The sequence below is a fragment of the Pseudomonas pseudonitroreducens genome, from assembly GCF_021603645.1.
In the GTDB taxonomy this organism is placed as follows: Bacteria; Pseudomonadota; Gammaproteobacteria; order Pseudomonadales; family Pseudomonadaceae; genus Pseudomonas; species Pseudomonas pseudonitroreducens.
The window spans coordinates 341,502-535,722 of sequence record NZ_BQHJ01000005.1; the positions used below are offsets into that span (position 1 = coordinate 341,502).

Consider the following 194,221-nt stretch of genomic DNA (forward strand, 5'->3'; position numbering starts at 1 on the left):
AGTACTACGGCAACGCCAACTACACGCTGCCGCTGGCGGACGACCAGTCGCTGAACTTCGATTTCAATATCTACCGCACCAACGACGACGGCAGCGCCAAGGCCGGCGAGATCAGCAACACCACCTGGTCCGCCGCCGCTGCGTACACCTTCCTCACCGCCCACACGCTGACGCTGGCCTACCAGAAGGTGCATGGCGATACGCCGTTCGACTACGTAGCGTTCGGCGTCAACGGCCCCGGCGACACCGGCGACTCGATCTTCCTCGCCAACTCCATCCAGTACTCGGACTTCAACGGCCCGGAAGAGAAGTCCTGGCAGTTGCGCTATGACCTGGCGATGGCCACCTACGGCATTCCCGGCCTGAGCTTCATGGCCCGCTACGTCAACGGCCACGGCATCGACGGCACGAAGATGGCTGCCGACAGCCAGTACCGCGGCTATGGCTATGGTGAGGATGGCAAGCACCACGAGACCAACCTGGAGGCCAGGTACGTGGTGCAGTCCGGGCCGGCGAAGGACCTGTCCTTGCGCCTGCGTGAGGCGATCCACCGGGGTAATGCCGACCAGGTGGAAGGCGACGTCAACGAGTTCCGCCTGATCGTCGACTATCCGCTGTCGATCCTGTAACGCCAGTGCAGCACCTTGCTGGGTGCTGCCCTGGGGGCTCTTCGTAGGAGCGAGCTTGCTCGCGAATGGATTACCCGGCCGCTCCAGCGTCAAGCGGTTCGCGAGCAAGCTCGCTCCTACAGGGCCTGACGTATTCCCGGTTCGCAGAGCGCATAACGCGCCAGCGTTATCCGCCGTTAGTTGGCTGGCGGCGGATAACCTGTTCCAGGTTATGCGCCCTACGAGTGCGGTCCACTGCAAGGCTGTGGTGCTGAAGGGAGCGGGCGGGGCGCTACAATCGGCGCTCCGTTTCCGTTCCGCGAGAAGAGTCGATGTCCGAAGAAGAGCGCCGCACACAACTGATCGATGGCCCGGTGGGCAAGCTGCAACTGCTGATCGACCGGCCGGGTGTGCCGCCGCAAGGTGTCGCGCTGATCAGCCATCCGCAGCCGCTGCTGGGCGGCAGCCCGCGACATCGCGTGCCGCTGACCCTGTCGCGCAAGCTCTGCGCAGCCGGTTGGCTGACCGTGCGGCCGAGCTTCCGTGGCGTGGATGGCAGTGAAGGCGAGTACGCCGAAGGCATCGGCGAGGCGCAGGACATGCTGGCGGTGATCGAGCATCTGCGTAGCGAGTATCCCGGCCTGCCGTTGGCGCTGGTGGGCTTTTCCTTCGGCGCTTATGTGTTCGCCCGCGTTGCCAGCGAGCTGTCACCCGCGGCGCAAGCGCTAGTGCTGATGGGTTTGCCGGTGGGAACGGTCCCCGGCGGCCGCGACTACGAAGCACAGGCGGTGCCCGCCAGTTGCCTGCTGCTGCACGGTGAGGCGGACGAAATGGCGCCGCTGGCCAACCTGCTGGACTGGGCGCGGCCGCAGCAGCGCGAAGTGCTGCTCTATACCGGCGCCGATCACTTCTTCAAGGGCTGCCTGGAGCAGGCGGTGGAGAGGGTGATCCAGCACCTGCAGGGCGCGCTGTCCTAGGCAGGTTCAGAGGTCCTTCTTGATCTCCTTGTCCAGGTGCTTGTCTTCCTTGTGACGTTCCTTGTCGAGGTGGTCATCGGTCTTTTCCACCTCGTGCTTGTCGTGCTGGTAGCCCTTGTCGATTTCCTTGGCGTCGTGGTCGACGCCCTTGTCGATATCGCGATGCAGGTCGCGGACGTCCTTGGCGACATCGCCCTCGGCGTGGACGTACCCGGCCGAAGCGCCCAGGAGCAGGACGCAGGCGGCAAGCGTGAGCGTGACAGGTTGCATGCTGGCGGCCTCCAGGGCTGACAGGGGAAGCAGCAAGTCTAGTTCCTGACGGCGCGAGCGCTGTTCTCCGTGCGCAGCGCGTGCAGCGTCCACAGGCCGCCGCAGAAGTCCACGGCGCCGAACAGCACCACTATCGGTTCGCACAATTGCAGCAGGGCAAAGGCGGCGAAGCTGGCCAGCACCAGCGCGCGGGTATACACCGAGGCGAGAAACAGCGGCCGCGATTCGCTGCGCGCGGCGGCGAGGTAGTAGACGCCGATGTTGAACGCCAGCACGCCGACGATCCGTATCCACACCTCCGACGTGGCAGCGATGTGGAACAGGCCGAGCAGCAGGTTGGGCATCAGCATCAGCGCCAGGCCCAGCAGCATCAGGTAGCAGCCGAACCAGTTGAGGGTAAGGGCGGGGCTGGACATCGTTCAGGTTTCCTTGCGGGGAAGCGGGGCCGAGCGCCCCGCGATGGGCTGAGGGTCAGCGGGTGCCGCGCCGACGCAGGGCCGACGGGCTGAAGTACTCGCCGTCCGGCAGCGCCTGGGTGAAGTCGATGCTGGCCGGCTCCTCGTTGTCCAGGTTCATCGCCACGTAGCGGCGCGCCTGCAGGTCGTGGAAGACGTCGATGGAGGTCCAGGTGGTGGGCAGCTCGTAGTAGCTGCGCAGGTAGGCCATCGATACGCGCCACAGCTCGCCTCGGCCGTCGTACTGGTCCACCTCGGCGGCGCCCCAGCTGTCCTCGTCGAGGAACAGCACGCGCTTGGAGTAGATATGCCGCGCGCCCGGCTTCAGCGTGCCTTCCACCACCCACACGCGGTGCAGTTCGTAACGGGTGTACTGCGGGTTGAGGTGGTTGGGCGTGAGCAGGTCCTTGTACTTCACCTCGCCGCTGGCGAGGCGGAAGTTGTTGTAGGGGATGTAGACCTCCTTCTTGCCCAGCAGCTTCCAGTCGTAGCGGTCCGGCGCCCCGTTGTACAGATCGGTGTCGTCGGCGGTGCGCAGGCCATCGGAAGAGGCGATGGGCGTGTCATACGCTAGGCTCGGCGCGCGCCGCACGCGGCGCTGGCCGGCGTTGTAGGCCCAGGCCTGGCGCGGTTCCTTCACCTGGTCCAGCGTCTCGTGCACCAGCGCGGCGCTGCCAGCCAGGCGCGCCGGGCTCTTGGTGAAGGCGAGGAAGTAGAACATGCGGTTGCCCAGGCCTTCGAAATTGCCGCCTGGCTGGTAGTACTTGAACAGCGCTTCCTGCTGGGTGACCACCGGCGAGTAGTCGCCGTTGCGCTGCACGGCTGCCTCGGCAGAGCGGCGCACGATGAAGGTGCCGCGATAGCGGGCGATGTGGTTCCACACCGCTTCCACGCCGCTCTGCGGAATCGGGAAGGGAATGCCGCCGAAGGCATCGACGAAGCCGTTGCCGTTCTCCGCCAGTTTGGCCGTGGTGGCGTTCTTCAGGGTGTTGTCGTAGACCCATTGCGGCGCCGAACCGCTGCGGCGGGTCGGGTAGACCGGAATCTGGAAGGTGTCCGGGTAGTTGTTGAACATCGCCAACTGGCCGGGCGTGAGGTTGGCCTTGTACTGCTCGAGGTTGGCCCTGGTGATGGTGAACAGCGGTTTGTCCGCCGCGTACGGGTCAATGGGATGCTGGCCGGGCTTGAAGCCGGCCGGGGCCTGGGTGATGCCGCCGGTCCAGGCGGGGATGCTGCCGGCGGCGTTGCCGGCCTTTTCCGCGCCCAGCGGCGTGAGAGTGGATTGCAGCCTGGCCGCTTCCTGCGGGGAAACCGCCGCCAGCGCACTGCCGGCGGACAGGGCCAGCGCAACGGCGCCGGCCAGGGTACGAATGTTGCCCATGGTGAATCTCCGCTCAGAAGGAGTACTTGACGTTGAAGCCGACGTTGTCGCGGTCGCGGGCGGCGTTTTCCTGCCCGGCGCCGTAGAACTCGGTGTACTGCAGCTCGGCTTCCAGGCTGTTCAGGTAGGTCGCCTTGAGGCCCAGGGTGTAGGCCTTGCGCCCGGCGATGAAGTTGCCGGCCTGCTGCGAGTTGCCGCTGAAGTCGTCCTTGTAGACGGCGTAGGGGGAGAGGTTGACCCCGGCGAACACGTCGTTCCAGGTACCGGTCAGCAGCAGGGTGGCGCCGTAGGCATTGCGGTTGACCTGGTCGCTGCGGTCGAAGCCGGAAACGTACGCGCCGTTGCTGCGCCCGGAGTAGTAGCGGGTGCTGCCGTCATAGGCGGTGTATTGCAGGCTGCTGCCGCGCAGCTGCTCGGCGGCCACCTCGAACACGCCCATGAAGGAGTCGAAGGACAGCGACGGGCCGAAGTTGTAGATCGTCCCCAGCGAGCTGTTGAAGGATTCCACGCGCTCGTAGTCGTGCACCGCTCCGCCGAGGCCGACCATCTGCCCGCCGACATTGACCTTCTGTCCGTCGGCGATCTTGCCGGCCTGGGCAAGCATGTCGCCGAGCAGGTCGTTGGTGGTCGCCACACCAATGGGCAGGTTGGGCCGGTAGGCGATCTCGCCGAACAGCGAGGCGTCGCCCAGCGTGGTGTTGAAGCTCAGCCCATACATGCGGATGTTCTCGACGTACTCGCGGCGGGCGTTGGCCTGGTTGGCCATGTCCACCGCCGCGGCGGCGTTGATCAGGCTGAGCATCGGCCCACCGCTCTGCACCAGCGCGTCGTAAGACGGCGAGCCGACCAGCCGGGCCAGCTGATCCATGTCCAGCCCGGCGTAGCTCTGGTTCAGGTCGGCGTAGATCACCGGGTCCTTGGCGTGGTAGTTGACGAAGTAGAAGCCGAATTCGGTGGAGTTGAGCTGCTCGGCGATGTAGTGGAAGGCCACGCCGAACTGGCCGTCGTTCTTCGCGTTGATGTCCTTGCCGATGTGACTGACCTTGAAGTAGCCGTTCTGGTCCAGGTAGTCGGTACCCTGCAGGCCGGCGAAATGGCTGGCCGAGAGCATCGGGTAGAGGCTCTGGAAGGTCGGGTCGGACAGTGCCTTCACCCGCGTGTAGCCGGTGTTGCCGCCATCGGCGAAGAGATCGGTCTCGGAGAAGAAGGTTCCGGCCGGATCGAGGCGGGTTTCCTTCCAGTTCCATTGGTAGAAGGCATCCATCGACAGGTTGTCGGTGAGGCCGATATTGAAACTGACCGCCTCCACCGGCATCAGCACTTCCTTGAGCTCGGAGCCCGGCAGGCGGAACTTGGCGGCGTCCACCGGGTTGGTAGTGTTGATGCCGCCGCGGTAGAACACGCCTTCGCCCCAGTTGAAGACCTGGTTGCCCAGGCGCGCGCTCAGCGGATGCTCGGCGATATCCCAGTTGCCGTAGAGGTAGGCGTCGAGTATTTCCGCGCGGTGCCCGGCGGTGTCGCGGGTGGCGTCGGTGAAGTGGTCGTTGTGCGGGTAGCTCTGGCTGGGCTGTGGTGGCTCGTTGTGGTCGTAGTAGTCGTTGCGCTTGTCCATGATCTGCGTGTCGTAGAACGCCGAGCCGCGCATGAACAGGCCGTAATTCTGGTAGGTGGCCTCCAGGTCGGAGGTGATCTTGTATACCTCCGAGGCCAGCCCCGTGCTGAAATTGCGGTTGCCGTCGTTGCTGTTGACGTCGTTGTTGGTCTTGTCCTGACCTTGCACGCGCCACAGCGCGCCGTAGGACACGGTGGTGTCCAGCGAACCGCTGAGCTGGTTGTCGAGGAAACTGAACTCGACAGCCTTCGACTGGCCGCTGAGCATCAGGGGTAAAACGCAGGCAAAGGCGGACCCGGTCTGCAAGCGACGCTTGCGGGATCTGGTGGTCATGTGAGGCTACTCCAACGACTGGTTCTTATTGTGTGTGTCATCAGCCGGGGCCTCGTGGCGGCGCCCCTTCGGATAGTGCTCTGCGAAGGCAAATGGGCGTGTTGGGTTCACGCCGGGTGCTGGTCTCCGGTGGTCGGTGGCGCCCGTATTCAGCGGGCGAGGGAAGCTGGCGTGCCAGGCAGCCAGCGCGTACCGCGCAGCCGTGCCAGCGTCCAGCACAGCGTCGCCAGCAGCAGCGTGAGGTGATAGAGGTCCACGCGCGGGATGCCCCACCATTCGCCACGGCCGGCAATGCCCAGCCCGGCGAGGACGAACAGCAGGGCGCCGGCGATTGCCAGCGGCCAGCGCTGCGAGCGGCCGGGCCACGCAATGGCGAGCAGCGCCAGCAGGTTGCCGGCCAGCGCCAGATTGTCCGGCAACCAGAGCATCAGCGCGGCGAGGGCGGCGAGCAGCAGATGGCGGGGCGCGCCGTGCAGGCTGCCGATGGCGATGAGCAGCAGGCTGATGCGTGCGGAAATGCCGGTCATGCTCTGGTGCGCCGGTCGTGCCGTCTCCAGTCCGCCATAGACCAGCGCGCCGAGCAGCGCGGTGACGGCGATCAGGGCGAATCCGCCGGCGCGCCATCCGTGCGCATGCTTCAGGCTGTCCACTGCGGCCCACAGGCTGGCGGCGCACAACAACAGTTCGCAGAGCACGCTGGAGTTCATCTCACACCTCCAGGGTGGCGGACTGGCGCAGCGAACGCAGCAGCATGCCGAACAGGGTCAGTGTCGCGGCGCAGAACAGCGCTACTGCCCAGGCTACCGGCAGGCCCCATTGCAGGTGGCCGATGGCCGCCGGAATCGCCAGCGAACACAGCCACAGCAACTGCCAGCGGCCATTGCCAGGCGCGCCTTCCAGACTGCGGCCGAGTACCCACAGCGAGGCGATGATCCACAGCGCACCGACGACTTTCCAGGCCAGCGGCAACTGGTAGGCGAAGGCCAGGAAGCCCATGCCCAGCGCCATCAGCAGAAGCATCTGCAGCAGGCAATAGAAGGCCGTTGCAGCGGAAATGCGCGGGCGATAGATGCGGAATGCAGTGATGTCGTGGGGCGGTTTCGGATCGAGGCGCTCGGCGGCAGCCGGACGCCAGCCGGGGCGGGCGAACCAGACGCGAATTCGGTCTTTCCAGTTATCGGCCAGGCGGGCATCGGCGAGCAGGTCACGGTACTTGTGGAGGTTCGCCTTGAGCGGGTCGAAGGTTTTCAGCTGGCCGTGGATGCCATAGATGATCGGCTCCTCCGACGCCGGGCGCTCCTTGGCGAAGGTGCCGAACAGATGGTCCCAGAGCATCAGCACGCCGCCGTAATTCTTGTCCACGCAGTAGGCGTTCTGGCCGTGGTGCACGCGGTGGTTGGACGGCGAGGCGAAGCACTGGTCGAACCAGCCGAGGCTGCCGATGTGGCGGGTGTGAATCCAGAACTGGTAGCCGAGGATCACCGCGCCGGCGACGATGAACACGCTCGGCGGAATGCCGATCAGCGCCAGCGGCCAATAGAACAACCAGTTGGTGAGGAAGCCCGTGCTGGTCTGGCGCAACGCCGTGGAGTAATTGAATTCCTCGCTGGAGTGGTGCACCACGTGGGACGCCCAGACCAGGTTGACCTCGTGGCCCATGCGGTGGTGCCAGTAGTAGCAGAAGTCGTAGCCGAGCAGGCCGATGACCCAGACCCACCACTGCGAGGTGGAGAGGTCGAACAGCGCCAGGTACTGGTAGGCCAGCAGGTAGATGCCGAAGTTCAGGGCGCGCACGAACAGGTTGACCACCTGGCCGCTGAGCCCCAGCGACGCGCTCGACAGGCTGTCGGAGAGAGCGAAGGTCTGGCGCCGCCGCCAGACGCTCCAGAGCAGTTCGACCAGCAGCAGCACAAGGAACGCCGGCACGGCGTAGACGATCATGTTGGGCATGTTTCTGCCTCCTTTTTTTGTTGCACGGAGGCTAACGCGATGCGCCAGGGCGGGCGTGATGCAGGGCGCCAGTGCGCATGTCGCGTGACGTCAATCATCGCGGAATTCGGAGGATTGATGACGCGGTATAGCGGCTTGGTGGGTTGACTCGCGTAGGGCGTATAACCGCTTGCGGTTATCCGCCGATGTTCATGCACACAAGGCAAACAGGCCGGCGGATAACGCTTGGGGCGTTATGCGCCCTACGTTCTGCCGAGCCTTGCACGGCATCTCAGGAGAGCGCTTCGCGAGCAAGCTCGCTCCTACAAAGGGCGGGGCGATCAGCCGGCGCGCAGGGTCTTGCGGAAGTCTGCCGGGGAGATGCCGCGGGACTGGCGGAAGGCGTGGCTGAAGGCGCTGGCCTGGGAGAAGCCGAGCATCAGGGCGATCTCCATGACGCTGGAATCGGTGCGCCGCAGGTAATGGTCGGCCAGTTCCATGCGCATGGTCTCCAGCACCTGGGAGAAACTTTCGCCTTCGGCGGCCAGCTTGCGCTGCAGGGTTCGCGGCGACATGGCCAGCTCGCTGGCCAGCCCCTCCAGGCTGACTTCGCCCCCGGGCATGTGCTCGATCAGTAGCGCCCGCAGCCGTCCGATCACCGAGAATGGGGCGTAGGAGCGGCCCAACTGCAGGTCCGCTTCCAGCAGCAGGCTCTTGTGGGTGCGCGGGTCGGCGCCCTGGATGCGCGCGGCGAGCATCGCCTCGGGGAAAACCAGTGCGTTGCGCGGGGCGTTGAACTGCACGGGGCAGCCGAAGAAGTCGTCGTAGAGAGCGGCGTCGCCCTGCGCTGGGTGAATCATCTGCACTTCCAGCAGCGCTGCGCTGCTGCCGATCAGCCAGCGGCCGAAAGCCGTCCAGCCCGCCAGCACGGCGTCCTGCTGGCAGGCGCAGTAGGGTTCCAGCTCGGTGATGCGCTGGTCCTCCAGCAGCACCCGGCCGTCGCCGATGACGATATGTGTCTGGCTCGACGGGCTGTCGAAGACGATCTTGCCGAAGCGCCGGATCATGCTCATGGACTCGCCCAGCGTCGCACTGGTCATTGATACCGCCCCCAGCACGCCGTAGCTGCCGGGGCGAACCGCTGCGCCCACCAGCAGGCCGAAGTGCGGCAGGCCGCTCATGCGCACCGCCAGCTCCAGCAGGGCCCGCAGCTGGTGCATAGGGATGCGCAGGATCGGGTCGGCGAGGCGTTCGCGCTGCAGGCCGATTTCGTTCAGCAGCAGTTCGCCGTCACAGCCGTATTGCTCGGCGGTGTTCAGCACGTGGTTGACGAAGGCGGCGCTGGCGGTGGCGGGATGCATGGCGTGTGGGGCGATCCGGTGGTCCGGTTGGAGAGCGGGTGCAATCTAGCAAGTCGGGCGCCGCCGAAGCCAGCGGCGTCCGTCGGCACGCTCAGACGCGGCCGCTGACCGGAATCCCGGCGCCGGTGATGGCGGCGGCCGCATCGCTGAGCAGGAAGAGGATCACCCCCGCCAGTTGTTCGGCCGTGACCCAGCGGCCGAAGTCCGCCTCGGGCATGGCGGCGCGGTTCTGCGGCGTGTCGATGATGCTCGGCAGCACCGCGTTGACCGTGACGCCCTGGTCCTTGAGCTCCTCGGCGAGGCTTTCGGTCAGGCGCAGCACGCCGGCCTTGGAGGCGGCGTAGGCGCCCATGCCGAAACCGGCGCGACTGGCCGCGCCGGCGCCGAGGTTGACGATGCGCCCGGCGGCGGACTGGCGAATCAGCGGCAGCAGCGCCTGGCAGGCGCACAGGGCTGTGCGCAGGTTGAGGGTGTAGAGACGATCCCAGCACTCGACATCGCCTTCGGCCAGAGTCTGCCAGGCAAAGCCACCGGCGACGTTCACCAGCGCGTCGAGCCGGCCGAAGCGCTCGTCGATCCGGCGCGCTGCGGCCTGGGCGTCGGCCAGCGAGGCGAGGTCGATGGCGGTCAGCAGCAGGGCGCCGTCGGGCGCGCGGAAGTCCGCGGGCGGTGCTTCGGCCCGGTCGATCAGCACAAGCTGTGCGCCGGCTGCGGCGGCCTGGTTGGCCAGCGCTGCACCGAGGTTGCCGAAGGCTCCGGTGATGGCGATGACGCGTTGCGAAAGCGATGGATGCATGATGAATGACGCTCGGTGGTTGACGTTCTTGTGGGTATGCTGCGAACGCTAATCATCCTGCCGCCGCGCGGCATGTTCCTGCGCGCCAGATTGGATGCGGCAGCGCGTCATCTGTGTGCCGGCCCGTGCGGATTCAGGCCAGGCTGCGGAGATAGTCCCAGGGGTAGATCCCGCGGTCATGGCCGTCGTCGAACACCAATTGCACGCCGTAGCCCTGCAGGTTCAGCTGTTGCAGGGCTACGCCGGCCTGCACCAGCTCGATGCGGCCGTGCAGCCGCGCTGCCCGGCATTGCGAGCAGGGGCAGGCGCCGCGCAGGCGGGTGAAGGCAATGCATTGCTCGACGCCGTCATCCCAGCGGATGCGCAGTTCGCCGTCGGCGCTGGAACGATGCAGCGCGACCGGCGTGTTCATGTGTGCTGTCCGAGTTGAGCGAGGGCGATGCGCACGGCCTTGCGGACTTCCGGGTCGCCGTCCTGCTCGGCGTTGCGCAGGGTGTCGATGGCATCGCCGCTGCCCAGCTCGCCCAGGGCCAGCGCGGCTTCCTTGCGCAGGTTGCTGATGCCGTGGCCGAGCACAACCTTCAAACCCTCCAGCGCCGGCAGGTAGCGCAGCTTGCCCAGAGAACGGGCGGCGCGCAGGCGAACCTGCCAGAAGTCGTCTTCCAGTGCCTGCACCAGGGCTTCGCCGGCTTCGGGCAGGGCCAGCTTGCCGAGGGTGCCGGCGGCTTCCTCGCGCACTTGCCAGGCCGTATCGGCCAGGGCGGCCTGCAAGGCTGGCAGCACGCTGGCGTCGATCGCCAGACCCAGGGCGCCGGCGGCCGCGCGGCGGACCTCGGCGTCCGGGTCGTCGCGGGTCAGGCGCGCCAGGTGCGGCAGGGCGTCGGTGCGTTTGAGCCAGCCGAGGATGCCCACGGCTTCGCGGCGCACGCCGGCATCAGTGTCCTGCAGCGCAGTGAGCGCCGGTTCGGCGGCGGCTTCCAGGCGCAGTTCGCGCAAGGCGCGCAGAGCGCTGCGGCGGACGAAGATATCGCTGTGCGCAGCCCAGGGCAGCAGGCGCACGCCGGCTTCGCTGGTCTTCAGCTCGCTCAGGCTCTGGGCGGCAGCTTCACGCACGTCTTCGTCGCGGTCGGCCAGGGCTTGGCAGAGGGCATCGACGACCTCCGGCTCCTCCCAGGCCTCCAGCAGGCGTGCGGCTTCGGCGCGGACGCTGGCGGCGGCGTCGTGGGTCAGCGCGTGGGCGAGCCAGGGCAGGCCGTCAGGGTCTTCGAGGTCGGCCAGCTCGATCAGGGCGATGCGGCGCACGCCGGCGTCGGCGTCCTGCAGACGCGGTTGCAGGTCGAGGATGTCGGGGTTGTCTGTGCTGTGATTGAAGGCAGTCATATGGCGAATCGCGGTATCCGTTGTGGAGTGGGCAGGCCCAGGGGCGTCAGGCGTGGCAGCTGGCGGCCGTCTTCGTGGCGCAGCAGTTCCAGACAGTGGCGCTTGAGCCGGGAAAATTCCGCGCTGGTGAGCAGGTCGGCGTGGCGCGGGCGTGGGAAGTCGAGGCGGATGTCTTCGAGGATGCGTCCGGGGCGCGGACTCATGACCAGGATGCGGTCGGCAAGGAACAGCGCCTCGTCGATGTCGTGGGTGATGAACAGCACGCTGGTGCGCAGGCGCGTCCAGATGTCCAGCAGCAGTTCCTGCATCATCATCCGCGTCTGCGCGTCGAGGGCGCCGAAGGGTTCGTCCATCAGTAGCAGGCGCGGCTGGTTGATCAGCACGCGGGCGATTTCCACGCGCTGCTGCATGCCGCCGGAGAGCTGCGAGGGCCAGCGTTCGGCGAAGCCGTTCAGACCGACCAGCTGGAGCATCTCGTCGGCCTGGCGATGGCGTTCGGAGCGGGGCACGCCGCGCATCTTCAGGCCGAAGGCGACGTTGTCGCGCACGCGCCGCCAGGGCAGCAGGGTGTGGTGCTGGAACACCATGCCGCGTTCGGGCGAGGGGCCGGCGACGCTGGCACCGTCCACTTCCAGCGTTCCGGCGCTGGGCGTCAAGTGCCCGGCCAGTGCTCCGAGCAGGGTGGACTTGCCGCAGCCGGAGGGGCCCAGCACGCAGACGAATTCGCCGGGCTCGATGGCGAAGCTCAGGGACTGCACGGCCTCGAAGGCGTCGCGGCCGCTGCCGAGATGGATCGACAGGCCATCGACACGCACGCGCCCCGGCGCACTGGCAGGCAGCGTCATGGCTTGCCTCCGGCCTGGCGCTGCCAGGGTGTGACGAGGCTGCCGAGCTGGCGCACCAGCAGGCTGCTGGCCATGCCGAGCACGCCGATCAGCAGCATGCCGACGACGATGTCGGGGTAGTTCTGCAAGGTGTAGGACTCCCAGGTGTAGTAGCCGATGCCCCATTGCCCGGAGATCATCTCGGCGGTCACCAGGCAGAACCACGAGGTGCCCATGCCGATGGCCAGGCCGGTGACGATGCTCGGTGCCGCGCCCGGCAGCACCACTTCGCGCAGCAGCGCCAGGCGCCCGGCGCCGAGGCTGCGGGCGGAAGCGAGCAGGCGCGGGTCGACCGCTTCCACGCCGTGGATGGTGTTGAGCAGGATGGGGAACAGCGCGCCGGTGAAGGTGATGAAGATCATCGACAGCTCGGAGCTGGGGAACATCAGGATCGCCAGCGGTATCCACGCCACCGCCGGGATCGGCCGCAGCACTTCCAGCGGCGGCAGCAGGCTGTCGCGGGCCCAGCGGCCACGGCCGATGAGCAGGCCCAGGGCGATGCCGGCGAAGGCCGCCAGCAGGTAGCCGGCAAGTACCCGCAGCAGGCTGCTGCCCAGGTGGCGGCCGAGTTTGCTCGACTGCGCCAGGTTCCAGGCCGCTTCCAGCACATCACGCGGGCCGGGCACGTTGGCGAAGGTGACCACGCCGAGGTTCACGTGGCGCGCGCTGAGCACCTGCCAGAACGCCAGGCAGACCAGCAGCGAGGCCAGGCGCAGGCTCCAGCGGGTGAGGGTGGTGGTGTTCATCATCGTTCTCCGTCGAGCCCCGGTGCGCGCGGCACCGGGGCTGCACCTCAGCGGCTGGCGACCGCCTGCTGGCTGGCAGCGGCGAAGTCGGCGACTTCCCCACCGTGCTGGCGGGCGAAGGCGTCGGCCTGTTCGTGCAGCAGGAAGGCGTCCAGCGCGCCGTCCTTGCCACGTACGAACCAGGCCTGGCTGGCCAGCAGCTTGATGCCGCTGTCGCTGGCCTGGGCGTAGACCGCGCGGATGTCCTTGCCTTGCTGCTTCAGTTCGGCGAGTTGCCCCAGTGCTTCCCTGGCGGTCGCATAGCTGCGCACTTTCGCTTCGCCGCGCACCCAGATCTGCGCGACCTTGCGCGTATCGCTGATCGGCTTGTTGGTCAGAGCGTCGTTACCCAGCAACGGTTGCTGCGCGTAGTTCTTCAGCGCGGCGTCGTAGTCGGCACCGGAGGCCTTGAAGGCGGCGCGGATGTAGCGGTCGTCGACGAACTGCTCGACGTTCAGGCCGCGGTCGGCTTTCTTCAGCAGCTTCAGGGTGTCGATGGCGGTGGTGACGGCCTGCCGGTATTCGGGCTTCCAGGTCAGGTCGCGGGTCTGCAGGCCGAGCGGGCCGTGGAACAGGTAGTTCACTTCGGCGGGAATGCCGGCGACCTTCTCGATCAGCTCGCTGTATTTCTCCGGGTCTTTCGCCAGCAGTTGGTTGGCTTCGTAGGTGGCGCGCAGGTAGGCCTCGACGATTTCCGGGTACTGCTGCGCGTAGTCGGCTTCCACCAGCGCGCCATGGAAGGTCGGCGCCTTGGCCTGGGAACCGTCGTAGATCTTGCGGGCGATGCCACGGCTTTCGAACAGCTCGGCGAAGGGCACGAAGTCGGCGTGGGCGGCGATCTTGTTGGCCTGCAGCGCGGAGCCGGCGACTTCCGGTGGCTGCGCGATGATGGTCACGTCTTTCTCCGGGTCCCAGCCTTGCGCCGCGATGGCGCGCAGCAGCAGACCGTGGGCGGTGGAGGCGAAGGGCACGGAGATGGTCTGGCCCTTGAGCTCGGCCAGCGATTGCACCTTGGACGAGGCCGGGACGACGATGCCGTTGCCGCTGCCCTCGATGCTCCCCGAGAGCACGCTGATGAACAGGCTGCGCTTGCCGGCGGCCTCGTGGGCGACGCCGTTGAGCGAGCCGGGGAAATCGGCCATGGCGCCGAAGTCGAGCTTGCCGGCGAGCATCTCGTTGGTCAGCGGCGCGCCGCTGGTGAAGTTCTTCCACTGCACGTCGTACTGCGCGTCCTGGTACTTGCCGTCGTGCGGCAGGTACTTGTCGAGCAGGCCGAGTTCGCGGATCAGCAGGCCGCCGGCGGCGCAGTTGATGGTGGTGTCCTGGGTGCCGATGGCGACGCGGATGGTCTCGCCGTGGGCGGTGATACTGGCAATGGCGAGCGCGAGGCCGGCCAGGGTGGTGCGCAAGGTCATGGGAGTTCCCCTCGAATCATGAGTGTTGGAATCGTCTCCGCCGCAGGCCTTGCGGTGGGAAACGAGGGGCGGTGCATCAGGCGTCCGGCGGTGGGGCCGGATGGCGTTTCTTATTGGGCCCTTTGTAGGAGCGAGCTTGCTCGCGAACAGCCTCGCCGCAGGAGTTGCTTCGCGAGCAAGCTCGCTCCTACAGGTTCGGTTCAGCGCAGCCCCGTAGGGCGAATAACCTGGAACAGGTTATCCGCCGGCTCCTTCCTGCACGGCGGATAACGCTGGCGCGTTATGCGCCCTACGGGAGCCGGTGCGACTGCTGGATCAGCGCAGGAGGTACGGAATCTCCACACGCACCGCGCCGGTCGGGCAGTCCTTCTCGCAGGGCATGCAGTACCAGCATTCGTCGAAGGCCATGTAGGCCTTCTGGGTGGCGGGGTTGATCGCCAGCAGGTCCATCGGGCAGACCTCGACGCAGACGGTGCAGCCCTTGTCGGCGATGCACTTGTCTTCGTCCACCGTTACCGGGGCGCTGGAGCGGAAGAAGATTTCCTGGGGTTGGTAGGCCATTGCACGCGGTCCTCATCGTGTTGCTTGCCGGCCGTCTTGGCGGCGGGCTGATTCTGTTCGGTGGTTCTGGGCTGTCGGGCTTTCCCTCACCCTAACCCTCTCCCAGAGGGAGAGGGGACTGTCCTGAGCGGTGAAGAAATTGGCGTTCGACGGCTGATTCCGTCGTCGCCAATTGTAGCGCCGCGCGAAATTCGTCGCCCTGATGCGCGATAAACCTAGCGCGGCGTTCCTTTCATTGGTGGAAAAGGAATTTCAGAATAGCCCGACGGGTTCCGCCTGGATATCCCAGCTGAAGATCAGCACCTCCCTCGCATCACTTCCCTTGCCACCCCCGACCGTGTACCGGATGTCCGTCGCCTCGATGTGGTAGTCGGCAAAGCAGCGCCGGATATCTGGATGGTCGTTCAGGCTGATGATCGCCTTCCCCTTTAGCTTCCTCAGCATCTCCGCCATCTCCAGGTACTGCTCGAAGCCGAACGGCACACCATAGCCCTCTGTCTCCCAGTACGGCGGGTCCATGTAGAACAGGGTGTGCTCGCGGTCGTAGCGCTTCAGGCAGTCCTGCCAGGTCAGGTGCTCGATATAGGTACTGCTCAAGCGCAGGTGGGCGGCTGAGAGCGCTTCCTCGATCCGCAACAAGTTCAGACCCGGCGGCTGAGTGGTAGCCGTACCGTAGCTCTGCCCATCCACACGACCGCCGAAGGCGCTCTGCTGCAGGTAGTAGAACCTGGCGGCGCGCTGGATATCTGTCAGCGTTTCCGGGCGCGTCTCCTGGAGCCACTTGAAGACCTGGCGCGAGCTGAGGGCCCACTTGAACTGGCGGACGAACTCCTCCAGGTGGTGCTGAACAACCCGGTACAGATTGACCAGGTCGCCGTTGACGTCGTTGAGGACCTCGACCTCGGCCGGTACCGGCCGGAGGAAGAACAGAGCCGCTCCTCCTGCGAACGGCTCCACGTAGCAGGAGTGACGAGGGAACAGCGGGAAGATGCGGTCAGCGAGCCGACGTTTGCCCCCTATCCAGGGGATGATGGGTTGGGCGGACATGATGCCTCCTGGCGGCATGAGGCGCTCGGCGGCGCTTGCAGGAGGCTCTCGGCCTTCAGGTGATTCAAGGTCCTGCAGCGAGGACACTTGATCTGGATCTGGTCGAACAGGCCCGCTCGGGCCAGTAGGCGGTTGCACCCGCCGCAACGTATCTCTTTCATCCTCTGCAAAGCCTTTTCAATTTTGCTAGGCTCGCGGCGCTCTCGCGAGAGCGGGGGGCCTTGGCTGGCTTGCAGCTGTGTCCTGCAGGTTGGCGGCTGACCGTCATGTTGACGCATGGCGGCCAGTCGCCCCTCTCTACCGCTACAACGTGTAGGTGCGAGCCTCCAGAGAGCCCCATGTCGGTGCGCTGGCCACCGTCAGGGCGTCGGTCCAGGCTGAGTTGTCGTCGGAGTACTGGATCTTGAAGGTCTTCGGCCCCTGCCCGGTGAAGGCGCGCGCCTGCAGCATCGCCGAGTCGATCAGCTTCGGGCTGCCGAAGTCATATGAAAGCCAAGCCGGGAAGCCACTGTTGTTCGCCCAGTCGGTACTGGTGCTGCCATCAAAGGCGTTTGCCGGCGACAGGCCTGCGAATGTGCTGCTCGCCGCCGGGGTACCACCAGTAGCCTGGTTGACACCTGCGTTGAGGAACTGCACCTCGCAGAAGCCCACATAGCTGCTCTCACCGGCCGAGATGTAAACCCGCCAGTAGCGATGCTCCCCCACGCTCGGCGGGGTATATACGAACTGGTGTCGCTGGCGCTGCTCGCTGGGCAGCCCACCCCGCACAGACCACATCTCTGCAATGATCGCCCCGGCGTAACCCGTGGAGAGCGTCACTGAGGGGGAAGACATGCCAGTGGCCGAGGTCAGCTCAGCCAAGGTGTCAGCCCGAACCAGCCGGGCACTGTAGGTGGTGCCACTCTCGGGCCCGATGGCACCGACGGTGGTGTCCACCAACTGGTCCGCCTGCTGCAAGCGATCGCGATGCACGCCTGTGAGGATCAGCTCGCCGACAACAGCCGTGGGGTAGTAGTTGCCGGACAGCTTGAACTGCCCTGGTGGATAGGGGCGCCCCTGCCGGCCGGTGAGCGTGAGGCTGTCTGTCCCGGCGAGACTAGGGTCCAGTTGGCCGATGCCGGTGTTGGTCAGCAGCTGCGCCTGAAGTGTAACGCCGCTGGAGTACACGGTTTCATCGGCGTTCTCGAAGTTGTCGTAGAACCAGATCCGTGCGCCAGCGCCGTGCTGGGCAGGTACCGTGTCGATGCACCCACGGGCAAGCGTGACTACGCCGGTGCTGTAATTGATGGCATCCACCCGGACGATCTCGCTGTCGATCAAGGCAGCCTGGCCGACGAAGACCTCCTCGATGCGATCACCGCTCGCCAGCGTTACGACAGATGGCCCAGCACCGATCGGAAGTGCCGCTGCAAGAACCGCGGTCGGACACCAGTCGCCCTCTCCCCGATCGGCGAAGGCACCCGAAGTGCCAACGCGGTCGGTCAGCGTGTAGCTCACTGACATCGAGGTCGGGGCCGCCGCCACAGCGGTCATCAGCGCAGCAGTCACATCCAGCTTGGCAAGGTTGGCCGGATCCACCACGCCCGCCAGCTCCCGGTAGGGCAGCTCAAAAATGCGGCGCTGAGTGATGGCATGGGGCTCACGATCAGGCGGAAGCCAGCCTGCAGGCGGTGTTGCGATAAAGCTTGTGAGCGGCAAGCTGAAGACGTCCTGGAGCGCTGTGACGGTGATTCGACCGTCAAGTAGCGTCCCGTCTTCGTAACGTCCAACTCGAACCACAATCTGCTCGATCCCGCGGCGAAGCGAACGGATACGAAAAGGTTGACCAGGCTCCAGGTTGCGGCCGCGGCGATCGAGGACGATCTTGAAGCGCTTCAGGCCCGAGGTCTTGAGGCGCATGTCCCGCTGCAACAGTCGGCCAGCGATGTCACCTGTAGGCGCACCAACGTAGTCCATCGTCTGTGCAGACTGGCCACCATCACGTTTGGCGACCGCACTATTCACGCCCTTGACCTGCTTAGTCTCACCATCGATCGCGTCGACGTACTTCACGTAGAGGACGCTTGGCACGCTACTGCTGTCGTTGCTACCTGATTCTTCCTTGGTGATCTCCAGCAGGCCACTCTCTTCATCAAACAGTGGCAGGCTGTCGACGTCATAGTCGTCCCGGAGCAGACGGATGGTGATCAGCCCAGTGCGACGACTCAGGTAGACCTCGGCGCTGATGTGCCCCAGGACGGTGTCCCGGAAGGACTTGAAGGTATCGCTGCGCTTCCACTCCAGGCAGAGGCCGAGTCCCTCGCTGTAGAGAGTGTCAGCGGCGGCGCGCCAGGACGCATCGTCCATACGGGCTCGCGGGCGCTTGCCAAATCGTTGGCCCGTGTAGAGCAGGAAAAGGATGTGGGCCGGGTTCATGGCCTTGATCTGGTTGTCCGCCAGCCAGATGAACTGCTTTTCCGGATACCAGGGGCTGTCCGGCAACCACAGCCGGTTTCCGCCTCGCCGGAGGAACTCCCAGGCCTTGGGATAGGGGTTGTTTGAGGCAACCAGGCCAGAGAAGAAAGCTGAAGTGATGCCGCGAAAAGCAGGCACCACGCCACCCAGTTGCGAAAGCATCGAGGTCAGTTTGGAGACTGGGACCTGGTCCTCTTCGCCGAACATCACATCCAGGGTGCCCTCGATACCGCCTTCGCCCTTATCACCACCAAACAGGTTTCCGGCAGCGATGGTGATCTGGCCGTTGCTGGTGATTGATCCCTTCCAGGCCGTCTTGCCGCTTGCGCGGATCTGACAGAGTTCGTCCAGCGGAAGGCCCAGGCCCATATGGATGTCGAACATATAGCGGCGCCCGACCGTCTGAGACTTGTTACTCGACCCCATCACCAACCTCCCGTGCATACTCGACGAGAATCATTGCCAGGGCATCGCCGGTAGCTACCAGTACCTTCTCGTCAATGCCGTTGCGGACGAAATCCAGCCAGTCCAGGTTGTGTCGGGCGAAGAAGTCTCGTGCCGCTGAGTGACAGAAGCCTTGGCGCCCCGTCCAGGTCGGTACCGAATGCAGGTGCTGGATTGTTACGATCATTTCTTGCCGCCTTTGCTGCGGATGGCCTTGGTTCGGTAATTGCCTACCGTCAGGACGGTCCAAGACGGGGTCCAGCATTGTCCGAATACCGCAGACTTCTCGCCGCCTTCTTCGCTGAGAGGGAAATCGAAGTCCTCAAAGGCTGGGGCCTTGGGGGACTTGGGCTTGGGAGCCAGCGCTGTCGAAATGATGTACGACGCGATGATGATGACGATCTGAACCCACATGGTGCTTTACCTCACCAGACCTGGTTGCCATCAAAGGGAGATGAGCCCTGTAGCTGCGGAATGGCGCGCAGGCGCTGGGCGTTATTGAACTTGTCGCGGCAGGTGGTCGGCAGGAAGTCGCAGCCCGGATAGAGCCGCAGGACACCGACAGATGGGATGCCCGCTGTGCCGGCCAGCATGGTGAGATCGGGACCCTGGTGCTTCTCGATGTGCCGCCGATCGAAGTTGCCACCGTCGACTGGCCACTCGACATAGCCACCTGTGAAGTAGCCGTCGGTGTAGCCGGCCGCGGCGCCGACAGAGATCTTCGCCCCGTCGATAGACTGGATCGCACCTTCCACGCGGTAGGCGTCGAGATTCACCCCGCACCAGACATCCCCAAGAACCGCAGTACAGGTGCGCGAGTAGGTGTCGGTGAGGCCTGGCTGATCCATCAACGTGTCCAGGCTGGTGCAGGTCACGGTTACCGATTCGAGCTTCGGCCAGTTCACCGAGGTCACCTGGCCCACCCAGGCGGTCAGCACCTCGGTGTCCTGCCAGTGGACGTCGTAGATCTCCAGCTCGATGACGTCACTGGGCGGCATCCCCCTGTATACCTGTGCAACCTCCAGCCCGGCCGGGCCAGTGATGGTGAGTCGGTCTGACTCAGGATCGCCTGACTGGATGATTCCGGAGTCCACCAAGCCTCCCTGGACGGACTTGAAGACCTGGTTGTTATAGGTCACGTCTCGATCGCTGCTGTTGTAGCTCCAGCGCAGTACACCACGGCTGAACTCATACAGGCGGATGGGCTTGCCCAGCGCCAGCGACTGCTCGCGCACGTCAAAACTCATCGTCGCGGACTCCTCTGAAGGTAAGCGACGAGCTGGCCAGGCCTTCGCTGTCGGTGATGTGCTCGATCTCGACCACGTCGCTATTGGAGCGGGCCAGCGTCATCCAGCAGATCCGGGAGACTTGCCTCGGCTCAACTATTCGCCCCAGTGCCATATCGATCGCCAGGCGTTCGGCATCGGCGCTGGTCTCGGTGCAGTTGATGATGCGGCGGTAGAAGATTGCTCCATCGACCAGCTCGATACGAATGTCCCTGCGACCGGGCGCCAGCTGGCCAAACCGGGTGTAGCCGATGTTGGCGATATCCAGGGTGACGCCGGCATCGCTGACGGTGGAGAGCAGCGTGATGTCGTCGGCATGGGTAGGAACCCAGACTGCAGCTTGCTGGCCGTTCAGAGCCATGACGAGCGACCGGAACGCCGCGCGCTCGGCCCGCCCCATCTCCAGCCACCGCCAGCCAACGACCGGGAAAGCCCGGCCAGCCAAGTCGGTGTTGAGCGGCAGCGACATGCCGCCATCCAACGCGCGCAAGAGGCGTGCAAAGGTATGAGTCAGGTCCTGGCTCTCGTCTGGCCGCTGCTCGAGCACCGGCCAACCACGGTAGTTACTGGTGGGCATGACTGAGGGCCAGTCAGTCAGATCCATCAGCAGGAAACTGACCTGAGCACTGCTTGCCCGGTCAGTGAGGCGGGTGAGCTGTGGCTGTTCGGTAAGTTGCGCCGAGCGCGCTGGATAAAGGCGCGAGCCGATTCTCCAGCTCTGTTGGAGTGGACGGCTCAGGGTGATGCCGCCGGCATCGAGCTCCTCGATCTGGACAACCTCGTAGCTGAAGGCGGACTCCCCGCGCAGCATCGCCATGCCGCCCACGCGAAAGTCCAGGTACTCGGTATCGCAGGTGATTCGGCTTTCCCCTGCAGACGCCGCAACACGGAGAAGCTGGATGTCGGGCCAGATAGGCATCGCCCAGGTGCGCGCGCCCCAGCTGAAAAGCGCGAGATCGAGGAGCTGCCGCTCACGATCCTCGGCGAACATCTGCGCCTGAAACTCCCGCCGCGGCACAGTGCGCAGGGCCCGCCGCTGCTCGACGTTGGTCTCACTCTGCAGAATGTTGGTCGAAGCGCTAAGCCGCTCGATGATGCTATCGCCCCAGTCCGGCACGAAGCTCCAGGCAATGATCCGGTTCGCCGTGACCCTCACGGTTGCACCTGTTCCAGGGCCGAAGCTCCAGATCACGCGGGCATCTAGCACCGGCTGGCCGTCAGGCGTCACGCTCAGCTGCCAGATGCGTTCCTTCAATGCCTGGAACAACAGCGGCGGCTCGGCCTGGCCGCTGACCAGCAGCCCTTCGTCAACGCCGTCGATCGCCTCCAGGGTCTTTGGCTCCAGGAAGGCATTCCAGACATAGATCGGAGTGGTCTGAACCGATGCCACGTTGCCCAAGGCCACCTGCTGGGGCCTGACATGGATCCGGTGGTAGAAGTCATCGCTGTAGCTTGTGCCTTTCTGGGCGCTCACGACTCGACCGTTGGCCTCAACCGGCCAGCTACTGGTCAGAGTTCCTCGGGGGCGCGAACCATGGAAGCTTTCATGCGGTGGCCACCAGTCCAGCACAAAGCCGTGCATGTCTTCGGTGAGGTAAGGATTGTTGATGCCGCCTGCTGGCGACAGAGCCACGATGCCGGTTAGTGCTGTCATGTTCAGGGCCCGTCATAGCGAATGGCCCAGCCGAAGGTGCCACTATGGTCAATACCCATGCCCCCATCACGCGCGGCGGTGTTCTTCCGATAGAAGGGGTAAATCCGCCACCGATCAGAACCAAGGGTGATGATCTGGCCCGGCTCGTAGTTGTCAACTCGCACATAGCGGGCGTTCTCCAAGTCGACCACCAGCGATGCCTTGTTACTGGCTCGGAACACGTAGCCCTGGATCGGCAGCAAAATGGCCTCGCTGTTCCAGGCTGAAGGGCTCCGCGAGATCAACGGATAGGAAGGCTCCACCGCCTGGAAGCTATCGACGGCCCTGGAGAAAGGGAGAGTGCGATATGGCCAGCGCACGCCGTCAATCCCTGAGCAAATCGCGTCCTGGTGCGAGCCCGCATCAAAGTTGGTAACCGTGTTCCAGAAGGGGGCGCCGACCGACGCACTAAACCCATAGTTCGGGTTGTCGCTCCCGTTGGAGCCACCGCTCACCGGGCCGATGGTGATTCCTGGGCCTTGGGGGCCCCGCTTGAGGCGGCTGACGGCCGTCGTCCAGAGCCCCGATTCTGACAGTCCTGCGACGCTGGACAAGCCGAAGGCCAGCCAGAGGAAGTAGTCCAGGTTGTATCGGGCGACCAGGTACACCTCGTCCGGATTGTCGAAAATGTGGATGAAGTACTCCATCGGCCATGAAGCCAGCGTGGTATCGCGCGATGGAGTGCCCAGGCGCGGCGTTACAGGGGACGGATTTACCAGGGAGCCGGATGAGTAGCCGGTAGCGCCCTGAAGTACCAGGCCGATGCCCTGAGTACCTGTGTCGGCCGAGCTGGTGGTGCACTTCACGAAGGCTGCACCCTTGCTCAGTACGTCATCGGTGAGCGTCCAGCCTTCAGCCACGCAGGCACTGAAGAGCGCTGTCCGCAGATCCGCGAAGCTGTTGGTGGAACCGGTATAGAAAGCCATCAGTCCATCCTCAGGGCGTAATAGTCGGAGAAACCATTGCGGCCCACGTCCTGGATCACGACGTAGGTAACGCCGCCGATGACCAAGGTGTTCTCCACGGCGTTGTTAAAGCCCGAGATATGGAAGACCCCATCCAGCTCTCCGTAGATGCCGTTGCCGTCACTCATCACCACTGGAGTAAGGGCGTAGATGCCTCCTGTATCGCGTGCCTGGGTGGTGTCTCCAGTGATCACGCCACCGATCCAGGGTGAGCAATCCGGCTGTAGCCAGGCTCCCGAGTTGAAGCGCATGCGCATGTTCGGACGCGTGCCTTTGTATGGCATCGAGTGAACGGTGTCGGAAAACCGAGTCGCCGGGATGCCGTTGAGCATTCCGGCGACGATGACTGGATAGGGGTACTGATCAGGCATCGCATAGGGCAGGAACTTGCCCAGGTAGACCGATTCATAGACCGGCGTCCCCACTTTCATTGCCAGAGCCAAGCGCTGGCCGTTCAGGGTCAGCCAGTAATCCACCCGGTTGTTGTGGCATGGCACCCCGGACAGCATCGCCCCAGGCTGGGCGTCGAAGGTGTTGCTCGACAGGTAACCGGTGAACGCCGCCGCCACCAGGTTGTAGTAGTCCGCGGAGGCGTCCTGGTAGGTGCGGAATCCGACATAGATGTCCTCTTCGCCGCTCAAGCCTGGCGCCTTCATGATCAGCTCACGATTCGCCGGCACCGTGTTGTAGCGAAGGATCGTCCAGCCGTTGGCGGCCGCGAAGTCGCGGATCTGCTGGAGCATGTTGTAGTGGGCGAGCGTGCCGCCCGTGTTGTCGACGTAGCCAATGGCACTGGGCATGTTTAGGAATCCAGCTTGAGGACGGAACGGAAGCGAGCCGGGTCGCGCGAGATCCGGATCATCATCTTCTCGATGCCGGCATCGCTGAACGCGACGTCCTGGATGCGATTCGGATCGTCCAGGAGGTAGAAGTTCTGGTTGTTCTTGAGGGTCGCGCTCATCGAGGCGGCAGGGTCGGCGGGCTTACCACCAGGCATGGTTGGGGCGGACATTGCAGGAGCCGGTACACCCGCCAGACCACCTGTGGCGTGATGGTAGTAGGGAGCCCAATCAGCTAGAGCTGCCATACCTCGGGCATTGAAGTCATCAAGGAAAGGTAGAGCGCCCTGCTGCCGAACGACGGCTGCCCGCGTGACGTACTCCCAGTTAGAGAGCTTCGTATTGATTGAGTCGCTGGTATCAGTGCCTGGCCCACGCACGTGGCCACCTTCCGCGTAGCCGCCACCGAAGTAACTGCCGACAGCCGAGGCGGCCATGCTGAACCAGCTGCTGGAACCCGAACCCGTGCTGGAACCACCGCCCAATGAGCTGCCAGCACTGGCAGTCGCGAGCGACACCGCGGCAGCCTCGATCGCGGCGGCGCCGGTGAGCAGCGTCCCTCCCGCAATCGATAGTGCTCCTGCAGACGCGGTGACTGCTGCGGCCCCGGTGGTCAGGCCTGCACCGCCGCTCTCTTCCCCGCCACCCCCGAACATGCCCATCAGGCCACTCATTGCCTGCACTTCGAGCTGACGGACTGCCATTCGAGCGAGGTCCTGGGAGACCGTCAGCAGGAGGTCGTCGAACGACCCCTTGCCGGTGGTGACCAGCTGGACGATGGAGTCCTCGACCCCCGAGAAGGCGTTGCTGAAGAGCTGGTAGGTCTGCCCCGCGGCGTTGTTGGCCGAGTCGACATAGTCCGCGAACGCGGCGCTGGCTCCATTCGTCCAGTCGGCCTGGGCGACCTGCAGCTCGGCGTAGTTGCTCCGCAGCTGCTGCGTCATAGCAGCGTGGTTGCTCTCCAGTGCCTGGACCTTGGCGTTGTACTCGTCCAGGCTCATGCCCCTGGCGCCGTCACCGTACTGGCTGGCCAGCTCCAGGCGCTGCTGCGCGAGGCGATCGTCCAGGTTGCTCTGCTGCTCGAACAGGTTGCGCTGGTTCGCGCCCATGCCGACCGAGGCGGCCGCGCGAGCACCTTGCTGCACCAGGGCGTCGTACTGCTGCCGCAGGGCATCGGTATAGGTCTTGACCGCCTGCGCTTCCTTTATAAGGCGCCCCTGCTCATTGGTGAGCAGGACAGACAGGTCGGAGTCAGCCTTCTTCTGAGCCTTGACCATGTCGCTGCGCGACTGGGCGATCTTCTGGTCCAGGTCGATACGCTGCGAGGCGTTGGTGGTGCTCTTGTTCCGCAGCTCTTCCAGGGCAGCGATCTGCTGCTGGTAGGCCGAGGTGACCGCGTCCTTCTCCTGACGAATCAGGTCAGATCGCTTGGCAACGTAGTCCGAATAGGAGAGCAGCCCGGCCTTCTGCTGCGCATCGAGGTTGGCCTGGGAGTTCTTGAAGTCGGCCTGCAGCTGCTCCAGCTGGTTCTTCGACGCGGTGACATCGGTGTTGTCCAGGTGCGTGGTGGGAGTCTTGGGCTGCTTGGGATCCTTGTACTTCTGGTCGATCGCTTCCCGCGCTTTGGCGATGTTCTCGGGTTTGAGACGCTCGTCTTCCGGATACGCCTTACGAATGGCTTCGAGGTCCCGATCAAGCTGCTTATTCAGCTTGTCCCGCTTCTCTTTATTAGTGCGGACGGACTCGAGAAGCCCATCCATCGCTCCCTGTGCCTTCGTCGCTTGCTGCTCTGTCCGGGCGCGTTCACCTTCCTGTCTGGCCTTGGCATCGCGTGCCTCGATTTCCTGCTGAATAGGTGCAGCAAGAGCCGCCCGCTCCCCGTCGGTGAGGGTCATGTTCTTGTACTGCTGATAGCCTTCCCATGCCGCGCCCAGAGGTCCAAGGACCGCGCCATTTGCAGCCAGCTTCCCGAGGTCGAAGCTCTTGCCCTGATTGAGCGACTGCAGGCGCTCCTCCGGCGACTCCGAGCGGCCGACGCCCAGCATTTCGTCCCAGGCCGACTTGGCGCCGTCCTGGATCGCCTTCCAGCTCTTCTCGATGATCCCCAGGTTGTCGGTGATCTTGGCGGCGCGCTCGTCCATGGCCTTGCTGTAGGCATCCATGGCCACCTGCGATGCGCCGAGGGCGTCGCCTTCCTGGTAGAGCGCGGTGATCTGGGCATACACCGCTGCAGTCAGGAAGTGGTACTTGTTGTTGAGGTCCTGGACTGCCTTGACGGGATCGTCAGCGAGCTTGACGAACTCGGCCACTGTGTCGGAAACCGCCTTGCCCGTGGCGTCCTGCATCGCAATGGCGGTGGTGCCGACCTGCTGGAGCTGGTCGACCGTGAACTTGCCGGTGCTGTTGATCTCTGCGAGAGCAGCAACCGCTTCATGCTGGGTGCCGTTGACCTTCGCCAACGAGGCCGCCATGCCCTGGAGCTGGCCGGCGCTGGTGCCCGCATAGTTGCCGGTCAGAATGATGCTTTCGTTGAGCTGATCGGCCTCACCGCTGCCTTGCTTGTAGGCCAGCGCAAGGGCAACCGCTGCCGCGGCAGCCAGAGTGAAGACGATGGCCAGGCCGCCGCCGGTGGTGCGCAGGAAGGACACGCCTTCCTTGGCGTTGTTGGAAGCCTCGGCGACGTTGTTGGCGCTCTCCGCCATGTCCGAAAGGCTCTCGCCAGCCTGCGCAGAGCCCTTGGCGACGGCCACCTGTTCAGCAGCAAGGACTGCCAGTTCTTCGCCCAGCGAGGAAACGCCGTTGCCGCCGGCGGAAGTGATGCCGAAGAAACCCTTGATCTGCTGGCCGAGGAGTTTCAGCGAATTCCCGACCCCACCAAAGCTGTCCACGATCTGTCCGCCTTGCTGGATGGCGACCATCCAGAGCGGCATGCCGGTCGCCAGACTGGTGGCCACGTCGGTCAGCTGGGCAGGAAGTAGCTGGATGGCTTGCCGGTACTGGCCAGCAGTCATGCCGGCAGTGCGCATCGCTTCAGAGGACTCGGTCAGGCGGTTGCGCTGCTCCTGGAGCTTCCGGTTGTAGGAGTCGAAGCCGGCCTGATCGAGGAGGCCGGAGTCCTTGAAGCTCCGGAGCTGCTGCTCCATCTGGTTCAGGCGATTCAGCTCGCGCACGACAGGATCGATCTGCCCCTGCAGGCGGGCCAGAGCCGCTTCCTGCTCTCTCGTCGCGGCCGCCGAGTCTTGCATGGCATCAGCCGATTCGCCCAGGCGCGAACGCATCTCCTGGACCTTGGCGTTGTAGATGTCGAAGCCTTCCGGATCCAGGATGCCGGAAGCTTTGAAGCCGCGCAGTTGCTCCTCCATCTGGTCCAGGCGTCCCAGCTCGCGGACGACCGGGTCAATCTGGCCGAGCAGCTTGGCGAGTGCGGCTTCCTGCTCTTCGAAGGCCTCGGCCGCAGCAGCAGCTTGTTCTGCAGCCTGCTGTTGCGCCACGGCCTGGGCAGCAAGTGCTCGCTCGGCGTTGTGGTACTCGTTCATGGCGGCCGTCTGGGAGTCGGCCGATTCCTGCCAGTTGGCGTTGTTTGCCTTCAGCGACTCATCCAGGCGTTGATTGGTGGCCACTGCTCCCTGGATGGCGGCCTGCGCCTGCAGGCTGGCGGCAACCATCGCCTGGATCCGCTGGGCTTGCTGCTCGGCCGACTCACCGACCTGGCCGAGCTGCTGGCTCGCGCTCGCACCTGATGCGCCCAGGTCATCGATGACCCGGCTGGTTTCAGCGAGTTTGCTGTTTGCCTGCTGCGCGCCCTCGCCGACGCCGACGATAGTTTCGCTCAGGGTCTCCAGGGCCTGGCTGCCTTGGGTGAGATCTGCGTGAACGCGCAGGGCGAGGTCGAGTTCTTTGCCGGACATGTCGAGCCACTTGGATAGGGATGGCTCGAATGTTTGCCTACTGGCTGTGGGAGGTATTCTGGAACGCGCGAAAACGCCCCAGGCCGTTAGGCCTGGAGCTTCTTCAATTGTTGCGAGGCGTGGTCACCACCAGCGAATGCGTGGTTGATGTCGATCAGATCCTCAGCGCGCTGACGCTTGCGGCGCCGTAGCTCGGCGTCATGAAGGAGCAGGATCTGACGCTCGGTCATCAGACCGATGGTGGCGGGGGTTCCATATCCTCCGGCGATGAGGCTGGCATAGATGTCTGCCCAGCGGGCGCTTTTAGCTGCGCCACGAACCGCTCCTGCTGCAGGCGATCGGTTACCTCGCCCACAAAGAAAGGGCCGTTGACGATCCACCACACGTAGAGCAGCAGCTTGCCAGGACGTTGCGGCAGGCTGCGGATCCACGACTCGTCCACGTTTGCCGAGGTCGCCATCAACGTGACGACCATGTCGTTGTGTTTGCCGAGCACGCCGATGACCGCTTCGAGTTCCGGCACGCCGGCCCCCTTCATGATGACGTACAGGTCATCCAGGAAGGGTTGCATCAGCGGCCGAAGTCCCAGCCCCTCGACGAAGCCATACTCTCGAACCGTGATCTTGCGGCCCTCGATCTCCAGCTCACGGTTCGGATTCAGAACCTGAAGATCGTCCGCACCGGCCTTGGCGGCCGGTGCGGGCTTGGCGGGGCGATCTACCTTCTTGCCCACGGTCAGGCGGTCTTCTGAACGATACGACCGAAGCCACCCAGCTCTTCGTTGGCGGCGTTCAGCTCGTCGTAGAGCACGCTGCCAGTCAGCTGGAAGTTGCCATAGTCTTCGTTGATGAAGGCCAGGTCGCTCACCGGGTCGAACTTGCAGCGGTAGAGCGTGACGATGACCGGCTCGTTGGTCTCGGTGTTGACGCCATCCAGGAGGATGTAGCGCTCCGGCGGCGGCGCAGTGAACATGGTGAAGGCTTCGGCGGCCGCAGTCGCATAAGCGGCCTTGATCGGCTGGGTCTTGCCGGTGACGTTGAGCAGCTCGATCAGGCCGGAGTTGGGCGACTCGACGCGGTAGTCGGTGCCAGCCACCAGTGTGGCCGGGGTCGGGTTGCTGTCGGTCAGCACCACCGAGGACACGAAGTTGCCATCCAGCTTCACGAAGTCGCCTGCGACCAGGCCAGCCTCCAGCAGCTCACCGGTCACGGTATCCGCGCTCAGCGCCACCTGGGTTGCCCAGATTGCGGCCGCGATGTTCTTCGGCAGCCATTCATCGAAGGTGATGTCGATCTGCGCGGTGGTGCCCTTCTGCAGGCGGCCATACTGCAGCCGCTTACCGCTGAAGGACTCGACCTTGTCGGTAGCACTGGTGGAAAGCTTCAGGCTGCATGCCGGCACGTTGCCGGCCCAGACCGGGCGACTGAGGCTGCCATTGGCCAGGCGCTCGCCCGACCAGACCTTGCCCTGGAACGAAAACAGCTGCGACATGGGTTACTCCTTGGCGGCTGCGGCCGCGTTCTGAGGGGTGCCGGCAATCTTCTTGTGCTGCAGGAGGAACGCTTTCTCGATCGAGTTGACCTCGATCTCTTCACCCTCCTGGAGCTTCTTGCCTGCGTGCTTGTGGGGGGCGATGAGCTTTACCTTCTCCAGCTGCGCATCGCCCGAATTGGCGCCTTGGGTGTTCTTGGCGGGGGTGGTCATGGTTATCTCCCGATGGAGTGTTGGGTGGTGTAGATCTCGCCCCAGAGGAGCGTGGTGTCGTCGGAGTCCAGCACCTTGCCGGTGACGAACTGGGCGCCCCTGGCCAGGGGCAGATCCGGCACCCAGCCCACCAACGCGCCGCGTACCTGGTCGAGGATTGATCGCAGGTCATCGGCCGCATCAGCCAGCTGGTCGTACCGATAGCTGCGGACAGCCAGCACGACGCCGAACAAGGCACCGACCCGCTGACGCGCCGCGCCGGCACTGTTGCCCGTGGGCTTGGGGTCGCCGGTCTCCTCGGCCAGCAACACGTAGGCGGCTGGGGTGGGGAAATCCCGGAGTTGCTTGACCGACTTGAAGTCCGCCTCGATCCCGACTTGGCGCAAGGCCGGTACCGCTTCCTTCAGGCGCTGGATGACCAGGCGGTGGTCGAAAGGAGCGTTGCTCACCGGAAGCTCCTCAGCTGTTCGCGGCTGAAGACGTTCTCATCGGCATCGAAGCGCACGTCAGCCAGGTCGGGGCTGGTCGCGATCGGATCCTGCGCGCCAAGGCTGAAGGTGCCGTCGGCAACCATCTGCAGGAACTTCAGCGCGTCCTTGTAGTTGCGCAGGATCGCGTCCTTGTCATCAGAGATTCGATCTTTGTGCAGCAGGTAGCGGCCGATATCGCGCACCCAGCCGGTCACCAGGCTGGGCACAGGGTTCAGCGGAAGGCCGTAGCCCCGTTTCACCAGGTAGCCATTCACGATGCTCTCGGCCTCGGTCATGGCTTCGGTGATTCGGTCCAGGACGAGATCAGCCCCCGCCACCTCTTCGGGCGTCCAGGTACTGCGATCACCGCCGCGCAGCGAAGCATCCATCAGCGCGTAGTCGATGATCGGCAGGTGCTGGGAGCTGGCTACCTGGGCCAGCTCCTTCGCACCAGGACGCTCGGCGAGGTGGTCGAGGGTGATGTAGTCCATGGTCAGCTCACGTCCTTCCGCGGGAACCAGCAGTGCTCGACAACCAGGTTCGGGTCATTGACGAGCGCTTCGACCTGGTCATCGCTCAGCAGATCGAGAGCGATGCCGTGACCTTCGCGGGTGAAACGATGGCCGGAACGACGGAAGCTCTCGGGTACCGAACGGATGAACAACGCCTCGATCTCGTCTTCCGATGCACCGGTACCGGCCACAAGCTGCTGGGCAGCGCCAGATACCGGGCGAACGTCCTCGGTCGAAAGATCAAGGTGGGCGTCCTGCCCGGTTGTGCCCCTGGTGGTGTCCAGCTCCAGGGCGGCGCCCGCGACAGGCGCCTCGCTCGCGGTGGGTTGTACGAGATTGGTGGCAAGCGCCGGATCGATCGCCGCCAGGCCGGGCGTGCCGGCCGAGGCAGCAGGCGGATCAGCCAGCGCCCCACCTTCCAGAGCTGCAGCTGCTGCAGCGTCCGATGCACCCGCCGGCAGGCCTCCCTGCTGTTCGGCGGTCGCAGGACCCGCCTTGGCGGCGGGCTTCTCTGCAGTTTTCTCTTGAGTTTTACGAGCCATGTCGCCGCCCTCGATCAGGCCAGCCACGGGGTGACGAGCACGTCCACCACGTCGCGGTTGATGTTGGTGGCGCCAGCGGCGTTCTTCTCGGCTTTCACCACTTCGAGAGCCTGGGCGCGCATGGACGGCGGTACGACCAGGAGCTTGGGACTGATGCCCAGCACCTTGCCCTTGTCACCCTTCATGCCCTGCATGGATGCGTAGGCGTCGTTGAAGCTGTCGACATCCAGGTCCTCCTTGGACGCATAGGCCAGTTGCCACAGGCCGTAACCGGCGTTGAGGCGGGCATCGACGCCGTAGACGTATTCCTTGCGCATGAACACGTTCTCGTCCTTCTCGCTGTCGAGACTGACGAAGTTGTAGTTCTTACGCTTCTGCAGGATCAGCGGCTTCATGATCCGGGAGGTGTCGAGCAGGTACCAGGCTTGGCCCGAGCCACCCTGGAAGTTGCTGACGGAGCCCTCGCCACCGGCCAGAGTCGTTACCGGGTGGTCGGTATCGAAGAAGTACTGGCCGTCGTAGCAGGTAGTGGCGAAGCCGGCAGCCAGCAGCGCATACAGCAGAGTGGACGGGTGGTTGGCCGCGTCCTGGCCGAGCTGGCCCATCAGCGGAGTGAACAAGCCGTAGCTGTCGTCTTCGATGCTCTCGCGGCTGACACCGACGGTGTTCTCGAAGGTCTTGTTCTTGATGCTGTAGTCGTGCAGCGCCAGGTTCTGGATTACGCGATCGCCGATCCACTCGCGGAAGGCGGTGGTGCTGCCCAGCCAGCCGTACTGCTCGACCGAGTTCGAGGACGGCACCGTCAGCACGAACTGCTCGAAGTCGGGTTTAACGCCCGCGAAGGCGTTCTGGAACGAAGCGCGGTAACCGGTGAAGAGGTTACGCAGGTTCTGCTGGTTGATGATCATCTGAGTCCTACTCCTTAGATCTCGACCCAGACACCGCCGTCGTCCACATCGCGGACGACACCGGCAACCGAGCGGGTGTTGGTGGCGGAGGTCTTGGCGACCGTCTGGTCGTCGACGATGTAGCACTGGGTACCGATCTCGGCCCGAGTGATCTGGTCGGTCGACGCGCTGTTGGCGAACTGGAAGACGCCACGGCGGGTTTCGATGCGCTTCGCACCTGCAGCGCCACCGGTGTTGTCGACCTGCTCCTGGGCAACGCCACGGACCTTGATGGTGGTCGAGGTGCTGCCCGGTACCGCGTTACCCGAAGCGTCGAGGCAGACCAGGCTGCCCGCGAAGATCTTCGCGGCGGCCGCCATCGGGTCGCTGAACTGGATGCCGTCGCGGCGCGACGTGTTGCGATCTTTCGTCAGGGCCATGATGGTCAGGCCTCCTTCGCGGCCTTGAAGGCCTCATGGGTGATGTTCATGGCCGAGCAAACGGCCAGCTCGTCGGCGGTGAGACCGGTCTTCTCGTCCAGCTCCGGCGGTTCACCATTGGTTTGCGATCCACGCAAAGCGGGAATCGGTTTGGCCGTACTGAGGTAGGCGGTGAGCGAGGCGCGGTTGGATTTGCCCAGCTCGCGCGCCCAGGGCTCCATGCTCTTGTGCAGACGGCCATCGTCCAGGGCGGCCTTGATCTCGCCGTCCATGTCCTTGTCATCGCGCTCACCGATGCGAGCGGTCAGGGCTGCAATTTCGCCCTTCAGCTGGTCGACGACGGAGACCGGGACGTGCGTGGCTGGATCAACGGAGGTCGCGGCCTTGGCTTTCAGGCCAGTACACGCGGCGACCATCGCACTGCAGGCAGCGGTGTCTTCGACACCCAGCTGCTTACGCAGCGAGCCCAGATCGGTTTTGTGGGCGGTGAGCGCGGCAACGGCCTGCTCTTCAGTGGTGGTCTCGGCCAGGCCGAGGGCGGCAAGCACCGCAAGCAGCAGTGGATTCACGAGCGTTTCCTCGTTGGGTTGATCGAAGTTCAGTTGGAAGGTGGCGGCGGCACGCTCGCTGAGTGCTTGCATGCCATCTACCGCCGGGTTGTTGGTGAGTGCCCCCATCTGGAGATCGAGGACGGCACCGGTCACCAGGTCGAACTGGAAAACGGGGCTGAAATAGCGGTACTCGCCCTCAGCGATGTACTGCTTGGCGCGGGAGGTCAGCTCGGCAGTGGCGAACAGGCCTTTGCCTTCTCTCCACTCCAGCGAGCGGAAGAACGCGGCGGCCGGTGCTGGCTGGCCGTTCTCTTCCTTCCAAAGGGTCTGGTGCTCGTAGTCGATGACCGGCGGCGTTTTCTTCGCGTCGAAGCGCTTGATCACCGCCGTAGCCAGTGCCTGGTCGATGTACCAGGACGGGACCTTCATCTCCCGACCATCACGCGGCTTGAAGTGCCCTGCAGGAGTCACCTGGAGAGTGATGAGGTTGCCCTCAGTGGGCGCCTGCAGGTCGAAGCTGCAGGCGGCGAGAGCGATGGCGGTGGAGAGCTGTGTTTTGTTCATGGCGCCACTCTGGCGCCTGGTAGGTCGGCTGTATTTTGGAAGGTGCGAAAATCGCAGGGGATGGGTCGAGCGGGGAAACGAGGCAATCGCGCCTGCGACTCAGCGCGGAAAAGCGTCAGGGCGGATTTATAAACGCTGTCGCTGCGCCGATTGGCTACTGACGTGAACCACGGCAGCCATAAACGCCCTCAGAGGCCTCTCTGGGGCGCTCAGGAGCCGAAGCCGGAAAATGCCTTGTCGAGGTGCTTGTGAGCGATGGCGAGCAGCTCGTCGTCGTCTTCGGTGCTGGTACCGAGCCAAGGGCGTGCCGGTATCTTGATCGTGTAGGGCCCCAAGGACACCCACTGAGCAAAGTTGGCCTTCCGTTTACTGACGAATTGCTGAGAGACCTCATTGGTCTTGGAGTCGTGACGGAAGTACGCCTGCTGGCTGCGGGCCGCGATCTGGATCTCACCGCCGAAGTGATGGATGGCGGCATAGGGTCGGTTCGAGCCAACGAGCAATTCGTTCTCGCTGGCTTGATATCGAAGCGTGTTCTTCAGGTAGCCATCGAGCACCAGGATCTTGTCCTGGTTCTTCTTCTTGCGTTTCAGGTAGGCCGGCGACAGTGCCTGCCAAGGCGTTCCGTCCGGCGCGGTCTTGGTCTCGAATCGAACGTCCAGGGCAAGGAGCATGTATTCGCCCATGTCCCGGAACATCGAGGCGGGGTTCTGCAGCAGGTCGACGGCCGACTGCAGAGACGCCATGACGCGGGCACTGTCGAACTCCAGGGTTATCCCGCTCATCGTCACTCCTCGCGGTAGAGCCGCACACCCTGGCGATACTGCTCGATCGCTCGGAGGCTCTCCGGTGTGTTGCTGGTGCTGGTGGCCCAGCCGTTGGCATCCGACTCAACAACCACCTGGACGGGAGCATCCTCGCCTTCGACCTGGAAGCTCGCCAGGTACCGGCGGCGGACTACGGCCTTGCGCAGGGCCTCGATCCACTCCAGTCGAACCCAGACCTCTGCTGGCTGCTGGAGCGCCTCAGACACCAACAGCAGCCATTTTTTCTCCAGGTCAGGCTGATGGATCATCAGCTCGCCATCGGCGGAGGATTCGAACATCTCCTTGCCGATCACCAGGGACTCACCACCTACGCCCCTGAAAACTGCAGGCTGCTCCAGCGTTGCGCCGAAGGGGCGCAGGAAGCGCTTGATCGCATCGGTGTCGAGCATGTCTTCGTCCAGGACCTGACTGGCGGGAACTGGACGCGGAGCAGGCAGCGGATCCGTTGCCGGGTGGTTGGGCAATGCAGGCGCGGGCGGCGTGGGCCCATCATCCCGAGGCTGGGGTACGGCTGTATCCAGCCTGGCCTGCCCCGGCATGTACTCGAACCCTGGATCAATACCCTCTGGCACCTCGACAACACGGGGCCCGTCCGGGCTGTTCTGGCCAATGGTGCGGGTCTGCCAAACGATCGGCGGAGCCTCATCCGGACCTTTCTTGCCCATGCGGGCCAGGTCGTCATCGCTGAGCGCGCGGACGCTGCACTGGCAGCCCCAGGCGTTGATGGGGAAGTGGTACTGCCACCAGGGATCATCCCAGCGCAGGATCATGCCATCCCAGGCTTCATGCTCCGGCCGTGGGTGCTCGACCGCATCACTGTGCAGGTACTGCCAGTAAGGCCGATCCTCCCGCACGGCCATGAGCTGCTCATAGCGCCCGGCCATGTAGCTGCTGCGCATGTTGGTCTCGTAGATCACGCGACTGCGCCAGTTGCGGCCGCCCCGATAGCTCCAGCCGTACTTGGCGACGATACGGTCGAAGTCCTTGCGGAAGTCTTCGAGGATGACTCCGTCGACGATCGCCTTCTCCACCGCCTGGCGGAAGTCCTGCACCAGGTCGTCGCGGTTGGCTCCTGCGACGACGAAGGCATAGTCATATTCGCGGGTGTAGATGTCCGTCCAGGCATTGGTCGGCAGGTTGAGCTTGCGCCGGAAGAACTGGTTCTGCTCGGCGAACTGCAGCTTGGTCGCTTTAAGCGCCACCTGCCACCTCCTGCAGGATCTCGACGCGGCCCTGCAGCGCAGCAGCGGCCAAGGCCTGGGCCATGGCTGCTGCGTACTGATCAAGGCTCATGCCCGGCAGCAGCTGCTCCAGGCCGTCGCGGATATCGTCCAGACTGGCTGCGTTCTGCACCAGGGCGCGGATCTGATCGATCCATTGATCGGTGCTCGGACGCATTGCGTCGTCCAGCTGCTCCACCGCAGTCCTCGGCGCCGCGACTTGTGCGGTGGCAACAGCAGTGCCGGAAGGAGCTACAGATTCCGGCTGCGCTGCTGGATCCGTTGCTACGCCAAGCACTTCCTCGCCTTCGGCCGGTTCGGGGATTGCCAGCCGCTGCTGCGCCCAGCTGCGAGGAACCTTGAAGCCGATCTTCACCAATGCCGGCAGTGCAGTCGCATAGGCGGTCAGGTCCTCCGCTTCCTGGACGTCGAAGACCAGGCGCGGGCAGCGCCCCCAGCTATCGACCAGACCGTTGAGGGCCGCGATCGGATACACCAGGTCGCGGCTGAGCGACTTGGCCACCAACTTGGCGTCTGAGTCCCGCAGGTCCTTGCGCACCTCGTTGTGTACGTTGCCCAGGGCGTTGGTCGACGTCTTGCCGTCGGCCTGGCTGGTCAGGGTTCCGCCAAGGATGGCCTTGGACTGGGTGCGTTCGCACCACTCGATCATCAGTTGGAAGGCCGCAGGGTCGCCCGTGGCGGCATCAAGGAAATCCAGCTCCATACCATTGGGAATGATCCCGGCGGCGTTGTGGCCAAGCGCCGCGAGAGCGCGCAGAAGCGTGAGCTTCTCCTTCTCGGTCGCGCCGGTGGGGTACTTGCCCACCCGCATGGGGATGCCGTAGATCTCCAGGAACTCGGCAAGGTCGCCGACGCTGTAGTTCTTGAACAGATAGGGCCAGACCAGGACTCGGAACAGCGCAGCGCGCTCCAGGTATCCGCTCTTGGCCTTGTGGACATGCGTGATCCAGCCGAAGGGCTGCAACGGAGTGCCATCCAGGGGGCCGCGCAAGCGGATCTCCTGACGGTTGCCGCGGGGCAGCTGGAACCAGGACTGGGGTCGATGGATGATCGCTTTGGGCAGCCAATTGCCGTCGATGCGCTCCCAGCCGTCGAACTCCTGGCAAACAAACGCTTTGCCGATCGCATCGGTGGTGTCGAAGAGCACCTCCTCGAAGTCGTCCAGCCCCTGCATCAGGCTGTACAGCGTGGCTGCGGCTTCCTTCTCCTTGGCAGTGGCGTTATCCGGCGGAACGATATCCCAGTCCAGCTGGGCCACAGCACGGCGGCGCTTGGACATGTCGGCGTGAATATGGCCGTCCTTCTCCTCCATGTCCTCGAACAGCTCGTACTGGGCAACGATGTCGCCTTGCTCAGCGGCATCCAGGATCGCAGCGAGCTTCGAGGGCGTCAGGCCGCGCGAAGGGTGGCCAGCAACTTCCTGGTGAAGGCTTGTCAGGTGGGCGGTCTGGGCTTCCTTCAGGTCAGCATCGGCCATGCTCTGCTGCCCGAAAATGCGCGCGACAGTGGCGCGTAGCGTTTGCATCACCATGCGGATGGCTCCGGTAGTTCAATGTCGTTGTCGTGGTCCTGGACGTTGTCGAAGCCGCGGCTTTGCCGTGGCAGCGCCGTGAAGGCGATCTCGCCGCCTTCCATGAAGCTGGCCCGGACGGCCATGACCAGAGAGATGGCTGCGTCGCCGTGGCGCTTGCCCTTGCCGCTGGCGGACTCCAGGTCCTTGGTGCGGCCCTTGTCGATAACCGGGATGCCTTTCTCGACCTTGATCGAGAGCAGGTCATCCAGCTCACTCTGGTGTCGCGGGATCTCCAGGTTGAATGCCTCGAACTCGCCCTTGAGCTTCGGCATCCACAGGGCGTACCAGGAGAGGTTCAACTGCACCTGGTCAACCAAGCCTGCGCCGTATTTCAGCGCGGCCTGCTCCGCCAGGTAACCACCGTTGCCAGTGGCATCGAATGCCAGGCCACTGAGGCGCGGCAAGCGATCGCAGATGTAGAACATGATGTCGCGCTGGGCCTCATAGGTGAGGTTCCGCAGCTCGACCTGGAACGGCACACGCTTGCGCAGGGTCGGCGAGATCGACAAGGGCGTGAAGACGGACAGGTCGCCACGGCGCGCAAAGTCCTCGCCGAAGGTGTGGCGATCCTGGTCGCTGAGGCGAGCCAGCTCCGGTCGAAGGTTCTCTTCGCACCAGGTGCGGATCTCGGCCTCGCGCATCGCAGGAGTCCAGCTCTCGAAGCCGGCCGGCGCCTCGTAGCGGTAGATCCGAATCGAGTGGTCTTGGACCATCGCCTGCTCGATCAGCACGCGCGAAAGGTACGCGCCGCCGGACTTCTTCGGGACGCAGCCGTACTCCTCTTCGGCCGACTCGGTGTTGGGGGCGTTCTTGTACAGGCCGTCGCGCCACTTCTTCTCAGCCTCAGGCGACCAGGTCTGCCCGGTGACAAAGCAGATGCGCTTGTACAGGCCTTCGGCGATCGCATCGTCCAGGGTGATCCGGTGGATGCTGTAGTCCTTCCGGCCCTCGCGGGCGTCCTGGATGTACTGATTGAACGGGTTGTCCACGCCGTTGTGGGTGCTGATCAAGCGGACCTTGTTGCCCCACATGGTCAGCGCCAGGGCGGCCTTCAGCAGTTCTTCCAGAGACTCGTGGAAACCGGCCTCGTCGATCACGACGTCGCCCTGCAGGCCACGCAGGTTGCTCGGGCGACTGCTCAGCGCCTGAATCTTCCGGCCGGACTTCGGAAAGCGGATCATGTAGGTGAGGATTTCCTCTTTCCTACCGTCATCCCAGAAGGTCTGCTCGTAGACGTCCGCCTCGGCCAGCTCGTTGAAGGCCTTGGCGAATAGCGCGCAGGCGGCGATGTACTCCAGCGCCATCTCCTGCTTGCTGCCAACGTAGAAGGTGTTGCAGCCACCGCGGCTGCGGGGCTTTGCGGCGTTGATCACGTTGCGTCCAGCCTCGGCCCATGTCAGGCCGGTTCGGCGGGACTTCTCCGCGATCATGATCTGGCTCTCGTCCTCGAACCAGCGCTGCTGGTATCCAAGGAAGACGGCGTCGTTGACCGGAATGGCCTCCGCGATTTCCTGGGGCACCTCAACACCGTGCAGCGCCATCTCTTCAGCGAGATCGATCTTCCGCGGCACACTGGTGGCCTTGATGCCTTTGCCGAGATCGGCTGCAGTCGCACGCATGGCCATGTCAGGCTTTCCCCAACAGGATGCCGCGGATGCGGTTTTCGAGCTGCTCACTCATGCCGTCACTGCCGCGTTGCTCCTCCAGGCGCTGCTCCTGCTCCTGGAGCAACTTCTCGCGGGCCTCGCGCTCGATCGCTCGCCGCTCTTCACGGCTGACCTTACGGGCCGCAAGTACGTCCTTGGCGGCGCGGGCCAGCTTGCGCACGTCATCGACTGTAGTCTCTTTGTCGACCTGTGCCCCCATGGCGGCATGGGTGGTCAGGGTGGTAATGGACTGCACCATCAGAGCGCCAGCTCGGTCGTCCGGGTTCTCGCCCAGTTCCTCGACCAGCAGCCGGCCCATGGCTTCCTGCTCCCGCAGCCGCTTGGTCATCTCGTCGAAGCTGAGCTTGTAACGCCCGATCGCCGAGCGACTGGGCTTCTGCTCGCTCGGGAAGCGCGCCACCAGGTCGTCGATCAGCTCATCCAGGGTGAGCCTGTTCTCGCGAAGGCAGCGCTCGATGTGCGAGCGGACTGCTGGTTCGAGCTTCTCGATGCTGGACTTGCGCCCCATGGTCAGGCCCCCGGACGCTTAACGCCGTCGACGCGAGCGCGCCCGGCGGCAACGTCGGCGCCACGCTCAGTGAGTTTCGCCACCAGTACTGCGCCGTTGCTGACGTCCTCGATCTTCACCAGTTGCTGCTCCTCGAGCCAGCGCAGCTCACCCTTGACCTGGTCACGGCTCGGATCGTGGCCCCATTGCCCCAGCACGGTGTGCAGCACCGAGCTATTGGCCTGGTAGGTCGGCATTTCGGCCAGGATGCGAAGGATCACCAGGCGGCGGTCCTGGCTGATGAAGTCGGAGTAGGTGTTGGTCATGAGCGTCTCTCGCTGAGCAGGTAGTCATTGATGCGATCGACCGAGCGGGTCAAAGGGTCCAGCGCTTTGGCCAACCCCGACAGCTCAGCACGCATGGCTTTCATGTCGCCGACCAGCTCCGACAGCTGCTGGCTGTCCGGCAAATGGAGCATCTGCTGCTCCAGGGTGAGGATTCGGTTGTCCTGGGACGACAGCCGATCCGTCAGCTGATCGGCCTCGGCCTTCGTGCTGGATCGACGTGCGGCGGCCAGCGAATAGAGGCCCACCAGGGCGGTAAATGCGAACTGACCGGCGCGCAGCACGAAGTCCAGATCCATCAGCGAGTTTCCTTGTTGTGTACGTCCAGCAGCGCGTTCAGCTGCGCCAGGTTGGTGAGGGCCCATTTCCCGTAGTCGCGGGCATGGGCCAGGATGTCAGCCGCGCTGACGCCGCTTTCCAGTAGCTCGGTGTCAGCGCCGGGGGCGGGCCAGGTCGTTTTTTCAGCGCTGGCGGGAGATCGGCAGGCTGCTGGGGCGGGCAGATCGGCGCCGAGGGCGCGGTTGTAGTCCCGCAGCCAGCCACAAGTGACAACGAAGCGAGGAGCAGGCACAGGGGCAGCACCTGGTGCCGGGCGGTATTGAGTCGAGACATGGGCGATGCGCTCCGAGAGCTGGTGCTGCAGGTTGTCGATCTGGTCCTGGGCGCCGAGGAAGCGCTCCTCGGCCTGGTTGGCCCGTGCGACCTGTTGTTGGTACTGCTGGAGGTTGTCCTGGGCGGCTTTGGTGCGCTCGTTGGCGTGTTGCTCGCGCAGCTCGGCCAGCGCCTTGTCGCCGTCGGCCTTGGCCTTCTTGAACCCTTCGTCGTAACGCGCCTGGCCATTGAGCATCACGGTGGCCACCAAGGCCGCACAGACCAGAACAGGCACCAAGCCCCGAATCCAGTTAGGCACGACCATGGTGTGCTCTCCGGCGCTTGTACTGGCGGGCCTTGCGCTTCGCTTTGGCCACGCCTGACTTGCCGTGCCGATCGCGCGGGACCGGCGAGCAGTACAGCTCCTTGGCGGTGAGGAAGTTGGCAGAGGCGGCAACGAGCGCCATCGACGAGAAGGCCTGCGCCATCAGGCAGCCGAGGTACAGGCGCTTCATTCGGACACCTGCAGACGCACGTTCAAGTGAAAGCTTTGGCTGACGCCGGTGGCGAAGCCCTTACCGAGGGAAAGCCCCAATGCATACAGAACAATGGACAGAACAACGATGCGAAGGGCGTCCTTCAGCGCTGGCCCAATGGTCTCTTTCAGCCATTCCCGGAACCAAAACCAGCGGTGTGGAGAGCGCGCACGGAATTCAGCGCGGACTTCGGCAAACGGCGTCTTCATCTCGCTCATAGCACGTACCTCTCGGCGCATACGCCATCGCCCCATTCGCTGTAGAGGCGTTCGTAGCGCAGCAGGATCAGGCGGGGGTAGTCGCGGTTCTCGCGGAAGTTCGAGGCCGAGCGCCCCGCGTTGAAGCGCTCGACGGAATCAAACCAGGCCAGCTGATCGGCGCCGGAAGCCGAGGCCAGTCTGCGATCGCGGTTCACCCATCCCTGACCGCCGTTGTAGGCGGACAGGACGAATCCCCAGCGGTGGCACTCGCTGGTGGCCTGGTTACGGGCGTAGAGGTAGCGGTCATAAGTGACCAGGGCGCGCAGTGCCCAGCCGGGATTGAAAGGCTGGTTGGCCCCCAAGGCTGCGGGGTACAGGCCCGAAACCCATTCCGCAGTGCTTGGCATGAATTGCGACAAGCCCTGCGCGCCAGCCGGCGACCGTGCATCAGCACGCCAGCGGCTCTCTTGATGTACCTGAGCGGCAAAGGTGGCGACCGGTGCGTCCAGGCCCCACTCGGCGTGGGCAGCGCGGACGAGTGTGCGACGGTATTGCTCAGCCTGCACCGGGATGGTGTCGGCTGCGAAACCAGCAGAGCCGATAAGGGCCAGCGCCAGAGCGCTTCCAATGACAAGGATGCGCATGTCAGAGCCCCAGCGTCATGCCGAGGACGACAGCGCCGACAATGATCGCGCGACGAACCCAAGCACCAACGATGTGAATACCGCCAATGCACTCGTGCGGGCGGGCTTCAACCAGGAACAAGCTGCGGTCGGCCCAGTAGCCGACTACAACCGCCAGAGTCACCAGTCCGGCCTTGTAGAGCACGACCAGGAGCTGCTCCGGCCGGATGGCGGCCAGGGCGAGGAACAGGAGAAGGGTAAGCACGGCCATCACCGTCTGGCGCGGGCCACGGCGGTAGATGGGTTTACGGCTGGAATGGGGCATGACGCTCTCCGCGTGGGTGGCCATCCTTGGCCTGGGTGAAGGTCCTTCCTGCAGAAGCAGGCAGGACGATCATCCCCACGGAAGAGCGGGAGGTATTTTGGAACAGGCGAAAATCCTAACGCCTCAGGCTTTAGCCTTGCAGGGCTGGTAGCTAGTTGCTTTCTCCTGCGCGCTGTAGAACCTGCCGAATACCATCTAGATCAGCCTTGCTGATCTGGCCTTCTTGATTGCAAATCCTGAACTCAACAGTCTTTGCCGCAGCTAAGACAGGGAGCGTTTCTTTAGGGTTGGTGAGGTAGAAAAGCTCAATGACGCTGTCTGACGTCCGCGTGGACTTGTACTCGGTCTGAATATTCGGAGCCCTTCGCCCATCAACCAGCCACAGGGACTGATTGCAGTTGGCGAATCGCCCGCGACTCCCATAAGTAATGAGATTCCCATCGTAGGCGCGGCGCGCACCGCCCTCACGAATAACTACGGTGGACGAGAAGGAGAATTCATCCTTTGTTGCGGGTAGCGCTCTCCAGACGATGTTTCGATCACCGGAGAAGCGGTCCACGTTGTCAGTTAATTCCCCGCCATGAGCGAAGCCGGATGCGGCTAGTAGGGCTGTTCCGAGCAGCGTTGCTGCCTTCCGAACTTCTTTTTTCATTGAGCCTTCCCTTGATTTTATTGGCATACGATGAGATGTCAGCCGAGCGTCCAGCTGCAGCTACAAAACGGATGGTTGCATGGTGGGATCCGCTTCAGAGTCTCTTCTGACGCGAGCAAACGCTCCCCATCCTTGAATCCGCATGGGGCAACCTCTCCCTCATCCGTACCTACGCGAACGCGAATCGTCCTGGCAGGGCAATCCTTCAGGATTGCTCTAATCTGCCCTCGCCGCCAAAGCTTATGTGTAGCCTGGGTGTACCAATGGAATATTGCCTCTAGCTTATCCTCATCAGTTGGTGTGGCATCTAGTTGCTCGCTCAGCAATTGCTCAAGCCGAGGTATTCCCCATGAGGTTCGGTGCACTACGACACCTAAAGCCCGAACTGCCTCTCGACTACCTGCCGACTTACTATGTAAACGCAGCAGTACTTCGAGCATCTGCTCTTTCAGCTCTGACGGAGCCTCAACATCCTTAGCAATTCGCTCCCAGGCTGCTCTTGCGAAGGCGTTGGGCAACGGCTCCATTTGGAATGCCATTTAAATAATCTTCCCCAAGATCATTAGCGCTGCGCCGATGGCGACGGACTGCAAGGGATAGGAAATCACTACCCCTTGCAACTCTGCGAAGAAGCCCTTCTTCAGGGGAGCAATTGCCTCGGCCGTTGCCGGATTAGGCTGTTCCTCGGGGGGGGAGACTCGGTAATCCTCAACGAAGGCCAGCACCTGACGGAGATGCTCGGTCTCCATGGCGTTCAGATGCTTCTCCCCAAACTGTCTTAGACACCAGGCATCTCGCTCGCTGTAGATGCCTTTCTCCTTGGTGAAGTTGGTAATGCGGGCCACCATGAGACGATGGTTGGCCTGGCGGCGGTGGTTGTCTCGATAGCAGACCAAGGCATCCTGGGCATCATTGAAGCTGTCGCGAAGGATTTCCCCAACAGTGTCGACACCGACCTTTGCATGCACGACTTCACGCCAGATGACACGCGGCTCTTTCTCGCATTCCTTGGCGATCTCCTCTACCAGAATGTTCAAAGAGTGGCGCTGAGCCGATGACAGCAGAGGAGGCTTTTCGGGCTTAGGGACCTCAATGAAGTTCTTGATGTCGCCTGCAGCGACCTGGTCAACCCGCCCGTGGAACTGCTGAGTATTCATACCTCAATCCTTCGACTTTCCATGGTTCACGACATCACCGGAGGTCACGGTGGCCACCGGTCCGTTGAACTGTTGTCCTACGCCCTTCCTTACCTTCTGAACGCTTGTTGACGCTCCGGCGCTACCAGCTGCTCCAGCAGCCAGCATTGCCGCCTTCACGGCCAACGGGGCCGATCGGAAGTGCGCGAGCAGCTCCTGCTCGTCCGTACTCAATGACCCAGCGCTTCGCTGACCGGTGACCACGTACTGAACATCGGCCCCGATCTTCGCGATTGCCTCTAGGTACGCCGTATCTGGATTGCGCTCGCTCTTCTCGTACTTGAGCTGCGCCTGCTTCTGCACCCCGCCTATGGCCCCAAAAGCTGTCTGGTTGAAGCCGAGCCTCTCCCGCTCCTCGCGAAGCCGCTCCCCTGTTGAGGTCATTTGCGTACATTCCATATTGACAGGTACTCATTTGAGTACCATCATCACCCATACAAACCCTAAACATCTTTGCACCACAGGAGCCACTGCCATGGCCGCTGCAAACAAAGCCCTAACCGCTGACCAGGTGAAGGAACGGTTCCGGCTCGCCGGGAAGACCTTCACCGCCTGGGCCGCCGAGAACGGCTACACCCGCAAGGAGGTGTACCGCGTACTCAATGGCCAAGCTAAGGGCAACTACGGCAAAGCTCACGAAATCGCCGTGAAACTCGGCCTCAAACCCGCTGTTGCTGCGTGAGGAACACTGCCATGTCCCGCACTCAACCGCCGGTCGAACACATCGACCTGATCCCAACTCCGATGGACACCTGGCGCGCCGCGCTCGATGCGCTGATCGCCTGCGCTCCTGGTGATACCTCCTCGATCGCCTGGCACCTCGCTGATGCTCACCAGAGCAGCCTGATCCTGGTAGACCGCACCGTGGCCAGCCCCGGCGCAGAGCGCCTGGTCGATCGCCTGATGCTCATCAGCGCCGGTCGTCTGCTGGGCAACCGCCTCAGCCGCGGCGAAGCACATCAGATCAGCCACCGCTTGCTTGAGCCCGCTCGGCGACATGGCGCAGCACGCCAGCCAGCTCCCGATGAGGTCCTTGCCAGGTCTCGCCAGGCTGAGCATCAGCCAGCGTATCCAGATCGTCAGCCAGACCTCCAAGGTCCAGGCCGTGATCAACAGCAAGGCGGCGCGCAAGGGCAACAAATGCCGAGCGCATCGAAGCATCAAGAATCAGCTGATCGGGGGTAGTCATGTCCGTATCTCCGGCAGGGATGAATGTACCCCAACAGGCTGGCAATTTGGTAACGGCTTTGCCAAGGGTGAAAACGGCTATTTGTTCTGACGCCGCTCATCGCTCGCTGGCGGGGGCCGTCAGATGAGGCGCCGTAACTGGAAAGCCATCCAGCCCACATCCCTGCGCCACGCCCTGGAGCTGTGCAAAGACCATGCACGCGAGACCCGAAATATGGGGGTGGAGCGTATTGCAGAGCGCATGGGGCTCCCGGACCACGCCGTCCTCTACAAGTGGCTCTCCAACGGCCGGATGCCGGCCCTGCTGATCCCTGGCTATGAGAACGCCTGCGGCATCAACCTGGTGAGCCGCTGGCTGGCTGCGGCTGGCGGAAAGCTCCTGATCGACATCCCCACTGGCCGCCCCTGCACCAGCGATGACCTGCACCAGCTGCAGACCGAGGTCAACGCAGCCATTGGCGCACTCCTCGAATTCCACAGCCGCAAGCGTGATGCCCAGCAGACGCTCGCCGCTATACGCACCGCCATGGAGGGCATGGGCTGGCACCACTCCAACGTCGCCCAGCACGACCATCCGCAACTTGACCTCGGGGGTACTCACGATGAGTAAGCCGATCAACACCCTGGCGCTGCTGCGCCGCTTGGACGAGCAAGCCTATGAGCAGCTCTGTGCTGAGGCTGCGCGCTTGGCCGAAGTGAACGATCAGCTGCGCGCTGAGCTGGCACGCGCTGAGAGCTGCGCCGAAGGCTGGCGTGAAGAAGCCCTGGAGCTGCAGCAACAGCTGGCCAATGCGGTTGGTGGTCAGTGCGGCATCACGAAGTCTGGCGCACTGGTTGTCGTGCCGATGGAGCATTGCGCATGAACAAGCCTCGCACCAACGACACCGCCCTGCGTGTGCTGCGTGTCCTCAAGGCCTTGAAGGGCCACAGCCTGATGGGCCTTTCCAACGGGGAGCTGGCCAAGGCGCTCGACGAAAGTCCCGCCAACATCACCCGCTACCTGTCCACGCTGGTCGATTCGGGGCTGGCAACCAAGCTCGACACGGGCCGGTACGCCCCTGGCATCGCGCTCCTGCAGATCGCCCAGGCGCATGCCAACGAAATGGCGAACGCGCAGAACCGCATCAACGAGATCAATCAACGAGTGCTGGCAGGCGCCAGCCGCTGACCTGAGGGGAGAACAACATGGGACGCAAAGCTCAGCAGAACGCTGAACTGGTGCAAGACGCACCACTGAACGACGAGGCCCTGAATCTGGTGCAGAACGCTGCTGCCCTGGCCTCGGACATGGGGGAAGAACGAGATCTGGTGAATCAACTGCTGGGCCAGGCACAGATGGCAGACGCCTATGCTCAATTTTCCCTGACGGTCAGGACTTCGAAGCTCGCCTTCGTTAAGGAAAACAAGCTCTACCGGGCTCTCAAGGGCAAGAGAACTCCTGACGGTCAGGCATTTCTGTCTGGAACCTGGGAGGAGTTCTGCAACTTGCTTGGTAGGTCCGTCGCCCAGGTTGATGAAGACATTGCCAACTTCCGTGTCCTTGGCGAAGAGGCCCTGGAATCCATGTCCCGCATGGGCATCGGCTATCGCGAGCTGCGTCAGTGGCGCCGCCTGCCGGAAGACGCCCGCAGCGCCCTGATCGAAGCGGCGAAGCAGGGCAACAAGGAGGCGGTGGAGTATCTGGCCGAGGAGCTAATCGCCACCCACGCCAAGGAAAAATACGTCCTGGTGAAGAAAGCCGAGGAGTTGCAGGCCGACTACGACGCCCAGGGCGAAGTGCTCGCCAAGAAGCGGGCCGAACTCGACGAGACCACCCAGCAGCTCGCCAAAGCCCGCCGCCGCATCGAAACCATGGCCGCAGATGAGGCTGTGAAGGAACTGCGCCAGGAGGTGATCGGCATCGCCTTTGAAGCGGAAGCCGACATCAGCGGCAAGCTGCGCGAGGCCTTCTCGGTGATGGCTGCCCATGCCGAGGAGACTGGCACAGACCACCGTGGTTTCCAGGCCGGTCTGGTCCGCCAGCTGGAGCTGCTGCTCCTGCAGATCCGCGAGGAGTTCCAGCTGCCCGAAGCTGAGGCAACGGGAGACGCCAGTGACTTCGGCTGGATTCCTCCTGCCGGTGTAAACCCGCTGAACTCCGCGAGCGAGGGCTAAGCCATGAGCGCCGTCATCACCCATGCCCTTGTGGACCTGGAGCGCGCGCTGCGTGAAGCCCCGCGCGGCCAGCGTACCCAGTTGGTCGAAGCGGCGGCGCAGCGCCTGGGCATGTCCACAGCTTCTATCTACCGCAAGCTCGGTGATGTCGCCGTGGACACGTCAGCCCGCAAACGTCGGGCTGACGCTGGCAAGAGCGCCCTGAGCCGAGACGAGGCGCTTCTGATCAGCACCACGCTGATGAAGTCTGCGCGCCGCAACGAAAAGCGCCTGTACGGCCTGGAGGATGCCGTCGACGCGCTGCGGGCTAGCGGAATGATCAAGGCTGACACCTTCGACACGAAGTCGGGCGAGATCCGGCCGCTCTCGCTGAGCGCCATCGGTCGCGCGCTATACAGCTACAAGCTACACCCCGAGCAACTTATGCAGCCCGCCCCCGTGACCGAGCTGGCCAGCTTGCACCCGAACCACGTCTGGCAGGTCGACGCCTCGCTGTGCGTCCTCTACTACCTCAAGCCCGGCGCTGACCCCAAGGCCAATGGCCTGCGCGTGATGGATCACGACCAGTTCTACAAGAACAAGCCGAAGAATCTGGCGCGCATCGCAGCCAACCGGGTCTGGTCCTACGAGATCACCTCGCACTCTTCCGGCTGGATCTACCTGGAATACGTGATGGGGGCGGAGAGCGGCGAGAACCTCTGCAACGTGCTGATCAACTGCATGCAGGAGCGCGGTGGCGCCGACGTCATGCATGGTCGTCCCGAGATTTTGATGATGGACCCCGGCTCGGCGAACACCTCGGCCATGGCCCGCAACCTGTGCCGCTCGCTAGGCATCCAGATGATCGTCCATGCCCCAGGCGCAGCGCGTGTTACCGGCCAGGTCGAGAACGCCCGGAACATCATCGAGCGGAAGTTCGAGGCAGGCCTGCGCTTCCAGCCGGTGGCCGACCTGGACGAACTTAACGCCATGGCCAAGCGCTGGCGGGAGTACTTCAACGCCACCGCAGTCCACTCACGCCACGGCATGAACCGCACCGCGGCCTGGCTGCGCATCCGCGAGCAGGAGCTGGTGAAGGTCCCCAGTGTCGAGGTGTGCCGCCAGTTGGCCGTCGCTGAGCCCGAGCGCCGCAAGGTCACCTCGAAGCTGCGCGTGCCGTTTGATGGCAGGGAATACGACGTGTCGGCGGTGCCGAACGTCATGGTCGGTGACTGGGTGATGGTCACTCGCAACCCTTGGGCCAGCGATGCTGCTCAGGTGGTGGCCACCGACGGGGACGGGCACGAGGTGTTCTACGTGGTGCCGGAAGTGAAGGTCGACGACAACGGCTTCGCGGTCGGCTCGCCTGTAATTGGCCAGTCCTTCAAGCGCCACGCCGATACGCCAGCTCAGGTCGCCCGCAAAGAGGCCGACCGTCTAGCCATGGGCGCCGAGACCGATGAGGAAGCCAAGCAGGCCAGCAAGGACGGCGCCATTCCGTTCGGCGGCAAGCTGAAGCCCTATCAGCGGATCGAGGACGCCCAGCTACCGACTTTCATGCCTCGGCGCGGCACTCAGCACGACCTGGTGCTGCCGACCATCGAGATCCCGCCGCTCAACCACATCGAGGCTGCCAAGCAGCTGCGCGCGCGCCTGGGCGATGCCTGGACCTCGAAGTCCATGTCCTGGCTCAAGGAGAACTATCCCAACGGCGTGCCGGAGGAGCAGCTCGACGCCATCACTCATCAACTGCGCAAGCCTGCCCGGCCTGGCCTGCGCGTTGTAGGAGGTAACTCGTAATGCTGAAGCTCAAGGAAGTGCTGGCCAACGTCGGCAAGACCCAGGCCGACCTCGCGCGAGCTGTCGAGCTGAGCCCGGCGGCGATCGCCCAACTGATCAACCACGGCCAGTGGCCGAAGTCGTTGGACCAGCAGCAGCTGGCCTGGCGCATCACCGAATACCTGATGGGGCAAGGCGCGCAATTCGACCACGCGCGCCAGGCCTTCGAAGAAGTGGAGCCACCGCGCGCCAACGCGGTGGCCCCTGCATCCCCGACCGAGAACGACCAAGTAAACGACCAGGAGTGCGAGCCCATGCTAATGCCGAAACAACCCCTGCTGCCAGCCACCCGCAAGGCGTTTGGCCTGTTCCGGGATCCCTTCGATGACCTGCAGTCGGCCGAGGACATGTTCCTCAGCAACGACATCCGCTACGTCCGCGAGAGCATGTACCAGGTCGCCAAGCATGACGGCTTCCTCGCTGTCATCGGCGAATCCGGCGCCGGCAAGTCCACGCTGCGCCGCGACCTGGTGAACCGCCTGGAGAGCGAGTCCGCCCCGGTGATTGTCATCGAACCTTACGTCCTGGCCATGGAAGACAACGACGTGAAGGGCAAGACCTTGAAGTCGACCCACATCGCCGAATCGATCATGGCGGCCGTGGCCCCCCTGGAGAAAGCCAAGTCCTCGCCCGAGGCTCGCTTCCTACAACTGCACAAAGCCTTGAAGACCAGCCACGCTGCTGGCTTCCGGCACGTACTCATCATCGAGGAGGCCCATAGCCTCCCGGTCCCGACCCTGAAACAGCTGAAGCGCCTGCGCGAGCTGGAGTCCGGGTTCACCAAGCTGGTCAGCATCATCCTGATCGGCCAACCGGAGCTGGCAGTGAAGCTCAGCCCTCGCAACGGTGAGGTGCGAGAGGTGGTCCAGCGTATCGAGATCGCAGAACTCCATCCGATCTCGGTTGCCGGTGTCGAGCAGCACCTGGAGTTCCGCCTCAGCCGGATCCAGAAGCCGCTGAAGGAGGTCATGAGCGCCTGTGGTGTACAGGCCTTGATCGATCGCCTGAGCACCAGCGGCCGCGACAAGACCAGCCAGCTGTATCCGCTGGCCATCGGCAACCTGGTGGTGGCTGCCATGAACCTCGCCGCCGAGCTGGGCGAGCCCCTTGTCACTGCCGAAGTCGTTAAGGGGGTGTGACATGGGCACCGTCCATCAGATGCCGATTGAGCGCCAGGCTCAGGCCGCACCGACGCTGATTTACCTCACAGACGAACTGGCCAAGCAATTGGCCTCCTTCAACGCCATGACCCGTGAGCTGCACGCTGTTGGCATCGAGATCGTCTCGCTGGTGCAGCTGGATAACCGCATCTACATCCGCGCCGAGGACTCCGACCTGGTGAAGTCCAACTTCCTCTCGGAAATCCGTGGCATGCGTTACCGCACCAAGGGCAAGCACACCCACAACGTCGTCACCATCCGTGGCGTTGACGTGGCTTGGCTGACCCCGGTGAAGGAGCAGGACCAATGAACGAGGTCATCACGCACGCCTACACCCCACTGATGAACGTCGACGCCATGAGCGAGCAGGACTGTCGTCAGGCCCTGAAGGACCTTCTGCAGGACGGCTTCGCGAAGGACCAGCAGCTCATCGAGCTGAAGATTTGCTGCAACAAGTTGGACAGCCTGCTGGTCAAGCTCCTCGATTCCTTCATCGCTGAGAACTTCTCGAAGCTCCATGCGGATATGAAGCCGATGGCTGAATACCTGCAGGAACAACGCGCGGCCAAGGCCGCAAGGAAGGCGCACTGATGAACGCCCCCATTGCGAACGTGCTCCTTATCGATCTGCTGCGCCAAGCCCAGCCCTACGTGGGCCGCGCCTCCAGCGGTCCCGGCCAGGAACTCAGCACCAAGATCGCCGATGCAATTGCTCTGATATCCCCGGCCGAGCAGTACTCGGCCGCGGGCGTCGACGTTCTCGCTGAACGCCGCCGCCAGATCCACGTAGAGGGCTACACCGAGCAGCACGATGACGAGCATTTCAACGGCGAGCTGGCAATCGCCGCCGCCTGCTACGCCGAGGAGGCCTCTCTTCAGATGCACAGCCCTGATCGCCTACCTGAGATCTCCCAGGTGGTGCCGAACTACTGGCCGTGGGAGGCCTCCAGCTGGAAGCCCAGCTTGGACGCGCGCCGCAACCTGGTGAAGGCCGGCGCTCTGATTCTTGCGGCGATCAGCCAGATCGACCGCGCCATCGATGTTGAACTGCAGGAGCCGACCCATGACTGAAGCCAAACACATCCCGATTCCCGAAGGCTGGGTGCGCAATGCCGTCGGCAACCTCGTGCATGAAACTGAAATCCGTGAGCAGGACAAGCTGCGGGATCGCGTGGTGACCGACATTGCCGCCGAAGCTATCCGCCTGCATGAAGCCCTGAAAGCTCTGAAGCAGAAGGCCCTGGCCGACATTGAGGACTTGGTCAGCATCGCTGGCGAGAAGTACGACATGAAGCTTGGCGGGCCCAAGGGCAACGTCAGCCTGCTGTCGTTCGATGGCCAGCTGAAGGTCATGCGAGTCCATGCCGATCGCGTCACCTACACCGAGGAGATGGAAGTGGCGAAGGCGAAGGTCTTCGAATGCATCCGCTCCTGGGGCGAGGAGTCCAACAAGCATCTGCTGACTTTGGCCACCAACGCCTTCCGCCTGAATCGCCAGGGTGAGATCAGCATCTCCCGCGTCGCCGAGATGATGCGGGCCGAGATCGATGACCCGGAGTGGAAGAAGGCCATGGAGGCGGTCAAGGACAGCCTGATCGTCAGCGGCTCTGCGGTGTACATCCGCGTCCAGAAACGCCAGGGCAATGGCCAGTACGAAACCATCAATCTCGACATCGCGGGGGTGTGACATGACCGAAGAAACCACTATCAGCGTCGACGCAGTTATGGAGCAAGCCCAAGTCTTCGCCAGCGCTTGGGCCCTTGTCGATGGTCCGTTCGACAGCGGCAACGCGCTGGAAAATGCGGAAGAAGCCAAGGCAGAACTGCGCGAGATGCTTGAGGACTTCTTCTCTAACGCCGAGCTGAAGCGCGTTGCTGAACTCCTCATCACCTGGCACCAGAACAAGATGGGGAACATCGAGCAGGTGCTTGGCATGCCCAAGGACGCCGAGATCCGCCTTGGCGAAGACAATCCCATCATCCTGACTGGCGAAAAGCTGAAGGGTTTCCGCGTCGGGCTGATGATTGCCCAGGAGTGGTTCGGCTCATTCCCTCTCCAGATCACTCGCAACGAGCAGGCAGAGGAGGTGTGAGATGGCCAAAGCCAATCCGTTTATTCCTCCAGGCAAAGACTATGGCGCGGTAGACACTGAAAGCCGTCTGCGCGCCCTGGAGGAATTCAACCTGGAACAGTGTCACGCAGCCCTGGAAGTGCTTGGCTTGCAGGCGACGGTCGAGAAGAAGCTGCGCATCCGCATTCGCGCCCTAGAGAAGCTCGCAAGCACCAGCGTATGTGCTGACTCCGCGGAATCCTCGTTGGCGCCGGTGCTGGAGCGGCCTGAGGTCATTGGTTATGCATGTCTGGACGACATCCAATGGGGCGGTGATATCACCCTTCGCCCGGAAAAAAGCGAGCACTACTCGGTACCGTTTGTGCCGGCCACCCAGGCTGGGCATGTGTCGGAACCCTGCAATCACGTCTTCACCGATGACGGCATGTTCACCGTGCATTGCTCGAAGTGCGACCTGGAGATCAAAGCCGAGCCTTCCGATGAGGTCATGGATCATGCCCGGCAACTGGCCTCTCAAGCTGGCGGTGTGGACGACGGCAGCTACCTGCTGACTGGAGACGACTTAGATCAGATTGTCTCGGAAGCCTGTGCCATGGCAGTGATTGAGTACGCCGCCACGCCTCAGCCGGCGAAGGGGGAGTGATCATGGAGCGCTATCACAAGACAGCTGGCGACCCGCCCCGGCGCGACATCGACGCGAAACGCCAGGAGGCGGAAAAGCTTTGCTCCCTGGTCGAACAGTTCCTGGCCGACGGCGGGAAGATCGAGGAGGTCGGCTTCAAGATGCGCGACAAGCCGCCAACCGGAATCGTCATCAACCCAATGACCACGCCCGTTTACAACGGCGCTCTGGCTGCGGAGCGGGCGGTCAAAGCAAAGCCTTACACCCCGCGTGTCGTTGAAGCTGTGGTGATAGTCGCCACGCCACCGCAACAGGTGGAACCGGCCCCCAATCCGCAACCCGTCGCACCGAGCCTGGATAGAACAGAATGGCTTGTCGGGATGATCAAGGCCCATGCCGTAGTCGCCGAGCAGATCTCGAAGCTGGCGCGCCAGTCTGGCATCAGTGATACAGAGCTTCGACGGCTTGCCCGTCGTCATGGTGTGGGGGTGATGTTCTATGGCGCTCGCTAAGGGACTCCTCAGCAAGATCCACATCGCCCGCCAGCAGCTCGGCCTGGCCGAGGACGTGTACCGCCAGAAGCTCCAGGGCATGTTCGGCAAGTCCTCCTCGAAGGACCTGAGCCCGCGCCAGGCCGAAAAGCTCCTGGAGGAGTTCAAGCGCCTGGGCTGGAAACCTCAGCCCAGCAAGCGCAGCGCCGGGAAGCCGCACAACTTCAGCAAGCTCCCGGCCGAGATCGAGGTCATCGAGGCCCAATTGACCGAAATGCGGCTTCCCTGGAGCTACGCGGACAAGATCGCCAAGCAGATGTTCGGCGTAGCCAAGGTCGCCTGGCTGGCCAAAAAGCCGGACCAGGTGAAGGCAGTCCTGGCAGCGCTGCACGTCGAGCAGGAGAAACGGCACCTGCTGGCCGAAGTGGATCGCCTCTGCCAACGCCTCGGCATCGAGCATCCAGAACAGGCTGCTGGATTGGATCACCTACCGAAGGGCTGGCAGCGCCAGCGTCCAATTCTCAAGGCCCTGGTGGATGCGCTGAGCGCCGCGGTTGAAGCCAAGTGAAGGGGGACGTATGAAGCAGGGATCCATACTGGCAGAGACGCGCCATGAGCTGCTCGACGACATTGCAGCCCATACGGCAACGGTTCTGACGGAACATGGTATCGAGGCGTCCCTGGCTGAGCAGGCCGGTAGCGCCGTTGCTGACCATCTAGCGAACCAGTGGCGCGGCGCGACGCTGTACATCCCGTCCGACTACCACCACCGTCTCACCAAGCGCGACCTGCAGATCCTCGCGGAATTCAACGGGCGCAACCACCACGCCCTGGCTCGCAAGTACGATCTGACTCCAAGCTCTATATATAAGCTGCTGAAGAGGATCCAGGATCGGAAGTATGATCGGGACCAAGGTAAACTGGACTTCGATCGGCCGGCGACCTAGCCGGCCTTTCTTTTTCATTCGGAGCAGTGGGAATGGGCAAGAAATCCACAATCGACACTTTGCCAGAAGGTCTGCGCGCGGAGCTGTTGAGCAATTACCGGACGTACCCCGCTTGGACGATCAACGACCATACCGACTGGCTGTCTGATAAGGGCTTCGAGATATCCAGATCTGCGGTTCATCGCTACCTCACCACCAGGAGCAGCATCCCACTCACTCCCGAGCAACAGATGTTTGCCGAGCAGGTCCGCCTGAGCTGTCTAGAGGTTGCCGCTTCGGTATATAAAGGAGACGATCCAGAGGGGTTGATGCTAGTCGCAGAACGCCTGCTTTCCTGGGTCAGAACGCTCGACTAATCCTTTTCATCTGTGGAAATGTATTTTCACTTTCCCATCCCGATATAGCCCCGCCCAGACCGATATAGCTCGGTATTATCGCGCTCCTCCCCTCTGGAATATCTCACCCCCTCTCAGCCAATCGTGCCGAACGGCTCCCTCTCCCCCTGGGAGAGGGCTGGGGTGAGGGGGGCTTCAGTGAGAGAAAATCTCAAGCCGCCTCGCTCTTCACCCGCAGCTTCTCGTAAGCCTGCTGCTCATCCTCATCCAGCGCGATCACATAAGGCTCGATGGGCTTCTTGAAACTGGTCATCTCGCCGTCGTCATCTTTTTTCAGGTGCGCATGACAGAACCAGTCGGCGTCATTGCGCAGCGGGTAATCCACACGGTGGTGGTACAGGCCCCAGCGGCTCTCGGTACGGAACAGCGAAGCGCGGGCGGCCATTTCGGCGCAGTCGCGGATCACGCTGACTTCCATGGCGCGCATCAGTTCGTGCGGGTTGCTGGCCTTGAGCTGGTCGAGGTCGCGGGCGATCTCGGCGAAGCGCTGCAGGCCGATCTCCATCTTCTTCGTCACCTTGGGCGGCTGCAGGTAGTCGTTGACCATGCGCCGCAGCTTGTACTCCACCTGTGCCGGCGGCAGGCCGTGCTCGCGTTTCAAAGGGGCGAAGACGCGTTCGCGCTCGCGCTCGACCTGGGCGGCATCCACCTCGCTGAACTCGCGGCCGGCCACGTACTGCGCGGCATTGGCCCCGGCGAACCAGCCGTAGGTAAAGGCGCCAAGCATGTAGTTGTGCGGCACGGCAGCCATGTCGCCGGCCGAGTACAGGCCCTTGACGCTGGTCTCGGCCTTCTCGTTGACCCACACGCCCGAGGCCGAATGGCCGGAGCAGAAGCCGATCTCGGAGATGTGCATTTCCACCATCTGCTGGCGGTAGTCGGTGCCACGGTTGGCGTGGAACTGGCCGCGGCTGGGGCGTTCGTTGCTGTGGAGGATTTCCTCGATGGTCTGGATGGTTTCCTCGGCGAGGTGATCCAGTTTGAGGAACACCGGGCCGTTGCCGCCTTCGAGTTCCTGGTGGAACTCCCACATCATCTGGCCGCTCCAGTAGTCGCACTCGATGAAGCGCTCGCCCTTGCTGTTGGCGGTGTAGCCGCCCAGCGGGCCGGTGACGTAGGCGCAGGCCGGGCCGTTGTAGTCCTTGATCAGCGGGTTGATCTGGAAGCACTCCAGGTTCGAGAGTTCCGCGCCCGCGTGGTAGGCCATGGCATAGCCGTCGCCGGCATTGGTGGGGTTCTCGTAGGTGCCCATCAGGTAGCCGGACGAGGGCAGGCCCAGGCGGCCGGCGGCGCCGCAGGCGAGGACCACCGCCTTGGCGCGGATCACCTGGAACTGCGCGGTGCGGCAGTCGAAGCCGAGCAGGCCGTTGACCGCGCCTTCTCCATCGGTGAGCAGGCGGGTGACCACCAGGCGGTTGGTGATCTCGATACGCGCTCGCTTGAGCTGGCGGTACAGCACCTTCTTGATGTCATGGCCCTCGGGCATGGGCAGCACGTAGGCGCCCATGTGGTGGACCTTCTTCACCGCGTAGTCGCCGACTTCGTCCTTTTCGAACTTCACGCCCCAGCGGTCCAGTTGCTGCAGGGTCTCGAAGCTGTGGGTGGCGTAGGCGTAGACCGCCGCCTGGTTGACGATGCCGTCGTTGGCGACGGTGATTTCCTTGGTGTACTGCTCGGGCGTGGCGTGGCCGGGGATGATGGCGTTGTTCAGGCCGTCCATGCCCATGCTGATGGCGCCGCTGCGCTTGACGTTGGCCTTGTCCACCAGCAGCACGCGCAGCTCGCGGTTGGCTTCCTTGGCCTTGATCGCCGCCATCGGCCCGGCGGTGCCGCCGCCGATCACCACGATGTCGTAGGCGAGTTCCTTGTCCTCGGGGATCTGGGAGAGATCGAACTGGGTCATTGGTGCTGTCCCTTGTGGCGGTCGATGCGCAGGCGGTACTGGAAGGCGTCGCCGCGGTAGTAGAGGTGTTCGTAGTCCAGCGGCGCGCCGTCAGCGGTGTGGGTCAGGCGTTCGATGCGCATCACCGGCGAGCCTTCTTCCACCTCCAGCGCGCGGGCCAGTTCGGCGTCGGCGAGGATGGCGTCGATGGCGAGGTCGGCATGGCCCAGGGGCAGGGCGCAGTCGTTTTCCAGGATCAGGAAGATGTCGCGGCTGACCAGGTCGGCCTTTTCCAGCCGCTTGCCAATGGCCTCGGGCAGCCAGGTGATCTCCAGCGACACCAGCTCACGGTTGACCAGGCGGGCGCGCTTGATCTGCACCACGTTCTCGCCCTCGGCCACCTGCAGCCGCGCGGCGACCTGGGCGCTGGCCGGCACGCTCTTGAAGCTGCGCAGGCGGTTGATCACTTCGTAGCCGCGCTGGGTCATGGATTCGCCCAGGCCCTGCAGGGTGCTGACGTTCTGGAACGCCTTGGGTTTGGCGACGAAGGTGCCCTTGCCGTGGATCTTGAAGATCAGCCCTTCCTTCTGCAGGTCGCCCAGCGCCTGGCGCACGGTAATCCGGCTGACCTCGAAGGCCTTGCCCAGCTCGGCTTCGGACGGCATGCGGCTGAGCGGCGGATAGGTGCCGTCGAGGATGCGCGTGCGGAGGATTTCCTTGAGCTGGCTGTACAGGGGAACGGGGGAGAGGGGGAGTAGTTCGGCCATAGTTCATAACTTGTTATGACGAGATGCCGAAACTATAAAAGGAATAGCTGACTCAGGACAAGAAACGATTTCGCATAAGCATAGAAAGCGCCGTCAGCAGGAGGCGTACGGCTTTTCGTAGGAGCGAGCTTGCTCGCGAACCGCTTGATTCCGCCGCGTCCGGGTAATCCGTTCGCGAGCAAGCTCGCTCCTACAAAACCCAAGGCCCCTAACCCTCTCCCGCAAGCGGGAGAGGGTACTGTCCTGAGCGGTGAAGAGATCGTCGCTCGCCGGCTGACTTCGTTGCTCCCAATCGCACCGAATGGCTCCCTCTCCCTCTGGGAGAGGGCTGGGGTGAGGGCAAGCCCTGGCGAAGATATCCCCGTTCCGTAGGGTGGATAACGCGCCTGCGTTATCCACTGTGCATGGGGTGGCGGATAACCTGTTCCAGGTTATGCGCCCTACGCTGGCTTCAGAACGGCCGGCTGCCGCTCAGGCTGATGCGCTTCAGGCGCCGCTTCTCGCTGGCCGGGAAGGCATTACGACCATGCAGCACGGCCTGGTTGTCCCACCAGACGATGTCGCCGACCGACCATTTGTGGCTGTAGATCAGCTCGGGCTTCTGCAGATGCTCGCGCAGCTTCTCCACCAGTGCGGCGCCCTGCACCGGATCGGCACCGGGGATTTCCACCTCGGTGTGCACGGAGAGGAACAGCACGCGCTTGCCGTTCTCCGGATGGGTGCGCACCAGCGGATGTTCGGTGCCCTGGATCGGCTCGATGTCCGGCGTGCGGTAGCGCACGAAGGTGCCGTTGTAGCCGCCGCTCTTCAGGCGGATGAACGGGTTGTAGTTGATCAGGCGCAGCGGATCGATCTCGGCGCGGGTTGCCTCGTCCAGTGTTTCGTAGGCGCGGGCGAGGTTGGTGAACTGGGTTTCGCCGCCGGTCCTGGGCACCTCCAGCGCGTAGAGGAAGGAGCCGGAAGAGGGCACCGGGGTCCACTGGTGGTCGACGTGGGCCGGCAGGGCGAAGTTGCCCAGTTCGCCGTCCTCGGTGTTGGCCACCTTGACGATGTCCGGGGCCTTGCCGTCGGCGCCGGAGGACAGCACCGGCACGTCCGCCGGCGGCTGGAACACCGCGCCGAACAGGGTGGCGAAGCGCAGGTACTGCTGATCGTCGAGTTGCTGGTCCTTGAAGATCAGGATGTGGTGCTCGCGGTGCGCCTGCCTGATCGCCAGGATCTGTTCCGGCGTCAGTGGTTCGCGGGCGTCCAGGCCGCGCACTTCGGCGCCCAGCGGGGCGTCGAGGGGAATGATGGCGAAGGGTTCGGGGGTGGGTTGTTGTACGGCGTTGGATTGGGTCATCTCGATAATCCTGAGTTTGCGGCTTGCCTCACCCCAACCCTGTCCCGGAGGCAGAGGGGGCAGTCCGATGCAGCGGGGCATCCCGTTGCGCCGATCTACTCCCTCTCCCACTGGGAGAGGGCGGGGTGAGGGGCTCTGGGAAAAGGCTCAAACCTTCTTGATCGTCCGGCTGCGCTGCCCGTCGACGCCCACCGGCACTTCGCCGCTGAGCGTCACGCGGCGCACGATGCGCGGCTGGCTGCCGTAGTCGTCGACGGCGTAGTGCTGGGTCGCGCGGTTGTCCCAGATAGCCACGTCGCCCGGCTGCCAGCGCCAGCGCACGGTGTTTTCCAGGCGGGTGACGTGGCTCTGCAGCACGGCGAACAGGTGCGCCGAGTCGTGCTGCGAGAGGCCCTTCAGGCGCTTGACGAAGTGCCCCAGCAGCAGCGTCTTCTCACCGCTGATGGGGTGCACGCGCACCACCGGGTGCTCGGTCTCGTAGACGGTGGAGGTGAACACCTTGCGGTATTCCTCCAGGCGCGCCGGGTCGACGTTCGGGCGCACGCTGGCATAGTCGTATTCGTTGCTGTGCACGGCCCAGAGCGAGTCGGCCAGCGCCTTCAGCTCCGGTGTCAGGTCGTCGTAGGCGCTGGCCGTGTTGGCCCAGACGGTATCGCCGCCAGACTCCGGTGCCACCACATTGCGCAGGATCGAAGCCTTGGGATAGGCGTCGACGAAGGTCACGTCGGTGTGCCAGGAGTTGGCGCGGCGGCCCTGGGCGCCGTCCAGTTCGAGCAGGTAATGGGTGCCTTCCTGCACCGGCACGGTGGGGTGCGCCACCGGCTCGCCGAGCAGCTTGGCGAAGGCTTCCTGGCCCTGGTCGTCGAGCTGGGTCTGGCCACGGAAGAAGATCACCTTGTGCTGTACCAGCGCAGCCTGGATAGCCTCGATGGTGGCGGCGTCGAGATCACCGGAAAGCTTCACGCCGCGAATTTCCGCGCCGATGCGCCCGGCTACCGGGTGGATATCCAGGTGGGCCAGGTCTTGCTGAATGGCTTGTGCTGCATTGCTCATCTCATCGTCCTCTTGCTGTGGCAATTGCGCCGCGCCAAAGACGCGGCGGATGGGGATCAGAAGTCGTAACGGACCGACGCGCCCAGCGTGCGCGGCTGCCCCACCGAGGCGGTGTAGGAGCCGTTGATGCTGGCGAAGGCGGCCAGGTAGTAGTCCTTGTCGAAGGCGTTCTTCAGCCAGACCGAGGCGTCCAGCTGGCCGTCGCCGAGGTCCTTGCGCAGGCCGACGGAGAAGTTCGCCAGGCCGTAGCCGTCGATCTTCGAGAGGTCGGAGTTGTCCAGCGTGCCTTCGGCCTCGGAGCGGTAGGAGTAGCTGCCGGTCACGTAGGGGCGGATGCCGTCGTCGAGGTTCCAGGCGTACTCGCCATTGAGGTTGGCGATCCATTTCGAGGCGCCCACCACGCGCTGGCCGGTGAGATCGCAGGAGGCCGGTGCGCCAGGCTGGGTGGAGACTTCCGCCGGGCACGGCGCATCCTTGAACGACAGGTAGGTGACGTCGTTGTAGGAGCCGTTGACGTTCAGCGTCAGGCCGCGAATCGGCAGCGCGGTGGCTTCGAACTCCAGGCCACGCGAGCGCACGCTGCCGGCGTTGGAGAGCACCGAGACCAGCTGGGTGGAGCCCGGCGGCTGGTACAGCGTGGTCGCCTGGTAGCCGTGGATACCGGTCCAGAAGAGGTTGGTGTTGAGTTGCAGGCGGTTGTCGAACAGGGTGGTCTTGATCCCCAGTTCGGCGTCGTTGGCGCGCTCCGGGCCGACCAGCAGGGAGTCGGCGCCGGCCGTCGGCGCACTGGCCACGGCCAGGTTCACGCCGCCGGATTTCTCGCCGTGGGACAGCGAGGCATAGCCGAGCAGGTCATCGGTGAACTGGTAGCTCAGGCTCAGCAGCGCCGACGGCGCGAAGCTGTAGAGGCTGAGGTCGCCCGAGTCATAGGCGCCCAACTGGTTGCGGCGCACCAGCGCGGCGGTGCCGCTCACCGGAGCGCCACCCACCGGATCGAAGCGCTCGACCTTGGCGTCCTTTTCCTCGTAGGTGCCGCGCAGGCCTGCGGTGAAGTCCAGCTTGTCGGTGAGGTGCCAGGTGCCCTGGGCGAACAGCGCGAAACTGTCGGTCTCGATCTTGCCGTTGGCTTTCGAGTAGGTGTTGTTCAGGGCGTTGAGGTTCGCCCCCAGCAGGTACGGATCGGCCAGCGGGTCGTAATCGGTGAAGGTCTTGTTGCCCAGGTTCTGGTTGAACGCATAGGCGCCGAGCATGTAGTCGAAGAAGCCGCCAGTGGGCGAGGCCAGGCGAATTTCCTGGGAGAACTGGCGGTCGTGGACTTCCACGCCGGTGTTGTTGATCGCCGAGACGTTGAGCTGCTCGTCGTTGGCCGGGGTGAAGTGCCAGTAGCGGTAGGCGCTGATGGAGGTCAGCTTGTAGCCGCCGTTGAGGTTCCAGTTGGCCTCCACCGAGCTGCCGCCCTGGTGCACGCTGACGTGCTGGCGGCTGTTGATGTTGACCTTGTGCCGGTCGGGATCGCGGATCGGCGAAGCGCCTACCGCGGCGGCGCGCTGCCAGAAGCGGTCGGCGGCGCCATACACCACCATGCTGCCGTTGCTCGAATCCTCCTCGTTGTAGTCGTTGATCCAGCGCAGGTCGAAGTCCTCGTTGGGCTTGAACAGCAATTGCCCGCGAATGCCCTGGCGCTCGCCGCCATTCAGGTAGTTGTCGTCGTGGACGTTCTTGATGTAGCCGTCGTCGCGGGTGCGGTAGGCCGAGACGCGCCCGGCCAGGGTGTCGGTCAGCGCGCCGGAGACGGTGCCCTTGCCCTGGAAGTAGCCATCCTGGCCGCCGGAAACCTCGACGCTGCGTTCGGGGCTGAAGGTCGGTGCGCGGGTGCTGATGTTCAGCACGCCGGCCGTGGTGTTCTTGCCGAACAGGGTGCCCTGCGGGCCGCGCAGCAGTTCCAGCTGCTCGATGTCCAGCAGGTCGAATACCGCCATGCCCGGGCGGCCCAGGTAGACGTTGTCCAGGTAGACCCCGGCGCTGCCTTCCAGGCCGTCGCTGGCCGGGTTGTTGCCGATGCCGCGAACGGCGATGCTCGACTGCCGCGCATGGATGAAGGCGACGTTGACGCTGGGCAGGATCTGCTGCAGGTCCTGCACCTTGTAGACGCGCTGGGTTTCCAGGGTTTCGCCGCCGACCACGGTGATCGGCGTGGGCACCTTCTGCGAGTCCTCCTCGCGGCGGCGGGCGGTGACGGTGACCTTGCCCAGGGTCGCGTCGGCCTTGGCCGGCGCGGCGCTAACGGCCTTATCGGTCTGGGCGGCAGTCGTGCTGTCCTCGCTTTCCTCGGCGAGCACCGGCAGGGCGCCGCCCAGGGCCAGCAGCAGGACCACGGCATAATCCGGGGCGCGCAGCCGGCGCGGGGCGAAGGGGAAGGGCGAATGTGTCGAAATCATGCTGTGTCCTTGTCTGTCCGCGCCGATCGCGGGCAAAAGGGGGCCGCGCCACAGGAAAGTGGCGAGCGACGTTTTCAGTAGGGGTGGGTGCGGCTTCTACTGTCAGCGACAGCGCGACTGACGCATTCGCGGGTAAAGGAGGTGCAAGGCTGGCATCGGGCGACTCCTGGTCTGAGCTATATTCTTAGTTCATAAAAGAATAGATGTTTGTTTTATTCTTCATTGACGGAATAAGAGCTTGCATTTAAAACCAGCGCATAACGAGCGGCAAATGCCTTTGCCCACTATTTTCAATGCCGGAAATGCATCATGGATTTGCGCCAACTCCGCTACTTCATCGCCCTCAACGAACACCGCAGCTTCGTTCGCGCGGCCGACGCCATGGGCATTACCCAGCCGGCGTTCAGCCGCAGCATCCAGGGCCTGGAGCAGGAGCTGGGCTGCCGCCTGGTGGACCGTGGCAGCAAGGACCTGCGCCCCACGCCAGAAGGCCAGGTGGTGCTGCAGCACGCGCTGAGCCTGGTGCAGGGGGCGAACAACCTGAGCCACGCAGTCGCAAGACTGAACAAGCTGGATTCGGGAGAGTTGCGTTTCGGCAGTGGCCCGGCGCCGGCGCAGAAGCTGGTGTCCGACGCGGTGTCGCGCTTCGTCCAGCGCTACCCGCGCATCCACATCCAGTTCGGCGTGGACAACTGGGAGCGCCTGGCGCGCAGCCTGAGCCGCGAGGAGATCGAATTCTTCGTCGCCGACATCCGCCATTTCGAAGCCGACCCGAACTTCCAGACGCGCGCGCTGAAGCCGCGCAGCGGTTTGTTCTTCTGTCGTGCGGGGCACCCGCTGCTGGCCAAGGAGAGCCTCTCCACCAACGACATGTTCGCCTACCCGCTGGCGGCCACGCTGATTCCCCCCAGTGCGCGGAAGATGCTCGCCAACCTCAGCGGCAAGATCGACATCAGCACCAATGTGCAGTGCGAGGACATGGCCTCGCTGGTGCGCATCGTCAGCCAGACCGATGCCGTCGGTATCGCGGTGGAGGAGGCGCTGAGCGAGCCGATGGCGCGCGGGGAACTGGTCAGGCTGCATTTTCGCAACCTGCCGCAGAACGTCGACATCCTCCAGGCCCGCTGCGGCATCGTCACCCGCAGCGGCGACCGCCTTTCAGCAGCGGCGCGGGCGATGATCGAGCTGCTGGTGGACCTTGATGCGGGCGTGGAGAGCGAGGTGGCGTGAGGCTCGCTCGCGGGGGTATTCGGCGATGCTCCTCTGCGGCCTGAGGCCTATCGCGGACGGAGTCCGCTCCTACGAGATATCTCTGCGCTTGGGCCACCCCTCACCCTAGCCCTCTCCCAAGGGGAGAGGGGACCGTTCGGTGCAGGATCAAACCTTAGCGTCAGTCGGATCGGAATGCCCCCTCTCCCTGAGGAGCGGGGCGCGCAGCCAGGGTTGGGGTGAGGGGGTAGATGCAGCGGAGGACTATGCAGAGAAGACTGTTGCTCCTACGTAACCTGACGCTTCAGCGGGACGAGCTCCATCCTTGCTGAGCGAGCGCGATATGCGTAGGAGCGGACTCTGTCCGCGATTGATTCACCGGCGGTACCGGGCCTGCAAGGTGCTCAGTCACTAGAACCCGCTCTCACGCAGGGCGACAGCCAGCAGGCGGGTAAAGCCCTCGCCGAGCCAGCTGCGCCGGGCGCCCTCGATCTGCAGGTGGCCGCGGGTTTCGTGCAGCCCGGGCGGCGCCGCGTCCAGCTTCACCAACACATGGAACAGCGCCGGGTTGGGGACCAGGGCTTCGCCCTGCGGGTTGACGTTCAACGGGCCGCCGTAGCGCGAGGCGAGCATCGGTTGTTCCAGCTGGCTGATGCGCGTGGTGCCGATCAGCACGACCTGGCCCTCGATGGGGTGCGGCACGCCTTCCGGGTAGAAGCGCACATGGCCGCCGTCGGTGAGGCGCTGCACTTCGTCCTGCTTGACGTAGGCATCCACCAGCCAGTGCTGCGGGTCCACCAGCACGCCGATGGGCTCGCGGGTGTTGATCCACTGGCCGGGTTTCCAGTCCGGGTTGACGTCCATCCAGCGCCCGGCGAAGGGCGCCTGCAGGTTGAGACGGGCCATCTCGTTGCGCGCGGCGCGCGCCTGCTGGTACTCGACGCCCAGGCGCTGGCGGGTGACGGCTTCCTCGGAGAGCCCCGACGGGTCGGCCAGCATGCCGGCCAGGCGGCCCTGGTAACCGCGGATACCGGCTTCGCTGCCGCGGATCTTGGCGGCGATATCGGGTTCCTCCATCACCGCCAGCGTCTCGCCCTGGCCGACCGCGCCACTGGGGCGCAGGTCGCGCAACAACGCCGGGAAGGGCGCGTAGACGTGCAACTGCTGCGCCGCACGGGCCACGCCCATGGCGTGCACCTGGGTGCGCCAGGGGATGGCGAGCAGGAGCAGCAGGGCGCCCAGCACGGTGAGGAACACCAGCTTGCGCCGCGGCTTCACTTCCGCGCGGCGTTGCCACCAGACCTTGAGTTCGCGCCACACGGGCTGAACGATGAACCAGCTGATTTCCACGGCGAACAGGAAGATCCCCAGAAGCTTGAAGAAGAAGTAGTAGACCGCCACGGCAATGCCGAGGAACAGCAGCAGACGGTAGACCCAGGTGCCGAAGGCGAAGGCCACCAGCGCCCGGCGCTTGCTGGTGGGGAAGTGCTCCGGCCAGGGCTCGTCCAGCCCCAGCAGGTTGCGCCGCAAGGTGGTGCGCGCCAGGGCGCCGGCGCGTTCGTGCAGGTTGGGGAAGTCCAGCAGGTCGGAGAAGATGAAATAGCCGTCGAAGCGCATGAACGGGCTGGCGTTCAGCGCCAGCGACAGCGCCCAGCTGGTGGTGGCCAGGTACAGCAGCGCATTGCGCAACGGCCCGGGGTCGGCCAGTGCCCAGCCCAGCGTCGACAGCCCGGCCAGGCCCAGTTCGGTGATGATCCCGGCGCTGGCGATGGCCAGGCGCTGGCGGTTGCTGCGCAGCTTCCAGCTTTCGCCGGTATCGGTGTAGAGCATCGGCCACATCACCACGAAGGCGATGCCCATGTGCGCCACCTTGAGCCCCAGTCGCGTCGCCACCAGGGCATGGCCCAGCTCGTGGAGCGTCTTCGCCACCACCAGCGCGGCGGCAAAGCTGAGCAGCCCTTCGAAGGAAAACGACTCCACCACGTCGTGGGTGAAGGTGTCCCACTGGTGCGTCACCAGGACGATCCCGGCGAGGCTCAGGAGCAGCACCAGCAGGGCCACGTAGCGATTGAACAGCCAGTCGAGGCTGCCGGCGATAGCGCGCAGGAAGCGCTGCGGGCGGAGCAGCGGGATGCGGAAGAACAGGTAGTGGTGCAGCCACCAGTTCCAGGTCGTCCACTGTTTCCCTTCGCTGCGCGCAGCCAGGCGCGCCAGGGCCTCGGGACCAGGGCGGAGCAACTGGTGGTGTTCGAGGAACTGGCGGAAGCCCAGCACCTGCTCGGCCTCGGGCTTGAGCGCGGTCTGCTCGGCGATCTGCTCGCTGATCTGCCGGGGCGTCTGCTCCCAGCGCAACAGGCATTCGAATTCCAGCCAGCCAATGCGGTAGAAGCGATTGAGCACGCTGTCCTGGATCACCCACACCGGCTCGCCGTCCGGACCGGGCGCGGCTTCATCCAGGCGCAGGTCGTCACGCAGGGGCGGGGTGGGCAGGTCTTCGGCGGCAATTTCCATCCGGCCCTCCGTTACCAGCCGGTCCAGGCGCGCAGCGAAGCCAGCGGGCGGCGCAGCAGGTAGTAGCCGAGCACCACGCGCTCGCCATACAGCTTGGCGGTGCCGTGCAGGCCGAGCCGTGCATGTGGCGGTGGGTCCTCCACGCTGGCGAGCAGCCGGTAGGAGGCGACGCCTTCGTCGCTGGGCTTGGCCTGGTAGCTGGTGTCGAGGATTTCCCCGTGCAGCGGGTCGAGCGGATAGGCAGTGAGGAACAGCGCCACTTTCGCTCCCGGCTCCAGCGCAATGGCGTCGGCCACCGGCAGCTGGATGCGCATGCCCGGCGCCTTCGGGTCGGCGATCTGCAGGATGCGCTCGCCGGTCACCACCGGCTTGCCCAGCCAGTCGTTGGGGTCGCTGTACACGGCAACGCCGGCGCGCGGTGCGAGCACGCGGGTACGCGCCAGTTGTGCCTGTACGGCGGCCAGTTCGGCGCGGCGCTGGCGGGCGCGGCCGTCGAGCACGGTGAGCTCGCTCTTGCTCTGCGGGTTGTCGAAGGCGCGCTGGCTGGCGGCCATCAGCTCGGCGTCGGCGACGGCGACTTCCTTGGCCAGCACGTCGGCGCGGCTGCGCAGAGTGGTTTCGTCCAGCTCGAAGAGTGGCGTGCCGACGTCCACGTTCTGGTTGGGACGAACCAGCATCTTGACTATCACCCCGTCGATGGGCGAGCTGATTACCTGGGCGTTGCGCGAGACGACTTCCGCCGGCGCCAGGGCTGTCTGCCGTACCGGGATCAGCAGCAGCGCCGCCAGCGCGATCACACCGACCAGCACCTGGCGCTTGCTCGGTCGCCAGAAGCGCAGGCGGGTACGCGGCCCGAACGAGGCCCAGGCATGCGCCCAGGTCTGCCAGATACCCTGCAGCAGCGGCTGCAGGTTGCGCGCCGGCGCTTCGTCCAGGAGGAACAGCACCAGCCCCAGGCGCTTGCCGCTGCGGTCGTGCAGCGGTACGCACCAGAGCCCGGCCGGCCACCATTCGCTCCAGCCTTCGGCGATGTCGGCGGGCGGGGCGATGGCGTCGCGAGCCAGCCAGCTGGGCGTGGCGTCGGGCAACTGCGCGGCGACCCAGCGGCTGGCGCGCTCCAGCCAGACCAGGTAGGGCGAGTCTTCCGTGGGCTTGGCCAGGCCGGACACCGCCAGCAGTTCGTTGCGCGACTCGTGGCAGGCGAACACCAGCGCCTGGTGGAAGCGCAGCAGCGGGAACAGGTCGTTGGCGATGCTGAAGGCCAGGCCGCCGAGGGAGTCGGCGGCCAGCGCCTTGTCACGCACATTGGCCAGGCTCAGCAGCAGCTGGGGTGGCGGCAGCAGCTCACTCATGGCTTTCGGGGAAGCGCGCCACCCCGCTCATGCCGGCGATCAGTTCGGGGTAGCTGGCGTCCAGCTTCGCCTCCAGCTCCACGGTCTGCGCCACGGCGTCGACCCGCGCGTTGATCACGCTGACCTTGGCCGGGTAGTGCTTGCCGGTTTCGTGGATGTCCACTTCCAGCGGCATGTCCGGGCGCAGGTTGGGCAGCATGGAAGAGGGCACGTTGAGGCGGACCTTCAGCGCGCCATCGCTGACCAGGTCGAACAGCGGCGTGCCGGCCGTCACTGTCTGGTAGGGCTTGACGTAGACCTTGGCGATGCGCCCGGCAAACGGAGCATCGACCAGGCAGTAGCCGGCCTGGGCGCGGGCCAGGGTGAGCGCGCCGTCGGCCTTCTGCAGCTCGGTGTTGGCCATGGCTACTTCCAGGTCACCCACCGCGTCGAGCTTGCGCAGGTTCTGCTTGGCCGCCAGGTTGGCGCGGGCCATGTTCAGTTCGGCAGCGGCGACCTTGGCGCGGGCGTTGACTTCGACGCAGTTGAGCTGGGCCAGCTCGGCGTCCTTGGCGACCTTGTCGCCGAGGCTGGCCTTGAGCGCGCCGAGGGTGCCGTTCATCTGGGCGGAAAGGGTGGTTTCCAAGTTCGACACCAGCAGCACACGGATGGCCCCCGGGTCCTGGTTGTCGGGGAGTGGCGGCAGGCCGCTGGCGTCATCGGCCAGGGCCGGCTGGAGCAACATCAGGCACAACGGGAGAAGCAGGTACGGCTTACTGCGCGGCATTGACGGTTTCCTTCTGGCCAACGGTCGCTTGCCCGATCGAGGGTTGCCTAATCGCGGGTTGCCCGGCAGCGGCGCCGCTGCTGGCGAGCAGATTGGTGCTGGTCTGCTGTTCCAGGGTGCGTTGGATTTCCCGCGCGAGGGTCTTCACGTCGTGGTTCTCGATTTCCTTGGGCATCACCTCGAAGCCCACCGAGTTGTACAGCCGGCCCCAGGCGGCCTGGGCGTCGGAGTAGGCGGCTTCACGCTGGTAGCGCGAGAGCAGGTAGCGGCCTTCGGCGCGGATCAGCTCCAGCTCGCTGCCCAGTGCGGCGCCACGGGCGGACTGGGCATAGCTGAGCAGGCTCTGGTCGACGCGCAGGCTCTCGTCGGCGAACTCGACTTCCTGCCGGGCCAGTTGGTAGCGCAGCAGGCCGACCCGCACCTGGGTCAGGATGGCCATGGACAGCGCGGTGCGGCGCATGTCGTCGGTCTTCTCCTGGCTCGCCTCGGCGGCCTTGATGTCCGGGTACTGTGCCAGGCGCAGCAGGTTCATCGAGACGTTGATGCCGGTCTGGTTCCAGTCGTTGTTGTACAGGTACTTGTTGGAGTCGTACTCGTAGCCGTAGTTGAAGCTCACGTTGGGCCACAGCTGGGCCTTGGCGATCTTCAGGTCGTTCATGTCGACGCGCTTGCGGTACCACTCCTCCATGATTTCCGGACGGCGCTCCAGGGAGAGCCGTTCGAGCTGGTCGATGTTGTTGGTCACCAGCGGCAGCGGCTGTTCGCCGACGTCGGCCAGGACCATTTTGGTATTCGGCGGCAGTGACATCAGCGCGGCCAGCTCGGCGCGGGCGAACTCCAGGTCCTGGCGGCGCACGGTGAGCATGTACACCGAGTCGAGCAGGGCGCGCTGGTAGGCGAGGATGTCCTGGCGCGGCAGCAGGCCCTTGCCTTCGGCCTCGCGGGCGGAGGTCAGGGCGCGGTGGGTGCGCATCAGCAGGCCGTCCACTTCCGGCAGCAGGCGCTGGGCGCCGAGGGCGCGCCAGTAGGCGTTGCGCACGTCCTGCAGGACGTTCTGCGCAACCTTCTCGCGGCGCTCCTCGGCCATCAGCATCTGGTCGTTCTTCTGCTGCGTGCGGTAGTAGGCGACGCCGAAGTCCAGCAGGCTCCAGGACAGCCCCAGGCTGTAGAGCTGGCGGTAGCGCTCCTCTGACGTCGAGGGACGCAAGCTGACCTGGCGGTCCTCGATGCCGATGGAGGTGCCACCGGAGTCGTTGTTGCGTCCGGCGTAGCCTGCCGAGGCGACGACGCGCGGCAGCATCTCGTGGCTGGTGACGTCGCGCAGGTCGGAGGCCAGTGCGCTTTCCAGCAGCTTGAGGCGGTAGTCGAGGTTGTATTTCAACGCTCGCGCAGAGGCTTCGTAGAAGGTGATCGGCCCGCTGACCGGTTCCTGCTCCTTGTACATCCGTGCCTGGTCTTCGATCACCCGCTGGCGCATCTCCTCCTCGGTGTAAGGCTTGGGCTCGAACGCCGAACAGGCGCTGAGCAGAATACTCACGGTGATGGTGGCGCTCAGGCATTTCAGTGCATAGGCGGGCATGTTCTGTCCTTGATCGATCTGAATGGGTCGCATGTTCCTCATTGGCCGCCGCTCCTGCGCTGGGCGGCCTCGCGCAGCTGGGCACGGAAGCCCGGTGCGGTCTGCGCGGGTTTCTCTGCCTTGCCCACCATGTCGGCGGGGAAGGGTGCCCACAGCGATGGGTCGGGCAGCAGGCCGTCGGCGCTCAGGCTGATGACCCCATGGCGGCCATCCACCCAGCGCGTGTCCAGGTCGGCGGCGCGGCGGCTCTCGGCCACGGCGCGAGCGACGAACTGGCCCTTCACCTGGCCCAGTTGCGCGCCCAGCGACGGGCTTTCGATCTCCGGCGTGGCAAAGATGTCGATGTTGCTGCCGTCGGCACCCCAGGCCGACAGCGATAGCCGATCATCGATGCGCTCGACCACCGGTTGCACGAAGATCGCCGGGTCGACGTCGGGTATCCGATCGCGCGGGTAGCCGTCGTCGCCGAAACGGTCGAAGTGCGGTCCCGGCGGAATGTACGGCGTGGCGATGTCCAGGGTGATGGTCAGCTGCGCCTGGTCGGTGAGGCCGGTGAGGTCGCTGATGGTGTAGGTGAAGTAGTCCTTGAGGACTTGTCCCAGACCCGCAGCGGCCAGCACTTCGCGGTTGCTCTGGTCGATGGTGTAGGTGTAGCTGCCATCGGCGTTGAGCACGAGGGTGCCGTAGCGCCCGACGATGGGTTGGCCGATTACCCCGGCGCTGCCGCTGCCGTTCTCCGCGCCGGTGCGGATGCCGGTGACGGTCAGGTGGTCGCCGCCATCCACGTCGCTGTCGTTGGGCAGGACGTTGCCGGTGGCCTGTGGCGCCGGGGTTTCGTCACTGGCGACATTGCTGTCGTCGCGGGCGATCGGGTTGTCGTCGGCGCCCTGGATGGTCACCGTCAGGCGCGCGTCGGAGGTCGCCCCGGCGGTGTCGCGCATGCGGTAGGTGAAGATCTCGCGCAGGGTTTCGCCGGCAGTGCGCAGGGCCTGCACCGTGGGGTTGGCGTTGTCCACGACATACTGATAGCTGCCGTCGGCGTTGATCGTCAGCTTGCCGTAGAGCCCCTGGAGCACCTGGCCGGCGCTGGCGCTGTTGCCATTCTCGCCGGTGTAGTGGACGACGGTCTTGGTCTCGCCGTACTGCACGCCATCGACGTCGGTGTCGTTGTCCAGCACGTTGCCGCGCGGGTCGACGCCGGGCGTCCCGTTGTTCACGCCGCCAGCCTCGACGGCGGTGGCGGTATCGTCACTGGCAATGGGCGTGTCGTTGCGGCCGTCGATGGTGATGGTCAGCAGGCCGGGCGTGGCGCCGCCCCAGATGTCCGAGCCGAGGTAGGTGAACTTGTCCTGCAGGGTCTGGCCGCTGGCGCGCAGGGCTTCGACTTCCGGCAGGCTGTTGTCCAGGGCGTAGCTCCAGCTGCCGTCCTGGTTCAGTGTCAGCGTGCCGTACTGGCCGCGCAACGATTGCCCGGGCGCGGTGACAGTGGTGGACGTCGGGCTGTCGCCGGCCCAGAACGAAACCACGTGCATCACGTCCTGCGGGATGGTGGTGATGGTGTCCGGGTCGGTGTCGTTGGCCAGCACGTTGCCCGAAGGATTGCTGCCCGGCACGTTGTTGTGCAGGCCGCCGTCCTCCACGGCGGTGCCGAAGTCCGGCGCGGTGATCGGCGGGTCGTTCTGCCCGCGGATCAGGATGACCAGGGTGGCCTGGTCGCTGAGGTTGCCGTCATCGGTGACCTGGTAGGTGAACTCCTCGATGGCGAAGGCCAGCGGGCCGAGCGCGCGGATGGTGGCGTTGTTGCTGTCGACGAAGTACTGGTAGCTGCCGTCGGCGTTGATCACCAGGGTGCCGAAGGCGCCGAGGATGGTCTGCGGGCTGCCCGGCACCACGGCGACGGTATTCACCTGCGCGCCCTCGGGTCCCTTGGCGATGGTGGTGACGCGCATATGGTCGCCGGCATCGACATCGGTGTCCTTGCCGATACCGTCGAAGATCCCGGTCAGGCCGGTGATCACGTTGCCGGTTGGGTTGCGCCCGCCGCTGCCGTCGAGGTTGGCGACCGCGTAGTTGATGTCGTCGTTGGCCACCGGCGCGTCGTAACGGCCATCGATGGTGATGGTCAGCTGGGCGATGGAGGAGGCGCCGGCGGTGTCGTGCATGCGGTAGGTGAAGGTTTCCACCAGGCTGTCGCCCAGCTTCAGGGCCTGCACCGCCGCCAGGCTGTCGTTCACCGTGTAGGTGTAGGTGCCGTTGGCGTTGAGCACCAGGGTGCCGTAGCTGCCGGTGAGCACGCCGCCACTGACGCTGAGGTCGATGAGCGCGCCACTGCCGTTCTTGTCTCCGCTGCGCGCGGCATCCACCACCTTGGTTTCACCATAGGCCGCGCCATCCGCGTCGAGGTCGTTGAGCAGCACGTTGCCGGTGGCCGGGGCGCCGGGTGTGGTGTTCAGCGTGCCGCCGGCCTCGATGGCGGTACTCGTGTCATCGCCAGCGATGGGGGTGTCGTTCTGCCCATGGATGATGACGCTGAAGGTGCGGGTGATGGCCTTGCCGTGGCCGTCGCTGACGGTATAGGTGAAGACCTCCGTGAGGGTGTCGTTGTAGGTGCGCAAGGACTGCACGGTCGGGTCGAGGTTGTTCACCGCGAAGCGATAGCTGCCATCGGCGTTGAGCAGCAGCATGCCGTACCTGCCGGCCAGGTCGGTGCCCACGGTGCCGTTGGCGCCGGTGGGGCTGACCACGGCGGTGATGGTCAGGGTGTCACCGTCCGGGTCGGTGTAGGAGCCGCGGATGCTGCCGGTCGGGTCCAGGCCCGGGACATTGTTGAGCAGGCCGCCAGCCTCGGTGGCATGGATCACCACCGGCTGCACGATGGGCGGATCGTTCACGCCGGTGACTGTGATGATCAGTTGTGCCTGGTCGGTCAGCCCGCCGCTGTCGTGGATGCGGTAGGTGAAGATCACGTCCAGCGACTGGTTGGCGGTCAGCGCGCGGATGGTCGGGTCGGCGCTGTTGATCTCGAACAGGTAGTTGCCGTCGGCGCCGATGGTCAGCTGGCCGAAGTTGCCGCTGATGATCGTGCCGTTGGCCAGCCGTGCCGCGGTGCCGGTAACGCCGATGGTGCCGGTGCCGGGGACGGTGGTCAGGGTGCCGCCGGCGGTCTCCAGGCCGGAGCGAATGCCATCGACCCTGAGCTTGTCGGCGTTGGGCTTGTCGGCGTTGTCGACGTCGGTATCCACGCCGGTGCCCGGAGCGCCGGTGATCACGTTGCCGCTGGCATTGACCGGCGCCGGGCTGCCGTCGCTGGCGCCAGCAGTGGCGGTGTTGTGATCGTCGACGGCCACCGGGGCATCGTTGGCGCCCTGGATGCGGATAGTCAGGGTGGTCAGGGCGCTCAGGCCGCCCTTGTCGGTGACCTGATAGGTGAAGACCTCGGTGATGGGCGGGTCGCCTGGCGAGAGTGCCTGTATCGCCGGGTTGTTGTTGTCGATCACGTAGCGGTAAGAACCGTCGGCGTTGAGCGTCAGGGTGCCGAAGGCCGTCTGCAAGGTGGCGGGCGCCCCGGGTGCGACCGGGAAGATCCGCCCGCCGCCGACGCCTTCGTAGCGCACCAGGCTGACCGTCTTGGTTTCGCCCAGGGCTACCGAGTCGACATCGGTGTCCGCGCCGGCGCCGGTGACAGGGTCACCGGTGAGTACGTTGCCGGTGGCGTCCTGGCCCGGAGTGCCGTTGTTGGTGCCTCCCGCCTCGATGGCGGTACCGAAGTCCGGAACGCCGATCGGGGTGTCGTTGGCGCCGTGGATGTCGATGGTGAGGGAGGTCGAGCTGCTCAGGCCGCCGCTATCGACGACGAAGTAACCGAAGGAGTCGCGTAACTGGTCGGTGCCGGTCCGCAGGGCCTGGACGGCCGCATTGTTGTTGTCGACGACGTATTGGTAGCCGCCGTTGGCGGTGATGTACAGCGTGCCGTAACGGCCGGCGAGGCTGACGACCGTGCCGTTGGCCGGAACGTTGACACCGCCGCCAGCGGCGTTCTCCAGACGGCTTACGCGGAGGAAGTCATTGTTGGTGGCGATGTCGACGTCGGTGTCGTTGTCCAGCACGTTGCCGGTGGGGTTGATCCCTGGATCGGCATTGAGGCTGCCGCCGGCCTCGACGGCGATGGCGATGTCCGGATGGGCAACGGGCGCGTCGTTGACCGGGTCGATGACGATGTTCAGGGTATCGGTGTCGCTCAGCGCGTCCGCCGGGTTCTGACCCGGCGTGCCATCACCGGTGAGCGGGTGGTCGCCGAAGTTGCCCTGGTCGTTGGTGACCATGGTCAGGGTTTCGCTGTCGCGGAAGGTGTTGAAGTCCTGGTTACCCTTGTAATACAGCTGGCTGAGCAGGAGGTTTATCTGTGCGAGCGTCCCGCTCAGCACCAACTGGTTGCTGGCACCGCTCGGCGGGGTGGCGTTGGGGGCAGGTGTCGTGGCACTGGTCCAGAGTACGCCGTGGTTGACGGTCAGGGTGACGGTGAGCACGCCGTTGCCGGCGTCGACATCGCTGGTAGCCAGACCGACGATGTGCAGTACCGTGTCCTCCTGGCCGTGCTGGTTGGCGACGGTATTGATCGGTGCTTCGTTGAGGTGCACGTAACCGAAGTTTGCCTGCCCGGTCGGGCCATCGGTGGCGGTGCCGCCATCGAGCGTCAGCTGGACCTGGTTGAAGGTGTTGCCCGCTCCGTCGGTGTCGATGCGCACCTTGAGCGTATTGCCGGGGTCGCCCGTTGTCGGGTTGCTGACCTGCGCGGCAACGTCCACGCGGTACAGCCCGCTGGGGAGGATGCTGAAAACGTACTGGCCGTTGGCGTCGGTGGTGGTCGTCGCCAGTTGCGCGTCGTCGCCGGTGCCGAACAGGCCATCCGCGCCGGCCCAGGTGAGGGTGACGGTTTGGCCGGCCAGGCCGGGGCCGTCCGGTGTCGTGCTGATAGTGGCGGAGCCGGTGTCGTCCCAGAGCGTGCCGCGCACCACGCCAAAGGCGATGCCGACGCTCTTGATGTAGTTGTTCAGCACGCTGTTGTCCGGGCCGGGGCCATCCTGGCCGGTCCGTTCGCCAGTGGCGGTGCCGGCGCTGCCGACCGCCGAACCGCCCCAGGCGGTGAAGCTTTGCGGCAGGCTGGTCCAGGTCAGCACGGCGGAGCTCGCGGCGTTGTTGGCGATCGGAGCGTCAGGCACCGTGACGCTGTAGCGGAAGCTGACCTTGTCGCCGACATTGAGCCTGGTGATGTCCAGCCCGATGCCGTTGGCCGGGTTGGGGTCGATGCTCAGGGTCAGCCCGGCCAGGGTCGCGGCTCCGCCGGGCAGGAAGTCCGCAGCGGTGTAGGTGACGCTGTTGCCGTTGACGTCGCTGATGGTGACGCCGACGAAGGTGTAGTTGCTGCCGCCGGGTAGCTTGTCCTGCAGGTGGACATCGTAGGCCGGCACATTGCCGTTCTGCTGGAAGCTCACTTCCAGGGTGGCATTGGTGGTGTTGCCGGGGCTCAAGGTCAGGTCGATCACCGACTTGGTCGGGTCGGTGAAGCCTGGTTCGACCACGGTTTCGTAGAGAACCCCACTCTGGCCGCGTGGCTCGCTGTTACTGTCGACATACTCGCTGACCTGCATGCCCAGTTGGGTGCCGGCCTGGTTGCCGACGGTATTGCGCACCCGCACGTTGAAGTCGATGACCACTCCTTCGATGTCGTCATCGCCCGGCAGTTGCTCGGTGTTGGTAATGTTGCCCAGGCTGATGGTGACCCGCTGACCGCCGTTGAGGCCACCGGTGGCGGCGATGCTGTACAGCGAGGAGTTCAGCACCGCTGTGGGGCCTGGCCAGGCGCCGGGATTGGACGGGTCGACCGGCACGTTGGGGTCAATTGGCCGGGCCACGCCGCTGAGCTGGTTGCCCTGGATCCACAGGCCAGCGACGGTGTTCACGTCCAGCAGTGCGTTGCTGCTGTTCAGGCCGCCCTTGAGGGTAGACACGAAGGCGATGAGGACCTCGTTGAGGTCGGCAGCGAGGAATTCCAGGCCGGGCGCCAGGTCGATGACGATCTGGTAGTTGGTGTTGCCCGTGCCGCTGGAGGCGATCTGCACGGCCACGCGGTAACGGATCACTTCGCCGACGGCTACCTGCTCGAACGGTGCCGAGGTATCCACAACGCCGCTGGCATTGGTGGCCGGCGGAGTATCCGGCATGCCGCCGACGCGGGAGATCAGGATCTGGTTGGAGACCGGGATCAGCAGGGTGTTGTCGATGCTGTAGTCGTTGAGCACGCCGCTGGCGAGGATGCCGTCGACGCCGGTACGCTCGCCGCTGTTGGCACCGTCCAGGCTGGTCCACTGTACGGCCGCGACGTTACGCATGACGGGCACGCTGCCGACCTGGCTGTTGACCACCCCGGACAGGCTGATGATGATGCTGCCGCCCGCTGCCAGGTCGACCTTGCCGACCGTCTGCAGGACGCCGTTGACGATGGCGAAGCTGCCAGCACCAGCGCCGCTGATGTTGGTGATGGTGTAGTTGCTGATCTGGATCGGCAGGGTATCGAGGAAGCTAAGGTCGAAGGCGTTGATGCCGCTGGTGTTGCTGATAGTGATGTTCCAGCTGATCGGCGCGTTTTCGCCAAAGCCGCCGAACGCCGGGGTAGTGGTCAGTTGCTGGGTCACCGCCAGCGTCGGCTCGACGATTGTCACGCTGGGCTGCTGGGCGCTGGCCAGGCTGCGGTCGATCGCTGTGGCGCCGTTGGGGGTATCGCCATCCGGGTCGCTATAGACCAGTTGCGCGCCGTTGTTGAGTACCACGCCCTGCTGGTTGCCGCTGACGTTGTTGGCGATCAGTACCAGGCGGATGACGAAGGCGTTGTTGCCGGTGTTGTTGTCGGCATTGGAGCCCGCGACGTCGAACACCAGGTGGAGATCACCGCCGTCGCCGGGGTCGATCACGAAACTGGAGACATTGACGCTGCCGCCGAAGTCCTGGCCCAGTGCAGCGCTACCGGCGCGGGTGAGGATGATCTGATAGCCCCGGCCGCTATTGAAGCTGGTGTCCAGGCGCAGTCCCGGGGGAATCAGGTCGTTGATGCGCAGGTTGCCAGTGGTGCCCTCGGGCAGTGTCACCACGATGTCGTAGGTCATGCTCTCGCCGATCACCAGGTCGCTGCCGGTGGTGTGGTTGGCGCTGGAGTCGTCGGCGCTGAGGCTGCCGTCCTTGTAGACCTTGGTGATGGTGGGGGCGGCGACCTGCTGGTTGGCCAGGTCTACCAGGTCGGTCGGAGTGAAGTCCTGACCGCCGTTGACGCTGGCGTAGTTGGTCAGCGCTGCGCTGCTCTGCAGGGTGCTCGACGCGAGAATCGCATTGTTGACGGTGACGTCGTAGGTGATCACCACCACGTTGCGCCCGGCGGCGTCGTTGCCGTCGGCGGCATTGGCACGGCCGGCGAGGAATGTCGCCTGGCCGTTGGCGTCGAGGAAGGTGATGGTATTGCCGTTGACGCTGTAGTCGACCCCGGCGATCAGCTGGGTGCCGTCGCCACGGTAGATCTGCAGCCGGGTCGTGAGCGCGTCCAGGCTGCCGCCAGTAAAGCTGACGCCGGCAGGCAGGGTGATGCTGGTGGTGACATCGTAGGCGCCGCCCCCCCCGGTATTCTTGATCGCCGTCGCCAGACGCAAGGTGTCGCCGCCATCGATGCCGCTGACGTTGCCGTCCACCGAGGTGAGGGTCGGTACGCCGCCACTGAAGGGCACACCGCTGGTACCAGGCGCCGACCAGCTGCCGCTGGTGCCGGTGACTGTGCCGTGGGTGGTGGAAACCACGCCGTGCTTGATGTCCAGCACCGGTTCGGCGACCGACTCGATGACTGCTACGTCCGAAGAGGTCAGCACGGTCTTGTCGATGGTGGTGGTCTGGCTGGACTGGGCCAGCACGTCCAGTTCGCGCTGGTCGGCGAAGGGCTGGTCGCCCACGCGCATGGTGAACTGCACCTGCACCCGGCCGCCGTTGAGGCCACCGGAGGCGAAGTTGCCGAAGTTGAAGATGATCGAGTTGCCCGGACCGGTGGTGACGCTGTCGGGAACATCGGCGATGGTGTTGCCGTTGGTGATCAGCCACTGCCCGACCCCGGTGCCCTGCGTCCAGTTGATGCCGGTGGCATCCAGCAGCGGCAGCGGCAGGTAGGCGGTGAGGGTGAAGTTCTCGTAGTCCGCCACCAGCAGGTCGTAGGTGATGGTGAAGGTCACCACGTCGCCGGGGCGCAGCTCGCCGTTGGCCGGTGGCAGGCCACCATTGACCCTGGTCAGGTCGATATCCACCGTCGAGGTCTGGATCGTGCTGGTGGTGCTGGAACCATCGGTCTGGGTGCCGCCGATGTTCACCGCGTCGCGCAGCACCGTGGCATCGACGGTGGCGTTGTTGCCGACGCTGTCGCCCTCGTTGAGCTGGTCGTGGGGCGGGTGGTCGGAGGTGTAGGTGAGGTCGACGATGGCGTCATAGACGATGGTCAGGGTCGTCGCGCCTTCCTGCTGGTTATCGTCCCAGAGGTCGCCGAACAGGGCGTACAGGCCGGGGCCCTGGACGGCAGTGGCAATCGACTCGGAGATATCGAAGACCAGGGTGGTGCTGCCGTCGGCATTCTGCGTGGCGGTGTAGATCAGCGGAATCACCTGGGAGCCGCCTTGCGTCCGGATGACGATGGTTGGCGGATTGAGGGTGCTGAAGGTCTGGCCGTCGCTGAGATGGTCGGTGATGGTGAACTGGCCCTGGCCGAGGATGTTCTTGCCGAAGGCGAAGAAGTCGGAGATGGCCACTTCCATGGTGTAGCGCAGGGTATCGCCGGGGGTCAGGCCGGCCTGGCCAACATCGTTCTGCAGGTTGACTTCCTTGAGCAGGGTGATGGACTTGGCGACGAAGGTGATGCCCTGGCCATTGCCGGTCTCGGTGAACGGATAACCATCGGGGTCGGTCGGCCGGTCGCGCGGGTCCAGCGGGTTCCAGTCGCCACTGGCGGTGGCGGTGCCAAAGTTGATGGTCACCGGGTTGCCGGTAGTCGGGTCGATCACCGGGCGGCCGTTGGCGTCGATCTCCGGGACGTAGAAACTCACCTGGGTGCTGCTGGCGCTGTTCAGGTTGTCGTAGTGGATGGTGTAGCTGGCGACGAAGGCGTTGGGGTTGGCCAGGGCGGCAGCGATCAGCGCGGGATCGGTGAGCACGGTGCCGTCGTGCAGGGTCACCGACTCCAGGGTGCCGCCGGCACCGGGAGTGATCTGGCTGACGTGGACCTGGTCGGGCACGGTCTGGGTGACGCTGACATTGGTCAGGGTCTGGCCGGTGGCCGGGGTCACCGTCACCGTCTGGGTGCGGGTGTAGTTCGGCCCGGTGACGGTCTCACCCTCGGGCATGTTGACCGTCTGGGTGATCGATAGCAGCGTCGGTGTCACCACGAAGCTGTGCAGCGCGGACTCCACCAGAGAGGGGTCCTGGGTCGGGTTGTTCAGCGAATCGTTGCCGTATTCGAAGCCGCCGCGGGCATTGATCGTGAGGTTCGGCGCGCCATCGGAGTAGCTGGTGTCGGCCAGGTTGCTCAATTGCGCGGTGACCTGGATGTCGATCGCCGGCTGGCCGTTGGTAACGCTGCCGTAGGGCAGTTGCAGCACGATCATCTGGTCGCCGGGCTTCATGCCGACGCTGGCGGCGTTGATCACCAGGGCGTTGCCGTTGGCGTCCTTGGCGAACGGGTGGGTGACGTTGCCGTCGGCGCCGAAGGTCAGCACGGTGGATTTCACCGCCTGGCCGAGGTAGGTGGCCGAGATGAAGCTGGCGCCGTCGTTGCCGTCACGGCCGGTGGCCGGCATGAACAGATCGATGTAGGGGGCGTAGCCCACTTGCGTGGACGGGTTGCTGAAGATGACGTCGAAGGTGAACTGATCGCCCAGGCGCACTGCCGAACCGCCGCTGCCCATGGCCACGGTGGGGCTGGCATTGGCCAGCAGGCCCTGGAAGTCCACCAGTGTGCTGGCGCTGAGGGCGATGGTCTTGTCGACGTCGCCGGCGCGTACTTCGAGGTTCCAGTCGCCACCGGCAGTTCGGGAGCCGGTGGCGTTGCTCGAGGCGCCGACATCGGCGCCGGTCCAGCGCGCCAGCTCGTTCACCAGCGCCTGCCCGGCGCTACCTGCGCCAACGTCGCAGCCGTAGAGCTGGATGTCCGCGCCGGCATTGAGCTCGCCGCGCCAGGCGCTCAGGCGTTCGCCGAGCTGGTCGACGCTCTGGCTGGTGAAGGTCTGGTTGCCCAGGGTGAACTGGCCGGTGGCACCGTGGGAGAAGATCTGGATGGAGTCGACCTTGCCCAGTTGCGCCAGGGCGCTGCTGATCGCCGCGATGGCATCCTGGCCGGCGTCGACCACCAGCGCGGTGGTACCCACCGGCAGGTTGGCGGCCAACTGGTCGCGGTTCTCCAAGCGCGCATCGATCACCACCAGGTTGCGCGGCGCCGCCTGGGCGGGGGCCGCTGCCTGCGCGCGCGCTTCCACCGCAGTGGCCGGTTTGGCCGTGTCCTTGGCGTCGGCGCCCGCAGTGGCGTCATGATGCTGTTGATCGACAGCCGCTGCGGCAGCGCCGTCGAAGAGAATGCGTTGCTCCAGCGCGAGCGCGTGGGCGGCGGGCTGGAATAGTTTCGAACGGAATTTGGCCTGCATTTCCTAACTTCCGGCTAAGTAAGTCCCCGAGGAAAGCAGTCCTACGCATATCTGCTTACGCAATTTACGCTAGTACCAATCCGAATTATCGCAAGCAGAACAGCGACATAAGCGACAGCTAAGTATCAAAAATCTTACAGCTGAATGGCTCAGTTCTACGCCCGCCGTGGCTTCCGCCGAACGAACGGTAGATGCGGACGTTTCGCCACAGGCCCGGCGCAAATTCCGACTTTGGCTACGCTTGAGCGAACGGTCCGGCAGAGACCGGATCAGGGCGCAGGAAGGTTGGGGAGTGGCCATGGGGAAAAAGCTGGGCAGATGTCTGCTACTGATGGGCCTGCTGTTGGTCGGAGGGCAGACCGGGCTGGCCGCGGAGCCGCCGGCAACCGCGGTGCGGGCGCCAGAGGATGCGGCGGCGCCGTTGAAGGTGGAAAACCGCGACATCCTGGTGTTTCGCGCCACGCTGCTCGGCGAGTCCCCACAGGTGCGGGCCCATCGCGCCAAGGCGACCATCGAGGAAGCGCTGCAGGGCGGCGATGAACTGAAAGTGAATCTCGACCCGATCCAGGACAGCTACATGGTCCTGCTCGGCTATAGCCGTGCCTTCATCATTTCGCCGGAGGATGTCGATCCGCCGGGCAGTTCGGTGCGTGCCGCCGCCGAGGTGGCAGCGGCCAACCTGCGCCTGGCGGTGGCCGAGAACCGCGAGGCGAGCAGCGTGCGCTACCTGCTCAGCGCGCTGGGCCTGGCGGCCGCGGCGACGGTGGCCTACCTCCTGCTGCTGCGCGGCATCGGCTACGTGAGAAGCAAGCTGCTGCAGCGCCTGCCGGATGTGATGAGCCGGCACAGCGGTCGGCTCAAGGTCGGGCAGACGCCGCTGCTGGGCAGCCGCTACCTCTATTACCTGGTCGGCCGGCTGATCTGGCTGGTCTACTGGCTGCTGGTGTTCCTGTTCAGCTATCAATGGCTGAGCTTCGTGCTGTCGCGCTTCCCCTACACCCGGCCGTGGGGCGAGAGCCTCAACGTGCACCTGGTCAACCTGGCGCGCTATCTCATCAACGGCATGCTCGATGCCTTGCCGGGGCTGGCGGTGGCACTCAGCATCCTGGTGATTGCCCGCGCCATCAGCGGCTTCGCCCGCCACGTGCTGCAGCGCATGGCGCGGCCGGGCAACCTGCGCTGGCTGACCGAGGAAACCCTGCAGCCGACCACACGGCTGACCTCCCTGGCGATCTGGCTGTTCGCTATCGTCATGGCCTATCCGTACCTCCCCGGTTCCGGCACCGAGGCCTTCAAGGGCTTGTCGGTACTGGTGGGCCTGATGATTTCCCTGGGCGCTTCCAGTGTCATCGGCCAGGCGGCTTCCGGGCTGATCCTCACGTACTCGCGCACCCTGCGGGTCGGTGAATTCGTCCGCATCGGCGACAACGAAGGCACGGTGACCGAGGTGGGGGTGTTCAACACCACCATCCGCACCGGCCTGGGCGAAGTGCTGACGCTGCCCAACTCGATGATCACCGGCTCGGTGACGCGCAACTATTCGCGCATCGTGCAAGGCCAGGGCTACGTGGTGGATACGGTCGTCACCATCGGCTACGACACGCCGTGGCGGCAGGTGGAGGCCATGCTGATCGAGGCGGCACGGCGCACCGACGGCATCCTGCAAACCCCGGCGCCACAGGTGTTCCAGACGGCGCTGTCGGACTTCTACCCCGAATACCGCCTGGTGGCCCAGGCCATCCCCAGCGAGCCGCGCCCGCGCGCGCTGCTGCTGAGCGTACTGCACGCGAATATCCAGGACGTGTTCAACGAGTACGGCGTACAGATCATGTCGCCGCATTACCTGGGCGACCCCCAGCAGGCCAAGTGGGTGCCGCGCGATCAATGGCATGCGGCGCCAGCCAAGCCCGAGGCGCCGTCCGATCGCTGAGTCCGGCGAGATGCCGGCGCTCATCTATGCTGATCGATCCACGGGCCCCGGTTGCAGTGCGGGGCCCGATCCACTTGCCCGCGCCGGAGACATTTCATGAACCTGCATCTGTCCGACAAGCTCGCCCTGGTCAGCGGTTCGACCAAGGGCATCGGTTTTGCCATTGCCCAGGGCCTGGCCCGCGAAGGCGCGAGGGTCATCGTCAATGGCCGCAGCCAGGGCTCGGTGGACGAAGCACTGGCCAGGCTGCGCTCGGGGCAGGCCGACGCCAGGGTGGAAGGCTTCGCCGGCGACCTTTCCGATCCGCAGCAGGTCGCCGCGCTGGTGCAGCGCTATCCGGCGGTGGACGTGCTGGTGAACAACCTGGGCATCTTTGATCCGAAGCCCTTCGAAGAGATTCCTGACGAAGACTGGGTGCGCTTCCTCGATGTCAACCTGCTCTCCGGGGTACGCCTGTCCCGCGCCTACCTGCCGGGCATGAAGCAGAAGAACTGGGGCCGGGTGGTGTTCATCAGCAGCGAGAGTGGAATGGTGATCCCGGTGGAGATGATTCATTACGGCGTCACCAAGACCGCCCAGCTCAGCCTGTCCCGCGGACTGGCGGAAACCTGTGCCGGCACCGGCGTGACGGTGAACGCGGTGCTGCCGGGGCCGACTGCCTCGGAAGGCGTCAACGAGTTCGTCGAGAAACTCTCCGGCGGTCAGCCGTTCGCGGAGTTCGAGGCCGAGTTCTTCCGCAGTGCGCGGCCCAGCTCCCTGCTGCAGCGCTTCGCGCGCCCGGAGGAGGTGGCCAATCTGGTGGTCTACGTCTGCTCCGAGGCGTCATCGGCCACCAATGGCGCGGCACTGCGGGTGGATGGCGGCGTGGTGCGCTCGCCGTTCTGAGTCACTCGCCGCGGCGACTCTCGAACTCCAGGCCCAGCGCCAGCTCACTGCTGCCAAGCTGGCCCAGCCACTGTTGCGCTTTCGCGCCGGCCAGGTGCGCGTCCAGCGCGGCCTGGCTGGCCCAGCAAGTCGAAACCTGCCAGCGGTCGGCGGCCAGCGCCAGCAACTCGCCGGACTGGCAGCCGGGTTGCTGGCGTACCTGCTCCAGCAAGTCATTCAGGTGACGGCCCAGCGCGGCAACCTGGCCGGGGAACGCCTGGACACGGACGATGGCAATGGCGGACGGGGACATGGCAAGGCTCCTTTCTGCTGGCCGGACGTGGGGCCATTGGGCGCTGACGACGCAATCCGGTAAAGGCCGGAACCGGCTTTCAAAACCGATGCTGAAAGGTTAAGTGCGCGCCGCCCGGGCATGAACCGCCAATTCCCGGGAAAAGCGTTGGGCCAATCCTTCCGCTGCGCGCTGCGATGCTACCGGGTGCGTAGGAGCGGACTTCGTCCGCGATGTGCTACCGGCGGGCCTGGAATGGTCGGAAAACGATCGCGGACAGAGTCCGCTCCTACGCACCCTGGGAATTGGGTTTTGGCGTCAGCTCAACTGCTGCAGCAGGTCGCGCACCTTGTCCAGGGCCGGGTCGATGTCCAGCGTGTCGATGGCGCCGAAGCCGAGCAGCAGGCCTTCGCGCGCGGGTACATGGTCATAGAAGGAGGCCAGCCCGTAGAGGCCGACGTCGACCTTGCGTGCCAGCTCGGCGAGCAGCGGCACCTTGATGGGCGTGCGGCACAGCGCCGTGAGGTGGAAACCGGCCACCGAGGGCACTGTTTCCAGCCAGGGCGCCAGATCGCCGGCAAGGCGTGCGAGGATGCGCTCGCGGCGCCCGGCATAGATGCCGTGGCAACGGCGGATATGCTTGAGCAGATAGCCCTCGCCGATGAACTTGGCCAGCGCCCACTGTGGCAGCGTCGAGCTGTGCCAGTCGGAAATCTGCCGAACGCGCACCAGCGCCGGAAACAGGCTCGGCGGCGGGATCAGGTAGCCCAGGCGTAGCTCCGGCAACAGCACCTTGGAGAAGGTCCCGATATAGGCCACGACGCCATGGCGGTCGAGGCTCTGCAGGGCGTCGGTGGGGCGGCCTTCGTAGCGGAATTCGCTGTCGTAGTCGTCCTCGATCACCAGCGCGCCCAGCTCCAGCGCACGCTCCAGCAGCGCTTCGCGGCGTGCCGCGCTCATCGGCATGCCGAGCGGGAACTGGTGCGAAGGCGTGGTGTAGATCATCCGCGTCCCGTCGGGAATCAGGTCGACGCGAATGCCCTCGGCGTCCACCGGAACGCTCGCCACCTCCGCGCCCAGCGTCTGGAACAGCAGGCGTGCCGGCGTGTAGCCAGGGTCTTCCATGGCTACCCGGTCGCCGGGGCGGAGCATCACGCGGGCGAGCAGGTCCAGCGCCTGTTGCGCGCCATTGCACACCAGCACGTCGTCCAGCGTGCAGTTGACACCGCGCGCATAGGCGACGTGCCGGGCGATGCCGTCACGCAGCGGCGTGATGCCTTCGGGGCGGCTGTAATGGCCGCGCTGGCCGGTCATCTGGCGCATCGCGTGGTTCACGCAGCGGCGCCATTCCTCCTGGGGAAACTGCAGCTGGGTGGTGGCGCCGCCGATGAAGTCGGCGCGTGCCGTGCCCTCGTTGCCGGGGTGGCTGAGACGGGTGTTGAGATTCGCCCAGCGCTCGATGTTGTCCTGGCTGGCGAACCTTGCGCCATCGCGGCGCCGATCCGGGCGCGCGGCACGGGCGTTGACGAAGGTGCCGCTGCCGATCTTGCCAACCAGCACGCCTTCATAGGTGAGTTGTGCGTAGGTGTCGGAAATGGTCTTGCGTGAAATGCCCAGTTGCTCGGCCAGCAGGCGGCTGGGCGGCAGCCGTGTGCCGGGGGCGAGGCGGCCGGTGTCGATGGCTTCGCGCAACTGGCGATAGAGTTGACCGGCCAGGTCCTTCTGGCCATGGATGATCAGGTGCAGCTCCAAGGAAAGGCTCCGGCGGCTCGGGACTGATGGGCAAGCGTAGCGCCCGCACGCGGGGGCGGTGAAGCTGCGTGGCGGAAATAGGCCGAATTGGTCACCTGGCGAACTGGCCGTGGCGCGCACAATGGCGCGAAGCCTTTTACGGGAGCGTCGCCATGGAGCCTCGCCTGGATTACTACACGGCCTCGCCTGAAGCGCTCAAGGCGGTGCTGGCGCTGGAAGCCGCGATCTTCGACCTGTCCATTGAAAAACCGTTGCTGGAACTGGTGCGCCTGCGGGTTTCCCAGGTGAACAACTGTGCCTTCTGCGCCGACATGCACGCCATGGAGGCGCGCCGCAGCGGAGAGACCGAACGGCGGCTGTTCGCCGTCAGCGTCTGGCGCGAGTCGCCGTTCTTCACCCCGCGTGAGCGTGCTGCGCTGGCGTGGTGCGAGTCGGTGACACTGCTCTCCGAATCCAAGGTGCCCGTGGAAGTCTTCCAGATCGCCCGCGAACAGTTCAGCGAGCGTGAACTGGTGGACCTGACCGTGGCCATTGGTGCGATCAACGTGTGGAACCGCCTGGGCGTTTCCTTCCGCCAGCAGCCGCCCGCCTGAGCCGCAGCTTTTTGTAGGAGCGAGCTTGCTCGCGAACAACCCCAGCAACGTGGCTGCCTGTTAATCCGTTCGCGAGCAAGCTCGCTCCTACACGTCCCGTGCTGTTTGAGGCAGGCGCAATGGCAGGCAGCACAGCGCGCCCACCAGCAAAGCGCTGACCGCGGCGCCCAGGGCTGGAATGAAACTGCCGGTCATCCCGCGCAGCGCACTGGCGGCCAGTGGCCCGGCGATCTGCCCAACGCCATACAGCGCGGTCATCGCCGCCAGCATGTTGAAGCGCACCTGCGAGGCCACCGCGCGGGCCGCCGGCATGGCGATAGTCACGGTGCCCATGAAGCTGCCACCCACCAGCACCGCGCTGCCCAGGTAAAGGACGGCGGACTCGCCCAGTGCCGGCAGCATCACACCGACGGCCTGCACCAGCAGGTTCAGCGCCAGTGCACGGCGGCCACCGAGCCTCAGGTGCAGGCGGTGCCAGAGGAAGCACGAGGGCGCAGCGCCCAGGCCGAACGCCGCCCAGACCTGCAGCGGGTCGATGGCGCCCAGGCCGCTCTTCATCAGCAATGGCAGGTAGGTGGCAGTGATGATGTAGCCGAAGCCGGCCAGGCCGTAGACCAGCAGGATGATCGGCGCGGACAGCTCGGGCACCTGCCCCGAACCGTTCGTTATGTGTTGCGGCATTGGCGGTGCTGCGCGACCCAGCGCAGGGGTGGCCAGTAACGACAGAGCCAGCCCGGCCAGCGCCAGCACGCACCAGATCGCGGCGCTTCCCAGGCCGAAGGCGTTGCCGGCGGCAATCAGTTCCGCCGAGACCAGGATGCCGACGCCCACGCCGGCGAACATCATTGGTGCGCCATGGCTTTCGCCCATGCTCTGCAATAGCCATTGCGCCGCGCTGACCAGCACCATGGCCGTGAGCACGCCGGCCAGCAGACGCACGCCCACGGCAAACCAGACCGCTGCCGGAATGGCCATGGCGGCGAGGGCGGCCAAGGTGCCGACCAGGGCGATCAGGCAGATGCGTGCAGCATGTCGTTCGTGGCTGCGCGCCAGCAGCAGCGCACCCAGCAGGTAGCCGGCGTAATTGGCCGAGGCCGCCAGCGAGCCGCCGGTGACGCTGAGCACGCCGTCGCGCACCATCAGCGGGTAGAGCCCGGTAAAGGCAAATCGGCCAAAGCCCATGCCCACGGCAAGGATCAGTGCCGCCGACAGCGCCGCGGGCAGGCGGCGTGCGCGGCTCACGGGCGTGCCTCCAGGGCTTCCCGCCAGCGTTGGAAGGCACCGGTGGCATAGCCTTCGCGCCAGATCAGCAGGGTGTCCACTTCCAGCAGCGGCACCACCTGCAGGGCGGGCATATGCCGGTGCAGCTCCAGCACTGAACGGGGCAGCACGCCAAAGCAGGACCCGGCGTTAACGCAGGCGAGGATGCCATGGTACGAACCGACCTCCTGCACGACGAGCGACGCTCCCTGCAACCAGCGCTCCAGCAACTGGCGGTAAGTGCAGCCGCGGGCGAAGCCCACCAGCGTGCGGATCTGCACATCCTCGGGCCGGGTTACCGGTGGATGGTCGCCCGGCAGCACCAGCAGCAACTCCTCGCGGAACACCGGTTCGGCGCACAGGCCGCGCTCCAGCAGCGATTCGAAACCAGGTTCGGCGTGGAGGATGTCCGGATGGGAGATCAGCGCGCAGTCGAGCTGGCGGTTCAGTACTTCATTGATCAGCTTCTGGCTGTGGCCGGTGGTGATGTGCAGCTCCACGTCGGGATAGGCCCGGTGAAAGCGCGCCAGGATTTCCGGCAGCCGGCTGGCGGCGGCGGCTTCCATGCTGCCCAGGCGCAGGCTGCCGGTGGCGCTGCTCGGGTGCAGCGACTGGCGGGCTTCGGTGGCGAGGGCGAGCAATTGCTCGGCGTAGCGGAGGAACTCGCGGCCCTGGTCGGTCAGCGTCATGCGCTTGCCATCGCGCAGGAACAGCGCCGCGCCGAGGTCTTCCTCGAGCTGGCGAATGCGCGTGGTGACGTTCGATTGCACGCGCTGCAGGCGGGCCGCGGCGCGGGTGACGCTCTGTTCTTCGGCGACGCAACGGAAGATTTCCAGGCTGGAGAGATCCATGATTAATCTTCAATAGAGAATATGTTGCGAAGAATAATCTCTCTATGAGATGTTGTGTCAAGCGTCAGCAAGCCAGGCGGCGATTTCGCCGGCACCGAAAACGAGGACCCCGTCATGCGCATTACCGAACTGCTCGGCATCCAGCACCCCATCATCCAGGCGCCCATGGTGGGCGTGTCCACCCCGGCGCTGGCCGCGGCGGTTTCCAATGCCGGCGGCCTGGGCTCCATCGGCCTGGGCGCGAGCAGCGCGACGCAGGCCCGCGCGCTGCTGGAGCAGACCCGCGCGCTGACCGACAAGCCGCTCAACCTCAACCTGTTCTGCCACCGCCCGGCCGTGGCCGACGCGGTGCGCGAAGCGGCCTGGCTGGAACACCTGCGTCCGCTGTTCGCCGAGTTCGATGCGCAGCCACCGCAGCAGATCAGCGAGATCTATCGCAGCTTCCTGGCCGATCCGGACATGCTGGAGTTCCTCATCGAAGCGCGCCCGGCGGTGGTCAGCTTCCACTTCGGGTTGCCGCCGCAGAGCTGGATCGATCGCCTGAAGGCCGCCGGTATCCGCCTGCTGGCTACCGCTACCTGCCTGGAAGAGGGCCGTGCCATCGAGGCGGCGGGCATCGACGCGATCGTCGCGCAAGGCTATGAGGCCGGTGGTCACCGGGGCGTGTTCGAGCCGGAGAAGGACGCGCGTATCGGCACCTTCGCGCTGGTCCGCACGCTGGTCAAAGGCACAGGCCTGCCGGTAATCGCGGCGGGTGGAATCATGGATGGGCAGGGCATGCGCGCCATGTTCGAGCTGGGCGCCGAGGGCGTGCAGATGGGCACGGCATTTATCGCCGCGGACGAATCCTCGGCCAACGCCGCCTTCAAGGCAGCGTTGCGAGGCGAGCGGGGTGAGCGCACCGCGGTGACGGCGGCGATTTCCGGCCGCGCTGCGCGGGGCATGGTCAATCGGCTGTTCACCGACGTGGGCAGAGCCGATGCGCCGGCGCTGCCGGACTACCCGATCACCTATGACGCGGCCAAGGCGCTGACCGCCGCGGCGACCGCCAAAGGCAACAGCGACTTCGCCGTGCAGTGGGCCGGGCAGGGCGCGCCGCTGGCGCGGGAGATGCCGGCGGCGCAGCTGGTGGCGACCCTGATGCGCGAATTCCTCACCGGCACGAGCCTGTAGGAGCGAGCTTGCTCGCGAACCGCCTGACGCCAGCGCCGCCAGGCGCTCCGTTCGCGAGCAAGCTCGCTCCTACAAGGGCCTGATGCCCCGCTTCGGGCTGAGGTGATTGGTGGATGGCGCGCCTGAATCAGCGGGCGCTGACGCCGCGGCAGGCTTCTCCCGCGGGCGCCAGAGTTCGGCCAGCAGTACACCGCCCAGGGTCAGGGCGCCACCGACCAGGTGATAGCTGGTCAGCCGTTCGCCCAGCACCACGGCGGCGATAGCGGCGGTCAGCACCGGCAGCAGGTTGAAGAACAGCGCCATGCGGCTGGGCCCCATGCGCTGCACGCCCTGCATCCAGGCCAGGGCGCCGACGATGGAGGCCAGCAGCCCGGCATACAGCACCAGCGGCAGGTTGGCGCTGGTCAGGCCGTGGTGCGGTGAGGCGATGTACAGCGGCGCCAGTGCAACGATGGCCACCAGTACCTGCAGGTAGAGCATCAGCAATGGCGGCAGGGGCAGGTTCCACTTCTTCAGCAGCACGCCATACACGCCGTAGGCGAGGGTAGCGACGATCATCATGCCGTCGCCCAGGTTCACACCATGGCTGATCAGTTGCTGCGGGCTGCCTTGGGTGATCACCAGCAGCACCCCACCCAGCGACAGCAACGCACCCAGCAGAGCGGCGACGCTCAGCTTGTGGCGCAGCAGGATCGACGCCAGGGCGAGCGACATCAGCGGCATCAACGACAGGATGATGCCCATGTTGGTCGCCGAGGTGAGCGCCGCGGCGTAGTAGGCCAGGCACTGGTAGACGGCCATGCCGAGCAGGCCGAGGGTGATGATCTTGCCGAGGTTGGCGCGGATCACCGGCCAATGGGCGAGGGCGGCGCGCAGCAGGAAGGGCGTCAGCAGCGCACCGGCCAGCAGCCAGCGGAAGAAGCCGATTTCCGCCGGGGCGATCTGCCCGACGGCGAGCTTGTTGACGACGGTGTTGCCGGACCAGATGACCACGGCCAGCAGGGGGAACAGGTAATTCATGGGATTCTTGCGGGTCTCAAAGTGACGTCGGACGGGTTGCCTCTCCCTCTCCCCAGCCTCTCCCTGAAGGGAGCGGGAGGCGTTCCGCGCTCAGCTATTTTACGGAGCCAGCCGGCGGGCCTATGGCCATCCGATCACTCGGGACAGTCCGCTCTCCCTTTGGAGCGGGGCGCGTAGCCAGGGCTGGGGAGAGGGTGCTCCACAGATGGCAGCCATTTTCTCCTCGTCCAAATCCAGACGTATAATGAATACCGGACAATCCACCCCGGCATTCGGACATGACCCGCGTACTGCCTCTCCCGCTGCCCGACATCGACCGGCTGCCAGCCGATCTGTACTTTCGCTACGACGAATTCGACGCCGGCACCCATTCGCCCAGCCACCGCCACGCCTGGGGCCAGCTCAACTATGCGTCACACGGGGTGATGGAGCTGGAGGTCGATGGCCAGCGCTTCCTCTCGCCGCCGCAGTACGCCGTGTGGGTTCCGCCAGGGCTCGAGCACAGCTGCTACAACCGCCAGGCCATCGTCTATCGCTCGCTGTACGTGTCCGCCGAACTGGCGCGGGAGCTGCCGGCCGCGCCTTGTACATTGGCGATCAGCGATATCCTCAAGGCCATTCTTTCGGACTTCGCCACACGCCGCGTGAAGCTGCCGCAAACCCCCGCCGACCTGCGCCTGGCGCAGGTCGTGATCGATCAGCTCAAGGCCGCCCAGCCCCACGACGATTACCTGCCTTACGCCAATAGCGGGGCGCTGGGGGAAGTGCTGAGCGCGCTGCAGGCCGCGCCGGGTGACAACCGCACCCTGGCGCAATGGGCCGAGCGCGTGCACAGCACCGAGCGCACCCTGGCGCGGGCCTGCCAGCGGGAACTGGGGATGTCGTTCGGCGAATGGCGCCAGCGCCTGCGGTTTCTTGCAGCCATCGAGGCGCTGGCCTCGGGGGAAGGGGTGCAGCAGATCGCCTTCAACCTGGGCTACAGCAGCCCGTCGGCGTTCATCGCGATGTTCCGGCGGCTCTCCGGCACGACGCCGGAGCAGTACCGCTCGACCTTCCGCGCCCTGGCGCAGGGCTGAAGATTCCCGCCTCGCGCGGCACGGGCCAGCTGGGATCGGCTAAAAGCGCAGTCCAGGCGCTCTGAAGGAGCATGCTCCAGCGGCCTGCAACGCCGCCTGGGCCGCAGATCGTGGACAGGCCCTCAGCGCTTGCCGTCTTCCAGGCTCTTCAGGGTCTTGCGGCAGTGGATCAGTGCATCGCGCACCATGAAGTTCACCAGGGTCGGGGACACGCCCAGTTCCTCGGCGATTTCCTTCTGCGTGCGGCCGTGCAGGCGGTACATCTCGAAGGCATAGCGGGTGCGCTCGGGTAGCGTCTGCAGGGCGCTGGAGATGGCTTCCAGGGTCTGCCGGTCCTCGTGCTCGATCTCCGGTGACGCGGACGGCGTGGCGATGTGCATGCCTTCTTCCTCGCTACCCGAGTAGCGCTTCTCCAGCGCCTGGCGGCGATACAGGTCGATGGCCAGGTTGCGCACCACACGCATCAGGTAGCCGCTCTGCGACTGGATGCCGGGAGTGAGGTCACTCGCATTGAGCTTGATGTACGCATCGTGCACCACGTCTTCGGCATGGCTGCGGCAGCCGAGGATGCGTGCGGCCGCATTGATGAAAGTCTGCCGGTGGGTAGCGAACAGCTCGTGCAGAGCAGGGCGCGACTCGGCGGGCATTGGCTTGGACATGCAAGGTGTTCCTATGCGGCGGCGGAGGCGGGGACGTCCACATGGGTTGAGGCGGTCAATCTAGATCAAATGATAATTATTATCAATTTATTCGGAAGAGTCCGACACTCGCTCTGGAACAGGGTTCCCACACGAGTGTGAAGATTTTTCGTTCGCATCCATTCGTCAGAACTCTCGACTTACAGGTGAAGGACAAGCCAGGAAATTTCGCCGGTGCATATCTTATGAGAATTAATCGCATCCGAGAACACTAACTATTTCATCGCCTCCCTCGTCTTCATGGCAGAGCTGGAAAACATCGGTAGTGGCCGGTGGCCGGCATTCCATACAGCTGAAGGAGAAGAGCGATGGCTTTCGATCGCGAAGATGCGGTTTACAAGGTGCTGGTCAATGGCGAAGAGCAGTACTCGCTGTGGCCGGACTACAAGGAAGTCCCGGCCGGCTGGCGCGAAGTCGGTCCGCGCGGCAGCAAGGCCGATTGCCTGGCCTACGTCGAGGCGAACTGGACCGACATGCGCCCGCTGAGCCTGCGCCAGAAGATGGACGGCCAGGCAGCGGGGCACTGATCCGTGCTGCGCCTTTTCTGCCTGCCATACTCCGGCGCCAGCGCCATGCTCTACGTCCGCTGGAAGCGCCAGCTGCCGGCCTGGCTCGAGGTCTGCCCGGTGGAGCTGCCCGGTCGTGGCCGGCGCTTCGCCGAACCCCTGCAGACCGACCTGCGCGCGCTGGCCAGCCAACTGGCCGATGAGATCGCCGCCCGGCTGGATCAGCCTTACGCCGTCTTCGGCCACAGCCTCGGCGGCCTGCTGGCCTTCGAGCTGGTCCACGCCCTGCGCGAGCGCGGCCTGCCGCTGCCGCAGGCGCTGTTCGCCTCGGCAGCCTCCGCGCCGTCACGCCGCGACAGCCATCGTGAACTGGCGCAGGAGCAGAGCGACGCGCAACTGATCGAACGCATGCGCCGCCTGGGCGGGACCGCCTCCGCCGTTTTTGCCGATGCCGAAATGCTCGCCCTGACCCTGCCGGTGATGCGCGCCGATTTCCTCCTTTGTGGTCTCTACGACTACCGCCGGCACCCGCAGCTGACCTGTCCGATCCATGTGTTCGGTGGCAAGGGCGACCGGCTTTCGGTCGAGTCGCTGTCGGCCTGGCAGGACGAGACCTGCGCCGGTTTCTCCCTGGAGATGCTCGAAGGCGGGCACTTCTTCATCAACACCGACGAGGCGCGCCTGCTCGAGCTGATGCTCGGCCGGCTGCGCCTGCCTGGCCAGTCGACCAGCGCAGCGCTGGCCTGATCGATTCAAGCGGAGACCCCCGATGCCTACCTCCACTCTGTTCGATATCGCTCCCCTGGCTGAAGCGCGCGGCGGCCTGCCGTTGCTGGTGCAGGCACGCGGCGAGGGTATCGACCTGCTCGATGCCCTCGCCGAACTGCGCCCGCTGGTTGAAGAGCGCCTGCCGGTGTGCGCCGGCATTCTCTTCCGTGGTTTCCAGGTCGGCGCGGCGGAGCGCTTCCGTGAATTCGCCGCCGGCTTCGGTCACCCGCTGCTCAACTACGAATTCGGTTCCACGCCACGCAGCAACGTCACCAGCGGCGTGTACACCTCCACCGAATACCCGCCGCACCAGCACATCCCGCTGCACAACGAGCAGGCCTACACCCGCGAGTGGCCGCTGAAGATCTGGTTCTATTGCGTGCAGGCCGCGCAGAGCGGCGGCGAGACCCCCATCGCCGACAGCCGCGAAATCTACCGCCGGGTTGACGAAGGCATCCGCCGCCGCTTCAGCGAGCGCGGGCTGATGTACACGCGCAACTTCGGCAACGGCCTGGACGTGGCCTGGGAGCAGGTGTTCAACAGCGACGACCCAGCCGTGGTCGAGGCCTATTGCAGGGCCCACAGGATCGGCTGGGAATGGAAGGAAGACGGCGAGCTGCGCACCCGCCAGGTCTGCCAGGCCGTCGCGCAGCACCCGGTGACCCGCGACTGGGTGTGGTTCAACCAGGCGCACCTGTTCCACGTCTCCAACCTGCCGCCGGAAGTGCGCGAGAGCCTGCTGGAAATCGTCGACGAGGAAGACCTGCCGCGCAACGTCTACTACGGCGACGGCAGCCCCATCGAGCCGTCCGTACTCGACGAAATCCGCGGCGTGCTGGAGGAGGCCAAGGTGAGCTTCCCCTGGTACAGCGGCGACGTGCTGATGCTCGACAACATGCTGGCGGCGCATGCGCGCTCGCCGTTCTCCGGGCCGCGCAAGGTGGTGGTGGCGATGGCCGAGGGGCACGGGGCGGACGCCTGACGTGTCGGCTTGCACGGACAACTCCCTCTCCCTCTGGGAGAGGGCGGGGGTGAGGGAAATGGCCGGGCACCGAAGTCGCCGGTAGCACCCTCACCCTAACCCTCTCCCAGGGGGAGAGGGGACCGATCGGAGCGAGCGTTGATGGCGGTGCTCCGAAAGAACAGCGAATCAAGAATTTCCTCCGGCGAGCGCCCACGCACTCGCCGCCAGAACAGGTGATGTCATGAACGACCGTTACGAAGCCGCCGGAAACCTGGTCGAGGCCCTGCTGCAACGCGCCTGCGAAATGCCGCGCAAGACCGCCCTGCGATTCATCGCCGAGAATGTCGAACAGCCCATCAGCTTCCGCGAGCTGGACGAGCGCGCCCGTGCCATGGCCGCCTGGATGCTGCGCCATGGCCAGCAGGGCGACCGTGCCGTCCTCCTGCTGCCCAGCGGCCCGGACTACGTCACGGCGTTCTTCGCCTGCCTCTACTCGGGCATCATCGCCGTGCCGGCCTATCCGCCGGAATCGGTGCGCCCGCAGCATCTGGCGCGCCTGCGCTCGATCCTCGATGACGCGGAACCCAGCCTGGTGCTCACCGATTCGACGCTGATCGAGGCCCTGCGCCCGGCCTGCGTGCGCGAGAACGGCGAGAGCCCGTTGCTGCTGGCGGTGGACCAGGCCGATCCGGCGTTGGCCATCGAATGGCAGATGCCGGAACTGGCCGACGACGACATTGCCTTCCTGCAGTACACCTCCGGCTCCACCTCGACACCCAAGGGCGTGCAGGTCAGCCACGGCAACCTGGTCGCCAACGAACGGCTGATCCGCCACGGTTTCGGCATCGGCGATGACGACGTGATCGTCAGCTGGCTGCCGCTGTTCCACGACATGGGCCTGATCGGCGGGCTGCTGCAACCGATCTACAGCGGCATCGAATGCGTGCTGATGTCGCCGCGCTACTTCCTCGAACGCCCGCGCCGCTGGCTGGAAGCCATCGCCCGCTTCGGCGGCACCGTCAGCGGTGGCCCGGACTTCGCCTACCGGCTGTGCTGCGAGCGGGTCAACGAGGCCGCTCTGGAAGGCCTGGACCTGAGCAAATGGCGCGTGGCCTTCTCCGGCTCCGAGCCGATCCGCCCGGACACCCTGGAGCGCTTCGCCGCCTGGTTCGCCCCGGCGCAGTTCGACGCCGCGTCCTTCTACGCCTGCTACGGCCTCGCCGAAGCCACCCTGTTCGTCACCGGCGGCGTGCGCGGTGAGGGCATCGGCCAACTGGAAGTGGACCTCAACGCCCTGGGCGAAAACATCGCCCGCCCGGGGCGCGGTACTTCGCTGATCAACTGCGGCCGCACCCAGCCGGACCACGACGTGCAACTGGTCGACCCGCAGAGCGGCGAAACCCTCGGCCCGGACCGCGTCGGCGAGATCTGGAGCAGTGGCCCCAGCGTCGCGCTGGGCTACTGGCGCAACCCGTTGGCCAGCGCAAGCACCTTCGTCGAGAAGGACGGCCGCACCTGGCTGCGCACCGGCGACCTGGGCTTCCTGCACAACGACGAACTCTTCGTTACTGGCCGGCTCAAGGACATGCTCATCGTCCGTGGACAGAACCTCTACCCGCAGGACCTGGAACGCTGTGTGGAAGAAGAGGTGGACCTGGTACGCAAGGGCCGCGTCTCCGCCTTCGCCATCGAACACCAGGGCCGCGATGGCATCGGCATCGCCGCCGAAGTCGGGCGTAGCGTGCGCAAGCTGATCTCCGCCGAGGCGCTGGCGAAAGCCATCTCCGCCGCCGTGGCCGAGACCTTCCAGGAGGCGCCGCTGGTGGTGGCGCTGCTGGAGCCGGGTGCGCTGCCCAAGACTTCCAGCGGCAAGCTGCAGCGGTCGGCGTGCCGCGCCCAACTGCTCGATGGCAGCCTGCAGGCCTACGCCATCCAGCGCGCCGGAGAGCCGATCAGCGATGGCGCCAGCGCCAGGCCGGTTGCTGCACTGACTGCCGAAGAGCAAGCCATCGCCGCACTCTGGAGCGAGGTGCTGGAGCTGCCGGCGATTCGCCGCGATGACAATTTCTTCGCCCTGGGCGGCAACTCGATCAAGGCCACCCAACTCATGGCGCGCCTGCGTGAGCGCCTTGGTCGCGCGGTTGAGCTGCGCCTGCTGTTCGAAGCGCCGGAACTGGGCGCCTTCGTCGCCGCGCTGGCGGCCCTGCCGACCATTCAGGTCGAGGCTGTGCCGCAGCTCCCGCGTGACGGCCTGCTGCCGCTGTCGCCGGCCCAGCGCCGCCTGTGGTTCCTCTGGAAGCTGGAACCGCAAAGCGCGGTCTACCACATCGCCGGGCGCATGAACCTGCGCGGCGAGCTGCGCCGCCCGGCGGTGGAGCAGGCCTTTGCCGTGCTGCTGGGCCGCCACGAAACCCTGCGCAGCCGTTTCATCGAGCAGTCGGACGGCGCAGTGTCGCTGAGCCTCTCCAAAGACACGCAAGTGGAATTGACCGAGAGCGACTTCAGCTCCCTGGGCAACGCCCGCCGCGACATCGCCGCCCGCGAAGATGCGCAGGCCTTTGCCGGCGAACCCTTCGACCTGGCCACCGGCCCGCTGCTGCGCCTGCGCCTGCAGAACCTCGGCGGTGGCCGCCAGGCGCTGTTGCTCTGCGTGCACCACATCATCGCCGACGGCTGGTCGCTGAACCTGCTGCTGGATGAGTTCGCCGAGTGCTACCGCGCCATCGTCGAACAGCGCGAGCCGGTATTGCCCGCGCTGTCGCGCCAGTACCTCGACCTCGCCGCCACCGAGCAGGCCAGGCTGGAGGCGGGCGAAGGCGCGCGTCTGCTGGACTGGTGGAGCGAGCGTCTGGGCGACCAGCATTCGCCGCTGGAATTGCCCTTCGCAACCGGCGAAAAAGGCCAGAGCGCCGAGCTGATCGAATGCGCAGTGGATGCCGACCTGACGCGTCAATTGCGCGCTCTGGCCCAGGCCCACGGCGCCACCCTGCCGATGCTCCTGCTCAGCGCCTACAACCTTTTGCTGCAGCGCTACAGCGGCCAGCACGACCTGCGCATCGGCCTGACCCAGGCCGGCCGTGAACAGCTGGACAGCGAGCGCCTGGTCGGCTTCTTCGTCAACCTGCTGGTGCTGCGCAGCGAGCTGCCCGAAGGCGCCAGCCTGCGCGGCGTGCTCCGCCAGCTGCGCGACGACCTGCTGCAAGCCCAGGCGCACCAGAGCCTGCCGTTCGAGCAACTGGTGGAGGCGCTGCAACCCGAGCGCGGCCACGGTCGCCACCCGCTGTGCCAGGTTGCCTTCGACCACCAATGGCAGCCGCGCGCCGGCAACGGCCTGCCGGGCCTGACCGTGGAAGCCCTGGAACAGCTCGACCTGGAAACCCCGTTCGACCTGGTGCTGCGCGTTCGTGAGGGCGAACAGACCCTGCGTCTGAGCTTCTGCTATGCCCGCGAGCGTTACGCCGCAACCGGCATGCAGCGCCTCGTCGGGCACTTCCTCGAGCTGTTGCGCACGCTGCCGCAAATGAACGCCGACGCCGTCCTCGACGCCCGCGACTGGCTGCCCGCCAGCGACTGGAGCATCGCCGTGGCCGGCGAGTTACCAGCCTTCGAGGCGCTGAGTGAGACCATCGCCGCTCAGGCCCGCCGCCATCCGGCGAAAATCGCGCTGATCGACGAGCAACGCGAGGTGAACTTCGCCGAGCTGGAAGACCGCTCCAACCGCCTGGCGCAGCGCCTGATCCAGCGCGGCATCGGCGCGGAGCGCCGGGTTGCGGTGGCGCTGCCGCGCGGCGTGGATATCCCGCTGGCCCTGCTGGCCGTCATGAAAGCCGGCGGCGCCTACCTGCCACTGGACGTCGATTACCCCGAGGAGCGCCTGGCCTGGCTGATGCAGGACGCCGGCGTCGACCTGCTGCTGACCAATGCCGCGCTGGCCGAGCGCCTGCCGCTGCCCGCCGGCGTCGAGCGCCTGCTGCTGGAAGAGGCTGACCTCGGCAATGCCCTGGCCGTGCGCCCGCTGCTGCGCATCGAGCCGCAGAACCTCGCCTACCTGATCTACACCTCCGGCTCCACCGGCCAGCCGAAAGGCGTTGCCGTCGCCCATGGCGAGATCGCCGCGCACTGCCGCGCCATCGGCCAGCGTTACGCCATGAGCGACGCCGACCGCGAGCTGATCTTCATGTCCTTCGCGTTCGACGGCGCCCATGAGCGCTGGCTCACCGCGCTGTCCCACGGCGGCAGCCTGCTGATCCGCAACGACGCGCTGTGGACCGCCGAGCAGACCCTGGAGCAACTGCGCCGCCATGCTGTGACGGTCGCTGCTTTCCCGCCGGCCTACCTGCAACAGTTGGCGGAACAAGCAACGATCCACGGCCACGCACCGAGCATGCGCATCTATTGCTTCGGCGGCGACGCGGTGCCGGAAGCGGCCTACCAGCTGGCGCACCAGGCGCTGAAACCCGAACACCTGATCAATGGCTACGGCCCCACCGAAACCGTGGTCACCCCGCTGCTCTGGAAGGCCGACGCGCGCACCGCGTGCGGCGCGGCTTATGCGCCCATCGGCGAAGTGGTCGGCGAACGCAGCCTGTATATCCTCGACGACCGCCTGCAACCGCTGCCGCGCGGCGTGGCCGGCGAGCTGTACATCGGCGGCCACGGTCTGGCGCGCGGCTACCATCAGCGCGCCGGCATGACCGCCGAGCGCTTCGTCGCCGACCCCTACGCGGACGGCCTGCGCCTTTACCGCAGCGGCGACCGCGTGCGCTGGCGTGAAGACGGTGCGCTGGACTACCTCGGGCGTGTCGACCAGCAGGTGAAGATCCGCGGCTTCCGCATCGAGCCGGGCGAGATCGAAGCCCGCCTGCGGGCGTTGCCCGGTGTGCGCGAAGCAGCGGTGATCGCCCGCGACAGCGAGCGCGGCAAGCGCCTGCTGGGCTACGTGACGACTGAAAGCGTCGCCGAAGACACCCTGAAAGCCGCGCTGCGTGCGCAACTGCCGGACTACATGGTGCCGTCGCGCATCCTCGTGCTTGGCGAAATGCCGCTCAACGCCAACGGCAAGATCGACCGCAAGGCGCTGCCCGAGCCACAGGACGCCGCCAGCACAACCGAAGCCCCGCGCGACGGCCTGGAAAGCCGCGTCGCCGCCGTCTGGGCCGAAGTGCTCGGCGTGCCGGCCATCGGCCGCGAGGATGATTTCTTCGAGCTGGGCGGCCACTCGCTGCTGGCAACCCAGGTGATCTCCCGTCTGCGTCTCGACCTGCATTGCGAAGTGCCGCTGCGCGACCTGTTCGAAGCCAGTCGCCTGGACGAATTCGCTGCCCGTCTGGGCGCTGCTAATCCTTCTGCTCGCCCGCCGCTGCGCGCCGTTGCCCGCGACGGCGACTTGCCGCTGTCGGCCGCGCAGAGCCGCCTGTGGTTCTTCTGGCAGATGGAGCCGGCCAGCGCCGCCTACAACGTGCCGGGCGCGCTGCGTCTGCGCGGTGAGCTGGACGAAAACGCCTTGCGCCGCGCCTTCGATGCCCTGGTGGCGCGCCACGAAACCCTGCGCACCACCTTCGACGAAGTGGACGGCCAGGCCTTCCAGCGCATCCGGCCGGCGCAGCCGCTGGACCTGGCGCGGGTCGATCTGTCCACCGAAGTCGACGGTGAAAGCGCCGCGCGCCGACTGGCCGAGGAAGAAGCACAGCGTCCGTTCGACCTGCGCAACGGCCCGCTGCTGCGCCTGACCCTCATGCGATTGTCTCCAAAAGAAGTGGCCGACGCCGACCACGTGCTGCTGCTGACGATGCACCACATCGTCTCCGACGGCTGGTCGATCCGTGTGCTGGTGGACGAGTTCAGCCGTCTCTACGGCGCCTTCGCTGCTGGCGAAGACCTGCAACTACCGCCGCTGCCGGTGCAGTACGCCGACTACGCCCAGTGGCAGCGCGAGCTGCTGGCGGGCGAGGAGGGCCAGCGTCAGCTGAACTGGTGGACCGAGCAACTCAGCCAGGACACGCCTGTCCTGGAACTGGCCGCCGACCGCCCGCGTCCGGCCGTGCAGAGTTACCGCGGCGGCAGCCTCGGCTTCAGCCTGGATGCCGGGCTGGGTAGCCGCCTCAAGCAACTGGCCCGCGAGCAGGACGTCACCCTGTTCATGCTGCTGCTCGGCGCCTACGCCGTGCTCATGCAGCGCTACAGCGGCCAGCGCGACCTGCGTGTTGCAGTGCCCATCGCCAACCGCCAGCAACTGGAAACCGAAGGCCTGATCGGCTTCTTCGTCAACACCCAGGTGATGCCGTGCGCATTGGCGGACGACGAATCCTTCGCCGCGCTGCTGGCCCGTCTCAAGCCGCTGGCACTGGGTGCGCAAGCCAGTCAGGACCTGCCGTTCGAACAGCTGGTGGAGGCGCTGCAACCCGAACGCAGCCTGGCCTACAACCCGCTGGTGCAGGTGAAATTCAACTTCGGCTTCGACGTCAGCCGCCTGCCCGACGCCGGCGCGTTGAAGCTGGAACTGTTCAGCGAGGAACAGTACGGCGCGCGCTTCGACCTCGCCCTGGACATGGCCGAGGCGCTGGACGCCAGCGGCCAGCCGGGCGATGAACTGCGCGGCAGCTTCGTCTATGCCCGCGACCTGTTCGACGAGGACAGCGTCGCCGCCATCGCCGGCCAGTTCGAAGCGCTGCTGCGTCAGCTGTGTGCCGAACCGCAGCGCGCTCTGGGCGAGCTGCCGCGCCCGATCGCTTCGCATCGTCGTGGCGAGGCGCGGCAGTGGCCGCAGCAGGACGTGCTCGGCCTGTTCGCTGCGCAAGTCGTCGCGCAACCGGATGCCATCGCCGTGCAGGACGATAACGTCCGTTACAGCTATGCGGAACTGGATGCGCGCACCAGCCGCCTGGCCAACGCGCTGATCGACAGCGGTGTGGAGCAGGGCGCGTGCGTCGCCATCTGCCAGGAACGCAGCGCGCAGTGGATTCTCCTGCTGCTGGGCGTGCTCAAGGCCGGTGCCACCTATGTACCGCTGGACCCGGCGCAGCCAGCCGAGCGCCTGCGCCAGTTGCTCCAGGACAACGCCATCGGCCGCGTGCTGGTCAGCGACGCGGCGCTGCTGGAGACCTTCGGCGAAGCCGCCATGCTGATCCCGGCCGGTGGCCCGGAGCAGGGCGGTGATGCCGCGCCCGCGCGGAACATCGATCCGCAGCAGGCCGCCTACGTCATCTTCACCTCCGGTTCCACCGGCCAGCCCAAGGGCGTGCGCGTCAGCCACGCGGCGCTGGCCAACTACGTGCAAGCCGTGCTCGAGCGCCTGCAACTGGACCAGGGCCGCGCCCACGGCCTGGGCATGGCGATGGTCTCCTCGGTGGCCGCCGACCTTGGCCACACCACGCTGTTCGGTGCGCTGTGCGGCGGTGGTCGCCTGCACCTGGCCGATGCCCAGGCGGTGGCGGATGCCGAGCGCTTTGCCGCGTTCATGCAGGACGTGGACGTGCTGAAGATCGTCCCCAGCCATCTCGCCGGCCTGCTGGCGGCCGCACCGAATGCTGCCGCCGTGCTGCCGCGCCGTCTGCTGGTGGTAGGCGGGGAAGCCTGCGACCGCGCGCTGCTGCAGCCGCTGCGCGAGCTCGCACCCAAGCTGCGCATCGTCAATCACTACGGCCCCAGCGAGTCCACCGTGGGCGTGCTGACCCACGAATGGTCGCTGCTCGAAGACCTGCCGGCGGCGAGCCTGCCCATCGGCACGCCGTTGGCCAACACTGCCGTCCGCGTGCTCGACGAGAACGGCCGCGACCTGCTGCCGGGCGTGCCGGGCGAGCTGTACATCGCTGGCGCCGGCCTGGCGCTGGGCTACCTCGGCCAGCCGGAAATGACGGCCGAACGCTTCGTAGAGATCGAGGGGGAGCGCCTGTACCGCAGCGGCGACCGTGTGCGCCTGAACCGTCGCGGCGACGTGGAGTTCCTCGGCCGCGTCGACGACCAGGTGAAGATTCGCGGCTACCGCGTCGAGCCGGGCGAACTGGCGCAGGCGCTCAAGCGCCTGCCGGGCGTGCGCGATGCCGTGGCGCTGGCCGAACGTGAAGGCGATGGCCCGATGAAGCTGCTGGCCTGGGCCGTCGCCGAGGGCCAGAGCGTGGAAGCGCTGCGCGAAGCCCTGGCCGGCGAAGTCCCGGAATACCTGCTGCCCGCCCAGCTGATCCTGCTGGAACGCCTGCCGCTGAACGCCAACGGCAAGGTGGATCGCAAGGCCCTGCCGCGCGCCGAAGCGGTCGCCAAGGCCGGAGACAGCGCGCCGCTGAGCGAGCTGGAACAACGCATTGCCGATATCTGGCAGGCCGTGCTGAAAGTCGAGCAGGTCGGTGCCGAGGACAACTTCTTCGAACTGGGCGGCGACTCCATCCTCAGTCTGCAGATCATCGCGCGCATCCGTAAGCTGGGTTACAAGCTCAGCCCGAAACAGCTGTTCGAGCGGCAGAGCGTCCGCCAGCTCGCGCAGTGGCTGGAGAGCCGTGCGCCGGCTGCCGCCGCGGCACCCGCGCCGGTCGTGACCGTCAGTGGCGAAGTGGCGCTGTCGCCGGTGCAGGCGCGCTTCTTCGAGCGTGTACCGGGCGCCCAGCGCCACCACTGGAACCAGGCGCTGCTGCTGCAACCGCGCGAAGCGCTGGACGGCGACACACTGGCCCGCGCGCTGCACTGGTTGGTCGGCCAGCACGACGCCCTGCGCCTGCGCTTCGACGGCAGCCGCCAGCGTTACGCTGAACAGGGGGCGCTGGACATGACCCTCCTGTGGCGCCGCCGCGCTGCCGATGCCCGCACCCTGGAGCGCCTGTGCGACGACGCCCAGGCCAGCCTGGATATCGCCAACGGCCCGCTGCTGCGTGCCATGCACGTCACGCTGGAAAGCGGCGGCGAACGTCTGCTGCTGGTCATCCACCATTTGGCGGTGGACGGCGTGTCCTGGCGCATCCTGCTGGAAGACCTGCAATACGCCTACCGCGAACTGCGCGCCGGGCGCACACCCGCAGCGCTACCGCGCAGCGACAGCTACCAGGTCTGGAGCGCCCGCCAGCAGGCAGCCACCAACAGCACCGAAGTTGCCGCCGAGCTGGCTTACTGGCAAGGCGAACTGCGCGGTGCGCCGTCGCTCGAGCGTGCCCGCACCGACGCTCCGGGCACCTGGAAAGAAGCCGCCAATGCGCGCTTCAGCCTCGACGCCGAAACCACCCGCCAACTGCTCGGCCCGGTGCTGAAAGCGCAACGCCTGCAGATCAACGACCTGCTGCTGACCGCCCTGGCCCGCGCGCTGTGCGCCTGGACCGGCGAATCTTCCGCGCTGGTGGAAATGGAAGGCCACGGCCGCGATGCCTTCGACAACCAGGCAGCGTTGGACCTGAGCCGCTCCGTGGGCTGGTTCACCGCGCTGTATCCAGTCCGCCTGCATGCCGGCGGCGAGCCGGGTGACGACCTGCGCGCCACCCGCGAGCACCTGCGCAACCTGCCGCGCGCCGGCATGGGCTACGGCCAACTGCGCTACCTCAGCCAGCACGCCGCCAGCCTGCGCGAGCTGCCCACGCCGCAGGTGACCTTCAACTACCTCGGCCAGCTCGATCAGGCCTTCGCCGACGCCGACTTCCTGCCGGCCTTTGAAGGCGTGGGCCGCAGCCAGCCGCTGAATGCCGCGCTGGGCAATGCGCTGGTCTACGCCGGCCGTGTGCTGGGTGGCGAGCTGAGCCTGGAAGTCACCTACAGCAGCGCGATGTTCGACGCTGCCGTCATCGATGAGCTGCAAGCGCTGCTGCGCGCCGAATTGCAGGCGCTGGTGGCTTACTGCATGACCACGCCACGCAAGCTGGAAGCCGCCGAGCTGCCGCTGGCCGATCTGAGTCAGGCCCAGCTCGACGCCTTGCCGCTGCCGGCCGGCGTGGAAGACCTCTATCCGCTGTCGCCGATGCAGCAAGGCATGCTGTTCCACGCCCTCGACGTGCCGGGCTCCTCGCTCTACGTCAACCAGCTGCGCGTCGACCTGGACGGTCTCGATGAAGCCCGCTTCCTCGACGCCTGGCGCGCGGTCGTCGCGCGCCACGCCAACCTGCGCGCGGGCTTCCTCGCCAGTGCGGATTCGGCGCCGTTGCAGTTCGTCCTGCGTGAGGTGCAGTTGCCGGCGCAGTCCTTCGACTGGCGCGACCAGCAGGTCAGCGAGCAGCAACTGGACAGTGTCGCTGAGGCCCAGCGCAACCTGGGCTTCGACCTGGCCCAGCCGCCGCTGCAACGTCTGGCGTTGCTGCGCCTTGGCGAACGTCGCTACCACCTGATCTGGACCTGCCACCACCTGCTGCTGGACGGCTGGAGCAGCGCGCGGCTGATCGGTGAAGTGCTCGCCCTGTACCGTGGCGAGTCGCTGCCGACGCCCGCCGCGCAGTACGGCGACTACATCGGCTGGCTGCGTGCCCAGGACGGCGCCGTCGGCGAAACCTTCTGGCGCGAGCGCCTGAAAGGCTTCGACGAGCCGACCCTGCTGGCCACCGCCTGCAACGCCAGCTTCCGCGAGGAACCGCTGCGCGAGCTGCACAGCCGTCTCGACACGGCGCCGCTGCAACGCTTCGCCCAGACCCAGCGCATCACCCTCAACACCCTGGTGCAGGGCGCCTGGGCGCTGCTGCTGCAACGCTACTGCGGCCAGCGCAGCGTGACTTTCGGCGCGACCGTCGCCGGCCGCCCGGCGAGCCTGCCGGGGGCGGAGGAAAGCCTCGGCCTGTTCATCAACACACTGCCAATCCTGCAGACCCCGGACGACGCCCAGCGCGCCGGCGAATGGCTGCGTGAGCTGCAGGCCTTCAACCTCGACGTGCGCGAGTTCGAGCACACGCCGCTGTACGACATCCAGCGCTGGGCCGGCCGTGGTGGCCAGGCGCTGTTCGACAGCCTCATCGTGTTCGAGAACTTCCCCATGGACGCGGCGCTGTCGTCGTCCGCGGACGATGAACTGCGCATCCTCGGCCATCGTCCGGTAGACGGCACCAACTACGCCCTGGCCCTGGTGGCCAGTGCCGGCGAGCAGCTGGACGTGCGCTACACCTACCGCGCCGACCGCTTCAGCGCGAGCCAGATCGAACGGCTACGCGGCCATTTCGAGCGTCTGCTGCTGGCTCTGGTGGAAGACGCCGAGCGCCCGCTGGGTCGCCTCAGCCAATTGGCCGACGCGGAGCGCAACGAACTGCTGCAACGCTTCAACGCCACCGAGGCCGCTTTCCCGGCAGACACTCAATTGCAGGAACTGATCGAGCGCCAGGTTGCGGCGACTCCGGACGCGCTGGCCCTGCAATTCGGCGAGCAGCGCCTGAGCTACGCGCAGCTCAACGCCCGCGCCAACCAGATTGCGCACTGGCTGCGCTGCGCGGGTGTCGGCCCGGATGTGCTGGTCGGCGTCTGCGCCGAGCGTTCGCTGGAGCTGGTGGTGGCCCTGCTGGGTATCGTCAAGGCCGGCGGCGCCTATGTGCCGATGGACCCGGACTACCCGCAGGATCGCCTGCAGCACATGCTGGCCGACAGCGGCGTCAATCTGCTGCTGACCCAGCAACATCTGCTGCAACGCCTGCCGCAGAACACTGCGAAAACCCTGTGCCTGGACAGCCAGTGGGGCGAAATCGCCACGGCTTCCGCGCAGAATCCTGTCATCCAAGGCAGCCCGCAGAACCTCGCGTACCTGATCTATACCTCCGGCTCCACCGGCAAGCCCAAGGGCGCTGGCAACAGCCACCGCGCGCTGGTCAACCGCTTGCACTGGATGCAGAAGGCCTATGCGCTGGACGCCTCCGACCGCGTGTTGCAGAAGACTCCGTTCAGCTTCGACGTGTCGGTGTGGGAGTTCTTCTGGCCGCTCATGACCGGCGCTGCCCTGGTGGTCGCCGCGCCCGGTGCGCACCGCGATCCGGCGGCACTGCGCCAGGTGATCGAAGCCGGTCAGGTCACCACGCTGCACTTCGTGCCGTCGATGCTGCAGGCCTTCGTCGCTTCCGGCGAACTGGAGCGCTGCACCTCGCTGCTGCAGGTGATGTGCTCCGGCGAAGCGCTGCCCTATGAACTGCAACAGCAATTCCGCCAGCGCAGCAGCGCGAAGTTGCACAACCTCTACGGCCCGACGGAGGCGGCGATCGACGTCAGCTTCTGGGCCTGCGACGAGGACAACGCGCGGCAGGTCGTGCCCATCGGTCGGTCCATCGACAACCTGCGCCTGGTGCTGCTGGACGAGCGCCTGGAGCCTGTTCCGCAAGGCGTCGCCGGCGAGCTGTACATCGGCGGCGTGGGCCTGGCGCGCGGTTACCACGCACGCCCCGGCCTGACCGCCGAGCGCTTCGTCGCCGATCCACACGGGCAGGGCGAGCGCCTGTATCGCACCGGCGACCTGGCTCGCCAGCGCGAGGATGGCGCCATCGAATACCTCGGCCGTCTCGACCACCAGGTGAAGATTCGCGGCCTGCGCATCGAGCTGGGCGAGATCGAGGCGCGCCTGCAAGCGCAGCCGGAAGTCAGCGAGGCCGTGGTGGTGGCGAAGGACGGCGTGCTGCTGGCCTATGTGGTTGCCAGCGCCAAGCCCGAGGCGCTGCGCCAGGCGCTGCAAGGCGAACTCCCGGACTACATGGTGCCGTCGCGGATCATCGTCCTCGACGCCATGCCGCTGTCGCCCAACGGCAAGCTGGACCGCAAGGCCCTGCCGGACCCGCAGCTGGGCGATAGCCAGCGTGAGTACGTGGCGCCGCGCAGCGATCTGGAAGTGGAGCTGGCCGGCATCTGGCAGCACGTGCTGCAGGTGGATCGCGTTGGCCTGCACGACGACTTCTTCGAACTGGGCGGGCATTCGCTGCTGCTCACCCAGGTCGGCCTCACCCTGCGTCAGCGCCTGGGCCTGGAATTGCCGCTGCACCGCTTGTTCGAGCTGAGCAACATCGAATCGCTGGCCGCCTGGATCGAAAGCCAGCGGGCAGGCTCCGCCTGCGCAGAAGAGGAACTGGACCTGATGGATGAACTGCTCGGCGAGCTGGAGAATCTCTGATGAGTGGGGGAATGAACCATCCGATGGACGCCCAGCTGAAACAGGTCGCGGAGCGCCTTGGCGCGCTTTCCGAGGACAAGCAGATCATCTTCCTGCGCCAGCTCCGCGAGAAAGGCGTGAGCCTGTCGCGCCTGCCGATCCTCCGCGAGGGCCGCGAGCACGCGCCGTTGTCGGCGGCCCAGGCGCGCCTGTGGTTCCTCTGGCAGATGGAGCCGCACAGCGCCGCCTACAACATCCCGGCCGCCGTGCGCCTGCGCGGCGCGCTGGACGAGGGCGCGCTGCAGCGTGCCTTCACCGCGCTGATCGCGCGCCATGAAAGCCTGCGCACAGTCTTCCGCAACGTAGAAGATCGCTCTGGTAGGGCGAATGACGCGCAGCGTCATCCGCCGCAACCTGGGCCGGGTGCGACGGCGGATAACGCTGGCGCGTTATGCGCCCTACGAGGGCCGGATGGTCAGGTTCCGCCCACGGTGGAGGGCCGCTCTGGTAGGGCGAATGACGCGCAGCGTCATCCGCCGCAACCTGGGCCGGGTGCAACGGCGGATAACGCTGGCGCGTTATCCGCCCTACGGGAATCGGATGGCGAGGTCATGCGGTGCATCCTGCCGCCGGTGCCGGCGCAGCTGGAGCGAAAGGACTTCGCGAATGAGGCCGAGGCTCGCCAATGGTTGAACCAGTGCGCGCAACGCTCCTTCGATCTCGCGGAGGGCCCGCTATTGCGCCTGCACCTGGCGCGCCTGCCGGGTGAGGCGCTGCTGCTGGTGAACCTGCACCACATCATTGCCGACGGCTGGTCCATCGGCGTACTGATCGATGAATTTGCAGCGCTGTACAGCGCCGAGGTGCAGGGCACGAAAGCCGACCTGGCCGAGCTGCCGATCCAGTACAGCGACATGGCCCGCTGGCAGCGCCTGTGGCTGGCGGCCGGCGAGGGTGAGCGGCAGCTGGCGTACTGGAAGGAACAGCTGGGCGACGAATCGCTGCTGCTGACCCTGCCGGGCGACCGGCCGCGCCCGCTGGTGCAGAGCTACCGCGGCGCCACCCTGGACTTCGAGCTGCCGCGCGCGCTGAGCGACTCCCTGCGCGAACTGGCGCGGGGGCAGGGCGCCACGCTGTTCATGCTGATCCTGGCTGCGTACCAGTTGCTGCTGTCGCGCTACAGCGGTCAGCGCGAGTTGCGCGTCGGCGTGCCCATCGCCGGCCGGGGCCGCGCCGAGAGCGAGCGGCTGATCGGCTTCTTCGTCAACACTCAGGTGCTGTCCGCGCGTATCGACGGCGACGAATCCTTCAACGCCTTCCTGGCCCGCACCCGTGAAGCGGTGCTGGGCGCCCAGGCCAACCCGGACCTGCCATTCGAGCAACTGGTGGACGCGCTGCAGCCCGAGCGCAGCCTGAGCTACAACCCGCTGTTCCAGGTGGCCTGCAACCACCAGCCGAGCCGCCGCGACGCGCTGCGTGAGCTGCCCGGTGGGCTGCAGCTGGAAAGCCTGGAGCTGGACAGCGGTATTGCCAAGTTCGACCTGACCCTGAACACCGAGGAGAGCCGCGACGGCCAGGTGCGCGGGCAGTTCATGTACGCTACCGACCAGTTCGACGCGGCGACCATCGAGCGTCTCGCCGGGCATTTCCTCAACCTGCTGCGCGGCATCGTCGCCGAGCCGCACTGCCCGGTGGCGCGCTTGCCGCTGCTGGAGGGCAGTGAGCGTGAGCAACTGCTCTACGGCTGGAATGCCACCGGGATGGACTATCCGCGTAACGCCTGTCTGCACGAGTTGATCGAGCAGCAAGTGGCGCGCACGCCCAATGACATTGCGCTGACTGACGGCCAGCGCAGCCTCAACTATGCCGAACTCAACAGCCGCGCCAACCGCCTCGCGCACTGGTTGCGCGAGCAGGGCGTCGGCCCGGACAGCCGCGTCGGCGTCGCCCTGGAACGCTCCGTCGAACTGCCGGTGGCTTTGCTCGCCGTGCTCAAGGCCGGCGGCGCCTATGTGCCGCTGGACCCGGAATTCCCCGCCGAACGCCTGGCACACATGCTCGAAGACGGCGGCGTGCGCCTGCTGCTGACTCAGCAGCACCTGCTCGGCGAACTGCCGCAGAGCGGTGCCCGCGTGTTCTGCCTGGACCGCGACTGGGCGCAGCTGGAAGCCTATGCCGACAGCGACCTGGCGAATCTCGCGCGCCCGGACGATCTCGCCTACGTCATCTATACCTCCGGCTCCACCGGCAAGCCCAAGGGCGTCGCGGTGCGCCACGGCGGGGTGGTCAACTTCATGCTCAGCATGGCCCGTGAACCAGGGCTGGACGCGCGGGACCGCGTGCTCGCGCTGACCTCGCTGTCCTTCGACATCTCCGCGCTGGAGCTGTACCTGCCGCTGCTGGTCGGCGGCCGCGTGGTGCTGGTGGACCGCGACGTCGCCCGCGACCCGGCGCGCCTGCTGGGCGTGGCGCTGGAACAGGGCGTGACGGTGATCCAGGCGACGCCGAGCACCTGGACGCTGCTCAGCGGCCACGAGGAATTCCCGCGCCTGACTGGCTGCCGCTTCTTCTGCGGCGGCGAGGCGCTGTCCGCCGAACTGGCGGACAAGCTCACCGCACGCTTCGATAAGGAGAGCGGCGATGCGCTGTGGAACCTCTACGGCCCCACCGAAACCACCATCTGGTCGGCGGCCTGGAAGATCGACAAGGGCGCCCGCGCACTGCTCGGCAAACCCATCGCCAACACCCAGTTGTACATCCTCGACGGCGAGCTTCAGCCGGCGCCCATTGGCGTGGCCGGCGAGCTGTACATCGCCGGCGACGGCCTGGCGCGCGGCTACCATGGGCGCCCCGAACTGACCGCCGAACGCTTCGTCGCCGATCCCTACGCTGGTTTATACGGCCAGCCAGGCCGGCGCATGTACCGCACCGGCGACCTCGCGCGCTGGCGCGCCGATGGTGTGCTGGAATACCTCGGTCGCATCGACCACCAGGTGAAGATTCGCGGCTTCCGTATCGAACTGGGCGAGATCGAGTCGCGCCTGCTCGGCCAACCCGGCGTGCGCGAGGCGGTGGTGATCGCCCGCGACGCGGGGCAGGTGAAACAGCTGGTGGGCTACGTGACCGGCCAGATCGATAGCGACCTGCGCGCCGCGTTGCTGGAAGAGCTGCCGGACTACATGGTCCCCGCGCAGATCGTCCAGTTGCAGCGCATGCCGCTCACGCCCAACGGCAAACTGGACCGCAAGGCCCTGCCGGAGCCGGACTTCAGCCTGTTGCAGAAGAGCTACCGCGCACCGGAGAGCGAGCGTGAGCAGACGCTCGCGGCCATCTGGTGCGCCGTACTGGGCCTGGAACGGGTCGGCCTGGACGACAACTTCTTCGAGCTGGGCGGCGACTCCATCGTTTCCATCCAGGTGGTCAGCCGCGCCCGCGCCGCTGGCCTGCAGCTGAGCCCGAAGGATCTGTTCCAGCATCAGACGCTGCAGGCACTGGCTCGTGTGGCCGGTGATTTCGCAGCGCTTGAAGCGCCGTCGGTAAGCAGCGCGGCCATCGATGCGCCGGATGCCGCGCAACTGGCCGCGCTCGGTCTGAACCCCGACCAGATCGAAGACCTCTACCCGCTGTCGCCCATGCAGCAGGGCATGCTGTTCCACGGCGTGGACGGCAGCGAAGGCGGCGTCTACGTGAACCAGCTGCGCGTGGAAGTGCACGGGCTGGACGTCGAGCGTTTCCGCAGCGCCTGGCAGGCCGCGCTGGATGCCCATGACAACCTGCGTGCAGGCGTGCACTGGCAAGGCCTCGATAAGCCGCTTCAGGCCGTGCACAAGCGCGTCGAGCTGCCGCTGGAAGTCCTGGACTGGCGCGGCCGCGAGGACATGGATGCGGCGCTGGACGAGCTGGCTACCGCCGAACGCAGCCGCAGCTTCGACCTGGAGCGTCCGCCGCTACTGCGCCTGGTGCTGGTGCGCAGCGCCGAGGACAGCCACCAGCTGGTCTACACCCATCACCACATCCTGCTCGACGGCTGGAGCAACGCCCAGCTGTTCGCCGAGGCGCTGCGCCGTTACAACGGCGAGACCATCGCCGAGCAGGGCCGCTACCGCGACTATATCCACTGGCTGCAAGCGCAGGATCAGCAGCAGGCGCAGGACTTCTGGAGCGCGCGCCTGCAAGGCTTCGCCCAACCCACCGTGCTCGCTGACAGCCTGGCGCGCCCGGCCGAGGGCAGCGGCCACGGCCTGGAATACAGCCGCTACGATGCGGCGGCTACCGAGCGTCTGAAGGCCTTCGCCCGCAGCCAGCGGGTAACGCTGAACACCCTGGTGCAGGCGGCGTGGATTCTCCTGCTGCAACGCTACACCGGGCAGCAGCGCGTGGCCTTTGGCGCCACCGTTGCCGGCCGTCCCGCGCAACTGGCCGGCGCCGACAGCCTGCTGGGCCTGTTCATCAACACGCTGCCCATCGTCCAGGCGCCGGCCGAACACGCCGACCTGGGCAACTGGCTGCGCGAACTGCAGGCCTACAACCTGGACGTGCGCGAGTTCGAGCACACGCCGCTGTACGACATCCAGCGCTGGGCCGGCCAGGCCGGGCAGGCGCTGTTCGACAGCATCATCGTGTTCGAGAACTACCCGGTGGACGAGGTGCTGCGCAGCGTCCAGGGGCCACGCTTCGGCGAGCTGAAGTCCAAGGACGAGACCAGCATCCCGATGGACCTCGCGGTGCGCGTCGGCGACCGACTGGAGATCGAATACCAGTACCTGCGCGCGCACTTCAGCGCACCGGCTGTGGCGCGCCTGCGCGGCAACCTGGAACAGGTGCTGGACAGCCTGCTGCACGGCGCCGGCAAGCGCGTCGGCGAGCTCCAGTGCCTGTCCGCCAATGACCGCGCGGCGCTGGCCGCCTGCCGTGGCCCGCAGCAGTCCTTGCCGCCGGCGGAGCCGGTGCACCTGGCCATCGCGCGCCAGGCCGCTCTGCGCGGCGCTGACGTGGCGCTGATCTGCGGCGACGAGGAGATCGACTACGCGGCGCTGGAGCGCGACTCCAACCGCCTGGCCCATCGGCTGATAGCGCTGGGTGTCGGCCCGGAGGTCCGCGTCGGTGTGGCATTGCCGCGCAGCGTGCGCATTCCCTTGGCGCTGCTGGCGGTGCTCAAGGCCGGCGGTGCCTACGTGCCGCTGGACGCCGAGTACCCGCGCGAGCGCCTGGAATTCCAGATGAGTGACGCCGGCATCGCGCTGCTGATCACCGACAGCCGCCTGCGCGAGCGCCTGCCGCTGCCAGCGGGCGTGGCTTGCCTGGAGCTGGATGGCCTTGATCTGACGGGCGAAGACAGCAATCTGCCGGTGGTCAGCCTGGAGCCGGAAAACCTCGCCTACCTGATCTACACCTCCGGCTCCACCGGCAAGCCCAAGGGCGTGGCAGTCAGCCATGGCCCACTGGCCATGCACTGTGCGGCTATCGGCGAGCTGTACCGGATGGACGCGGCGACTCGCGAGTTGCACTTCATGTCCTTCGCCTTCGACGGCGCCCACGAGCGCTGGCTGACCACCCTGGTGCATGGCGGCAGTCTGGTGCTGCGCGGCGATGAGCTGTGGACGCCGGAGCAGACCTACCGCGTGCTGCACGACAAGCAGGTGAGCGTGGCGGCCTTCCCGCCGGTGTACCTGCAACAACTGGCCGAGCACGCCCTGCGTGACGGCAACCCGCCACCGGTGCGCATCTACTGTTTCGGGGGCGATGCGGTGCCCAACGCCAGCTTCGAACTGGCCAAGCGCGCCCTGCGCGCCGAACACCTGATCAATGGCTACGGCCCCACGGAAACCGTGGTCACGCCGCTGCTGTGGAAGGCTGATCGCGCCACGGCCTGCGATGCCGCCTATGCCCCCATCGGCAAGGGCGTTGGCGCGCGCACGCTGTACATCCTCGACGAGCAACTACGCCAGGTTCCGCTGGGCGTAGCGGGTGAGCTGTACATCGGTGGTGATGGTCTGGCGCGGGGCTACCACGAACGCGCCGGGTTGACCGCCGAGCGTTTCGTGGCGGACCCGTTCGGTGCTCGCGGTGGCCGTCTGTACCGCTCTGGCGACCTGGTGCGCGGCCGCGCTGACGGCGTGATCGACTACGTCGGGCGGATCGACCATCAGGTGAAGATTCGCGGCTTCCGCATCGAGCTGGGCGAAATCGAGGCGCGCCTGCAGGATCACCCGCAGGTCAGCGAGGCGCTGGTGGTCGCCCGCGACGGCATCAGCGGCAAGCAGTTGGTGGGCTACGTGGTTGGCGAAGCGGACGGCGACACGCTGCGCAGCTTCCTCCGCGAGCAGGTGCCGGACTACATGGTGCCGGCGCAGATCCTCCAGCTTGCGCGCTTCCCGCTGTCGCCCAACGGCAAGATCGACCGCAAGGCATTGCCCGAGCCGACCTGGCAGGGCGAGGCCTACGAGGCGCCGCGCAACGAGCGCGAGCAGGCCCTGGCGGATATCTGGCAGGACGTGCTGCAGGTAGAGCGCGTCGGCATCCGCGACAACTTCTTCGACCTCGGCGGCGACTCCATCCTCAGCCTGCAGATCGTCTCGCGAGCCCGGCAGGCGTTGGGCGAGGGCGTGGAAATCCGTCTGCGCGATCTGTTGCAGTACCAGACCATCGCCGGCCTGCTGGAACGCGCCGAAAGCGTGGCCGAGGCGGCGCCGGTGAATACCGTGGAAGTCGTCGATGACGGCGAATCCTTCGGCCTGGTGCCGATCCAGCAATGGATGTTCGAGCAGCAGCTGGAGGAGCCGAACCACTTCAACCAGGCCGTGTTGCTGGAGTGCCGTCAGCGTCTGGATGCCGATGCGCTGGAGGCGGCGCTGCAAGGCCTGCTGGCCGAGCACGGCAGCCTGCGCCTGTCGTTTGCGCGCGGGACTGACGGCCAGTGGCACCAGCGTTATCGCGAGGCCAGCGAGATCACCGGTGCGTTGCTCTGGCAGCGTCAGGCGGCCAATGCCGAGGAGGCGCTGCTGATCGCCAACCAGGCGCAGCGCAGCCTGGACCTGAGCGAAGGCCGCCTGCTGCGCGGCGTGCTCACCGACATGGCCGACGGCACCCAGCGCCTGCTGCTGGTGATCCACCACCTGGGTGTGGATGGTGTGTCCTGGCGCATCCTGCTGGAGGAACTGCAACAGCGTTACGCCGCGCAGGTCAGCGGCGAGCCGGCGCCACGCTTCGAGCGTACCAGCGCCTACCGCGCCTGGGCCGAAGGCCTGCGCGAGTATGCCGACAGCCAACTGGCGCAAGGCGACCTGCCGTACTGGCTGGAGCAGACCGACAGCGCCGGCCTGGGCCAGCCGCAGCGCGACAACCCGCGCGGCGCCGAGCGCATGGCACAGCTGGAGCAGACGTTCCTGCGCCTGGACCGCGAGCAGACCCAGCGCCTGCTGAAGGTCGCGCCCGAGGCCTACCGCACGCAGATCAACGACCTGCTGCTGACCGCCCTGGGCCGCACGCTGTGCCAGTGGTGCGACAGCGAGTCGGTGCTGATCGGCCTGGAAGGCCACGGCCGCGAAGACATCCTCGACAGCGTCGACCACAGCCGCACCCTGGGCTGGTTCACCAGCCTGTTCCCGCTGCGCCTGACGCCGGGGCAGGGCGGTTACGCCCAGGCCATCCCGGCGATCCGCCAGCAACTGCGCGCGGTGCCGGACAAGGGGATTGGCTACGGCGCCTTGCGCTACCTGGGCGACAGCGCGCTGCGCCGCCAGCTCGCCGCCCGCGCCGAGCCGCGCGTCACCTTCAACTACCTCGGCCAGTTCGACCAGAGCTTCGATGACCAGGCGCTGTTCGTGCCCTTGCAGGAGAAGCCCGGAGACACCTATGCCGCCAGCACGCCGATGAACAACTGGCTGGAGATCGTCGGCCAGGTCTATGACGGTGAGCTGACCCTGCGCTGCATGTTCAGCCGCCGGGTGTTCCGCCCGTCGCGCATCGAGGCGCTGATGGCGCAGCTGCGAGAAGAGCTGGTCGGGGTGATCGGCCACTGCTGCGCGCAGGTTGAAACCGCCAAGGAAAAGGCCACGGTATGAATGCATTGATGAAAGAGGTCGGCATGCTGCATCCGGAGATTTCCGCATTTCTCGATATGGTCGACGAGGGCCGCCGCAGTGGTCGGCCGGCGCTGCATGAACTGCCGGTGGAACAGGCGCGGGCGGACTTCGAGGCTTCCTCGGAGTCGCTCAGGGCCGGGGCGCCGTCGATGCCCGTGGAGGCATTGCGGATTCCGGCTCGGGAGGGGCGCGAACTGCCCGCACGCTTGTATCGGCCCGCTTTCGCAGGAAACGGCGCAGGGGACGCAGCGATCCTGTATTTCCACGGCGGCGGCTATACGGTCGGCAGCCTGGACTCCCACGATGGCTTGTGCCGGCTGCTGGCGAAGCACTGCAATTGCCCGGTGCTTTCAGTGGGCTACCGACTGGCACCGGAGGCGCCTTTCCCGGCCGCCAATCACGACGCCCGCGATGCCTGGAACTGGTTGCTGGCCTCTGCCGCCAGCCTGGGCTTGAACTCGCGCCGTCTGGCGGTCGGTGGCGACAGTGCCGGCGCCACCCTGGCGACCGTGCTCTGCGCCGAGCTGGCGGGCGAGGGCGCCGAACAGCCCTGCGCCCAGTTGCTGTTCTATCCGGCGGCGGATGCCGGTGCACGCAGCGAATCCCAGGAGCTGTTCGCCGAAGGCTATCTGCTGGAAACGGCCAGCCTGGATTGGTTCTACCAGCAGTACGTGCCTGACGCTTCCCAGCGCCGCGATTGGCGTTGCTCACCGTTGCATGCGGCTGCTGCCCTGCAAGGCAGCGCTCCGGCACTGCTGTTTGCCGCGGAGTTCGATCCGTTGCTGGACGAAGGCCTGGCCTATGCCAACGCGCTGGTGGCGCAGGGCGTGGAAGTGGAGGCCGAGCGCTGCTGCGGGATGACCCATGACTTCCTGCGCATGGGCAACCTGGTGCCGGAGGTGGAGGGGTATTACCGGCGCGTGGCGGAGTTTCTTGCGGCGCGCTGGTGAGCTTCCCTGTAGGAGCGAGCTTGCTCGCGAACCCTCCGCCGCCCGAGCCGGGATATCGGCAGAGTGCGCTTCGCGAGCAAGCTCGCTCCTACGAAGAGCACGGGGTTGGCTATTGGAGTGCCGCCACCGGCTACATGGCGGCGGATAACACTGGTGCGTTAGGCGCCCTACGATACTGCGTCACGGTGGAGAGCGAACGTAGGATGGCGTGGAGCGCAGCGATACCCATCGATGGTGATGCGCTCGGGGCAGCATGGGTATCGCAAGCTCCACCCATCCTATAGATGAAGGCCGGAAGGCTATTGCACCGCCGCCACCGGCTGCGCAGCCAAGTCGCGGCTGGCGGCGTCCTGCAGCGCCGGGCTGGCCCAGTCGGCGGCCTTGAATTCGCGGCGGATCAGGCCGTAGCTCCTGGCGGCCGTGATGGACGCATCCAGGCGGCCGAGGAAATCATCGTCCAGCTTCGGTGACAGGACCTTCACCAGCGGACGGCCCTGGAATTCGCTCTTGAAGATCACCGACGGATAATTGGCCTGCCTGGATACCAGCTCGATGTACGCATCGCGGTTGGCCTCGGCGCTGGCCCACTGCACGGCTTGCAGCTGCACCTTGAGCAGACGCTCGGTGATCTCCGGGTGGGCGTCGACGAATTCGCCGTTGCCCACCAGCAATGCCTGCAGGGTCCCGGCGCCGCCGAGGTCATGGGTGCTCAGGGGGATTTCCGCCAGGCCCTTGTCGCGCAGGGCGAACAGGCCGGCCAGGCCCCAGGTGGCGTCGATCTGCTTGGCCGCCAGGGCGGCGAGAGCGGCGCTGAAGTCGAGGTTGATCACCTTCAGGTCCTTCTCGGAGAGCCCGGCGCTGGCCAGGGCATTGTCGAATGACAGCTGGCTGGCGGTGCCGCGGAAGATGCCCACGCGCTTGCCCTTGAGGTCGGCCAGGGTCTTGATCCCCGAGCCCGGCTGCACGCCCAGGTAATGGTTGACGCCGCGCGCGGTGGCGGCCAGCACGCGGCTATCCAGCCCGCTGGACTTGCCGATGATCGCGGCCAGATCGCCCAGGTAGGCGAAGTCCACCTGGCCGTTGGCGAAGGCTTCGTTGACCACTGGGCCTGCGCCCTTGAAGAAGCTCCATTTCACCTGGATGCCGTCCTTGGCGAACTCCTTCTCCAGCAACTGGCGGGTATAGAGGATGTCCACCACGCCGCCGCCGGAGTGGTTCTGCCCGGCGCTGACGTCGGGCACGGCGATGCGGATTTCCTTCAGCGGGTCGGCCGCCTGGGTCACCAGCGGGTAGGCGCCGAGCAGGCCGGCCAGTACTGGCGCAGCGAAGAGGGAGAGCAATTGTTGGGTGAGGGCCTTCATGGCGCCTGCCTCCTGCAGTAGGGGAGCGCATGCGGCTCCGGCGCCCGCACTAAAGGCATGGGGCTGATCGCCAACAAAATAATAAAAATTCATTTTTTAGTAATTATTCGAGCTAAGCGAGAGAGCACAAGGCTTCGCGGGCAGATGCCCGGAGGGCATAAAAAATATTCGGCGAATGCATTGGATGAGCGCGGGGGCCTTCCCTTAAATGGCCTGTGTTAGCTCATAAATGCATTGATATAACTATTTATATTCCAATGAAGAATATCTCGAAGCCTTATCGCCTTGCTCTTCCCAGTTCTCGCCCGAGGCCTTCCCTTACCGCTGGGCGCGGGTTGGACGCCCTCCTGCCGTGGCTGGTGCCGCTGGCCATTGCGGCGCTCTGGTGGACCGCCAGCCACCGGCACTGGATGTCCGCGCAGATTCTTCCCACGCCCGAGCTGGTGCTGCAGGCCGGCCGCGAGCTGTTCGCCGGCGAACTCTGGCAGCAACTGGGCATCAGTCTGAAGCGTCTGCTCTGGGGCCTGCTGGCCGGCATCCTCAGCGGGCTGGCACTGGGCGCCTGGCTCGGCTTCAGCCGCCGCGCCGAGCGTCTGGTGCTGCCCACCTTCAGTGCCCTGGCGCAGGTTCCGACGCTGGCCTGGATTCCGCTGTTCATGCTGTTCTTCGGCATCGGCGAGCTGCTCAAGCTGGTGGTGCTGATCAAGGCGATCATCGTGCCGGTGACGCTGCACACCCTGGTGGGCGTGCGCGATGCCCAGCCGCGTCTGCGCGAAGCCGCCGCCGTGCTGCGCCTGCCGCGCCGGCTGTTGCTGTGGCGGCTGATCCTGCCGGCGGCGCTTCCCGCGTTCCTTACCGGTGTGCGCCTGGCACTGGCGCAAGGCTGGACTTCGCTGCTGGCCGTGGAGCTGCTGGCCTCCAGCGAAGGCATCGGTTACCTGATGGTGCAGGCGCGGCAACTCTTCATGCTCGACATCGTGTTCGTCTGCATCCTGGTCATCGGCCTGGTGGGGGCAGCCATGGACCGTGGCATCCAGGCGCTGGACCGGCACCTGGTGCATTGGCCGCAGCAGGCCGTCGGCGAGTTTCGCCGCAGTACCTCGGGGCAGGGCTGGCAGCCCTGGCTACTGCCGCTGGCCCTGCTGGTGATCTGGCAGGCGGCGAGCGCGCTGGAGTGGGTCGATCCGGCGATTCTCGCCAGCCCGGCTTCGGTCGCTCGCGCGCTGTGGAGCGGCCTGCTCGACAACAGCCTGACCGGTGCGCTGCTGGCGAGCCTGCAACGTACCCTCGGCGGATTGCTGCTCGGCGGCTCGCTGGGCTTCCTGCTCGGCCTGGGGCTGGGCCTGTGGCGCCCGGCGGAACGGCTGCTCGGCCCGTCCTTCGCCGCACTGCGGCAGGTGGCGATCTTTGCCTGGGTGCCGCTGCTCACCGCCTGGTTCGGCCTGGGCGAACTGGCCAAGGTGGTGTTCGTCGGCCTGGCTGCGTTCTTCCCGCTGCTGCTGGCGACCCAGCGCGGCATCGCCAGCCTGCCGGCGCAGCTGAGCGAGGCGGCCATCGCCCTGCGCCTCTCGCCCTGGCAGCGCCTGCGTCGACTGGTACTGCCGGGGGCCGCACCCTCGGTGTTCGCCGGGGTGCGCCTGGCGCTGATCTACGCCTGGCTCGGCACCATCGGCGCCGAGTACTTCATGCCCTCGGATGGCGGCATCGGCAGCCTGATGATCGGCGCACAACAACTCTTCCGCATGGACCTGGTCGGCGCCGGCATGTTGCTGGTCGGCCTCACCGGAGCCCTGCTGGCCGCCCTCGGTCAGCACATCGAAGCGCGCGTGACGCGCTGGAGACACGCATGAACGCCTTCGCTTCCCCGGCCCTGGTGAGCTTTCGCCAGGTGGCCAAGAGTTTCCCCGTGGACGGTCGCGAGTTGCAGGCCATCGAACGTTTCGACCTGGAGATCGCCGATGGCGAATTCATCGCCATCGTCGGCGCCAGCGGCTGTGGCAAGTCCACGCTGCTGCGTCTGCTGGTAGGGCTCGATCGTGAGTTCCAGGGCGAGATCCGCATTGATGGCGCGCCCATCGACGGCATCGGTGGCGAGCGCGGCATCGTGTTCCAGGAGCACCGTCTGTTCCCCTGGCTGACGGTGGAACAGAACGTCGCCCTCGGACTGGTCAACGAAGCGCTGAGCGAAACCGGCAAGGCCGCGAAGGTTGCCGACTATCTGCAACTGGTGGGCCTGTCCGCCTTTGCCCGAGCCTATCCGCACCAGCTCTCTGGCGGCATGGCGCAACGCGTGGCGATTGCCCGCGGATTGGTCGCCAGCCCGCGCATCCTGCTGCTGGACGAACCCTTCGGCGCACTGGACGCGCTGACCCGCCAGCAGTTGCAGGGCGAGTTGTTGCGCATCCGCCAGCGCGAGCGCATCACCACGGTGCTGGTGACCCACGATGTGGAGGAGGCGCTGTTCCTCGCCGACCGCGTGGTGGTGATGGCCCCGCGACCCGGGCGCATCAAGCGCATTGTCGGGGTGTCGCTGGGGCACCCGCGCGAGCGCGGCGGCTACGACTTCCTGCGCCAGCGTGAGGCGCTGCTGCACGAGCTGACGGGCGAGGGCGATTACGTCGCGCCGCAGCTCAAGCGGGTAGAGGACCTGCCGTTCGAGTTTCTCGCCTGCTGAGGGCACGAGTTCCCTCACCCTAACCCTCTCCCAGAGAGAGAGGGGACCGATTGGCGCGGGTTGAAACTGTGGTTTCAGCCGGCACGGACGGCTCCCTCTCCCTCTGGGAGAGGGCTGGGGTGAGGGTGCGCCGAGTACACCGACCTTTCCATTTCACGAGGCTTTCCATGAGCAAACGCCCCAACTTCCTCGTCATCGTCGCCGACGACCTCGGCTTCTCCGATCTCGGCGCCTTCGGTGGCGAGATCGCCACGCCGCACCTGGATGCACTGGCCCTTGAAGGCCTGCGCCTGACCGATTTCCACACCGCGCCGACCTGCTCGCCGACGCGCTCGATGCTGCTCACCGGCACCGACCACCACATTGCCGGCATCGGCACCATGGCCGAGGCGCTGACCCCGGAACTGGAGGGCAAGCCGGGCTACGAGGGCTACCTCAACGACCGCGTGGTGGCGCTGCCGGAGCTGTTGCGCGAGGCGGGTTACCAGACCCTGCTGTCGGGCAAGTGGCACCTGGGCCTGAAGCTGGAGCAGGCGCCCCATGCGCGCGGCTTCGAGCGCTCCTTCTCGTTGCTGCCCGGCGCGGCCAACCACTATGGCTTCGAGCCGCCCTATGACGAAACCACGCCGCGCATCCTCAAGGGCACACCGGCGCTGTATGTCGAAGACGATCAGTTCATCGACGAACTACCGGCCGACTTCTATTCCTCCGACGCCTTCGGCGACAAGCTGATCGAGTACCTCAAGGAGCGCGACCAGAGCCGGCCGTTCTTCGCCTACCTGCCGTTCTCCGCGCCGCACTGGCCGCTGCAGGCGCCCAAGGAGGTGGTCGACAGGTACCGGGGCCGCTACGACGCCGGCCCCGAGGCGCTGCGCCTGGAACGCCTGGAGCGGCTCAAGCAATTGGGCCTTATCGATGCTGACGTGCAGGCGCATCCGGTACTGGCGATCAGCAAGGAGTGGACGCGCCTGACCGACGAGGAGAGGGCGAAATCGGCGCGGGCCATGGAGGTCTACGCGGCGATGGTCGAGCGCCTGGACTGGAACGTCGGCCGCGTCGTCGAGTACCTGCGCCAGCAGGGCGAGCTGGACAACACCTTCGTCCTGTTCATGTCCGACAATGGCGCCGAGGGTGCTCTGCTGGAAGCCTTCCCGCGCTTCGGTCCGGACCTGCTGAGTTTCCTCGACCAGCACTACGACAACAGCCTGGAGAACATCGGCCGCGCCAACTCGTACATCTGGTACGGCCCGCGCTGGGCACAGGCGGCCACCGCGCCGTCGCGGCTGTACAAGGCCTTCACCACCGAGGGCGGCATCCGCGTGCCGGCACTGGTGCGCTACCCCGCGCTGCAACGCCAGGGTGAGATCAGCCACTCGTTTTCCACCGTGATGGACATTACCCCGACCATTCTCGACTTGGCCGGCGTGCGCCATCCGGGCAAGCACTGGCATGGCCGCGAGGTGGCCGAGGTGCGCGGCAAGTCGTGGCTGGGCTGGCTGTCCGGCGAGACCGAACAGGCCCACGACGAAAAGACCGTTACCGGCTGGGAGTTGTTCGGCATGCGCGCCATCCGCCAGGGCGACTGGAAGGCGGTCTACCTGCCGGCGCCGGTCGGCCCGGCCACCTGGCAGCTGTATGACCTGGCCAGCGACCCCGGCGAGACCCGCGACCTGGCCAAGAGCGAGCCGGCCAAGCTGGAAGCACTGATCGAGCACTACAAGCAGTACGTCAACGAAACCGGCGTGATCGACGCGCCGCCGCCATTCCTGGCGCGCTGAAGGCCGGCGTCCCGCCGACCTTTCCTGCCCGCGGTCTGGCGGGAGGGACGTTGGCACGCATCTGGCGCCACGCATCCGGCACGGAGAAAGCCGGTAGCCGCCCGACTGCCCGGACTGACGGCGGCACCGGCATGGGCCTCGAGCCGGGCGGGCCAGTTTGCTGCTGTGTCCCACCCGCTCATGCGGGCTCTTCCCTGAGGCCGTCCTGGCGGGCGGCGGACAAGTCGGCTGCCCTGCAGTTCGATGTCCACCTGTTCCACCTGCGACTCCTCGCGGGGCACCCGGGGATCGGGGACGGGGGTGTCCTGGGATGTTTTCATTCTCAGCGCGCATGCCGGGCCTGTTTACCAGCCTGGGCGCGCAGGCGTGCACCGGCCACCACAACCTTGCGCGGCCGGTGGGTCGGGTTCAGCGGGATGAACGTCTGCAACTCGATACGCTTGAGGAACCATTCGACGTTGACCTCTTCCAGCGGCCCCTCCACGGTCATCAGGTCGCGGCGGATACGCTCCACGAGATCGTTCAGCAACACGCTGCTGGATTGTTCCGCGTGCTGGATCACACGGGAAATCAGGCGCTTGCCTGCGGTATTGCGCAGGCTGATCAGCAGCGTGCCATCGGGCCTGGTCGAGAACTGTGGGCGGTAGTCGCGGAACTGCTGGCTGAGATGTTCGATGGCCGTGTCTCGGCAACTGGACATGATCTTTCCCTCCCGCTGGTTGGCAAAAGCCAGGGCGCTGGCTTTAGCCTGGAACCTCGCATCAGCCGTGCCACGCCGGGAGAGACTGTTTCATCCGCTTAACAGGTTGTTATTGCAGGGAATCGCCCAGGCATGCTGGCGATTGGTCATTTGCAGGATGCAAGGTCGCAGCGGCAAAACGCTGGAAAATGCACGGCCAGGCGCTGCCCCAAGCCGTTTGCCACAGGACCGGGCCTTCCGTCTGAAATCCGTAACTGTCTCGGTCGACATCGTGACGCCCAGCGCGCCTGCCAGCGCTGGCGATCCGCCTGGAGGCCGCCGCGAGGCGCAGTGCCTGGGCCAATCGCCAGTATTTCCCTCGCTTGGCCGAGCGGGCAGGGTTTAGCCAGGGAGAGGAGGTGGCCATGACGCAGTTCCGACGCCTGGATGTGGAAGCGGTGCTCCACGAAGCCTACCCGCTGTTCAATTTCTCCTGCTACCGGGAGGCCGGCGGTCGCTATTCGATTCGCCTCAGCAGCCAACCGGCAGACATGCCCTCGACCATCGTGGTCGGCATCCATGGCGATGAGCTGAGCAGCGCCGGGCGGGTGCGCAGTCTGGGGCTGGAGCTGATCGACAGCTTCATCGACTAGCGTGCGTGCGCCATGCCAGCGCCAGGCGCCTCACTCAGCGTTGCTGGCGGCTGAACGCACAGACCGCCGCCAGCAGGCCCGCGGCCGTCGCCAGCACTGCCGCAGTCTGCCAGGGGTGTTCACCGGCGTACTCGCCACCCGCGCGTATGGCCCGGCGGCTGCGCTGGATCAGGTGCTCGCTGGTGTCGCGGCCGTCGGCCACCAGTTCGCGCAGCCTGCTCCTGAAGGCCGGCAATTGTTCCGTCGTCAGCTCGCGGCTGCCGGCCAGCAGGGCTTCGAGGTCGTTTACCAGGGACTGCAGTTCCTGCACGCCACTCTGGCGGTTGGAGGGGAACCAGCGATAGCTGCCCATTCGAGTGTCTCCTTGAGTGTTTGTGAATGAATTTCACCGAGCCGGCAGCGCCGTTCGCTGTCGCGCTGTGAGGGGGCGTGGCCGCTCTGCGTTGCGCGTTCGCGGATTTGCCGGACCCATTGCAGAGAACCTCCAGGCCTGCAGGCGTTCACTGATTCTGATGAGTGGAACCTGACGGCCGCTGCCGGGCGTGCTTGAGTGCAAAAGGCGCTCGCCGGCCGTTTTTTGCCATCGTTGGAGGCTGAGCAGGTGCGACGATTGGTGGCAGCGCGCGGGGGCGCGCAGGGGCGATCGCTTGTGCGAGGATGCCGCCCGCCACGCCATGAGCACTTCAACGAACCGGGAGACGACTGCCGATGCTGATCCGTGACTTTCGCGACGACGACATGGAGCGGGTGCTGGATATCTGGCTGCGCGCTTCGCAGCAGGCCCATCACTTCATCGATAGCGATTTCTGGCAGCAGCGTCTGCAGGACATGCGCGACGTCTATCTGCCGGCCGCCGCCTCGCGCGTCGTCGAGAGCGACGGCTGCGTGAGCGGTTTCTACAGCCTGCATGATGGCGCCCTGGCCGCGCTCTTCGTCGCCCCGGAATGCCAGGGCAAGGGGCTGGGCTCGCACCTGCTGAGCGATGCCAAGATCCACCTGCCGATGCTGGAACTGGCAGTCTACTCGGCCAATGCCGGCGCGCTGGCGTTCTACCAGCGGCATGGTTTCGAGGTGCTGGAGGAACGCGCGGACGAACACACCGGGCATCCCGAGACTCGCATGTCCTGGACCGCACGCCGGGCGGCCTGCGGCTGCTGAGCTACCTCTGCCGGCTACCAGAAGCCCCCGGCGTGCCGGCTGGACGCGTAGTCCAGGTGCAGGGCGAAGGAGCTCTGGAAAAACTCCAGCAGGCGGGTGTCCAGCACCATTTCGTTGAGCGAAGCGAGTGATCCGATCACCTGCTGCACGTCGGCTTCGGTCTCGCCGCAGCGGTTTTCGTGGCACAGGCGCTGCGTCTGCGGGTCGGCGCTGATGCGGCAGATGCATTCGGCATCATGGCAGGAGTGGCGCACCTTCAGGCTCAGCTGCGGCAGGTCGCGGCGGCCATCCAGCAACTCCACGCTGCATTCCAGGCCGTGCTTGCGAGCGAACTCGCTGGCGCGGGCGAAGACGGGCAGGGCCACTTCCACCAGGGCGCTCTGGTAGGCATTGGCGAAACTCTCGGGGTCAGCGCTCATCCACTATCTCCTGTGCTCATTGCAGCAAACCCGGCACATGGCGGGCCGGGCTAGTGTGATGGACCACGGAAGGTGCAGCTTGCGCGATGCAACGGCGAATTTTCCGCCGAGCGGTTGCGCGCCCTGGGCGAGTGCTGGCCGCCGGGCGGTTCAGGCGACGGCGGGCGCCTCGGCTTCGGCGCGCAACGCCTCGATGACCGCCGGGCGCGCAGCGACCGTTTCGCGGAAGTGGCGGATCGCCGGATAAGCCCCGAGGTCGACCTTCAGCTGTTCGGACCAGCCCAGCACGCTGAACAGGTAGGCGTCGGCGATGCTGAAGCGGTCGCCGAAGGCGTAGCCGCTGGTGGCCAAGGCCTGGTCCAGGTAGCCCAGGCGCCGGGCGAGTTTCGATCGCAGCAGATCCTTCACCGGCTCGGCTATCGCGCTGTCGAACAGCGGGCTCATCGCCGCGTGCAGTTCGCTGCCGATGAAGTTGAGCTGCGCCTGCAGCAGCGTGCGCTCCAGCGTGCCATTGAGCGGTGCGAGGCCCGCTTCGGGTCGCTGGTCGGCGAGGTACTGTAGAATTGCCGCGCCCTCGGTGAGCACCGTGTCGTCGGGCAGTTGCAGCGCTGCGACGTAGCCCTTCGGGTTGATCTGGTAGAAGTCCCGGCCATCGGCGGTTCGCTTGCTCTGGTTGTTCACGCGTATCAGCGCGAACGGCAGGCCCAGCTCGCGCAGGATGATGTGCGGGGCGAGTGAGCAGGCATTGGGGGCAAAGTAGAGTTTCATCGGGGCAGGCTCTGGCCGGTAAAGGGCGGCCAGTATTGCCGAGCCCGATGCAGCGCGTAAGAACGCACTTTTTTGTGGCCTGGGCACAAAAAGGTTACCGGGAAGTAGCGATGAAGAAGAACGTTTCGGGCTGTTCAGTCGAGGAAGCCATGCGCGTGATCGGCGGCCGCTGGCGCCTGTTGCTGGTGTCGTACCTGCTTGAGGGCAGCAAGCGCTTCAACGAGTTGCGGCGTGACATGCCGGAGATATCCCAGCGCATTCTCACGGCCGAACTCCGGGCACTGGAGGACGCGGGGCTGGTGATTCGCACGGTCTATCCCGACGTTCCGCCACGGGTGGAGTATTGCCTCAGCGCCGACGGTGACCGACTGCGCCCGGTAGTGGAGGTCATCAGGACCTTCGGCCTGTGGCTCAAGGCGCGGCCCGTGGAGCGCGGCTGAAAGCCGGCCAGGCAGCGCGGCACGCCGTCTGGCGGCAGGTGCGGTGGCGCGCTCGCGCCTATGCTTTGCTGCAATGAGCCAGGAGAGCCGACTGCATGCCTGAAACGACCGCCAGCACCGCCCAACTCGTGGAAGACGCGCGCTACCGCCTGCTCGTCGAAGCCGTGACCGACTATGCCATCTACATGCTCGACCCCGATGGCCGGGTCAGCAGCTGGAGCTCCGGCGCGCAGCGCCTGAAGGGCTACGCCGCCGACGAGATCCTCGGTGAGCACTTCTCGCGTTTCTACACGCCGGCCGACCGCGCCGCCGGCTTGCCGGAGCATGCCCTGGGCGAAGCGGCGCGGGTGGGCCGCTACGAGAGTGAAGGCTGGCGCCTGCACCGCGATGGCAGTTCGTTCTGGGCGCACGTGGTGATCGACGCCATCCGCGATGCTTCCGGCGCGCTGCTGGGCTTCGCCAAGATCACCCGCGACCGTACCGAGCAGCACGAGACCGAGCAGGCCTTGCGCCGCAGCGAGCAGCATTTCCGCCTGCTGGTGAATGGCGTCACCGACTACGCGCTGTACATGCTCGACCCCGAAGGCAATGTCACCAGCTGGAACCCCGGCGCCGAGCGGATCAAGGGCTACCACCCGGAAGAAATCATTGGCCGTCGCTTCGACTGCTTCTACTGCGACGATGACCGCCAGGGCGGCGTGCCGGAGACCAGCCTGAACACCGCGCTGGCCGAAGGGCGTTACGAGGAAGAGCGCCTGCAGATGCGCAAGGACGGCTCGCGCTTCTGGGCCAACATCGTCATCGACCCGGTGTTCGACGAAGCCGGCAAGCTGCTGGGCTTCGCCAAGATCACCCGCGACATCACCGACAAGCGGCGAGCCCAGGAAGAGCTGGAGCGCGCCCGCGACGAGCTGATCCAGTCGCAGAAGATGGAGTCGCTGGGCCAGCTCACCGGCGGCGTCGCGCATGACTTCAACAATCTGCTGACGGTGATCCTTGGCGGCCTGCAACTGCTCGAACGGCAACTGCCGAAGGATAACGACAAGGTTCAGGGCATCTGGCGCAACGCCCTGGAAGCCACCCGCCGAGGTGCCCAGTTGACCCAGCGGATGCTGGCCTTCGCCCGCAAGCAGCGGTTGTTCCCGCAGCCCATCCAGCTACCGGCGCTGCTGCAGGACATGAGTGAGTTGCTGGTCAGCTCCCTGGGGCCGACCATCAGCCTGGAGACTCGCTTCCCCTTGCAGCTGGATAGCGTGATGAGCGACCAGAACCAGCTGGAGCTGGCGATCATCAACCTCGCCACCAACGCCCGCGACGCCATGCCTGGCGGCGGCAGCATCACCTTCTCGGCGCGCAACGCCCAGGTCGGGCCGCGGCAGAGCGGCAAGCTGGCGCCGGGTGACTACGTGTGCGTGGCCGTGACCGACTCTGGCCAGGGCATGGACGAGGACACCCTGCGCCGCGCCGCCGAACCCTTCTTCACCACCAAACCGACCGGCAAGGGCACCGGGCTGGGGCTTTCCATCGTCCACGGGCTGGCGCAGCAGCAGGGCGGGGCGCTGCTGCTGCGCAGTACACCGGGATCCGGCACCACTGTGGAAATCTGGTTGCCGGCGGTGAAGGCGGGGACGCAACCCGGCGTTGTCGACGAAGTGCTGGCCGCGGACACCCAGAGCGAACCCGCCGAACCCCTGGGGCTGCGGGTGCTGGTCGTGGACGACGATGCACTGGTGCTGGCCGGCACCAGTGCCCTGCTGGCGGACCTCGGCTGCCAGCCCGTGCGCAGCGACTCGGCGCGAGCGGCGCTGCAATTGCTGGGGGAATCGGACTTCGACCTGATGATCACCGACTTCGCCATGCCCGACATGGACGGCATGTTGCTGATCCAGCAGGTGCGCCAGGCGTATCCTGCGCTGACCTGCGCACTCACCACTGGCTACGCCGGGCGCCTGGACACCCTGGCCGATTCGGTGCTGCGCCTGCCCAAGCCGTTCGACCGTGAGCAATTGCTCGGGCTGTTGCTGCGGGTGAAGAACAGCGAATAGGAAAAACCCAACCTCCGCCGCGCGGGCAGCGGCCGGCGGAGGTTTCCGGGAATGCGCCAGGCGTTCCGCTGTGCAGCCACTGCGCCGCAGGCGGTGGTGCGCACCGGACCTCAGTGCGGTGTGCCACGACGCGCCGGGCGCAGGCCTTCGGCAACCTCCATTTCGATCAGCGAGCCGGGGTCTTCATTGCCCGGGTCGTTGATCAGCGGGTCGGCGAGGGCTGGGTCCAGGTTGCCTTGGGGCATCAGGCCTTCACTGCGATCGCGGCGCTCGATCAATGGCAGCAGGTCATCGTGAAACTCCTGCTGCTGAGCCTCGGAGAGCGCGGCAAAGCCGTGATTGAGAATGTAGCGGGCGAGGATTTCCTGGCGACTTCCGGCAGCCAGTGTTCCGCTGTCCAGCAGTCGATTCAGGCCGTCTGAGCGTTCAAGGTCGCGGTGTTCGTTGCAGCCCATCGTTCGCACCTCCCAAATCTGTTGCAGCGAGAGTGGTTCAGCGTGAGCGGCTCGCTATGAGTTCCGGCAGTGGACGACGTCTGTTGCGCCGCCTTATTGGAAGACCGGTCGGATGCGGCGCTGTTCAGCGCACGGGACGAACGGTTGCAGCCAGCCCTGGCCGCTGGACGCAGGTCAGGGGCGGTCGCTGCTGACCACCCGGTTGCGGCCTGCCTGCTTGGCGCTGTACAGGCGCTGGTCGGCCAGCTTGAGCACCGCTTCGGCGCTCGGCGCCGGCTCACCTAGATCGGCAACGCCGATGGACAGGGTGACCTTGCCGACGCGGGGAATCAGCGTGCCGGCGACCGTTTCGCGGATGCGCTCGGCGATGCTGCGGGCTGCTTCCAGGCTGGTTCCCGGCAGCAGCAGGACGAACTCTTCGCCACCCGAGCGACAGGCCAGGTCTTCGGCGCGGGACGAGTCACGCAGCACAGCGGCGACCCGGCGCAGGGCTTCGTCGCCAGCGTCGTGGCCCCAGCTGTCGTTTACCCGCTTGAAGTGGTCGATATCCAGCAGCAACACCGCATAGGGCAGACCGGACTGCTCCAGCGCGGCCAGGGCGGCGTCGAGGGCGCGGCGGTTGGCCAGCCCGGTGAGCGCATCGCTCTGGGCTTCCTGGCTGAGCCGGCCAAGCTTCTGCTGCATCAGTCCGACGCCGCTCAGCAGCGCCTGGCGGATGGCGGCGGCCTCGCGGTACCACGTATTGATGGCGCGCAGCTCGCTCGGTGTTTCCGGCGCCGACAGGCGCTCGGCGCTGTAGGCCAGTTGCCGCAGCGGACGGGTGATCAGCAGGGCGCCGCCCCAGATCAGCAGCACGCCGAGCAGGCTGGCGGGGATCAGGCCGAAGAACATGTCCTTCATCAGCAGGCCCAGCGGCGCCAGGCTCAGGTCGCGAGGTTGTTGCGCCACCACTGCCCAGTTGGCGTCGGGCACCTGGGCGTAGCCGGCGAGCATTTCCACGCCCAGGGTATTGGGCACCTCCATCGAGCCGGTTTCTCCGCGCAGCGCTGCCTCCACGGTCGGGTTGCCCTTCAGCACCTCGCCGACCCGCTGCGCCTCGGGGTGGTGCAGCAACCGCCGGTTGGCATCGGCGACGAAGGCGTAGGTGCCCTCGTGGTGGAAGTGGCTGCCGATGATGGTATGCAGCACGCTCTGCTTGAAGATGTAGACCGACCCGCCGACCAGGCCGAGGTACTCGCCGGTGGGGCTGACGATGGGTTGCGAGATGAACACCACCAGGTTGCCGGCGATGGATACATAGGCCTGGCTGACCATCGGCCGCTTGAGTTGCAGGGCCTGCTGCACACCAATCGAGCGCAGTGTGGTGCCGACTATCTGCAGGGAGTCCGGGTAGGCTTCGAGCACCTTGCCCTGGGCGTCGACGATGGCGATCGAGTTGAAGTAGGCGTCCTGCGACTGCAGGCGCATCGCCTCGGCGCGCAGCACCGTGCGATCACCCTGGTGCGCCGCGAGGATCCTGGCGCTGAAGGCCAGGTTGCGCTGCGCCGAGTCGATGAACTCGCCGATGCTCGAGGCAACCTTGGCGGCATAGGCGCGATTGGCCTCCAGGGTCGAATGGATCAGCGCCGAGCGCTGCACGGTGTAGGCCACGTACAGGCTGTTGCCGAGAGTGGCCAGGGCGGCGAGCAGGACGAAGACCAGGATCAGCACCCGTAACGTCAGGGGCTTGCGGCTCCAGCGCTTCATGCGGCCACCGTGGCTGGGCGTGGCGCGCCGGGGGCCTCGTCAGGGAAGCAGTTCTCTGCGCCGGAGCGCGATGTCAGGGGGCTGTCCATGGGGCCGGGTCCGTGCTGGGGCGGGCTGGCTGGTCCGTCTGTCCGAGACGGGCTGAGCTTGAGGATAGGCAGGGATGCGCCGCCAGTCACATGTTGCGGGTCGATTCAGCGGTCCGGGCTGGCCAGCGCCTGCTGGGCATTGCCGGCAGGCGACGTGCCCCGGACGACGTTGCCGAGGGGCGGCGTGTGCGGCCCCGGCGGTGGCTCGGGCAATGCTTTGCCGGCGGCACGCCCACAAAAAAGCCCCGCATTGCACGGGGCTTTTCATTGGCTCGTTACTCAGGCGTGCGCACGCAGCTCGGAGCTGAGGCCGGCCTGGGCGATCGTTGCAATCGCCTGGTCACGTGCGGCCTCGGAGTCGTACAGCTTGCTGGTCAGCAGTTCTGCACCGGTGTTATCGCGGATCACGAAGAAATTCTTGCCGCCGGGGGACATCTGGCGCTTGTAGCGCTCGACGGCCGCACAGGAGCTGCGGAGGCTGTTGATGGCCTGCTCGGCTGCCTCCTGTGTCGGGTAGGCCAGAGTTTCCAGCAGGGTGCCGTGGGCAGTGTTCTTGAGCAGAACGCGACGGTTGCCGCTGCTGAGTTCCTTGATTTCATACCAACCGGGCATGTGTAGCTCCATATAACCGGTGTCAACGTCCTGCGGGTGGTCCCGCAGGGTGACAGGCCAGTTTAGGAGTACAGGCGTGCTATTTGTATAGGAAAAGTCCTATGAATCATGGGGTTACTGTATCAATTTGTCTCAGGATCGCCTTTCTCAGAAGCTGGCTTTCACCTGCAGGCCGAGCAGCAGGGCGTTGTCGATGCCCTGGCCGGAGAAGGCCCCCGGTTCGATGACGTACTGCAGGTCCGGGCGCAGGGTCAGCCAGGGCGTGGCCTGGTAGCCGTAGCTCAGCTCGATGAGCTGTTCGCCGCTGTCCAGGTTCGGGTAGTCCTGGCCGTTGGCGAGGGCGCTGTTCTCCTGCACTTCACGGCTGCGCGGGCTGGGTACGGCGCGGCCGTAACCCAGCGCGAGACTGTCTTTCGGGCGGCCTTCGAAGGGCTTGTAGAGGACGACACCCGCGCCGTACCACTTGGTGAAGGGTGAGGCGGCGCTGCTGGCGACCGAGGCCTGGCCGAACAGGTGCAGGCTGCGCCCTTTCGAGGCCGGGTCGTTCCACACCGCCTGGTCGACCAGCAGGTAGTGGCCGCTGCGGCCGGACTCTTCCTTGGCGCTACCGATGCGCTGCACGTTGGAGCTGTCGTAGTACCAGCCCAGTTTGTACTCGCCGGGCAATTCGCCCTGAGGCTTGTAGACCAGTTCGATGGGCACCACGGTGCCGGTGGTATGTTTGGGCGTGAGGTGCCAGGCGCGGCTGGAGTTGCCGTTGCTTTGCGGGTCGACGTTGAAGGCGGCGATGCGCAGTTGCCAGTCAGGCGCGAAGCTGTACTTCACCCGTGCGCCAAGGTGCGCGTTGGGGTAGTTGGTCCAGCCGCTGCCACCGGACATGTTCAGCGGATGGCCGCAGAAGCCGGCGTTCATGAAGTTGCAGAGGATGCCGCTGTCGAGCCCGCCGACGTCATTGCCCATGGCCATGTAGCCGAGCTTGAGGTTCAGCGCCTGGCCCAGGTCGCGCTCGTAGCTCAGCTCGGTCAGGCGGGTGTAGAGGCCGCCGTAGTTTTCCTGGATCGGCAGGCGGTTGCCCACCAGGTCTTCCGAGGCACTGTTGCCGCGGCGGTCGTTGATGGTCAGCTGGACCTTGCCGCCATTCTCCAGGCCGTAGATTCTGGACAAGTCGAACTGCACGCCCAGCTTGACGTTCTGCGAATAGCGCGCCGAGCGATGCAGGCCGCCGTGGGCGTTGTAGGCAGTCTCGCCGCTGTAGTCGCCAGTGAACCTGACGCCGTCTTCTTCCAACTGGTGGCGCAGGCCGCCCCAGTCGCCGGTCATCGTGGAACGTTCGAGCAGGCCTTCTGCGGCCAGCGCCGGCAGCGAGGCGACGCACAGCAGCAGGCCGGGCGTGAGGCGAAGGGAAGTGCGCATGGAATTTCCTGAGCTTGAAGCGAATAAAAAAAGGCGCGGTGGGAGTGCCGCGCCGGAAGGAGGCGCCCGCACGCGGCGGGCGCGATGGGAGGGTTACTGGCCGTCCGGCAGCGCGTAGGCCAGCACGTAGTCGCCACGGTCGCTGGACTGCCGCGCACCACCGGCGGTGATGACGACGAACTGCTTGCCGGTCTTCGGCGACACGTAGGTCATCGGGCCGCCCTGGCTGCCGACGGGCAGGCGGGATTTCCAGATTTCCTTGCCGTTGCTGCTGTCGTAGGCGCGCAGGTAGAAGTCCTGGGTGCCGGCGATGAATACCAGGCCGCCCTGGGTGGAGAGCGTGCCGCCAAGGGTCGGCAGGCCGATGGGGATCGGCAGGTGCATGCGGATGCCCAGCGGGCCGGTGTCTTCCACCGTGCCCACCGGCACCTGCCAGGCCACCTGGCGGGTCTTCAGGTCGATGGCGGTGAGGGTGCCGAACGGCGGTGCCTGGCACGGGATGCCGGCCACCGAGAGGAAGCGGTTCTTGTTCACCGCGTAGGGCGTGCCCTTGAGCGGCACGGCGCCCATGCCGGTGTTCAGCGCTTCGCCGCCGCCAGCGGCCGCGCCCTTGTTGGCCGAGGGGATCATCTGGATCCACAGGCCCAGGCGCATGTCGTTGACGAAGATGAAGCCGTGCACCGGGTCGGTGGACAGGCTGCCCCAGTTCATGCCGCCCAGGGAGCCGGGGAAACTCAGCGACAGGTCGGTGCCCGGCGCGGTGTAGAGGCCGTCGTAGCGCATCTTCTTGAAGTCGATGCGGCACAGCAGCTGGTCATAGGGCGTGGCGCCCCACATGTCCGACTCGCTGAGGGTCTGCGCGCCGATCTGCGGCATGCCGACGGATTTCGGCTGGGTCGGCGAATAGGGCTCGTCGGGGATGTTGCCCGGCTTCACCGGCACATCCCTGACCTCGGTCAGCGGCTTGCCGGTGGCGCGGTCGAGCACGTAGATCTGCCCGGCCTTGGTGCCGATGACGACTGCCGGAACGGTCTTGCCGTCGGCCACGGGGAAGTCCACGAGGCTCGGCTGCATCGGCAGGTCGAAGTCCCAGAGGTCGTTGTGTACGGTCTGGTAGACCCACTTTTCGGCGCCGCTGGTGGCGTCCACGGCAAGGATCGACGCGCCGTAGGTGTGGTCGAGTTTCGTCCGCTCCACGCCATAGATGTCGGTGGAAGAGCTGCCCATGGGCAGGAAGACGGTGTTCATCGCCGGGTCGTAGGACATCGGCGCCCAGCTGTTGGGCGTGCTGCGCACGTAGCTCTTGCCATCCGCCGGGGCCTGCTTGTCTTCCGGGTTGCCCGGATCGAAGGCCCAGCGCATGGCGCCGGTGATGACGTCGAAACCACGGATCACGCCGCCGGGCATGTCGGTCTGGACGTTGTCCGCGACGCGGCCGCCGACCACCACCGTGGTGCCGGCCATCAGCGGGGCGGAGGAGAGCTGGTAGTAGGAGTCGGGCACATCACCCAGGCCGGCCTTCAGGTCGACCTGGCCGTTGTTGCCGAAGCCCTGGCAGAACTCACCCGTGTCGGCGTCCACCGCGATCAGGCGCGCGTCGATGGTATTGGTCAGCAGGCGGCGCTGGCAGTTGGCGCCGGCCGGAACGCTGGCGGCGATGATCGGTGTGCTGTTCGGCTGGGTCGGCTGGGCGATTTCCCTGGTGGCGTCGAAATAGGCCATGCCACGGCAGCGTTGCCAGACCTTGGACTGCGCGTTGATCTCGTTCTTCCACAACTCCTTGCCGGTGTCCGCGTCCAGCGCGATCAGGTTGTTGTGCGGGGTGCAGATGAACACCTTGTCGCCGACCTGCAACGGGGTCAGCTGGTCTTCCGCGCCGTTGCCGTCGCTGACCGCCACGTCGCCGGTGTGGTAGGTCCAGGCCACTTTCAGTTTATCGACGTTGCCACGGTTGATCTGGTCCAGTGCGGCGAAGCGACTGCCGCCCTCGGTGTTGCCATAGTGCGCCCAGTCCTTCTGCGCATGGGCCGGGTCCACCGGCGTCAGGCCAGGGCCCTTGCCAGTGGGCGCCACGCTGGGATGGGCGACGAACATGTTGCCGGCGGCAATCACCACCAGCACGGCCAGCACGCCGGCGATGCCATAGGCGCCACGCCCAGCGTTGCGGCCTGCCGAGCGGGCCAGCAACGGATAGACCAGCGCGACCACCACGCCGATGGCGCTGAACATGAACAGCCGCGAGAACAGCGGCCAGAACACCAGGCCACTGTCGGCCACGGCCCAGATTGCCGTGGCCACCAGGAAGGCGGCAAACAGCCAGGCGCCGGCCGGCTTGCGCAACGAGATCAGCAGACCCGAGAGCGCCATGGCCAGGCCGCCGACGAGGAAGTACCAGGAGCCACCGAGGCTGACCAGGCGGATGCCGCCAGCGGCCAGGGCGAGGCCGAGGAGGGCGATGACCACACCCAGGCCGAGGAGGATGAATATGCTTGCACGGGAGGCACGCTGTACCGGTTTCATACAGAAGGTTCTCGCTGTTGGATCGGTCGATTATACGCTTAGCATGCTAATTAACTAGATAGTACAATCGTCGAAGATCAGAGCGCAGACGAATGGATTAGCCTTTTGCACGCTCGACCACTCACAACATCCCGACCCACGAAAGCCCTGTGCAGCGGCTGTCGAGACTGGCAGCATCGCCGTTCGGTCCTACAGAAGAATCCCGTCGCCGTGCCTGCTACCCGCTCTGTCGTACCTGTCCCACTCAAACTGCTGCCGCTGTTGATCTGCGGCGTCGCCCACGGCCAACTGGCCCGCGCCGAAGCCGCGGAGGCGGACAGTGAAGTGCAGCTTGCGCCCATGGTGGTGACGGGCGCCTATGCGCCGGTATCGAGCTTTGACCTGCCGTTCTCCATCGACACCGTGCAGCAACCGCAGCTCAGTGACGGCCAGCTCGGCGTGAATGCCTCCGAAGTGCTGCAACGGGTGCCCGGCCTGGTGGTGCAGAACCGCCAGAACTACGCCCAGGACCTGCAGATTTCCTCCCGTGGCTACGGCGCGCGCTCGGCCTTCGGTATTCGCGGGCTGAAGTTGCTCAGCGACGGTATTCCGGCCAGCACGCCGGACGGCCAGGGCCAGGCGGCAACGCTGAACCTCGATGTCGCCGAGCGCATCGAAGTGCTCCGCGGCCCGGCCTCGACGCTTTATGGCAGCAACAGCGGCGGGGTGATCCAGATGTTCTCCCGCGACGGCTATGGCCCGCCGAAAGTCGGTGCGGAAACCACCTTCGGCAGCGACGGCTTCAACAAGAACCACCTGTATGCCGAGGGCGGCACCGAGCAGGCCGGCTTCCTGCTCGACGCCTCGCGCATGGACACCGACGGCTACCGCGACCACAGCGCCGCGCGCCGCGACCAGACCTTCGCCAAGCTCAACTTCAAGCCCGACGAAGACAGCCGCCTGGCGCTGATCTACAGCAGCCTGGAGCAGAACGGCACGCAGGACCCGCTGGGCCAGACCTGGGCCGCGTACCAGCACGACCCGCGTTCCGTGGCGCCGGCTGCCGAGTTGTACAACACGCGCAAGAGCATCGACCACCAGCAGCTGGGCATGAACTACGAGCGCTATTTCGGCGACGCGACCCTGCAGTTCAACCTCTACGCCGGCCAGCGCAGCGTGGTGCAGTACCTGTCGATCCCCAAGGGCGTGGCGTCCAATGCCCAGCGCGGCGGCGGGGTGGTGGACTTCGACCGCGAATTCCACGGCGGTACCCTGCGCTGGATCCAGCCGGTGCAAGGCGTGCCGGGTGAGCTGACCGTCACCAGCGGGGTGGACTACGACCGTAGCGAAGACGACCGCAAGGGCTTCCAGAACTTCAGCGGCGACCAGCTCGGCGTGAAGGGCGAGATGCGCCGCAACGAGAACGATATCGCCACCAGCCTCGATCCCTATGTGCAGGCGCGCTGGGAGCTGGGCAACTGGACCTTCGACGCCGGCCTTCGCCACAGCACCATGAAGATGGAAGTGGACGACCATTACCTGAGCAACGGCGATTCCAGCGGCTCGAAGAAGTACCAGCAGAACAACCCGTCGCTGTCGGTGATGTACGCCTTTACCCCGAACCTGCATGGCTATGTCAGTGCCGGCAAGGGCTTCGAAACGCCGACCCAGGCAGAGATGGCCTACGCGCCGGGCCTGGCGGAAAGCTTCAACTTCGGCCTCGATCCGGCCACCAGCACCCAGTACGAAGTCGGCCTCAAGGCGAAGGTTGCCGGCAACACGCGGGTCAACGCGGCGATATTCGAAATCCGTACCGACGACGAGATCGTCGTTGCCACCTCCACCGACGGCCGCACCAGCTACCAGAACGCTGGCAAGACCCTGCGCCGAGGCTTCGAGCTGGGCGTGCAGAGCGATCTCTCCGAACACTGGCAGACCAATCTCGCCTATACGCGCCTGGACGCCACCTACGACGAGGATTTCGTCGAGAGCGGCAGCCTGATCGAAAAGGGCAACCACCTGCCCGGCGTGCCCGGCAGCAGCCTGTTCGGCGAGCTGGTGTGGAAGCCGCAGGACGACATCAGCATGGGCTTCGAAGGCCAGTACCGCAGCAAGGTCTACGTCGAGGACAGCAACGAGGACAAGCCAGCGCCCAGCTATGCGGTGTTCAACTGGCGCACGCGCTTCGAGCAGCATGTCGGGCCCTGGACCTTCCACCAGTTGGTGCGGCTGGACAACCTGCTGGATCGCCAGTACGTCGGCTCGGTGATCGTCGGTGACAGCAACGGCCGCTACTACGAGGCGGCGCCAGGGCGGTCGTGGTATGCGGGGGCGGGGCTGGAATACCGGTTCGATTGAGCGTCCTGACCGAGGTTTTGCGCAGGGCGCATAACGCTGCAGCGTTATCCGCCGCAAATCGGTCGGCGGATAACCTGTTCCAGGTTATCCGGCCTACGGTCCTGATCGGTGCCGTGCGGGTTCGCGAGCAAGCTCGCTCCTACAGGTGGGCTTGTAGCTCTTCGTAGGACCGAGGGGGACGCCTAGTCCTTGCTCGCGAACCTGCTTCCCTCCACGTCCGATCATCGTCTGCAAGGAGCCATGATTGCGCCAAATCCTCTATCCTCGCGTCCTTTGCATTTGGTGAGACGAGTTCGTAATGGGCAGATGGGCAATGGGCGCACTGTTGATGTGCGTGGCGGGCTGGGCGTCGGCGGCTGACCCGCTGTTCGGCAAGTACAACTATGGCGCGGCGCAGAAAGGCTTCGGCAAGCAGCAGGGCTTCGTCGAATGCCTGCAGCCCATGGGCGTCACTGCGCGCTGCAAGGATGGCGTGGACTACGCCGGCACGCGCTTCCGCCTGGCGCTGACCTTCGACAAGCAGAAATTGGTCGAGGCGGTGCTGTACAGCCAATACAACGACGCGGCGTACCGCCGTGTGCTGCAGGAAGTGGCCAAGCGCTTCATGCTGGTGGCGATCGCCGACGACAAGAACGTGGTCGACGTGCTGGCGCATACCCTCAACCCGAACCGCACCGAGGCCGACGCCAAGGCCATCGGCGACTTCGAGACCCATGCGCTGCGCAACGGCATGATCAGCTACCGCCTCTACGAACAGCTCGACAAGTACATCAAGCCGGGCCTGGACGCCCGCCAGGTGCTGGCCACGGTGCCGGCGAACATTCGCGTGGCCGAGGTCACGGTCAAGCACGGCAAGTCGGAGAACTGGCTGATCGTGAAGTTCGCCAAACCGGGCCTGGCGCCCAAAAAGACCCGCAACTGAGCGTAGGAGCGGACTCCGTCCGCGATCGATTTGCCGCTGCTCCGGCCAGACAGGGAGCGCGGCCGGCTCATCGCGGACGGAGTCCGCTCCTACGGCTTCATATCTTCGTATGAGGCCTTACCCCGGATTGCATGGAACGGACGATTGTTCGCCACTGGCCTGACACAGGACAGTGGCGCACTACCGTTCAACCTGGAATCCGCACATGAAACGTTCCCTGTGGCTGGAGGAAATCGCCTCCGAGCTGACTCCGCTGCCTGCCCTGGAGGGCAACCTCGATGTCGACGTGGCCATCGTCGGCGGCGGCTTCGTTGGCCTCTGGACCGCGCTGCGTCTGCTGGAACTCAAGCCCGACTGCCGCATCGCGATCATCGAGCGCGACATCTGCGGTGGCGGCGCCTCTGGGCGAAACGGCGGCTTCGTCATGTCCTGGTGGCCGAAGATCAGTTCCCTGGCCGCACAGTGCGGCAAGGATGAGGCGCTGCGCCTGGCGCGTGCCTCGGCGGCGGCCATCGGCGAGATCGATGAATTCTGCAAGGCCCACGCTATCGACGCGCACTTCCGCCGCGCCGGCTGGTTGTGGACTGCCACCACCGATGCGCAACGTGGCGCCTGGAAGGGCGTGCAAGAGACCTGCGAGCGCCTCGGCGAGCCGGTCTTCCAGTCACTCTCCGACAGCGAAGTGGCCCGCCGCGCCGGCTCGCCGAAGCACCTCGAAGGCGTGCTGGAGGCCAGCAACGCCACCGTACAGCCAGCGCGACTGGTGCGCGGCCTGCGCCGGGTGGCGCTGGAGAAGGGCGTGCGCATCTTCGAGAACACCCCGATGCTCAGCCTGGATCGCGGCCAGCCGGCCGTGATCCGCACGCCCGGCGGCGAATTGCGGGCCCCCAAGGTCGTGATGGCGACCAATGCCTGGGCGGCGGCGATTCCCGAACTGCGCCGCACCATCCTGCCGGTGACCAGCACGGTGGTCGCCACCGCGCCGATTCCCGAGCGCCTGGAGCAGATCGGCTGGACCGGCGGCGAAGCCGTCACCGATTCGCAGCTGATGGTCGACTACTACCGCACCACCCGGGACGGCCGTATCGCCTTTGGCAAGGGCACCGGGATGATCAGCTTCGCCAGCCGCATCGACGAGAGCTACGACCACAACCCGCAGCTCAATGACGACACCGAACAGGACCTGCGCCGCACCTACCCGCAACTGCACGACGTGCCAGTGACCCACAGCTGGTCCGGGCCCATCGACCGCACCTACGACAGCCTGCCGGTGTTCGGTCACCTGAACGGCGCGCCGCACATCGTCTATGGCATCGGCTGGAGCGGCAACGGCGTCGGCCCGAGCCGCCTGGGCGGGCGGATCCTTGCCAGCCTCGCGCTGGGCCTCGATGACGAATGGAGTCGCTGCGGCCTGGTCGGCCGGCAGCCCAAGCGCTTCCCGCTCGAACCACTGCGCTATGTCGGCGGCCTGATGGTGCGCGGTGCGGTGCAACGCAAGGAACAGGCCGAGGCGCAGAACCGCAAGGGTGCCTGGCTCGACCGCATTCTCGCTGGCTTCGCGCCGGCGGGCCTCGAAGACAAAGACCTGTGAAGGAGCGCCTGATGCCCCAACCGATTCTGCTTACCGGCACCGCCGGACTTGAACTGCCGGCACCGCAGCCGGTGAAGGAACCCCTGGGTGCGCCCGTGTCCAGCACCGCGACCCACGCCGAGGAAGGCGAGGGCGGACTGCTCACCGGTGTCTGGGAATGCACGCCCGGCCGTTGGCGACGCCAGGTGCTGTCACGGGAATTCAGCCACTTCATCAGCGGCCACTGCCGTTTCATCCCGGACGACGGCGAGCCCATCGAACTGCGCGCCGGCGACGCCGTGCTGTTCCCGGCGAACTGTCAGGGCACCTGGGATATCAGCGAGACGGTGCGCAAGAGCTTCGTGATCATTCCCTGATTCCCAGGTCCATCCCGGCAATCTGCGCCGAGCGCAGCGCGATCCATAGGACGGCCACGTCCTCGGTGGAGTCTAGCGAGCGCTCGGTGATTTCCTCGATGCGGCGGATGCGGTAGACCAGCGTCTGCTTGTGTACGTTGAGCAGCTGCGCGGCTTTCTGCCAGGAACGGTTCTGTTCGAGGAAGACGCGCAGGGTGTGCTGCAACTGGCCACCCTGTTGCGCGTCGTAATCCGCCAGCGCACCCAGTACCCGGCGATGCACGCGCCGCGCTTCTTCCAGGCTCGCCGGCAGCCAGGACTGCTCGCCCTGCGCATCGGCGTAAGCCACCAGGGGACGCTGGTGGTTGGCATGGGCCAGCGCCAGGCGTGCCTCGCGCAGTGCCTCCACCGCACGCAATGCATGACCCAGCGGGTTGCTGTGACCGAGCGTGCAATCCAGTTCAGCCTGCAGGGCCTGGGCCTGTGCCGGGTCGCTCAGCAGCAGGATCAGCTCGTTGCCCTGGTGGCGCACCAGCAGCCCCATTCCCAGCCGCTGCAGGCGTTGCTGCCAGTGCTTCGGCAGTTCGCCGGTGGCGCGCGCGAGCACCAGGCAGGCGGCATCCAGCGGGCAGTTCAGCTGTACCAGGCGTTCCTGCGCGGCGCGTTCGGTGAGACGCTGCTGCAGCAGGTCATCCAGTAACTCCGAGCCCAGGCGCAGCATGCGCTCGTGCTCGACCTGGGCGCGTTCCAGCTCGATGCCCAGCACCGCGACGATGTGGTGCAGCAGGCCGTAATCGAGCAGCTCGCCGCCGGTAGCGAGAATCTCGCAGGTGGCCAACGACGGCAGCAGCATCACCAATGCTTCCTGCTCGCCATTGCTGCAGCGGGTCACGGTGTCCGGCACCGAACGGCGCTGGGCGAGCATCGCTCGCCAACTGTCCGGCAGCGGCGGCAAACCCTCCTGCCAGGGCTGCAGGGTGGCCGTATCGAACAGGTAGAGCTGGGCGCGAACGTCGCTGCACAGCCGCCGCAGCAGCCCGGCAAGGCCCAGCCCGCGCAAGCCGATGCGTGCGCTTTCATAGATGCGCGTGACGGCGCTACGGCGTTCGTGTTCTTCCTGTTTGCTGGCGTCGACGATGGCGCGGGTGACGGCGGAGAAGGGCACCGCGTAGTCGGTCATCAGCAGCGGGAAACCCAGCCGGCAGGCTTCGTCCTGCAGTGCCTGGATATCCGCCGGCGCCTGCATGTTCTCGCCGATCATCAGCCCTGATATCCGTGCCCCGGCCAGGCGTTGCAGGTAGTCGCGCTGCGCCTGCGCCTGCGCGGGAATGCCGATGCCGGTGGTCATCAGCAGGTCACCTTCGCCGAGCCATTCGGTGGGGTCCGCCAGTTCGCACACGTGCGCCCAGCGCAGACGCCGGCCGACGCCCTCGCTGCCGCCGAGCAGGCGGGTGCGCAGGGAGGCGTTGTCGAGGATGTCCTGGATATGGAAAGGCATGGCGGGTCCGCAGCGAAGAGAGACGGCCGGTAAGCATGCCACCAAGCGCGAGGCCTTGTCGCGCCTGGCTTGAGTGGATATCGCAGGCTTCGTACCGGGATACGAGCGGGGTCTTCCGAATTGTAGTTCCGTCTGATTGTGGAGCTTGCCCGCGTGCCCCAAGACTAGCTGGCAGTGCGCCATGCGGGCCCTTCGAGGCCGCGGATGGCGCCGCCTGCCGCGAGGCGGGCCGTCTACTCACCGGAGACCATAACAATGAACAAGATCCTGAGTTCCTCCATCGCCTGCGCCCTGGGTTGCGCGGCGACTTTCCCTGCTTTGGCCGACCTCACCGTGGTCTCCCACGGCGGCGCCAACAAGGCCGCCCAGGTCAAGGCCTTCTACCAGCCCTACATGCAGCAGAGTGGCAGCCGGCTGATCGCCGACGAGTTCAACGGCGAAATGGCCAAGGTCAAGGTGCAGGTGGACACCGGCAGCGTTTCCTGGGACGTCGTCGAGATGGAGATGCCGGAACTGGCGCGCGCCTGCGACGAGGGCCTGCTGCAGGAAATCGGCGAACAACCGGGCATTGCCAAGCTCGCCCCTGAACTGCTGGACGGCGCGGTGCAGCCCTGCGGCGTGGGCTTCTTCGTCTGGTCCACGGTGCTGGCCTACAACGCCGACAAGCTGAAGAGCGCGCCCACCGGTTGGGCGGATTTCTGGGACACGCAGAAATTCCCCGGCAAGCGCGGCCTGCGCAAGGGCGCCATGTACACCCTGGAGTTCGCCCTGATGGCCGACGGTGTGGCGCCGAAGGATGTGTACAGCGTGCTCGCCACCAAGGAAGGCCAGGACCGCGCATTCAGGAAGCTCGACCAGATCAAGCCGAGCATCCAGTGGTGGGAAGCCGGTGCGCAGCCGCCGCAATACCTGGCGTCAGGCGACGTGGTGATGAGCTCCGCCTACAACGGCCGGATCGCCGCCGTGCAGGATGAAAGCCAGCTGCGCGTGGTGTGGAACGGCGGCATCTACGACATGGACGCCTTCGCCATTCCCAAGGGCGCGAAGAACACCGAGGAAGGGCTGCGTTTCATCCAGTACGTATTGCAGACCGAGCAGCAGAAGAACTACGCGCAGCAGATTGCCTACGGCCCGGTGAACCGTGCCGCCGTCCCGCTGGTGGACGCCGCGCGCCGCGCCAACATGCCCACCGACGAGGCCAACCTGGCCGGCCAGGTGGCAATGAACGCCGCCTTCTGGGCTGACCATGGCGAGCAGCTGGAGCAGCGCTTCAACGCCTGGGCCGCCAAGCAGTAAGTTTCCCGGTGTGCGGTCCCGCCCGCACTTTCAGGCCGCCTTCGGGCGGCCTTTTTTGTGGGTGGCGGGGCGGGATTTCGAGGTGAGACGACTGCTTCGGTGCTCGACTTTCGCCTGTCCATCCGGATGCCACGTGCCTCGATGTTGGCGAGCAAGGACTAGGCGCCCCCTCGGCCCTGCAGATGGGCTTGGCATTTCTTGTAGGAGCGAGCTTGCTCGCGAACCAGGACCGGCACGGCCGGGAACGGCTTGCGGGCAAGGCCTTCTCTTACCGGAACGCCGGTAGCTCGCCCACAAAAAAGCCCACCGGGGTCACCGGTGGGCTTCGGGTCAGACTGGAAAACGAATCAGGTCGCCAGGCTCAGCGATGCCGACTGCTGCAGCGAGCGGCCCTTGGTTTCCGGTGCCCAGGCTAGGCAGATGAAGAAGGCCAGCAGGGTGATCGCCGCGCCGATCAGCAGGGTTGCCTGCAAACCGATGGACTCGATGCCGATCGGCATCAGGTAGGTGCCGGTGGCCGCACCGATGCGGCTGAAGCCGACCGCCACGCCAACAGCGGTGGCGCGCACGGAAGTGGGGAACAGCTCGTTGGGGTAGATCCATTCCAGGATGCTCGGCCCGCCGGAGACAAAGGCGTAGAAGGCAAAGGCGCCGACAATGAACCAGGCCGGTGCGTCCGCCCACAGGCCCAGGGCCAGCAGCGGCAGTGCCATCAGCGCGAAGGGCACCACCACCATCGGGCGGCGGCCCCAGGTTTCCACCAGCTTCAGCGCCGGAATCACGCCGATGGCGAAGAGAATGGCGATCATCAGCTCGCCCAGGGTCGAGGAGTTCTCGCCTTTGATACCGGCGGTCAGCAGGATCATGCTGCCGAAGGTGTAGAGCACGTACTGCGGGGTGATCTGCGCGAAGTAGAGCATGCCGCACATGATGGTGCGCTTGAGGTAGCCGCCCGAGGAAATCATCTTCAGGTCGCTCTTCCACGAGCGGTGGCGACCGCCGTCGTTCAGCTCGGCGACGTCGGCCGGGGTGATCACCACGTCCTTGGCGTAGACCAGCCTGATCACCTGCTGCGCTTCCTCGATACGCCCCTTGCTGGCCAGCCAGCGCGGCGATTCCGGGATACCGCGGCGGATCAGTACGACGATGATGCCGACCACTGCGCCGCTGAACAGCATCCAGCGCCACAGCGAATGGTCGCCGGTCCAGGAAACCATCAGGTAGCCGACGATGAACGCCGTCATCGCGCCGCAGGACCAGGCCAGGCCGGATACACCGATCATGAAGCCACGGCGCTTGGACGGGGTGAACTCGGTCAGCAGCGAGGTGGCGATGGGATAGTCCGCACCCACCGCGAGGCCGATGACGAAGCGCAGCACGATCAGTTGCCAGGCCTCGGTGACGAAGGCGGACAGGCCGCAGGCGAGCACCAGCACGGTGAGATCGAGGGCGTACATGGTTTCCCGGCCGATGCGGTTGGTGATGGCGCCGAACACCGTCGCGCCGAAGAAGATGCCCAGCAGCGAGGCCGCGCCGATCAGGCCGGTTTCCACCGAAGTGGCGGCGATGTCCTGGCCGAAGCCGATCAGTGCAATGCCGATCAGGCTGAGAATGTAGCCGTCGAGGAAGGGCCCGCCGCAGCAGGCCAGCAGCAGTTTCCGGTGAAATTTCGATACCGGGGAATGTTCAATGACATCAAACACGCTCATGGGTACAACCTTTGTTGAATTTATAAGTGGCCGGGCAGGCAGCTTTCTTTTGCCGGCTACAGGCGGCAGGAGCCCGTATCCAGAGGCCGGCAAGGGGGAGGCAGAGGGTGCAGGGATGGGCCCGGAGGGACAATTCACCCAAGGTAAGAAGTGCCGCGCAGGGGCCTGTACGATCGTATGAACGAGGCTTTTCCCGTGCGGCGGTCCGGCAGACGGGCGCGCGCCGAGCCCGTGCTAGGGGTGCTGCTCCTGGCGAGACAGCTGCAGGTCCACGACGGCGCAGCAGCCTTGGCCGGGGGCATGGGAAACCTGCAGCTCGCCGCCGATGCTGCTGATCAGGTGCTGGGCGATGTTCAGGCTGAGGCTGTTGCGCGACGAGGTGTGCGCGGGATAGTCGCGGGTCAGTTCGGCGAGGGAATAGGCGCGCATTTCGCGGCGCCGGGTGCCCGGCAGGCCTTCGATGGTGATGCGCACGTCCATCCGCTCCTGCTTCGGGCTGGCGGCGATGCGCAGGCGCACGCCGCCGTCCTCGGCCAGGTCGATCACATACAGGCCCAGGTGCCGCAGGGCCTCGCGCAGGGACTTGGCGTCGACCAGCAGGGTTGTCCGCGAGCGCCTGTCGATGTCCAGTTCAAGGCGCAGCTGCTTCTGCTCGGCCGCGCCGTGCAGAATGTCGAGCACCTCGGTGGCGAGCTCGTCCAGCCGCGTCGGCAGCAGGGGAACCTGTTCCTGGGCGATGAGCGCCCGCTTGAGGGAGGCGCCGTGTACCCGCAGCTCCTCGAGGATCGACAGGGCCTGGTCGAGAGACGACGGCCCGGGCTGCTCGAGGGTGTCGGCGAGAGCCTGGATGCGCTCGTTCAGGTGGCTGGTCGCGCTGCTGAACAGGTCGGTCAGTTGCTGGTGCGCCAGTTCGCTGGCTTCGGCCCGGCTGCGCAGCTCGTTGAGCTGGTCGTAGCGCTCGGTGATATCGGTGCTGCAGCAGATCATCCCGAGCAACTTGCCGTCGCCATCGCGATACGGCGTACCCCAGTGGTGCAGCACGCGGCGCTCGCCATGGACGCTGAGTTCGATGTCCTTGTTGAAAGGCTGCTCCTGGGCGATGGCGCGTTGCAGGAAGCGCAGCATGTTGCGCGCGTCGCTGGGCGGGTACCAGTCCACCTCGGTGGTGCGGGTGCCGAGCACATCGTCCAGCTGCGCCTGGTACAGCTCCAGGTGCGCCGGATTGGCGTACACCAGGCGTGCTTCGGTATCGCGAACGTAGAAGGCCGCCGGCAGGCTCTCGACCATGGCGCGCCACAGGGGCGCTTCGCCTCCCTCGGCGGCCGCTGGGTGAGTTTCGCTGGCGGGCGCGGCGAGGCGGTTGCGGCGGGCGAAGTCGATCAGCTCGAGCATGCTGGAGAGGTTGAGCTTGCTGCGCATGCGCGCCCGGTAGGTGCTGACGGACTTCTCGCTGATGGTCAGCTCGTGGGCGATCTCCTGGTTGCTGTAACCGCTGGCGAGCAGGCTGAGCACGCTCAGCTCGCGGTTGGACAGCGCGGCGACGCGCTCGGCGTCGTTCTCCTGCAGGCTGCCGCGGTGCACGCTGCCGAGCATGTCGGCGGGAAAGTAGCTGTGTCCGCGCAGCAGCACCGCCAGGGCCTCCTTGAGCCGGTCGATGTCCTGGTGCTTGCTGACGAAGCCCGAGGCGCCGGCCTGCAGGAAGCGTCCGACATAGTGCTCGGAGTCCTGGGTGCTGTAGCCCAGTATCGGCAGCGTCATGCCACGGCCGCGCAGGCGCGCGATGACGTCCAGGCCGGTGAGCTGCGACAGGTCGATATCGATGATCAGCAGGTCCGGCGCCAGGCGGCTGGTCAGGCTCAGCGCCTCGAGACCGTTGCAGGCCTCGCCGATGACCGTGTGGCGCTCCGCCTGCAGCAGCATGCGCACCGCGTAACGGGTCATCGGGTGTTCGTCGGCAATCAGTATTCGCGCCATCTCGTCCCCCTGGTGTGGGTTTGACTCTAGGGCATGCTGATCGCCTTCGTGTAATCATTTTCCTACAAATCTTGACTGGATTTCGCATCCTCACGAGGCGATTGCAGGGAAAGAATGCGCTTACAAAGCTCTCCCACTTTCTCCTCAAGGTGACCCACATGAGTCGCGCTCGCATCGTCAGGACCGGCATCGGTGCCGGCCTGCTGGGTGTCGCTCTGCTAATGGCCGGCACTGGTTACCTGGCCTGGACCCTGGTTGTGCAGCACACCGCGGAGCGTCTGGAGACCCTGGCCAGGCTCGCCTCGCAGCGCGCCGACAGCACCGTCGCCCAGGCTGCCGCTGCATTGCGCGAGCTGAACCGTTCACCGCTACCGCCGTGCTCGGCAGAGGGCATCGAGCAGATGCGCCTGCTGGTGATCGACACGCTGGCGGTGAAGGCGGTGGGGTACGTCGAGGAAGAGGTATTCGCCTGCAGCTCCTGGGGTGTGGAAGGGCACGCGCTGGAGCAGTGGCCGGAAGACCTGCGTACCGCTGACGGCATCGGAGTGTCGATCAACGTGCAGCCTTCCGTGACGTCGGCCAAGCCGATGCTGGCCCTGCGCGACGCCGCGTTCAACCTGCTGCTCGACCCCGAGCATTTCCTCGAGACCTCCCTCGCGCCCGGTGTCAGCCTGGCGCTGGGTACGCCGGCTGGGCACTGGCTGGGAACGCCCGCGAACGGCTTCGCCCACTTCCTCGCGCGAATCCACGGCGAACCGCACACCGCGCTGCGCGACGCCTATCTGTATACCCGGGTCAGGCATGGCAACTGGCAGACGGTGGCGGCCGTCACCCGCGAGGAAATTCTTCGCGATCTGTGGCGCGAGCTGCTCATGCTCGCACCGTTGGCGCTGCTGCTGTCCGGCCTCTGGTGCTGGCTGGTGGCGCGCCGAGTGCGTGCCAGTCTGTCGCCGCTGGCGATGCTGACGCGAGCGGTGGCCAACGGCGAGTTCAGCGCCTTCTACCAGCCCATCCTGGACCTGCGCGACGGCCGCTGCATTGGCGCAGAAGCCCTGGTGCGCTGGGCTCGCGCGGATGGCTCGGTGGTCATGCCGGAAGGTTTTCTTGCGCTGGCCGAATCCAGCGGCCTGATCGAGGCAATCACCGCGCAGGTGATATCGACGGCCTGCCGCGAGCTGGGCCCCAGCCTCGCTTCCGGGCAGCTGCAGCATGTGTCGATCAACCTGTCGGCGCAGGACGTGGCGAGCGGGAACTTCCTCCCGCGCCTGCTCGAAGCGCGGCAGCGTGCGGGCATCGCTGCCCAGAGCATCTGGCTGGAAGTGACCGAGGGCAGCCTGCTGATCATCGACGCCGCGCACCGCACGCTGGCGCAAAGCCGCGAGGCCGGCCACCCGATTGCCCTGGACGACTTCGGCACCGGCTATTCCAGCCTGCAGTACCTGCGGCGCCTGCCGCTGGACCTGCTGAAGATCGACCGCTCCTTCGTCCAGTCGCTGTCGGCCGGTACGCCTTGCCCGGTGACCGACCACACTATCGCCATGGCCCGCCAGCTGGAGTTGCTACTGGTGGCCGAAGGCATCGAGAGCGACGAACAATTGCAGTACCTGCGTCAGCGCGGCGTGCATTACGGCCAGGGCTGGCTGTTCGGCAAGGCGATGCCACGCGACGAGTTCCTGGCCTATGTCGCCAGCCACCACTGGCGGGCGGCGTCATGAGGCTTGCCATTTCCTGTTAGCCAAACGAGAGCTTGATCACCATGAAAACTTCACTGCTGCTGTTCTGCCTGCTCGGCGTCACGCCTTCATTCGCACTGGCTGCCGACACCGTCACGACGGTCCCGGTGCACTTCGCCAAGGGCGCGAGCAGCACCGCCATCAAGGGCAGCTTCAAGGGTTACGACACGGTCCTCTACACCCTCTCGGCCAAGGCCGGGCAACACATGAAAGTCGGCGTCACCGGTAGCAGCAACGCCAACTTCAACCTCTTCGTTCCGGGCGACAAGCCGGGCGAGTCGACGGCCCTGGGCGCTGGCTCCGTCGGTCAGGACTGGAGCGGCGCGTTGCCGGCCTCGGGAACCTACAGCGTGCAGGTCTACCAGATGCGTGCGAGCGCACGGCGCGGCGAAACGGTGAACTACAGCATCCACTTCAGTATCGAGTGACACGCGACCCGCCTGGCTGGCGACTCAGGGCTTCTCGGCCCAGGTCGCCAGGAAGGTCGGCAGGAAACGATCCACCACGAAGCGTGGGTTGGGCTGTTCGTCCTCGATGAAGCCGCGCAGGACGAAGCCCGCTTGCAGTTGCCCGCCGATCTGCTCGGCCAGGCTATGGCCGAACACCAGTGCCTCACCGCGCTGCTGCTTGTCCTTCAGGGCCTCGGCCGGCAGGTCGCGCAGGTCGGAATAGGGCAGCTTGAAGGCCGGGCGCAGCAGCCCTTGCTCGGCCAGCGCCGGGTCGCGCGCGCCGATGAACACCACCGGATTGTAGAAACTGGCGAGCAACCGGCCACCGCTGCGCAAGGTGCGGAAGCACTCGCGCCAGACCGGGCGGATATCCGGTACATAGAGATTGGAAATCGGCTGGAAGATGCAGTCGAAGTGGCCATCGGCGAAGGCCGACAGATCACGCATGTCGCCCAGCACGGTTTCCAATTGCAGGCCGTCGCGCTCGGCTACGTGGCGATCCCGCGCCAGTTGCTCGGGGCTCGCATCCAGCACCGTCACCTGTGCCCCGGCGGCCGCCAGCACGGGCGCCTGCTGCCCGCCACCGGAGGCCAGGCAGAGGATGCGCTGGCCGCCGACGTCGCCCAGCCATGCCGGCGGCAGCGGGGAAGGCGTGAGATGCACCTGCCAGTCGCCGCGCCGCGCGGCCGCCGTGATCTCCGGGCCGACCGGCTGGCTCCATGGCCCTTGCTCGCGGGCCTGGCGGTCCCAGGCAAGCTGATTGTGCTTGAAGATATCGAAAGGCATGCAGATTCCTCTAGGAACGCGGGTTGCCGCGCAGGGCCAGTGCGGCCACCGCACAGGCCAGCAGGGCGATGAAAGACAGATAGAACGCATCACCGTAGGCCATGAGGAATGCCTCGTGGCGAATGTTCGCGCCCAGGCGGGCGAGGGTTTCGGCCTGCGCCGGCAGCCATTCGTTGAGCGCGAAGGCGCTGCCGGGGTCGTCTTGCAGGCGTTCCTGCAGGGCTGGCGAGAAGAGCGTCAGCTGTTCGCCGATGCGCTCGGAGTGGAAGCGCTCGCGCTGCGAGACGATCTGTGTCAGCGCCGCCGTCCCCACCGCGCCGCCGAGGTTGCGCAGCATGGAGAACAGCGCCGAGGCAGAACCGGCCTGCTGTTTGGACAACCCGGAAACCGCCAGCACCGACAGCGCCACCATGATGAACGGCTGGCCGATGCCGCGGACTACGGTGGAGGGAATGATCACGTTGGCCGCGCTGTCGGCATCCAGGTGTGCACCGAGATAACAGCCCAGCGCCATGATGGCGAAGCCGCTGGCGACCATCAGCTTGGCGTTCAGCCAGCGCATCAGGCGCGGCATCAGCGGTGCCAGGAGCAATTGCACGAGGCCATAGGCGATCAGGCTGACGCCGATCTCGCGGGCATTGTAGCCATGCAACTGGGACAGGTAGTTCGGCACCAGGAACACCAGGCCGAAGGTCGCTGCGCCGAAAATAAACATTGCCGCGCTGGCCACGCCGAAGTTGTAGCCGGCCAGCAGGCGCAGGTTGATGAACGAGCGCCGGCCGAACAGCTGCGTATGGATGAACAGGAGAAGCGCGAGTACGCCGACGAGCAACATGCCAGTGATGAAGTCGGAACCGAACCAGTCCTTGCGCCCACCTTCCTCCAGCACGACCTGGATCGCCCCCAGGCCGATGATCATGCTGACGATGCCCAGCCAGTCGCCGTTGCGCAGCTTGTGCACCTGCATGGCTTGCGGCGCTATCGCCCAGGCCACGGCAGCCAGCAGGAGCAGGCCGGGGATCAGTTGCAGGTAGAAGATCCAGCGCCAACTGTAGGCGTCGGTAAGCCAGCCACCGATGGACGGCCCGGCAGCCTGGGCGACGCTGTTGGACAGGCTGAACAACGCCATGCCCATGGCTACCCGCGATGCCGGCAGCTCGGTGATGATCAGCTGGAACGACAGTGGGATCAGCACCGCGCCGGCCGCCCCCTGGATCACGCGGATAGCGATCAGGGTGGCAAGGTTCGGCGAGAACGAGCAGGCCACCGAGGCCGCCAGGAAGATCCCCGAGCCGACCAGCATCACCCGGCGCAGGGAAAACACTTCGACCAGCCAGGCGGTCAGCGGGATGATCACGATCTCGGCGACCAGGTAAGCCGTGGAAATCCACGAGCCTTCCTCGAAGCTGGCACTCAGCGAACCCTGGATTTCCGGCAGGGCGGCGCTGGTCACGTGCACATTCATGCCGGCCATGAAGCAGCCGAGCAGCCCGCCGATCACCGCTACCCAGGCTTTCAGCGAGGTTTTTTCGCTCTCACTGGCCATCGGCTTGCGCCTCGCCGCCATCGCGGGTATCCACCTCGGCGATCACCGACATGCCGGGGAGGATCGGCAACTGCTCGCGAGCGCCGGGGTCCAGGGCAATCTTCACCGGGAAGCGCTGGACGATCTTGGTGAAGTTGCCCGTGGCGTTGTCCGGCGGCAGCAAGGCGAAGATCGACCCCGAGCCGGGCGAGACACTCTCGATACGGCCATGCAGCCGCACCTGCGGGAAACTGTCCAGGCGCAGCTCCACCGACTGGCCGGGGCGCATGCGGCGCAGTTGGGTTTCCTTGTAGTTGGCCACCACGTAGGACTGCTCCAGCGGCACCAGGGCCAGCAGTGGCAGGCCGGGCGTGACGTACTGGCGCTGGCGTACCCGGCGTTGGCCAACGACGCCGGCGATGGGCGCGCGGATCAAGGTGTCCTCCAGTTCATGTTCCGCCAGGGCCAGGCTGGCATCTGCCTCGGCGGCGCGGGCCTGACGCTGTTGCAATTGCGCGGCGGCTTGTGCGCGGCCGGCCTGGAGTACGTTCAGGCGGGTGCGCTGCCGGCTGGCCGCGGCTTCGGCGCGGCTGAGCGTGGAGCGGGCCCGCGCGAAGTCGGCGGTGACGCTCTCCAGGCGCTGGCTGCTGGCGGCCTGCTGGGCGACGAGGTCGCGGTAGCGCTGGAAGTCCAGTTGCGCGCGCTGGCGTTCGGCACGGGCGCTGTCGATCTCGGCGACGGCCTGGTCGATCAGCGCCTGCTGTTCCTGCAACTGGGCGTCGAATGTCACCAGCGCGGCCTGTTGCGCGGCGATGGCGGCACGCGCTTCGACCTGCCGTGCCCGGGCCTGCGCCAGTCGTGCCTGATAATCGCGATCCTGAATGCGTACCAGCGCCGTGCCGGCGCTGACGCTCTGGTTGTCAGCGACCAGCACCTCGGCGACGTAGCCGGACACCTTCGGGCTGATGGTGATCCAGTCGGCACGCACGTAGGCGTCATCGGTTTCCTCCAGGTAGCGACCGATGCTCGCCCAGTAGGAGCCGTACCCCAGCACGGCGAGCAGCAGCACGCAGCTGCCCAGCCACAGCAGGCGGCGCTGGCGACGCCTGCTTTCGCGCTGAGCTTTGTGTTCGGCGGCTTCGGCTTGTTGTTCGGCGACGGCCATATTCATCTTGCGGGTTCCGTGGCAGTGGTGGTGTGCCCGGCCAGCTGGTTGGCTGGCGTGTCCTGCCAGCCACCGCCGAGGGCGTGGAAGAGATCGATCTGGCGCTCAGCGAGTAGCTGGTCGGCTTCGGCCGTGTCCGCTTCAAGGCGGACCATGGCGCGTTCGCTATCGAGCACGTCGAGGAAGTCCAGCGCACCGGCCTGGTAGTTCACCTGTGCCAGGCGATAGGCGTTGCGGCTGCTGTCCAGGGCGCTGCCCAGTGCCGCGCGGTGGCCAGCCTCGCCGCTGTAGCGCGCGAGGCTCTGGCGAACCTCCTTGAGCGCCACCAGCGCCTGCTGCTGGAAGCGTGCGAGCTGCTGATTCTCGCGGGCCTGCGCAGCGGCGAGACGGGCACGAGTGCCAAGCAGGTTGGGAAAGCTCCAGCTGATCAGCGGCCCGACGGCATAGGTGATCGCCTCGTGCGCGCCAAGGTCGGAGAGGCGTGAGGCCGATGAGGTGATCGACGCCCCGAACGACACACTCGGGTAGAAGTCGGCCTGGCGCACGCCGACTTCGTGCCCGGCGGCGGCCAGCTCGCGCTGCGCCGCGCGAATATCCGGACGCCGCTGCAGCAGCGCCCAGCCATCGCCAACCGGGAGCGCCTGGTGCAGCTGTGGCACGCTGCGGCAGTCACTGAGCGCAGCCGGCAGTTGCCCTGCCTGGCTACCGGTGAGCACGTTGAGCTCTTCCAGCGCGGCTTGCTGCTCGGCTTGCAGGCGCGGCAGAGCGGCGCGGGTTTCCGCCAGCAGGCTGCGCATGCGCTCCACTTCCAGGTCGGTGAGCAGCCCGGCGCGGCGCTGGCGAAGGGTGAGATCGAGGCTGCGCTCGACGGTCGCCACCGAGTGCTGCTGGATGACGGCCCGGCCGGCATAGGCGCAGGCATTGGCGTAGGCGCGCGCCGTGGCGGCGGCGACACTCACGCGCAACTGGTCGTGGGCCGCCTGTGCCGCCTCGGCGTTGGCCTGGGCGGCGAGGATCGACTGGCGCACCCGACCCCAGAGATCGATCTGGTAGTCGAGCGCGAACCCCGGTATCTGGTTCCACTGCGAGCCGGCGCGGCTGCCGCGGGCCTTGGCTTCGGTCTGGTCGTCGCTGCTGCGGCCGTAGACGGCCTGCCAGCTCGCCGTGGTCGTCGGCCAGCGCTGCGCCCGTGCCTGCCCGAGCAAGGCGAGCAGTTCGTCGACATGGGCCAGGGACGCCTGCAACTGCTGATTGTGTTGCAGGGCCTGGATCACCAGTTGGTCAAGCAGCGGATCCTGGTAGAGCCGCCACCAGTGGGCGGGCGGGTCCTGCGCAGCGACGTTGCTGGCCAGTGCTCGCCAGTCGGCACCGGGGGAAGTGCCGGAAGAGGGCGGCTGATGCTCGCTGACCGCCGCACAGCCGCCCAGCAGCAGGCCGGCGCAGGCCAGCGTGAGCAGAGCATGGCGTGGATTGGATGTAGGTATTGGCATATCGGGGAGTCATTTCGTTTCGGACTCCCGCAGGTTAGGGATTGCGCCGCTACGGTTCTCTCGCCGCCCTGACAACCAGCCTCGCGAAAATGACAACCAGCTGGCTGCCCGCCTCAGGAACGCGCAGCCAGGTAATGACTGGGCAATTGCCCGAGGATGCGCTTGAAGGTCTGCGAGAAGGCGCTCGGGCTCTGGTAGCCATGTTCCAGGGCGACTTCCAGTACCGAAGCGCCGGCGATCAGCCTTTGCAGGCCGAGCACCATGCGCACGCGGGTGCGCCAATCGCCGAAGTTCATCCCCAGCTCGCGCTGGAACAGGCGGGCGAGGGTGCGGCTGCTCATGTTCAGCCGCTGCGCCCAATCCTCCATGCCGGTTTCATCTGCCGGAGCGCCGATCACCGCATTGCACAGGCGCTGCAGACGCGGGTCGGTGGGCATGGCGAGGTGAATGCCGACCGTCTGCGCCGCGTCCATCTCCACCAGCAGCAGTTCGTGCAGGCAGCGGCGGCGCTGCTCGTTGCCAGCGCCGGCCTGCATCGCACTGGCAGCGACCAGCAGCTCGCGCAGCAGCGGCGTCACTTCGATCAGCTGGCACTGCTGGCCGCCCCAGGGCCAGGTTGATGCCGGCATGAACAGCGTGCGCATCCGCACGCTGCCGAACATGCGGATCTGATGCTCGGTACCGGGCGGAACCCAGAGCGCATGGCCGGGCGGCACCACCCAGTTCTTCTGGGCGGCGCCAACCAGCATTACGCCGGAAATCGAGTGAATCAGCTGCGCCTGGTTGTGGCAGTGCGGGAGGATTTCCTCGCCATCCCGGTGGTCGTAGGCCAGCGCTTCGAGGGACATGGCGCAGGTCATGCTGCCTGTCCTTTACGGCGGTAGGGAATGTCGAGCGGCGTCACGGGGGCCTCCTGGTTGAGCCAGCATTCTAAATGAGGCAATCCGGCATGAATTGGCGTTGTATTGCCGGAATAATAAGTCGCGAGCAATAACGCATCAAAAATCAGAAGAATATTGGGATTATCGATAAGTATTGTTCTGTTCAGTGAGAGGAGACATAACCCGAGGCCTCCTGCGCTGGCGGAATCGCGAAGTTCTCCCGCATGCGCTGTGCCTCCGCCAGCGGTGTTCGGCCGAACAGGCGCTTGAACTCGCGGTTGAACTGCGAGGCGCTGGCATAGCCGACGGCCAGGCTCGCCGCCTGCGCCGTCATGCCCTGGCGCACGATCAGCAGCCGAGCCTGGTGCAACCGCGTGCACTTGAGGTATTGCATGGGCGAGGTGCGGGTGACGGCCTTGAAGTGGCTATGGAAGGACGGAACGCTCATACCGGCTTCGCTCGCCAAGTGCGGCAGGTCGATGGGTTGCGCGTAGCTCGTATGGATGCGCTGCAGGGCCCTGGCGATATTGCCGAAGCGGCCGCGCATGGCCAGCGCCGCGCGCATGGCATTGCCCTGGGCGCCGGTGAGCACGCGGAAATACAGCTCGCGCAGCAGCGCCGGCGCGAGGATTGCCGCTTCCAGCGGCTCGCTCAGCGCTTCGAGCAATCGCAGCACTGACTGCGTCAGCGCCGGGGCCATCGGGCTGGAGAACAGGCTGCGTGGTGCGTCCTCGGCAGAAGCTTTGCCCATCTGGTCGATCTGCAACATCAGTTCGGCGGCGAGCTGGAAGTCCAGGTGCAGGTAGATGGCCAGGAGCGGGCGCTCCAGTGTGGCGTCGGTTTCCATGGTGAAGGGCACCGGCACGGCGACCGCAAGGTAGTGCTGTTCGTCGTAGAGGTAGATTTCATCGCCGAAATAGCCGCGCTTGCGGCCCTGGCAGACGATCACGATACCGGGGTCGTAGAGCACCGGGGTGCGCGCCAGCGGGCGATTCGAGCGGAGCAGTCGCACGCCCGCCAGCGCGGTGAGGTTGTAGCCCTCCTGGGGAGCCAATGCGCCGAGCAGGGCGGCCATGCGTGCCTGCCCGGCGCAGGGTGCTTCGATTTCCGCATTCATAGAATCAGGCAATAAAGTCAGAGATTGAGGTCTGCGAGATGGCGGTGATGCTGAGTATTGTGCACTCAAATCCCTGAAGTGGAGTCACCTGATGTCATCTCGCAAAAACCTGCTGATCACCGGCGCCAGCAGTGGCTTCGGCCTCGCCCTGGCCCGCGAGGCGCTCGCCGCCGGGCATCGCGTGGTAGGTACGGTTCGCAACGAACAGGCCCGCGCCGAACTTGAAGCCTTGGCACCCGGGCAAATCTTCGGGCGCCTGCTCGACGTGACCGATTTCGATGCCATTCCGGGCCTGGTCGCGGAGGTCGAGGCCAGCGTCGGCCCGCTGGATGTGCTGGTGAACAGCGCCGGCTACGGCCATGAAGGCATCCTCGAGGAATCGCCGCTGGAGGCAATGCGCCGGCAGTTCGAGGTCAACGTCTTCGGCGCCGTGGCGATGATCAGGGCAGTCCTGCCGTGCATGCGCCAGCGCCGGCGTGGCCACATCCTCAACATCACGTCCATGGGCGGCTACATCACGATGCCGGGTATCGCCTACTACTGCGGCAGCAAGTTCGCCCTGGAGGGCATCAGCGATGCGCTGGGCAAGGAAGTCGAAGGTTTCGGCATCGCGGTGACCGCCGTGGCGCCAGGGTCCTTTCGCACCGATTGGGCAGGGCGCTCCATGGTCCGCAGCCCGCGCTCCATTGCCGATTACGACGCGCTGTTCGACCCGGTACGCCAGGCGCGGCAGGAAAAAAGCGGCAAGCAGCCGGGCGACCCGAGGAAAGCCGCGCGGGCCATGCTGGCGGCCATCGAGGCAGCCGTGCCGCCGCGGCACCTCCTGCTGGGCAACGATGCGCTGGGCCTGGTGCGGCAGAAGCTTTCAGCACTGGAAGAGGAAATCACCCGCTGGGAAACGCTGACTCGTTCCACCGACGGCTGAGGTGCAAGTCAGCGTCCGGCGCTGCGCTCCTCGGGGCGCAGCGTGAGCACTTCGAAGCCCGTAGCGGTCACCGCCACGGTGTGTTCGAACTGCGCGGAGAGTTTGCCGTCGAGGGTCACCACGGTCCACTCGTCGTTCAGGGTTTTCACGCCGGAAAGCCCCTCGTTGAGCATGGGCTCGATGGTGAAGACCATGCCTGGGCGGAGCACCTGCCCGGTGCGCGGGCGCCCCACATGCAGCACCTGCGGCGGCTCGTGCATCTCGCGGCCGATGCCGTGGCCGCAGTAGTCCTCGACCACGCTGTAGCCGTGCTGGCGGGCATGCCGCTCGATGGCGTGGCCGATATCACCCAGGCGGGCGCCGGGCTTCACCGTGCGAATGCCTTTCCACATGGCCTCGTAGGTGATGTCCACCAGGCGCCGGGCGGCGGGTGAAACGTTACCGACGAGGTAGGTCTTGCTCGAATCGGCGATGAAGCCGTTCTTCTCCAGGGTGATGTCGAAGTTGACGATGTCGCCATCCTGCAGCCGGTCCGCCGCGGACGGCACACCATGGCAGACCACCTGGTTGGGTGAGGAGTTGAGCACGTAGGCAAAGCCGTACTGGCCCTTGCTGGCTGGCCGCGCCTGCAGTTCGTCGACGATGTAGCGCTCGACACGGTCGTTCACTTCCAGGGTCGTCATGCCCTCCAGCGGCAGCGTGTCGACGAAGCCGAAAACCTTCGCCAGCAGCCGGCCGGACTCGGCCATCAACGCCAGTTCCGCCGTGCTCTTGATCATCTTGCGCCGACCGCGGCCGGGCATTTCACCCCGGCTTCCTGCAGTTCGCGGGTGACAATCTGGTTGAAGCTCAGGGTCGGCTCCAGCTCGCAGAGCATGCCTATCCTGATCCAGAACGCGGCCTGGGCGTTGATCGAGCGGCAGGTCACCGAACTGGCGCGGCGCAGTTGATCGTGCAGGTCGTCATCCAGGTTGATGATGCCCATGTGTCGCGAATCTCCATATGAAACATAACAAAACATATATCAAGCATATGGCTTCGGCAGGTTCAATGCAAAAGCGACCTGCCCTCGCGCTCAAGCGGAGGGCTGCGCCGGGGGGCTGTCCTGCAGACCGCGCAGCAGGTCAACCAGCGCGCGGGCGCAGGCGGGCAGGGCTTCACGGTCGCGCAGCAGCACGCTGCGTTCGCGGACCACCCAGGGCTCGTCCAGCGGCAGGATTCGCAGGTTCATGGTGCGACTGTGGCGCACGGCGGCGGTTTCCGGGATGACGCCGATACCGACCCCGGCCTCGACCATCCGGCAGATGGCCTCGAAGCTGGCCACCTGGATGCGCAGGTTGAGCTCGCCACCCATGCGGTCAACCCGTTCGCGCAGAAAGCTCTGCAGGGTGCTGCCCTCATGCAGGGCGATGTGCGGGTAATCCAGCGTGTCGGCCAGGGTCAGGCGGGGCAGGGCGCACAGCGGGTGATCCGGTGCGACGGCAAGCACCAGCCGGTCGGTACTGAAGTGGACCACCTGCAACCCCTCCGCACGTACCGGGCCGGCGACGATGCCGAGGTCCGCCGAGCCATCGAGGATGGCTCGGACGATATCGCGGTTCAGGCGTTCCTGCAGGTCGACGCTGACGCCGGGGCGATCGGCGAGAAAGTCCGCCAGCAGCTCCGGGAGGAACTCGGTCACCGCCGTGGTGTTGGCGAAGATGCGGATGTGCCCGACCTGGTCGCCGGCCTGGCCGCTGAAGTCGCTTTTCAGGTGGTCCACCTGGCGCAGGATCAGCCGCGCGTGCTGCAGCAGGCGCTGGCCGGCGGGGGTCAGCTCGACCCCGCGGTTGTCGCGATACAGGAGGCGGCAGTCGAGCTGTCCTTCCAGCGCCTTGATCCGCGCGCTGGCGGCAGCCGCCGAAAGATGGGCGCGGCGTGCGCCCTGGGTGAGGCTAGGGGCTTCGGCGATATGCGCGAAGAGGCGCAGGTCGGCCAGGTCGAAGTGCATGGAACAGGTCCCCGCTAGTCTTTGAATGGAGGATTGGCGTTCGGGATTTCCGAATGCTGGATTATGAAAATGTGGATTCGACGAACGCAAGCCCTGTTGCATGCTCCGTTCACCACAACGCCAAGAGGTCCGAAATGAGCGATTCGCCCTACGCCGACTGGATCGGCCGCTCCCAGGAGCGCGAGGAAGAACTGAGTGCCGTGCTGGTCCGCCGCCTGGCCGTAACCCTTGGCGAAGAGGTGCCGGCCAAGGGTGAAGCGCTGCCGCCGCTGTGGCACTGGATGTTCTTTCAAGACGAAGTAGGCGAGGCGGGCCTGGGGGCCGACGGCCATCCGGCGCGCGGAGGCTTCCTGCCGCCGGCCGATGGGCGCAACCGCATGTGGGCCGGTGGCCGCCTGGAGTTTCACCAGCCCCTGCGCGTCGGCGGCGTGGCCAAGCGCACCACCACCATCCTCAATGTCGAGGAAAAACACGGCCGCACCGGCTCGCTGCTGTTCGTCACCCTGCGCCACGATTTTCACCAGGACAACCACCTGGCCTTCAGCGAGGAGCAGGACATCGTCTACCGCGAACCGACTCCACCCAAGCTCTCCAGCGGCGAAGCGCTGCCCGCCGGCGACTGGAGCGAGACCGTCGAGCCGACACCGATCCTGCTGTTCCGCTATTCCGCGCTGACCTTCAACGGCCACCGCATCCATTACGATTGGCCCTACGTCACCGAGGCCGAGGGCTATCCCGGGCTGGTGGTGCACGGCCCGCTGATCGGCACCCTGAATCTGCGCGCGTTCTGCCGCGCCAACCCCGCAGCGCGCCTGCGCCGCTATGCCTACCGTGGCTTGCGCCCGCTGATCAGCCCTGAACCGTTCGCCGTCGGTGGCCGCCTCAGTGGCCCTGGCAAGGCCGAGGTCTGGGCTGGCAACGGTGCCGGCATCGCCCAGCGCGGCGAAGTGGAATTCGACTGACCGCACCGCCTCCGGTGCCTCCAACAAGAAAGACATGAGGTGATTCGATGACGTCCACCCCCGAAGAACTCCAGGCCATCCGTGACGGCGTGCGCGCCCTCTGCGCGGAGTTCCCCGCTGAATACTGGCGCAGGATCGATGAAGAGAAGGGCTTCCCCGAGGACTTCGTCCGCGCCATGACCGAAGCCGGCTGGCTGTCGGCGATGATCCCGGAAGAGTACGGCGGCTCGGGCCTCGGCCTGGCCGAGGCGTCGGTGATCCTCGAAGAGGTGAATCACTGCGGCGGCAACTCCGGGACCATCCACGGGCAGATGTACAACATGTTCACCCTGCTGCGGAACGGCAGCGCCGAGCAGAAGGCCTATTATCTGCCCAGGCTCGCCAGCGGCGAACTGCGCCTGCAGTCCATGGGCGTCACCGAGCCCACCACCGGCACCGATACCACCAAGATCAAGACCACTGCCGTGCGCCGTGGCGACAAATACGTGATCAACGGCCAGAAGGTGTGGATCTCGCGTATCCAGCACTCCGACCTGATGATCCTGCTGGCCCGCACCACGCCGCTGGCCGAGGTGAAGAAGAAGTCCGAGGGCATGTCGATCTTCCTGGTCGACCTGCGCGAAGCCATCGGCAACGGCCTGACCGTGCAGCCGATCGCCAACATGGTCAACCACGAGACCAACGAGCTGTTCTTCGACAACCTGGAAATCCCCGCCGGCAACCTGATCGGCGAAGAGGGCAAGGGCTTCAAGTTCATCCTCGACGGCCTCAATGCCGAGCGCACGCTGATCGCCGCCGAGTGCATCGGCGATGGCCGCTGGTTCACCGAAAAATCCGCACAGTACGCCCGCGACCGCGTGGTGTTCGGCCGCCCGATCGGGCAGAACCAGGGCGTGCAGTTCCCCATCGCCGAGGCCCACATCGAGATCGAGGCGGCCGACCTGATGCGCTGGCGCGCCTGCCAGGAGTACGACAGCGGCAAGAACGCCGGCGCCGCCGCCAACATGGCCAAGTACCTGGCAGCCAAGGCCAGCTGGGAAGCGGCCAACGCCTGCCTGCAGACCCACGGCGGCTTCGGCTTCGCCAACGAATACGACGTCGAGCGCAAGTTCCGCGAGACGCGCCTGTACCAGGTGGCGCCGATCTCCACCAACCTGATCCTGTCCTACGTGGCCGAGCACCTGCTCGAACTGCCGCGTTCTTTCTGACCGGGGACGACAAGCGATGAACAATACCCACGCCCTCGCCGAATTCCTTGCCGGCCTGCGTTACGAAGACCTGCCCACGACAGTGGTCGAGTACACTGAAGAACTGTTCCTCGATTGGCTCGGCTCGGCCCTGGCCAGCCAGAGCCGCCACCCGATCCCGCTGTTCCAGCGCTATGCCCAGCGCATGGGGCCGGCGAGCGGCAAGAGCCGCGTGCTGGTGGACGGCAGCTCGACGTCCGCCTACTTCGCCGCGCTGGTCAACGGCGCCAGTTCGCACCTGGTGGAGCAGGACGACCTGCACAACAGCTCCGTGCTGCACCCGGCCACCGTGGTCTTTCCGGCGGCCCTGGCCGCCGCGCAGGAACTCGGCAAATCCGGCCGCGAGCTGATTCTTGCCAGCGTTGCCGGCTATGAAGCGGGCATCCGCATCGGCGAGTTCCTGGGTCGCTCGCATTACCGCATCTTCCATACCACGGCCACGGTCGGCACCCTGGCCGCCGCGGTGGCGGTGGGCAAGCTGCTCGGGCTGGATAGCCGGCAGTTCGTCAACTGCCTGGGCAGTGCCGGTACCCAGGCCGCCGGGCTCTGGGAGTTCCTCCGCGACGCCGCCGACTCCAAACAACTGCACACCGCGAAAGCTGCGGCTGACGGTCTGCTCGCCGCCTACCTGACGGCCGATGGCCTGACCGGCGCGCAGAATATCCTCGAAGGCGAGCAGGGCATGGCGGCTGGCATGTCCAGCGACGCCGATCCGAGCCGGCTGGTGGATGGCCTGGGCACCCGCTGGGCGCTCTGCGAGACCTCCTACAAGTTCCACGCCTCCTGCCGCCACACCCATCCTGCCGCCGACGCACTGCTCGGCCTGATGCAGCGCGAAGGGCTGGCGCACGGCGATATCGCCAAGGTCACCACCCGCGTGCACCAGGGCGCCATCGATGTGCTCGGCCGCGTGGTGGTGCCGCAGACTGTGCACCAGGCGAAGTTCTCCATGGGCACCGTGCTGGGCCTGATTGCCGTGCACGGCAAGGCCGGGCTGGTGGAGTTCGAAGAGTTCGCCCTGAGCGACGCCGCGGTTTCCGCGTTCCGCGAGAAGGTCAGCATGCAGCTCGATGGGGAAGTGGACGGCGCCTACCCACGCCGCTGGCTCGGCCGGGTCGATGTGCTCACCACCGACGGCCGCCAACTGCACGGCGCCATCGATGAACCCAAGGGCGACCCGGGCAACGGCCTGAGCCGGGCGGAGCTGGAGGACAAGTTCCGCCGCCTGCTGGCCTTCGCCGGCCAGCGCAGCGAGAGCGAAGCGGATCGACTGGTACAGGCCAGCTGGCGGCTGCACCAGCTGTCGAACCTCGACGACTTCCATTGAAAGAGACTCGCGGGCGACTCCGCCGCCCGATCCCACTGAATCGTAGCGTCGGCCGCTCGGCCGGCGTCTGGAGTTGCCCATGAGTTCGCGTCCCCTCGACGGGATTACCGTCGTCAGCCTGGAACACGCCATTGCCGCGCCGTTCTGCACCCGCCAGCTGGCCGACCTCGGCGCCCGTGTGATCAAGATCGAGCGCCCTGGCGTCGGCGATTTCGCCCGTGGCTATGACGAGCGCGTGCGCGGCCTGGCCTCGCACTTCGTCTGGACCAATCGTTCCAAGGAAAGCCTGTCCCTGGATCTCAAGCAGGAGCCGGCCCAGGCGGTGCTGGAACAGTTGCTCGAGCGTGCCGACGTGCTGGTGCAGAACCTCGCGCCAGGTGCTGCGGCACGCCTGGGGCTGTCGTTCGAGGCACTGCACGAGCGTTTCCCGCGGCTGATCGTCTGCGACATTTCCGGCTATGGCGAAGGTGGCCCCTACGAACAGAAGAAAGCCTATGACCTGCTGATCCAGAGCGAGAGCGGCTTCCTCTCGGTCACCGGCGGGCCTGGAGCCGACGAGATGGCCAAGGCCGGCTGTTCTATCGCCGACATTTCCGCCGGCATGTACGCCTACAGCGGCATTCTCTCCGCGCTGCTGCTGCGCGGCCGCACGGGGGAGGGCAGCCGCGTCGAAGTGTCGATGCTCGAAGGCATGGCCGAGTGGATGGGCTTCCCCATGTACTACGCCTTCGAAGGGCAGTCGCAGCCACCACGCGCCGGCGCCGCCCACGCCACCATCTATCCCTACGGGCCGTTCCCCACTGGCGATGGCGGCAGCGTCATGCTCGGTGTGCAGAACGAGCGGGAATGGAAGCAGTTCTGCGAGGTGGTGTTGCAGCGGCCGGAGCTGGCGAGCGACCCGCGCTTCACCGCGACCAGCCTGCGTGTGGCCAATCGCGATGCCTTGCGCGCGCTGATCGTGGAATCCTTCGCGGGGCTGGCCGCCGGGCAAGTCATCGAACGCCTGGAGCAGGCGCAGATTGCCAACGCCCACGTCAACGACATGCGCGGTCTGTGGCAGCACCCGCAACTGGCCGCTCGCAACCGCTGGCGTGACATCGACAGTCCGGCCGGGCGCCTGCCCGCGCTGTTGCCCCCAGTGAACAGCAATGCCTACGCCCCGCGCATGGATGCCGTGCCGGCGCTGGGTGAACAGACGGATGACCTGCTGCAGGAACTGGGTTATACCCCCGGTGATATCCAGCGCCTGCATGAGCAGGGCGCGGTATGACCCAGGAGAACCCCGTGAGTCAGGAAAGCCCCATGAATCCAGTTGTGCGAACCGCGTTGTTCGTGCCCGGCAGCCGCCCGGAACGTTTCGCCAAGGCCTTGGCCAGCGGTGCCGACGCCGTGATCGTCGACTTCGAGGATGCTGTCGAGGCGTCGCTCAAGAGCCAGGCCCGCGACAACCTTGAAGCCTTCCTCGGCGCCAATCCTGACGCCCGTGTGCGCGTGCGGGTGAATGCCGCTGGCGATCCGCAGCAGGCGGCCGATCTCGAGCTGTGCGGGCGCCTGCCTGGCATCATCGGCATCCTGTTGCCCAAGGCCGAGCGCGCCATGCAGGTGCGCATCGCCGCGTCCTGCGGCAAGCCGGTGTGGCCGCTGATCGAGAGCGCCCGCGGCCTGCTTGCGCTGGGCGAGATTGCCGCTTGCGAAGGCGTGGAGCGCCTGACGTTCGGCGGCCTCGACCTGGCGCTGGATATCGGCATGAGCAGCGGCACTGCGGCGGCCGCCGTGGTCTACGACCAGGTTCGCCTGAGCCTGCTGCTGCATTCGCGGGTGAATGACCTGCAGCCACCGCTGGATACCGTCTTCCCTGCGTTCGACGACGCCGAAGGCTTCGCCGCGACCATCCGCCATGGCCGCGACCTCGGGTTGCTCGGTGCGCTGTGCATCCACCCCAGGCAAGTCGGCGTCGCCCATGCAGCACTGGCCCCCAGCACCGACGAACTGGACTGGGCCCGGCGGGTGGTGGCTGCGGCGGAGAGCGGCGCGGCAGCCTTCCAGGTCGACGGCCAGATGGTCGACGCGCCAGTGCTCGGCCGCGCCCGTCGGCTGCTGGCCAGCGCCGGCAACTGAGCGACTATCTGTAGGAGCGAGCTTGCTCGCGAACATTTTTCCGCCGGCAGCGGTGTCAATCGTTCGCCAACATGCTTGCTCTTGCTCCCAGCAGGCGCCGGTCGATCTCAAGGCTGCTGCAATAGATGCGCGTTGGCATTGATCAGCCCCTGCATGACCTCCACCAAGCCGTTGATGGCGAACTGCACACCCATGCACACCAGCAGGAAGCCCATCAGCCGCGAAATCGCATCGATGCCGGACTTGCCCGTGGCTTTCATGATCAGGTCCGAGGCACGCAGGCAGCCCCAGAGGATCAGCGCGGTGCAGAGGAAGATCAATGGTGGCGCGACCAGAATCACCCAGGGTGGAAAGCTGGTGCTGTGCTTGATGCTGGCTGAAGAGCTGATGATCATCGCGATGGTGCCGGGCCCGGCGGTGCTGGGCATGGCCAGCGGGATGAAGGCGAAGCTGGTGCGCTCGGGGGCTTCTTCACGGGCATCAGGGGAGGGCATGGGGGCGGGAAACAGCATGCGCCCGCCGATGATGCAGAGGATGCCGCCCCCGGCGACGCGCAGCCCCGGAATCGAGATGCTGAACACCCCCATGATGAACTCGCCGATGTAGTAGGTCAGCGCCATGATGATGAACACGTAGCAGGCGGTCCGCAGCGCCTGCTGATTCTTCTCTTCGTGGCTGAACCCCTGGGACAGGGCAAGAAACAGCGCCACTGTCGTCGGTGGATTGATCAGGGGCAGCAAGGCGAGCAGCCCAAGTAGGATAGCGTCGAACAAACTGCTCATGGCCGGGCGCCTCCGCTGGTGTCGGGCTGGACTGGAGTTTAGGTGCGAATCGGCAGTCCGGCGCCGAACCCGCGCCACTCTTTGCCCGAACGCTGAACTACGCTGCATCACGGTCAGCTGGCCGCTTCGCTCGAACAGCGCGCCGCCTTCGCCTGGAGTCACATTGCCGATGTCCGAGACCCCGTCGCGAGCCCGTTCCGGCTTCGACTGGCAGCGCTGGTTGCCAGGCCTCGCCACCTTGCGCGATTACCAGGCGCGCTGGCTGCCCAAGGACCTGGCCGCCGGCCTGGTGCTGACCACCATGCTGGTGCCGGTGGGTATCGCCTATGCCGAGGCATCCGGCGTGCCGGGCATCTACGGGTTGTACGCGACCATCATCCCGCTGCTCGCCTACGCGCTGTTCGGACCCAGCCGCATCCTGGTGCTCGGCCCCGATTCGGCGCTGGCCGCGCCGATCCTCGCGGTGGTGGTGCAATACGCGGCGAGCGACCCGCAGCGAGCCATTGCCATCGCCAGTCTGATGGCGCTGGTGTCAGGTGCCGTGTGCATGATCGCCGGGCTGCTGCGCCTGGGTTTCATCACCGAACTGCTGTCTAAACCGATCCGCTACGGCTACATGAACGGCATCGCGCTCACCGTACTGATCAGTCAGCTGCCCAGGTTGTTCGGCCTTACGCTCGACAGCGAGGGGCCACTGCGCGATCTCTGGCACCTCGGCCAGGCGTTGCTGGAGGGGAAGGCCAACTGGACCAGCTTCGCCGTGGGCGCCGGCAGCCTGCTGCTGATCCTGCTGCTCAAGCCCTGCAAGCGCATTCCGGGCATCCTCATTGCGGTAATCCTGGCGACACTGGCAGTCAGCCTGTTCGGCCTCGGCAGCCACGGCGTGAAGGTGCTGGGGCAGTTGCCGCAAGGACTGCCGTCGTTCGCCTTGCCGTGGCTGAGCGATATCGACCTGGTCGAAGTACTGCTCGGTGGCGTGGCAGTGGCGCTGGTTTCCTTCGCCGACACCAGCGTACTGTCGCGCACCTATGCGGCGCGATTGAAGACCCCGGTGAACCCGAACCAGGAAATGTTCGGTCTCGGCGTGGCGAACGTCGCCTCAGGGCTGTTCCAGGGCATTCCGATCAGCAGCAGCTCCTCGCGCACGCCGGTGGCTGAAGCGGCCGGGGCGAAGACGCAGCTCACCGGTGTCGTCGGCGCCCTGGCGGTTACCCTGTTGCTCCTGTTCGCCCCCGATCTCCTGCAATACCTGCCTAACAGCGCGCTGGCAGCCGTGGTGATCGCCGCCGCGATCGGGCTGTTCGAGTTCACTGACCTCAAGCGCATCTTCCGCTTGCAGCAGTGGGAGTTCTGGCTATCCATCAGTTGCTTTGCCGGCGTGGCGGTGTTCGGTGCGATTCCGGGCATCTGCATCGCCGTGGCGATCTCCGTAATCGAATTCCTCTGGGATGGCTGGCGGCCGCACCACGCCGTGCTCGCGCGGGTAGACGGGGTGCGCGGCTATCATGATGTAACGCGTTACCCGAATGCCCGGCGCATCCCCGGCCTTGTGTTGCTGCGCTGGGATGCGCCATTGTTCTTTGCCAACGCCGAACAGTTCCAGGCCCAGGTACTGGCCGCGCTGGCCGAGTCGCCGACGCCTGTGCAGCGGCTGGTGATCGCCGCCGGCCCGGTGACCAGCATCGACATTACCTCCGCCGACATGCTCGCCGAACTGGACAGGATCCTGGAGCAGCGTGGCGTCGAGTTGCAGTTCGCCGAGATGAAAGACCCGGTGAAGGACAAGATGAAACAGTTCGAGTTGTTCGAGGGGCTCGGCGAATCGGCGTTCCATCCGACCGTGGGGGCCGCCGTGGACGCCTATCTGGCCGATTCCGGCGTGGACTGGAAGCCCTGATCAGCAGGGCGCAGGAAAAATCAGCCGGGCAGCAGGCGGGGCAGGGGTTACGCGCCGATACCGCCGCCGCTAGAGCTTCCAGATGGGGCCGTAGGTGCCAAAGCACGCGTTCGACAACGCTTGCTGGCGAACACCGTGGGCTTCATAACCGCCGAATTCATTGATCTCCAGGGTCAATTGCGGGGTGAGCTCCTTGCCACTCTTGAGGCGAACGCTGTCGAACACCTGCAGCTTCTTGCCGGTATTGACCACGCTGGTCTCCATCCAGGCCTCGGGCGTACTGGCTTCATCCAGGCGGGCCAGCAGCGCGTTATAGAGGGGGAGGTAGCGTCCATCCGGAGCCTTGCAGTCGATATTGATCTTCTTCACCAGCGTCTCGGCTTCGGCAGAGCTGAAATACAGGCGGCTGCCGACATCGCGCTGGAGCCTGTCGACGTAGGTGCCCTGGGCGACGTCCTTTGCTGAAACTGCGCTCGGTACAGCGGAAGGCTTTCCGGCGAGCTCGGCCTGGCACGCCTGGCGGCTCCTGTAGAAGGTGTGTGAGACCCGAACGCCGGCGGGCTTGTAGATCGCGGAGGTGATCAGCACCTCGCCATCGGCGCTCAGATAGTCACTGTCGGGCAGGTATTCGCCGCCGTTGCCCCAGACGCCATTCGGAAGGCCGCTTGGCCACTCGACGCAGGAGGGCTGCTTCATATCGCGGCGCAGCTCGTAGACGCGGCCATGCAGGAAGGCCGCCGCGCTGTCGGCAAGGCTCAGGATTGGTGTCAGCAACAGGCAGGATGCGATGAACAGTCGGGTCCGATTCAAGCAGCGTCTCCTTGTCGCCGTTGGGCCGTTCGAACTCAGGATAGCTGCGTCTCGCCTCGACGCCGGACGAAGTTCGCCGCTCGCGCTGGATAGCGCCAGGCGGAGCAGGGCGCCTGGCTTGCGCGATTGCAGCAGATGCAATTCGTCGTCTGGCCAGGACGCTCGGTAGACGCGCGCCAGCCCCTCGACTAACTCTATTGATCAACGCCGATGAGCAGGTGTGGCTCTGCCAGGAAGAGCGGGAGGTTGCTCCTCGTCACACAGCCCGGGTCATGCCCGGCCATGTCCAGCAAGGAGAGCCTCGTCATGCCTGCATCACCACTGCACCCGTTCCATCCGATCATTTACGTCCGCGGTTTTGCCGCGACCGCCGGGGAAATCGAAGATACCGTTTCCGATCCCTACATGGGATTCAACATCGGTTCCACCCGGTCGCGCCGGAGCTGGACTGGCGAAACCCAGCGTTTCTATTTCGAATCGCCGCTGGTGCGCCTGATGGGCGAATACCAGTACGACGACCTGTACTTCGATGGCATCGACAAGCTTGGCGTCGGCAACGAAGCGGTTCCTTATCGCTGCGTGGTCATCCATCGTTTCTACGATGAGGCCTCCAGCGTCTTCGGCTCTGGTGAGACACCACCGATCACGCACTTCGCCCAAGGCTTGAACGACCTGATTCTCGCCCTCAAGCGCAAGGTCCTGGACAACCCGGAAAACCTTGCCGCCGGCGTAACCGCGCAGAATTTCCGCGTCAATCTGGTGGCCCATTCCATGGGCGGCCTGGTCTGCCGGGCCTTTCTGCAGAACGCCAGCCTGGGCACACAGGAGGCACGCGATGCAGTAGAAAAACTCTTCACCTATGCCACGCCGCACAACGGCATCGACATGCGCATCGTGCGCAACGTACCGGGCTGGCTGACCTTCGGCGACGTCAACAACTTCAACCGTGAGCGCATGGCCGATTACCTGAGCCTGCCCAAGGGCACCGAGGATGTGTCCGAAGTCCGTGGCTTTCCGGCCGACTGGATTTTCAATCTGGTCGGTACCAATCCCAAGGACTACAGGGTCATGGCAGGCGCATCGGCCTGGGCCGCCGGCGACGAAAGCGACGGCCTGGTACGCATCGAGAACGCAACGACTCATGGTACGGACACCGACGGCAAGGATGTCGGCTCACCCAGGGCTTTCGTCCATCGCAGTCATTCCGGGTACTACGGCATCGTCAATTCCGAGGAGGGTTTCCAGAACCTGACGCGATTCCTCTTCGGCAAACTGCGCTTCGACGGCGTGCTCGACATTGACGACATCACCCTGCCTGCCGAAGTCGACAAGCAGATGAAGGACGGCAAGCAGGTGAGGGCGTCATACCAGTTCGAGGTGGCGGTGAGCATCCGCGGCAGCCAGTGGCAGATCACACGGCGAGAAGTGCGGGAGAATTCGGCGATTTTTCGCTCCTACGAACAACTGTTCCCCGGTAACGCCGGCGGCGTCAGGCCGCCAGACCGCAGCCAGAGCCCGCATCTGTTTTCGGTATTCCTCGACCCGGACAAGAGCGTGAAGACCTCCAAGTCGGTCAGTTTCGCCTTCGAGTTACGCATTCTGGTGCCGGACTACGAGGTGGATGGCGTGCTTTTCCTCAAGCGCCATTACGAGGGCAGTTACATCCTGCAGAAGCAGATCCTGGTCGAGGCCGTGCGTGATCCGGCATCACCGGTCGGCTGGAGCCTGAAGTACGGCTTCCAGGAGAACAACCCCGGCAAGCCGGGCATTGCCGCAAACAGCAAAGTGATTGCCGGCGGTATCGGCTTCGATATCCCCATCGAGCAGAAAGTGCGCCCGGGCGTGACAGGCACGCTGCGCATCGAAGCGCGACCGTGGAACTCAACCGCACGTGGAAGCAACTGACAGCGGAAGGACGTATCGATCGGGTTTGCGCTGGGAAATGGCAAACCCGACATCCTGTGAAGGGAATTCCCTGGCGAAGCAGTTGAGGGGTTGGCCGCCCAGGCAAAGTGAGGCTGAGCTGTTTTGCCGGAACCGGTGGATAGGGTAAGAGTGTGGCGAATCAGTTCGGCAGGAACAGAGACCTGGGTAGAGAGCTTTCTGTATCCCTATATGCAATTTAACATAATATACATTATGCGAACTTACCTATGGGGAACGCTGAGCCCAGTGTCGCGGATTTTAACCTGCAGAAACCTCTAGTTCGGCTGTTTTCTGTGTTTTGCATCATTGCCTCAGTCTGGCTTCATGGCGGCTAGCGGTCCTGCTCGTTCGTGGGGAAATTTGTCCTGCGATTCTCTTCACGAAGAATCGCCGCGCTGCACTGGACGAATTCATCCATCGTTCGACATCGTGATGAGCGCGCACCAGCAATCGATTCGATCAGCGCCGTATCGTTTCCTGTGGCGTATTGAGTGCCGCATTCCTCGCGGCCAGTCTCTCGCTGCGCCGAAGTGATTCTCGGCGAATGTTCCTGGCAATTGTCGGCAAGGCATCGAGGCCACAAACAGTTTGCCCGGACGCGATCACTGCGCCGGGTCGCTGCTACCGGCAGGCTTCGACGATACGCCTGTGCAAGACAAGGTCTTGTCGATAAAAGTAACGCGTTACGTTTTATTGTGACCAATAATGGTAACGCGTTACCTGTTGCGTTCCTTGCAATCTCCTGGTCGCTGCGCGAGCGCCAGTAACGCCTAGTCAGCCAGTTCCGCCAGTACGCCTTTCAAACGCTCCAGAGTCGCCGGCGTGCAGGCCTGCATCGGCTCGCGTACTTCATTGGCGATCGAACCCAGGAGTGCCAGTGCACCTTTCACAGCCGCCGGATTCGGCTCGGCAAACGCTGCCTGCATCCACGGCAGCAACCGGTAGAAGGTGCGCCTGGCGGAGTTCACGTCGCCCTCCTCCATCTGCCGGAACATCTTCACATAGAGGTCGGCGCGAACATGCGAGGACGCCGAGATCGCTCCGGCGCCTCCCAGGCAGAGGTTGCTGAAAATCTGCAGGTCCTCGCCGGTGAGAACCGAGACCTGCCCATCGGCGATCAGGGCCATGGTCGTTTCCGGGTCGCCGGCACAATCCTTGATCGCGGCAATATTGGGGTGGCGTACGATGCGGCGCAGCGTCTCGCGCTCGATGCGCACCCCGCTGCGGTAGGGAATGTCGTAAAGCACGACCGGGACGCTGGCGGCATCAGCCACGGTGCGGAAGAAGGCTTCCAGCCCGGCCTGGGACGGTCGGATGTAGTACGGCGCGGGCACCAGGACGGCGGCTATCGGGCGACGCTGAATATCTTCGAGGAAGGCCAGCAGCTCGCGCTGGTTGTTGCCAGCCAGCCCCATGATTACCTGCTGCGAAGGAACCCACTGCAGAACGGCATCGAGCACTTCGAGCTGTTCTTCCTGGCTCAGCGCGGCGGCCTCACCTGTGGTGCCGCAAACCACCAGGCCGGCGACCCCTTGCTCTAGTAGCTGGGCAACCAGCCCCTGCAGTGCCGGGTAGTCCACTGCGCCATCACGAAAGGGAGTGATCAGTGCCACCCAGATTCCACGAAAATTCGACATGCAAAAACTCCTGTTGGCTGACCGTCGGGTCGCCGTCAGGGTGGGATGCGGGAATCAAGCGGGGGGATCGACCTTGCGCCTTGTGTCCTGTCAGCCCATCTGACGGGACAGCGCCCCGGTCAAATGAGCGACTGTTTCTTCGATTTCTTGGCAACGACGACGCACGCGCATGCCCGGGCAGGAAGGCCCGAAGCGGAGAGCGAGTGGTCGAGGATGGGAAGCATGAAATTGCCGTTGCGCGAAATGTCTGACGGATACTGCTGAAGGAGCGGTGGGGCTGTCAACTCCCCCGCTCCGCTTCGCCGCTTTCAGTCCTTTCCGCAGCGACTCTCATCGTGTTGCAGGCTGGCCTGGCTCACCTGGCTGCCAGGCGGCACGCTGCGGGTCAACCAGACATTGCCGCCAATGGTCGAACCCTTGCCAATGGTGACGCGCCCCAGGATGGTGGCGCCGGCGTAGATCACCACTTCATCCTCGACGATCGGGTGGCGCGGCTCGCCCTTGTGCAACTGGCCGCTCTCGTCGGAGGTGAAGCGCTTCGCCCCCAGGGTTACCGCCTGGTAGATGCGCACCTGCTTGCCGATGATCGCGGTTTCGCCGATCACCACACCAGTGCCATGGTCGATGAAGAAGCTGCTGCCGATCTGCGCGCCAGGGTGGATATCGATGCCCGTCGCGGAGTGCGCCAGTTCCGAGATGATCCGCGCCAGTAGCGGCAAGCCGGCGTTGTACAGGTGATGCGCCAGGCGGTGGTGAATGATCGCCACGACGCCGGGATAGCACAGCAGCACCTCGTCAACGCTGCGTGCTGCCGGGTCGCCCTGGTAGGCCGCAAGCACATCGGCGTCGAGCAGTTTGCGCATCTCCGGCAGAGCCCTGGCGAAGTCGCGCACCAGCACCACGGCATGCTCGTCGATCCGGCTATCCACCACGTCACCGCGCTGCCGCGCGCTATAGCGCAATTCCAGGCGAGCCTGCAGCAGAAGTGCGTTCAAGGCGGCGTCCAGGGTGTGGCCGACGAAGAAGTCCTCGCTTTCTTCGCGCAGGTCGTTCGGCCCCAGGCGCATGGGGAACAGTGCGCTCGCCAGACGTTCCACTACTTCCTCGATGGACTGGCGCGACGGCAGTTCGCGGCCGCCCTGCTCCGGATGGCGGCCAGTACGGCTGCGCCATTCATTGCGCGCGCCGCGCAGGTCGTCGACGATCTGCGCCAGTTGCCAGTTCACCGGGCCATGTTCGTTCAGTCGGTTGGCGTCGTTCATCGCTTGCTGTGTTCCTTGATCTTCAGAGGCTTCAATCACGATTGCCTATCCTGATCGGTCGCGCCGCCCAGGACAAATCGCCGGAAGGCATAACCTAATGCCTTTTTCGTAGTACGGAGTGTTTCCACAGCAACACTGAACCAACAGCACTGTTGCTGCAGCAACAGCACCCTGCCTTCAGATGCCCGAAAATCGCGAGCTGCCGCTCTGGCACAGGCCTTGCTGCCGTGCAGAACCCGCAACGCAGCTGCCCTTTCCCTTCTGCCTGACCGAGCGTACCGACAAGGACGGCTGCCGGGCCCGAATTCCAATGAAGACTTGCCACGCGTGCACCGACGGGGCAGCGCCCCACTTCGATGATGGCAACGAGGACACCCCATGAGTCTCGATATTTTCTGGTTCCTGCCGACTTCCGGCGACACCCGCTACCTGGGTCATTCCACCAGCGGCCGCCCGGCCACCAACGAATACATGCGGCAGATCGCCGTGGCTGCCGATCAGCTCGGCTACGACGGCCTGCTGATTCCCACCGGCAGCAGCTGTCTCGATCCGTGGGTGACCGCCGCCAGCCTGGTGCCGGTCACCCGGCGTATCAAGCTGCTGGTGGCCCTGCGCACGTCGCTGGGCAATCCCACTGCCTCGGCGCGCCAGGCCGCCACGCTGGACCAGGCCAGCGGCGGTCGCCTGCTGCTGAATGTCGTCCCCGGCGGCGACAGTACCGAGCTTGAAGCTGACGGCGTGTTCCTCAGTCACGACGAGCGTTACAGCGCTTCCGACGAGTTCCTGACCATCTGGCGCCGCCTGCTGTCGGGCGAAACCGTAGACTTCGACGGCAAGCATCTGAAGGTGAACGGCGCGCAGAACTTTTTCCCGCCGCTGCAGAAGCCTTATCCGCCGCTGTATTTTGGTGGCTCCTCCCCTGCCGCCCACGACCTGGCCGCCAAGCATGTGGATGCCTACCTGACCTGGGGCGAACCGCCTGCCGCGGTGGCCGAGAAGATCGCCGACGTGCGCGAGCGTGCCGCTCGCCAGGGTCGAACGGTGCGATTCGGCGTGCGCCTGCACGTGATCGTCCGCGAGACCAACGAGAAAGCCTGGGCCGCCGCCGACGAACTGATCAGCCACCTGGACGACGCCACCATCGCCGCTGCGCAATCCAACTACGCGAAGATGGATTCGGTGGGTCAGCAGCGCATGGCTGCGCTGCACGGAGGTGATCGCAACAAGCTGGAGGTGGCACCGAACCTATGGGCGGGCGTCGGCCTGGTGCGCGGCGGCGCCGGCACTGCGCTGGTGGGTGACCCGCAAACGGTTGCCGCGCGCCTGCTGGAGTACGCCGCCCTGGGTGTCGACAGTTTCGTGCTGTCGGGCTATCCGCACCTGGAAGAGGCCTACCGCTTTGCCGAACTGGTGTTTCCGCTGCTGCCAGGCAAAGGTCGCGTGACAGTCGATGGCGTGCTCACCGGCGGCGCTTTCGATGTCCGCGCCGGGCGCGCGCAGGGCAAGGAGGCGGCCACCTGAGTCGCCGGTGCGTCACGGCGAGCCCTTGACGACATTGCCCCTGAGCGATCAGGGGCTACTCTTGCTGCAGCATTTATCGGAGTTCGGCTCTGCCAGGGAAGCAGCGCGACCATGCAATGGCTGATCGAGTATCGACTCAATGGCGAGGACCGGCACCTGCTCATGCGGTCGCGGACTATCCCCCACCTCAAGGCGATCGCCTTCTCCATCTACGTCCGGGAATTTCCCGAGCAACCCCGGCCGCAGCATTCCTCCGCCAGGGTCGAGTCATGGCTGGGCGCCTGTGGCATCACCATCAGCGACGTCCGCCTTATCTCCTCTCAGGCCTGAGCTGATTGGCAGGCGCCCTGTTCAGGCGATGCGAAAGGAGACGTCCTGCACATTGTGCGCCTCCACGTTGCGCCGAATGGTGTGGTAACGCTGCTGGTAGCCGCGAAGATCATGGGTCGGGATGTGCAGGTGGCGCGCGACATGACTCCACGCCCGCGCCTCGCTCATGGACTCGTCCTCGGCTTCGAACTCGAATTCCCGCCCATCTCTCACAAAGCTGACGTGGTAGCGCTTTGTCAGGGATTCGTCCTGCATGGGGGGCCTCCGGTTGCTGGCTGTACTTCAAGCACTGACCGGGCGCCGGCATGGACGGTTCAAACAGAATGAAAGGCGGCTATCGGCTTGCCGGTCAGTCCATCACAACCAGCGCGACGGCGCCGCCTTCGCCAGTTGCATGGTGCAGGACGAGATCAATCCGGTGGGCGGCGTGAAGCAGGGTTTCCGCGTCGCGCTCGAGCAATTGCGCGGCCGCCATCAGCGCGGTGGCGGTATCGACAGTGGAAGCTTTGAGTGCGGCCTCGCGCAGCACCTGGACGACGCAGGTCTCATTGAAAGCCGAGGCCATCAGTACCTTTCGCAGTCGCTCCACTTCAGCCTCCATTGCGTGTGGGTGGGGATCGCCGGAACGGGCTTGCGCAATCTCCTTGCTCCGCCTCTCGGCGATTGGCGTAGCCGGCGTTCGCGCCTATGATCGGTAACGCGTTACCTGAAGTTCATCCCGAAAAGCGTAACGCGTTACCATGCAAAAGGAGCACGGATGAAAGACGCCAAGGACAAAGCCACGCGCGACGCTTTCGAAGCACCCCGCAAGGGCCGCCCCCGCAAGGAAGGCGCCATGACCAATGCCGAGAAACAGGCTGCCTATCGCAAGCGCCGGGCGGAAGCAGGTGGCGGCGCCGTGATGCTCAATAACGAGGAAATATGGCTGATCTGCCATGCCCTGGATGGCAAGGTCTGGGAAGCCGACGGCGAACAGCGGCAGAAACTCATTGCCCGCCTGCGCAAGCGCGTCGTTTGAGCGCTCTTACATCAGTGCACCTATGAGCTCCATGCCAAGCTTCCTGACCTGCCGATCGGTGCGCAGCTCATTGCCGTGAACCCCGATTACCTGGGTTGGCGGCCTTGATGAGTAGCGGCTCTGCAGGCTGATCAGGTAGCGGCCATCTTCCTGGCGGTTACAGGTGAAGTCGAATAGCGGGTAACTGCGCTGTAGGAGCTCGGCAACGTCGTGACAGCTTGGCGGATTCATCGGTCTCTCCTGCATGGCCCGAGTCATCGTGCGCCGCTGCGCTGAAAATGAAACCGTGGCCACTTGCCATTAGCTGCTGCGCAGCGTTCATTTCCGCTGCGGCGAATATCAATGAATTGAGGGATTTGAGCGGGATGCAGGGGCATTTTCCGGGGACCGCCAATAAAACAACCCGGACCGGCGGCAAGACTTTACATATAACGGCATTTCGCCAACGCCATGCCGGATCGTTCTGAAAAAGAGTCGAACACCCCTGCGCGATATGTTTCGGATGAAGTGAATGCACGGCATTCACCTATTCACTTCTCACGGATATTTCCCACGGAGTAGTTCCCATGGCCGAACATAGAGGCGGTAAAGGCAACTTTGCAGAAGACCCCCAGCGTGCGTCCGAAGCCGGCAGGAAAGGCGGCCAGCACAGCGGCGGCAACTTCAAGAATGATCCGGCACGCGCAGCTGACGCGGGTCGCAAGGGTGGTCAGCGCAGTCACGGTGGTGGCCGCTGAACTCCCGGTGAGCGGGCGTTCCGGCGCTTGAACAGCGCTCCCCGCCGCTACGCAAACGGCGCCGAAGGATCGGCGCCGTTTTATTCGTTCAAAGGCTCGAAAGACCCGCTCACTGGGTGCAGAGCACCTCATTCACCTGGATATCCGAACGTGAGTCACGCCCCACAGGGCCATGCAGCGCACGGACGAATTGCTGCGCCTGCTCGCGGCTCAGGCGCTCCTGCAGCAGCACCGTGCTCATGGGTTGGCCATTGCGGCTGTAGCGGATCAAGTACGCGTGCATGGTGATTCCTCCCGGCGAAGGTGGCCATGCCAGTGGGTGGATGGCCTTTGTGCGCAGCAGTCTAGTTCAGTTGCCGGGGCGGCACGGGCGAACCGGCCAGCGTCTGCCCAATGGTGGCCTCGAAGCCGGCCGACCCAGGCATGACGTCTGAAACTCCAGCGCAGCGCATATGCCCCCAACCGGAGCGGGCTATCGCCACAAGTTGCTTGGCTGACATGCTCAGGCTGTTAGGGTGAGCGGACTTCCCAGCGTTTCCCCTGGCCCCTTTCCCACGGGGCTTCTTTTTGCCCTGCTCCTCGCCTGCCCGCCCCCGCAGCACACTCATGATCGAGGAAACGCACCGCGCTCCCTCGGCGGCGACGGCACGCTGGCGTATCTCCCCGGTTCTCGCACGCGCCGGCAGCCGTTCGGGCGCAACTCCCGAACCTTCGATCGGGTTACCGCTCACAGCTCAGGACAGACCGCGCGCGCCCGGCTCCTTCCGCTCGGGCTCGGGCAAACGCTTTCCGGCAGGTCGCAGGCGCCGCCAGGTCCGTCTACCCTGCAATCGGGAAACGCATCCGCGAGCGGCCCTTTTACCCTGGACACGCTGCCGAGACTCGCGAAAGGAGGTTCAGATGCCCTCAGTGCAATACACCAACCGTCGCCATGCCGGGGTGGCACTGGCGATGGTCCTGCGTGACATGCCGCTGGAGAATCCACTGGTTCTCGCCCTGCCCCGTGGTGGCGTACCGGTTGGCAAGGAGATCGCCCGCGCCCTGGGCGCGCCACTGGACGTGCTGCTGGTGCGCAAGATCGGCGCGCCGGGCAACGAGGAGTTCGCCCTGGGCGCCATCGTCGATGGTCCGGAGCCGAACTGGGTGGTGGACGAGCAGATGCTCGAACGCTATGACCCGCCGCCAGAGTGGTTCGAGCAACAGGTGCTGGAGCAGATCCGCGAGCTGGAGCGCCGACGCCTGCTCTATCGCGGTGCAAAGGCTCCGGCGCGCCTGGCGGATCGCGACCTGATCGTCGTCGATGACGGCCTGGCTACCGGCAGCAGTATGCGTGCCGCGCTGCAGTGCCTGCGCAGTCATCATCCGCACAAGGTGGTGCTGGCTGTGCCGGTCGGCCCGGCAGAAACCGTACAGAAGCTGCGTGATGAAGTGGACGCGCTGGTGTGCCTGGATACCCCGTCGCCGTTCCGTGCGGTGGGCGATCACTACCGGGACTTCCACCAACTCAGCGACCAGGAAGTGATCGACCTGCTGGCGAAGTAAGCGCTTGAGATTTCGTAGGAGCGAGCTTGCTCGCGAACGAGTATCCCGGCGGCTCCGCAGTTGAGCGGTTCGCGAGCAAGCTCGCTCCTACAGGGGATGGGCCGGCTGCGGGATTCAGGCGCTTTCACGCTCCAGCACCCGGCAGCCGAGCAGGTTCAGTCGCTCCGCTGGGCCGTCGAGGGGCACCACGCCGATGGATTGCAGCACGCGTAGCGCGGCGATCTCGCCAATCTCGCGGGCTGGCGGCTTGATGGTGGACAGGCTGGGCAGCAGCATCGGCGCGAAGGGATAATCACCGAACCCCAGCACCGCGCACTCATTGGGGATCTTCAGCCCCGCGCGCTGGCCCGCGAGCAGGCCACCGGCGGCGAGGTTGTCGTTGGCGAAGACGATCGCCTCGGGGCGCTCCGCCCCTCGTGCCATCAATGCTTCCATGGCCTGCCGCCCGGCTTCGAAGGGTGCACTTTCGGTGGGCACGAACATCCAGGGCTCGCCACCCAGTTCGCGCAAGGTATCGGCATAGCCGTCGCGGCGATCCAGGGCGCTGAAGTCGCCCGCTGCGCTGTTCTGCACGAAAGCGATGCGCCGGTAGCCCTTGCCGTGCAGGTAGTGCACGGCATCCACGCCGACCTGGTAATGGGAAAAGCCGACCTGGATCGGCGCGCGCCCGGGCTGGTAGTCCCACACCTCCACCGCCGGCATGTCCGCCGCCGCAATGAGTTTCTCGGTGGCGGGCGTATGGAAATGGCTGGTCAACACCAGCGCTGCCGGGTTCCAGCCGAGGAAGGCGCGCACGGCGTTTTCCTCCTTGTCTTCGCAGAAGTAGCTGGACGCCAGCAGCAGTTGGTAACCGTGGGCCGCCAGGGTGTCGCTGAAGGCCTGGATGGTGTCGGCGAAGATCGGCCCGGAAATGTTCGGCACCACCATCCCCACTACCCTGCCCCGCGCCGAAGCCAGCCCGCCGGCGACCTGGTTGGGCACGTAGCCCAGCTCCTCCACTGCCGCGCCGATGCGCTCGCGCAGGTCATCCGACAGTTGCGCCGGCTGGTTGAAGTAGCGCGACACGCTGATGGCGGAGACCTTTGCCAGTTCCGCCACGGCGGTCAGCGTCACGCGCCCTGCCCCACGGCGTTTGCGCGGTGTCTGGTTGGCCAATTCGGCGCTCCCGTTTCTGTATTTCAGGAATATAAACGTAATTTTTAATTATTTGACGATCTATCTGGCGATTCAGGATACTCGCCGATGTTAGCGCTAACAACACAAACTGTCCGCAACGATCCCAGCCACTCGCACGAGCGAGCGCTCGTGACAGCCCCGTAGAAAACAGTCCCGTAGAAAAAGGCGCCCCGGCAAAGAGAGCCGAGGGCGGACCAGGGCACGAAGGAGTGGCTATGCATTCGCAACAACGGGGGACGCTCGGTCGTCCGCAATTCACTGGCCGACGCAGCGCGCTGGCCCTGGGTATCGCCAGCGTGATCGGTGCGCTGGCCTGCAGCGTGCAGGCCGCCGAAACCACCGGCAGCGACACCCAGTCCGCCGACTCGGCACCGACGCTCAAGGCAGTGACCGTCACCGCGACCCGCCGCGAGGAGTCGCTGCAGAAGGTCCCGGTGGCCGTCTCTGTGGTCGATGGCGAACAGCTGGAGCGCGACAACCGCAACAACATTTCCAGCATCGTGCAGCAGGTGCCGACCCTGAATTTCCGCACCGGTGCCTCGAACAAGGACACCTCGCTGTTCGTCCGCGGCGTGGGCACCATTTCCACTTCCCCCGGCGTGGAGCCGAGCGTGTCGACGGTGATCGACGGCGTGGTGCTCGGCCGCCCCGGCCAGGCGACCCTGGACCTGCTCGACGTGGAACGCATCGAAGTGCTGCGCGGCCCGCAGGGCACGCTGTTCGGCAAGAACGCCTCGGCCGGCGTGCTCAACGTGGTGACCCGCGCGGTGCCCGACGAAACCACCGGCTATATCGACTACTCGCATTTTGGCGGCGGCAACGAGAACCGCACGCGCTTTGGCATCGGCGGCACGCTGATCCCCGGCAAGCTCAAGGCCAGCGTCACCACCCTGGTGGGCAGCTACGACGGCAACGTCGACAACGTCCACAACGGCCACGAGGTGAACGGCTACAACCGCGCCGGCGCGCGCACCAGGTTCGAGCTCACGCCGAACGACGACCTCAAGGTCACGCTGATCGCCGACTACATGAAGGGCAACGACGACGGCCCCAGCGGCGTGATTACCCAGAGCAGCAGCGCGGCCTTCACCAACGCCCTGCGCCCGGTGACACCGGACAGCGACAACCGCAAGATCATCAGCGATTACCGCACCCACGTCGACGACACCAACAAGGGCCTGTCGGCGCAGCTGGACTGGAACCTGGGCGACTACACCCTGACGTCCATCAGCGCCTGGCGCGGTTGGGACAACACCCAGTGGCAGGATGGCGATCGCCTGTCGCAGGTCACCGCGAGCATTCCCAGCTCCCACGACAAGGGCGAGCTGAATTACGACCAGTACTCCCAGGAGCTTCGCCTGGCCTCGCCCAAGGGGGAGTTCCTCGAGTACGTCGGTGGCCTGTACTACATGCATGCCGTGGACGACGAGACCTACCGCCGCGTGGTGACCTCAACCACCACGCAGAACAGCGGCGTGGCCGACTACGGCACGCGCAGCGACACCTACGCGGTGTTTGGCGAGAGCACGCTGAACTTCACCGATGATTTCCGCGGCATCGCCGGCCTGCGCTACACCCACGACGACCTCGAGTACGACCATCGCCGGCGCTCCACCTCGGCCACGGCGGTCACCGGCATCCAGCCGTCCACGTCCAGCTCCGGCTCCACCGACGAGGACGGCTGGTCCGGCCGCCTCGGTCTGCAGTACGACCTCAGCGAGCAGCTCACCAGCTACGTCACCTACTCGCGCGGCTACAAGGGCCCGGCGTACAACGTGTTCTTCAATATGCAGCCGCGCGATACCGACGCGCTCAAGCCGGAAACTTCCAACTCCTGGGAAGCCGGCCTGAAGGCCACCGCGCTGGACAATCGCCTGACTGCCAACCTGGCGGTGTTCCACACCGTCTACGACAACTACCAGGCGAACTTCTACGACACCGTCGCCGGCCAGGTGGTGACCCGCCTGATCAACGCCGGCAAGGTCAAGACCGAAGGCGCCGAACTGGACTTCAGCTACCAGGCGACCCGCCAGTTGAAACTCTCCGGCGCCCTCGCCTACACCAAGGCCCGGGTCGACAGCTTCGCCTGCCCGCCGGGTGCGGCGTCCAGCTGCAATGTCGACGGCAAGCCGCTGCCCTTCACCCCGGACTGGAAGAGCTACGTGCGCGCCGACTACAGCATCCCGCTGGACAACGGCCTGGATGTGGAGCTGGGCACCGACTACAGCTGGCAGGACAAGGTGCAGTACGACCTCAGCCAGAACCCCGACACCATCCAGGGCGCCTACGGCCTGTGGAACGCCAGCGTCGCCCTGGCCGACTACAACGACGGCTGGCGCGTCGCCCTGCTCGGCAAGAACCTCACCGACAAGTCCTACTCGCCGCTGCTGGCCAGCGGCGGCAGCTACATCTACCGCATGGTGCCGCGTGACGACGGGCGCTACTTCGGCGTGGAGCTGCGCAAGGACTTCTGAGCCGATGCGGCGCCGGCTCGCCCCGGCGCCGCCCATGAGATCGACCCCGCTGCCTTGCGTCCTCCCAACGGACACACAGGAAACCCGACATGACACGCACTCTCTCCCTTGGCGCCTTTCTCATGGCCACCGGTCACCACGTCGCCGCCTGGAGGCACCCCGACGTCCCGGCCGATGGCGGCCTGGATTTCCGCCTGTACAAGCGCCTGGCTCAGATCGCCGAGGCGGCGAAGTTCGACGCGGTCTTCGTTGCCGACAGCGTCGCCGCGCCCACAGCGGAGATCGCCAGCCGCATGGCCCGCTCCGATCACTTCGAACCGCTGACGCTGCTTTCGGCGCTGGCCGCGGTGACCGAGCGCATCGGCCTGGTCGCCACCGTCACCACCAGCTACAACGAGCCCTACCACGTGGCGCGCAAGTTCGCCTCGCTCGACCACCTTTCCGGCGGTCGCTCAGGCTGGAACCTGGTGACTTCCGATGCCGCCGCCGAGGCGCTGAACTTCAACCGCCAGGAACACTTCGGCCACGCCGAGCGCTATGCCCGCGCACGGGAATTCCATGACGTGGTGACGGGACTGTGGGACAGCTGGGAAGACGATGCCTTCACCCGCGACAAGGCCAGCGGGCAGTACTACGACCCGGCCAAGCTGCACGTGCTGAACCACGAAGGCGAACACTTCCGCGTGCAAGGCCCGCTGAACGTCGCGCGCTCGCCCCAGGGCCGCCCGGTGATCGTCCAGGCCGGCAGTTCCGAGACCGGCCGCGAGCTGGCCGCACAGACCGCCGAAGTGGTGTTCACCGCGCAGACTTCACTGGCTGCCGCGCGCGACTTCTACAGCGACCTGAAGGGCCGCCTGGGCAAGTTCGGCCGCACGCCGGATGAGCTGAAGATCATGCCGGGCGTGTTCGTGGTGGTCGGCCAGAGCCAGAGCGAAGCGCAGGAGAAATTCGAGGAATTCCAGGAACTGGTGGAGCCTCATGTCGGCGTCGCCCTGCTCTCGCGCATGCTCGGCAACTTCGATCTCTCCGTCTACCCGCTGGACGGCCCCCTGCCCAAGCTGCCGCTGACCGACAGCGGCCAGCGTAGCCGCCAGCTGCTGCTCACCGAACTGGCCGGGCGCGAGAACCTGACCCTGGCCCAGCTTGGCCGGCGCATCGCCGGTGGTCGCGGGCACTACAGCCTGATCGGCACGCCGACGCAGATCGCCGACGAACTCCAGGCCTGGTTCGAAGGCGGCGCCGCCGACGGCTTCAACGTACTGGTGCCGCACCTGCCGGGCGGACTGGAAGATGTCGCCAACTTCGTGGTGCCGGAACTGCAGCGTCGCGGACTGTTCCGTCGCGACTACAGCGGCAGCACCCTGCGCGACCACCTCGGGCTCAAGCGCCCGGCCAATCGCTACACGATCTGACGATTCACGGGCCGGCCTCCATGGCGGCCCGTACCCAATGGAGTATTCATGACCTACCTCGCCCACCCCGACCGCTACCAGCGCATCCCGTACCGCCGTGCCGGCCGCAGCGGTCTGGTGCTGCCCGCCCTCTCCCTCGGCCTGTGGCACAACTTCGGCGACAGCGTACCGCTGGACCGCCAGCGCGCCCTGCTGCGCACCGCCTTCGACCTGGGCATCAACCACTTCGATCTGGCCAACAACTACGGCCCGCCCTACGGCAGCGCCGAAATCAACTTCGGCCGCCTGCTGCGCGAGGACTTCGCCGGCTACCGCGACGAGCTGATCATCTCCACCAAGGCCGGCTGGGACATGTGGCCCGGCCCCTACGGCCAGGGCGGCAGCTCGCGCAAGTACCTGCTGTCCAGCCTCGACCAGAGCCTGCAACGCCTGGGCGTGGACTACGTGGACATCTTCTACTCGCATCGCTTCGACCCGGACACGCCGCTGGAGGAAACCGCCGGCGCACTGGCCAGCGCCGTGCAGCAGGGCAAGGCGCTGTACGTCGGTATTTCGTCCTATTCCGCCGGCAAGACCTCCGAACTGGCCGCGCTACTGAAGGAATGGAAGGTGCCGCTGCTGATCCACCAGCCGGCCTACAACCTGTTCAACCGCTGGGTGGAGAAGGACCTGCTGGCCACCACCGACGAACTGGGCACGGGCGTCATCGCCTTCACTCCGCTGGCCCAGGGACTGCTGACCGACCGCTACCTGAATGGTGTGCCGGCTGATGCGCGGGTCAACCAGCCGGGCGGCGCCTCGCTGCGGCCGGAGCATCTCTCCGAGGACAACCTGCGCCGCGCCCGCGCGCTCAACGAAATTGCCCAGCGCCGCGGCCAGAGCCTGGCGCAACTGGCGCTGGCCTGGGTGCTGCGTGATGCCCGCGTGACCTCCGCGCTGATCGGCGCAAGCCGCCCCGAGCAGATCGTCGAGAACGTCGCCGCCCTGGACAACCTCACCTTCAGCGCAGAAGAACTGGCGGAGATCGATCGCTTTGCCGTGGAAGGCGGGATCAACCTCTGGGAACAACCCTCCCACGACTGGAAGGAATGAGCCTGTGAAACCGCTTCAACGACTGCTCGCCGGGTTGCTGCTGCTCGTGGCCGGCGCCGCCCAGGCGCAGGACCCGGCGCAATTGCGCATCGGCTATCAGAAGGCTTCCGTCAGCCTGGTACTGGCCAAGGAGCATGGCCTGCTGGAGCAGCGCTTCCCGCAGACACAGATCCAGTGGATCGAATTCCCCGCCGGCCCGCAGATGCTCGAAGCGCTGAACGTCGGCAGCCTGGACCTGGGCTCTACCGGCGACATCCCGCCGATCTTCGCCCAGGCCGCCGGCGCCGACCTGCTCTACGTCGGCATCGAGCCGCCCAAGCCGCAGGCGGAAACCGTCGTGGTGCCCAGGGACAGCCCGATCCACAGCGTGGCCGAGCTCAAGGGCAAGCGCGTGGCCTTCCAGAAAGGTTCCAGCTCGCACAACCTGCTGCTGCGCCTGTTGCAGCAGGCCGGCCTGACCCTGCGCGATATCCAGCCGCTGTATCTCACACCGGCCGACGCCCGCGCCGCCTTCGAGAGCGGAAAAGTTGATGCGTGGGCGATCTGGGACCCGTGGTACTCGGCGCTGCTGCTGGGCGGCAACGCGCGGCTATTGGCGGATGGTTCCGAGGTGGGGCTGAGCGGGCCGTTCTACCTGTCCAGCCGTGAGTACGCTGGAAAGAATGCCGAGTTCATCCGCCAGGTGCTGGACAGCCTCAACCAGGCCGAAGCACTGACTCGCAGCGACGAGGCCGGCAGCGTGGCGATCATGGCGCGTGTCACCGGCCTCGCCCCGCAAGTGATCGCGGAAACCTTCAAGCACCGCCCTCCTTCGCCGATCCGCCCGCTGGACGCTGCCGATATCGCCACGCAGCAACGCACCGCCGACCTGTTCCTCGCCGAACGCATCCTGCCGCGCGCCGTCGACATCAGTGCCGCCCGCTGGAAACCCTGACAGCGTCTGCTCTTCGTAGGAGCGAGCTTTCTCGCGAACCGCCCAGCGCTTGAGTCGCCGGGAACTTCGTTCGCGAGCAAGCTCGCTCCTACAGGTGCACTTCCACGAGTCCGCTCCTGCGCGCATGCGAAAAACATGGAAATGGTTATCTGACTTATTTCTGATATTTCGTCTGGTTATTAGATAGACCAATTCATTCCTTCTCCGCCGCCCTGTCGCGCTGCCACACTCGGCTCCGCCGGCGGGCGACCCCCGCCGCTCTACAGCGGGCTTCTCCCACCCTCGAGCGCCCGCTCTCGATCATTCCGGGACCCCGTCAAACGAGCGCGGCCCGACAAGGAGCTGGATGTTCATGAAGAAACTCACTGCCGTTACCGCCCTCGCCCTGGCCGTCATCTCCGGCCTGGCCCACGCCGACCGCCTGGACGACATCAAGAAGGCCGGCGTGCTGCGTGTCGCCGCCTTCGACAGCAACCCGCCGTTCGGCTTTGTCGATGCCAAGAGCAAGCAGATCGAAGGCCTCGACGTGGATTACGCCAAGGCGCTGGCCGAGAAGCTCGGCGTCAAGCTGCAGGTACTGCCGACCAACCCGGCCAACCGCATTCCGCTGCTGACCGCGAACAAGGTCGACCTGGTGCTGGCCAACTTCACCATCACCCCCGAACGCGCCGAGCAGGTCGATTTCAGCATCCCCTACTTCTCCTCCGGCCAGCAGTTCATCGTGCGCAAGGGCAGCCTGAAGTCGCCGGACGAGCTGAACAAATGGCGCGTCGGTGTCGACAAGGGCACCGTCAACGAAGGCGTGCTGCGCGAGAAATTCCCCGGCGCCAAGGTTATCGCCTACGACGACACTCCATTCGCCTTCACCGCCCTGCGCAACGGCCAGGTCCAGGCCATCACCCAGGACGGCCCGAAACTGATCGGCCTGCTGGCCAACGTGCCGGACAAGGACAAGTACGAAGTGCCGCCCTTCACCATTTCCAACGACCTGATCGGCGTTGGCATTCCCAAGGGCGAGAAAGCCCTGGCCGAGTTCGTCAACCAGAGCCTCACCGAACTGGAAGCCCAGGGCCAGGCGCAGAAGATCTACGACACCTGGTTCGGCCCGGACACCAAGACCCCCCTGGCCCGTCTGTACAAGATCGGCGACAAGAGCTGACCCACATTCCACTGCGCACCACCCCACGCCCCGGCTCGCCGGGGCGTGGCCGTTTCTTCCACTGATGGATTCGTGACATGTTCGGCGAACTGCTCGCCCCGACCTACCTGCGCTGGTTGCTCGACGGCTTCCTGCTGACCCTGGGTATCTCCCTGTTCTGCTGCGTTATCGCCACCCTGCTCGGCGCGCCGCTGGCCATCGCCCGGCAGGCGAAATCGCGCTGGCTGTCCTGGCCGGCGCGGGCCTATCTCGCGCTGTTGCGCAATACACCGCTGCTGGTGCAGTTGTTCTTCTGGTACTTCGGCGTGCCGGCGCTGCTGCCGGAGGACTTCGTCTTCTGGCTCAACTCGCCCCATGAGCTTGGCTGGCTGGCCTGGCCGTCCTTCGAATTCCTCGCCGCCGCCTGGGGGCTGACGCTCTACACCACGGCGTTCATCGCCGAGGAATTCCGCGCCGGCATCGCCTCGGTCAGCGCGCAGCAGCGCGAGGCCGGCATGGCCCTGGGCCTGCGTCCGCTGCAGGTGTGGCGCTGGGTGATCCTGCCGCAGGCACTGCGCACCGCGCTGCCGCCATTGATGGGGCAATACATGAATGCGCTGAAGAATTCCTCGCTGGCCATGGCCATCGGCCTGGCGGAGCTTTCCTACGCCTCGCGGCAGGTGGAGACGCAGACCTTCAAGACCTTCCAGGCGTTCGGCATCGCCACCCTGCTGTACATCGGCGCCATCGCGCTGATCGAGGCGCTGGGCCAGGCGATCCAGCAAACGCGCCGCTATCGCCAGGGGGCCTGACATGGACTTTTCGGTGATCTCGGACAACCTGTCCTATTTCCTCATCGGCGCCTACCCGGACGGCCCGCTGGGCGGCGCGGCGCTCACGGTGATCCTTGCCCTCGCCTCCGGCCTTGCCTCGGCGGTGATCGGCCTGGCACTGGGCATCGCGTTGTCGGTACTACGCGGCAAACCACGCCTGCTGCTGGTGGCGTTCCTCGGTTTCTTCCGCGCCATTCCGGTGCTGATGCTGATCTTCTGGGTCTACTTCCTCCTGCCCATCGTCCTGCACATCGATGTGCCGGCGCTGGGCACAGTGGTCTGCGCGCTGTCGCTGATCGGCGGGGCCTATCTGGCGCACTCGGTGCACGCGGGCATCGAAAGCCTGCCCAAGGGCCAGTGGGACGCGGCCCGCGCACTGGGTCTGCGCCCTTGGCAGGTGCTCACCCTGGTGATCCTGCCGCAGGCGCTGCCGATCATGCTGCCGTCGTTCCTCAACCAGTGGGTCTCGCTGATCAAGGACACCTCCCTGGCCTACGTGATCGGCGTCGGCGAACTGTCCTTCGTCGCCACCCAGGTGAGCAACCGGGTGATGGTGCATCCCACGGAAGTCTTCCTGTTCGTCGCCCTGCTCTACTTCCTGCTGTGCTCGGCGCTGGACCTGACGGCGGCGTTGGTGGCGAGGCTGAAGCTCGGTCCAGACAAGAAGGCCTAAGGCTGCACAGTCCAACCAACCGATTGGCACCAGGTGCGCAATGTATTGCCGCGCTCAGCTCAAGTTTCTCCAAGGAATTTAGTCAACAACGCACATAGATTAGTGCTGCGGTGCCCATGAAAGGCCACGGGAATACCTGGTCGTTGATCACTGCGGGGCCCGAGGCCGGGTAACCTACCTAGCCGGTCACACGCACAGCACCAATGCCGTGAAATCTAAGCAATATGGCCAATTCGTTAGTCGCCGTGACGGCAACCCTTATCAGGGTTTCTCTCACACTCCTGCATCCACTCCAGAAGCGTTAGAAGAGAGGTAAAAGTAACCAGCCAAAGAAACGGCCTGCATGAATATATTAGAAAGGCATATGACTCATTAAATTTACGATCATAACCGCCCCCGCCAAACTCCGCTCAGGCCGACAAAATCTCTATTACTGGAATACCTATTCCTATAGCGCTCGAGACCCTGCCGATGGCTGGCCAGCATCGCCCATTGGGTAGATTTCTCAAAGACCGATTTCCTTCATCTGTAGCGAGGCGAAAGCACACCAAGCGCCCTAAGGACTTGCTCGAAAGCTCACTTACTACTAGCCCCCACCGAGTATCTGTGCCAGCAAGCCAAAAACCATAGTTGCTATCAGTACAATGAGCGGCAGAAATAAAATCCATAGCGCCATACTGACAGCTTTCCTTCGCCCCGCAGTTCGCATTGGCGGTACGCCAGCCAAGTGATAAAACTCCAGATAACCGCGCCGCCAGCCAAGACCGACCCGAACAAATAAAGAAGGCCACCATATCCTCGATTACCAGGTACAAAAGCCATGGCAATGAGATAAATGGTTAGAGCCGTGCCTGCCAAGAGCAACAGCGTGACTATGATCGATGTTGAGCGACGTACAGTGGTGGGCGGCGTTGAATCAGTCGGTAATTTTTCCATTATGCTTTTATCGGTAGTCAGTAACGTTATTGGCAGGCCAAATTGACCCGATTTCAAATCAAGGTGGCAAAGCGGTAGACGATAATCCAGGCGAAGCGCATCTCCACGGCCTCCCAATAGCCGCCGCGCGGGCAAGTTTCCCCGCTGACGCAGATCGGGGGGACGGGGTATGACGGGAGGCGGACGAAGTTGGGCGACTCCGGTGTGGGGCGGCCGTTGGCGGGGTCCAGATGTTTGTCCTTGGCCAGTTGCTGGATCAACGCTTCACTGGGCTTGGGCGGCGGGATATTGGCCTTGCGCTCTTCCAGCCATTTCAGCTTGCCATCCCAGGGTGGCAGTTTGGCAGGGGGCAGCGGGAGGATGTCGTTGATCTCGGGGGCTTTGGGTGAGGCGTAGGAGTAGCTTCCGAGTACTTTGCCGATTTCCTTGTACCGATTGGAGCGCTCAATATCTATCTCTTGGCCAAGATAGCTCGATCGATCATCTGCACTTGGCACACGAAATGCCTGTTCCAAGACATAAGCTGCCGTTTCGTTACCCGCCATTACGCCTAGTTGAAATACGTCTAGCGCGTCACGAAAGTGCTCACTGATTTGAAGAGAAATTCCGAGGGCTAGGGCTGCTCGCCCATCTCCCTGTTCGGCGGCACAACGAAACATTTGCATTGCTACTGGAGGAGCAGCCTCAACGGGCTCCAGCTTTTCCCCAACATAAAATTGTGCCTCGGGACTGCCCATATCGGCGGCCTTTCGGTAATACCGCAAGGCCATGTCCTTGTCTTTCGCCAAACCCAGTGCGCCCTGTTGCAAGGCAATAGCAATGAAAGCATAACCTGCGCCGACCTTGGCCTCGATCAACTCTTCAGCCAAGCGCAGGTGCTCGGCGTTGCGCAGCTTGAACTTGCCCTGCATGGAACCGTTCTGCAGGTTGATATTGGCCTTGGCATGGCCGTGTTCGGCAGCTATGCGGTAGAGCCGTTCGACCTGCACATCCACAGCCGGGTCCTCCTTGAGCTGGTTGTTCTTCTGCAACCAGTGGGCGTAGTGGAACAGCATGTCGCTGTCCGCCGTGGGCGTGGGGAACTCTTCGTGTTTGCAGGCGAAGGCCAGGTTGGCGCGAATCTGGGTGAGTGGGTCCACGGCCACAGTCGCTTTCGGCGGTGGCCGGGCACTGCCGTTGTCGCAGGCGGACAGCAGCAGGACCAAGCAAGTGCCCCACCAAAACCTAGGCATCGCCAAGCAGTCTCCATCTGACTTGTTCGGGGCCGGCTGTGACCTTGTCCGGCAAGGGCCACAGGCGTCTGGTGTGCCGCTCCAGTACCAGGGGCGGCAAGGTGTCGCCCTGCTGGAAGCGGCGTAGCGTCTGGCCCTCAACGTTTATCCAGGCGAAGTGCACGTCCATGGCCTCCCAATAGCCGCTGCGCGGGCAGGATTCGCCGCTGACGCAGACGGGTGGGACGGGGTATGAAGGAAGGCGCACGAAGTTGGGCGACTCCGGTGTGGGGCGGCCGGTGGCGGGGTCGAGGTGTTTGTCCTTGGCCAGCTGCTGGATCAACGCTTCGCTGGGCTTGGGTGGTGGGATATTGGCCTTGCGCTCTTCCAGCCATTTCAACTTGCCGTCCCAGGGTGGCAGCTTGGCAGGGGGCAGCGGGAGAATATCGTTGATCTCGGGGACTTTGGGCGAGGCGTAGGAATACCGCGCAAGGAAACGCAAAATAGTTTTGTAACGATTAGCCCGTTCGAGATCTTCTTTCTGGTCCAAGTAATACAGCTCATCGGAAAGAGGCGGATTGCGAAATCCGTTGTTTAGAACGGAAGCTGAGCTCTCATCGCCTGCCGCTACGCCAAGCTGGAATGCCTCCAGAGCTTCTTTAAATCGCTTCTGAATTTGAAGCTCAACACCAAGGTCAGTGGCGGCAGCCTCATTTCCCTGCTCCGCAGCACAACGCCGCATCTGGCGAGCAATATCCGGCGCCATATCGCTGGGTGCGAGCTTGTCGGCCACGTAAGCCTGGGCTTCCGGACTGCCCATATCGGCAGCCTTGCGGTAGTACCGCAGGGCCATGTCCTTGTCCTGCACCAAGCCCAGCGCGCCCTGCTGCAAGGCGATGGCGATGAAGGCATAGCCGGCGGCAACCTTGGCGTTGATCAATTCCTCGGTCAGCCGAAGATGTTCGGCAGTGCGTATCTTGAACGTTCCCTGCATGGAGCCGTTCTGCAGGTTGATATTGGCCTTGGCGTGGCCGTGTTCAGCGGCGATGCGGTAGAGCCGCTCCACCTGCCTATCCACGGCCGGATCTTCCTTGAGCTGATTGTTCTTCTGCAGCCAGCGGGCGTAATGGAACAGCGTGTCACTATCCGCGGTGGGCGTGGGGAACTCTTCGTGTTTGCAGGTGAAGGCCAGGTTGGCGCGAATCTGGGTGAGCGGGTCCATGGCAATATCCTTTTGCGGGGCATTGGCGGTGCTGCCGGAGTCACAGGCAGCGAGGAGAAGGCAGGTAAGCAGGAAGAGTCGGCGCATCAGTCTTTGTTCTTCAGTTCAGTCGGGTCGAAGTAGAACTCGATGATGGGGGCACAGGGCACGCCGTTTTTCTTGTCGTTCTGAAGTCCCTTGTTTCTATTGATAACGTCACCCCAAGCGTCAAACGCATCTTCCGGCTCATCCTGCGCCCCCCTCCCATTGGTATGCAGACTCCACAATCTCCGGCGCATGGGTTGCGTCACGCCCATCTCCTCGTGGGCAATATTCATCTCGCTATCCACCTGCATGCTACGGGTGTTGATATTGGCCGAGCCGTGGGTGGTGAAGACGTCATCGATGATCATCAGCTTGGAGTGGATGTACACCGGCATCCAGGCGCCGGGCGGCGAGTCCTTGGCCACCAGGGAGCAGATGTGGATTTTCAGGCCGGGGCGCTCCGGTGGGCGCTTGACCTCGTTGTTCTGGATGGCTTCGATTTCCTGCTGGAGTTCGATGCTGCGTTGGCGTGCCTGCGCGTCGGCCTCGCGTTGGGCATCACGTGCGCGCTCGCCGAGGTTCGTGCCTTGCAGGGCATCGGGCAGCGCTGTTGCCAGTTCGGTGACCTTGCGCCCGAGGCGTTCATGCCAGGCCGGTTCCAGTTCGGCGGCGCGTTGCTTGGCCTGTTCGATACGGCGCAGCTTGGTGACGGTCGGCATGCTGTCTTCACGGCCCAGCCGTTCGAGCATGCGTTGAGTGTTGACGACGCCGTCACCAACTCCATCCTTGTTGGCATTGGTGACCACGAACAGGTGCAACGCGCCGTGCAGGCCGGGTTCGCGGCCTTTTTTGGTCTGCCTCCCGGTGATGTCGAGAATGACGTCGGCCAACGCTGGCCAACGGAAGTATTGGTTTTCGATGTAGATAAATTGGGTGGCGTTGTTGACGGTCTGGAGGTAGAGCTTTTCGATGTCGCGCTTTGGTTTCTTCTCTGGAGACTGTTCCGGCCAAGGGGAATGAGGTTTTTTGTTGTCGATCGGCTGGGAGTAAACCGCCTTGTTATCAGGCTCCGGGGTGTCCTCCTGGACCTGGGTGCGCAGGAGTTGAGCCATGAGCAGCGAGTCTTCACGGCCGGGCTGCAACTGATGCGCGACCATGGTGGCGTTGCGCGCGACAAACAGATCCTCTCCTGTCTGCCGGCGCCAGGCGGAGGCAAAGTTATGGTGCAGGTGGGCCAGTATCGGCCCGGTAACTCGGCTGGAGATGTCCTGGCGCGGTAGCCGACCGCGCGGGCCTTTGTTGGGTGCGGGCATATCGCTGGTGCGGCCTTTGGCCGAGTGCAGGTCGGTGTCCCAGTATTCGTCGAGCATGTTGTGGCCCATGACAAAGCCAACCGCCAACTCGGGGATTTCGTAGTCGACCAGGACGGTCTTCTGGTGGTGTGAGGGAGCCCCAGCCAAAGACAATATCGTCCATTTGCTGAGGTCGGGGTCGAGGCTGCGCAGGGCTGCTTGATAGGCGATTTCAGCTCGTTGCATCAGATTGAAGTCACGGCTGATAAAAATCGGACAGGCTTTGTCCCAGACCGTTGCCTCGCTGGCCATGGCAGAGCAATCGCGGAACCATCTGCGGTCATAGGCATATTGCTCGTCCGTGGAGGTTTGCCCTGCGCGCTGCCCGGGACCTACCACTTCTTTGCTGGGTAGGTTGGACTCGCCCACAACAAAGCCTGTCAGGTTGTAGGGCGCCTCCCAGCCCAGAATGCGCACCCGCACTGGGTTGTTCTTGTCTGTTGCCTTGGCTATCAGCAGATCGCCGATACAGGGTGCGCTGCCGTCGCGAATGAAATACATCGAGGGCTGAAAACCCCAACAGATGATGTCCACGGACTTCGTTGCCTTGGCGATGGCCTCGTGCACGGCGCGGAAGGCTTCCTCGCCATTGATCAACGGTTTGTAGGTGGCGGGCCTGGGCCGGTATTCGGTATCCGGAACGAACCAGGGGGAATTGCAGGTAACTTCGTTGCCATATTGCAGTGCCAGCGGCGCTACGATTTCACACGATGTCATGACTGATCTCCTGCGCGCTTGGCGATTTCTTTCAGCAATTGGGCGTAGTCAGTGCGATGTTCTGTGTGCTGCGAAGGCGGACCTATCTCGGGATCGCCGGTTAGCGATGGATGATTGTGCAGCCCCCGATTCGCCAGCTCCCCCTGCTCCGGGTTGCTGTAATCCTCAGGCACGGGAATGCGATAGCTGACGCCGTTGGCCAACTCCAGCCGGTACTGCCGGGTGACGACCTGGTGGTCGAAGGCAAGGAAGCCGGTCTTGTCCAGCACGCCTTTCTCCAGTGGCGCTCCATCGGCGTACAGCGTGTAAGGCATGCCTGCCCAGGTGTTTTGCGGGGCAGTGGGCGCGCGCGAAATACGAACCTTGATGCGCTGGGTGGATTCGAGCCTGGGGTATTGCGGGTGGGTCGCCGGCATGCTCGCCGGCCCCTGGAAATCAAAGTGGACCGACTTGATCAGGTAGTCGCCCTGGGTGCCGGACTCGATGCCGCAGTTGTCCATGCGGATGTAGGTGCCGGCGGCATTGAGGATGATTTTCTTCTTCGCGGTGATGTGGATTTCGTCTTCGGTGCTGACGATGTCCAATCCCTGGCGGGCGAGTATTTCCATGCGGTCGTTCTGCGCCTGGATCTGCACCGCGCCCTGGTTGGCGATGAGTTTCATGCCGAGCTTGCGCACGAACAGGCTCATGCCCTCGCCCACACCGATGAACAGGCGCTTGACCACGCTGACGTCCGCCTCGTTGCCGGCGTTGAGTATCAGGTTGCGCTGGGCAGCCAGTTGCAGGTGGTTGCCACTGGTGAGGGCGATGCCGTTGGGTGCGCTGAGTAACGCCACCGATGCCTGCAACTGATTGACCTCCTCGCGCATGAATGCGATTTGCGCCAGGAAATCAGCCGGGTCAGCCTTGGCGGTTTCGGCGTCGGCGGAGAGCTTCTGCATCTCATCGCCGGCCTGCTCCAAGCGTGCGACAGCCTCCTGCATGGCCAGTACCTGGCCCTGGGCGCCGGGCTGTACGTCGGCGCTGATGAACATGCCCTTGCCCGCGCGCACTGCCCCCCAGCCATCGGTGCGCAGCTCGAAACCTTCGCCACGCTTCTTGCGTTGCGCATCCACCAGATGACCCAGGTTGAGCTGGCTCTTGCCGGAGTATTCGGTGCTGACCTTGATGTGTTCCTGGCCACGGGTGTCGTCCAGGCGAATCTTGTTGTTGGCCGGCGTGCGCAGGACGTTGCGCTTGTGGTTGTGGATGGTGACGTGGTCGGGTTCGAGGTTGGTGTGCAGGGCGTGGGCGATGAAGGGCCGGTCCGGGTCGCCCTGTTCGAAGGCCACAGCCACTTCGGTGCCGGCCAGCAGTGGCAGGTGCAGGCCGTGGGTGTCGCCGGCGTAGGGCCGCGCCAGGCGCAGCCACATGCTTTCGCGGCCGGCGGGCCAGGTGTCGCGGTCGAACAGGAAGTTGACGCGGTAGCGCCCTTCGCCATCGATGTGGCTGTAGGGGTCGTTCTGCTGCGGGCTGGTGACGCGCGCGGGCACGGTGCCGGCGATACGTGGTTTGGCCGGTACTGGCGGGCGGAAGGCGATGGTGCCGTCCGGTATGGCTTCGAAGCGCACTTCGAAGCTGCGGTCGCGGGCGGCGGTGCAGTGGGTGCGGACGATCAGCGCGCCTTCGCTGAAGGCGGCCGGTGCGCCGCCTTCGACCTTGAGCACCTGGCCGGGGGCCAGGGCGGCGCTGCTGCTGGCGCCACTCAGGCGAAGCTGGTCGTTGAGGTAGCGCTCGTGGGCCAACTGGGCGTAGAACACGCCGCTTTCGGCATGGC

Annotated in this window: 165 protein-coding genes and 2 pseudogenes (1 of these 167 running past the window's edge); 66 read left to right on the forward strand and 101 right to left on the reverse strand. The window is 65.5% G+C overall.

Annotated features, from left to right (window positions below):
- Both L6D89_RS14560 and L6D89_RS14565 read left to right on the forward strand, forming a co-directional pair.
- A protein-coding gene (locus L6D89_RS14560) for an OprD family porin (RefSeq protein WP_236200365.1) crosses the window boundary here: on the forward strand, window positions 1-629 show its 3' end. The gene continues 655 nt to the left of window position 1, outside the view; 629 of the gene's 1,284 nt are visible here — the last part of the coding sequence; its start codon lies off the left edge, out of view; it ends in the stop codon at window positions 627-629.
- Between the two features lie 311 nt (window positions 630-940).
- On the forward strand, window positions 941-1,585 hold the full coding sequence (locus L6D89_RS14565) for an alpha/beta hydrolase (protein ID WP_236173380.1): 645 nt from the start codon (window positions 941-943) through the stop codon (window positions 1,583-1,585).
- 6 nt (window positions 1,586-1,591) lie between these two features.
- Here the strand turns inward: L6D89_RS14565 and L6D89_RS14570 are convergent, their stop codons facing one another.
- The 49 genes from L6D89_RS14570 to L6D89_RS14810 all read right to left on the reverse strand — a co-directional run bounded on the left by L6D89_RS14570 (window position 1,592) and on the right by L6D89_RS14810 (window position 43,699).
- The gene (locus L6D89_RS14570) at window positions 1,592-1,855 is read right to left on the reverse strand and encodes a hypothetical protein (RefSeq protein ID WP_045208809.1); all 264 of its coding nucleotides are present in this window, start codon (window positions 1,853-1,855) and stop codon (window positions 1,592-1,594) included.
- 38 nt (window positions 1,856-1,893) lie between these two features.
- Window positions 1,894-2,271, reverse strand: a complete 378-nt coding sequence (locus L6D89_RS14575) for a hypothetical protein (protein WP_236200222.1) — start codon at window positions 2,269-2,271, stop codon at window positions 1,894-1,896.
- Between the two features lie 55 nt (window positions 2,272-2,326).
- Window positions 2,327-3,691, reverse strand: coding sequence for a DUF1329 domain-containing protein (locus tag L6D89_RS14580; RefSeq protein ID WP_236200223.1), 1,365 nt, complete (start codon window positions 3,689-3,691; stop codon window positions 2,327-2,329).
- A gap of 13 nt (window positions 3,692-3,704) precedes the next feature.
- Window positions 3,705-5,636 carry a DUF1302 domain-containing protein gene (locus tag L6D89_RS14585; RefSeq protein WP_236200224.1) on the reverse strand — a complete coding sequence of 644 codons (1,932 nt, stop codon included), beginning with the start codon at window positions 5,634-5,636 and terminating at the stop codon, window positions 3,705-3,707.
- Window positions 5,637-5,785: 149 nt separating this feature from the next.
- Window positions 5,786-6,343 (reverse strand): hypothetical protein, encoded by a 558-nt coding sequence (locus L6D89_RS14590; RefSeq protein WP_236200225.1) that lies wholly within the window; start codon window positions 6,341-6,343, stop codon window positions 5,786-5,788.
- A gap of 1 nt (window position 6,344) precedes the next feature.
- Window positions 6,345-7,586 (reverse strand): sterol desaturase family protein, encoded by a 1,242-nt coding sequence (locus L6D89_RS14595; protein WP_236200226.1) that lies wholly within the window; start codon window positions 7,584-7,586, stop codon window positions 6,345-6,347.
- Between the two features lie 320 nt (window positions 7,587-7,906).
- Window positions 7,907-8,926, reverse strand: a complete 1,020-nt coding sequence (locus L6D89_RS14600) for an AraC family transcriptional regulator (protein ID WP_236200227.1) — start codon at window positions 8,924-8,926, stop codon at window positions 7,907-7,909.
- 91 nt (window positions 8,927-9,017) lie between these two features.
- Window positions 9,018-9,722, reverse strand: coding sequence for an SDR family NAD(P)-dependent oxidoreductase (locus L6D89_RS14605; RefSeq protein ID WP_236200228.1), 705 nt, complete (start codon window positions 9,720-9,722; stop codon window positions 9,018-9,020).
- A gap of 133 nt (window positions 9,723-9,855) precedes the next feature.
- Window positions 9,856-10,134 carry a DUF971 domain-containing protein gene (locus tag L6D89_RS14610; RefSeq protein ID WP_236200229.1) on the reverse strand — a complete coding sequence of 93 codons (279 nt, stop codon included), beginning with the start codon at window positions 10,132-10,134 and terminating at the stop codon, window positions 9,856-9,858.
- Window positions 10,131-11,102 carry a HEAT repeat domain-containing protein gene (locus tag L6D89_RS14615; RefSeq protein WP_236200230.1) on the reverse strand — a complete coding sequence of 324 codons (972 nt, stop codon included), beginning with the start codon at window positions 11,100-11,102 and terminating at the stop codon, window positions 10,131-10,133. Before L6D89_RS14615 ends, L6D89_RS14610 begins: the two co-directional genes overlap by 4 nt.
- Complete coding sequence (locus L6D89_RS14620) at window positions 11,099-11,947, reverse strand: ABC transporter ATP-binding protein (RefSeq protein ID WP_236200231.1); 849 nt, start codon at window positions 11,945-11,947, stop codon at window positions 11,099-11,101. The genes L6D89_RS14615 and L6D89_RS14620 overlap by 4 nt, the downstream gene beginning before the upstream one ends.
- A complete protein-coding gene (locus L6D89_RS14625; protein ID WP_236200232.1) occupies window positions 11,944-12,732 on the reverse strand; it encodes an ABC transporter permease in 789 nt (262 codons plus the stop codon). The genes L6D89_RS14620 and L6D89_RS14625 overlap by 4 nt, the downstream gene beginning before the upstream one ends.
- Window positions 12,733-12,779: 47 nt before the next feature.
- Window positions 12,780-14,186: an ABC transporter substrate-binding protein gene (locus L6D89_RS14630; protein ID WP_236200233.1), complete on the reverse strand. Its 1,407-nt coding sequence runs from the start codon at window positions 14,184-14,186 to the stop codon at window positions 12,780-12,782.
- 315 nt (window positions 14,187-14,501) lie between these two features.
- Entirely contained in the window at window positions 14,502-14,747 is a 246-nt protein-coding gene (locus L6D89_RS14635; RefSeq protein ID WP_024767017.1) for a 4Fe-4S dicluster domain-containing protein, read from the reverse strand.
- 252 nt (window positions 14,748-14,999) lie between these two features.
- Window positions 15,000-15,794 carry a DNA adenine methylase gene (locus tag L6D89_RS14640; RefSeq protein WP_236200234.1) on the reverse strand — a complete coding sequence of 265 codons (795 nt, stop codon included), beginning with the start codon at window positions 15,792-15,794 and terminating at the stop codon, window positions 15,000-15,002.
- Complete coding sequence (locus L6D89_RS32800; protein ID WP_373874952.1) at window positions 15,764-16,072, reverse strand: Com family DNA-binding transcriptional regulator; 309 nt, start codon at window positions 16,070-16,072, stop codon at window positions 15,764-15,766. Before L6D89_RS32800 ends, L6D89_RS14640 begins: the two co-directional genes overlap by 31 nt.
- Before the next feature lie 25 nt (window positions 16,073-16,097).
- Window positions 16,098-18,632, reverse strand: a complete 2,535-nt coding sequence (locus L6D89_RS14650) for a discoidin domain-containing protein (RefSeq protein ID WP_236200236.1) — start codon at window positions 18,630-18,632, stop codon at window positions 16,098-16,100.
- Between the two features lie 28 nt (window positions 18,633-18,660).
- Complete coding sequence (locus L6D89_RS14655) at window positions 18,661-18,879, reverse strand: hypothetical protein (RefSeq protein WP_236200237.1); 219 nt, start codon at window positions 18,877-18,879, stop codon at window positions 18,661-18,663.
- On the reverse strand, window positions 18,876-19,106 hold the full coding sequence (locus tag L6D89_RS14660) for a hypothetical protein (protein WP_236200238.1): 231 nt from the start codon (window positions 19,104-19,106) through the stop codon (window positions 18,876-18,878). Before L6D89_RS14660 ends, L6D89_RS14655 begins: the two co-directional genes overlap by 4 nt.
- An 11-nt stretch (window positions 19,107-19,117) precedes the next feature.
- Window positions 19,118-19,939, reverse strand: a complete 822-nt coding sequence (locus L6D89_RS14665; protein ID WP_236200239.1) for a baseplate hub domain-containing protein — start codon at window positions 19,937-19,939, stop codon at window positions 19,118-19,120.
- Window positions 19,929-21,632, reverse strand: coding sequence for a hypothetical protein (locus L6D89_RS14670; RefSeq protein ID WP_236200240.1), 1,704 nt, complete (start codon window positions 21,630-21,632; stop codon window positions 19,929-19,931). The genes L6D89_RS14665 and L6D89_RS14670 overlap by 11 nt, the downstream gene beginning before the upstream one ends.
- 2 nt (window positions 21,633-21,634) lie before the next feature.
- A complete protein-coding gene (locus tag L6D89_RS14675) occupies window positions 21,635-22,597 on the reverse strand; it encodes a hypothetical protein (RefSeq protein ID WP_236200241.1) in 963 nt (320 codons plus the stop codon).
- Window positions 22,597-23,436, reverse strand: a complete 840-nt coding sequence (locus L6D89_RS14680; RefSeq protein ID WP_236200242.1) for a hypothetical protein — start codon at window positions 23,434-23,436, stop codon at window positions 22,597-22,599. The genes L6D89_RS14675 and L6D89_RS14680 overlap by 1 nt, the downstream gene beginning before the upstream one ends.
- Window positions 23,437-23,438: 2 nt before the next feature.
- Window positions 23,439-27,383, reverse strand: coding sequence for a phage tail tape measure protein (locus tag L6D89_RS14685; protein ID WP_236200243.1), 3,945 nt, complete (start codon window positions 27,381-27,383; stop codon window positions 23,439-23,441).
- Window positions 27,384-27,469: 86 nt separating this feature from the next.
- On the reverse strand, window positions 27,470-27,613 hold the full coding sequence (locus L6D89_RS14690) for a hypothetical protein (RefSeq protein ID WP_164488252.1): 144 nt from the start codon (window positions 27,611-27,613) through the stop codon (window positions 27,470-27,472).
- Complete coding sequence (locus L6D89_RS14695; RefSeq protein WP_236200244.1) at window positions 27,613-28,116, reverse strand: DUF6631 family protein; 504 nt, start codon at window positions 28,114-28,116, stop codon at window positions 27,613-27,615. The genes L6D89_RS14690 and L6D89_RS14695 overlap by 1 nt, the downstream gene beginning before the upstream one ends.
- 2 nt (window positions 28,117-28,118) lie before the next feature.
- The gene (locus L6D89_RS14700; protein WP_236200245.1) at window positions 28,119-28,874 is read right to left on the reverse strand and encodes a phage tail tube protein; all 756 of its coding nucleotides are present in this window, start codon (window positions 28,872-28,874) and stop codon (window positions 28,119-28,121) included.
- Window positions 28,875-28,877: 3 nt separating this feature from the next.
- Window positions 28,878-29,087, reverse strand: coding sequence for a DUF7210 family protein (locus L6D89_RS14705; protein ID WP_236200246.1), 210 nt, complete (start codon window positions 29,085-29,087; stop codon window positions 28,878-28,880).
- A gap of 2 nt (window positions 29,088-29,089) precedes the next feature.
- On the reverse strand, window positions 29,090-29,536 hold the full coding sequence (locus L6D89_RS14710; RefSeq protein WP_236200247.1) for a phage tail terminator protein: 447 nt from the start codon (window positions 29,534-29,536) through the stop codon (window positions 29,090-29,092).
- A complete protein-coding gene (locus L6D89_RS14715; RefSeq protein ID WP_236200248.1) occupies window positions 29,533-30,048 on the reverse strand; it encodes a gp436 family protein in 516 nt (171 codons plus the stop codon). Before L6D89_RS14715 ends, L6D89_RS14710 begins: the two co-directional genes overlap by 4 nt.
- Before the next feature lie 2 nt (window positions 30,049-30,050).
- The gene (locus L6D89_RS14720; RefSeq protein WP_236200249.1) at window positions 30,051-30,638 is read right to left on the reverse strand and encodes a hypothetical protein; all 588 of its coding nucleotides are present in this window, start codon (window positions 30,636-30,638) and stop codon (window positions 30,051-30,053) included.
- Window positions 30,626-31,519: a Mu-like prophage major head subunit gpT family protein gene (locus tag L6D89_RS14725; RefSeq protein ID WP_236200250.1), complete on the reverse strand. Its 894-nt coding sequence runs from the start codon at window positions 31,517-31,519 to the stop codon at window positions 30,626-30,628. The genes L6D89_RS14720 and L6D89_RS14725 overlap by 13 nt, the downstream gene beginning before the upstream one ends.
- A gap of 14 nt (window positions 31,520-31,533) precedes the next feature.
- Window positions 31,534-31,938: a hypothetical protein gene (locus tag L6D89_RS14730; RefSeq protein WP_236200251.1), complete on the reverse strand. Its 405-nt coding sequence runs from the start codon at window positions 31,936-31,938 to the stop codon at window positions 31,534-31,536.
- A gap of 5 nt (window positions 31,939-31,943) precedes the next feature.
- Window positions 31,944-33,053: a phage protease gene (locus L6D89_RS14735; RefSeq protein WP_236200252.1), complete on the reverse strand. Its 1,110-nt coding sequence runs from the start codon at window positions 33,051-33,053 to the stop codon at window positions 31,944-31,946.
- Between the two features lie 209 nt (window positions 33,054-33,262).
- Window positions 33,263-33,838, reverse strand: a complete 576-nt coding sequence (locus L6D89_RS14740) for a phage virion morphogenesis protein (protein ID WP_236200253.1) — start codon at window positions 33,836-33,838, stop codon at window positions 33,263-33,265.
- Window positions 33,839-33,840: 2 nt separating this feature from the next.
- Window positions 33,841-35,082, reverse strand: coding sequence for a PBECR2 nuclease fold domain-containing protein (locus L6D89_RS14745; RefSeq protein ID WP_236200254.1), 1,242 nt, complete (start codon window positions 35,080-35,082; stop codon window positions 33,841-33,843).
- Window positions 35,072-36,652 (reverse strand): DUF935 domain-containing protein, encoded by a 1,581-nt coding sequence (locus tag L6D89_RS14750; protein WP_236200255.1) that lies wholly within the window; start codon window positions 36,650-36,652, stop codon window positions 35,072-35,074. The genes L6D89_RS14745 and L6D89_RS14750 overlap by 11 nt, the downstream gene beginning before the upstream one ends.
- Entirely contained in the window at window positions 36,646-38,319 is a 1,674-nt protein-coding gene (locus L6D89_RS14755; RefSeq protein ID WP_236200256.1) for a hypothetical protein, read from the reverse strand. Before L6D89_RS14755 ends, L6D89_RS14750 begins: the two co-directional genes overlap by 7 nt.
- Before the next feature lies 1 nt (window position 38,320).
- The gene (locus tag L6D89_RS14760) at window positions 38,321-38,869 is read right to left on the reverse strand and encodes a phage protein Gp27 family protein (RefSeq protein ID WP_236200257.1); all 549 of its coding nucleotides are present in this window, start codon (window positions 38,867-38,869) and stop codon (window positions 38,321-38,323) included.
- 2 nt (window positions 38,870-38,871) lie between these two features.
- Window positions 38,872-39,174: a VpaChn25_0724 family phage protein gene (locus L6D89_RS14765; protein WP_236200258.1), complete on the reverse strand. Its 303-nt coding sequence runs from the start codon at window positions 39,172-39,174 to the stop codon at window positions 38,872-38,874.
- A complete protein-coding gene (locus tag L6D89_RS14770) occupies window positions 39,171-39,491 on the reverse strand; it encodes a DUF2730 family protein (RefSeq protein ID WP_236200259.1) in 321 nt (106 codons plus the stop codon). Before L6D89_RS14770 ends, L6D89_RS14765 begins: the two co-directional genes overlap by 4 nt.
- Window positions 39,491-40,108 carry a lysis protein gene (locus tag L6D89_RS14775; protein ID WP_236200260.1) on the reverse strand — a complete coding sequence of 206 codons (618 nt, stop codon included), beginning with the start codon at window positions 40,106-40,108 and terminating at the stop codon, window positions 39,491-39,493. Before L6D89_RS14775 ends, L6D89_RS14770 begins: the two co-directional genes overlap by 1 nt.
- Window positions 40,095-40,298, reverse strand: coding sequence for a hypothetical protein (locus tag L6D89_RS14780; RefSeq protein WP_236200261.1), 204 nt, complete (start codon window positions 40,296-40,298; stop codon window positions 40,095-40,097). Before L6D89_RS14780 ends, L6D89_RS14775 begins: the two co-directional genes overlap by 14 nt.
- Window positions 40,295-40,537, reverse strand: coding sequence for a hypothetical protein (locus L6D89_RS14785; RefSeq protein ID WP_236200262.1), 243 nt, complete (start codon window positions 40,535-40,537; stop codon window positions 40,295-40,297). The genes L6D89_RS14780 and L6D89_RS14785 overlap by 4 nt, the downstream gene beginning before the upstream one ends.
- Complete coding sequence (locus L6D89_RS14790) at window positions 40,534-41,163, reverse strand: transglycosylase SLT domain-containing protein (RefSeq protein ID WP_236200263.1); 630 nt, start codon at window positions 41,161-41,163, stop codon at window positions 40,534-40,536. The genes L6D89_RS14785 and L6D89_RS14790 overlap by 4 nt, the downstream gene beginning before the upstream one ends.
- Before the next feature lies 1 nt (window position 41,164).
- Complete coding sequence (locus tag L6D89_RS14795; RefSeq protein ID WP_236200264.1) at window positions 41,165-41,467, reverse strand: putative holin; 303 nt, start codon at window positions 41,465-41,467, stop codon at window positions 41,165-41,167.
- 151 nt (window positions 41,468-41,618) lie between these two features.
- Window positions 41,619-42,119, reverse strand: a complete 501-nt coding sequence (locus L6D89_RS14800) for a hypothetical protein (RefSeq protein ID WP_236200265.1) — start codon at window positions 42,117-42,119, stop codon at window positions 41,619-41,621.
- Window positions 42,120-42,658: 539 nt separating this feature from the next.
- Window positions 42,659-43,276, reverse strand: coding sequence for a hypothetical protein (locus L6D89_RS14805; protein ID WP_236200266.1), 618 nt, complete (start codon window positions 43,274-43,276; stop codon window positions 42,659-42,661).
- 3 nt (window positions 43,277-43,279) lie between these two features.
- On the reverse strand, window positions 43,280-43,699 hold the full coding sequence (locus L6D89_RS14810; protein WP_236200267.1) for an XRE family transcriptional regulator: 420 nt from the start codon (window positions 43,697-43,699) through the stop codon (window positions 43,280-43,282).
- A gap of 91 nt (window positions 43,700-43,790) precedes the next feature.
- Here L6D89_RS14810 and L6D89_RS14815 point away from each other — a divergent pair, with 91 nt between their 5' ends.
- The 18 genes from L6D89_RS14815 (at window position 43,791) to L6D89_RS14900 (ending at window position 54,122) form a co-directional block, all read left to right on the forward strand.
- Window positions 43,791-43,997 (forward strand): DNA-binding protein, encoded by a 207-nt coding sequence (locus tag L6D89_RS14815; RefSeq protein WP_236200268.1) that lies wholly within the window; start codon window positions 43,791-43,793, stop codon window positions 43,995-43,997.
- An 11-nt stretch (window positions 43,998-44,008) separates the two neighbouring features.
- Window positions 44,009-44,500 carry a hypothetical protein gene (locus tag L6D89_RS14820; RefSeq protein ID WP_236200269.1) on the forward strand — a complete coding sequence of 164 codons (492 nt, stop codon included), beginning with the start codon at window positions 44,009-44,011 and terminating at the stop codon, window positions 44,498-44,500.
- Between the two features lie 127 nt (window positions 44,501-44,627).
- The gene (locus tag L6D89_RS14825; RefSeq protein ID WP_236200270.1) at window positions 44,628-45,113 is read left to right on the forward strand and encodes a hypothetical protein; all 486 of its coding nucleotides are present in this window, start codon (window positions 44,628-44,630) and stop codon (window positions 45,111-45,113) included.
- On the forward strand, window positions 45,106-45,366 hold the full coding sequence (locus L6D89_RS14830) for a hypothetical protein (protein WP_236200271.1): 261 nt from the start codon (window positions 45,106-45,108) through the stop codon (window positions 45,364-45,366). Before L6D89_RS14825 ends, L6D89_RS14830 begins: the two co-directional genes overlap by 8 nt.
- A complete protein-coding gene (locus tag L6D89_RS14835) occupies window positions 45,363-45,671 on the forward strand; it encodes a helix-turn-helix domain-containing protein (protein WP_024762322.1) in 309 nt (102 codons plus the stop codon). The genes L6D89_RS14830 and L6D89_RS14835 overlap by 4 nt, the downstream gene beginning before the upstream one ends.
- Before the next feature lie 17 nt (window positions 45,672-45,688).
- Window positions 45,689-46,657 (forward strand): hypothetical protein, encoded by a 969-nt coding sequence (locus L6D89_RS14840; protein WP_373874953.1) that lies wholly within the window; start codon window positions 45,689-45,691, stop codon window positions 46,655-46,657.
- A 3-nt stretch (window positions 46,658-46,660) separates the two neighbouring features.
- The gene (locus tag L6D89_RS14845) at window positions 46,661-48,436 is read left to right on the forward strand and encodes a DDE-type integrase/transposase/recombinase (RefSeq protein WP_236200272.1); all 1,776 of its coding nucleotides are present in this window, start codon (window positions 46,661-46,663) and stop codon (window positions 48,434-48,436) included.
- The gene (locus L6D89_RS14850; protein WP_236200273.1) at window positions 48,436-49,614 is read left to right on the forward strand and encodes an AAA family ATPase; all 1,179 of its coding nucleotides are present in this window, start codon (window positions 48,436-48,438) and stop codon (window positions 49,612-49,614) included. Before L6D89_RS14845 ends, L6D89_RS14850 begins: the two co-directional genes overlap by 1 nt.
- 1 nt (window position 49,615) lies before the next feature.
- A complete protein-coding gene (locus tag L6D89_RS14855) occupies window positions 49,616-49,945 on the forward strand; it encodes a hypothetical protein (protein ID WP_236200274.1) in 330 nt (109 codons plus the stop codon).
- Entirely contained in the window at window positions 49,942-50,226 is a 285-nt protein-coding gene (locus L6D89_RS14860; protein ID WP_236200275.1) for a hypothetical protein, read from the forward strand. The genes L6D89_RS14855 and L6D89_RS14860 overlap by 4 nt, the downstream gene beginning before the upstream one ends.
- On the forward strand, window positions 50,226-50,705 hold the full coding sequence (locus tag L6D89_RS14865) for a hypothetical protein (RefSeq protein WP_236200276.1): 480 nt from the start codon (window positions 50,226-50,228) through the stop codon (window positions 50,703-50,705). The genes L6D89_RS14860 and L6D89_RS14865 overlap by 1 nt, the downstream gene beginning before the upstream one ends.
- Complete coding sequence (locus tag L6D89_RS14870; protein WP_196913169.1) at window positions 50,698-51,321, forward strand: DUF3164 family protein; 624 nt, start codon at window positions 50,698-50,700, stop codon at window positions 51,319-51,321. Before L6D89_RS14865 ends, L6D89_RS14870 begins: the two co-directional genes overlap by 8 nt.
- A gap of 1 nt (window position 51,322) precedes the next feature.
- Window positions 51,323-51,727, forward strand: a complete 405-nt coding sequence (locus tag L6D89_RS14875; RefSeq protein ID WP_236200277.1) for a host nuclease inhibitor protein — start codon at window positions 51,323-51,325, stop codon at window positions 51,725-51,727.
- A 1-nt stretch (window position 51,728) separates the two neighbouring features.
- Window positions 51,729-52,349: a hypothetical protein gene (locus L6D89_RS14880; RefSeq protein ID WP_236200278.1), complete on the forward strand. Its 621-nt coding sequence runs from the start codon at window positions 51,729-51,731 to the stop codon at window positions 52,347-52,349.
- A gap of 2 nt (window positions 52,350-52,351) precedes the next feature.
- Complete coding sequence (locus L6D89_RS14885; RefSeq protein ID WP_236200279.1) at window positions 52,352-52,840, forward strand: hypothetical protein; 489 nt, start codon at window positions 52,352-52,354, stop codon at window positions 52,838-52,840.
- Complete coding sequence (locus L6D89_RS14890; protein ID WP_236200280.1) at window positions 52,827-53,387, forward strand: gp16 family protein; 561 nt, start codon at window positions 52,827-52,829, stop codon at window positions 53,385-53,387. The genes L6D89_RS14885 and L6D89_RS14890 overlap by 14 nt, the downstream gene beginning before the upstream one ends.
- A 10-nt stretch (window positions 53,388-53,397) precedes the next feature.
- On the forward strand, window positions 53,398-53,766 hold the full coding sequence (locus L6D89_RS14895; RefSeq protein ID WP_236200281.1) for a Mor transcription activator family protein: 369 nt from the start codon (window positions 53,398-53,400) through the stop codon (window positions 53,764-53,766).
- A gap of 32 nt (window positions 53,767-53,798) precedes the next feature.
- Window positions 53,799-54,122 (forward strand): DUF3486 family protein, encoded by a 324-nt coding sequence (locus tag L6D89_RS14900; RefSeq protein ID WP_236200282.1) that lies wholly within the window; start codon window positions 53,799-53,801, stop codon window positions 54,120-54,122.
- Between the two features lie 190 nt (window positions 54,123-54,312).
- Here L6D89_RS14900 and L6D89_RS14905 read toward each other — a convergent pair whose 3' ends face one another.
- From L6D89_RS14905 to L6D89_RS14925, 5 genes and pseudogenes are all read right to left on the reverse strand, one after another.
- Window positions 54,313-56,064: a fumarate reductase/succinate dehydrogenase flavoprotein subunit gene (locus tag L6D89_RS14905; protein WP_236200283.1), complete on the reverse strand. Its 1,752-nt coding sequence runs from the start codon at window positions 56,062-56,064 to the stop codon at window positions 54,313-54,315.
- Window positions 56,061-56,810 carry a GntR family transcriptional regulator gene (locus L6D89_RS14910; protein WP_236200284.1) on the reverse strand — a complete coding sequence of 250 codons (750 nt, stop codon included), beginning with the start codon at window positions 56,808-56,810 and terminating at the stop codon, window positions 56,061-56,063. Before L6D89_RS14910 ends, L6D89_RS14905 begins: the two co-directional genes overlap by 4 nt.
- A 451-nt stretch (window positions 56,811-57,261) precedes the next feature.
- The gene (locus L6D89_RS14915) at window positions 57,262-58,152 is read right to left on the reverse strand and encodes a TauD/TfdA dioxygenase family protein (protein ID WP_236200285.1); all 891 of its coding nucleotides are present in this window, start codon (window positions 58,150-58,152) and stop codon (window positions 57,262-57,264) included.
- Window positions 58,153-58,299: 147 nt separating this feature from the next.
- Window positions 58,300-59,205, reverse strand: coding sequence for a TauD/TfdA dioxygenase family protein (locus tag L6D89_RS14920; protein WP_236200286.1), 906 nt, complete (start codon window positions 59,203-59,205; stop codon window positions 58,300-58,302).
- Between the two features lie 56 nt (window positions 59,206-59,261).
- Window positions 59,262-61,629, reverse strand: a pseudogene (locus L6D89_RS14925) (TonB-dependent receptor); the annotation flags it as partial.
- 323 nt (window positions 61,630-61,952) lie between these two features.
- Between L6D89_RS14925 and L6D89_RS14930 the strand changes: the two are divergent.
- On the forward strand, window positions 61,953-62,873 hold the full coding sequence (locus L6D89_RS14930; RefSeq protein ID WP_236200288.1) for a LysR family transcriptional regulator: 921 nt from the start codon (window positions 61,953-61,955) through the stop codon (window positions 62,871-62,873).
- Between the two features lie 390 nt (window positions 62,874-63,263).
- On the opposite strand, the gene L6D89_RS14935 is transcribed toward L6D89_RS14930, so the two are convergent.
- The 5 genes from L6D89_RS14935 to L6D89_RS14955 are packed head-to-tail and all read right to left on the reverse strand — an operon-like array spanning window position 63,264 to window position 79,772.
- Window positions 63,264-65,363: a site-2 protease family protein gene (locus L6D89_RS14935; RefSeq protein ID WP_236200289.1), complete on the reverse strand. Its 2,100-nt coding sequence runs from the start codon at window positions 65,361-65,363 to the stop codon at window positions 63,264-63,266.
- An 11-nt stretch (window positions 65,364-65,374) separates the two neighbouring features.
- Window positions 65,375-66,715, reverse strand: a complete 1,341-nt coding sequence (locus L6D89_RS14940) for an efflux RND transporter periplasmic adaptor subunit (protein ID WP_236200290.1) — start codon at window positions 66,713-66,715, stop codon at window positions 65,375-65,377.
- A complete protein-coding gene (locus L6D89_RS14945) occupies window positions 66,708-67,481 on the reverse strand; it encodes an efflux RND transporter periplasmic adaptor subunit (protein WP_236173358.1) in 774 nt (257 codons plus the stop codon). Before L6D89_RS14945 ends, L6D89_RS14940 begins: the two co-directional genes overlap by 8 nt.
- On the reverse strand, window positions 67,468-69,060 hold the full coding sequence (locus tag L6D89_RS14950; protein WP_236200291.1) for a TolC family protein: 1,593 nt from the start codon (window positions 69,058-69,060) through the stop codon (window positions 67,468-67,470). Before L6D89_RS14950 ends, L6D89_RS14945 begins: the two co-directional genes overlap by 14 nt.
- A 38-nt stretch (window positions 69,061-69,098) precedes the next feature.
- Window positions 69,099-79,772, reverse strand: coding sequence for a VCBS domain-containing protein (locus L6D89_RS14955; RefSeq protein ID WP_236200292.1), 10,674 nt, complete (start codon window positions 79,770-79,772; stop codon window positions 69,099-69,101).
- 298 nt (window positions 79,773-80,070) lie between these two features.
- Here L6D89_RS14955 and L6D89_RS14960 point away from each other — a divergent pair, with 298 nt between their 5' ends.
- Window positions 80,071-81,702 (forward strand): mechanosensitive ion channel family protein, encoded by a 1,632-nt coding sequence (locus L6D89_RS14960; protein WP_236200293.1) that lies wholly within the window; start codon window positions 80,071-80,073, stop codon window positions 81,700-81,702.
- Window positions 81,703-81,798: 96 nt separating this feature from the next.
- A complete protein-coding gene (locus L6D89_RS14965) occupies window positions 81,799-82,587 on the forward strand; it encodes an SDR family NAD(P)-dependent oxidoreductase (protein WP_236173354.1) in 789 nt (262 codons plus the stop codon).
- 1 nt (window position 82,588) lies between these two features.
- On the opposite strand, the gene L6D89_RS14970 is transcribed toward L6D89_RS14965, so the two are convergent.
- Window positions 82,589-82,879, reverse strand: coding sequence for a putative quinol monooxygenase (locus L6D89_RS14970; RefSeq protein ID WP_236173353.1), 291 nt, complete (start codon window positions 82,877-82,879; stop codon window positions 82,589-82,591).
- A 297-nt stretch (window positions 82,880-83,176) separates the two neighbouring features.
- Entirely contained in the window at window positions 83,177-84,610 is a 1,434-nt protein-coding gene (gene pdxR, locus L6D89_RS14975; RefSeq protein ID WP_236200294.1) for a MocR-like pyridoxine biosynthesis transcription factor PdxR, read from the reverse strand.
- Window positions 84,611-84,762: 152 nt separating this feature from the next.
- On the opposite strand from pdxR, the gene L6D89_RS14980 reads away from it, so the two are divergent.
- Window positions 84,763-85,203 carry a carboxymuconolactone decarboxylase family protein gene (locus L6D89_RS14980; protein ID WP_236173351.1) on the forward strand — a complete coding sequence of 147 codons (441 nt, stop codon included), beginning with the start codon at window positions 84,763-84,765 and terminating at the stop codon, window positions 85,201-85,203.
- An 87-nt stretch (window positions 85,204-85,290) separates the two neighbouring features.
- Here L6D89_RS14980 and L6D89_RS14985 read toward each other — a convergent pair whose 3' ends face one another.
- Window positions 85,291-86,445, reverse strand: coding sequence for a YbfB/YjiJ family MFS transporter (locus L6D89_RS14985; RefSeq protein WP_236200295.1), 1,155 nt, complete (start codon window positions 86,443-86,445; stop codon window positions 85,291-85,293).
- Complete coding sequence (locus L6D89_RS14990) at window positions 86,442-87,314, reverse strand: LysR substrate-binding domain-containing protein (RefSeq protein ID WP_236200296.1); 873 nt, start codon at window positions 87,312-87,314, stop codon at window positions 86,442-86,444. The genes L6D89_RS14985 and L6D89_RS14990 overlap by 4 nt, the downstream gene beginning before the upstream one ends.
- A 114-nt stretch (window positions 87,315-87,428) precedes the next feature.
- Here L6D89_RS14990 and L6D89_RS14995 point away from each other — a divergent pair, with 114 nt between their 5' ends.
- Window positions 87,429-88,487, forward strand: coding sequence for an NAD(P)H-dependent flavin oxidoreductase (locus tag L6D89_RS14995; protein WP_236200297.1), 1,059 nt, complete (start codon window positions 87,429-87,431; stop codon window positions 88,485-88,487).
- 159 nt (window positions 88,488-88,646) lie between these two features.
- On the opposite strand, the pseudogene L6D89_RS15000 reads toward L6D89_RS14995, so the two are convergent.
- A pseudogene (locus L6D89_RS15000) lies at window positions 88,647-89,507 on the reverse strand (DMT family transporter); the annotation flags it as partial.
- Window positions 89,508-89,785: 278 nt separating this feature from the next.
- Here L6D89_RS15000 and L6D89_RS15005 point away from each other — a divergent pair.
- A complete protein-coding gene (locus L6D89_RS15005; RefSeq protein WP_236200299.1) occupies window positions 89,786-90,583 on the forward strand; it encodes an AraC family transcriptional regulator in 798 nt (265 codons plus the stop codon).
- Window positions 90,584-90,705: 122 nt separating this feature from the next.
- Here the strand turns inward: L6D89_RS15005 and L6D89_RS15010 are convergent, their stop codons facing one another.
- The gene (locus L6D89_RS15010) at window positions 90,706-91,242 is read right to left on the reverse strand and encodes an RNA polymerase factor sigma-70 (RefSeq protein WP_236173345.1); all 537 of its coding nucleotides are present in this window, start codon (window positions 91,240-91,242) and stop codon (window positions 90,706-90,708) included.
- 347 nt (window positions 91,243-91,589) lie between these two features.
- On the opposite strand from L6D89_RS15010, the gene L6D89_RS15015 reads away from it, so the two are divergent.
- The 6 genes from L6D89_RS15015 (at window position 91,590) to L6D89_RS15040 (ending at window position 115,562) form a co-directional block, all read left to right on the forward strand.
- The gene (locus L6D89_RS15015) at window positions 91,590-91,808 is read left to right on the forward strand and encodes an MbtH family protein (RefSeq protein WP_236173344.1); all 219 of its coding nucleotides are present in this window, start codon (window positions 91,590-91,592) and stop codon (window positions 91,806-91,808) included.
- A gap of 3 nt (window positions 91,809-91,811) precedes the next feature.
- Window positions 91,812-92,534, forward strand: coding sequence for a thioesterase II family protein (locus tag L6D89_RS15020; RefSeq protein WP_236200300.1), 723 nt, complete (start codon window positions 91,812-91,814; stop codon window positions 92,532-92,534).
- Between the two features lie 22 nt (window positions 92,535-92,556).
- The gene (locus L6D89_RS15025; protein WP_236200301.1) at window positions 92,557-93,537 is read left to right on the forward strand and encodes a TauD/TfdA family dioxygenase; all 981 of its coding nucleotides are present in this window, start codon (window positions 92,557-92,559) and stop codon (window positions 93,535-93,537) included.
- Window positions 93,538-93,760: 223 nt separating this feature from the next.
- Window positions 93,761-106,549, forward strand: coding sequence for a non-ribosomal peptide synthase/polyketide synthase (locus L6D89_RS15030; protein ID WP_236200302.1), 12,789 nt, complete (start codon window positions 93,761-93,763; stop codon window positions 106,547-106,549).
- 11 nt (window positions 106,550-106,560) lie between these two features.
- Window positions 106,561-114,591, forward strand: coding sequence for a non-ribosomal peptide synthetase (locus L6D89_RS15035; protein ID WP_236200303.1), 8,031 nt, complete (start codon window positions 106,561-106,563; stop codon window positions 114,589-114,591).
- A complete protein-coding gene (locus tag L6D89_RS15040) occupies window positions 114,588-115,562 on the forward strand; it encodes an alpha/beta hydrolase (protein WP_236200304.1) in 975 nt (324 codons plus the stop codon). The genes L6D89_RS15035 and L6D89_RS15040 overlap by 4 nt, the downstream gene beginning before the upstream one ends.
- 299 nt (window positions 115,563-115,861) lie before the next feature.
- Here L6D89_RS15040 and L6D89_RS15045 read toward each other — a convergent pair whose 3' ends face one another.
- Window positions 115,862-116,923, reverse strand: a complete 1,062-nt coding sequence (locus tag L6D89_RS15045) for an ABC transporter substrate-binding protein (RefSeq protein ID WP_236200305.1) — start codon at window positions 116,921-116,923, stop codon at window positions 115,862-115,864.
- Between the two features lie 257 nt (window positions 116,924-117,180).
- Here L6D89_RS15045 and L6D89_RS15050 point away from each other — a divergent pair, with 257 nt between their 5' ends.
- The 3 genes from L6D89_RS15050 to L6D89_RS15060 all read left to right on the forward strand — a co-directional run bounded on the left by L6D89_RS15050 (window position 117,181) and on the right by L6D89_RS15060 (window position 121,375).
- Window positions 117,181-118,773 carry an ABC transporter permease gene (locus L6D89_RS15050; protein ID WP_373874954.1) on the forward strand — a complete coding sequence of 531 codons (1,593 nt, stop codon included), beginning with the start codon at window positions 117,181-117,183 and terminating at the stop codon, window positions 118,771-118,773.
- Window positions 118,770-119,597: an ABC transporter ATP-binding protein gene (locus L6D89_RS15055; protein ID WP_236200306.1), complete on the forward strand. Its 828-nt coding sequence runs from the start codon at window positions 118,770-118,772 to the stop codon at window positions 119,595-119,597. The genes L6D89_RS15050 and L6D89_RS15055 overlap by 4 nt, the downstream gene beginning before the upstream one ends.
- A gap of 167 nt (window positions 119,598-119,764) precedes the next feature.
- Window positions 119,765-121,375: an arylsulfatase gene (locus L6D89_RS15060; RefSeq protein WP_236200307.1), complete on the forward strand. Its 1,611-nt coding sequence runs from the start codon at window positions 119,765-119,767 to the stop codon at window positions 121,373-121,375.
- A 322-nt stretch (window positions 121,376-121,697) separates the two neighbouring features.
- On the opposite strand, the gene L6D89_RS15065 is transcribed toward L6D89_RS15060, so the two are convergent.
- Window positions 121,698-122,075: a DUF3509 domain-containing protein gene (locus L6D89_RS15065; protein WP_236200308.1), complete on the reverse strand. Its 378-nt coding sequence runs from the start codon at window positions 122,073-122,075 to the stop codon at window positions 121,698-121,700.
- Between the two features lie 404 nt (window positions 122,076-122,479).
- Here L6D89_RS15065 and L6D89_RS15070 point away from each other — a divergent pair, with 404 nt between their 5' ends.
- A complete protein-coding gene (locus L6D89_RS15070) occupies window positions 122,480-122,707 on the forward strand; it encodes a hypothetical protein (protein ID WP_236175705.1) in 228 nt (75 codons plus the stop codon).
- Between the two features lie 34 nt (window positions 122,708-122,741).
- On the opposite strand, the gene L6D89_RS15075 is transcribed toward L6D89_RS15070, so the two are convergent.
- Complete coding sequence (locus L6D89_RS15075; protein WP_236200309.1) at window positions 122,742-123,059, reverse strand: ElaB/YgaM/YqjD family protein; 318 nt, start codon at window positions 123,057-123,059, stop codon at window positions 122,742-122,744.
- A gap of 359 nt (window positions 123,060-123,418) precedes the next feature.
- Between L6D89_RS15075 and L6D89_RS15080 the strand changes: the two genes are divergently transcribed.
- Window positions 123,419-123,865 (forward strand): N-acetyltransferase, encoded by a 447-nt coding sequence (locus L6D89_RS15080; protein ID WP_236175710.1) that lies wholly within the window; start codon window positions 123,419-123,421, stop codon window positions 123,863-123,865.
- Window positions 123,866-123,879: 14 nt separating this feature from the next.
- On the opposite strand, the gene L6D89_RS15085 is transcribed toward L6D89_RS15080, so the two are convergent.
- On the reverse strand, window positions 123,880-124,284 hold the full coding sequence (locus L6D89_RS15085; RefSeq protein WP_236200310.1) for a hypothetical protein: 405 nt from the start codon (window positions 124,282-124,284) through the stop codon (window positions 123,880-123,882).
- A gap of 150 nt (window positions 124,285-124,434) precedes the next feature.
- The gene (gene gstA, locus L6D89_RS15090) at window positions 124,435-125,052 is read right to left on the reverse strand and encodes a glutathione transferase GstA (RefSeq protein WP_236200311.1); all 618 of its coding nucleotides are present in this window, start codon (window positions 125,050-125,052) and stop codon (window positions 124,435-124,437) included.
- Between the two features lie 110 nt (window positions 125,053-125,162).
- Between gstA and L6D89_RS15095 the strand changes: the two genes are divergently transcribed.
- Together L6D89_RS15095 and L6D89_RS15100 are read left to right on the forward strand one after the other, a co-directional pair.
- Window positions 125,163-125,492, forward strand: coding sequence for a winged helix-turn-helix transcriptional regulator (locus L6D89_RS15095; RefSeq protein ID WP_236200312.1), 330 nt, complete (start codon window positions 125,163-125,165; stop codon window positions 125,490-125,492).
- Between the two features lie 95 nt (window positions 125,493-125,587).
- Window positions 125,588-127,537 carry a hybrid sensor histidine kinase/response regulator gene (locus L6D89_RS15100; protein ID WP_236200313.1) on the forward strand — a complete coding sequence of 650 codons (1,950 nt, stop codon included), beginning with the start codon at window positions 125,588-125,590 and terminating at the stop codon, window positions 127,535-127,537.
- 110 nt (window positions 127,538-127,647) lie between these two features.
- Here L6D89_RS15100 and L6D89_RS15105 read toward each other — a convergent pair whose 3' ends face one another.
- The 5 genes from L6D89_RS15105 to L6D89_RS15125 all read right to left on the reverse strand — a co-directional run bounded on the left by L6D89_RS15105 (window position 127,648) and on the right by L6D89_RS15125 (window position 134,372).
- Window positions 127,648-127,992 (reverse strand): hypothetical protein, encoded by a 345-nt coding sequence (locus tag L6D89_RS15105; RefSeq protein ID WP_236200314.1) that lies wholly within the window; start codon window positions 127,990-127,992, stop codon window positions 127,648-127,650.
- A 174-nt stretch (window positions 127,993-128,166) separates the two neighbouring features.
- Window positions 128,167-129,738 carry a sensor domain-containing diguanylate cyclase gene (locus tag L6D89_RS15110; RefSeq protein WP_236200315.1) on the reverse strand — a complete coding sequence of 524 codons (1,572 nt, stop codon included), beginning with the start codon at window positions 129,736-129,738 and terminating at the stop codon, window positions 128,167-128,169.
- A gap of 368 nt (window positions 129,739-130,106) precedes the next feature.
- A complete protein-coding gene (locus L6D89_RS15115; RefSeq protein ID WP_054910576.1) occupies window positions 130,107-130,439 on the reverse strand; it encodes a DUF1508 domain-containing protein in 333 nt (110 codons plus the stop codon).
- 147 nt (window positions 130,440-130,586) lie between these two features.
- Complete coding sequence (locus L6D89_RS15120; protein WP_236200316.1) at window positions 130,587-131,852, reverse strand: carbohydrate porin; 1,266 nt, start codon at window positions 131,850-131,852, stop codon at window positions 130,587-130,589.
- Window positions 131,853-131,945: 93 nt separating this feature from the next.
- The gene (locus tag L6D89_RS15125) at window positions 131,946-134,372 is read right to left on the reverse strand and encodes a glucose/quinate/shikimate family membrane-bound PQQ-dependent dehydrogenase (RefSeq protein WP_236200317.1); all 2,427 of its coding nucleotides are present in this window, start codon (window positions 134,370-134,372) and stop codon (window positions 131,946-131,948) included.
- A gap of 339 nt (window positions 134,373-134,711) precedes the next feature.
- Between L6D89_RS15125 and L6D89_RS15130 the strand changes: the two genes are divergently transcribed.
- The 4 genes from L6D89_RS15130 (at window position 134,712) to L6D89_RS15145 (ending at window position 139,578) form a co-directional block, all read left to right on the forward strand.
- On the forward strand, window positions 134,712-136,709 hold the full coding sequence (locus L6D89_RS15130; RefSeq protein ID WP_236200368.1) for a TonB-dependent receptor family protein: 1,998 nt from the start codon (window positions 134,712-134,714) through the stop codon (window positions 136,707-136,709).
- 298 nt (window positions 136,710-137,007) lie between these two features.
- Window positions 137,008-137,631 (forward strand): hypothetical protein, encoded by a 624-nt coding sequence (locus tag L6D89_RS15135; protein ID WP_236200318.1) that lies wholly within the window; start codon window positions 137,008-137,010, stop codon window positions 137,629-137,631.
- Between the two features lie 205 nt (window positions 137,632-137,836).
- A complete protein-coding gene (locus tag L6D89_RS15140; protein ID WP_236200319.1) occupies window positions 137,837-139,222 on the forward strand; it encodes an NAD(P)/FAD-dependent oxidoreductase in 1,386 nt (461 codons plus the stop codon).
- Window positions 139,223-139,233: 11 nt separating this feature from the next.
- The gene (locus L6D89_RS15145) at window positions 139,234-139,578 is read left to right on the forward strand and encodes a cupin domain-containing protein (protein WP_236200320.1); all 345 of its coding nucleotides are present in this window, start codon (window positions 139,234-139,236) and stop codon (window positions 139,576-139,578) included.
- On the opposite strand, the gene L6D89_RS15150 is transcribed toward L6D89_RS15145, so the two are convergent.
- The gene (locus L6D89_RS15150) at window positions 139,568-141,055 is read right to left on the reverse strand and encodes a PucR family transcriptional regulator (protein WP_236200321.1); all 1,488 of its coding nucleotides are present in this window, start codon (window positions 141,053-141,055) and stop codon (window positions 139,568-139,570) included. The genes L6D89_RS15145 and L6D89_RS15150 overlap by 11 nt on opposite strands.
- A gap of 255 nt (window positions 141,056-141,310) precedes the next feature.
- Here L6D89_RS15150 and L6D89_RS15155 point away from each other — a divergent pair, with 255 nt between their 5' ends.
- Complete coding sequence (locus tag L6D89_RS15155) at window positions 141,311-142,351, forward strand: ABC transporter substrate-binding protein (protein WP_236175691.1); 1,041 nt, start codon at window positions 141,311-141,313, stop codon at window positions 142,349-142,351.
- Between the two features lie 347 nt (window positions 142,352-142,698).
- On the opposite strand, the gene L6D89_RS15160 is transcribed toward L6D89_RS15155, so the two are convergent.
- Together L6D89_RS15160 and L6D89_RS15165 are read right to left on the reverse strand one after the other, a co-directional pair.
- On the reverse strand, window positions 142,699-144,060 hold the full coding sequence (locus tag L6D89_RS15160; RefSeq protein WP_236200322.1) for an MFS transporter: 1,362 nt from the start codon (window positions 144,058-144,060) through the stop codon (window positions 142,699-142,701).
- A gap of 234 nt (window positions 144,061-144,294) precedes the next feature.
- Window positions 144,295-146,034, reverse strand: coding sequence for a response regulator (locus tag L6D89_RS15165; protein ID WP_236200323.1), 1,740 nt, complete (start codon window positions 146,032-146,034; stop codon window positions 144,295-144,297).
- Window positions 146,035-146,192: 158 nt separating this feature from the next.
- Here L6D89_RS15165 and L6D89_RS15170 point away from each other — a divergent pair, with 158 nt between their 5' ends.
- The gene (locus tag L6D89_RS15170; protein WP_236200324.1) at window positions 146,193-147,749 is read left to right on the forward strand and encodes an EAL domain-containing protein; all 1,557 of its coding nucleotides are present in this window, start codon (window positions 146,193-146,195) and stop codon (window positions 147,747-147,749) included.
- Between the two features lie 41 nt (window positions 147,750-147,790).
- Entirely contained in the window at window positions 147,791-148,195 is a 405-nt protein-coding gene (locus L6D89_RS15175) for a hypothetical protein (RefSeq protein WP_236200325.1), read from the forward strand.
- 24 nt (window positions 148,196-148,219) lie between these two features.
- On the opposite strand, the gene L6D89_RS15180 is transcribed toward L6D89_RS15175, so the two are convergent.
- From L6D89_RS15180 to L6D89_RS15205, 6 genes are all read right to left on the reverse strand, one after another.
- Window positions 148,220-149,002, reverse strand: a complete 783-nt coding sequence (locus L6D89_RS15180) for a class I SAM-dependent methyltransferase (protein ID WP_236200326.1) — start codon at window positions 149,000-149,002, stop codon at window positions 148,220-148,222.
- Between the two features lie 10 nt (window positions 149,003-149,012).
- Window positions 149,013-150,548, reverse strand: a complete 1,536-nt coding sequence (locus tag L6D89_RS15185) for an MDR family MFS transporter (RefSeq protein ID WP_236200327.1) — start codon at window positions 150,546-150,548, stop codon at window positions 149,013-149,015.
- Window positions 150,538-151,698 carry an HlyD family secretion protein gene (locus tag L6D89_RS15190; protein ID WP_236200328.1) on the reverse strand — a complete coding sequence of 387 codons (1,161 nt, stop codon included), beginning with the start codon at window positions 151,696-151,698 and terminating at the stop codon, window positions 150,538-150,540. The genes L6D89_RS15185 and L6D89_RS15190 overlap by 11 nt, the downstream gene beginning before the upstream one ends.
- Window positions 151,695-153,182 carry an efflux transporter outer membrane subunit gene (locus tag L6D89_RS15195; RefSeq protein ID WP_236200329.1) on the reverse strand — a complete coding sequence of 496 codons (1,488 nt, stop codon included), beginning with the start codon at window positions 153,180-153,182 and terminating at the stop codon, window positions 151,695-151,697. Before L6D89_RS15195 ends, L6D89_RS15190 begins: the two co-directional genes overlap by 4 nt.
- Window positions 153,183-153,295: 113 nt before the next feature.
- Entirely contained in the window at window positions 153,296-154,042 is a 747-nt protein-coding gene (locus L6D89_RS15200) for an AraC family transcriptional regulator (protein ID WP_236200330.1), read from the reverse strand.
- Window positions 154,043-154,226: 184 nt separating this feature from the next.
- Window positions 154,227-155,180: an AraC family transcriptional regulator gene (locus tag L6D89_RS15205; RefSeq protein WP_236200331.1), complete on the reverse strand. Its 954-nt coding sequence runs from the start codon at window positions 155,178-155,180 to the stop codon at window positions 154,227-154,229.
- 91 nt (window positions 155,181-155,271) lie between these two features.
- Here L6D89_RS15205 and L6D89_RS15210 point away from each other — a divergent pair, with 91 nt between their 5' ends.
- Window positions 155,272-156,105 carry an oxidoreductase gene (locus tag L6D89_RS15210; protein ID WP_236200332.1) on the forward strand — a complete coding sequence of 278 codons (834 nt, stop codon included), beginning with the start codon at window positions 155,272-155,274 and terminating at the stop codon, window positions 156,103-156,105.
- Window positions 156,106-156,113: 8 nt separating this feature from the next.
- On the opposite strand, the gene map is transcribed toward L6D89_RS15210, so the two are convergent.
- The 3 genes from map to L6D89_RS15225 form a co-directional block, all read right to left on the reverse strand.
- Window positions 156,114-156,884, reverse strand: a complete 771-nt coding sequence (map, locus tag L6D89_RS15215) for a type I methionyl aminopeptidase (RefSeq protein WP_236200369.1) — start codon at window positions 156,882-156,884, stop codon at window positions 156,114-156,116.
- On the reverse strand, window positions 156,881-157,090 hold the full coding sequence (locus L6D89_RS15220; protein ID WP_236175680.1) for a ParD-like family protein: 210 nt from the start codon (window positions 157,088-157,090) through the stop codon (window positions 156,881-156,883). Before L6D89_RS15220 ends, map begins: the two co-directional genes overlap by 4 nt.
- Window positions 157,091-157,180: 90 nt before the next feature.
- On the reverse strand, window positions 157,181-158,095 hold the full coding sequence (locus L6D89_RS15225) for a LysR family transcriptional regulator (RefSeq protein ID WP_236175679.1): 915 nt from the start codon (window positions 158,093-158,095) through the stop codon (window positions 157,181-157,183).
- Between the two features lie 134 nt (window positions 158,096-158,229).
- Between L6D89_RS15225 and L6D89_RS15230 the strand changes: the two genes are divergently transcribed.
- The 5 genes from L6D89_RS15230 to L6D89_RS15250 all read left to right on the forward strand — a co-directional run bounded on the left by L6D89_RS15230 (window position 158,230) and on the right by L6D89_RS15250 (window position 163,749).
- The gene (locus L6D89_RS15230) at window positions 158,230-159,057 is read left to right on the forward strand and encodes an HTD2 family dehydratase (RefSeq protein ID WP_236200333.1); all 828 of its coding nucleotides are present in this window, start codon (window positions 158,230-158,232) and stop codon (window positions 159,055-159,057) included.
- A 47-nt stretch (window positions 159,058-159,104) separates the two neighbouring features.
- On the forward strand, window positions 159,105-160,265 hold the full coding sequence (locus tag L6D89_RS15235) for an acyl-CoA dehydrogenase family protein (protein WP_236200334.1): 1,161 nt from the start codon (window positions 159,105-159,107) through the stop codon (window positions 160,263-160,265).
- A gap of 16 nt (window positions 160,266-160,281) precedes the next feature.
- Complete coding sequence (locus tag L6D89_RS15240) at window positions 160,282-161,631, forward strand: MmgE/PrpD family protein (protein WP_236200335.1); 1,350 nt, start codon at window positions 160,282-160,284, stop codon at window positions 161,629-161,631.
- Window positions 161,632-161,710: 79 nt separating this feature from the next.
- Window positions 161,711-162,901 carry a CaiB/BaiF CoA transferase family protein gene (locus L6D89_RS15245; RefSeq protein ID WP_236200336.1) on the forward strand — a complete coding sequence of 397 codons (1,191 nt, stop codon included), beginning with the start codon at window positions 161,711-161,713 and terminating at the stop codon, window positions 162,899-162,901.
- Window positions 162,902-162,933: 32 nt separating this feature from the next.
- Window positions 162,934-163,749 (forward strand): HpcH/HpaI aldolase/citrate lyase family protein, encoded by an 816-nt coding sequence (locus tag L6D89_RS15250; RefSeq protein ID WP_236200337.1) that lies wholly within the window; start codon window positions 162,934-162,936, stop codon window positions 163,747-163,749.
- A 107-nt stretch (window positions 163,750-163,856) separates the two neighbouring features.
- Here the strand turns inward: L6D89_RS15250 and L6D89_RS15255 are convergent, their stop codons facing one another.
- Entirely contained in the window at window positions 163,857-164,531 is a 675-nt protein-coding gene (locus L6D89_RS15255) for a MarC family NAAT transporter (protein WP_236200338.1), read from the reverse strand.
- Window positions 164,532-164,700: 169 nt separating this feature from the next.
- Between L6D89_RS15255 and L6D89_RS15260 the strand changes: the two genes are divergently transcribed.
- Window positions 164,701-166,428 (forward strand): SulP family inorganic anion transporter, encoded by a 1,728-nt coding sequence (locus L6D89_RS15260; RefSeq protein ID WP_236200339.1) that lies wholly within the window; start codon window positions 164,701-164,703, stop codon window positions 166,426-166,428.
- A 69-nt stretch (window positions 166,429-166,497) separates the two neighbouring features.
- On the opposite strand, the gene L6D89_RS15265 is transcribed toward L6D89_RS15260, so the two are convergent.
- Window positions 166,498-167,379 carry a hypothetical protein gene (locus L6D89_RS15265; protein ID WP_236200340.1) on the reverse strand — a complete coding sequence of 294 codons (882 nt, stop codon included), beginning with the start codon at window positions 167,377-167,379 and terminating at the stop codon, window positions 166,498-166,500.
- A gap of 165 nt (window positions 167,380-167,544) precedes the next feature.
- Between L6D89_RS15265 and L6D89_RS15270 the strand changes: the two genes are divergently transcribed.
- Entirely contained in the window at window positions 167,545-169,143 is a 1,599-nt protein-coding gene (locus L6D89_RS15270) for a PGAP1-like alpha/beta domain-containing protein (protein WP_236200341.1), read from the forward strand.
- A gap of 791 nt (window positions 169,144-169,934) precedes the next feature.
- Here the strand turns inward: L6D89_RS15270 and dapA are convergent.
- Window positions 169,935-170,801 (reverse strand): 4-hydroxy-tetrahydrodipicolinate synthase, encoded by an 867-nt coding sequence (dapA, locus tag L6D89_RS15275; RefSeq protein ID WP_236200342.1) that lies wholly within the window; start codon window positions 170,799-170,801, stop codon window positions 169,935-169,937.
- A 308-nt stretch (window positions 170,802-171,109) separates the two neighbouring features.
- Window positions 171,110-172,063, reverse strand: a complete 954-nt coding sequence (epsC, locus tag L6D89_RS15280) for a serine O-acetyltransferase EpsC (RefSeq protein ID WP_236200343.1) — start codon at window positions 172,061-172,063, stop codon at window positions 171,110-171,112.
- A gap of 378 nt (window positions 172,064-172,441) precedes the next feature.
- Between epsC and ssuD the strand changes: the two genes are divergently transcribed.
- Window positions 172,442-173,584, forward strand: coding sequence for an FMNH2-dependent alkanesulfonate monooxygenase (gene ssuD, locus L6D89_RS15285; protein ID WP_236200344.1), 1,143 nt, complete (start codon window positions 172,442-172,444; stop codon window positions 173,582-173,584).
- 111 nt (window positions 173,585-173,695) lie between these two features.
- A complete protein-coding gene (locus L6D89_RS15290; protein WP_236175895.1) occupies window positions 173,696-173,914 on the forward strand; it encodes a hypothetical protein in 219 nt (72 codons plus the stop codon).
- A gap of 21 nt (window positions 173,915-173,935) precedes the next feature.
- Here L6D89_RS15290 and L6D89_RS15295 read toward each other — a convergent pair whose 3' ends face one another.
- The gene (locus L6D89_RS15295; RefSeq protein ID WP_236200345.1) at window positions 173,936-174,169 is read right to left on the reverse strand and encodes a hypothetical protein; all 234 of its coding nucleotides are present in this window, start codon (window positions 174,167-174,169) and stop codon (window positions 173,936-173,938) included.
- Between the two features lie 94 nt (window positions 174,170-174,263).
- Complete coding sequence (locus L6D89_RS15300; RefSeq protein ID WP_236200346.1) at window positions 174,264-174,503, reverse strand: hypothetical protein; 240 nt, start codon at window positions 174,501-174,503, stop codon at window positions 174,264-174,266.
- A gap of 168 nt (window positions 174,504-174,671) precedes the next feature.
- Between L6D89_RS15300 and L6D89_RS15305 the strand changes: the two genes are divergently transcribed.
- Window positions 174,672-174,932: a hypothetical protein gene (locus L6D89_RS15305; protein ID WP_236175892.1), complete on the forward strand. Its 261-nt coding sequence runs from the start codon at window positions 174,672-174,674 to the stop codon at window positions 174,930-174,932.
- A gap of 6 nt (window positions 174,933-174,938) precedes the next feature.
- On the opposite strand, the gene L6D89_RS15310 is transcribed toward L6D89_RS15305, so the two are convergent.
- Window positions 174,939-175,163: a hypothetical protein gene (locus L6D89_RS15310; RefSeq protein ID WP_236175891.1), complete on the reverse strand. Its 225-nt coding sequence runs from the start codon at window positions 175,161-175,163 to the stop codon at window positions 174,939-174,941.
- Between the two features lie 335 nt (window positions 175,164-175,498).
- On the opposite strand from L6D89_RS15310, the gene L6D89_RS15315 reads away from it, so the two are divergent.
- Window positions 175,499-175,669: a con-10 family general stress protein gene (locus L6D89_RS15315; RefSeq protein ID WP_236200347.1), complete on the forward strand. Its 171-nt coding sequence runs from the start codon at window positions 175,499-175,501 to the stop codon at window positions 175,667-175,669.
- 109 nt (window positions 175,670-175,778) lie between these two features.
- Here the strand turns inward: L6D89_RS15315 and L6D89_RS15320 are convergent, their stop codons facing one another.
- Window positions 175,779-175,952 (reverse strand): hypothetical protein, encoded by a 174-nt coding sequence (locus L6D89_RS15320; RefSeq protein WP_236175889.1) that lies wholly within the window; start codon window positions 175,950-175,952, stop codon window positions 175,779-175,781.
- A 617-nt stretch (window positions 175,953-176,569) separates the two neighbouring features.
- On the opposite strand from L6D89_RS15320, the gene L6D89_RS15325 reads away from it, so the two are divergent.
- Window positions 176,570-177,211: a phosphoribosyltransferase gene (locus L6D89_RS15325; RefSeq protein ID WP_236175888.1), complete on the forward strand. Its 642-nt coding sequence runs from the start codon at window positions 176,570-176,572 to the stop codon at window positions 177,209-177,211.
- Between the two features lie 114 nt (window positions 177,212-177,325).
- On the opposite strand, the gene L6D89_RS15330 is transcribed toward L6D89_RS15325, so the two are convergent.
- Window positions 177,326-178,366, reverse strand: coding sequence for a LacI family DNA-binding transcriptional regulator (locus L6D89_RS15330; RefSeq protein WP_236200348.1), 1,041 nt, complete (start codon window positions 178,364-178,366; stop codon window positions 177,326-177,328).
- Between the two features lie 236 nt (window positions 178,367-178,602).
- On the opposite strand from L6D89_RS15330, the gene L6D89_RS15335 reads away from it, so the two are divergent.
- From L6D89_RS15335 to L6D89_RS15365, 7 genes are all read left to right on the forward strand, one after another.
- Window positions 178,603-180,861 carry a TonB-dependent receptor gene (locus L6D89_RS15335; RefSeq protein WP_236200349.1) on the forward strand — a complete coding sequence of 753 codons (2,259 nt, stop codon included), beginning with the start codon at window positions 178,603-178,605 and terminating at the stop codon, window positions 180,859-180,861.
- A gap of 89 nt (window positions 180,862-180,950) precedes the next feature.
- Window positions 180,951-182,273, forward strand: a complete 1,323-nt coding sequence (locus L6D89_RS15340; protein WP_236200350.1) for an LLM class flavin-dependent oxidoreductase — start codon at window positions 180,951-180,953, stop codon at window positions 182,271-182,273.
- 48 nt (window positions 182,274-182,321) lie between these two features.
- Window positions 182,322-183,365, forward strand: coding sequence for an L-glyceraldehyde 3-phosphate reductase (gene mgrA, locus L6D89_RS15345; RefSeq protein ID WP_236200351.1), 1,044 nt, complete (start codon window positions 182,322-182,324; stop codon window positions 183,363-183,365).
- Between the two features lie 4 nt (window positions 183,366-183,369).
- Entirely contained in the window at window positions 183,370-184,299 is a 930-nt protein-coding gene (locus L6D89_RS15350; protein WP_236200352.1) for an aliphatic sulfonate ABC transporter substrate-binding protein, read from the forward strand.
- 352 nt (window positions 184,300-184,651) lie between these two features.
- Entirely contained in the window at window positions 184,652-185,458 is an 807-nt protein-coding gene (locus L6D89_RS15355) for an ABC transporter substrate-binding protein (RefSeq protein ID WP_236200353.1), read from the forward strand.
- Between the two features lie 77 nt (window positions 185,459-185,535).
- Window positions 185,536-186,249 (forward strand): amino acid ABC transporter permease, encoded by a 714-nt coding sequence (locus L6D89_RS15360; protein WP_236200354.1) that lies wholly within the window; start codon window positions 185,536-185,538, stop codon window positions 186,247-186,249.
- 1 nt (window position 186,250) lies between these two features.
- Complete coding sequence (locus tag L6D89_RS15365; RefSeq protein WP_236200355.1) at window positions 186,251-186,943, forward strand: amino acid ABC transporter permease; 693 nt, start codon at window positions 186,251-186,253, stop codon at window positions 186,941-186,943.
- Window positions 186,944-187,579: 636 nt separating this feature from the next.
- Here the strand turns inward: L6D89_RS15365 and L6D89_RS15370 are convergent.
- From L6D89_RS15370 to L6D89_RS15390, 5 genes are all read right to left on the reverse strand, one after another.
- Window positions 187,580-187,879, reverse strand: a complete 300-nt coding sequence (locus L6D89_RS15370; protein ID WP_236200356.1) for a hypothetical protein — start codon at window positions 187,877-187,879, stop codon at window positions 187,580-187,582.
- Window positions 187,880-187,932: 53 nt separating this feature from the next.
- Window positions 187,933-189,084, reverse strand: coding sequence for an SEL1-like repeat protein (locus L6D89_RS15375; RefSeq protein ID WP_236200357.1), 1,152 nt, complete (start codon window positions 189,082-189,084; stop codon window positions 187,933-187,935).
- Between the two features lie 19 nt (window positions 189,085-189,103).
- The gene (locus L6D89_RS15380; protein ID WP_236200358.1) at window positions 189,104-190,399 is read right to left on the reverse strand and encodes an SEL1-like repeat protein; all 1,296 of its coding nucleotides are present in this window, start codon (window positions 190,397-190,399) and stop codon (window positions 189,104-189,106) included.
- On the reverse strand, window positions 190,399-192,405 hold the full coding sequence (locus L6D89_RS15385; protein WP_236200359.1) for a phospholipase D-like domain-containing protein: 2,007 nt from the start codon (window positions 192,403-192,405) through the stop codon (window positions 190,399-190,401). The genes L6D89_RS15380 and L6D89_RS15385 overlap by 1 nt, the downstream gene beginning before the upstream one ends.
- Window positions 192,402-194,221 (reverse strand): DUF2345 domain-containing protein (locus L6D89_RS15390; RefSeq protein WP_236200360.1); only part of this gene is annotated, 1,820 nt, incomplete at its 5' end. The genes L6D89_RS15390 and L6D89_RS15385, both read right to left, overlap by 4 nt.

Excerpts from the sequence above, each read along its gene's own strand:
- L6D89_RS14565 (WP_236173380.1), top strand. The coding sequence starts at position 941 with ATGTCCGAAGAAGAGCGCCGCACACAACTGATCGATGGCCCGGTGGGC.
- L6D89_RS14570 (WP_045208809.1), bottom strand. The coding sequence starts at position 1,855 with ATGCAACCTGTCACGCTCACGCTTGCCGCCTGCGTCCTGCTCCTGGGC.
- L6D89_RS14575 (WP_236200222.1), bottom strand. The coding sequence starts at position 2,271 with ATGTCCAGCCCCGCCCTTACCCTCAACTGGTTCGGCTGCTACCTGATG.
- L6D89_RS14580 (WP_236200223.1), bottom strand. The coding sequence starts at position 3,691 with ATGGGCAACATTCGTACCCTGGCCGGCGCCGTTGCGCTGGCCCTGTCC.
- L6D89_RS14585 (WP_236200224.1), bottom strand. The coding sequence starts at position 5,636 with ATGACCACCAGATCCCGCAAGCGTCGCTTGCAGACCGGGTCCGCCTTT.
- L6D89_RS14590 (WP_236200225.1), bottom strand. The coding sequence starts at position 6,343 with ATGAACTCCAGCGTGCTCTGCGAACTGTTGTTGTGCGCCGCCAGCCTG.
- L6D89_RS14595 (WP_236200226.1), bottom strand. The coding sequence starts at position 7,586 with ATGCCCAACATGATCGTCTACGCCGTGCCGGCGTTCCTTGTGCTGCTG.
- L6D89_RS14600 (WP_236200227.1), bottom strand. The coding sequence starts at position 8,926 with ATGCATCCCGCCACCGCCAGCGCCGCCTTCGTCAACCACGTGCTGAAC.
- L6D89_RS14605 (WP_236200228.1), bottom strand. The coding sequence starts at position 9,722 with ATGCATCCATCGCTTTCGCAACGCGTCATCGCCATCACCGGAGCCTTC.
- L6D89_RS14610 (WP_236200229.1), bottom strand. The coding sequence starts at position 10,134 with ATGAACACGCCGGTCGCGCTGCATCGTTCCAGCGCCGACGGCGAACTG.
- L6D89_RS14615 (WP_236200230.1), bottom strand. The coding sequence starts at position 11,102 with ATGACTGCCTTCAATCACAGCACAGACAACCCCGACATCCTCGACCTG.
- L6D89_RS14620 (WP_236200231.1), bottom strand. The coding sequence starts at position 11,947 with ATGACGCTGCCTGCCAGTGCGCCGGGGCGCGTGCGTGTCGATGGCCTG.
- L6D89_RS14625 (WP_236200232.1), bottom strand. The coding sequence starts at position 12,732 with ATGAACACCACCACCCTCACCCGCTGGAGCCTGCGCCTGGCCTCGCTG.
- L6D89_RS14630 (WP_236200233.1), bottom strand. The coding sequence starts at position 14,186 with ATGACCTTGCGCACCACCCTGGCCGGCCTCGCGCTCGCCATTGCCAGT.
- L6D89_RS14635 (WP_024767017.1), bottom strand. The coding sequence starts at position 14,747 with ATGGCCTACCAACCCCAGGAAATCTTCTTCCGCTCCAGCGCCCCGGTA.
- L6D89_RS14640 (WP_236200234.1), bottom strand. The coding sequence starts at position 15,794 with ATGTCCGCCCAACCCATCATCCCCTGGATAGGGGGCAAACGTCGGCTC.
- L6D89_RS32800 (WP_373874952.1), bottom strand. The coding sequence starts at position 16,072 with ATGCGTCAACATGACGGTCAGCCGCCAACCTGCAGGACACAGCTGCAA.
- L6D89_RS14650 (WP_236200236.1), bottom strand. The coding sequence starts at position 18,632 with ATGTTCGACATCCATATGGGCCTGGGCCTTCCGCTGGACGAACTCTGT.
- L6D89_RS14655 (WP_236200237.1), bottom strand. The coding sequence starts at position 18,879 with ATGATCGTAACAATCCAGCACCTGCATTCGGTACCGACCTGGACGGGG.
- L6D89_RS14660 (WP_236200238.1), bottom strand. The coding sequence starts at position 19,106 with ATGTGGGTTCAGATCGTCATCATCATCGCGTCGTACATCATTTCGACA.
- L6D89_RS14665 (WP_236200239.1), bottom strand. The coding sequence starts at position 19,939 with ATGAGTTTTGACGTGCGCGAGCAGTCGCTGGCGCTGGGCAAGCCCATC.
- L6D89_RS14670 (WP_236200240.1), bottom strand. The coding sequence starts at position 21,632 with ATGACAGCACTAACCGGCATCGTGGCTCTGTCGCCAGCAGGCGGCATC.
- L6D89_RS14675 (WP_236200241.1), bottom strand. The coding sequence starts at position 22,597 with ATGGCTTTCTATACCGGTTCCACCAACAGCTTCGCGGATCTGCGGACA.
- L6D89_RS14680 (WP_236200242.1), bottom strand. The coding sequence starts at position 23,436 with ATGCCCAGTGCCATTGGCTACGTCGACAACACGGGCGGCACGCTCGCC.
- L6D89_RS14685 (WP_236200243.1), bottom strand. The coding sequence starts at position 27,383 with ATGTCCGGCAAAGAACTCGACCTCGCCCTGCGCGTTCACGCAGATCTC.
- L6D89_RS14690 (WP_164488252.1), bottom strand. The coding sequence starts at position 27,613 with ATGACCGAGCGTCAGATCCTGCTCCTTCATGACGCCGAGCTACGGCGC.
- L6D89_RS14700 (WP_236200245.1), bottom strand. The coding sequence starts at position 28,874 with ATGTCGCAGCTGTTTTCGTTCCAGGGCAAGGTCTGGTCGGGCGAGCGC.
- L6D89_RS14705 (WP_236200246.1), bottom strand. The coding sequence starts at position 29,087 with ATGACCACCCCCGCCAAGAACACCCAAGGCGCCAATTCGGGCGATGCG.
- L6D89_RS14715 (WP_236200248.1), bottom strand. The coding sequence starts at position 30,048 with ATGGACTACATCACCCTCGACCACCTCGCCGAGCGTCCTGGTGCGAAG.
- L6D89_RS14725 (WP_236200250.1), bottom strand. The coding sequence starts at position 31,519 with ATGATCATCAACCAGCAGAACCTGCGTAACCTCTTCACCGGTTACCGC.
- L6D89_RS14730 (WP_236200251.1), bottom strand. The coding sequence starts at position 31,938 with ATGGCCCTGACGAAAGATCGCAACACGTCGCGCCGCGACGGCATCCAG.
- L6D89_RS14735 (WP_236200252.1), bottom strand. The coding sequence starts at position 33,053 with ATGAACAAAACACAGCTCTCCACCGCCATCGCTCTCGCCGCCTGCAGC.
- L6D89_RS14740 (WP_236200253.1), bottom strand. The coding sequence starts at position 33,838 with ATGAGCGGGATAACCCTGGAGTTCGACAGTGCCCGCGTCATGGCGTCT.
- L6D89_RS14750 (WP_236200255.1), bottom strand. The coding sequence starts at position 36,652 with ATGGTGATGCAAACGCTACGCGCCACTGTCGCGCGCATTTTCGGGCAG.
- L6D89_RS14755 (WP_236200256.1), bottom strand. The coding sequence starts at position 38,319 with ATGGCCATGCGTGCGACTGCAGCCGATCTCGGCAAAGGCATCAAGGCC.
- L6D89_RS14760 (WP_236200257.1), bottom strand. The coding sequence starts at position 38,869 with ATGGGGCGCAAGTCCAGCATCGAGAAGCTCGAACCAGCAGTCCGCTCG.
- L6D89_RS14765 (WP_236200258.1), bottom strand. The coding sequence starts at position 39,174 with ATGACCAACACCTACTCCGACTTCATCAGCCAGGACCGCCGCCTGGTG.
- L6D89_RS14770 (WP_236200259.1), bottom strand. The coding sequence starts at position 39,491 with ATGGATCTGGACTTCGTGCTGCGCGCCGGTCAGTTCGCATTTACCGCC.
- L6D89_RS14775 (WP_236200260.1), bottom strand. The coding sequence starts at position 40,108 with ATGGTCGTGCCTAACTGGATTCGGGGCTTGGTGCCTGTTCTGGTCTGT.
- L6D89_RS14780 (WP_236200261.1), bottom strand. The coding sequence starts at position 40,298 with ATGAAGCGCCTGTACCTCGGCTGCCTGATGGCGCAGGCCTTCTCGTCG.
- L6D89_RS14785 (WP_236200262.1), bottom strand. The coding sequence starts at position 40,537 with ATGAGCGAGATGAAGACGCCGTTTGCCGAAGTCCGCGCTGAATTCCGT.
- L6D89_RS14790 (WP_236200263.1), bottom strand. The coding sequence starts at position 41,163 with ATGCGCATCCTTGTCATTGGAAGCGCTCTGGCGCTGGCCCTTATCGGC.
- L6D89_RS14795 (WP_236200264.1), bottom strand. The coding sequence starts at position 41,467 with ATGCCCCATTCCAGCCGTAAACCCATCTACCGCCGTGGCCCGCGCCAG.
- L6D89_RS14800 (WP_236200265.1), bottom strand. The coding sequence starts at position 42,119 with ATGAAAAAAGAAGTTCGGAAGGCAGCAACGCTGCTCGGAACAGCCCTA.
- L6D89_RS14805 (WP_236200266.1), bottom strand. The coding sequence starts at position 43,276 with ATGAATACTCAGCAGTTCCACGGGCGGGTTGACCAGGTCGCTGCAGGC.
- L6D89_RS14810 (WP_236200267.1), bottom strand. The coding sequence starts at position 43,699 with ATGACCTCAACAGGGGAGCGGCTTCGCGAGGAGCGGGAGAGGCTCGGC.
- L6D89_RS14815 (WP_236200268.1), top strand. The coding sequence starts at position 43,791 with ATGGCCGCTGCAAACAAAGCCCTAACCGCTGACCAGGTGAAGGAACGG.
- L6D89_RS14820 (WP_236200269.1), top strand. The coding sequence starts at position 44,009 with ATGTCCCGCACTCAACCGCCGGTCGAACACATCGACCTGATCCCAACT.
- L6D89_RS14825 (WP_236200270.1), top strand. The coding sequence starts at position 44,628 with ATGAGGCGCCGTAACTGGAAAGCCATCCAGCCCACATCCCTGCGCCAC.
- L6D89_RS14830 (WP_236200271.1), top strand. The coding sequence starts at position 45,106 with ATGAGTAAGCCGATCAACACCCTGGCGCTGCTGCGCCGCTTGGACGAG.
- L6D89_RS14835 (WP_024762322.1), top strand. The coding sequence starts at position 45,363 with ATGAACAAGCCTCGCACCAACGACACCGCCCTGCGTGTGCTGCGTGTC.
- L6D89_RS14840 (WP_373874953.1), top strand. The coding sequence starts at position 45,689 with ATGGGACGCAAAGCTCAGCAGAACGCTGAACTGGTGCAAGACGCACCA.
- L6D89_RS14845 (WP_236200272.1), top strand. The coding sequence starts at position 46,661 with ATGAGCGCCGTCATCACCCATGCCCTTGTGGACCTGGAGCGCGCGCTG.
- L6D89_RS14850 (WP_236200273.1), top strand. The coding sequence starts at position 48,436 with ATGCTGAAGCTCAAGGAAGTGCTGGCCAACGTCGGCAAGACCCAGGCC.
- L6D89_RS14855 (WP_236200274.1), top strand. The coding sequence starts at position 49,616 with ATGGGCACCGTCCATCAGATGCCGATTGAGCGCCAGGCTCAGGCCGCA.
- L6D89_RS14860 (WP_236200275.1), top strand. The coding sequence starts at position 49,942 with ATGAACGAGGTCATCACGCACGCCTACACCCCACTGATGAACGTCGAC.
- L6D89_RS14865 (WP_236200276.1), top strand. The coding sequence starts at position 50,226 with ATGAACGCCCCCATTGCGAACGTGCTCCTTATCGATCTGCTGCGCCAA.
- L6D89_RS14870 (WP_196913169.1), top strand. The coding sequence starts at position 50,698 with ATGACTGAAGCCAAACACATCCCGATTCCCGAAGGCTGGGTGCGCAAT.
- L6D89_RS14875 (WP_236200277.1), top strand. The coding sequence starts at position 51,323 with ATGACCGAAGAAACCACTATCAGCGTCGACGCAGTTATGGAGCAAGCC.
- L6D89_RS14880 (WP_236200278.1), top strand. The coding sequence starts at position 51,729 with ATGGCCAAAGCCAATCCGTTTATTCCTCCAGGCAAAGACTATGGCGCG.
- L6D89_RS14885 (WP_236200279.1), top strand. The coding sequence starts at position 52,352 with ATGGAGCGCTATCACAAGACAGCTGGCGACCCGCCCCGGCGCGACATC.
- L6D89_RS14890 (WP_236200280.1), top strand. The coding sequence starts at position 52,827 with ATGGCGCTCGCTAAGGGACTCCTCAGCAAGATCCACATCGCCCGCCAG.
- L6D89_RS14895 (WP_236200281.1), top strand. The coding sequence starts at position 53,398 with ATGAAGCAGGGATCCATACTGGCAGAGACGCGCCATGAGCTGCTCGAC.
- L6D89_RS14900 (WP_236200282.1), top strand. The coding sequence starts at position 53,799 with ATGGGCAAGAAATCCACAATCGACACTTTGCCAGAAGGTCTGCGCGCG.
- L6D89_RS14905 (WP_236200283.1), bottom strand. The coding sequence starts at position 56,064 with ATGACCCAGTTCGATCTCTCCCAGATCCCCGAGGACAAGGAACTCGCC.
- L6D89_RS14910 (WP_236200284.1), bottom strand. The coding sequence starts at position 56,810 with ATGGCCGAACTACTCCCCCTCTCCCCCGTTCCCCTGTACAGCCAGCTC.
- L6D89_RS14915 (WP_236200285.1), bottom strand. The coding sequence starts at position 58,152 with ATGACCCAATCCAACGCCGTACAACAACCCACCCCCGAACCCTTCGCC.
- L6D89_RS14920 (WP_236200286.1), bottom strand. The coding sequence starts at position 59,205 with ATGAGCAATGCAGCACAAGCCATTCAGCAAGACCTGGCCCACCTGGAT.
- L6D89_RS14930 (WP_236200288.1), top strand. The coding sequence starts at position 61,953 with ATGGATTTGCGCCAACTCCGCTACTTCATCGCCCTCAACGAACACCGC.
- L6D89_RS14935 (WP_236200289.1), bottom strand. The coding sequence starts at position 65,363 with ATGGAAATTGCCGCCGAAGACCTGCCCACCCCGCCCCTGCGTGACGAC.
- L6D89_RS14940 (WP_236200290.1), bottom strand. The coding sequence starts at position 66,715 with ATGAGTGAGCTGCTGCCGCCACCCCAGCTGCTGCTGAGCCTGGCCAAT.
- L6D89_RS14945 (WP_236173358.1), bottom strand. The coding sequence starts at position 67,481 with ATGCCGCGCAGTAAGCCGTACCTGCTTCTCCCGTTGTGCCTGATGTTG.
- L6D89_RS14950 (WP_236200291.1), bottom strand. The coding sequence starts at position 69,060 with ATGCCCGCCTATGCACTGAAATGCCTGAGCGCCACCATCACCGTGAGT.
- L6D89_RS14955 (WP_236200292.1), bottom strand. The coding sequence starts at position 79,772 with ATGCAGGCCAAATTCCGTTCGAAACTATTCCAGCCCGCCGCCCACGCG.
- L6D89_RS14960 (WP_236200293.1), top strand. The coding sequence starts at position 80,071 with ATGGGGAAAAAGCTGGGCAGATGTCTGCTACTGATGGGCCTGCTGTTG.
- L6D89_RS14965 (WP_236173354.1), top strand. The coding sequence starts at position 81,799 with ATGAACCTGCATCTGTCCGACAAGCTCGCCCTGGTCAGCGGTTCGACC.
- L6D89_RS14970 (WP_236173353.1), bottom strand. The coding sequence starts at position 82,879 with ATGTCCCCGTCCGCCATTGCCATCGTCCGTGTCCAGGCGTTCCCCGGC.
- L6D89_RS14980 (WP_236173351.1), top strand. The coding sequence starts at position 84,763 with ATGGAGCCTCGCCTGGATTACTACACGGCCTCGCCTGAAGCGCTCAAG.
- L6D89_RS14990 (WP_236200296.1), bottom strand. The coding sequence starts at position 87,314 with ATGGATCTCTCCAGCCTGGAAATCTTCCGTTGCGTCGCCGAAGAACAG.
- L6D89_RS14995 (WP_236200297.1), top strand. The coding sequence starts at position 87,429 with ATGCGCATTACCGAACTGCTCGGCATCCAGCACCCCATCATCCAGGCG.
- L6D89_RS15005 (WP_236200299.1), top strand. The coding sequence starts at position 89,786 with ATGACCCGCGTACTGCCTCTCCCGCTGCCCGACATCGACCGGCTGCCA.
- L6D89_RS15010 (WP_236173345.1), bottom strand. The coding sequence starts at position 91,242 with ATGTCCAAGCCAATGCCCGCCGAGTCGCGCCCTGCTCTGCACGAGCTG.
- L6D89_RS15015 (WP_236173344.1), top strand. The coding sequence starts at position 91,590 with ATGGCTTTCGATCGCGAAGATGCGGTTTACAAGGTGCTGGTCAATGGC.
- L6D89_RS15025 (WP_236200301.1), top strand. The coding sequence starts at position 92,557 with ATGCCTACCTCCACTCTGTTCGATATCGCTCCCCTGGCTGAAGCGCGC.
- L6D89_RS15030 (WP_236200302.1), top strand. The coding sequence starts at position 93,761 with ATGAACGACCGTTACGAAGCCGCCGGAAACCTGGTCGAGGCCCTGCTG.
- L6D89_RS15035 (WP_236200303.1), top strand. The coding sequence starts at position 106,561 with ATGAACCATCCGATGGACGCCCAGCTGAAACAGGTCGCGGAGCGCCTT.
- L6D89_RS15040 (WP_236200304.1), top strand. The coding sequence starts at position 114,588 with ATGAATGCATTGATGAAAGAGGTCGGCATGCTGCATCCGGAGATTTCC.
- L6D89_RS15045 (WP_236200305.1), bottom strand. The coding sequence starts at position 116,923 with ATGAAGGCCCTCACCCAACAATTGCTCTCCCTCTTCGCTGCGCCAGTA.
- L6D89_RS15050 (WP_373874954.1), top strand. The coding sequence starts at position 117,181 with ATGAAGAATATCTCGAAGCCTTATCGCCTTGCTCTTCCCAGTTCTCGC.
- L6D89_RS15055 (WP_236200306.1), top strand. The coding sequence starts at position 118,770 with ATGAACGCCTTCGCTTCCCCGGCCCTGGTGAGCTTTCGCCAGGTGGCC.
- L6D89_RS15060 (WP_236200307.1), top strand. The coding sequence starts at position 119,765 with ATGAGCAAACGCCCCAACTTCCTCGTCATCGTCGCCGACGACCTCGGC.
- L6D89_RS15065 (WP_236200308.1), bottom strand. The coding sequence starts at position 122,075 with ATGTCCAGTTGCCGAGACACGGCCATCGAACATCTCAGCCAGCAGTTC.
- L6D89_RS15070 (WP_236175705.1), top strand. The coding sequence starts at position 122,480 with ATGACGCAGTTCCGACGCCTGGATGTGGAAGCGGTGCTCCACGAAGCC.
- L6D89_RS15075 (WP_236200309.1), bottom strand. The coding sequence starts at position 123,059 with ATGGGCAGCTATCGCTGGTTCCCCTCCAACCGCCAGAGTGGCGTGCAG.
- L6D89_RS15085 (WP_236200310.1), bottom strand. The coding sequence starts at position 124,284 with ATGAGCGCTGACCCCGAGAGTTTCGCCAATGCCTACCAGAGCGCCCTG.
- gstA (WP_236200311.1), bottom strand. The coding sequence starts at position 125,052 with ATGAAACTCTACTTTGCCCCCAATGCCTGCTCACTCGCCCCGCACATC.
- L6D89_RS15095 (WP_236200312.1), top strand. The coding sequence starts at position 125,163 with ATGAAGAAGAACGTTTCGGGCTGTTCAGTCGAGGAAGCCATGCGCGTG.
- L6D89_RS15100 (WP_236200313.1), top strand. The coding sequence starts at position 125,588 with ATGCCTGAAACGACCGCCAGCACCGCCCAACTCGTGGAAGACGCGCGC.
- L6D89_RS15105 (WP_236200314.1), bottom strand. The coding sequence starts at position 127,992 with ATGGGCTGCAACGAACACCGCGACCTTGAACGCTCAGACGGCCTGAAT.
- L6D89_RS15110 (WP_236200315.1), bottom strand. The coding sequence starts at position 129,738 with ATGAAGCGCTGGAGCCGCAAGCCCCTGACGTTACGGGTGCTGATCCTG.
- L6D89_RS15115 (WP_054910576.1), bottom strand. The coding sequence starts at position 130,439 with ATGCCCGGTTGGTATGAAATCAAGGAACTCAGCAGCGGCAACCGTCGC.
- L6D89_RS15120 (WP_236200316.1), bottom strand. The coding sequence starts at position 131,852 with ATGCGCACTTCCCTTCGCCTCACGCCCGGCCTGCTGCTGTGCGTCGCC.
- L6D89_RS15125 (WP_236200317.1), bottom strand. The coding sequence starts at position 134,372 with ATGAAACCGGTACAGCGTGCCTCCCGTGCAAGCATATTCATCCTCCTC.
- L6D89_RS15130 (WP_236200368.1), top strand. The coding sequence starts at position 134,712 with ATGGTGGTGACGGGCGCCTATGCGCCGGTATCGAGCTTTGACCTGCCG.
- L6D89_RS15135 (WP_236200318.1), top strand. The coding sequence starts at position 137,008 with ATGGGCAGATGGGCAATGGGCGCACTGTTGATGTGCGTGGCGGGCTGG.
- L6D89_RS15140 (WP_236200319.1), top strand. The coding sequence starts at position 137,837 with ATGAAACGTTCCCTGTGGCTGGAGGAAATCGCCTCCGAGCTGACTCCG.
- L6D89_RS15145 (WP_236200320.1), top strand. The coding sequence starts at position 139,234 with ATGCCCCAACCGATTCTGCTTACCGGCACCGCCGGACTTGAACTGCCG.
- L6D89_RS15150 (WP_236200321.1), bottom strand. The coding sequence starts at position 141,055 with ATGCCTTTCCATATCCAGGACATCCTCGACAACGCCTCCCTGCGCACC.
- L6D89_RS15155 (WP_236175691.1), top strand. The coding sequence starts at position 141,311 with ATGAACAAGATCCTGAGTTCCTCCATCGCCTGCGCCCTGGGTTGCGCG.
- L6D89_RS15160 (WP_236200322.1), bottom strand. The coding sequence starts at position 144,060 with ATGAGCGTGTTTGATGTCATTGAACATTCCCCGGTATCGAAATTTCAC.
- L6D89_RS15165 (WP_236200323.1), bottom strand. The coding sequence starts at position 146,034 with ATGGCGCGAATACTGATTGCCGACGAACACCCGATGACCCGTTACGCG.
- L6D89_RS15170 (WP_236200324.1), top strand. The coding sequence starts at position 146,193 with ATGAGTCGCGCTCGCATCGTCAGGACCGGCATCGGTGCCGGCCTGCTG.
- L6D89_RS15175 (WP_236200325.1), top strand. The coding sequence starts at position 147,791 with ATGAAAACTTCACTGCTGCTGTTCTGCCTGCTCGGCGTCACGCCTTCA.
- L6D89_RS15180 (WP_236200326.1), bottom strand. The coding sequence starts at position 149,002 with ATGCCTTTCGATATCTTCAAGCACAATCAGCTTGCCTGGGACCGCCAG.
- L6D89_RS15185 (WP_236200327.1), bottom strand. The coding sequence starts at position 150,548 with ATGGCCAGTGAGAGCGAAAAAACCTCGCTGAAAGCCTGGGTAGCGGTG.
- L6D89_RS15190 (WP_236200328.1), bottom strand. The coding sequence starts at position 151,698 with ATGAATATGGCCGTCGCCGAACAACAAGCCGAAGCCGCCGAACACAAA.
- L6D89_RS15195 (WP_236200329.1), bottom strand. The coding sequence starts at position 153,182 with ATGCCAATACCTACATCCAATCCACGCCATGCTCTGCTCACGCTGGCC.
- L6D89_RS15200 (WP_236200330.1), bottom strand. The coding sequence starts at position 154,042 with ATGACCTGCGCCATGTCCCTCGAAGCGCTGGCCTACGACCACCGGGAT.
- L6D89_RS15205 (WP_236200331.1), bottom strand. The coding sequence starts at position 155,180 with ATGAATGCGGAAATCGAAGCACCCTGCGCCGGGCAGGCACGCATGGCC.
- L6D89_RS15210 (WP_236200332.1), top strand. The coding sequence starts at position 155,272 with ATGTCATCTCGCAAAAACCTGCTGATCACCGGCGCCAGCAGTGGCTTC.
- map (WP_236200369.1), bottom strand. The coding sequence starts at position 156,884 with ATGATCAAGAGCACGGCGGAACTGGCGTTGATGGCCGAGTCCGGCCGG.
- L6D89_RS15220 (WP_236175680.1), bottom strand. The coding sequence starts at position 157,090 with ATGGGCATCATCAACCTGGATGACGACCTGCACGATCAACTGCGCCGC.
- L6D89_RS15225 (WP_236175679.1), bottom strand. The coding sequence starts at position 158,095 with ATGCACTTCGACCTGGCCGACCTGCGCCTCTTCGCGCATATCGCCGAA.
- L6D89_RS15230 (WP_236200333.1), top strand. The coding sequence starts at position 158,230 with ATGAGCGATTCGCCCTACGCCGACTGGATCGGCCGCTCCCAGGAGCGC.
- L6D89_RS15235 (WP_236200334.1), top strand. The coding sequence starts at position 159,105 with ATGACGTCCACCCCCGAAGAACTCCAGGCCATCCGTGACGGCGTGCGC.
- L6D89_RS15240 (WP_236200335.1), top strand. The coding sequence starts at position 160,282 with ATGAACAATACCCACGCCCTCGCCGAATTCCTTGCCGGCCTGCGTTAC.
- L6D89_RS15245 (WP_236200336.1), top strand. The coding sequence starts at position 161,711 with ATGAGTTCGCGTCCCCTCGACGGGATTACCGTCGTCAGCCTGGAACAC.
- L6D89_RS15250 (WP_236200337.1), top strand. The coding sequence starts at position 162,934 with ATGAATCCAGTTGTGCGAACCGCGTTGTTCGTGCCCGGCAGCCGCCCG.
- L6D89_RS15255 (WP_236200338.1), bottom strand. The coding sequence starts at position 164,531 with ATGAGCAGTTTGTTCGACGCTATCCTACTTGGGCTGCTCGCCTTGCTG.
- L6D89_RS15260 (WP_236200339.1), top strand. The coding sequence starts at position 164,701 with ATGTCCGAGACCCCGTCGCGAGCCCGTTCCGGCTTCGACTGGCAGCGC.
- L6D89_RS15270 (WP_236200341.1), top strand. The coding sequence starts at position 167,545 with ATGCCTGCATCACCACTGCACCCGTTCCATCCGATCATTTACGTCCGC.
- dapA (WP_236200342.1), bottom strand. The coding sequence starts at position 170,801 with ATGTCGAATTTTCGTGGAATCTGGGTGGCACTGATCACTCCCTTTCGT.
- epsC (WP_236200343.1), bottom strand. The coding sequence starts at position 172,063 with ATGAACGACGCCAACCGACTGAACGAACATGGCCCGGTGAACTGGCAA.
- ssuD (WP_236200344.1), top strand. The coding sequence starts at position 172,442 with ATGAGTCTCGATATTTTCTGGTTCCTGCCGACTTCCGGCGACACCCGC.
- L6D89_RS15290 (WP_236175895.1), top strand. The coding sequence starts at position 173,696 with ATGCAATGGCTGATCGAGTATCGACTCAATGGCGAGGACCGGCACCTG.
- L6D89_RS15295 (WP_236200345.1), bottom strand. The coding sequence starts at position 174,169 with ATGCAGGACGAATCCCTGACAAAGCGCTACCACGTCAGCTTTGTGAGA.
- L6D89_RS15305 (WP_236175892.1), top strand. The coding sequence starts at position 174,672 with ATGAAAGACGCCAAGGACAAAGCCACGCGCGACGCTTTCGAAGCACCC.
- L6D89_RS15310 (WP_236175891.1), bottom strand. The coding sequence starts at position 175,163 with ATGAATCCGCCAAGCTGTCACGACGTTGCCGAGCTCCTACAGCGCAGT.
- L6D89_RS15315 (WP_236200347.1), top strand. The coding sequence starts at position 175,499 with ATGGCCGAACATAGAGGCGGTAAAGGCAACTTTGCAGAAGACCCCCAG.
- L6D89_RS15320 (WP_236175889.1), bottom strand. The coding sequence starts at position 175,952 with ATGCACGCGTACTTGATCCGCTACAGCCGCAATGGCCAACCCATGAGC.
- L6D89_RS15325 (WP_236175888.1), top strand. The coding sequence starts at position 176,570 with ATGCCCTCAGTGCAATACACCAACCGTCGCCATGCCGGGGTGGCACTG.
- L6D89_RS15335 (WP_236200349.1), top strand. The coding sequence starts at position 178,603 with ATGCATTCGCAACAACGGGGGACGCTCGGTCGTCCGCAATTCACTGGC.
- L6D89_RS15340 (WP_236200350.1), top strand. The coding sequence starts at position 180,951 with ATGACACGCACTCTCTCCCTTGGCGCCTTTCTCATGGCCACCGGTCAC.
- mgrA (WP_236200351.1), top strand. The coding sequence starts at position 182,322 with ATGACCTACCTCGCCCACCCCGACCGCTACCAGCGCATCCCGTACCGC.
- L6D89_RS15355 (WP_236200353.1), top strand. The coding sequence starts at position 184,652 with ATGAAGAAACTCACTGCCGTTACCGCCCTCGCCCTGGCCGTCATCTCC.
- L6D89_RS15360 (WP_236200354.1), top strand. The coding sequence starts at position 185,536 with ATGTTCGGCGAACTGCTCGCCCCGACCTACCTGCGCTGGTTGCTCGAC.
- L6D89_RS15365 (WP_236200355.1), top strand. The coding sequence starts at position 186,251 with ATGGACTTTTCGGTGATCTCGGACAACCTGTCCTATTTCCTCATCGGC.
- L6D89_RS15370 (WP_236200356.1), bottom strand. The coding sequence starts at position 187,879 with ATGGAAAAATTACCGACTGATTCAACGCCGCCCACCACTGTACGTCGC.
- L6D89_RS15380 (WP_236200358.1), bottom strand. The coding sequence starts at position 190,399 with ATGCGCCGACTCTTCCTGCTTACCTGCCTTCTCCTCGCTGCCTGTGAC.
- L6D89_RS15385 (WP_236200359.1), bottom strand. The coding sequence starts at position 192,405 with ATGACATCGTGTGAAATCGTAGCGCCGCTGGCACTGCAATATGGCAAC.